Here is a 221,763-nt window from a genome sequence, read left to right on the forward strand (position 1 = left end):
GCTGCCCGGCACCGAGGGCTGCGCGGCGCTGGTGACCTCCCGGGTGCGGATGCTGGACCTCGCGGGCGCCCATCTGGTCGACCTGGACGTGATGTCCCCCGACGAGGCTCTGTGCCTGTTCACCAAGATTGTGGGCGAGGAGCGGGTGGCGGCGGAGCGGGAGGCCGCGCTGGACGTGGTGGCGGCCTGCGGCTTCCTGCCGCTGGCGATCCGCATCGCCGCGTCCCGCCTGGCGGCGCGCCGCACCTGGACGGTCTCGGTGCTGGCGGCCAAGCTCGCCGACGAACGGCGCCGCCTGGACGAACTCCAGGCGGGCGACCTCGCGGTCAAGGCCACCTTCGAACTCGGCTACGGCCAGCTGGAGCCCGCCCAGGCCCGCGCCTTCCGCCTCCTGGGCCTCGCCGACGGCCCCGACATCTCCCTGGCCGCCGCGGCGGCGGTCCTGGACCTCCCCCCGGAGGACACCGAGGAACTCCTCGAATCCCTCGTCGACACCTCCCTCCTGGAATCCGCGGCCCCCAACCGCTACCGCTTCCACGACCTGGTCCGCCTCTACGCCCGCGCCTGCGCCGAACGCGACGAGGACCGGCCCAGCGAACGGGAGGCGGCGATGTCGCGGTTGCTGGACTTCTATCTGGCGACGACGGCGGGGGTGTACGCGGTGGAGCGGCCGGGGGATCGGCTGGTGGAGCACCTGGAACCGACCGAGTATCCGGGGCTGCATTTCAGCGATCGCCAAGAGGCGCTGGACTGGCTGTACTCCGAGGCCAATTGTCTGTTGGCCTCGGCCCGGCAGGCTCTGGGCGGCTCCAGGCTCCGCCGGGGCGTGGATCTGCTGTGGGCCGCGAAAGACCTGGGGGAGTCGGGGGCCAACTCCAGGCAGTACGAGTCCGTCGCTCTCACCGCCAGGGACGCTGCTCATGCCGCGGGCGACGCCCATGCCGAAGGACGCGCCCGCACGGCGCTGACGAACGTCCACCTCGTGGCGGGCCGCTACAAGGAAGCCGATGAGGAAGCCCGACTGGCAGGTCTGCTCGCCGAAACGGCCGAAGACTCCACACCGGTCTTCTGGACAAGCAACGACCGCGGGATCATCGGCCTCAACCAGGCACGTTACGCGGACGCCGAACAGCATCTGATCCGAGCCATCGAAGCATCACGCCACGACGGCAATCTCGCAGGTGAAGCGAGTGCCCTGTGCAACCTGTCACGCGTTCACCTGGCCATGGGGCACACGGACCACGCAATAACCCTCGCCCAGCAGGGGATCGGTCTGTACGACCGCCTCGGAGCCACCGTGCGCCTGGCAAACGCACGGTACGCCCTGGGGCTCGCCCTGACACAGGCCGGACGCCCGGCCGAGGCACTCGCGGAACTCAAGGACGCGCTGCACACGTTCCAGATGAACCGCCAGCGCCTCTGGGAAGGGACGACTCACTTCCGGATCGCGCAGGCTCACCTCGTAGGCCGGCAGCACACGTTGTCCGCCACCCACGCGGAGCAGGCGTTGGCCATCGGATGCATCGGCGGTGACCTGGTGCGCGCCGGTGTACTGACCACCCTGGGGCGTTCCTTGGCCTCCTTGGGCCAGGTCGACCGGGCACGGGTCTGCTGGCGCGAGGCCCTGCCGATCTACGAGCAATCCGGCTCTCTGGAGGCCAACGTCGTACGGGCCTTGCTGTCGCCGCTTTCGACGGCCTGACGGGTCACGACAGCGTTCATCGATTGTTTATGCCCCACTGACATGCTCAACGCATCGATCCGTCGCGTCGGGGGGCAGGCGGGTCGCCGAGGGACTCAGCAGGTATGCGAGAGTCCTGTCGGGTCCCTGCCCGGCAGCCCTCGGGGGAGTTGCCGGACAGGGACCATTCGAAGCTGACTTACCTTCAGGGGAGCTGTTCACATGGCCGAGACCGAAAAGAAGTCCGAAGACATCACGACGATGGACAACCACTCGCCCGCCCCGCCGATCGATGACGCGATCACCACGATGGACAACCACTCGCCGGCCCCGCCGAGCGACGCGATCATCACCATGGACAACCACTCCCCCGCTCCCCCCGCCCTGGACCTGAACGGCAAGTAAGCCACCAACCGACGGGGGAACGGTCGCGGCGGCGCGGAGGGGGAGTCGTCGGGGCCGGGTGTGAAACGGGGGGTCGAGGGGCCGGGTCGGGGGACCCGGCCCCTTGGCATGTCGTCGGCCGGGGAGAGGGCGGTCGGCTCCTCCCCCGCAGCGGTCAGCGCCTACGAGTCCGTGCTGATGGCGCTGCGGATGCCGTACGGGGAGGCCGGCCGGTGCGGTGCGCTGGGCCGCCGTGCTCGGCGGGTATCCGCCCGAGGGGGTGCGGGGGACCGTGCGGGCGCTGGGGGCGGCCCGGGAGGCGGCGCTCGCGCAGGCGTTCGCGCAGGCGCCGCACCTCGTCGCGCCGGGTGATCCGCCGGCCGCCCGGGTGCGCCGGCCGGTGCCCGGGTGCGTCACGTGGTCCGTGCCGTGCCCGTGCCCTTCTCCGCGTCCAGCGCGTACACGCACCGGTCCTTGCTGCACGCGTAGACCACGCCGTCCTTGACCACCGGGGAGCCGGTGATCTCGCCGCCGGTCGCGAGCTTCCAGCGCAGCCGGCCGTCGTCGGCCTTCAGGGTGTACAGCAGGTGGTCGGTGGAGCCGAAGTGGATCCGGCCCTCGGCCACGGCGGGCGCGCCCACGACGTCGCCGCCCGCCTGGAAGCGCCACTTGGGGGTGCCGGTGACCGCGTCCAGGGTGTACAGGCCCTTGCCGCTGCCGACGTGCACGTGCCCGGCGGCGACCAGCACCGGTTCCACGGAGGAGCGGGCCTCGGTGGCGATGCGCCAGCGGTCGCGGCCGTCGGCGGCGTCGAGGGCGTAGACCGTGCCCAGGTAGTCGGCGAGGTAGACACCGCCGCCGGTGACGGCCGGGCCGGGAGCGAAGGCGGGCGGGCTGAGGAAGACCGCCGGGGCCTCGAAGTGCCAGCGCACCCGGCCGCTCACCGCCTCCACGGCGAGGACGCGGGTGCCGGCACAGATGTAGACGCACCCGTCGGACGCCGGGGTCAGGCGCACCGGCACCCCGCCGCAGGAGGCCGCGTCGCCGATGGGGTACGACCAGCGCTCCTCGCCGGTACGGGCCTCCAGCGCGCGCAGCCGGGCGTCCTGCCAGACGTAGACCGTGCCGTCGTGCACGGCCGGGCCCGCCTCGGGGGACTCGAAGTCGGTCTGGCAGCCGGTGATCTCCCACAGCTTCTGACCGCTGGACGCCTCCCACGCCTGGACGCCGCCGCCGCGGGTGCCGGTGACGACCGTGCCCCGGTCGGCCTTGAGGCAGTACACCCAGGCGTCCGTGGACAGCCGCCACAGGTCGGTGCCCTCGCGGGCGTCCAGGGCGTACAGGGTGGGGCCGTCGGAGGCGTGGACACGGCCGTCCGCCACCGCCATCGACCAGGCGACGTCCCGGGTCTTGAAGCGGCGGCGGCCGGTGGACACGTCCAGGGCGTGCACCTCGAAGGAGGTGACGTAGACCAGGTCGCCGGCCACGGCCGGGGTGCCCCACACGTCGTTCGACATGCGGAACCGCCAGGGCCGCCAGCCGCTCGCGGGCTCCGGGGGCACCGGCGGGGCGGGCGGTACGGCGGGGTCGGCGGTGGCGACGCCGGGGCGCGGGCGGGACCAGCTGGCCACCAGGCCGGACTCGGGCGGCGGCGCCTTGACGGCGGCGGCGCGGGCGTCGGCGACCCGGGGGCCGGGGCCGATGGGCACCGCGGCGCCGGCCAGCCGGACCGGGCCGGTGCCGGGGGCGCCGGCCGGGACCGGCACGGGGGCCGAGGGTGCCACCGGCATGGACACGGGCGCCGAGGGCGGCACCGGGACCGGCGGGTCGTACGGCGGGGGCGGCGGCACCGTCTGCCGGACGGCGGCGCGCGAGCCGTCGTCCGGGGCCGGGGCGGGCCGGCCGGCGGGGCGTCCGCCGCGGCGGGCCTCGATCAGGGCGACGGCCTTCTCCGGCAGCCAGGCGGAGGCGGTGCCGCTGTCGTCGGAGCCGGAGCCGAACAGGTGCGGGGCGAGCTGGGCCTGGAGGTCGGCCGGGGTGGGCCGGGCGGTGGCCTCCATCTGCATGCACGCCTCGATCAGCGGGCGCAGCTCGTCCGGCAGGCCGGTGAGGTCGGGGCCCTCGCGCAGCAGCATGAAGACGGTCTCGACCGGGTTGGCGCCGTGGAAGGGCGGGTGTCCGGTGGCCGCGAAGACGAGGGTGGAGCCGAGGGAGAAGACATCGCTGGCGCCGGTGACGCTGCGGGAGTCCTTGGCCTGCTCCGGGGACATGTAGGCGGGGGTGCCGACGGCGACGTTCGTCATGGTCAGCCGGGTGTTGGAGACCCCGGAGGCGATGCCGAAGTCGATCACCCGGGGGCCGTCCTCGACCACGAGCACGTTGGACGGCTTCAGGTCGCGGTGGACCAGCCCGGCGCCGTGGATGGACTGGAGGGCCTCGGCCACGCCCGCCGCGAGCCAGCGCACGGCCTGCGCGGGCAGCGGCCCGCACTCGTTCACTATCTCTTCCAGCGAGGGCGCGGGGACGTAGGCGGTGGCCAGCCAGGGCACGGCGGCACGCGGGTCGGCGTCGACCACGGCCGCGGTGTAGAAGCCGGAGACCGCGCGGGCCGCCTCCACCTCACGGGTGAAGCGGACCCGGAAGAGCTGGTCCTCGGCCAGTTCGGTGCGCACCGTCTTGATCGCCACGCGCCGGCCGGACGCCGAGCGCGCGAGATAGACCAGCCCCATGCCGCCGGCCCCCCCAGCCGGCCCAGCACCTCGAACGGCCCGATCCGCCGCGGATCGTGCTGCGTCAGCTGATCCACCACTTGCCTGCCACCTCCCCGTACGAGCCGCGCCACCCCATATGTACGCGACCGAAGTGCAGCGTCTCACCACCGCACCGCCATGGCGGCACGCACCCCGATTCTTCCTGGCCGGGCGGCTGGTTGCGAACCCGGTGACAGTCGGGGTGTCTCACATTAATTCATCCCAAAAACGGATGGATCACCGCCCGAGCAGGCTGAAGCAGCGCCGGAACAGCGCGGGATCACCGCCGCAGCAGGGGCGGATCACCGCTGGAGCAGCGCGAAGGACGCCCCCTGATTGTCGGTGACGACGGCCACCGTGCCGTACGACGTCGTGAAGGGCGGCGCCTGCACCCGGCCGCCGAGCCGCTGGACGGCCCCGAGGGCGTCGTCGAGGTCCGTGGCCCCGAAGTGGGCGACGAAGTGCGGGGGCATCTCGGCCGGGAACACCTCGGTGACGTCCGCGCGACCGAAGTCGGGCGCGGCACCGGAGCCGAACAGGGCCTCGTGGAAGAGGTCGCCGTAGAAGGCGTTGGCGGCGGCCGTGTCCCGGGTGTACAGCTCGGCCCATACGAAGGTGTCCGGCGCCCGCCGCCGTCCGAAGCCGCGGTGGGTGCCGGGCTGCCACAGGCCGAACACCGCACCCTGGGGGTCGGCGGCCAGGGCGGCGATGCCGAGGCCGCCGAGCCGGTACGGGTCCGTGATCGTCCGGCCGCCGGCCGCCGTGATCCGCCGGGCGAGGGCCCCGGCGTCCGGGGTGGCGAAGGAGACCGTCCAGACGGTGGGCATGCGGCCGTCCGTCTTGGGGGCCAGCGCCGCGACCCGGTCGCCGTCCAGCAGTGCCCACACCGCGGAGCCGTACGCCTCCTGGAAGGTCCACCCGAAAAGCTCACCGTAGAACCGCTTGCCCGCCTCGACGTCGGGCAGCTGGGCGTCGACCCAGCAGGGGACGCCCTCCCTGTATGTCTCTTCGTTCGTGGATGCCCTGTTTTCGGCCATGCGGCAAAAGTAACCGGGACGCGCGCACGCCGCAGACCAGGCACACCACCCCGGATCCGGCCCCGCACCCCATTTGCAGTCGGCCGAATCGCGCTCCCACCCCCCCTCGGTAAGCTGACGGCATGACAGGACAAGTGCGTACCGTCGACGGCCGCGTGGCCGGCCGGCGTGGGCAGGCGACCCGGCAGAAGCTGCTCGACTGCCTCAGCGAGATGCTCAGCTCCTCCCCCTACCGGGACGTCAAGGTCATCGATGTCGCCCGGAGGGCGGGCACGTCGCCCGCGACCTTCTACCAGTACTTCCCCGACGTCGAGGGCGCCGTCCTGGAGATCGCCGAGCGGATGGCGGCCGAGGGCGCGGGGCTGACCGAACTGCTCGAAGGGCGCACCTGGACCGGCAAGTCGGGCTGGCAGACCGCGCAGGAACTCGTGGACGGGTTCCTGGACTTCTGGCGCCGCAACGACGCGATCCTGCGGGTGGTGGACCTGGGCGCGGCCGAGGGGGACAAACGGTTCTACAAGATCCGCATGAAGATCCTGAACTCGGTCAACAACTCCCTGGCCGACTCCATCGCGGAGCTCCAGGCCAAGGGCCGGGTGGACAAGGACGTGAACCCGGCGGCGGTGGCCGGTTCGCTGGTCGCGATGCTCGCGGCGGTGGCGGCCCACCAGAAGGGGTTCACCTCCTGGGGGGTTAAGCAGGCCGAACTCAAGCCGAACCTGGCGCTGTTGGTGCACCTGGGCGTGACCGGCAAGAAGCCGTCCAAGTAGGCGCCGCGCCCCTCGCGCCCCTTTGTGAAGATCCAAGTCCTGTCTCGCGGGCGGTGGTTCATCCCCTGAACCACCGCCCGCCGCCTGTCCGGGCGCCCTCTACGCGGGCAGCGGACGGTCCCGCACCACGTGCTTCATCACCAGCGTCGAGGTCAGCCGCTGCACCCCCGGCAGGGTCGCCAGCCGCTCGTCGTACAGCCGTTGGAAGGCGGCCAGGTCGGCGGTGGCCACCCGGAGCAGATAGTCCGGCTCGCCGAACAGCCGCTGGGCGTCCAGCACATGCTCCAGCTCGCCGACCGCCCGCTCGAACTCGGCGACCGTGTCCCGGTCCTCCTGGCGCATGGACACGAAGACCAGCGCCTCGAAGTTCAGACCGAGCGAGGCCGGGTCCACCACCGCGCGGTAGCCCCGGATGGCGCCGGCCCGCTCCAGCTCGCGCAGCCGGCGGTGGCAGGGGGAGACGCTGAGCCGCACCCGGGCGGCCAGCTCGGTCACGGTCAGCCGCCCGTCCTGCTGGAGCTCGGCAAGGATTTTCCGGTCTACGTCGTCCATAGGGAAGATCTTTGCGCACAACTCGCGATCATGAGCAAACTTCGGGAACACTTTCGGGTAATTCGCGCCTAATGTGCCCGACATGGACTCGGGACTGCTCTTCTCCTTCCTCGCCGTGGACCTGCTGCTGGTGTGCGTACCGGGCGCCGACTGGGCGTACGTCATCACGACCGCCCTGCGCGGGGGCCGGGTACCGCGCGCGGTGGCGGGCCTGGTCTGCGGGTACGCCCTCCACACCGCCCTGGCCGCGGCGGGCCTGGCGGTCCTGGTGGCGGGCTCCCCCGCTCTGCTGACGGCCGTGACGGTGGCGGGCGCGGGATACCTGCTGTGGCTGGGCTGGGGGGTCGTGCGCCGGCCGGCGGTGCCGGGGGCGTCGGGTCCGGCGTCCGCTGAAACGGCGCCCGGGGCATCGGGTCCGGCGTCCGCTGAACCGGTCCCCGGGGCGACGGCTGCCGCCCCGGTGGCGGTGGCCGACGGGCGGCCCTTCCTGCGCGGTGCGACGATCAGCGGCCTGAACCCCAAGGGCCTGCTCCTCTATCTCTCCGTACTCCCCCAGTTCCTCACCCTGCGCGGCGCGCACCTCCCCGTCCCCGCGCAGACGGCGGTGCTCGGCCTGCTCCACATGGCGTGCTGCGCGGCCGTCTACCTCACCGTCGGCGCCCTCGCCCGCGCCCTCCTCGCGGCCCGCCCGGCGGCGGCCCGCGCGGTGACCCGCACCTCGGGCGCGGCGATGCTGGGCATCGGAGCGTTCCTGCTCGTGGAACGGCTGGCGACGCTCTAGGGTTCCCGCGCCCCGGCGGCCGCGTACGGCTCACGCCGGGTCAGCCGGAACCTGCGGATCTCCCGCTCCACCCGGGACTGTCCCTGACCCGGCTGGGCGTGGTCTCGGACACCGGCGGCTGGTTCTGCTCCTCGGGGATGGTGGTGCCGGGCCGGTAATGAGCGGGGGGCTGGAAGGCGGTCCACCGGTGGGGGCGGGACCGTGACGCGGTCCACCGGTGGTGGGTGCGGCGGGACTGTGACGCGGTCCACCGGTGGCGGCGGGACTGAGCGCGGCCCCGGCGGTGATACTCGCCCCATGGCTCAGCACGATCTTCACGCACTGCTCCGCTCGCTGCGGGTCTGGGATCCCGAGGTCACCCGGCTGCCGCCGTTCGACCCGGAGACCGCCCCGCCCACCCCGCTCGCCCTGTTCACGGACTGGTTCGCCGACGCGGTGGCGGCGGGGCAGCCGGAGCCGCACACCATGTCGCTGGCGACCTCGGACGAGGAGGGCCTGCCGGACGTGCGGATCGTGATGCTGCACGGCGCCGACGCGGACGGCTGGTCGTTCGCCACGCACGCCACCAGCCGCAAGGGCCGCGCGCTGGCCGCCCGGCCGTACGCGGCCCTCGCCTTCTACTGGCCGGTGCTGGGCCGCCAGGTACGGCTGCGCGGACCGGTCGTCTCCGCGCCGGCCGAGGAGAGCCAGGCCGATCTGCACGCGCGGTCCACGGGCGCGCTGGCCGCCGCGCTGACCGGCCGGCAGAGCGAGGAGCTGGAGTCGCTCGCGGAGCTGCGGCAGGTCTCGGAGGCGGCCTGGGAGCGGGCCCGGGAGAACCCGGCGGAGCCGTCGCCGACCTGGACCCTGTACCGGCTGCGTCCGCAGACGGTGGAGTTCTTCCAGGGCGACCCGGAGCGGCGGCACGTACGCCTGGAGTACCGCAGCACCGGGTTCGGCTGGAGCCGGACGCTGTTGTGGCCGTGAGCCGGACGCCATGGTCGCCGTGAGCCGGACACTGTGGTGACCCTGAGCGGGTCGCCGCCGCGGCCGTGAGGAGCCCACGGCTCTCCGGTCACCCCAGGCCAACGAGCGCCGGAGAGGGGCCGGTTCACGTCCGGCGCACCCTTTCCGCACACCCGTGATCAATCCGCAACCAATTCCGGTCTTGACCGAGACCCATCAACGGGGTGGGTGATTACGCTCCCGCTCATGACCGCCTCCCACCCCGCCGACGTCCCCCGCCCGCCGGTCCCCGCCGACCCCCCGGTCTATGTGATCGGCGCCGGACCGGGCGGCCTGGCCGTCGCCCAGGCACTGCGGGAGCGGGGTGTACGGGCCGTGGTGCTGGAGAAGTCGGACCGGGTCGGCGCCTCCTGGCGCGGCCACTACGACCGGCTGCGGCTGCACACCACCCGGCGGCTGTCCGCGCTGCCCGGCCTGCCCATGCCCCGCAGGTTCGGACGCTGGGTGTCCCGGGACAACGTGGTGCGCTACCTGGAGAAGTACGCCGAACACCACCGACTGGAGATCGTCACCGGGGTCGAGGTGCACCGCGTCGAGCGGACCGCGGACGGCACCGGGTGGCTGCTGCGCGCCTCCGGGGGCCGCGAGCTGACCGGCAGCGCGGTGGTCGTCGCCACCGGCTTCAACCACACCCCGCGGCTGCCCGACTGGCCGGGCGGCACGGAGTTCGGCGGGGAGCTGCTGCACGCCGCCCGGTACCGGAACGCGGCTCCGTACCGGGGGCGGGACGTACTCGTCGTCGGCGTCGGCAACACCGGCGCGGAGATCGCCGTGGACCTGGTGGAGGGCGGGGCCGCGCGGGTGCGCCTCGCGGTGCGCACGCCCCCGCACATCCTGCGCCGCTCCACCCTCGGCTGGCCCGCCCAGTACACCGGCGTCCTCGTCCGGCGGCTGCCGGTGTGGCTGGTGGACCGGCTCGCGGGGCCGGTGGGGCGGCTGAGCACGCCCGACCTGTCCGCGCACGGGCTGCCGCGCCCGGACACCGGCCTGTACAGCAGGGTGAAGCAGGGCGCGATCCCGGTCCAGGACGTCGGCCTGGTCCGCGCCGTGCGCACGGGCGGGGTGGAGGTCGTGGCCGCCGTGGAGGCGTTCGACGGCGACGCGGTGGTCCTCGCCGACGGCGGCCGGATCACCCCGGACGCGGTGATCGCGGCCACCGGGTACGTCCGTGCGCTGGAGGGGCTGGTCGGGCATCTGGGGGTGCTGGACGGGCGCGGCCGGCCGGTGGTGCACGGGGGCCGCACGTCCCCGAAGGCGCCCGGCCTGTACTTCACCGGGTTCACCAACCCGATCAGCGGGATGCTGCGGGAGCTGGCGATCGACGCGGAACGGATCGCGAGGGCGGTGGGGAAATCCGCCGGGACCACACGCGCGAAGAGCGTCGCGAAGCCGGCGGTGAAGCCGGTGGTGAAGCCACTCGCGAAGGCGGTCCTGCGGCCGGCCGTGAAGCCGCTCACGAAGGCGGTCCTGAAGCCGGCCGCGAAAAAGCCGGAGTAGCCGGCCGGTGACCTCGCTCTGCCGCTGCCCTCTCTGACTACCTGTCAGTTTATTCACTGGTCCGCCGCGTTCGCCGCGGAGTCCTGGGGCCAGGAGATCAACTCGACGACACGGGACGCCCAGGAGGGGCTGCGGACATTCGCGGAGCGCCGGGCGCCGCACTTCGACGGCCGCCGGCCTTCCCCTCTCACAGCCGGTCGGTTTCAATGAGGGAATGATGGGTCACGCGGGGGCGGCGGCGGCCGCCGTGCGGTATCTGGGATACGCGCCGGTGCCGGTGGAGCCCCCGGCCCGCTCGCGGTTGCGGTGCGTCCCCGAGGACGAGCGGGCGCCGGTGGACCCGGCGGAGTTCCGCCGGGTGCTGGGGAACTTCGCCAGCGGAGTCACGATCATCACGGCCCCGGCGCCGGAGGGCGGGCCGGGACCGGCCGGTTTCGCCTGCCAGTCCTTCGCCTCGCTCTCCCTCGACCCGCCCCTGGTCTGCTTCATGGTCGGCCGCGCCTCCACGACCTGGCCGCGCATCTCTCGCGCCGGGGTGTTCTGCGTCAATGTGCTCGGCGCCGGGCAGGACGAGCTGTGCCGGGCGTTCGCGGTGAGCGGCGCCGACAAGTTCGCCGGGGTCGCCCACGACCCGGCGCCCGTCTCCGGCGCGCCCCGGCTGGCCGGCGCCGTCGCCTGGATCGACTGCGCCGTGCACGCCGTGCACCCCGGGGGCGACCACCTCATCGTCGTCGGCCGGGTGACCGCCCTCGGCACCGACGGCACGGACCGGCCCCTGCTGTTCCACCGGGGCCGGTTCGCCTATCTCGCCGACGACTGAGCCCGGTCAGCGCGGCACCAGCCGCCACAGGGACGTGACCTCGGCGGCGCGGGCCGCGTGCAGCGGGTCGCGCGGATCGGCCGCCCGGGGATGGCGCGGCCGGGTGTCGATGCGGCCGGCGATCCGCAGCCCCGCCGCCTCGATCGCCGTCAGCAGGTCGGCGCGGGTGCGCAGACCGAGGTGTTCGGCCAGGTCGGAAAGGATCAGCCAGCCCTCCCCGGCCGGCTCCAGATGCTCCGGCAGGCCCGCCAGGAAGGCGCTCAGCATCCTGCCCGACGGGTCGTAGACGCCCTGCTCCAGCGTGGAGACGGGACGGCCCGGCAGCCAGGGCGGATTGCAGACGACGAGACCGGCCCGGCCGGGCGGGTAGAGGGCCGGGCCGGTGACCGTCACGCGGTCCGCCAGCCCCAGCCGGTGCACGGTGTCCCGGGCGCAGGCCCGGGCCCGGGGGCTGATGTCGGTGCCCACCACCCGGCCGGCCCCGCGCCGGGCGAGGACGGCCGCGAGGACACCGGTGCCGGTGCCGAGGTCGAAGGCGGTGCGCACGGGCGGCAGCGGGGCCCGCGCCACCAGGTCGACGTACTCGCCGCGCACCGGCGCGAAGACGCCGTAGTGCGGGTGGACGCGGGCGCCCAGCGCGGGGACCTCGACCCCCCGTTCCCGCCACTGGTGGGCGCCGAGGACGCCCAGCAGTTCGCGCAGCGGGATCAGGCGCGGGCCCGTGGGCGGGCCGTAGGCGGCGGTGCAGGCGGCCCGGACGTCGGGGGCGCGGCGCAGGCTGAGGCCGTGGTCCGGCTCCAGCAGGACGGTGAGCCGGCCCAGCACCCGGGCGCGGTGCGCGCGGAAGCGGCGCTGGAGGCGGAAGGTCTCGGCCGGTGCGGCGGCGGGCTCGGGCGCGGTCCGGTCGACGCGGCGCTCCAGGGCGCGCAGCAGGCGGCGCGCGCCCTGGTAGTCGCCCCGCCACAGCAGTGCGGTGCCCTCGCAGGCGAGCCGGTAGGCGGTGGCGGCGCGGATACGGTCGTCGGCGACGACCAGGCGGCGGGGTGCGGGCAGTCCGCTCTCAGAGTGCCAGCGGGCGGGCAGGGGTTCGTCGGTGATCCGGTCGGTCCTCGACACGGTGTGCTCCTTCGGGTGTTCCGGCGTGGGCGGGCACGAGGAACACGTCGAAGAGGACCATGCCGAGTGTCACGGGAACTTCCTTTCGCAGGCGGTGCGTTCAGGATACGGCGGGCGTCACGGCCGGGGCCGTGCGCCGTATGACCAGGGACATCAGGGCCGCCGCCGCGCACAGGGTGCCGGAGGCGTACCAGACCAGGTCGTAGGAGCCGAAGACGTCCCGGGCGACGCCGCCGAGGTAGGCGACGAGGGCCGCGCCGATCTGGTGGGCGGCCAGCACCCAGCCGAAGACGATGGCGCTGTCCTCGCCGAACTGCTCCCGGCACAGGGCGAGGGTGGGCGGGACGGTGGCCACCCAGTCCAGCCCGTAGAAGATGATGAAGAAGACCATCGACGGCTGTATGGAGGGGCCGAGCAGCATCGGCAGGAAGAGCAGGGACAGTCCGCGCAGGGCGTAGTAGACGGCGAGCAGGCGGCGCGGTTCGAAGCGGTCGGTGAACCATCCGGAGGCGATCGTGCCGGCCACGTCGAACACGCCGATGACCGCGAGCAGCGAGGCCGCCGTCGTCACGGGCATGCCGTGGTCGTGCTCGGCGGGCACGAAGTGGGTCTGCACCAGGCCGTTGGTGGAGGCGCCGCAGATCGCGAAGGTGCCGGCGAGCAGCCAGAAGGTGCCGGTGCGCACGGAGCCGGACAGCACGGTGAGCGTACGGCGGGCGGCGCCGACGACCGGCGCCGGCTTGGGCACGAACTCCACCGCGCCGTACGGCTTCTCGCCCACGTCGGCCGGGTGGTCGCGCATCAGCAGCCAGACCAGGGGGACCACGGCCAGCGCGGTCAGGCCCACGGTGACCGCGGCGGGCCGCCAGCCGTGGTCCTCCACGACCCAGGACAGCAGCGGCAGGAAGACCAGCTGGCCGGAGGCGGAGGCCGCGGTGAGGATGCCGCTGACCAGGCCGCGCCGCTCGGTGAACCAGCGGTTGGTGACCGTCGCGGCGAACGCCAGCGCCATGGAGCCGGTGCCCAGGCCCACCAGCAGGCCCCAGCACAGCAGCAGTTGCCAGGGCGCCGTCATCCACACGGTCAGCAGGGAACCGAAGGCGATCACGGTGAGCGCGGCGGCGACCACCCGGCGGATGCCGAAACGGTCCATCAGAGCGGCGGCGAACGGCGCGGTCAGCCCGTACAGGGCCAGGTTGACGGAGACGGCCGCGCCGATCGTGCCGCGTGACCAGCCGAACTCCTGGTGCAGCGGGTCGATGAGCAGACCGGGCAGCGAACGGAAGGCCGCCGCACCCGTGATGGTGACGAACGTGACGGCGGCGACGAACCAGGCGCGGTGCACGCGGCGGCGCCGTGCGGGCGGGATCTGGACAGGGGCGGCGGCTGGGGTTGTCTGAGTCACGTCACGAGCCTCCGATTTGCGCACCCGTCACATCGAGTGGCCCGAAGGACAGCATTCGTTAGGATCGGGCCATGACCTACGAAGGCGATTTCCGCCCGCACCGGGTCGCCGTTCTCGCCCTGGACGGCCTGCTGCCCTTCGAACTGGGCATCCCCCACCGGATCTTCGGCCGGCCCCGGGACGCGCGGCGGCGCCACCTGTACGAGGTCTACACCTGCTCCGTCCGCCCGCCCGGCCGGGTCGACACGGACGCCGACTTCACCCTCCACGTCCCGCACGGCCCGCAGGCGCTGGCCACCGCCGACACGGTGATCATCCCGGCCTCCTACGAGCTGGGCCCGGTCTACGAGGAGGGCCGGCTCACCGACGAACTCGCCGTCGCCCTCTCCCATGTCCGCCCCGGCACCCGGCTCGCCTCCATATGCACCGGCTCCTACGTCCTCGCCGCCGCCGGCTGTCTGGACGGCCGCCCGGCCACCACGCACTGGGCCGACGCCGAGCGGTTCCAGCGGATGTTCCCCAAGGTCGAGGTGGACGCCAACGTGCTGTTCATCGACGACGGCGACGTACTGACCTCGGCCGGGGTGGCCGCCGGGATCGATCTGTGCCTGCACATGGTCCGCCGCGACTTCGGCACGGCGGTCGCCAACGAGGTCGCCCGGATCACGGTCGTACCGCCCCACCGCGACGGCGGCCAGGCCCAGTACGTCCAGCGCCCGGTGCCCGACCCCCAGCTCGCGACGACGGCGACCGCCCGAGCCTGGGCGCTCGGCCGGCTGCACGAGCCGATCCAGCTGCGGGACATGGCCGCGCAGGAGGCGATGTCGGTGCGCACCTTCACCCGCCGCTTCCGCGAGGAGGCCGGCATCAGCCCCGGCCAGTGGCTCACCCAGCAGCGCGTGGAACGGGCCCGGCAACTGCTGGAGTCCACGGGACTGTCGATGGACCAGGTGGCCCGCGAGTCCGGCTTCGGCACGGCCCAGTCGATGCGCCGGCACCTACAGACCGCGCTGGGCGTCACCCCCACCACCTACCGCCGCACCTTCCGCAGCCACACCGGCCCGGACCGGCCCGGCCGCTCCGGCACCCCGCGCTGACCCCCGGGCGCGTATCTCGCCCCACCAGCCGACCGCCGTCAGCGACAGGGTCAGGGCCACGCCCGCCAGGATCGCCGTCGAGGGCGTGGTGAACGGCAGCAGGGCACCGGCGAGCGAGCCGGTGGCCGCGTATCCGGCGCCGACGGCGGCGTACATGACCGAGTACCCGGCCGCCAGGGCGTGGGGCGGGAGCGCCTCGCGCAGCGACAGGTTGCGGGTGAGCATCGCCCCGGACTGGAGCAGTCCCGCCGCGGCCAGCGCCACCGCCATGCCCGGCGCCGCCGGTATCAGGGCGACCAGGCACACCGCGGCCGACATCCCCGCCATCAGCACCACGCTGCGGGTGGCGAGCCGGCCCGGCCAGGACCGCAGCCCGTACCCGAAGGCACCGGCGGCGGAGGCCACCGACATCACCGTGAGCAGCGGGCCCGCCCAGCCCACGCCGATGCCACGCTGCTCGAGCAGGGCGGGCAGGACCAGTTCGGCCAGGGACAGCAGGGACAGCCCGGCCGCGCCGGTGACGTACACCGGCCAGGCGCGGGCCAGCACCCGCAGCTTCGAGTCACCCCGCCCCTCGGGCCCGTCCGGCTCCGGCGCCCAGCCCGCCGGCAGCAGCCACAGGCCCAGTGCGGCGGCGGCCATCAGGGCGGCCGCGAGCAGCAGCGGCAGGCGCGGGTCGGCACCGAGGGCGAGGCCGGTGACGGCGGCCGGGGAGACGGCCCAGACGCCGAACGTGAGCATCGACTCGACGGACAGCGCCTGGGCCGCCGCGTGCCGGGGGACCAGGGAGGTGAGCAGGGCCCGCAGCCCGCCGGGCACCGCGGCGGGACCGGCCCCGGCGAGGAAGGCGAAGGCGGCGGGCAGCGCGGGAGGCGCGCCGGCGAACACCGCGAGGCCGGTGAAGCCGGCGGTGCCCGCGACCAGGCCCGCGGCCAGCTGCGGACGGGCCCGGCCGGGGGCCAGGCGCATGCCGAGCACCGGGGCACCGACGATCTCGCCGATGACGTAGGCGGCGGCCAGGGCCGCGCCCAGCGCATAGCCGCCGGGGCGCTCGCGGACCAGGAAGACCAGCGCCAGCGGGGCCATGGCCACCGGCATCCGGGCGCCGACGGCCACCAGGGCCCAGGTCAGGACCCGCCGGGAGACGACATCGCGGTAGCTCATGCCTCGACGGTAGGGGGCGGCACCGACAACCGCCTCCCCCATTTCCGGCGCCTGTGGATAACTCCGCCCGGCCGCCACGCCGTTGCCCGTCCGGCACCTGACGCCCGCTCACGCGGGCCGCCTCAGCACCTGAGGACCGCTCGGGCCACCCGGCCCTGCTCCGCTTCCGTGCGGGCCTGGGGGAAGTCCTCCACCGGGTGGACGGCCGTGACCAGTTCGTCCAGCAGGAGTCGGCCCTGGCGGTACGGCTCGGCGTAGCGGGCGATGTCCCGCCGGGGGCGGGAGGAGGCGTAGCGGCAGCCGAGGATCGACTTCGTGCACCGGGCCGGCGCCGCGCCGGAACGGTGTGCCCGGGCGGCCGATCGCCCGCCGGCACATGGTGGGCCGGCCCCGGTCGCAGTCCGGGCAGGTCCCGCAGTTGGCGAGCGTGGACAGGGCCACGTGGTCACCGGGCCGTAGGTCCGCACGGCCGTGTCCACGACCCGCTGTCCGCCGGCCATGGTGGAGATGTCGTCGGCGACCGCGACGGCCTCGGCGACCTCACTGGTGGGCGAGGCGCCGGCCACCGCCACGCCGTAGTCGTTGACGGCGGCTTTCGCGTCCTCGGCCACCGCCGCCCGTGCGACCGTCCGGCCGATCCCGCACCCGGCACGGGTCACGGCGACCACCTTGCCTGCCAAGAGGTCCCCCACGCCGGGCCCCTTCCCGCCGTTCCTGACGGTCCGTTAGATTGATGGCTCGGTGGACGCGCGGACACAAACCCCGGGGAGGCACCGGATGGAACTGCCCAAGGAGTTCCACGAGATCGCCCGGCGCGTGAACAACTGGGGGCGTTGGGGCGCCGACGACGGGATCGGCACCCTGAACCTGATCACCGGCGAGGTGGTGCGGGCGGCGGCCGGCGAGGTGCGCACCGGGTGGCGGCCGGCGACTATGTCGTGACGATGGGGCTCCAGGCGGGCACCCACTGGGACGCGCTGGCCCATGTCTCGCACTCCGGGACGCTGTACAACGGGCGCCCGGCGGGGTCGGTCACCGCGCACGGCGGCACGGGTACGGCCATCCGTCACCGGGGCTGTCGGTGGGGCGGCATCTGGTGGAGATGGGCATGCCGCAGGGCCGGAACTGGAATCTCGAAGAGTTGTCCACAGCCTGTGGAGAAATCGGCCGGTACGCGTTTCCGCTGTCGGTGATGCCCGAGCCGTTCGTGGGTGCGACGGGCACGCCGGTGGCCTCGGTGGTGGCCCTGTGACCGGCGGCCCCGGTGCGCCGGTGGCCGTCTCGTGAACGGTGGCACCGGTGACCCGCGGCCGTCGTGTGAACGACGCCGCCCGGGCCGCTACACCGCTTCGAAGGCGAAGCCCTCCCACGCGGGCCGTCCGCCCCCGTACGCCAGCGCAGCGCTCTGCCGGGGCGGTGAACAGCGGTCCAGTTCACACCAGATGCTCTTGCCGGCACCCTCGGGGCTCCAGCCCCAGCGGTCGGCGAGACACTCCACGAGGGCCAGACCCCGCCCGCCGGTGGCGTCGTCGCCGGCGCACCGGGGCTGGGGCGCCCGGGTGCTGGTGTCGGCGACCTCCACCCGCACCGGGGCCGGCGCGCCGTTCCCGGCCGCCGTGCCCGGCAGGCACAGCCGCAGCACGGCCGGCCGGCCGGTGTGCACCACGGCGTTGGTCACCAGCTCGGAGACGAGCAGGATCAGCGTCTCGGCCAGCGGCTCGTCGGCCGTTATGCCCGACCCGGCGAGCCGCGAGCGGGCCCACCGCCTGGCCCGCCCCACCTCCGCGGGGTCGGGCCGGATCTCCAGCTGCACTCGAAGCACCTGCACCGCTCACACCATCCGAACCGGCGGACACATGACCCCACGCCAGCCGTGCGCCACGGCGTCCGCCGCGGCGACGATCACGACGAGGGCCACGATCGTAGCCATTTTCTGCATGGCCAGAACAACAACCTGAGCCGGGAGTCACGGACTGTGACTCCCTTACTGCACAGCATGGTTGACGGACAGTCACGCCAACAAGCGCTTCGGGCATATTCCCGCGTGAAGGAGTACGTATAGGGGATACTGTGCGACGCTCATGACGCCGAGTCGAACAAACCCGGCGCGGAATCCCCAACCGCCGTGCGAGCAGCGGCGCGCGCCACTTGGCCCGAAATCGCCCGGGCCCGGCGCCTCAGCGCGGTCGCGTGCCGCGCCTCCACGGTACCGGATCGGCGAAGTGACTGCGGAGCGTGACGAGTCCGGTGAGGGCATTACCGATCGTGGACCCCGCGTTACCCACGACTGCCACGATCCGTAACATCGTGGGCCAACGCTTCACCGTCAACGGCCGGCGGAAACCGCCACCGGCTCACTCCACCAGCGCGGCGGCCGACCGTTCCTCGCTCCACGTGCTCCCCCGACGGGCGTGTCCGAGGCCTACGACACCCCCGAGACCCTGCGCAAGGTGCTCAAGTACCGCCCGCGGAAGCGGTTCTAGCCCTCTTGACGAAGACGGCGGGACGCCGGTCGCGGTTGTCCACCTCCGGGACCATTCGCCGTGCCGCTTGTCCAACCTCGGTGGCGGCAAACGCGACTTCAGGGAGGATTCGCCCGACTCCCGCGCGCGTAAGGGTGGATGGGTCGTCCGTCCACCGACCCTAGGGACTCCCTTCGTGCGAAGCAGTAGAACCGCCTCCCTGCTGGCGGCCGGTGCCGCCGCCGTCATGGTGCCCGTACTCCTCCCGGCCACGGCCTCCGCGGCACCGTCCGTCACCGGTCCCCTCGACCCGTACCTCTCCCAGAAACCGGCCTGGCACCGCTGTTCCGCGGAGACGCCGGCCTCCTTCCAGTGCGCCACGATCAAGGTGCCGCTCGACTACGGCAAGCCCGGCGGCAGGAAACTCGACCTCGCGATATCGAGGTGGAAGACGAGCACCAAGAGGCAGCACCGGGGCGCGCTGCTGCTCAACCCGGGCGGCCCGGGCGGCTCCGGCCTCGACATGCCCCTGTTCATGGGCGGCGAACTGCCGAAATCCGTGAAGAAGACCTACGACCTCGTCGGCTTCGACCCGCGGGGCGTCGGCGAGAGCTCCCCCGTCGGCTGCGGCCTGACCGACAAGGAGCAGGACTGGGAACGCCCGTACAAGGAGGCGACGTTCGCCAAGGACGTGGCGTGGGCCCGGAACGTCGCCGCGAAGTGCTACGCCAGGCAGGGCGACAGGCTCCGCCACCTCTCCACCCGCGACACCGCCCGGGACATGGACGTGATCCGTGCCGTGCTCGGCGAGAAGAAGATCTCCTACCTCGGCTATTCGTACGGCACCTACCTCGGCGCGGTCTACACGCAGCTGTTCCCCACCCGCGCCGACCGGTTCGTCCTGGACAGCGCCGTCGACCCGGCCCGGGTCTGGCGCGGCATGATCCAGGTCTGGGCGGAGGGCGCCGAACCCGCCTTCGCCCGGTGGACCGAGTGGACCGCCGAGCGGAACTCCGCCTACCGGCTGGGCGCGACCCCCCAGGCCGTCCGCAAGACCTTCTACGACCTGGTCGCCCAAGCCGACCGCAAGCCGATCGACGTCGACGGCACGCGGATGACCGGAGCCGACATCCGCCTCACCAGCCGCGCCACGTTCTTCAGCGTGCGGGACGCCGCCGAGTGGGTCGTCACGCTGAAGAAGGCCGCCGCGGGCAAGCCCGCCGGCCGGGGCCTGAAGTCACCGGCGCCCGTGCCGCCGTCGTTCGCCGGTGCCACGCCGCCGTCGTTCGCCCGTGCCACGCCGCCCGAGGACAACGGCACCGCCGCCTTCTGGTCCGTCCTCTGCGCCGACCAGCGCGACTGGCCGCGCGACCCGGAGCAGTACCGCGCCGACGCGATCCGGGACCGGAAGAAGTACCCGCTGTACGGCGACTTCGGCTCCTCGGTGAAGCCATGCGCCTTCTGGAAGACCGGCGGCGAGCGCACCACCAAGGTGGACAGCAAGGTCCGCGCGCTGATCCTGCAGAACGAGTGGGACCCCCAGACGCCGCTGACCAGTGGGCAGGGCCTGCGCCGCGCCATGAAGGGCGCGAAGATGGTCACCGTCGCCGGGGGTGTCGGACACGGCGTCTACGGCAACAAGTCGTGCGCCGACAAGACGGCCACCGCCTACCTGACCACCGGGAAGCTGCCGTCGAAGGACATCACCTGCGAGGCCGCGCCCCAGGCGGCCGCGCCCCAGGCGGCCGGGCGCGGCGGCCTGCTCCCGCTGCCGCTCCCGGGCTCCCGGGGCCTGCCGGGGCCGGGCAGCCGGTTCTGACGGCCGTTCACATCCGGCTGAGGCTCGCGGCCGCGTACAGCACGTCCCGGATCGCCCGGCGGTCGCCCTGCTGGCCCGCCGCGGCGTCCTCCGGGGACACATGACCGGCCGCGAGCTTGCAGAACTCCACGCCGTCGAGCACCACCCGGGCCACCTCCAGCTCCGCGGAGCCCCGCGCCGCCGGCGAGTCCAGCGGGATCAGCCACTCGCCTCCGGCGTCGCCCTCGATCTCCAGCCGCAGGCTGCGGCCGGGCGCGCCGGCCGGCACCAGGTGCGGGGTGTGGCGGGCCGGCTCGGACAGGCCCGCGCGGCGGCGCTCGGCGAGCACCGTCGGCAGCACGCGGGCCGCGAGGTCGATCATCCGGTGCAGGTGCCGGGGCGTCGGCGCCGCGTACGGGTAGTCCACCGCCTTGGCGATGTCCTCGGCGTGCACCCAGCACTCGAAGGCCCGGTCCAGCATCGCGTCGTGCAGCGGCAGCGTGAACTCGCCGTAGGACACCGGGAGTCCGCCGGCGCGGCCGCCGGTGAAGGACACCGTGCGCACCAGGGCGTGGCTCTGCTCGCGCCAGGCTCCGCGCACCGCGTGCTCCGGCGGCAGGTGCGCGGACCGCCAGTAGGCCTCCGTGCGGCGGGCCGGTCCGGCCGCGTCGCCGGCGCGGGCCACCGGGTCCGCGAGGCCGAGCGCGGCGGCGACCATCCCGTCCACCGCGAGCAGGTGCGCTATGACCCCGGCGACGGTGGTGGTGCGGCCGGCCGGGACGTCGTTCTCGAACCAGCGCAGTTCCACCGGCGCCCGCCAGTCCGCGTCCTTGAAGTCCTGGAGCAGCGCGTCCAGCCGGGCGGTCTCGGCGTCGTACGGGGCGGCCCAGTCGGGGACCGGGATGCGCGGCGGCCGACGCCGCAGGCAGCTCTCCAGGACCCGGGTGCGCAGACCGGGGTCCAGGTCCAGGCTCTCCGGCTGGTGCAGCAGACCGACCGCCTCGCGCAGCCGGCGGGCCTCGTCGGCGCAGGCCCCGCAGTCGCCCAGGTGCTCCTCCACGGCCGCCGCCTCCGCGGCCGGGCAGGCGGTCAGCGCCCAGGCGCCGAGCAGCGACTTCAGGACGTCGTGCGACAGGTCGAGCGGCGGCACGGGTGCGAGGTCCCCCAGGTCGGCGAGGCCGGGCGGCGACAGCGCGCCGTCCTCCACGGAGGTCCGGGGCGTGGGTATGCGCGGACCGGGCGCGGCCCCGGACCGTCCGGCACCCGCGGCACCGCCGCCCGGCGGCCCGAAGCGCCCCGCGGAGCCGGCCGGGCCACGGCTGCCGCCGGTCCCGCTCTCCCGGTGCTTCCCCGGCGCCTCCTCGCCCCGGCGGCCGTCCGCCGCGCCGTGGGCGTTCTCGTGCGCCCCCTCGGAGCGGTGCGGGCCGTTCACACCGCACCCCGGTATCCCGGCGGGGTGCCGGCGTCGTGGGCGGTGGCCAGGAGCTGGAGGCCGAGGCGGAGCCGGCGGCGGGCCTCGTCCTCGGTGACGCCGAGGTCGGCCGCGGTCTGGCGGTAGTCGCGGCGCTGGTTGTAGGCGAGGTCGAGGGCGGCGCGCAGCGGGGCGGGCATGGAGTGGACGATGTAGTCGGCGCGGGCGGCGACCGAGGCGCGCCGGACCGTGCTCTCCCGTTCCTCGCGCAGCGTCTGCTCCCGTTCCTCCCGGTCCCGCAGCCGCTGCACGGCGACCCGCTGGGTGACTTCGGCGAGCCAGGAACGCAACGGGCCCTCCCTGGGGTCGTAGGTCTCGGGGTGCTCCCAGACGTGGGCGAAGACCTCGCGGGTGACGGAGTCGGCGGCCCGCTCGTCGTCCAGGACGCGGTGGGCCAGGTTGTGCACGAGGGAGGCGAAGCGGTCGTACGTCTCGCCGAGGGCCGCCGCCTCACCGCGGGCGAGCCGCTGCTGCATCTTGCGGTCCCACCGGGGCGACAGGTCGTTCCCGGCCATGCGGTCCCCTCCCCTCGCCGTCTGGTGGCCACCGGGCCCGCCGGCCCCGCCCTGTCGAATGTAGTCGGCCCCTCCGACAGCGCACGCCCCTTTGTGCCAATGTGCGCCCCCGAAGCCACCTCCCGTGATAGTGCCCCCTTCACACAACCTTCACGCGAGTCGCGTACACACTTGATCAAAGACGATTGTTGATGACTGGAATAAGCCCCTTATTGATCACCCGCCGTTTGCGGCGCCACGTTTCAGGGAACGGCCGCTGGGCAGCCGCGCGACAGGAAACGTAGGAACTGCTTCCGTTTCCGGGCGGTTCCGGGAATCCGGCGAGCGGAGGGGCATGGCCGTGGCATTCAAGGTGACCGGCGTCGAACAAGGCCAGTGGGCCGTGCTCCGGGTCTCCGGGGAGCTGGACCTGATGACCTCGCCGGTGCTGCGCCAGCACGTACACGACGCCGTCGCCGAGGGACACCACAGCCTCGTCGTGGACCTCTCCGACGTGTTCTTCTGCGATTCCAGCGGGGTCGGCGTGCTCATCGCCTCCCGCCGGCTGATCCGCTCCTGCCAGGGCCGGCTGCGGCTGATCCTGCCCGACCGGGGCGCCGTCGACGGCTCGCACGTCAACCGCGTCCTCGGCGCGCTGGGCGTCCGCCGGCTCTTCGACGTCCACCCCGACCTCGACTCCGCCACCACGGACCAGGCGGGACCGCTGTCCGCCTGACCACCCGCCGGGCGTGACAACGTCCCGGTCCGGCCACGGCGTTGTCGCGAGATTCACCCGGTCTTGGCACAGTCGTCGGTTTTCCGCCATCCGACGGCCACCCGCGTCGTACGCTCCCAGCCAGGCCCCCGGACCCATCCGGTCCCGCGGACCCCCCATGGACGACGCACACGTAAGGCGGCCCCCACACATGGTCAGCACCGAGTACGAGCGCCGGATCGCCGCCCGGTTCGCCGGCTTCGACCAGGACGGCAACGGCTACATCGACCGCGAGGACTTCAGCGCGGCGGCCAAGGCCCTGCTCGCCGAGTTCGCCGTGCCCGCCCGCTCCGTCACGGGCCAGGCGCTGTACGCCGGCGCGGAGGCGTTCTGGCAGGGCATGGCCGGCATCGCCGACCGGGACGGCGACCAGCGCATCACCCGCCAGGAGTTCGTCACCGGCGCGGTCAAGCGGCTGCGCGACAACCCCGGCCGGTTCGCCGAGATCGCCCGCCCCTTCCTGCACGCGGCCCTGGCGGTGGCCGACACGGACGCCGACGGGCACATCACCGTCCCCGACGCCGCCCGCGTCCTGCGCGCCCTGCACGTGCCGGCCGGCCCGGCCGAGGCGGCCGCCGCCGCGCTCGACACCGACGGCGACGGCAGGATCGACGAGCGGGACGTCGTCCCGGCCTTCGCCCGCTACTTCACGGTGCCCGAGCAGGCGTGAGGGCCGCCCGGAGCACCCGGGTTCAAAGGCTCAGAGGCTCAGGGGCTCAGGGGCTCAGGGATTCGGAGGCTCAGGCGAACACCACGGTCCGGCGGCCGTTGAGCAGGATGCGCCGCTCGGCGTGCCACTTGACGGCCCGCGCCAGCGCCTGGCACTCCACGTCCCGGCCGATGGCCACCAGCTGGTCCGGCGTCACCCCGTGCCCGACCCGCTCGACCTCCTGCTCGATGATCGGCCCCTCGTCCAGGTCCGCGGTGACGTAGTGCGCCGTCGCGCCGATCAGCTTCACGCCCCGCGCGTGCGCCTGGTGGTACGGCTTCGCGCCCTTGAAGCTCGGCAGGAACGAGTGGTGGATGTTGATGATCCGGCCGCTGAGCTGCTTGCACAGGTCGTCCGAGAGGACCTGCATGTAGCGGGCGAGGACGACCAGTTCGACCCGCTCCTCGCGCACCAGCTCCAGCAGCTCGGCCTCGGCCTCGGACTTGGTGTCCTTGGTGACCGGGATGTGGTGGAAGGGAATGTTGTACGAACCCACCAGCTCTTCGAAATCGGTGTGATTCGACACCACGCCGACGATCTCCACCGGAAGCGCGCCGATCCGCGCCCGGAACAGCAGGTCGTTCAGGCAGTGCCCGAACTTGCTGACCATGAGCAGGATGCGCATCTTCTCGTCGGCCCGGTGGATCTGCCAGTCCATGTGGAAGGAGTCCCCGACCGCCGCGAAGCTCGCCCGCAGCTTCTCCACCGTCACCGGCGCCTCGGCCGAGAAGTGGACGCGCATGAAGAACAGTCCCGTGTCGTGGTCGCCGAACTGCTGGCTGTCCTCGATGTTGCAGCCGGTCATGAACAGGTAGCTGGACACGGCGTGCACGATGCCCTGCTTGTCCGGGCAGGAGAGCGTCAGGACGTACTGGTCGGCCGGGGCGGCGGCGGAAGCGGACTGATCTGTCATGCACTACAGGGTCCCATACCGGCCACCCCGCGCGTGCCGCCGTCCGCTAAGCGGAACGGGTCAGGATGCGCAGGACCTCCAGGCTCTTCGGGGCCGTGTCCGGGTCGTCCCCGTCGCTCACCGACATCCGCACGTGCGCGTCCCGCGCCGCCCGCACCGCGTCCGGCCAGCCGGAGTGGTCCAGGTACGCGGCGACCGGCGCGTCCGGGCCGACCTGGTGCATGATCCGCAGCAGCCGCAGCACGGCGGTGTCGACGAGCGCCGCCTCCTGCGAGTCGCGGAATATGGTGCCGACGTACTTCTCCGCCGACCAGTTGTCCAGCCAGGTGTCCTCCACCAGCCGGTACACGGCGTCCGTGACGTCGCCGTAGCCGTCGACCCCGGCCAGCCAGACCTCGCGCTGGAACACCGGGTCGGAGAGCATGTGCAGCGCCGAGCGCACGTTGCTGCGCCACCGCCACCACGGCATGTCGTTGAGGGGCATGCCGCCCATGGTGGAGGAGCGGCGGCCGCGACGGGAAGTGTTCTCCGAACCTTGCACGGTCACCGATCGTACGTTCCGCGCCCGCCTCCGCCCACCGGCCCCCGTAATTCACCTCGCCGTCACCCTTCGTTGACCAAGGGTCACTCAGGGGTTAGCGGTGTGAGGGAATCGTGCGTGTCCATGACCGGCAGGCGACGCACTCGCACCATCCCCGTTCCCGCCTCTTCCCGCTCTTCCCACCCCGTCCGGGCCACCGCACTCGCCGCGTGCGCCGTGGCCCTGTGCGCGTCGCTCACCACCGCGTGCGGGCTCGTCCCCGGTGCCACGGGGGGCTCCGGGGACGACCCGGTCACGGTGATGACCTGGGCCCCGCAGGACACCGACGCGACCAACAAGCCCGGCATGCCCGCGATGGCCCTCGCCTACGCGAAGTGGGTCAACGCGCACGGCGGCGTGGGCGGCCGCAAGCTGAAGGTGCTGACCTGCAACGACCACAACGACAGCGTGGGCGCCGCGAAGTGCGCCAAGCGTGCCGCGGCCGAGAACGTGGTCGCGGTCGTCGGCTCCTACAGCCAGTTCGGCGACTCCTTCCTCGCCCCGCTGGAGGGCGCCGGCATCCCCTACATCGGCGGCTACGGCGTCACCAACGACGAGTTCACCGGCACCATGTCCTACCCGGTCAACGGCGGCCAGCCCGCCCTGCTGGCCGGCCTCGGCGAGGCCCTCGCGGCCGGCTGCGGCAACGTCGCCCTGGTCCGCCCCGACAGCATCGCCGGCGACCAGCTGCCCACACTCCTCGACTCGGGCCTGCGGGCCGGCGGGCACGCGGACGCCGGTGACCAGCTCGCCGCCGAGGACGCCACCGAGTACGGCGGCGAGGCCGAGCGGGCGCTGCGCTACGCGACCGCGGACCCGGCCCGGAAGGGCTGTGTGGTGCCGGCGCTCGGCGACCGCACCGACACCTTCATGGACTCCTTCCGGCGGGTCCGCGCGAACCACCCGGACGTGCGTACGGCGACCGTGCTCGGCAGCGTCGACCAGACGGTGATCAACGCCACGGGCGGGGCCTCCGGGCCGTACGAGGGGGCGTACATCACCGGCTGGTACCCGGCCGCCTCCGATCCGCGCTGGGCCCCGATGAAGAAGGTGATCAGCGAGGCGGCCTTCGACGACGACCGCATCGACCCCGCCGACGCCGGGGTGCAGACCACCTGGATCGCCTACACGGTGCTCCGGGCCGTCCTGGAGAGGATCGGCGACGGCGAGGTGAGCGCCGACACCGTGCGGCGCACCCTCAACGACGGGCTGCGGGTCTCCACCGGCGGCCTCACCCCGACCCTGAGCTGGCCCTACGCGGGCAGGCTCGCCGGGGTCGGCTTCCCGCGGCTGGTCAACGCCGACGTCACCCTCCAGGTGGTCCGGGACGGCAGGCTGGTGGCGGCCGGAGAGCGCGTCGGCGACAAGAAGGGGGTCGCCGACATGACCCCGGTCCTGGCGCGGGCCGAGATGCCCTGACCGGCCCCGGCGCCGGGGCCCGCCGGGGGCGTCACAGCTGGGTGGGCTGGCGCTGGGTCAGACCGTACTGCCGGGCGATCGCGTTCCACAGCGGGGCCGCCTTGCCCTTCTGCTCGCTCGCGGTCTTGCTCTCCCGGTTGCCCGCCTGGGTCTCGCCGGTGGAGCGCGCCTGCCCCTTGTGGCAGCCCTTGTGCCCCTTGGCCTGGTCGGCCCAGGCCGCGTAGTGGTTGTCGGCCGCGGCGGACGCCTGCCAGGCCCGGGTCAGCGCGTCCCTGAGGTGGCCCTGGGCGGGCAGCTTGTCCGTGGGCAGCTTGTTCAGCCGGGTGACCAGCTCGCCGCGCTGCCGGGCCGCGTCCCGCAGATCGGCCGCGGCCTGGTCGAGGTTGTCGCACTTGCGGACGTCCGCCACCGCCTGGATCACCGCGGCCCGGCTGCTGCCGCTGTCCGCGAGCAGCTTGTCCAGCTCCACCGCCTGCTGCCGGGCGGGGTCGGCGCTGGGCGAGGCGGAGGCGGAGTCCGTGCCGGCCGGGGACGCGGCCACCGCCGGCGTGTCGTCCCCGCCCGCGTCCTTGCCGTCGCCGCCGCCGGTGCTGAGCAGGGCGCCGGCGCCCACGCCGACCACGATCAGGCCCACCGCGGCGGCGGCGATCAGCGGCACCCGCGACCGACCGCCGCGCCGCCCGCCGCCGTCGTCCGGCCCGTGGTCGTACGACGGCTGCGCCGGGCGGTACGCGGACGGCTCCGGGCCGGGGTAGGCGTCCGGCCGCTGGACGACCGGGAGCTGCTGGGTGGAACCGGCCGGGCCGTCGTCGCCCGCCGGGCCGCCGCGGAAGAGGTTGTCGAACTCGGCGGGCGGCTGCCGGTCCGCGGCCGGCACCGGCGCCTGGATCTGGGTCTCGGCGGCGTAGGGCGGGATGTACTGGGTGGCCTCCGCGTCGGAGGACGCGGGCCCCGGCTGCCGGGGCGTCCGGCCCAGGTAGCGGGTCTCCTCCGCGCCCGACTCCGGCGGCAGCCCGCCGCCGGCCACCGGCGGGATGTACTGGGTGGCCTCCGCGTCACCGGGACCGGCGGGACCCGTGCCGACCGGCGGGATGTACTGCGTGGCGCCGTCGTCCCGCACGGGCGGTATGTACTGCGTGGCGCCCTCGCCGGCGCCGCCCTGGGCGGTGACCGGCGGGAGGTACTGCGTCGCGGCGTCGGCCGGCGGGGGCAGCGGGGCGCCCGCGGCGGGCGACGCCGGATACGGCTGCTGGGGCTGCTGCCCCGGATACGGCTGCTGAGGCTGCTGGTTCTGCTGTGCCTGGTACGGCTGCTGGTCCGGCTGCCCCTGGTACGCCTGCTGCGACTGCTGTCCCGGATAGGGCTGCTGGGGCTGCTGGTACGGGCCGGGCGTGCCGTAGCCGGGCTGCGGGGGCGTGCCGTAGGCGCCGGGGCCGGTGGTGTGGGAGTCGCCGTAGCCGGGTGCCTGGCCGCCGTACGACGGGGCCGGGGCGCCCTCCGGGGGCAGCGGGCCGGGGCCCGCGGCGGACGGGGGCTGCTGTCCGGGGCCGGTCCACTGCGGGGCCGCCGCCGGGGGCCAGCCCTGGCCCGGCGGGGGCGTCTGCTGCCCGGAACCCCAGGAACCGTCCCAGGACTGTCCGCCGGCCGGGGCGGCGGGCTCGGGCGGCGCGGTCGTGCCCGGCAGCAGGGGCTCGCCTCCGTCCGAGGGCAGCACGATGCCTTCGCGCGCGGGCCGCGCCGAGGGCTCCTCGCCCTGTCCACTCTGCGTCACCGGGACTCCTACTAATGGGGGACCTTGTGAATCGTCGGCACACGCTACCGGGTCCCCCGAGCCGGGTGCCACGCAGCTCAGGACGTGATCTGCCGTGCTGTGACGGCGATAACAGCGCCGGCCCCGCGGTGCGCCGCGCACGGCACCCGGCGCCCACCGGGTGCCGTCACCGTGCGTTCACCTCGCCGCGGGGCCGGTGTTCACGCGGCCTGCTGGAGTTCGAGGCGGGCCCCGAACTCCCGTACCACCGCCTCCTCCCGGAACGGCTCCAGGCGCTGCTGGAGGTCGTCCAGATACTCGGCGCCCCGGTTGGAGCGCAGGGTCTCCAGCAACTCCACCGCTCTCAGGCCGGTGTTGCAGGCCTGTTCGATCTCGCGCTGCTGCACCTGGGCGGTGGCGAGCAGCACGTAGCCGATCGCCCGGCGGCGGGCCCGGGAGGCGGGGTGCCCGGCCAGCGACTGCTCGGCGTACCGCGCCGCCTGCTCGGGCTGTCCGAGGTCGCGGTGGCAGTGCGCCAACTCGTCGGCCAGATAGGCCTGGTCGAAGTGCGCGATCCACGCCGGGTCGTCCCCGTCGGCGTCGTCGGCGCGCTCCAGCGCCGCCACCGCGCGTCCGCCGGCCGCCTGCGCCGCGCGCGCGTCGCCGAGCAGGGCGTGCCCGCGCGCCTCGGCGGCGTGGAACATCGCCTCCGCGCGCGGGGGGACATGCCCGCGCGCGCCCTCCTGCGCGGCCCGCGCCAACTGGGCGATCTCGCGCGGGTTCCCGAGCTGCGCGGCGAGGTGGCTCATGGAGGCGGCCAGGACGTACCCGCCGTACCCGCGGTCGCCGGCGGCCTGGGCGAGGCGCAGCGACTGGATGTAGTACCGCTGGGCCAGGCCGGGCTGGCCGGTGTCCACCGCCATGTACCCGGCCAGTTCGGTCAGCCGGGCGACGGTGGCGAAGAGCTCGCGGCCGACCGCCTCCCGGTAGGAGCCCGCGAGCAGCCCGGACACCACGCTGTTGAGGTAGTGCACGACAACCGGGCGGACGTGCCCGCTGCCGTACTGGTGGTCGAGGTCCACCAGCGCCTGGGTCATGGACCGCACGGCGGCCACGTCGGACTGGCCCACGCGCGGGCCGGCCTGCCGGGCCACCTGGGTGTCCGGCGCCGAGATCAGCCAGTCCCGGCTGGGCTCGACCAGCGCGGAGGCGGCGACGGAGGAGCCGGACAGGAAGTCCCGGCGCCCCACGTCGCTGCGCCACAGCTCGCAGACCTGCTCGATGGCTCCCAGTACCGTCGGCGAGAACTGGAGGCCGACCCCCGAGGCGAGGTTCTTGCCGTTGGCCATGCCGATCTCGTCGATCGTGACCGTCCGGCCGAGCTTGCGCCCGAGCGCCTCGGCGATGATCGCCGGGGCCCGGCCCCGTGGCTGCTGGCCGCGCAGCCAGCGGGCCACGGACGTCTTGTCGTAGCGCAGGTCGAGGCCGTGCTCGGCGCCGCACATGTTGACCCGCCGGGCCAGCCCGGCGTTCGAGCACCCCGCTTCCTGGATGAGTGCCTGCAGCCGTTCGTTCGGCTGCCTCGCCACGAGAGGCCTTGCGGCCATGTGCTTACCCCCTGCGTTGCGGTCCCCTGGAGCGTGTCGACCGACCCCGCGGAGCCCTCGGCTGCGTCCTGGTCGGTCCGGTCGGGACGATCACTGCCCAGTAGACATACCGTCAATGCGCGACATATGCGGTTTGCCGGAAGTAATGGAGGATGCCGGCCCACTCCCTGGCTACCCCGCCCACGCCCGGCTTCCTCGCGCGCGCCCCCGGCCGTGCCTCCATGCGCCCCGGCCGCCGGAACGATGCTCCTCCCCGCGCGCGCCCCGGAGCCGTAACTCCAGGTGGACAAGGGAGTTGAGAGGAGCGTGGAAGAGACGATCGCGGGCGCCGAGAACACGCAGATGGCCGGTCAGATTCCGCGGCAGCGCGGGGCATCGCTGCTGGAGACGGCCGTACGCTACGCCGAGGAGCGGCACTGGGACGTGGTGCCGGGCACCTGGCTGGAGACCGCCGACGGCACGCAGCGCTGCTCTTGTGGTGAGGCCGCCTGCCCCGCGCCGGGTGCGCACCCCGCGCGCCCCGACTGGGCGACCCAGGCGACCGGCAGTGCGACCGTCGCGCGCCGGATGTGGCAGAAGCAGCCGGCGGCGTCGATCCTGCTGCCGACGGGCCGGACGTTCGAGGCGTTGTCCGTCCCGGAGAGCGCCGGCTTCCTGGCGCTCGCCCGGATGGAGCGGATGGAGCTGACGCTCGGTCCGGTCACGCTGACCCCGGAGCGGCGGATGCAGTTCTTCGTGCTGCCGGGGGCCTCGGCGAAGGTGGCGGACCTGGTGCGGCGGCTGGGCTGGTCGCTGCCGTCACTGGACCTGGTGGCGCTGGGCGAGGGCGCGTACGTGGCGGCGCCGCCCACCCGGTTCGGGTCCCGGGGCGCCGTGCAGTGGGCCCGCCGCCCGACCCCGGCGAACCGCTGGCTGCCGGACGTGGAGGAACTGATCTCGCCGCTGGCCTACGCCTGCGGAAGGGATCGCTGACCCGTTCCCCTGTCGAACACGCGCTCTGAAACTCCGTTTTCGCGGTCAACACCCCTCATTTGAGTGACACCGCGCGATGAATGATCGCCGTGTGTGAGGGGATCTTCCTTGGCAGGAGGCGGACCGCTCGGGGAAAAGCCGGTCCGTGGGGGATGACCCTGAGAGCTCGGGGCTCCGGGTCAGCAACAGGGGAGGACAGGCCCCGGCGCCCTACGGCGCCGGGGCCCCTGCCCGTATCGGACCCGTATCAGGCCGTCGGCTCAGCGCTTGGCCACGAACACGTGGGAGGCGACGTCCGCCTCCAGCTCGGCCGCCTCGCCGCCGCTGCCCACCAGCACACCGCCGGGCGACTCGGTCACGCTCACCACCGAGCCGGGCTGCACGCCGGCCCGCCGCAGGGTGTACATCAGCTGGGCGTCCGTCTGGATCGGCTCCCCGATACGGCGCACGACGACCGTCTTGCCGTCCGTGCCCGCGTCCAGGTCGGCCAGGGAGACCATCCCCTCGTCCAGGAACGGGTCCGCGCCGTCCTTCTCGCCCAGCTCCTCCAGGCCCGGGATGGGGTTGCCGTACGGCGACTCGGTGGGGTGCCGCAGCAGCTCCAGCACCCGCCGCTCCACGGCCTCGCTCATCACGTGCTCCCAGCGGCACGCCTCCGCGTGCACCTGCTCCCACTCCAGCCCGATCACGTCGACGAGCAGGCACTCGGCCAGGCGGTGCTTGCGCATCACGCGCGTCGCCAGCCGACGCCCCTCCTCCGTGAGCTCCAGGTGCCGGTCGCTGGCCACGGACACCAGGCCGTCGCGCTCCATGCGCGCCACCGTCTGGCTCACCGTCGGCCCGCTCTGGTCCAGCCGCTCCGCGATGCGGGCGCGCATGGGGACGACGCCTTCCTCTTCGAGTTCGAGGATGGTGCGGAGATACATCTCCGTGGTGTCGATCAGTCCGGACATACGTGCCCCTCGATTACCTCTGCCGGCAGCCCGGCGCGTGCGCGGCCCCCCTGTACATCAATTCTGCCGGATCCCACTGACAACCGGGCGGTACCAGGGAAACAGGGCTGTTGGGAGGGGGTTACGGGTCGTTGGTGGAGACGGGTGCGCGGGGCGGTCGCGCCCACGCGGGGCGATCGTAGCGCGACGCCGGTCCCGGCGGCGGGGCCCGGTCTCCGGCCACGGGCACGGGCACGACGACCGCCACCGCGCGAAGCCGCCCCGTGTCGCGGCCGTATTGACACCGTGATGGTCCAGACCGCACCGTGATCCGCGACACGGACGCTGCGAAGGGGCAACGCATGAGCGACGGCACGCCTGCCGACCTGTTCTTCGACGCCGCCATCGGCCTGCTGCAACGGGTCCGCGACGAGGAGGGCGAGGCGATCGCCGCGGCCGGCGCCCTGCTCGCCGACACCGTCGCGGACGGCGGGCGCCTGTTCGCGTTCGGCGCCGGGCACTCCTCGCTGGCCGCGCAGGACGTCGTCTACCGCGCGGGCGGCCTGGCCCTGATGAACCTGCTCGCCGTCCCCGGGGTCGTCGGCGTCGACGTCACCCCGGCCACCCTCGGCTCCGCCCTCGAACGGGTCGACGGCCTGGCCGGTGCCGTCCTGGACACCTCACCGGTGCGCGCCGGGGACACCCTGGTGATCATCTCCCTCTCGGGCCGCAACGCGCTGCCGGTGGAGATGGCCCTGGGCGCCCGTGCCCGCGGCCTGAAGGTCATCGGCGTGACCTCGGTGGCGTACGCCGCCGAGACCACCTCCCGGCACTCCTCCGGCACCTTCCTGAAGGACCACTGCGACATCGTCCTGGACTCCAAGATCGCCGTGGGGGACGCGGAACTCACCCTGGACACCATCCCGGCGCCCTTCGCCCCCGCCTCCACGGTCGTCACCACCGCCCTGCTCCAGGCCGTCATGGCGACCACCGCCGCCGCCCTCGCCGACCGCGGCATCGAGCCGCCGCTGCTGCGCTCCGGCAACGTCGACGGCGGACACGAGTGGAACGGCCGGGTGATGGCGCAGTACGGCGACCGGATCTTCTACCGCCGCTGACCCCGCACCGCACACCGCGCCCCGGGAGCCCACCGCCTGCCGGGGCCCACCGCCCGCCGGGGCCTATCGCTCGCGCAGGGCCTCCGCCAGGTCCAGGGCCGCCGCGACCCGTACGGCGACGTCCTCGGCGTAGGCCGTGTCGGCGCGTTCGAAGCGGCTGCGGCCGGCGCCGCGCAGGAAGGTCAGCACTCCCAGCGTCCGCCCCCGGCTGCGCAGCACCGCGCACAGCGCGTGCACCGCGTCGCCGGGCCACTGCCGCTCCAGCGCCCACTCCCGGGCCCGCTCGGCCGACACCTCGCCGGCCTCCGCGCGCACGGTCCCGGCCCGCCGCACGCACTGCCGCGCCGGGTGCTCCTCGGGGTAGCGCACGGGCAGCCCGGCCGCGCCCGTCAGCAGGCTCGGTCCCGGGGCGCCGGCGGGCGTGGCGGCGAGCCGGACCAGCCGGACCGGTTCCGCGTCGCCCTCGCCCTGCGCGCGCGGGCCGTCCGCCAGCCGGTCGACCAGGGCGTGGTCGGCGAACCCGGCGAGCGCGAAGTCCAGATGGACGGTGGCCGCCTCCGCCGGGTCCTCGCACTCGGCGGCGGCCCGGGCCGCGCGGTGCAGCTGGTTGGAGCGGAACCGCAGCAGGGCCGCCTCCTGCTGGTCCTGCCTGGCCTCGGTGACGTCCTGGAACAGCCAGCCGACGCCGAGCGGCACCGGTTCCTCGGCGAGCGGCGAGGCCAGCCGCAGGAACCCGTTGCGCCAGCAGCGGCGCCGCTCGCCCTCGGGGGTGCGCACGACGACCCACATCTCGGCGGGGGCGGGCGGCGCGCCTTCGGCCAGGACGTGGGTCAGCGCGGCCTCCAGCTCTTCCGCGCCCCGCGCGAGCAGCTCGCCGAGCGGCCGGCCCAGCGCCGAGGTCCGTCCGACGCCCAGGGACCGCGCCGCGTAGGCGTTGACCACGGCGGGCCGCAGATCGGCGTCGACCAGGACGACTCCCCAGGCGGCGTCCTCGAACAGCGCCTCGCTCAGCGCGATGGACCGCTCCAGGTCGATCTGCGCGTGCACCTCGCTGAACGCGCAGTACACCCCCGCCGGTTTCCCGTCGGGCCCGCGCACGGCGGCCGACTGGGTGCGTACGAGGATGCGTCCGCCGTCCTTGGTCACCAGCGCGAACTCGTGCACCTGGCGGCCCGGCGCGTGCATCGCCGACATCAGCCGGGCCTGCACCTCCTCGGCGTCGGCGCTGCGCACCGCCCACCCGGCGAACCCGTGCCGCCCGACGGCCTCGGCGGCCGTCCAGCCGAGGATCCGCTCGGCCTCGCGGTTCCAGTGCGTGACGACCCCGTCGGCGTCGAACGCGCACAGCGCCGCGTCCATCCCGTCGAGCAGTGCGGCCAGCAGGTCGGAGCCCGGCTCACCGGGCTCGTCCGGCCCCAGCTCGTCCGTGATCCCACTCCGCCGCGAAGCACTCACCTGGACCCCCTGGAAACTGCCTGCGCGCTCGTCCACACGGCGCCGGTTCCCTCACCGTCCTTCATTCAACTGGAACGTGACCCAGCCCACACCCTGTTCCCGCAAGAAAAAACAGTTGAGTGCGTCCCGGGTGCTTCCTAGGCTGTCGGTACACGAGAAGGGAGGTGGTTCGGCAGATGTATGACAACCGGACGCGTGAGGTGGCTGCGGGCTAGCGGCCCGACACCACACCATGTGCGGTGCCGGACCAGCGCGTGAGAGATGCGCGCAGCCGGCCCAATCCCAAGCAGTCACCCGACCCGCGGGCTGCCGGTACGTCCGGCCGGCTCCTCCTCGGAGGAACCCAGCCCGCGGGTCGTCTGCGTTTTCCGCGCCTCCTGCCCGTGCGTGCCCGGGGGTCTGCCCGGGTCAGGGGCTGAGGCGCTCCACCGTCCAGGTGCCGTCCGGCCGGGCGGTGTACCGCAGCCGGTCGTGCAGGCGGTTGGCGCGGCCCTGCCAGAACTCGATCGTCTCCGGGATGATCCGGAAGCCGCCCCAGTGCGGGGGCACCGGGACCTGTTCGCCCTCCGGGTAGCGGGCCTCGAGTCCGGCGTACGCCTCGTCCAGTTCCGAGCGGGAGGCGATCACCGTGGACTGGGCGCTGGCCCAGGCGCCCAGCTGGGAGCCGTGCGGGCGGGTGCGGAAGTAGGCGGCGGTCTCGTCGCGGCCGGTGCGCCGGGCGGTGCCGGTCACGATGACCTGGCGGGCCAGCGGGTGCCAGGGGAAGAGCAGCGAGACGTGCGGGTTCCCGGCGAGGTCCAGGGCCTTGCGGGAGCCGTAGTTGGTGTAGAAGACGAAGCCCTCGGTGTCGTACTGCTTCAGCAGGACCGTGCGGGAGCTGGGGCGCCCGGCCGCGTCGACCGTGGAGACGACCATGGCGTTGGCCTCGTAGAGCGTCCCGTGCAGTACGGCCCGGGCGGCATCCTCGAACCAGCGGGCGAACTGGTCCATCGGATGGGTGGCGAGGTCCTCCTCGGCGAGGCCGTCGGCCCGGTACTGCTTGCGCATGGCAGCGGGGTCGAGAACGGGGTCCGGAAGCGGGTCGCGATCGGTCACGCGGTCATCTTGCCGTATAGAACGGGTATGGCACCGGGTGTCGGATGGTCTCCCCAACCGTGGCACCGGGCGTTATCGTGCTGCTCCCTTTGCGGTTGGGTTGACCATGGGTGACCGTCGGCGCGCCGAGGCATCACCGGGATGACCGCCGCCACACTTCACGAGGAGCCGCCTGATGTCCGATTTCGTACCCGGACTCGAAGGAGTCGTCGCGTTCGAGACGGAGATCGCCGAACCGGACAAGGAGGGCGGCGCCCTGCGCTACCGGGGCGTCGACATCGAGGACCTGGTCGGTCACGTCTCCTTCGGCAACGTCTGGGGGCTGCTGGTCGACGGTGCCTTCAACCCCGGTCTGCCGCCCGCCGAACCGTTCCCGATCCCGGTGCACTCCGGTGACATCCGGGTGGACGTGCAGTCGGCGCTCGCCATGCTCGCCCCCGTGTGGGGCCTGGGGCCGCTGCTCGACATCGACGCACGCCAGGCCCGCGACGACCTGGCCCGGGCCGCGGTCATGGCGCTGTCCTACGTCGCCCAGTCCGCGCGTGGGCAGGGCCTGCCGATGGTGCCGCAGCGGGAGATCGACAAGGCGAACTCGGTGGTGGAGCGGTTCATGATCCGCTGGCGGGGCGAGCCGGACCCCAAGCACGTCGCCGCCGTCGACGCCTACTGGACCTCGGCCGCCGAACACGGCATGAACGCCTCCACGTTCACCGCCCGGGTCATCGCCTCCACGGGCGCCGACGTCGCCGCCGCGCTGTCGGGCGCGGTGGGCGCGATGTCCGGTCCGCTGCACGGCGGCGCGCCCTCCCGGGTGCTCGGCATGATCGAGGAGATCGAGCGCACGGGCGACGCGCAGGCGTACGTCAAGGGGGCCCTGGACCGGGGCGAGCGGCTGATGGGCTTCGGGCACCGGGTGTACCGGGCCGAGGACCCGCGGGCCCGGGTGCTGCGGCGTACGGCGCGGGAGCTGGGGGCGCCGCGGTTCGAGGTGGCCGAGGCGCTGGAGAAGGCCGCGCTGGAGGAGCTGCACAACCGGCGGCCGGACCGGGTGCTGGCCACGAACGTGGAGTTCTGGGCCGCGATCGTGCTGGACTTCGCCGAGGTGCCGGCGCACATGTTCACCTCCATGTTCACGTGCGCCCGCACCGCGGGGTGGTCGGCGCACATCCTCGAACAGAAGCGCACGGGGCGGCTGGTGCGGCCTTCGGCGCGGTATGTGGGGCCGGGGCCGCGGCGGCCCGAGGACATCACGGGGTATGCGGACATCGCCCACTGAGAGGGTGGCTCAGGAGCGCGGGCGACCGCGGGTGCGCCGTGGCTTGTCGCGCGGTTGCCCGCGCCCCTGAATCCGGCCCGCCGGGCCCGATGCTCACACGGCCGCGAGCAGGTTCCCGTGGTGCCGCTCCGCCACCAGCGGGTGTGCCCTCAGCTTGCCCTTGAGTTCGTTGTAGCCGTACTCGGCGTACAGGGGGTTTGCCGGGTCGGTGGTGATGCCGGGGGCCTCGGCGGCGTGCGGGAAGGGCAGGGGGTCGATCCGCGCGTCCAGGCGGGGGTTGTAGAAGAACGGCACCGAGTAGCGCTCGGTGGCGCCGGGCGGGCTGACGACGCGGTGGTTGGTGGCCAGCAGATAGCCGTTGGTCGCCACCTCCAGCAGTTCGCCGAGGTTGACGACGAAGGCGCCCTCAAGGGGCGGCACGTCGTGGAAGCGGCCGTCCTCGCGCTGGACCTGGAGGCCGCCGACCGTGTCCTGGAGCAGCAGGGTCAGGAAGCCGTAGTCCTTGTGGGCGCCCACGCCCTGCCCGGTGCCGTCGGCCGCGCTGCCGGGGTAGCGGACGAGCTTGAGGTGCGGGTGGGCGTGCTCGCCGAAGACCGGGTCGTAGAAGCCGGCCGGGGCGCCGATGGCCGTCAGCAGTTCGCGCAGCAGCCGGTGGGCGACCGCGCTGAGCCGGTCGATCCAGGTGAGGGCGGCGGTGCGCAGCCCGGGCAGGGCGGCGGGCCACTGGTTGGGGCCCTGGAGCCACCAGTACGGGGGCTCGTCCGGTCCCGGTATACGGGCGGGGCGCTCGGCGCCGATGTCGAGCTGGTCGCGCCAGTCGCGGGTGCCGCCGGTGCGCTCGTCGCCGGTGCGGGTGTAGCCCCTGAAGTGCGGGGAGTTGACGTTGTCCAGGGCGAGCCGGTCGGCCTCGGGGAGGGCGAAGAAGGCGCGCATGGCGGTGAGCAGCGCGTCCGTCTCGGCCCGGGTCACGCCGTGCCCGACGAGCTGGAAGAAGCCGACGTCGTGGGCGGCGCTGTGCAGCTGGGCGTGGAGCAGGGCGCGGGCCTGGGGGCCTCGGTCGGCGGCCGACAGGTCGATGATCGGGAGCTGGTCGTACGACATCGCTGTGTGCGTGGTCATGGTGCGTCCGCGGGTGTACGGGGCACGGCCGGCCGCCGAGGGGTACAGGCGGCCCCCGGTGCCGGAAAAAAGGGAGAAAAAGAGAGATACAGGGGGCTGTCAGGCGGAGAAGTGCCGACAGCCCATGCTCGTGACGCGCACGTAGTCCACGTGGCGGCGGCGGACGAGCATCGGAAGCATGGGCCAAGGGTAACGCGCCGCGTGAGAAGTGCCGCCGTGCGGTCTTCTCAGCCCAGCGCGCCGTCCAGCAGGGCCGCCCACTGGGCGACGACCCGTTCGCGGCGGGCGGTGTCGTCGGTGAGGAGGTTGGCCAGGCCCAGGCCGCGGGCCATGTCGAGCAGGCCCTGGACGGTCTCGCGGACGCCGGGGCGGGACTCGTCGGCGCCGAGGAGTTCGACGGCTATGCGGTGGGTCTCGCGGCCCACCCGGGCCTCCAGCTCGGTCACCCGCGGGCGCAACTGTTCTTCGTCGGAGGCGGCGACCCACAGGTGCAGGGCGGCGCGGAAGAGCGGGCCGGTGTAGAGGTCGACGAGGGCCGCCACCACGGCCCGGCGGTCGGCGGGGCCGTCCGGGAACAGGGCGCGCAGTGCCAGCGAGCGCTCCTCGGAGACGTATTCGACGGCCGCGGTGAACAGGTCTTCCCGGGTCGGGAAGTGGTGCTGGGCGGCGCCCCGGGAGACACCGGCGCGTTCGGCGACGACGGCGACCGTGGAGCCCGCCCAGCCGCGCTCGGCGAGGCAGGCCACGGCGGCCTCCAGGAGCCGCTGCCGGGTGGCCCGGCTGCGGTCCTGCTTGGGAACGCGCTCGCGTTCGGTCGTGCTCACACCACCCATGCCGCATCACGTCTTTCCAGGAAGGCCGTCATCCCCTCCCGGGCCTGGCCGGAGGAGAACAGCCGGGCCGTCAGCGCGGTCAGCCCGTCCGCGTCCCGGTCGAATGTCTCCAGCACCCTAGCCGTGAGCAGCCGTTTGGTCTCGGCCAGGGCCTCGGGGGAGGCCCGGCGCAGGCCGTCCAGGACGGGGGCGAGGGCGTCGTCCACGTCGTCCGCCGCCGTCGTCAGCAGGCCCAGCCGTACGGCCTCGGCCGGGCCGAAGCGTTCGCCGGTGAGGTAGTAGCGGGCCAGGGCGCGGGGGTCGGCGCGCGGGAGCACCGGCAGGGAGATCACCGCGGGGGCGACGCCGATGCGCACCTCGGTGAAGGCGAAGGTGGCCGCGGCGGAGGCGGCGGCGATGTCGCAGGCGGCGAGCAGGCCGAGGCCGCCGGCGCGGACATGGCCGGTGACCCGGGCGACCACCGGTTTGGGCAGTTCCACGATCCGCCGCAACAGGGCCACCAAGCCGTCCGGGGCGGGCGGGTCGCGCAGGTCGGCGCCGGCGCAGAACGTCGTACCGGTGTGGGTGAGGACCACGGCCCGCACCTCCGGGTCCTCGCCGCAGTCGGCCAGGGCGTCGCCGAGCTTGGTGACGAGGGCCGCGGACAGGGCGTTGCGGGTCCCGGTGGCGTCGAGGCTGAGCGTTTCCACGGCACGCGCGCGGCTCCGGCCGAGGGACACGGTGGGGTCGGTCATGTGCGCTCCCTGAGCTGCCGGCGCAGGATCTTGCCGGAGGCGGCGCGGGGGACGGTGTCGGTGAAGGTGATCCGGCGGACGCGTTTGTAGGGGGCGACGCGTTCGGCGACGAACCCCAGGATCTCGTCCTCGGCCGGGCCGTCGGCGCCGGGCCGGCGGACGACGAAGGCGTGCGGGATCTCGTTGCCGTCCGCGTCGCGGGCGCCGATCACGGCGGCGTCGGCGATGCCGGGGTGGGTGAGCAGCAGGGCCTCCAGTTCGGCGGGGGCCACTTGGTAGCCCTTGTACTTGATGAGTTCCTTCACCCGGTCCACCACGAACAGCCAGCCGTCCGCGTCGGTGTGTCCGACGTCCCCGGTGTGCAGCCAGCCGTCGGGGTCGATCAGGGCGGCGGTGGCGTCGGGGCGGCCCAGGTAGCCCTTCATCACCTGGGGGCCGCGGATCAGGATTTCGCCGGGCTCGCCGGGGCCGAGGTCGCGGCCGGGGTCGTCCAGGGAGACGATCCGCATCTCGGTGCCGGGCAGGAGCCGACCGACCGTGCCGGCGGGGGCCTCGCGCAGCCGGTCCAGGGGGACGACGTGGGTGCCGGGCGACAGCTCCGTCATGCCGTACGCCTGGCCGATCGGGGGCAGGCCGAGCCGTTCGGAGCAGGCGCGGGCGTGCCGGGCGTCCAGCGGGGCGGCGGCGCTGATGACGTACTCCAGGGAGGAGAGGTCGTAACGGCCGACCGCCGGGTGCTTGGCGAGGGCGAGGACGATCGGCGGTGCCACGTACAGACCGGTGATGCGGTGTCTCTCGATGGCGGCGAGGAAGGTCTCCAGTTCGAAGCGGGGCAGGACGACGACGGTGGCGCCCTTGCGCAGCGGCCCGTTCATCAGCGCGGTGAGGCCGTAGATGTGGAAGAACGGCAGGACGGCGAGGACGCGGTCGCCGGGGCCGGCCGGGACGGCGGGCTCCAGCTGGGCGAGGTTGGTGGCGATCTGCCGGTGGGTGAGCAGCACGCCCTTGGGGGTGCCGGTGGTGCCGGAGGAGTACGGCAGCACGGCGATGTCCTCGGCCGGGTCGATGGCGACCCGTGGTTCGGGGGCGGTGGTGGCGAGCAGCTCGGTCAGCGAGCGGTGGCCGGGCGCGCTGTCGCACACCAGGATCTCCCGTATGCCGCCCGCGAGTCCGGCGGCCCGACGGGCGGTCCGGAGCAGCGGGGAGGCGGTGACGATCCAGCGGGCCGCGCTGTCGCGCAGCTGCCGGGCGAACTCCTCGGCGGTGGCGAGCGGGTGCGCGGTGGTGACGGTGGCCCCGGCGCGGGTGGCGGCGTAGAACGCGACCGGGAAGGCGAGCGTGTTGGGGCTGTGCAGGGCGAGGACGTCGCCCTTGCGCACGCCGGTGCCGGCGAGGGCGGCGGCCAGGCGCCGGTGGAACCGGTCCACCTGCTCGTACGTGAGGGTGGTGCCGTCCGTGCCGTCGACGAGGGCGGGCCGGTCACCGAAGCCGGCGGCACCACCCAGGACGGCGTCGTGGATGGGGAGTTCTACGGGCGGAACGTCTGCGTACTCGCTGCGGAACACGGTTCCTCCTCGCGCGGGGCCGCTCAGTACGACTTGGGCAGGCCCAGGCTCTGGTGGGAGACGTAGTTGAGGATCATTTCCCGGCTCACCGGGGCGATACGGGCCACGCGGGCGGCCGTGATCAGCGAGGCGAGCCCGAACTCCCGGGTGAGGCCGTTGCCGCCGAGGGTGTGCACGGCCTGGTCGACGGCCCGTACACAGGCCTCGCCCGCCGCGTACTTGGCCATGTTGGCGGCCTCGCCCGCGCCGATGTCGTCCCCCGAGTCGTAGAGGAAGGCCGCCTTCTGCATCATCAGCCGGGCCAGCTCCAGGTCGATGTGGGCCTGCGCCAGGGGGTGGGCGATGGCCTGGTGGGCGCCGATGGGGGCCTTCCAGACCGTACGCTCGCGGGCGTACCCGACGGCCCTAGCGAGGGCGTAGCGGCCCATGCCGATGGCGAAGGCGGCCGTCATGATCCGCTCGGGGTTCAGCCCGGCGAAGAGTTGCAGCAGCCCGGCGTCCTCGTCGCCCACGAGTGCCTCCGCGGGCAGCCGGACGTCGTCCAGGGTCAGTTCGAACTGCTTTTCGGCCGCGTTGAGTTCCATGGCGATGGGGTGCTTGTGGAAGCCCTCGGCGTCCGTGGGGACGATGAACAGGCAGGGTTTGAGGGTGCCGGTGCGGGCGTCCTCGGTGCGGCCGACGACGAGCACGGCGTCGGCCATGTCGACCCCGGAGATGAAGACCTTGCGGCCGGTGAGCAGCCAGTCGGTGCCGTCCCGGCGGGCCGTGGTGGTGATGCGGTGGCTGTTGGAGCCGGCGTCGGGCTCGGTGATGCCGAAGGCCATGAGGCGGGTGCCGTCGGCGAGCCCGGGCAGCCAGCGCCGCTTCTGCTCCTCGGTGCCGAAGCGGGCGATCACCGTGCCGCAGATGGCGGGGGACACGACGAGCATGAGCAGGGGGGAGCCGGCGGCGCCCAGTTCTTCGAGCACGATGGACAGTTCGGCTATGCCGCCGCCCCCTCCCCCGTACTCCTCGGGGAGGTTGACGCCGAGATAGCCGAGCTTGCCCGCGTCGGACCAGAGTTCGGCGGGGGGTTTGCCTTCGGCGACCGTGCGGGTGACGTAGTCGCGGCCGTAGCGCTTGCCGAGCGCGGCTACCGCGTCGCGCAGGGCCTTGTGCTCTTCGGACTCGATGACGGCGGTCATGGGGCTCCTAGGAAGGGATTTCCTGCACTACTGCGAGGACCGTGCCCGGCTCGACCTGCTGTCCGGGCCTGGCGTGCAGGGCGGTGAGGGTTCCGGCGGCCGGGGCCGAGATCAGGTGTTGCATCTTCATCGCCTCCACCCATATGAGTCCCTGGCCGGCCCGAACCGTTGCCCCTTCCGCCAGACCCTCGGCGAGCCGGACGACCGTGCCCGGCATCGGGGCCACCAGGGAGCCGGGGGCGAGCCGGGCGACCGGGTCGGGGAAGCGGGGCAGGGCGGTGAGGCGGGTGGTGCCGACGTGGACCTGGTCGCCGTAGCGGGCGACGGGGAACTTCCGCCGTACGCCGTCGATGTCCAGGACGACCAGGCGGGCGTCGGCGTGCACGACCCGCACCCCGTCGGCGGCGAGGCCGTCCCGGGTGTGCCGGTAGCGGACCTCGTGCTCCTCGCCGCCCATGTCGTACCGCTTCACCTGCGGCTGCGAGGGGACGTTGCGCCAGCCGCCGAACCGGGAGCGGCCGTGGGCGTCGGCGAGGGCGGCGGCCAGGGGGGCGTACGGGTCGTGGGCGGGCGTGGTCAGCGCGCCGAGGTGGCGGTCGTAGAAGCCGGTGTCCATGCGGGCCGCGGTGAACTCCTCGTGCCGCAGCGAGCGCACCAGCAGGTCCCGGTTGGTGACCGGGCCGTGGAGCACGGCCGACTCCAGCGCGCCGGCGAGCCGGCGGATCGCCTCGGCCCGGGTGGGGGCGTGCGCGACGACCTTGGCGAGCATGGCGTCGTAGTGGACGCCGATGGTGTCGCCGTCGGTGTAGCCGGTGTCCAGGCGGACGCCGTCCGGTACGGCGAGCCGGTGCAGGGTGCCGGTCTGGGGTGCCCAGTCACGGGCCGGGTCCTCGGCGTAGAGGCGGGCCTCGACGGCGTGGCCGCGCGGGTGCGGTGGCTCGGTCCCCAGGGCGTGGCCCTCGGCGATCCGGATCTGCTCGGCGACCAGGTCCAGCCCGAACACGGCCTCGGTGACGGGGTGTTCCACCTGAAGGCGGGTGTTCATCTCCAGGAAGTGGGCGCGGCCGTCGGCGACCAGGAACTCGACCGTGCCGGCGCCGGTGTACGACACGGCGCGGGCGGCGCGTACGGCCAGCGCCCGCAGTTCCTCGGCGAGCCCCTGGGTGAGCCCGGGCGCCGGGGCCTCCTCGACGACCTTCTGGTGCCGGCGCTGGAGGGAGCAGTCGCGGGTGCCGAGCGGCCAGACGGTGCCGTGGGTGTCGGCGAGGATCTGCACCTCCACATGGCGGCCGTGCTCCAGGTACGGCTCCACGAACACCTCGCCGTCGCCGAAGGCGCTCGCGGCCTCGGCGCGCGCGCCCTCCAGGGCGGCCCGCAGTTCGTCCAGGCGGCGCACGATCCGCATGCCGCGCCCCCCGCCGCCCGCCGCCGCCTTCACCAGCACCGGCAGGTCGGCCTCGGTCACCCCGTCCGGGTCCAGCGGGGCGAGGCCCATCAGCCGTTTGGCGCGGGTCTTGGACGCCATGGCCTCGATGGCCTCCGGCGGCGGGCCGATCCACACCAGCCCGGCGTCCCGCACGGCGCGGGCGAAACCGGCGTTCTCGGAGAGGAAGCCGTAGCCCGGGTGCACGGCGTCGGCCCCGGCGGCCAGGGCCGCCTTCACCACCAGGTCGCCGCGCAGGTAGGTGTCGGCGGGCGCCGCGCCCGGCAGCCGTACCGCCGTGTCGGCCACGCGCGCGTGCAGCGCGTCGGCGTCGGCGTCGGAGTGCACCGCGACCGTCCCGATGCCCAGCTCACGGCAGGTGCGGAAGACCCGGCAGGCGATCTCGCCCCGGTTCGCCACGAGCACACTGGAAATCATGTGATCCCTCACATCCGGAAGACGCCGAAGCCGCCGCGCGCGCCCTCGTAGGGCGCGGTGTGCAGGGCGGACAGGCACAGGCCGAGGACGGTGCGGGTGTCGCGCGGGTCGATGACGCCGTCGTCGTACAGCCGCCCGGACAGGAACATCGGCAGCGACTCGGCCTCGATCTGCCGCTCCACCATCGCGCGCAGGGCCGCGTCCGCCTCCTCGTCGTACGGCTGCCCCTTGGCCGCCGCCGACTGCCGGGCGACGATGGACAGCACGCCCGCGAGCTGCTGCGGGCCCATGACGGCGGACTTGGCGCTGGGCCAGGCGAACAGGAACCGGGGGTCGTAGGCCCGGCCGCACATGCCGTAGTGCCCGGCGCCGTACGACGCGCCCATGAGCACCGAGAGGTGGGGCACCCTCGAATTGGAGACGGCGTTGATCATCATCGAGCCGTGCTTGATGATCCCGCCCTGCTCGTACTCCTTGCCGACCATGTAGCCGGTGGTGTTGTGCAGGAACAGCAGCGGGATGTCGCGCTGGTTGGCGAGCTGGATGAACTGGGCGGCCTTCTGCGACTCGGCGCTGAACAGCACGCCCTGGGCGTTGGCCAGGATGCCGACCGGATAGCCGTGCAGGGCGGCCCAGCCGGTGACCAGGCTCGTGCCGTACAGCGGCTTGAACTCGTCGAAGTCGGAGCCGTCCACGATCCGGGCGATCACCTCGCGCGGGTCGAACGGGATCTTGAGGTCGTCCGGGACGATGCCGAGCAGTTCCTCGGGGTCGTACCTGGGCGGCTCGGCCGGGCCGGGGTCGGGGTACGCCTTGCGGTGGTTGAGGCGGGCCACGACGCGGCGCGCCTGGCGCAGCGCGTCCGGCTCGTCCAGCGCGAAGTAGTCGGCGAGACCGGACACGCGCGCGTGCATCTCGGCGCCGCCCAGCGACTCGTCGTCGCTCTCCTCGCCGGTGGCCATCTTCACCAGCGGCGGCCCGCCGAGGAACACCTTCGCCCGCTCCTTGACCATGATCACGTGGTCGGACATGCCGGGGATGTAGGCGCCGCCGGCGGTGGAGTTGCCGAAGACGACGGCGATGGTCGGGATGCCGGCGGCGGACAGCCGGGTGAGGTCGCGGAAGATCGCCCCGCCGGGGATGAAGATCTCCTTCTGGGACGGCAGATCGGCGCCCCCGGACTCCACCAGGCTGATGCAGGGCAGCCGGTTGGCCAGGGCGATGTCGTTGGCGCGCAGCGCCTTCCGCAGGCTCCAGGGATTGCTGGCGCCGCCGCGCACGGTCGGGTCATTGGCGGTGATCAGGCACTCCACGCCCTCGACCACCCCGATGCCGGTGACGAGGGAGGCGCCCACGGGATACTCGCTGCCCCAGGCGGCCAGCGGGGACAGTTCCAGGAACGGGGTGTCGGGGTCGAGCAGCAGCTCGATCCGCTCCCGGGCGAGCAGTTTCCCGCGCCCCCGGTGCCGGGCGACGTACTTCTCACCGCCGCCGGCGAGCGCCTTGGTGTGTTCGGCCTCCAGCTCGGCGAGCTTGGCGAGCATCGCCTCGCGGTGGGCCCGGTGGTCGGGGGCGGCGGGGTCGACAGCGGTTCGCAGGACCGTCACAGCAGGGCCTCCGGGATGTCCAGGTGGCGGGAGCGCAGCCATTCGCCGAGGGCCTTGGCCTGCGGGTCGAAACGGGCTTGCGCGGCGACGCCGGCGCCGAGGATGCCCTCCACCACGAAGTTGACGGCGCGCAGGTTCGGGAGCAGGTGCCGGGTGACGGGCAGGTCCCGGCTCTCGGGGATCAGCCGCCGGAAGGCGTCGGCCGTCAGCGTGTGGGCGAGCCACCGCCAGGCGTCCTCCGACCGGGCCCACACCCCCACGTTGGCGTTCCCGCCCTTGTCCCCGCTGCGGGCGCCGACGACCAGGCCGAGCGGCGCCCGCCGGGTCGGCCCGGGCGGGAGGGGTTCCGGGAGGGGCGGGTCCGGTACGGCGGCCAGGGGGCGTGTCTCCTGGGGCGGCGGCACGGGGATACGGCGGCCGTCGTGGAGGACGGCCACATGTGCAGCGCCCACATAGGGCACGTACACCTCCTCGAAGACCCCATAGGGTGCGCCCTTTCCGGGTGGGGCCAGCACATGGAAGCCGGGGTAGCTGGCCAGTGCCAGCTCCACCGCGGCCCCGCTCAGCGCACGCCCCACGACCCGCTGGTCCGGGTCGCGTACGACGAGCCGCAGCAGCGCGCTGGCCGTCTCCTCGGTGTCCGCGTCGGCCCGGTCGGTGCGCACCAGTTCCCACCGCACCTCCCGGGGCGGCGACTTGGCGAGCGCGTCCGCGAGCTGCTCGCGCACCAGTGCCGCCTTGGCCTCGATGCCGAGTCCGGTGAGGACGAAGACGACCTCGTTGCGGAAGCCGCCGAGCCGGTTGAGCCCGACCTTGAGCGTGGGCGGCGGCGCCTCCCCGCGCACCCCCTCGATCCGCACCCGGTCCGGCCCTTCCGGGCCGAGCCGTACGGTGTCCAGCCGGGCCGTGACATCGGGCCCGGCGTACCGGGCGCCGCCGGTCTCGTACAGCAGCTGGGCGGTGACCGTGCCCACGTCCACGAAGCCGCCCGTGCCGGGATGCTTGGTGATCACGCTGCTGCCGTCGGCGTGGATCTCGGCGAGCGGGAAGCCGGGCCGGCGTACGTCCCCCTCGGTGAAGAAGGCGTAGTTCCCGCCGGTCGCCTGGGTACCGCACTCCAGCACGTGTCCGGCGACGACGGCACCGGCGAGTGCGTCGTGGTCGTCCGGCCGCCAGCCGAAGTGGGCGGCGGCCGGCCCGGTGACCAGCGCCGCGTCGGTCACCCGGCCGGTGACCACCACGTCGGCGCCCGCCCGCAGGCACTCGGTGATGCCGAAGCCGCCGAGGTAGGCGTGGGCGGCGAGGGTGCCGGGGTGGGCGGCGGTCAGGTCGTCGCCCTCGACGTGCGCGACCCGCACCGGGATGCCGAGCCGGTCCGCCAGCCGCCGTATCTCCCCGGCGAGCCCGGCGGGGTCGAGGCCGCCCGCGTTGGTGACGATCCGCACCCCGCGTTCACGGGCGAGGCCCAGGCAGTCCTCCAGTTGGCGCGGGAAGGTGCGGGCGTATCCGGCGGACGGGTCCTTCAGCCGGTCGCGGGCGAGGATGAGCATGGTGAGTTCGGCGAGGTAGTCACCGGTGAGGACGTCGACCTCGCCGCCGGTGAGCATCTCGCGCAGGGCGGCGGAGCGGTCGCCGTAGAAGCCGGAGAAGTTCCCGATGCGCAGCGGCTTCACCGGCCGGCTCCCTGCGACGAGCGGCCGGCGCCCCTGGCCGGACCGGCGGTCCCCTCGTGAGCTGTCCCGCGCGGGCGGCCGGTGCCCGGTGGGCCCGCGAAGGCCTGGGCGATGTCCAGCCAGTGGTCGGCGTCCGGGCCGGTGGCCGTCAGGGCGAGGTCGGCGCGGTGGGCGCGCTGGGTGACCAGGAGGCAGAAGTCGAGGGCGGGTCCGGTGACGCGCTGTGCGGCGTCCTCCGGACCGTACGCCCACACCTCGCCGGAGGGTGCGCGCAGTTCGATCCGGAACTCCTCGGCCGGCGGGGTCAGTCCGCGCACCCCGTAGGCGAAGTCGCGGGTGCGTACCCCGAGCCGGACCACATGCCGGAGCCGTTCCGTGGGTGGGCGCACCACACCCAGGGCGTCGGCGATGTCCAGGCCGTGGGCCCAGGTCTCCATGAGCCGGGCCGTTGCCATGGAGGCCGCCGACATGGGCGGGCCGTACCAGGGGAAGCGGGCGCCGGGCGGGGCGCCGAGCAGGGCCCCGTGGAGGGCGGTGCGTCCGGTGCGCCAGGCGGCCAGCAGGTCGGCGGGCGGGAGCGCGGCGCCCTCCTCGGCCCCCTCGTCCACGAACGAGCCGGGGGCGGCGAGCGCCTTCTCCACCAGCGCCCGGAAGGCACCGGGGTCGGTGACGGCGAGCAGTGCCGAGCGGTCGGTCCAGGCGAGGTGGGCGATCTGGTGGGCGACGGTCCAGCCGGCCGCGGGAGTCGGCAGCTCCCACTGCTCCGGGCTCAACTCGGCTACGAGCAGGTCGAGTTCACCGCTCTCGGCACGCAGGTCGTCGATGACGGGCGTCGGGTCGGCCATGGGGGGAGCATGGCAGCGACCCAAGAAACAATCAAGCGTGCTTGCATTAATTAAGGGGTCGTCATACCGCCTCCAGGGGCAGGTAGACCGGCTCCCAGCGGGCCGCCCGCACCGCCGCCTCGACATCGTCCGGGGCGGCCCGGGCGACCCCCTCGTCCACCGCCGCGCGGGCCACGGCCACCGCGACCGCCTCCGAGGTGGCGCGCAGCTCGCGGATCGGCGGGAGGACCGGCGCGTCCAGCCGGGAGACCTCCGCGTCGGGGGTCCGGCGGGCCACCGCGTCGGCCGCCGCGCGCAGCATGCGGTCGGTGACCCGGGAGGCGCGGGCGACGATCGTGCCGAGTCCGAGGCCGGGGAAGACCAGCGCGTTGTTGGCCTGGCCGATCTCGTACGTCGTACCGTCCCGCTCCACCGGGGCGAACGGGCTGCCGGTGGCCACCAGCGCCTTGCCGTCGGTCCAGTCGAGCAGGTCGGCGGGGGTGGCCTCGGCCAGGTCGGTCGGGTTGGACATGGGCAGGATGATCGGGCGCCGGGTGTGCCGGGCCATCTCGCGGACGATCTCCTCCGAGAAGGCGCCGCCCTGGCCGGAGGTGCCGATGAGGATGGTCGGGCGGACCCGGTGGACCACCTCCGCCAGCGGAATGCCGGGCAGACCCTCGTCCCGGCGCCAGCCCTCGGTCTCAGCCGCGGGACGGGCGTACGGCCGCTGGACATCGCTGAGCCGGTCCCCCTGGTCGTCGGTGAGCAGGCCGTACCGGTCGACGCACCAGAACCGGGCGAGCGCCTCGGCCTCCGACAGGCCCTCGGCGATCAGGGCGTCCCGCAACTGGTCGGCGACGCCGATGCCGGCGGTGCCCGCGCCGAAGACGACGATCCGGTGCTCGGGCAGGGGCACGCCGGCCGCGCGCACCCCGGACAGGACGGCGGCGAGGTTGACGGCGCCGGTGCCCTGGATGTCGTCGTTGAAGGTGCAGACCCGGTCGCGGTAGTGATCGAGGATGCGGCGGGCGTTGGCGGTGCCGAAGTCCTCCCAGTGCAGCAGGGCACCGGGGAAGAGCCGGGTGGCGGTGGTGACGTAGGCGTCGATGAAGGCGTCGTAGGTCTCGCGGTCGACGCGGGGGTGGCGATTGCCGAGGTAGAGGGGGTTGTCCAGGAGTTCCCGGCGGTTGGTGCCGACGTCGAGCATGACGGGCAGGGTGCGGCGCGGGTCGATGCCGGCGGCGGCGGTGTAGACGGCGAGTTTGCCGACCGCGATGTCGATGCCGCCGACGCCCCAGTCCCCGATGCCGAGGATGCCCTCGCCGTCGGTGGCCACGATCAGGTCGACGTCGTCGGCGCCCAGGCCGCTCGCGCGCAGCGAGCGTTCGATGTCGTCGGGGGCGTTCACGGAGAGGTAGATGCCGCGCGGGCGGCGGTACTCGGTGCTGTAGCGGCGGATCGCCGTGCCCACGGTGGGGGTGTAGACGATGGGCAGCATCTCTTCGAGGTGGTCGCCGACGAGCCGGTAGAACAGCACCTCGTTGCGGTCGTGCAGCGCGGTCAGGTTCACGCTCTTGGCCAGGTCGTCCGGCTGCTCCCGGAACTGGCCGTAGGCGCGCTCGGCCTGCTGGTCCTGGGTGAGCACGCGGGGCGGGACCAGCCCGACGAGGTCCAGGGCCCGGCGCTCCGCCTCGGTGAACGCCGTACCGCGGTTGATCCGGGGGTCGCCGAGCACGGCACGCCCACGAGCGGTGACCTTCATGAGCCCACTGTCGCACGGGGCGGGCTCCGGCGCGCAGGCGGACGACTACGCTCGGTGACGAGCAGGTCTACTGGCCCTCGGCCGGCAGAGCGGCCTTGCCCCGGCCTATCTGGGTGCGGACCGCGCCGATGCTCGCGGCGATGACCAGGGCGATGGCCGCCGCCTCGGTGGGGCTGAGGAACTGGCCCAGGACGAGGAAGCCGGCCGTGGCGGCGATGGCGGGCTCCAGGCTCATCAGGATGGCGAAGGTGGAGGCCGGCAGGCGGCGCAGGGCCAGGAGTTCGAGGGTGTAGGGCAGGACCGAGGAGAGCAGGGCCACCGACGAGCCGAGGGCGACGGTGGTGGGGTCCAGCAGGCGGGTGCCGGCCTCGGCTATCCCCAGGGGAAGGAAGAGCAGGGCGGCCACGGCCATGGCCAGGGCCAGCCCGTCGGCCTTGGGGAAGCGGCGGCCCGTGCGGGCGCTGAAGACGATATAGGCCGCCCACATGGCGCCGGCGCCCAGGGCGAAGGCGACACCCAGGGGGTCCAGATCGCCGAAGCCTCCGCCGCCGAGCAGGAACACGCCCGCGAGCGCGAGGCAGGCCCAGAGCGCGTTGAGCGCACGGCGGGAGGTCAGGACGGACAGGGCCAGCGGGCCGAGGACTTCCAGGGTGACCGCCGGGCCCAGCGGGATACGGTCGACCGCCTCGTAGAACAGACCGTTCATCGCGCCCATCGTGATGCCGAAGACGACCACCGTGCCCCAGTCGGCGCGCGAGTGGCCGCGCAGCCGGGGGCGGCAGACCAGGAGCAGGACGACCGCCGCCGCGAGGAGGCGCAGGGTCACCACGCCCAGCGCGCCCGCCCGGGGCATCAGGGTGACCGCCAGCGCGCCGCCGAACTGCACCGAGATTCCGCCGGCCAGCACCAGCCCGACCGGTCCGAGGGAGGTGAACCGGCCGGGAGTGCGCGGAGCGGACGCCCCCGGTGACGGGGAGGGCGCCGGTGGCGTCGAGTTCGCGGCGCTGGGGGTGTTGACGGTGCTCACGGCGGTCCCGGGGCTGGCTCGGATCAGATCATGTACACCTCTGTGTACTCCTGAGTCCAGGGTAATGGACTCTGTCAGGAGTGTGAACCCTTTATGGAACTGTCTTGGAGGGTGAGCCGCTCGGCCGTGGCCGAGGGGGAGCCGGGCCCCGTTCACCGCTCCCCGTCCGCCCGGTCCAGGGCCTCGGCCAGTACCTCCGCCAGGTGGCGGCCCCGGACGCCGGCGAGCTGGTCCAGCTGGGTGCGGCAGGAGAAGCCGTCGGCCAGGATCACCGTGTCCTCGGACGCCTGCCGTACCGAGGGCAGGAGCCGGTCCTCCGCGCAGGCCCGGGAGACCTCGAAGTGGCCCTTCTCGAAGCCGAAGTTGCCCGCCAGGCCGCAGCAGCCCCCGCTCAGTTCGCCGGTGAGGCCGGCGGCGGCGCGCAGCCGGCGGTCCGGGGCGTCGCCGAGCACCGCGTGCTGGTGGCAGTGGGTCTGGCCGGCCACCGGGCGGTCGACGGCGGGCGGGGTCCAGTGCGGGGCGTGCCGCTCCAGGGTTTCGGCGAAGGTGAGGACCGCGGCGGACAGCCGGGCGGCCCGTGGATCGTCGGGCAGGAGTTCCGGAAGGTCGGTGCGCAGGGCGGCGGCACAGCTCGGTTCCAGGACGACGACCGGCACCCCGGCCCGCAGCACCGGTTCCATCAGGTCCAGCGTGCGGCGCAGCACCGTACGGGCGCGGTCGAGCTGGCCCGTGGAGACATAGGTCAGGCCGCAGCAGACACGGGCCCGGCGGGCGGTGAGCAGCGCGGCGGCCGACCGGGTTCCGCCGTCCCCGATCGCCCCCTTGCGCGGCAGCAGCGTAGGCGGGAGTGCGACCCGCAGCCCGGCCGCCTCCAGCACGCGGACGGCGGCCTGCCCGACGGACGGCGCGAGGTGCTCGGTGAAGGTGTCGGGCCAGAGGACGACGAGGTCGCCGGGGGTGGAAGTGGGAGTGGGGTGGGAAGTGGGAGTGGGGGTGGGCGTGGGAGCGGGGTGGTCCCCCGCACCCCCGGCCGGCGAACCCCCCGCACCCGGCGTCGCCGTCTTTCGCTTGCGCCACCAGCCGGTGAACGTCCGGGGCGCCAGGCGGGGGATGTCCCGTTCCGGGGCTATTCCGGCCAGGTGTTTGCCGAGGCCGGCCAAGGGGCGGATGGCCGCGAGGGTGTTGAGCAGCGGGGCCAGGCGGGTGCGGGACGCCCAGCGGAGCCATTCCGGGAGGCGGCCCATGCTGTGGTGGGCGGCGGGGCGGCGGCGGTCGGCGTAGTGGTGGTGCAGGAACTCGGCCTTGTACGTGGCCATGTCCACGCCGGCGGGGCAGTCCGAGCGGCAGCCCTTGCAGGACAGGCAGAGGTCGAGGGCGCCCAGGACCTCGGGGGACCGCCAGCCACCGGTGACCAGGTCGCCCGCGAGCATCTCGTGCAGCAGCCGGGCCCGCCCCCGGGTGGAGTGCTCCTCCTCGCCGGTCGCCCGGAAGGAGGGGCACATGACGGCCGGGCCGGAGACGGTCGTCGTACGGCACTTGGCCACGCCGACGCAGCGGCGGACGGCCGCGCGGAAGTCGCCGCCGTCGGCCGGGTAGGCGAAGGCCACGTCGACCGGCCGGCGGGGCAGGACCGAGAAGCGCAGGTTCTCGTCCAGCCGGGCCGGGCGGACCAGCATGCCGGGGTTGAGGAGGTCGTCCGGGTCCCACACCGCCTTGGCCCGCTCGAACAGCCCGACCATGTCGGCGCCGTACATCCGCGGCAGCAGTTCCGCGCGGGCCTGGCCGTCGCCGTGCTCCCCGGACAGGGAGCCGCCGTGGGCCACGACCAGGTCGGCGAGTTCCTCGGAGAAGCGGCGGAAGCGGCCGACGCCCGCCTCGGTGAGCAGGTCGAAGTCGACGCGGACGTGGATGCAGCCGTCGCCGAAGTGGCCGTACGGCGTGCCGCGCAGTCGGTGGGCGGCCAGCAGCGCGCGGAACTCGCGCAGGTAGCCGCCGAGGCGGGCGGGCGGGACCGCGCAGTCCTCCCAGCCGGGCCAGGCCTCGGTGCCGTCGGGCATCCGGGTGGCGGTGCCGGCCGCGTCCTCGCGGATGCGCCACAGACTCCGCTGGGCGGCCGGGTCGGTCACCACCAGGGAGTCCACGACATCGGCCGCGCGCACGATCTCCTCCGCACGCGCGCGGGCCTCGGCCGCCGTCTCCCCGCCGGTCTCCACGAACAGCCAGGCGCCTCCGGCGGGCAGCCCGGCCCCGGCCGGCACCAGGTCGGCGGCCATGCCCTCCACCGTGAGCGGGGCGAGCGGCAGCAGGCCCGCGGCGGCCTCGGCGGCGGCGCTCTCGTCGGCGTAGGCCAGCACGGCCAGCGCCCGCGCGCGGGGGCTGTCGACCAGGCGGACCACGGCCTCGGTGAGGATGCCGAGGGTGCCCTCGGAGCCGCAGAAGGAGCGGGCGACATCCGCGCCCTTCTCGGGCAGCAGCGCGTCCAGCGCGTACCCGGAGATGCGGCGGGGCAGGTCCGGGAACCCGGTCCGCAGCCGGGCCAGTTCCCCTTCGGCCAGCTCGCGGAGCCCGTCGGGGGCGCCCGCCCATCCCTGCCCGAGCCGCAGCCGCCGCCCGCGCGCGGTGATCACGGACAGCTCCCGCACGCTGTCCGCGGTCGTACCCCAGGCGACCGAGTGGGAGCCGCAGGAGTTGTTGCCGATCATGCCGCCGAGCGTGCACCTGCTGTGTGTGGAGGGGTCGGGGCCGAACCGCAGTCCGTGCGGGGTGGCGGCCTCCTGGAGCCGGTCCAGGACGAGCCCCGGCTGCACGACGGCCGTACGGCTGCCCGGGTCCAGCTCCACCAGCGCGGTCATGTGCCGGGTGAAGTCCAGCACCACGCCGGTGCCGGTCGCCTGCCCCGCGATGGACGTGCCGCCGCCCCGGGCCACCACCGGCACCCCGCGCTCCCGGCACACCTCCAGCACGGCGGCCACGTCGTCGGCGTCTCTCGGGGCCACCACGCCCAGCGGGACCCGCCGGTAGTTGGACGCGTCCATGGTGACCAGCGCCCGGGCGGTCACGTCGAACCCGACCTCGCCCCGGACGGCCTTGCGCAGCGCCCCCGCGAGCGCGGCCACATCCGTGACCCCGGTGCCCGTGCCCCCGGTGTCCCCTGCAACATCCGCACGATCCGTCATGCGTCCAGGATGCATCCGACCACGGACAGTCACCGAAAGTTTTCCACAGGCGCCCACTAATAGTCGTACGACATCACAAGTCCACGACCTGGTGATCTCGTCTCATCGAACGGACAGAACTCCACCCGGGCTTCTCCCAGCGGCTAACCTCCTCCCGTGGCCGACATCCAGATTCCCGCTGACATCAAGCCCGCCGACGGACGTTTCGGCGCGGGCCCCTCCAAGGTGCGGACCGAGGCGCTGGACGCCCTCGCCGCCACCGGCACGTCCCTGCTGGGCACCTCCCACCGTCAGGCGCCGGTCAAGAACCTGGTCGGCAAGGTCCGCGAGGGCATCTCCGAGCTGTTCTCCCTGCCCGAGGGCTACGAGGTCGTCCTCGGCAACGGTGGCTCCACCGCCTTCTGGGACATCGCCACGCACGGCCTGATCGAGAACAAGTCGCAGCACCTCACCTTCGGCGAGTTCTCCTCCAAGTTCGCCAAGGCCGCCAAGCTCGCCCCCTGGCTGGCCGAGCCGACCGTCGTCGCCGCCGACCCCGGCACCCACCCGGAGCCGAAGGCCGAGGCGGGCGTCGACGTCTACGCCTTCACCCACAACGAGACCTCCACCGGTGTCGCCATGCCGATCAAGCGCGTGGCCGGCGCCGACGAGGACGCGCTCGTCCTCGTGGACGCCACCTCCGGCGCGGGCGGCCTGCCCGTCGACATCGCCGAGACCGACGTCTACTACTTCGCCCCGCAGAAGTCCTTCGCCTCCGACGGCGGCCTGTGGATCGGCGTCTTCTCCCCCGCCGCGATCGAGCGCGCCGAGCGCGTCCACGCCTCCGGCCGCCACATCCCGGAGTTCTTCTCGCTCCCGACGGCGATCGACAACTCCCGCAAGAACCAGACGTACAACACCCCGGCCCTGGCCACCCTCTTCCTCCTGGGCGAGCAGCTGGAGTGGCTCAACGGCCAGGGCGGACTCGCCTGGTCCACGGCCCGTACGAAGGACTCCTCGACCCGCCTGTACACCTGGGCCGAAGAGTCCAAGTACGCCACCCCGTTCGTCTCCGACCCGGCCAAGCGCTCCCAGGTCATCGGCACGATCGACTTCGCCGACGAGATCGACGCCGCCGCCGTCGCCAAGGTGCTGCGCGCGAACGGCATCGTGGACACCGAGCCGTACCGCAAGCTCGGCCGCAACCAGCTGCGGATCGCGATGTTCCCGGCGATCGACCCGGCGGACGTCGAGGCGCTCACGAAGTGCGTGGACTATGTGATCGAGAAGCTCTGACTTCCTCACCTACGACGACGAAGGGCGCCCGGTGCTTGCCGGGCGCCCTTCGCGTGTGCGAGGCGTTATGCGAACCGGCGGATGAAGGCCTGCCAGCTGTCGCGGGACACGGTGAGGAGGGGGCCGTTGTCCTGCTTGCTGTCGCGGATGGCTCGGCCGCCGTGCGCCGTGCCGGCGACCTCGACGCATTCGCCCAGCTGCGAAGAGTAAGAAGACGTACGGAACGGGCTCACGACTACGACCACGAGCTGCCCTCCTCGATGACTTGCAGCTTGCCCAGGATGAGCTTCGCACTTTCCTCGGGCGTCAACGCGAAGGAAGAGAGCAGGTCGAACGAGCTGGCATACACCGCCAGGTCAGCCGGGGATTCGATGATCGACGTGCTCATCAGGTCCTCCATGGTCACTGCCTCGACTACCGCCTCCGAGTCGAAACTGAAGGCCGCGAACGGGTTGGCGGCAGCCACCAGCGAACCCGCGCTGAACGGCAGCACCCGTACGGTGACGTTCTCCCGCTCTCCGGCCTCAAGAAGCGCCAGGAGCTGCTCCCGGTGCGTCTCCACAGACGCCAGAGGGTGCTCGATGGCCGCCTCCCAGATGACGGCCGAGAACTTGACGCCGCCCTCCGCGATCCTCTGCTGGCGTAGCCGCCTCACCTCGATCAACTGCGCGATGTATTCCGGGCACAGGGTGGTGGGGCCGCCTTTGACAACCGCCTCGCAGTAAGCGGCGGATTGCAGGAGCCCCGGAATCAGCACAGGTTGCCATTGGCGGATATGACTCGCGTCGTCCTCCAATGCGATGTGATCGAGATAGCCGGGCCGTAGGTGCGTCGCGTATTGAAGCCACCAACCGCGCTTCCTGGGGTGCTTGGCCAACTCCTCCAGCTTCAACCGGACTTCCGGATCGGTGACCCCGTACGCCTCCAGCAGCAGCCGTACTTCGATCACGCGCGGTGTGGCATGTCCGCTCTCGATGCGGCTGATCCTGGCTTGGCTTGTGGCGATCACCTCGGCGGCCTGGGGCTGGTCGAGCTTGGCGGCCTGCCGGTACTGCCTGAGGGCCGTGCCAAGTCGCCTGCTGCGTACGGTCGGTCGTCCACCTGCGGGCATGGGATCTCCCCTCTCCTTTTGGAAACCCTGCCACACCGATTAACCCAGAGAGGCGGACATAACTCGATTGAGTGAAACCGCTGCATGTATTTCTCGATTTTAATTGCACCGATTCCGCATGTATTCCTAGGTTCAGTCCATGCCCTCAACCGAGACCTTCCGCATCCCCACCCACCGGCGGCACGTGCCGACCGCTCGGCACTACGTCCGCAAGGCCCTCGCCGGCTGGCGAATCAGCGATGAACTCGCCGAGCGAGCCACCCTGTCGGCCAACGAACTCGTCACGAACGCGGTGAGCCACTGCCGGGTCTCGCACGCCCGGGTCCGGGTGACGCTCATCCTCTGCCACGGGGAACTGGTCCTGGAGGTCTCCGACCCGGACCGGGACCGGCTTCCCTCGCCCCGCTGTCCCGGGCTGGACGAGGAGGGCGGGCGCGGACTGGCCCTGGTGGACGCGTTGGCCGACGCGTGGGGGCATCGCCAGGGGCCGTACACCAAGACCGTCTGGGCCCGCTTCACCCTCCCCCGCCCGGAGACCCCCCATGTTTTGGACCACCCGTAACACAACAGGGGCGGCACAGCCCTGCGCCCGGCGCCTGCCGAACCCCCGCGACGAGGAGTGCCGGCAGACCCCGGCTCCCGTACGAACGCCCCTGTGGGAGACCTCCGATGACGTCGTACGGCCGTACGTCCTCAGACCTTGATACTCCGCCGCACCCGGGCGATCACCTGCTGCGCCTCGGCGCCGAACACCGCCGACTCCGCGAAGGTGTCCCACACTCGGCGATAGAGAGCGATCGTTTCGGCGTCGTCCAGCCAGAGTTCGGCGTGCCAGTCCTCGACCGCGACCAGGCGTTCGTCCAGGATGCAGAACCCGTTCGCCGGATTCAGGCCCAGCTTTGCGTCAAGAGGCACGATCCCCAGGTGCACGGTGTCCATGCCCACGAGACCAAGCAATCGGTCCAGTTGACCCACCAATATGTCCGGTGGGCACACCCGGGACCACAGCGCCCCTTCCCACACCAGCAGATGCAACTGCTTGCCCGGACGGTACAGCCACTCCTGCCGTTTCATTCGGGCACGCACCGCGTCCTCCGTGTCACGCGGAGAGTTCTGGAGCTGCGAGTGCCCCTGGAAGACGTGTCGGGCGTAGTCGGCAGTCTGGAGCAAGCCGGGGACGAGGCTGGTTTCCCACTCACGCACAGTCGTGGAGTTGGAGATGACGGTGTTCCAGGAATCCTGGACGGGGCGGTGTCCCGCCGCGAGCTGGCGTCGCCAGGAGCGGATCTGGCTCTCGAAGCCCTTGAGGCGGGCACACAGTTCGCCGCCGGCTGCGGCTTGCCCGGTGGCCTCGGCCCACGAGCGGAGATCCTCGACCGTGGGCGTCTGCCGACCATTTTCCAGCTTGCTGACCTTCGACTGCGGCCACCCCAGCCGCTGGGCAAGCTCCGTACCGGTGAGCCGGCCATCAGGGCTCTCCATACGCAATTCCCTGAGCCTACGGCCCAATTCCTCGCGCGCCCTCTGATAGTCCGTGCTCACCGGTACCCGCTCTTGTCCTTACACGTCGCTGCGCATCCCAGCCGCGAACTGCTCTCGCGGTACAGCGTGATGCCATGCAGCATCCCGCACCATGGAGCAACGCACCACCTCTGCGGGCTCGGTGATCAGGTCCACGTGCGTGAGCTGATCGTCGTCATCGAACCGCAGGAGCGCGATGAGGCGGCTGTCGAACAGCCAGAAATCCTCGGCGGGGAGTCGGAGGCGCTCCGCGTCGGCACGCCACATGTTGCGGATGTCCTCACCGAGGCCGATGTTCCACTTGGCACTTTCGAAGAGGTACCGCTGCCCGATGGTGGCGGGCTGGTCCACGATGCGCACTCGTTCGACCCGCTTACCCTGCGCGACCTGGGCGCGGATCGTGTCACGCCAACGCCTGGCCTCCGGCACGTCTGCCTCATCCTCGTCAAGGCGCCCCTTTTCGATGAACCGTGCCCAGCGCTCGCCGACCTCGTCACTGGCGTACCGCTGCCGCGTTTCCAGCCGCCACGCAGTGTGCTCGAACTTGTTGAACAGATCGCCGAACTCGTCGAGACCGACCGTCCTCACCTGGCGGGTCTGCTCCTTCGGTGCCCAGTCGACCAGGAGTTCACGCGGCACCACGACCGCGGCCTCCCCTTCTGACAGGTGCTGAAGCTGGGCGATGTCCTCCGGATCCGTTAGTGGCGCACCTTGGACAATCACCTCTCCGCTGTCCAAGTCCTCGTGCACCGCAGGACAACCGTTGTAACCACTCCCCGTCCCGTTGAACCGCAACCTGCGCGCCATGCACAACCACCCCCTGGGTGTCGTCGAAGCTGACGCGCACAGCATCTCGGTACCTCTGAGTGAATGTCCATGCATCCTGAGTGACCACGTGAGAATAGCTGAGAATATTCGCCTCCTTGCTCCGCACCCGCCCCCTACGGTCGTCCCCGAAGCCCCCACCCCACCTCGGGAGACCAGGTGACCCCCATGGCCAACGCCCAGCCCCGCTCCCCGGCTCAGCTTCCCCCCGGCTTCGACGCATGGCTGCTCGACTGCGCCCCCGCCGCCGGCTGCGACGTCTGCGGAGCGAACTGGCGGCAGCTGCTCGCCTGTAAGCAGGCCGGGAACACCGCCCAGGCCATGCGCCACGCCACCGAGATCCGGGACCACCCCTCGGGCGTACACATCCGCCCCTCTACCCCCAAGAACTCCCGCCCACCAAGGGCGGCGACGGCCGGTCGGCGGCCGTGACAGTGGAGCAGGAAGGTACAGCGATGGTGAACGGAAGTGACCTGTACGCGCTCGACCTCGGCGGCGCCTCGTTCCTCAAGGCGTGCGGCGGAAGTACCCACCCGGACGGCGAGGCCTGCGTCACCCTTGCCCGGATCGGCGAGGACGCATGGGCCCTCGGTGACAGCAAGCGGCCCGACATGCAGCCGCTGCGGTTCACCACGACCGAGCTGAGCGCCGCCGGTATCGACCCGGCCCGCTTCGGTCTGGCCCGCTGAGCCTCGACCGATCCGAGAAATGCCGCCGGTTCCGGGCCGTCATCACCCGGAACCGGCCCGCACCGCATCGCACACTGAAGAGGCCCCGGGTGCATCACCACGCCTACCTCTGGACCGGCCCCAAATCCCGCTTCGACGAGGAAGCCTTCCGGCGCCCGCCCCACCCCGAACCGCCCCCGCCCACCGGCAGTCCGGAACTGATCCAGCGGTACCGGCTGGCCACCGTCGAGTTCCCCACCTCCGACCTGCCCCCGCTGGAGACCGCTTACTGGCTGGTCAAACCCCGCGCGATGGTCAGGGGAACCTGGTCCGAGCCGTCGGCCGCCGCCGCCTGGCTCGGGGAGCGGCTCACCGAGTACGCGCCCCGGTTCGCCGCCGGCGCGTACCGCGACCCCGGCCGCCTCGCCACCCTCCTCGCCTCCGCCGGCGAGCGGCTGGCGGCGGGCGGTGACATCTCGCTCGGGTTCTACCTCGAACAGCCCGCGTTCCTGTCCGTGGCCCTGGTGGGCTGCGGACCCCATCGCGCCCGCCCGGACCTGCCCTGCCCGCTCAGCGCATGACAAGGGCGCCCGGTGCGACACCGGGCGCCCTGCTCTCACGCCGCCGTGCAGGTCAGCGTCGGTGTCGCCGCACCGCCCGGCGCCGCCCCGAAGCCGAAGCTCGCCGAACCCCCGGCCGCCAGGTTTCCGTTGTGAGCCGCGTTCACCACCGTCACGCTCGCGCCGCTCTGGGTGTAACTCGCGTTCCAGATGGACGAGATCTTCTGGGCACCGCCCCACGTCCACGTCACCTTCCAGGACTTGAGGGCGACCGTGCCGGTGTTGGCCACCTTCACCTCGGCGTTGAAGCCGCCGCCCCAGTCGCTGCCGACGGTGTAGGACGCGCTGCACGCGGGGGCGCCGCCGCCTCCGCCGCCGTTGTCCCCGCCACCGCCGCCACCGCTCCCGCCACCCGGGAACAGCGGCGCCTTGATGCCCGCCAGATAACCGTCCTTCACCGTGTCGACGGTCGTCCAGTCGTCCTTCAGGATGCCGCCGGTGTCACCGGAGTTGGGGTTCAGCGACCAGTAGGTCCAGTGGAAGGAGTCCGCGCCGTACGTCGAGGTCGGCCTCAGGTAGTCCGCCAGCGCGGCCAGCCACTTCTGGTCGACGGCCGACTGGAGCGTCGTACCGAACTCGCCCACCCACACGGGAGCGATGTTCTGCTTGAAGATGTAGCCCCAGTACTTGTCCCAGACGCCCGGCATGTTGGCCGGGAAGGACGGGTCGCTGAACCAGCTCTGCTGGGCCACGCTCGTGGCGTAGTCGTGCGCGGAGTAGACCACCCGGCCCGGCACGCTGAGCTGCACGGGGTACTGGGCGACGCCCATCAGGTTGCCGCCCCACCAGCCGGACACGCCGTTGTACGTCTGCACGCCCTCGACGAAGACGAGCAGGCTCGGGTTGACCGAGAGCACCGCGTTCCCGGCGCGCTGGGCCGCCAGGCGCCAGTCGGTGGCCTGGTCGCCGCAGCCCCAGCACGCCGGGTCGTGCGGCTCGTTGTGCAGGTCGATGCCGATCACCGTGTCCTGGCCCTGGTAACGGGCGGCCAGCGACTTCAGGTTGGCGATCCACGTCGATTCCGGGACGGACGCGGTGTACCAGAGCGCCGACTGGCCGGCCGAGTCCGGGCGGTGCCGGTCCAGGATGACCTTCAGCCCGTCCTGGCCCGCGTACGCGACGATCCGGTCCAGCACCTGGAGCGAGGTCAGGCCCTGGAGGTCGGCGTTCTTGCCGCCTGAGACGTCGATGCCGCTGGGCGTGGCACCGGGCTTGAAGATGTCGTCGCTGTAGGGGATCCGCAGGGTGTTGTAGCCCAGCGACCTCACCTGGTCGATCATGCTCTTGTAGTCGCGGGACCACAGGCCGTGGACCACCAGGTTGCTGGTCTCGAAGCCGAACCAGTTGATCCCGGCGATGCGCACCGGCTGGCCGGCCGCGTCCAGGATCTGCCGGCCGCTCGTGTGCCAGTAGCCGGCCCCGGGGGCGGCGGCCGCCGGCGCGTCGGCCGCCTGTGCCGCGTAGGCCCCGGTCAGCGGCAGGAGGAGCGCCGCCGCAGCGGTGCACAGCGCTCTTCGGAGGGTGCGGAACATGTGTCGGTTCCTCTCGGAAGGCGCGGCAGCCAATGGAATGGGAGCGCTCCCAAGCGCCGCGCAGGGCACAGGAAACCCAGATCAACATGAGCACGTCAAGACCTGCGGCAGACCTCGGTACACACCGGCCCCCGCCAACCCATCGCGGCCGGCGTCCGCCCGCTCAGCCCCGCCGCAGCCGGCGCAACCCCAGGAACGCCGCCACCCCGACGGCCAGGATCACGGCACCCACCTTCAGGCTCGGCGTGCCGCCCTCGTCCCCGGAGTCCCCGGAACCCCCGTCACCCGACGGCGACTTGACGGCCGGGCGCTCGGGGGCGTCGGCCGCCTGCACGGAACTCTCCGCGCCCTCGCTGCCGTACATCAGCTTCGTACCGTCGGCGGAGTACGACACGGACTCGCCCTGCCCCTGGAACGGCACGTCCAGCCGCCCGCGCCGTTTGATCCGGCCGTCGTTCCAGTCGTAGTAGACGCCCCCGAAGTACCCGCGCACCGCCAACTGGCCGCCGTCCGGGGAGAACGCGGCGTCCGTGGCCCACAGATCGACGGGCGCGACCTGGCGGAAGACGTTCGCGCCGGACGTGGAGAGGGTGGCCGGCCCCTCGTACAGGTGCCCGCCCTCCTCGTTCTTGTCGACGATGTACACGCGCCCGGTCTTCGGGTGGACGAGCAGCGACTCCGCGTCGCGCGGGCCGTCGGCGTACTTCACCACGTACTGCGTGGCCGTGACCGCCTGGTCCGTCAGCCGCTTCGGCTCCGGCAGCTTGTAGATCCACACGTACGGCCACTTCCCGCCGAAGTTGTCGCCGATGTCGCCGACGTAGATCTGGTTGTCCGGCCCGATGGAGATGGCCTCGACATCGCGCGGCGAGCCGATCCCGCGCAGGGTGATCCGGGCGACGGTCCGGCCGGTGGCGCTGTCCACGGCGTACAGGTACGGCCCGTCGTCGCTGTCGTTGTGCGTCCAGTAGACGCCCGGATGCTGCCGGGAGGCGGCGAGCCCGCTGGACTCGGTTATCCGCGGGTCCTTGATGGTGAACCCCTTGTCCCCCGCGCCCCCGGCGGTCCCGGTGGCGGAGGCGGGCAGCGCGCAGGCGCCGGCGAGCAGCGCCCCGGCGAGTACGGCGAACGATCGACGCATGAGCCAAGCCTGCCATCCCCGGAGGGGGCCCGGGGGAGGTGGTCGGCCTCACACACCCCGGCGGTCCACGAGCCCCGGCCATCGTCCATGATGAGCCGATGCTTAGGTTCATGCCCGTGGGCGACTCCATGACGATCGGGAGCGCGGGCGAACACACATGGCGTTACCGGCTGTGGCGGCACCTGTGCGAGACGTACGGCGGCCCGTTCACCTTCGTCGGCCCGCGCGAGACCCTCTACGACCAGCAGGCCGGCGCCCCGACGTCCCTCGCCTACGCCGAACCCGGCTTCCCCCGCGGCCACCTGGCGGGCTGGGGCGAGGGCTGGCTGCACATGACCCCGCTGATCGGCGAGGCGGTGCGCGCCCACCGGGCCGACGTGCTGCTGGTCTCCCTCGGCCTGATCGACCTGGGCTTCTACACCAACGCCGAGCAGACGACCGAGAACGTACGGGCGTTCGTCGCGGCCGCGCGGGAGGCCCGTCCGCGCGTACGGATGGTCCTGCTGCCGGTCATACCCAACGTCCGGGCCGCGTCGGACGCGCCCTTCGCGGAGCAGGTGGAGCGGTTCAACGACCTGCTCGCCAAGACGGTCGCCGACCTGGACGAGGCACGGTCGCCGCTGCTGCTGACCTCGGTGCCGGAGCACTGGGACATCCACACCGACACCTACGACGGCACGCATCCCAACGCGAGCGGGGAGCACCGGATCGCGGGGGCGTTCGCGGAGGCGATGTGGGAGGCGTGGGGGGTCGGACAGCCGTACGGTGACTGATCAGGTTGGCCGAAATCCGGCGTCTTCCGGGTGCGGTGCCTATCGTTGTACTGCGCGGCCGCCCGGTCCGTGAGGCGGCCGGGGAGGAGCGCCAAGTGACCGTCCTCGAAGACAGGATCTCGATGGCCGAGCGCGACAACGAGAGCATGCTCGACGAGATGTTCGACCGGCTTGAGCCCACCCCCGAGGGATTCAAGGTCGAGATCGTCGAGGGGAGCGTCTACATGTCGCCGCAGCGGGACACCCATTGGGACATCACCCTGGACATCATCCTGCAGCTGAACGCCAAGTTTCCGCGGGGGCGGTTGAAGTCCGACGTGCGGATCGACTACCCGGGCCGTCTCAACGGTTTCGCCTCCGATGTGACGGTCGTCAGGGAAGGCGCAAGCCTGAACGCGAAGGGCCGCTGGCAGCACCAGGACGTCGAATTCGTCGCCGAGGTCATTTCCAAGGGCACCGCGGCGAACGACTACGGCCCGAAGAAGGCCGCCTACGCCGCCGCCGAAGTCCCCCTGTACCTCATCGTCGATCCCTACAAGGGCATGTGCTACGTCTACACCCAGCCCAAGGAAGGCGACTACATCACCCGGACGAAGATCGCCTTCGGTGAGGACATCGACCTGACCGGCACCGTGATCGACCTCGTCCTCAAGACCGACGGCTTCCCCCGCGACCAGGACTAGGGCCTGTCTTCAGTCGCGATCAACAAGGCGGCAGACCGTGGACATCATCGGTCTTCAGCGGTCCGGTTCCTCCCACCGAGCCGCTGATGCCTACGGCCGGTCCAGCCGACGGCGACCCAGGCGGCGAAGAGGACGGTGGCGGCGACGACGCCCCTGACGGTGTCGGTGGAGACGAGCATGAGCAGGGCCGCGATCAGCGTCATCGTCCCGGCCGAGGTCGTAGCCCAGGAATCGGCACGCAGGACGACGCGCAGGAGACGTGAGGGTGAGGTGTCGGTCATGGCATATCCATTCTGCGGACAGGATCTGTCGTGATCAACGGGGTTGTAGGAGGCTGCCGATCCAGATGGTCGCTGCGCGGAGGTGGAGCGCGGCAAGGCAGCTCTCGGGGGTCTTGTCGTAGCGGGTGGCGATGCCGCGCCATGCCTTCAGTTCGGTGATCAGGCGCTCGACAGTGTTGCGCTCCTTGTCGAGCGCGGGAATGAACCGGGGGCTGTCCGGCGACCTGTCCGGCGGTGAGCGTGAGTACGAGTGGCCGACACATGCGGTCGGCTGCGGCGTGGATCTTGCTGGACTGGCCGCCCCGTGAGCGTCCGAGCAGGGCGGGCCTCGTCCAGGAAGCCCCCTTGCAGCCGTGTCGACCTGACCGCGAACGAGTGGCCGCCTGGCGCCACGCCACCGCGGCGACGGCAAGCCCTTGCCTAGAGCGCACTCCACGTCGTTGGCTTGTGGACCATGGAGTACACGCAGCTCGGACGCACGGGACTCAAGGTCAGCCGGCTCGTCCTCGGGACGATGAACTTCGGTCCGCAGACCGATGAAGCCGACAGCCACGCGATCATGGACGCGGCGCTGGACGCGGGCATCAACTTCTTCGACACCGCCAACGTGTACGGCTGGGGCGAGAACAAGGGCCGGACCGAGTCCATCATCGGCAACTGGTTCGCCAAGGGCGGCGGCCGGCGCGAGAAGACCGTCATCGCCACCAAGGTCTACGGCAACATGGACCCGGACGGCGTCACGGTGTGGCCCAACCACGACAAGCTCTCCGCGCTGAACATCCGGCGCGCGGTGGACGCCAGCCTGAAGCGGCTGCGGACCGACTACATCGACCTCTACCAGTTCCACCACATCGACCGCGACACGCCGTTCGAGGAGATCTGGCAGGCGATCGACGTCCTGGTCCAGCAGGGCAAGATCCTCTACGTCGGATCCAGCAACTTCCCCGGCTACAAGATCGCCCAGGCCAACGAGGCCGCCGCCCGCCGCGCCGGCACCATCGGGCTGGTCAGCGAGCAGTGCCTCTACAACCTGGCCGAGCGGCGCGCCGAGATGGAGGTCATCCCGGCCGCGCGGGACTACGGCCTCGGGGTCATCCCGTGGTCGCCGCTGCACGGCGGTCTGCTCGGCGGGATCATCAAGAAGGAGGTCCAGGGCGGTCGCCGTGCCTCCGGCCGGGCCGCCGACACCCTCAAGGACCCGGCGGCCCGCGCGCGGATCCAGGCCTACGAGGACCTGCTCGACAAGCACGGACTGGAGCCCGGCGAGGTGGCCCTGGCCTGGCTGCTCACCCGCCCCGGCGTCACCGGCCCGATCGTCGGCCCGCGCACCGCCGGACAGCTGGAGTCCGCCCTGCGCGCCGTCGAACTGGAACTGAGCGAGGACCTGCTGACCGGCCTCGACGAGATCTTCCCGGGCCCGGGCCCGTCCCCGGAGGCCTTCGCCTGGTAGCCACCGAGGGGACAGCGCCCCGACAGGGGCGCGGGGAACTGCGCGACCGGCCACAACCGGCCCGCAGCCGAGAAACGGCCCCGCGATTCCCCGCCCCTCTCCCCCACGCCCGCGAAAGGCGCCCCGACAGGGGCGCGGGGAACGGCGCGGCCGGCCACGGACGGTTCGCGGCCGAAGGACAGGCCCCCACACCGGCAGAGGCCCCCGCGGGGGCCCGCGTCGTCTCCTACCGCATGGCCGACGCCACAGCCACCACCACGAACATCAACACAAGCGCACCGGCCATGATCCGGTTCCGGGTTTTCGGGTCCACGTATTCGAGACTAACCGGCCCCGCCGAGCGTCCACCGCCCGACCACCTCGTACCGCGGCTGCTCCCCCGGCACCCCGGACGCCGGCAGCCGGCTGCGCATCAGCACCAGGTCGGCCACGGTCCAGCCGCCGCCGGCGAACTCCGCGAGCGCGGCGACGTACGGCCGTACGTCCAGCTCGTGCCGGCTGCGGGCCACCGTCAGATGGGCCTTGTAGGGCCGGTGCTCCCCCATCGGCAGCCCCTCCTTGCGCGCCGCCGCCTCCGCCCGCCCGGCCAGCAGCCGCAGCTCGGCCACGTCTCCCCGGGCGCCCACCCACAGCGCGCGGCCCCGGCCGAACTGGCCGCCGCCCGCGAGGGCGAGGGTGAACGGCGCCGCCCGGCGGGCCGCGCGGGCCAGCCGGTCCGCCAGGGCGGGGGCGACGTCGTCGGGGACCTCGCCGTAGAAGGCGAGCGTGAAGTGCCAGCCGGGGCGGCCCGTCCAGCGCAGCCGGCCGGCCCCGGGCAGCTGCCGCAAGCGGTCCACCTCGACGGCGAGTTCGTCCGCGATGTGCTCCGGGGGCAGTACGGCGGCGAAGAGTCTCATGACCCTCACGATCCCAGACCCCGGCGGGCATGATGGGGCGATGACGATCACCATCCGCGAAGGCGGCCCCGACGACCTGCCCGCGATACTCCGCATGCTCGACAGCAGCGTGGAGTGGCTGGTCTCACAGGGCCGCACGCGCCAGTGGGGCACCGAGCCGCTGTCGGGGACCAGGACGGTGGGGGCCGTCGAGCGGGCCATGGCCGAGGGCACCACGTACATCGCAGAGATCGACGGGGAACCGGCGGCGACCCTCACCCTCACCGACGGGCCCGGCGCCTATCTGTCCCACCTGCCGGCGCCCGGCGAGCCCGAGCGGTACATCCACTGGCTGGCTTCCGACCGCCGCTTCAAGGGCCGGGGCGCGGGCAGCGCGCTGCTCGAGCACGCCGCCGAGGTGACCCGGCGGGCGGGCGTGGGCCTGCTGCGGGTGGACTGCTACGCCGGCGACGACCACAAGCTGGTGGCCTACTACGAGGCCAACGGCTTCACCCCGACGCACACCTACACCCACGGCCCGGACGCCTGGCCGGGACAGGTGCTGGCCCGGAGGGTCGACTAGACCCTCCGGGACGAACCCGGCGACCGGTTTCCTGCGCGGCCGTAGCCGGCTGCTTCCGGACCGGAGGGCTTACGCGGCCGCGGCCGGCTGCTCCCGCACCGGAGGGCCTACGCGGCCGTGGCCAGCTGCTCCCGCTCGCGCGGGACGAAGCGGACGCTCGGGTGGCCGTGGTGCCAGCCCACCGCCAGCCGCAGGCCGCCGATGCGGGCGAGGACCAGGCCGATGGCGCCGGCCGCGAGCGCCGACACCACACCGCCGGCGGCGAAGCCGACCCGGGCGCCGTAGGTGTCGGTGATCCAGCCGACCACCGGCGCGCCCAGCGGCGTACCGCCCATGAACACCATCATGAACAGGGCCATCACCCGGCCGCGCATGGCCGGGTCGGTGCCCATCTGCACGGCCGTGTTGGCGGTGACGTTCACCGTCAGGCCGAACACCCCGATCGGCACCATGAGCAGTGCGAACAGCCAGTACGAGGGCGCGACGGCGGCGACGATCTCCAGCGTGCCGAAGGCCAGCGCGGCGGCGATCAGCACGCGCAGCCGGGCCGTGCCGCGCCGGGCGGCCAGCAGGGCGCCGACCAGGGAGCCGACGGCCATCAAGGTGTTGAACAGGCTGTAGGCGCCGGCGCCCGCGTGGAAGACGTCGTCCGCGTAGGCGGTCAGCCACACCGGGAAGTTGAAGCCGAAGGTGCCGATGAAGCCGACCAGGACGATGGGCCAGATCAGCTCCGGCCGCTTGGCCACATAGCGCAGGCCCTCGCGCAGCTGGCCCTTGCCGCGCGGCGCGCGCTCCACCACGTGCAGTTCGCGGGCGCGCATCAGCAGCAGGCCGGTGATGGGCGCGGCGAAGGACAGGCCGTTGGCGAGGAACGCCCAGCCGGTGCCCACGCCGGTGATCATCAGGCCGGCCACGGCGGGGCCGACGAGCCGGGCGGACTGGAAGTTCGCCGAGTTCAGGCTGACCGCGTTCTGGAGCTGGTCGGGGCCGACCATCTCGGAGACGAAGGACTGGCGGGCCGGGTTGTCCACCACCGTGGCGAGGCCGACGGCGAAGGCGGCGACGTAGACGTGCCAGACCTGGACCTGCCCGGAGAGGGTCAGCGCGGCGAGCGCGAGTCCGGTGACGGCCATCGCGGACTGGGTGACCAGCAGGGTGGGCCGCTTGGGCAGGCGGTCCACGAGGACCCCGCCGTACAGGCCGAACAGCAGCATCGGCAGGAACTGCAGGGCCGTGGTGATGCCGACGGCGGCCGAGGAGCCGGTGAGACTGAGGACCAGCCAGTCCTGGGCGATGCGCTGCATCCAGGTGCCGGTGTTGGAGACGACCTGGCCGGCGAAGAAGAGGCGGTAGTTCCGGATCCTCAGCGAGCTGAACATCGAGGACTTGCGCGAGTCGGGCGTGGTGGTGGTAGGGGTCGGTGCGGGGGCGGAAGGTATTCCGGATCCCGTACTCAACAGGATTCGCCTCCTTGGATGGTTCGCTTACAGGTGTGCGAGTTTCTCCAGCACGGGGGCGGCGGCGCGCAGGGCGGCCCACTCGTCCTCGTCCAGGCCCTCGGCCAGGCCGGCCAGGAAGGCGTTGCGCTTGCGGCGGCTCTCCTCGAGCATGGCCTCGGCCTGCTCGGTCTGGGTGACCACCTTCTGGCGCCGGTCCTCGGGGTGCGGCTCCAGCCGGACCAGCCCCTTGGCTTCGAGCAGCGCGACGATGCGGGTCATCGACGGCGGCTGGACGTGCTCCTTGCGGGCCAGTTCACCCGGGGTGGCGGAGCCGCAGCGGGCGAGGGTGCCGAGCACCGACATCTCGGTGGGGCTCAGCGACTCGTCCACCCGCTGGTGCTTGAGCCGACGGGACAGCCGCATCACGGCGGAGCGGAGAGCGTTCACGGCGGCAGCGTCGTCGCCATGGGTAAGGTCCGGCATGTTCTTTAGCGTAACTCATTACTCTTACTAAAGACCACTTGGGCGGGCCCCTCCCGCCCGTGACGCCCACCACGGGATCCACCGCCGGGGAAAGAAGCCGAAAGAAGCCGGGGGAAAGACGCCGGGGGGAAGAAAACGAGCGCCCGGACCGTGGTCCGGGCGCTCGTTCGGAAGGGATTCCTACGGGGTCACGTCAGACCCAGGGCCGGCATCAGGTAGTAGAAGGCGAAGACGGCCGAGACGATGTACATCGCCACCGGGATCTCCCGGGCCCGCCCGGCGACCAGGCGCAGCACCGTGAAGGTGATGAAGCCCATGCCGATGCCGTTGGTGATCGAGTAGGTGAACGGCATCATCAGCATCGTCACGAAGGCCGGCATGGCGATGGTGTAGTCCGCCCAGTCGATCTCCTTGATGGAGTTCGACAGGATCAGGAAGCCCACCGCGAGCAGCGCCGGGGTGGCCGCCTGGGAGGGGACCATCGTGGCGATCGGCGTGAGGAACAGCGCGACGGCGAAGAGGCCGCCCGTGACGACGTTCGCCAGGCCGGTGCGCGCGCCCTCGCCGACGCCCGCCGTGGACTCCACGAAGGCGGTGGTGGCCGAGGCGGAGCTGGCGCCGCCGGCCGCGACCGCGAGGCCGTCCACGAAGAGGACCTTGTTGATGCCCGGCATGTAGCCCTCGGCGTCGGTCAGCTTGGCCTCGTCGCTGATGCCCATGATCGTGCCCATCGCGTCGAAGAAGCACGACAGCAGGACCGTGAAGACGAACAGGACGCCGGTCAGGATGCCGACCTTGTGGAAGCCGCCGAACAGGCTGACCTCGCCGATCAGGCCGAGGTCGGGGGTGGAGACCGGGTTGCCCGGCCACTTCGGGACGGTCAGGCCCCAGGACGGGACGGTCGCCACCGCGTTGATGATCATCGCGACCACGGTCATGCCGACGATGGAGAGCAGGATCGCGCCCGGCACCTTGCGGACGATCAGCGCGAAGGTGAGCAGCGCGCCGAGGACGAAGACCAGCACCGGCCAGCCGGTGAGGTGACCGCCGACGCCCAGCTGGAGCGGGACGGTGGTCTGGGCGGCGTCCGGCATCCGGGTGACGAAGCCGGAGTCGACCAGGCCGATCAGCATGATGAACAGGCCGATACCGATCGAGATCGCCTTGCGCAGGCCGAACGGCACGGCGTTCATCACCCGCTCGCGCAGGCCGGTGGCGACCAGCAGCATCACCACGAATCCGGCCAGCACCACCATGCCCATGGCGTCCGGCCAGGACATGCGCGGCGCGAGCTGGAGCGCGACGACCGAGTTCACGCCGAGGCCGGCGGCGAGCGCGATCGGCACATTGCCGATGACGCCCATCAGCAGCGTGCTGAACGCGGCCGACAGCGTCGTGGCCGTCACCAGCTGGCCGTTGTCCAGATGGTGACCGTACATGTCCTTCGCGCTGCCGAGGATGATCGGGTTCAGCACGATGATGTACGCCATCGCGAAGAAGGTGGCGAGACCGCCCCGGACCTCACGGGCGACGGAGCTGCCGCGCTCGGAGACCTTGAAGTAGCGGTCGAGGAAACCGAAGGCGGGAGTACCGCCCGGCCTCTCGGGGGTGGGGACCTTGGCAGGTGCCGAGGTGGACATGCGTGACCTCATCACCAACGGGGTTCCCCCGAGCTCCGTTGGACTTTCATACGAGCGGAAGCGGCCAAAGACAAACGGCTCCAGTATGAACGTATGAGTCATAGATCGCTATCTCCGCGCGTAGACAGCGGCGGCGCATAAGCTGTGCGCATGGCTAAGTGGACCCCCAAGCACGAGGCGCCGGAGCCCCTGGAGGGCCCCGTGGTCGCCACCATCACCGGCGGCACGATCGTGTGGTTCGTCCTCTTCCTGGTCCAGCTGCCGTTCTACGGCTGGTTCGACGAGCACGGCCACACCTGGTGGCTGTGGACCTGCCTGGCCGGGGGCGGCCTGGGGCTGATCGGCGTCTGGTACGTCCGCAAGCGGGACGCGGCGATCAAGCGGGCCGCCTCCCTGGATCCGGCCGCCCGGTAACAGCCGGCGAGCGGCCCGCGCCGGTGGACGGGCGGTGCGCCGGTGGGCGGGCGGGCGTGTCCGCACGTACCGTCGAATGCATGAGCCACATACGCGCGGACACGGAACTCGATCCGGCGCGTCCGGTGCCGTCACCGAGAACCCGTCCGGGCGGGCTCGGCCCCGCCGAGGTCGCGGAACGCGTCGCGCGCGGCCAGGTCAACGACGTGCCGGTGCGCAGCAGCCGCTCGCTGGGGGAGATCGTCCGGGCGAACGTGTTCACCCGGTTCAACGCGATCATCGGCGTGCTGTGGCTGATCATGCTGTGCGTCGCGCCGATCCAGGACAGCCTGTTCGGCTTCGTGATCCTCGCCAACACCGCCATCGGAATCGTCCAGGAGTGGCGGGCCAAGCAGACCCTGGACTCGCTCGCGGTGATCGGGGAGGCCCGGCCGACGGTACGGCGGGACGGCGTGGCGGTCCAGGTCGCCACCCATGAGATCGTCCTGGACGACCTGATCGAGATCGGCCCCGGTGACAAGGCCGTGGTCGACGGGGTGTGCGCGGAAGCGGACGGGCTGGAGATCGACGAGTCGCTGCTCACCGGCGAGGCCGACCCCGTCGTCAAACGCCCCGGCGACCAGGTCATGTCCGGCAGCTTCGTGGTCGCGGGGAGCGGCGCCTTCCAGGCCACCAAGGTCGGCCGCGAGGCCTACGCCGCCCGGCTCGCCGAGGAGGCGTCCCGCTTCACGCTGGTCCACTCCGAGCTGCGCAGCGGCATCTCCACCATCCTCAAGTACGTCACCTGGATGATGGTCCCGGCGGCCGTCGGGCTCGTCGTCACCCAGCTCGTCGTCGAGCACAACGACCTCGGGGACGCCGTGGCCCGCACGGTCGGCGGGATCGTGCCGATGGTCCCCGAGGGGCTGGTGCTGCTCACCTCCGTGGCCTTCGCGATCGGCGTCATCCGGCTGGGCCGCAGACAGTGCCTGGTGCAGGAGCTGCCGGCCATCGAGGGCCTGGCCCGCGTCGACACCGTCTGCCTGGACAAGACCGGAACCCTCACCGAGGGCGGCATGGACGTCACCGAGCTGCGTGCGCTGGACGGGGCGGACGAGACGTACCTCCGCAAGGTGCTCGGCGCGCTCGGCGAGTCCGACCCGCGGCCGAACGCCTCCCTCCAGGCGATCATCGACGCCTTCCCGGACAGCGAGGAGTGGCGCTGCGTGGAGTCGCTGCCGTTCTCCTCCGCCCGCAAGTACAGCGGGGCCGCGTTCAGCGAGGGCGACGGCGAGACCAGCACCTGGCTGCTGGGCGCCCCGGACGTGCTGCTCGGCGCCGACGACCCGGCGCTGGCCGAGACCGAGCGGCTCAACGAGCGGGGGCTGCGGGTGCTGCTGCTGGCCCGCGCGCACCGGGACCTGGACGACCCCGAGCCGGCCCGGGGCGCCCGGCCCACCGCCCTGGTCGTCCTCGAACAGCGGCTGCGGCCGGACGCCTCCGACACCCTGCGCTACTTCGCCGAGCAGAACGTACGGGCCAAGGTCCTCTCCGGGGACAACGCGGTATCGGTCGGTGCCGTCGCCGCCAAGCTCGGCCTGGAGGGCGCGGCGGTGGACGCGCGGCGGCTGCCCGCCGACCCGCCGGCGATGGCCGAGGCGCTGGACGCGGGCACGGTGTTCGGGCGGGTCACCCCGCAGCAGAAACGGGACATGGTGGACGCGCTCCAGTCCCGTGGCCGTACGGTGGCGATGACCGGGGACGGCGTGAACGACGTGCTGGCCCTGAAGAGCGCGGACATCGGGGTCGCCATGGGCTCCGGCTCCGAGGCCACCCGGGCGGTGGCGCAGATCGTGCTGCTGGACAACAGCTTCGCCAGCCTGCCCTCGGTGGTCGCCGAGGGCCGCCGGGTGATCGGCAACATCACGCGGGTGGCGACGCTGTTCCTGGTGAAGACCGTCTACTCGGTGCTGCTGGCGGTGCTGGTGGTGTGCGCGCAGGTGGAGTACCCCTTCCTGCCCCGGCACCTGACCCTGCTGTCCACGCTCACCATCGGCGTCCCGGCGTTCTTCCTGGCCCTCGCCCCCAACACGGAACGGGCCAGACCGCACTTCGTGCGCCGAGTGATGCGGTACGCGGTCCCCGGCGGGACGGTGGCCGCGGCGGCGACCTTCCTGACGTACCTGCTGGCCCGGCACCACTACGCCGGCCCGGGCGCGCTGGACGCGGAGACCAGCGCGGCCACCCTGACCCTGTTCCTGGTCTCCATGTGGGTCCTGGCGATCATCGCCCGCCCCTACACCTGGTGGCGGGTGGCCCTGGTGGCGTCGATGGGCGTGGCCTTCCTGCTGGTCCTCGCCGTCCCCGCGCTCCAGGACTTCTTCGCGCTGAAGCTGGTCGGCGTGACGATGCCGTGGGCGGCGGTCGGCGTGGCGGCGGTGGCGTCCGGGGCACTGGAGTACCTGTGGCGCTGGGTCGGCCGCCGTTTCCCGGTGTAGGCCCCTCGCTGGGGGCCGCGTGGGCGACGGGCGCGGCGGAGTAGTGATGCGGGTTTTCCGGGGAGCCGGTGGACGGGGCCGGGGTCAGTCGAACCACCGGTCCCGGGCCAGCTCCTCCGTCCGCGACGGGTCCTCCAGCAGCGCGGCCACCTCGAACCGACGCGGCCACTGCCCCGCCGCCCAGGCCAGCCCCGCCGCGACCCCCTCCAGGGTGGCCGCGTGCAGCACGCCGTCGTCGGTCAGCCGCCAGTCGATCTCCACGCCGTCCACGACGAGTTCCTCGTGCTCGACATAGGCCGCGGGCGTGCGCGGCCCGAGCAGCACCCGCACCGACTCCGGCACGTCGTGCTCGGTCCCCTCGGAGTGCACCTCGCCGGTGACGGACTCGCTCAGCCGGCGCACCTGGAACAGCTCGGCCAGCTCGGCGGCGCGCGCGGGCCGCACCGGCAGCAACGGCACACCGGCGGTGAACGGCAGCAGGTCCGGGGAGTCGACCACGACGGCCGAGGCGGCGTCCACGACCTCCACTCGCCCGTCGACCACGGCCCGCAGCTCGTCCGGCAGGGTCACCCGCTCGGGGTCCAGCTCCGCCAACGCGCTGTAGAGCCCGTGCAGTTGGGCGGGCGTGACCGGCCGATCCGGGTCGGCGAGCCGGTCCAGCAGCTCGGCCGCGCCGCCGGGCTCGTCCAGCAGCGCGGCGACGGAGGTGCGCACCCCGAGCGCCCGCAGCACCTGCTCGTCCTCGAACCCGGTCGCGTCCGCCTCGTCGTACAGCCCGCGCAGCAGCGGGTCCCCGCCGGCCGCGAGCAGCCCGGCCGGGCGCCGCCCGTCGAGCACCGGGTGCCCGCGCAGCCACCACGCGGTGTACGGCCGTACGACCTCGTGGGTGCCGTCGGGCAGCAGGATGCGCACGGGCTGGGTCAGGGCGTCCCGCAGCGGCGGCCGGGCCAGCAGGGCGAGCGCCTCGGGCCAGTGGTCGTCGTCCACCAGCTCCAGATCGCGTACGGCGACGAGTTCGGTGGCGACGGGCGGCACCGGGCTGTCCGGGAACCGGTCGAGGATGTCCTCGCACCACACGTCCACGGCGTCCAGCAGCCCCGCGTCGTCGGGCTCGGCGAAGTCGCCCTCGCGGGGCTCCAGTTCGTCCGGGTCCAGGACGACGTCGGTGGCGCGGACCAGCGCGAAGTCCGCCAGCACACCGCACGCGGTGAGCGGCTGCTCACCCCACCGCTCGGCCAACTCGGCGTCTACGGCGGCCAGTTCGCCCTCCCGGATGACCCGCTCGAAGGGGCTGCCGGGGAACACCAGCTCACCGGCGGGGGCGAGTTCGCCGTCCTCGTCGGGCAGCGCGAGCGCGCCCAGCCAGGGCTCGTCGCCCGGCTCCAGCTGCGCGTCCCGGACCAGGCCGAGCACGGTCTCGGCCAGCTCTTCCGCGTCCGGCGCGTCCTCCTCCCAGCCCAGAGCGCCGTCCTCCTCCAGCGAGCCCGCCACGGCGGCCCGCACCTGCGGAGTGGTCAGCACGGCGCGGGGGGTCGCGGGCAGCGCGCCCAGCTTCTCCAGCAGCGGGTGCGCGGCGTCCGGGTGGGCGACCTTCAGCCCGAGCCGCCCGAGCACGTCCGGGTCGATCCGGGCGGCGTCCGGGGTGGGCAGCAGCACCTGCCGGGGCCCGATGGTGGTCCGGTTGTCGGCGAGCGGCACCGGCAGCCCGGACAGCCGCTCCGGGTCGACCCCGGCGAGGCTGTCGTACAGCCGCCACCACCACTGCGGCTCCTTCTCCAGTCCGGCGAGCCGGTCGACGGCGTCGGCGAGCGGCAGCCGGGCGACACCGAGGGTGCGCAGCTCGGCCCGGCGCTCCAGCCCCGCCGGCAGCAGGGTGGGCAGCACCTCGGCCAGCACCCGTACGGTGTCGGCGCCGGCGCCCTCCACGACCTCGGCGTCCCGGGGGCGCAGCGCCTCGGGAAGCTCCTCGTCACCCTTCGGCGCGACGGCCGGCGGCAGGAAGGCGGTACGCGGCAGCCGCTCCAGCACGGCCTGCCGCAGCGCCCCGTCCAGCGCGCCCTTGCCGAGCGGCCCGGGCACGAGGTCGATGATCCCCTCCCCGACCGGCCGCCACTCGGCGAGCAGGGCGGCGTAGGCGTCGGCCGCGCGCTGCACCAGGAAGTCGGTGAGCGGTCCGGGCGCCGCGTGCCGGCGGGTGGTGTCCAGCGGGAAGGAGGCGATGAGCAGCGCGGGCACGCCCAGCGGCTCGTCGCTCGGGGTCGGCGCGTGCACGACCGGGCTGGTACGGGGCCGGGCCGGGGCGCCGTAGGTGTCGACGGGTACGGCCCAGGTCACCGACCAGTGGGGGCGCAGCCGCTCCTCCACGGGCCGGTCGGCGAGCAGGTCGGGGGTCAGCGGTCCGTGCGCGGACGCGGTGCGCCAGTGGGTGATGCCGTCCCGGGAGTCCTCCACGACCGTGAAGGCGCCGTCGGTACGGCGGCCGAGGGTGCGCGGTTCCTGCCCCTCGATCTCCACGACGACCTCCGTCAGCCCCGGCAGGGCGAGCAGCAGGGCGTCGTCCACACCGGCGAGCAGCCGCTCGGCGAGATCGGCCGCGGCGGCGTCGCGCAGGGGCAGGATGACGGCGGTGTCGTACGGCTCGGGGGCGGTGCCCTCGGCGGCGAAGGGCAGCCGCAGCAGGGGTACGTGGCCCTCCCGGCGGCGTACCTCGTCACCGAGTCCCGGGCTGTGCCGGGCGACGTCCGCGGCCAGTTCCCGGGCCTCGGCGAGGGACCAGCGCACGCCCCCGTGCCGGCCGACGATCGCCGGTTCGTCGGTGACGGCGAGTACGGCGGCGAAACCGACCCCGAACCGGCCGACGGCGGCGTGCGTGGCCTCGGCGTCCCGTTTCGCGGAGGCGCGCAGCGTGGACAGCGACTCGACGCCGGCCGCGTCCAGGGGGGCGCCGGTGTTCGCGGCCACGAGGACGCCGTCGCGGAGGGTGAGCCGCAGCCGCCCGGCCGTCCCGGCCCGTGCGGCGGCGTCGGCGGCGTTCTGGGCCAACTCGACGACGAGCCGGTCCCGGTAGCCGCCGAGGACGAGATCCTCCTCGGCGTTGGCGTCCTCCCGGAACCGGGCGGGACTGGTCGCCCAGGCGTCGAGGACCCCGCGCCGCAGCCGGGCCGTCCCGAACGGATCGGCCCCCTCCACCGCCGGCCGCACGAACTTGCTCACGATCACTCTCCATCCTCCGCGTGAGGACGAAGGTACAGCGCGGAGGGGGTTGGGGCCGAAGGGGCGAGGTGGGTCGGGGGCTCGGGGGGAGTCGGAGTGGGCGGTGTGGTGACGTGGCCGTCGGGCCGCTCGCTTCTCGGCGAGTGTCGGGCTTCCGCGAGGTGAGTCAAGGGCGCGTTCCGCGTCGGCTTCGCCGATGGGCCTCCGGCCCACCCTTGACACACCTCACTCCAGCCCGGGGTAGAAGCGAGCGAGCGCCCCGAAAGAACAGTGGCCCACCCCGGCACCGGACCCCTGGGCGAGCTACAACCCCCTGTCGGCAAGGATGCGCACTCGCGCCTCGCCAGCACGCCGGGCTGGCTTAGCGGCTTCCAGCCCGGTGGGGCATGGTGCGCCTTCGCGCCTCGCCAGCACGCCGGGCTGGTTAAGCGGCTTGCGGCCCGGGGGCGGGTGCGCGGTTGCCTCTCGCCAGCACGCCGGGCTGGCTTAGCGACTTGCGGCCCGGGGACGGGTGCGCGCTTGCGTCTCGCCTGCACGCCGGGTGGGGTCGGCGGCTTGCGGAGGGTGGGTGGGCCCGGGGGCGCGGGCGCCGCATGGTTGGAACGCCAGGCGGTGGCCTGGTGGAGGGGGCGGCACTCGGCGGCCAGGGCCAGGGGGTGGTTAGTTATGGGCAAGCAGTCCAAAACGAGCCCCTCGGCAGCCCGCCCCCTCGGTTGGTTCGAGGGGGTGGGGGTGGGGTGGTGGCTTGGCGTGGCGGGGCTGGGGCCAGGGGGTTGGTTATGGACAGGTATTTCCAGAACTAACCCCGGCCGTATCGGCCAGCGCCCCGGCGAGGCCCCGGCCTTCGAAAGACCGGAAGGGCACCGTGTGGCCGAGGCACCCGAAGGGGGGCCTGTTTGACTTGCTGGTCCGCCCGTCGTGACGGCCGTCAGACGCCGAACCGGCCCGGAGTGCAGGCGAGGCGCGACCGCGCACCACGCCCCACCGGGCCGGAAGCCGCTAAGCCCGCCCGGCGTGCAGGCGAGGCGCCAGCGCGCACGCCCCACCGGGCCGGAAGCCGCTTAACCGGCCCGGCGTGCAGGCGAGGCGCGAGCGCGTATCCCCGACCCACGATGCGAACGCAGCCCACCGCAGGGGCCAAGGAACCTGAGCCGGCCACTTTCCCCTGGCCGCCCGCTCGCTTCTCCCCCGTGCTGGAGTGAGGTGTGTCAAGGGTGGGCCGCAGGCCCATCGGCGAAGCCGACGCGGAACGCGCCCTTGACTCACCTCACGGAAGCACGACACTCACCGAGAAGCGGGCGGCCCCACGGCAACCATGGCAACCCCGGGCCGAACCGCATACGCCCCCGACTTCCGGACACCACCGGACATGCGCGGACAGTGACTCTACGCAACCAATCCGTCACTCTTCAGAAGCGCCGGAAACGGACACGCTGAGTACGTGAACCGCGAATTCCCCACCCCAGCCCCGGACTTCTCGATACAGCTGTCCACCACCCCGCGAGGCGCCCGCCTCGCCCGCCTCCTCGCCACGGAGCAACTCCGCTCCTGGGGCCTGCCCATGGACCCCGCCGCCCTGATCGTCGCGGAGCTGGCCGCCAACGCCGTCGTCCACGGCCACGCGACCGGGCGGGACTTCCGGCTGACGCTGCACCCCGTAGGGGACGTGCTGCGGATCGAGGTGACCGACACGCGGGGCGACCGGCTGCCGCAGCGCGTCCGCCCCGCACCGGACGCCGACTCCGGACGCGGGCTGCTGCTCGTGGACGCCTTCGCGGACCGCTGGGGTACGGCGCCGGGGCCCGCGCCCCGCAAGACCGTGTGGGCCGAGGTGCGGGTCGGCTCAGGGGACGTGGCGGCGGTAGACATGCCGGGAACCGCCCTCCGGGCCGGGGGGCGCCGGTTCGGCCGGGGTGAAGCCGAGGCGCTCGTAGAACACGCGCGCTCCGCCGGCCACCGCCCCGGGGTGGTCCGCGCCGAACGTGACCACCTCGACGGTGGCCGGACCGCGGACCCATCTGCGGAACGCGTCCGACAGCAGCGCGCTCCCGACGCCCCGCCCCCGCGCCCCGTCCGCGACAACCAGCCAGTGCACATGGTGGACCGGCGGGGCGGCACCGAACAGGACGGCGCCCAGGAGACCGGAGGAGGACTCCTCCGACTCCCCAGGCCCCCCAGGCTCCCCCGGCTCCGACGCCACCAGCGCCGTACCCGCGCCGATGCTCCGCCGTACCGCCCGGGTGAAACCGGGGTCCGCCACCATGGGCCCGAACCAGTGCTCCACCTGGGCCGCCAGCCCGAGGAAGCCGGGAACGTCCTGTTCCTGCGCCGTTCTGATGATCATCGGGGCAGTCTGGCAGCGGAGGCCGCCGTTCAGGAGTGGCCCAGCTCCGCCGTCTCGTCGTCGCCGGCCTCCGGGACCGAGCCGGAGTCACGGGCCGGGCGGAGCGGGAAGGGGTCGACCCGGGTCTCGTCGATGACCGGCGCGGCGGGCTGCGGAGGCTTGGGCATGACCGCCGCCTCCGAGTGGCCGCCGCAGCCGTAGGACAGGGAGACCACCCGGCCGTCGGCCGGCGAGAACTCGTTGGCGCAGACACCGAAGGCCTGGCCGAGGGAGCCGCCGATGCGGGCGAGGAAGCCGCAGGACACACAGGTGGCGGGGGCCGCCTGGGCCATGGGGGACTTGGGGCCGAACTCCTCCTCCCAGCGGTCGGCGGCGACGCGCAGGCCGTAGCGGGACAGCACCCGCGCCCGGCGCAGGCCCAGTTCCTCGGCGACGGACGCGATCGTGCCCCGGATGGGCGTCGCCGGCTGGACGGCGGGGGTGCCGGGGGTGACGTCGGCGTCCTCCGCCTCGGCCAGTTCCCGCATCTCCTCGGAGACCACCGAGTTGGGCGGCGGCTCCTCCTCGCCGGTGTAGCCGGGCTCCAGGCGCAGGTCGTCCTGGTCGGTGGGGAGCAGGTCGCCGGGGCCGAGGTCGCCGGGGCGCAGGCGCTCGCTCCACGGGACCCACTCGGGGGCGAGGAGGGCGTCGGGACCGGGCAGGAGGACGACCTCGTCCAGCGTGACGATCTTGGCGCGGGAGGCGCGCGCGACCGTCACCGCCCAGCGCCAGCCCCGGTAGCCCAGCTCCTTGCACTCGAAGAAGTGCGTGACGACGCGGTCACCCTCCGACACCAGGCCCGAGTGCTCACCGATCACCCCGGGCGCGGCGGCCTCCTCGGCGGCGGCGCGGGCGAGGTCGACGGCCTCGGCGCACAGGCGGTCGGGGGTGCGGCTTCGCGTTGTCGCTGCGCTCACAGGTATCGCTTCTCTCCTACGCCGTCTCGTCGAGTGCGGCTGCCTCCGGCGGTTTCGCCTACGGAGCGGACCTGGGGACCGCATCGACGTCTGCATCCGCGCGCCCGGGCGCACCTCTGCCATCCATTCTGCGTTATGGCTGAGACAGGCACGCTACACCGGGCGGGATTCGTGAATTTTCCCCACCCGGACCGTACCCGTCCCCATGCCGTCCGCCGCTCCCTCACGCCGGGCGCCGCCGTCCGTGCCGTACCGCACTATCCGGCCCGCTCCCGGGGCACTATGAACGTCGTGGCAGCCACGGGCAAGGCGAGTGGGCGGGGCGGCGGTTCGGGCCGGTTGGGCGGGGCCGTCCGCGCGGTCGGCCGTGTCCTGCACTTTCCGGTCACCGGCGCGGCGCGCGGCATCCGCAGGGCCACGCACGCGCACGGCGCGGGCGAGTCGGGCCTCGGCAAGCTGATCGAGCTGCACGCGGTGAACGGCGCCGGGGACGTCATGGTGACCGTGGCGCTGGCGTCGACCGTGTTCTTCTCCGTGCCCACCGACGAGGCGCGCGGCCGGGTCGCGCTGTATCTCGCCATCACCATGGCGCCGTTCACCGTGCTCGCCCCCGTCATCGGACCGCTCCTGGACCGGTTGCCGCACGGGCGGCGGGCCGCGATGGCGGGCGCGATGCTGGCGCGGGCGCTGCTCGCGCTGGTCATCTCGGGCGCGGTGGCGAGCGGCGCGCTGGAGCTGTATCCGGCCGCGCTGGGCGTGCTGGTGGCCTCCAAGGCGTACGGCGTGATCCGCAGCGCCGTCGTGCCCAGGCTGCTGCCCCGGGGGTTCTCGCTGGTGAAGGCCAACTCCCGGGTCACCCTCGCCGGGCTGCTGGCCACCGGGGCCGCCGCGCCGGTGGCGGCCGGGCTGCACACGCTCGGCGACCCCTGGCCGCTGTACGGCGCCTTCGTGATCTTCGCTGCCGGGACGTTTCTGTCGTTCTCCCTGCCGCCCAAGGTGGACTCGGCCAAGGGCGAGGGCGTGGCGCTGCTCGCGGGCACCCGGCGTCCGCCCGAGGAGCGGGCGAGGCGGCCGGGGCTGCGTTCGGTCGGGCCCGCCGTCACCTACGCGCTCGGCGCCAACGCCTCCCTGCGCTGTCTGTCCGGCTTCCTGATCTTCTTCCTGGCCTTCCTGCTGCGCGAGCATCCGCTGGCCGGGCAGAGCGCGGCGGTCTCGCTCGGCATCGTGGGCGTCGCGGCGGGCGCGGGCAACGCGCTGGGAACGGCCGTGGGCGCCTGGCTCAGGTCCCGCGCGCCGGAGGTCATCATCGTGACCGTCGTCGCGGTGGTGCTCGGCGTGGCGGTGCTCGGCGGCCTGTTCTTCGGGGTGTTCCCGGTGGCCTGTCTCGCGGCGGTCGCCGGGTGCGCGCAGGCGCTGGGCAAGCTGGCGCTGGACGCGCTGATCCAGCGGGACGTGCCGGAGGCGGTGCGCACCTCGGCGTTCGCCCGCTCGGAGACGCTGCTGCAGATGGCGTGGGTGTTCGGCGGCGCGGTCGGCATCGTGATGCCGCTGGACGGCACGGTGGGGCTGCTGGTCGGCGCCGTCTTCGTGGCCGCCGGCTGGCTGACCACCCTGCGCGGGCTGCTCGCCTCGGCCAGGGGCGGCGGCTGCCCGGCACGCGCGACGTGACGAACCGGCCGCCGGCGCACGTGGCGTAACGAACCGGGCACGCCGTACCCCACGTGGGCGGACGGCTCGGGGCGCCCGATAGCCTTCGGCCATGACCACGCTGCAATCCGCTGTGCGACGCCGCCGCGCCGTCGCCGTTGCCGGCGCCGTTTCCGCCGGACTGCTCGTCCTGTCGGCCTGTGACAAGCCGACCCCCGTCGCGACGATCACCGTCGGCGGGAACTCGGTCAACTCCGAGGCCCTGTGCTACAACGACGGCGACAAGCTGACCGCCGACTCGCTGAAGGACTGCGTCAAGAACTCCGACGACGTGAAGTCGATCGAGGTTCCGTCGGACGACCGCGTCCGCGTCGGCGTCGACCCGAAGATCGCGGACGAGGGCTGGATCGTGCTGATCAACGGCCGTCAGGTCACCGACGTCGAGAAGCACACGTACCTCACGATCCCGAGCGGCGCCTTCTTCAGCGCCCAGTACGGAACGCAGGGCGAGACCAACACGCTCGCGATCCAGATGGGCGAGAAGGAGAACAGGGGCATGTGGTCCTTCAAGCTGAAGAAGGCCGAGGACTGACCACGCCCCCCGTTCCCGTGCTCGTCGCCACCGCGGTCCCCGTCGAGCGGGACGCGGTGGCGGGGGCGCTGCCCGCGCCGGCCGAGGAGGTACGGCTGCCGGGCGCGCTCCTGTGCCGTACCGGCGCGGGCTGGGACCTGCTCGCCGCCGGTGTCGGACCGGCGCTCGCCGCCGCCTCCACCGCCGCCGCGCTGACCGCCGCCGCGCTGGCCGGCCGGCCCTACGGCCTGGTCGTCTCGGCCGGGATCGGCGGCGGCTTCCAGCCCGACGCGCCCGTCGGCTCGCTCGTCGTCGCCGACGCGATCACGGCGGCCGATCTGGGCGCCGAGACCGCCGACGGCTTCCTCCCGGTCACCGAACTCGGCTTCGGGACCGTCACCCACCGCCCGCCGGAATCAGCCGTACGAGTCGCCGCCGAGGCCCTCGGCGCCCGCACCGGCACGGTCCTGACCGTCTCCACGGTGACCGGCACCGCCGCCCGCGCCGCCGCCCTGCGGGCCCGGCATCCCGGTGCGCTCGCCGAGGGCATGGAGGGGTTCGGGGTGGCGGAGGCCGCCGCCGCGCACGGGGTGCCCGTGCTGGAGATCCGCGCCGTCTCCAACCCGGTGGGGCCCCGGGACCGTGCCGCCTGGCGCATCGGTGACGCCCTCGCCGCCCTCACCGAGGGCTTCGGGAAGCTCGCGCCCGCTCTGGAGAGTTGGAACCCACATGACCACCAGTGAGCAGCGGTCCCTGCCGATCGCGTACTCCCCCTGCCCGAACGACACCTTCGTCTTCGACGCCCTCGCCCACGGCCGGGTGCCCGGCGCGCCCGCGCTGGACGTGACGTTCGCCGACATCGACATCACCAACGGCATGGCCGAGCGCGGCGAGCTGGACGTGCTGAAGGTGTCGTACGCCGTGCTGCCGTACGTCCTCGACGAGTACGCGCTGCTGCCGTGCGGCGGCGCGCTGGGGCGGGGCTGCGGGCCGCTGGTGCTCACCCGGGAAGCAGGGACCGACCTGACGGGCCGTACGGTCGCGGTGCCGAGCGAGCGGTCGACCGCCTACCTGCTGTTCCGGCTCTGGGCCGCGGACACCCTGCCCGGCGGGGTCGGCGAGATCGTGGTCATGCCGTTCCACGAGATCATGCCGGCCGTGCGCGACGGCAGGGTGGACGCGGGCCTGGTCATCCACGAGGCCCGGTTCACGTACCAGGACTACGGGCTGCACAAGCTCGCCGACATGGGCGAGCACTGGGAGCGGACCACCGGGCTGCCGATCCCGCTGGGCGCGATCATCGCCCGGCGCTCGCTGGGCGAGGAGACGCTCACCCGGCTGGCCGCATCGATCCGCACGTCCGTGCGGATGGCCTGGGACGACCCGGAGGTCTCCCGGCCCTATGTCATGGCGCACGCCCAAGAGATGGACCCGGCCGTCGCCGACCAGCACATCGGGCTGTACGTCAACGAGTTCACGGCGGACCTGGGCGAGGACGGCTACGCGGCGGTCCGGGGGCTGCTCACCCGTGCGGCGGCCGAGGGGCTGCTGCCGCCCCTCGGCCCGAAGGCGCTGGACTTCCCCTGAGGAAGACCGGGCCGGATCAGACGTCCAGTTGGTCGGCGACCGCGCGGAGCAGACCGGCGATCTTCTTGCCGGAGGTCTTCTCCGGGTAACGGCCCTTCTCCAGCATCGGGGTGATGTTCTCGAGAAGGGTCGTCAAATCCTGCACGATCGACGCCAGCTCGTCCGGCTTCTTGCGCTGGGCGGCGGCGACCGAGGGCGTCGGGTCGAGCACGTTCACCGAAAGCGCCTGGTCGCCGCGCTGACCGGCGACGACCCCGAACTCCACGCGCTGTCCCGGCTTGAGCGCATCGACTCCGGCGGGGAGAACCGAGGAATGGACGAAGACGTCACCGCCGTCGTCGCGGGAGAGAAAGCCGAAGCCCTTCTCGCTGTTGAACCACTTGACCTTGCCGGTAGGCACGTCTGTCCTCGTCCTCGTACTCGTTGGGAAAACTACTTCGGAAACTGCTCTTGACAGCACTAGAGCGGGTCGACCATGACCCGCCGCTACCAAGGCTAATGGTCTTCGGGCGGGTGACAAGACGTTCCCCGGTTGTTCTCTCGCGCAGGGAACTACCCTGGTCCGGTGCGTGACAAAACCCAAGCGAATTCCGCCGCGCCCGGTGACCGACTGATCCGGGCCGGTGCCGTCGTCTTCTTCCTCGGGGCCGTGGCCACCCTGGTCACGGTGGCCCCGCTGTTCCTCGGCGCGAAGCCTTTTCCGACCTACATGTTCGGCCTGAGCATGCTCATGGCCGTCGGATTCCTCATCGCCGGTGCCGGTGTACTGCGCTCGGTCACCGCCGGGCGGCGTCAGGCGCGGGGGGCCGCCCCGGGCGCCTCGCGGTAGCCGTCCAGCCATTCCGGAAAGGCGGAAAGACCGGCCAGGACGACGTCCGCGCCGGCCGCGCCCAGCTCCTCGGCCGGGCACGGTCCGGTCGCGACGGCGACCGAAAACGCACCCGCGGCGCGGGCCCCGCGGACGTCACCGACGTGATCGCCTACGTACACGGACGCGCCGTACTCGCGCAGCGCCTCCGCCTTCTGCTCGGCCCACAGGTCACCGACCACCACGTCCGGCTCGATGCCGAGGTGGGACAGGTGCAGCTTGGCGTTCGGCTCGTACTTCGCCGTCACCACCATCGTCCGCCCGCCGGCCGCGCGCACCGCGTCCACCGCCTCCCGGGCGCCGGGCATCGCGGGCGACGCGGCGATCGCTATGGAGGGGTACATCGACCGGTACAGGTCGGCCATCTCCGGCACCCGCTCCGGCGGGAACCAGTGGGCCAGCTCCTCCACGAGCGGCGGGCCGAGCCGGGTCACCGCGAGATCGGCGTCGATGAACGTGCCGGTCCGCTCCGCCAGGGCGAGGTAGCAGGCGCGGATGCCCGGGCGGGAGTCGATGAGGGTCATGTCCAGGTCGAAACCGACGGTCAGGGTGGAGGCCATGGGGGACATTGTGCCGGGTACGGGCCGGACGACGCCCCGGCCCGGCCATCCCCTCCCCGGCGCTACCCCTTCCGCCGGGAGCGCCACACCAGATACAGCGCCGACGCCACCGCCGCGCCCCGGACCACCCACGGCCAGGTGTCGCCGATCGCGTCACCCATGTGGCCCTGGGGAATGGGGGTGCCCCAGCGGCCGTCGGTGCGGCCCCACAGCCAGAGCAGCCCGGCCGCGACCGCCGCGCCGGGCAGGATCATCACGGCCCACCTGGTCTCCGCGGGGGTCAGCCGCCGGGAGCCGTAGGCGATGGCCCAGCCGAGGAGCAGGGCGAACCAGTTGCCGAGGACGGCGCCGGCGACCAGCGCGGCGGCGGCCAGCAGCAGAAGGGGATGGGACCAGCCGGACAGCGGCCCACGCGCGGACGTCGCGGCGGCCCCGGCCGGGGCCGTCTCGGCCGGGGCGGCCTTGGCACGGGCCGGCAGCAGTCCGCGCAGCCGGCGGCGCGGGGCGGGTGCCGGCTCGGTCTCCGCGCCGGCCGTGGTCTCCGCCTCGGCGGGGGCCGGCCCGGCCTCCTTGGGGGGCCGTTTGAGCAGCTCCGGGATCACCACCCCGCCGACGAACCCCGGCACCGGGTCGGTGTCCGCGACCGGACCGCCCACGCGCCACCAGTCGGGCGGTGCCGTGCCGTCGCCGAGTTCGTGCGCGGGGGCGAGGTGCGGCGGGGCCGGCGCGGCCGGTGCCGCGGGCGGCCCGGGCTCGGCGGGGCGCGGGCGCGGTACGGCCCGGCGCAGCCCCTTGGGCCGCTCCCGCGCAGGCGCCTGCTCCTCGGCGGACGGCTGGGCCGGTACGGCGGTGGCGGGCGGCGGCGGGGCACCGCCGGCCGTGCCCGCCGCCGTGACCACCTCGTCCGGGCTGCCCAGGCGGTCCAGGATGCGGCGGACGGCGGCGGGCGAGTCCACCGTCGCCTTCGCCCGGTGCCGGTCGATCTCGTTGCGCAGCTCCGACACCAGCCGCATGCGGGTCGCCGACGGCAGCTGCCGCTGCTGGGCGATGTCACCGACGCGGCTCAGATACTCGTAGACGACCTGATCGCTCTCGATCCCCACGACAGCCCCTCCGGGGTGCGCCGACTTGAAACCCCGGGAGGGACGGTACCGCTTCCCGGTGGATGCCCCCGGCATACGGTTGTCCGCTAACGTTGACCGGATGAGCCCCGAGGCCCACTCAGCCCCTCGGTCCCTCGCGGAGGCACTGCGCGCGCGGGACGACTCCTCCCTCGCCGCGCTGCTGCGCAGCCGCCCGGACCTCGTCACCCCCGTGCCCACCGATCTCACCCAGCTCGCCACGCGCGCCGGCACCCGTGCGTCGGTGCTGCGCGCCCTGGAGCGGCTGGACCGGTTCGCGCTCCAGACGGCCGAGGCGCTGGCCGTCGCCCCGGACCCGGCGTCGTACGACACCCTGCTCGGGCTGATGGCCGGGGACGCGGGCGACCCGGCCGTGGCCGGCGCGCTGCCGCGGGCCCTCGGCACCCTGCGCGAACAGGCGCTGGTGTGGGGCGGGGACGACCGGCTGCGGCTGGTGCGGACCGCCCGCGAGGTGCTGGCCCCCTCGCCGCAGCACCCCTCCCCGACCGGGCTCGGGCCGACCGTGCGGGAGGCCACCTCCGGCATGTCCCCGGGGCGGATCCAGGAGATCGTGACGACGGCCGGGCTGCCGTCGACGCACGACTCGGTGTCCGCCGTGGCCGCGCTGACCGCCCTGTTCACCCACCGCAAGAAGCTCGCCAGGCTGCTCGGACAGGCCCCGGAGGCGGCCCGCGAGGTGCTGTCCCGGCTGGTGTGGGGGCCGCCGTACGGGCAGGTCACCGCGGATCCGGCGGCGCATCTGCGCTGGCTGCTGGACCGTGGCCTGCTGCTGCCGACCGCGCCCGGCACGGTCGTGCTCCCCCGCGAGGTCGCGCTGCACCTGCGCGCCGGCCGCGCCCACCGGGCCGCCGAGCCGCTGCCGCCCGCCGTGACACCGGCCGCGACGCACAGCGCGCGGGTGGTGGACGCCACCGCGGCCGGACAGGCGTACACCGCGCTGGCCACGGTGGAGGAGCTGCTGAAGGAGTGGGACGAGGGCGGTCCGGCCGTGCTGCGGGCGGGCGGGCTGAGCGTCCGCGACCTGAAGCGCACGGCCGTGGCCCTGGACGTCTCCGAGCCGGTCGCCGCCTTCTGGGTGGAACTGGCCTACGCGGCCGGCCTGATCGCCTCCGACGGCGAGGCCGACGAGCGGTACGCCGCCACCCCCGCCTACGACGAGTGGCTGGAGCAGCCGCCGGCCGAGCGCTGGGTCCGGCTCGCCCAGGCGTGGCTGGCGGCCACCCGGACCCCGGGGCTGGTCGGCGGCCGGGACGCCAAGGACCGGACGCTGTCGGCGCTCGGCCCGGGGCTCGACCGGTCCGCCGCGCCCGAGGTACGGCACCGGGTGCTGTCCCTGCTGGCGGGGCTGGGGCCGGGCGCCGCCCCGGACGCCGAGTCGGTGCTGGCCCGGCTGCGCTGGGAACGTCCGCTGCGGGGTGGCCGGCGGGACGACGAGGAGGACCTGCGGTCCCGGCTGGCCCGCTGGACCCTGTCGGAGGCGGAACTGCTGGGCCTGACCGGCCGGGGCGCCCTCTCCTCGCACGGGCGCGCGCTGCTGGGAGCGCCCCCGGCGGCCGACCCCGGCCCCTCGACGGCCGGGGCACCGGGAGCGGGATCTTCCACCGCCGGCGGCGGACACGGTGCCGATGCCGCCCCCGCCGACGCGACCGGGACCGGCGCCCCCGGTCGGCCCGTCTCCGGTGGTCCCGGGGACAAGCTTCCCGTGCACCGCCACCGGGTCCCCGACCGGCTCGCGCCGCCGTCCGGGCCCGAGCAGGCCGTCGCGGGGGCCGCCGCCGCGCGGCTGCTCGCGCCGCTGCTGCCCGAACCCCTGGACCACGTGCTGCTCCAGGCCGACCTGACGGCGGTCGCCCCCGGCCCGCTGCGGCGCCCGCTCGCGGACATGCTGGGCGTGCTCGCGGACGTGGAGTCCAAGGGCGGGGCGACCGTCTACCGGTTCACCCCGGCGTCCGTCCGCCGGGCCCTGGACGCCGGCCGGACCGCCGCCGACCTGCACGCCTTTCTCACCGAGCACTCCCGTACCCCGGTACCGCAGCCGCTCGCCTACCTGATCGACGACGTGGCCCGCAGGCACGGTCGGTTGCGGGTCGGCGCCGCCTCGGCGTACGTCCGCTGCGACGACGACGCCCTGCTGAACGAGATCCTCGCCGACAAGCGCGCCGCCGCGCTGCGGCTGCGCCGCCTCGCCCCGACCGTGCTGGCCGCGCCGGCCGACCCGGCGACGCTGCTGGAGGGGCTGCGCGCGATGGGGTACGCGCCCGCCGCCGAGTCCGCCGAGGGCGATGTGCTGATCGCCCGCGCCCACGCGCACCGGACCCCGCCCCGCACCGCGCCCGAGCCGGTGCCGGAGGGACCGCCGCCGCCCGACGCCACGCTGCTCGCGGCGGCGATTCGCGCGATCCGGGCCGGTGACCTGGCCGCCACCACTCCGCGCAAGCCCGTCGGCGAGCCCCTGGCGGACGGCGAGCTGCCCCGCACCTCCTCCGCCGAGACCCTGGCCACCGTGCAGGCCGCCGTCCTGACCGGCGACTCGCTGTGGATCGGCTACGTCAACGCCGAGGGCGCCGCCAGCCAGCGGGTCATCTCGCCGGTCCGGGTGGAGGGCGGCTTCGTCACGGCCTACGACCACACGGCGGACGAGGTCCGGACCTACCCCCTGCACCGGATCACGGGGGTGGCCGAACTGGCGGAGGACTGAGCCGGGGCCCACCGAGCCCGGTTCCGCAGGCCCGACGGGCACTCCGGCCCCACGAGCCCACCCGGGGCACGGGCGGCACCGCGGCACTCGGCCGCGTCCGTCCCCGCTCAGCAGTCCCCGACCGGTGCGTCCTCCCGCAGGCCGTAGCGGGCGCGGGCCGCGTTCTCCAGGGGGGCGGACGACATGGCGTCGCGCAGGGCGAGCGTGCGGCGGCCGAAGTGGGACTCGGTCCAGTCCGCGTTGCCCGCGCCGTCGGGCGCCTGCTCGTGCGATACCACCCGGTAGCGGCCGTCGGCGGCCCGCGCCAGCCGCAGCACCCGCGGGACGTGTCCGCCGGCGCACTCCACCAGGCCGCCGTCGCGCACCCCGTACTCGACGCACAGCGTGTCGACGCCCGCCCGCACCTCGTCCCCGTGCCGCTCCAGGCCGACCGGCTCGGCCCGGCAGAACCAGTGCGCGTCCAGCGCGGGCACCTCCTCGCCGTACCCGGTGCCCCGCTGCTCCGCCGTCAGCCGGGCCTCGATCACCGGCCGGACCTCCTCCCACAGCCGGGCATCGACCTGCCCCGGCCGCATGGCCCAGACGCCGCTGCCCACCAGCACCACCACGGCCCCCGCGCCGGTCGCCCATCTGACCGCTGTCATTCCACGCCCTCCCCTCGGTCCCCGTCGCAGGCGTAGACCCGCGGGGGCGGGACGGGGTTGCATAGTGCACAGCCTCGGGACAAACCCGCTCGATGAGGCACACTGGACGTTTGGCCGTTGTGGAAAGGGTGTGCCGCGCGTGAATGGTCCACTGATCGTCCAGTCCGACAAGACCCTGCTGCTGGAAGTCGACCACGAGCAGGCCGACGAGTGCCGGCGGGTCATCGCGCCCTTCGCCGAGCTGGAGCGGGCGCCCGAGCACATCCACACCTACCGGGTCACCCCGCTCGGCCTGTGGAACGCGCGCGCCGCCGGGCACGACGCCGAGCAGGTCGTGGACGCCCTGGTGCAGTACAGCCGGTACCCCGTGCCGCACGCGCTGCTCGTGGACATCGCCGAGACGATGGACCGCTACGGCCGGCTCACCCTCAGCAAGCACCCCGCGCACGGACTCGTCCTGACCACCACCGACCGGCCGGTGCTGGAGGAGGTGCTGAAGTCCAAGCGGATCGCCCCGCTGGTCGGCGCCCGGATCGACCCGGACACCGTCGTCGTGCACCCCTCCGAGCGCGGGCAGATCAAGCAGACGCTGCTGAAGCTCGGCTGGCCGGCCGAGGACCTCGCCGGCTACGTCGACGGCGAGGCGCACCCCATCGAGCTGCTGGAGGACGGCTGGGCGCTGCGCCCCTACCAGAAGCAGGCCGTGGAGAACTTCTGGCACGGCGGCAGCGGCGTGGTCGTCCTTCCCTGCGGTGCCGGGAAGACACTGGTCGGCGCCGGGTCCATGGCCCAGGCGAAGTCGACCACGCTGATCCTCGTCACCAATACCGTCTCCGCCCGGCAGTGGAAGCACGAGCTGGTGAAGCGGACCTCGCTGACCGAGGACGAGATCGGCGAGTACAGCGGCACCAGGAAGGAGATCCGGCCGGTCACCATCGCCACCTACCAGGTGCTGACGACCAAGCGGAAGGGCGTCTACCCGCACCTGGAGCTGTTCGACTCCCGGGACTGGGGGCTGATCGTCTACGACGAGGTGCATCTGCTGCCCGCGCCCGTCTTCAAGTTCACCGCCGACCTCCAGGCGCGCCGCCGGCTGGGGCTCACGGCCACCCTGGTGCGCGAGGACGGCCGGGAGTCGGACGTGTTCTCCCTCATCGGGCCCAAGCGGTTCGACGCGCCGTGGAAGGAGATCGAGGCGCAGGGCTACATCGCGCCCGCCGACTGTGTCGAGGTCCGGGTGAACCTGACCGACGCCGAGCGGCTGGCGTACGCGACGGCCGAGGCGGAGGAGAAGTACCGCTTCTGCGCGACCACCGCGACCAAGCGGAAGGTCACCGAGGCGATCGTGCGCCGGTTCGCCGGGCAGCAGGTCCTGGTCATCGGCCAGTACATCGACCAGCTGGACGAGCTGGGTGAGCATCTGAACGCTCCCGTCATCAAGGGGGAGACCTCCAACGCCCAGCGCGAGAAGCTCTTCGACGCCTTCCGTGAGGGCGAGATCAGCGTGCTGGTGGTGTCGAAGGTCGCGAACTTCTCCATCGACCTGCCCGAGGCCACGGTCGCCATCCAGGTGTCCGGCACCTTCGGCTCCCGGCAGGAGGAGGCCCAGCGGCTCGGCCGGGTGCTGCGCCCCAAGGCCGACGGCCACCAGGCGCACTTCTACTCGGTGGTCGCCCGCGACACCATCGACCAGGACTTCGCCGCCCACCGGCAGCGGTTCCTGGCCGAGCAGGGCTACGCCTACCGGATCGTGGACGCCGACGAGATCCTTGCGGAGGGCGCGGCCTGACGCCCCGGGCGGCGGGCCGCCGCCCCCGCCCCCGCCAGCAGGACGAGCACCAGCAGCGGGTACGGGGACGCCGCCGGCTGCTGCCACCACGGCAGGTGCAGGTCCCGGTCGCCCGCGTGCGGGACGAGCCACAGGGTGCGGGCGGTGAAGACCGCCGCCGTGGCGGCCGCCGCCCACCGGTGGCCGTCGCCGAGCAGCACCGCGAGCAGCGGCACGCACCACACCCAGTGGTGGGACCAGCTGATCGGGCAGACCAGCAGGGCCGTGCACGCGGCGAGCAGGATGCCGTGCCGCTCCTGCCGCGCGCGAACCGCGAGCCACAGGCCGACGGCTGCGGTGACCAGCGCCGGCAGCACCCAGCCGAGGCCCGGCGCGGGATCGCCGAGCATCCGCGCGATCAGCCCCTGGAGGGACTGGTTGTCCACGATCCACGCCTTGCCGACCCGGCCGGTCTCCCACAGCCGCCGGGTCCAGAAGGAGACGGTCGCCGAGGGCAGCAGCACGGCGCCGCACGCGACCGTCCCCGCGAAGGCCGCGAGCGCGGTCGCCGCCTCCCGTATCCGGCCGCGCAGCAGCAGCCAGGCCAGGAACACGGCCGGGGTGAGCTTGATCCCGGCCGCGATCCCGAGGGCCGCTCCCGCCCACCGGGCGCCCGGGGGCCGGGTCAGGTCCCACAGGGTCAGGCAGGCGACGGCCAGGTTGACCTGACCGAACAGCAGGGTCTGGAAGACCGGTTCGAGCCAGAGGGCGAGGGCGGTGGCGGCACAGACCACGGGCGGGGTTGGGGTGCGCCGGGCCAGGCGGGCGGACAGGACGACGAGGACGGCGAGCAGGAGCACGTTGGCCGCGAGGAACGCCGTCTTCAGGACGGGGACGGGGAGCCAGGCCGCCGGGACGAACAGGATCGCCGCGAAGGGCGGGTAGGTCGCGGGGAGCCGCCACTCGGTGACGGTGAAGCCGTACAGGTCGGTGCCGTGGGCCACGGCGGCGCCCTCGGCGCGGTAGACGAGGAGGTCGGCCATGGGCGCGCCGCGCAGGGCGCAGAGCGTGCCGAAGGAGGCGAGGGAGAGGGCGAGCAGGAGCAGGGCCGTCCGTTTCCGCACGGAGTGACCCTATGCCGTCATCCGCGGCGTATGCCCGCTTCCTCGCCGTACTCGCCGTACTCGCCGAGGATGACGACGCTGCACGCGGCCTCGACGAACACCTTGACGGCGCGCAGGGCGTTGCCCAGCGGGTGGTGGTGGGTGCCGTCCAGCGTGGTGGCGCCGGACGGCGGCCGGAGGGGGGCGGGAGTGATGGTCGCTGCGCTCATGCCTCAATGGTGGATCGCCGGGCACCGCCGGCACATCGGCCCCCGGGTCCAGTTTCCGGCCGCCCCGCGTAGGCCCCCGGGTGGACACCATCCCTGAGACCGGGCGACCCCTGTCCCCTAGGGGGCGAGCCGGAGAGGGGGATGGAGGGGGCGGGAGACGCAAGGGGCGGAAGACCCCGCGAAACAGCCGGAACAGCCGGAACAGCCGGCAATGACCGGCGTCCGATAATGCGTTGGACGTTTCCCGGCGCCCCGCCTAAGATCTCCGCCCTTGCCCGCCTCCCTCACGGAGTGCCGCCGTCCGGCCGGAAACCGGGCGGCATCGTCGTAGCCCACGCAGTCGCAGCCCATGCGGCAGGCCCACCGGAGGCACCCTCTTGTCCACGCCCGCCCACGACCCGCTCGACGACCCCCTGGCCCGGGAGCGCGCCCACCTCGCCGCGTCCCGTGCCGCCCTGCGCGCCATGCGCGAGGACGTGGAGGCGCTCGACATCCGCGATGTCGCCGCGAACTGGGTCAACGCCCAGGTCCTCACCCGCCAGATCGACGAGCGCATCAAGGCGCTGGCCGACCTCAGCGACACCCCCCTGTTCTTCGGCCGCCTGGACTACCTGCACGCCCCGGGCGCCGAGCAGGCCGAGGGCGCCGAGGGTGAGCGGTTCTACATCGGGCGGCGGCATGTGCACGACGCCGACGGCGACCCCATGGTCATCGACTGGCGCGCACCGGTGTCGCAGCCGTTCTACCGGGCGTCGAAGAAGGACCCCATGGACGTCGGGCTGCGCCGGCGCTTCGGCTACACCGGCGGCGACCTGACCGCGTACGAGGACGAGCACCTGTCCGACCCGGCCGAGGCCGCCGCCACCAGCAAGCTGCTCCAGCGGGAGATCGAGCGGCCGCGCGTGGGCCCGATGCGGGACATCGTCGCCACCATCCAGCCGGAGCAGGACGAGATCGTCCGGTCCGGCCTGTCCGGGACGGTCTGTGTGCAGGGTGGTCCGGGCACCGGCAAGACCGCCGTCGGCCTGCACCGGGTCGCGTATCTGCTGTACGCCCACCGGGAGCGGCTGGCCCGCACCGGCACCCTGGTCATCGGGCCGAACCGGTCCTTCCTGAACTACATCGAGCAGGTGCTGCCCGCGCTGGGCGAGCTGACCGTGCGGCAGGCGACGGTGGACGACCTCGTCGCCCACGTGGAGGTGCGCGGCACGGACGAGGCCGCCGCCGCGCTCGTCAAGGGCGACGCCCGGATGGCCGAGGTGCTCCGGCGGGCCCTGTACGCGCACGTGACCCCGCCCACCGAGCCGGTCGTGGTCGTGCGCGGCTCCCGGCGCTGGCGCATCCCGGCGTACGAACTGGAGGAGATCGTCGGCGAGTTGCTGGCCCGGGACATCCGTTACGGCGCGGCCCGGGAGGCGCTGCCGCAGCGCATCGCGCACGCGGTGCTGGTGCGGATGGAGCAGGCCGGGGAGGCGCCGGACGACCGGGTGCAGGACGCGGTGGCCCGCAACAGCGCGGTGAAGGCGGCCGTGAAGGAGATCTGGCCGGCCGTGGACCCGGCCAAGCTGGTGCTGCGGCTGCTGTCGGACGCGGAGTTCCTCGCCGAGCACGCCGCGGGGATCCTGGACGAGGACGAGCAGAAGACGATCCTGTGGGCCAGGCCGGCGCGCAGCGTGAAGTCGGCCAAGTGGTCGGCGGCGGACGCCGTGCTGATCGACGAGGCGGCCGATCTGATCCAGCGCACGCACTCGCTGGGACACGTGGTGCTGGACGAGGCGCAGGACCTGTCCCCCATGCAGTACCGGGCCGTCGGCCGTCGCTGCACCACCGGCAGCGCCACCGTGCTGGGCGACCTGGCGCAGGGCACGACCCCGTGGGCGACCCGCAGCTGGACGGAGGCGCTCGCGCACCTGGGCAAGCCGGAGGGGGCGGTGGAGGAGCTGACGGCCGGTTTCCGCGTGCCGACGGACGTCATCGCGTACGCCTCCCGGCTGCTGCCGCACATCGCGCCCGGGCTCACCCCGGTCGCCTCGGTCCGGGAGAACCCCGGCTTCTTCGAGGTGCGTACGGCGACCGGGGCGGCCGATGTGGTCGACGCCTGCGCGCGGCTGCTGCGCAACGAGGGCTCGACGGGCCTGATCGCCGCCGACGCCCGGATCCCGGCGCTGGCCGAGGCCCTGACGGCCGCCGGGATCTCCTACCTGGCACCCGGTGAGGAGACCACCCGCGAGACCCGGCTGACCCTGGTCCCGGCCTCGCTCGCCAAGGGTCTGGAGTACGACTACGTGGTGCTGGACGAGCCGCAGGCCGTGGTGGACGGCGAACCGGACGAACGCACCGGCCTGCGGCGGCTGTACGTGGCGCTGACCCGAGCCGTGTCGGGCCTGATCGTGACGCACGCGGCACCGCTGCCCCCGCAACTCGCCGAGTAGGGTGCTGATCCGTTCCGGCACGTCCCCCTGGAGAGACCCCGTTGAGCACGCCGTACCCGCACTCCCCGTATCCCGCCCACCCCTACCAGCAGCCCGGGGCGCCGTACCCGCCCGTCCCCGGATCGGCGTGCGAGGTGTGCGGGGCGCTGCCCGCCGCGCCGGTGACCGTGCGCGGGCACCAGGGCATGGTGGTGATGATGCGGCTGCTGCGGCGGCGGGAGACGCTGTGCCGCACCTGCGCGCTGGCCGTGTTCCGGCAGATGCAGCGGGACACCCTGGTACGGGGCTGGTGGGGGCCGCTGTCGCTGTTGATCACGCCGGCCACCCTGCTGCTCAACCTCGGCGCGCTGGCCCGGATCCGGAGGCTGCCGGCACCGGCCACGGCCGCCTGGCGCCCGCCGCTGGATCCCGGCCGCCCGCTGCTGCGGCGGCCGGCCGCGCTGCTCCCGCTCGCCGTCCTGGCCGCGCTGGTGATCGCCGTACCCGTGCTGATCGCGGCCGGCGGCTCCGACGAGCCGTCCAAGGTGCGCTTCCAGCCCCGGAAGAACACCGAGCCGCTCTCGGTCGGCGCGTGCGCGCACAACGACCGCGAGTGGCCCCACCAGGACCTCAGGAACGTGCCCTGCGACTCGCCGGACGCCCAGTACCTGATCACCGAGCAGCACAACGGGTACTGCGCGGACGGCGACTACTACGCCTACCTCCAGTACAGCCCGGACGGCGCGACCCCGCTGTGCCTGCACCCGGTGCGGAAGTAGCCGAGAGCGGAACTAGCCGGCGTCGCCGTCCAGCGCGGTGCGCCACTGGGCGACCACCTCCGCCGAGACCGGCCCCTGCCAGCCGGCCGGGCGGGCCGCGCCGCCGATGTGGAACGCCTCGATCCCGCCCTCGCGGAGCCGGGCCACATGGTCGAGACGCAGCCCGCCGCCGACCATGATCTGCTGCTCGTAGCCCGGTCCGCCGCCCTGCGCGGCCTCGGCGAGCAGCGTGGGCAGGCCGTCGTCCACGCCGGAGGCGGCGCCCGCGGTGAGGTAGGTGTCCAGCCCGGGCAGGTCGGCGAGCTGCTTGCGCAGCGCGTCCCGGTCGGCGGCCCGGTCGATCGCCCGGTGGAAGGTCCACGGGCAGCCGTCGAGCGCGTCGACGACCCGCTCCACGGCGGCCACGTCGGCGCCGCCGTCCTCGGCGAGGAACCCGAGCACGAACTGGTCGGCGCCGGCCTCCCGCAGCTCGCCGGCCAGGCCGACCAGCCGGTCCAGGTCCCCGGCCGCGAAGCCGTCCGCGACGCGGAGCATCACGCGCAGGTCGATGTCGACGGCGGCGCGGATCGCGGCGACGGTGGCGGGCGCGGGGGTGAGCCCGTCGGCCGCCATCTCGGTGACCAGCTCCAGCCGGTCCGCGCCTCCGGCCTGGGCGGCGACCGCGTCCTCCAGGTCGAGGGCGATCACCTCCAGGACTGCACGCTTGCTCATGGCACCCCATTCATCGGCATTCGTCGGGCGACTACAGGTCTAGTCCAATTCAAGAGTATGCCCGTCCCCGAGCGCCAGCCGTACGAACGGGGGCCAGCCGTACGAACGGGGGCCAGCCGTACGAACGGGACGGCTCATGGGCCGCCGGCGCTCGGGAGGCGGCGGCCGGCAGGCAGCAGACGGCAGACGGCAGGAGGCAGGCGGCGCGGGAGAATGGGGCCATGGCCGACCTCGACGCCCTGCGACGCCGCTTCACCCGCGCCCTGGAGGCCGCCCGCGCCCCCGGCGGCGGCCCCGACCCCGCCCCGTACGCCGACCACCTGCTCACCCGATGGCAGGAGCCGCAGCGCCACTACCACACCGTGGCGCACCTCACCGCCGTACTCGACCACGTCGACACCCTGGAGCGGTACGCGGCCGATCCGGACGTGGTCCGGCTGGCCGCCTGGTTCCACGACGCCGTCTACCTCCCGGAGCGGTCCGAGAACGAGGAACGGTCCGCGCGGCTGGCCGAGCGCGCGCTGCCGGAGGCCGGCCTGCCGGACGCGAAGACGGCCGAGGTGGCCCGGCTGGTCCGGCTCACCGTCGGCCACGATCCGGGCGCCGACGACCTCGACGGCCAGGTGCTGTGCGACGCCGACCTCGCGATCCTGGCCGCGCCCCCGTCCGCGTACGCCGTGTACACCGCCGGGATCCGCGAGGAGTACCACTTCGTGCCCAACGACGCCTTCCGCGACGGACGTTCGGCCATTCTGCGCCAACTCCTCGGCCTGCCCCGCCTGTTCCACACCCCGTACGGCCGGGAGCACTGGGAGGCCACCGCCCGCTACAACCTCGCCTCCGAGCTGGAAATGCTGTCGCCCTGAGGCAGGCCGCCGCCTAGGGTTCGCCCATGCAATCGATGAATGGCGACGATGTGAACGAGGCCGTCGCGGGCTGCCTCGCGGCCCTGCGCCCGGCGGTGGACCGCGACTGGACGGCCGTCCCGGCCGGGGGGCTGGAGTGGGACTGCCGCACCACGGCCGTGCACGTCGCCGACGACCTGGTGGCCTACGCCTCCAATCTCGTCGCACGCGCCCAGGACGCCTACGTCCCCTTCGAACTGACCCCCGACGAGGGCGCCGGGAACGCGGACCTGCTCCAGGTCCTCGAGGCGACCGGCGGACTGCTGGCGGCGGCCGTCGACACCGCCCCGCCCGGGGTGCGCGCCTACCACAACTACCCGTACGGCAGCGCCGACCGCGCGGGCTTCGCGGCGATGGGCGTCGCCGAGGTGCTGCTGCACACCCATGACATGACCCAGGGCCTCGGCCTGCCCTACGAGCCCTCCGCGGACCTCGCCGAGTCCGTCCTGACCTGGCTCTTCCCGCACGTCCAGCCGGGCCCCGAGCCCTGGCCGACCCTGCTGTGGGCCACCGGCCGCGGCGAGCTGCCCGGCCGCGCCCGGGTCACCGAGTGGCGCTGGCGCAACAACCTGGTCATCCCCACCGAGCGGTGCACCCTCACCGGCATCCGCCCGGCCGAGGCCCACGATCTGCGCCTCGGCGGCGACGGCGGCTTCGACTGGCTCGGCGGCGAGCCGTACACCGGCACCCAGCAGGCCGCCGGTTTCCTGGTGAAGGCGTACCAAGCGGGCGTGCACCGGCCGGAGTTCGGGGTCTTCGCCGTCGTCCGGAACGAGGACGGCCGCGCCCTGGGCGGCATCGGCTTCCACAGCGCCCCCGACGAGGAGGGCCGGGTGGAGATCGGCTACGACCTCGTCGAGGAGGCCCGCGGCCAGGGCTACGCGACCGAGGCGCTGCGCACGCTGACCGAGTGGGCGCTGGCCCGCGAGGACGTCGACCTGGTGCTGCTGGCCATCGAGCACGGCAACACCGCCTCCCAGCGGGTCGCGGCCCGCGCGGGCTTCGTCCGGGCCACCGTGGAGGAGGAACGGACGGCCCACGACGAACACGACATGGAAACCGGGCTCGGGCTGTATCTGCGCCGCTCCTGACGCCGCTTCCCCCGGTCTACCCGCGCCGCGCCCGCAGCCCCTTGGGCCGGCGCAGCCCCGACTCCCGCAGCAGCCGGACCACTTCGCGGCTGCCGACCTCCACCGCGCCGGCGGTCACCGCGTCCGTGTAGCGGTCCTCCGGGAGGTCGTAGTGGTCGCCGTCGAAGGCCCGCCGCGACAGGCCCAATCGGGCGGCGAAGGCGTGCAGTTCGTCGTACGAGGCGTCGCTGACCAGGTGCGACCACAGGCGGCCGTGGCCGGGCCAGGCGGGCGGGTCGACGTACAGGGTCACGACGAGACCGTTCCGCCGGTGGCCGAGCCCAGCGAGCCCACCGCCGCGACCTTCACGCCGGCCTTGTGGCACACCCAGTGCGGGTCGGGGCCCAGCTCCGGCTCGACGTCCAGCGCGTGCGGGTCGCCGGAGCCGCACACCGGGCACAGCGGCCAGCGGCCGTACCGCTCCAGCAGCGCGTCCTGCACGTCCTGGGCGACCAGCCCGGCGACGAAGGCGGCTCCGTCCGGCCACTGCTCGACCCACCAGCGCCGCTGGGCGATGGACTCCTCCACCAGCGAGACCACGTCCGCCTCGGCGACCTCGCGCGCGACCAGGTCCGCGAGCACCAGGGCGCGGGCCGCGTGCAACGCCTGTTCCAGGGGGCTGATGGGGTCCATGCACCCATTGTGCGCAGTCTTGACCGGGACACCGAACCGAAAATATCTTTCATGCGTGACCCAGGACGTGAAGGAAAGTTTCGGCAGTCCGGTCGGCTCCCTCGCCGCGAAGGTGCGCACGCTCGCCCCCTCCATGACCCGGTCCATGCAGCGGGTCGCCGAGGCCGTCGCCAACGACCCGGCCGGCTGCGCCGCCCTCACGGTCACCGGCCTCGCCGAACTCACCGGCACCAGCGAGGCCACCGTCGTGCGCACCGCCCGGCTGCTGGGCTACCCCGGCTACCGTGACCTGCGGCTCGCCCTGGCCGGACTCGCCGCCCAGCAGCAGTCCGGCCGCGCGCCCGCCATCACCACCGACATCGCGGTGGACGACTCCCTGGACGACGTCGTCGCCAAGCTGGCCTACGAGGAGCAGCAGACCCTCGCCGACACGGCCGCCGGCCTCGACACCGGGCAGCTCGGCGCGGCCGTCACCGCGCTGGTCGCGGCCCGGCGCACCGATGTGTACGGCGTGGGGGCGTCCGGGCTGGTCGCCCAGGACCTCACCCAGAAGCTGCTGCGGATAGGCCTCATAGCCCACGCGCACAGCGATCCGCATCTGGCGGTGACCAACGCCGTGCAGCTCCGTTCGGGTGATGTGGCGATCGCGATCACGCATTCCGGGACGACGGGGGACGTCATCGAGCCGCTGCGGGTCGCCTTCGAGCACGGGGCGACGACGGTGGCCGTCACCGGACGGCCGGACGCGCCGGTCACCCAGTACGCCGATCTCGTGCTGACCACGTCGACCTCGCGGGAGACGGAGCTGCGCCCCGCCGCGATGTCCTCCCGGACGAGCCAGTTGCTGGTGGTGGACTGTCTGTTCGTCGGGGTGGCGCAGCGGACGTACGAGACGGCGGCACCGGCGCTGGCCGCGTCCTACGAGGCGCTGGCGCACCGGCACCGGAGCGCTTCGCGATAGACCGTAGGGACAGCACGTCCCCGTACCGGAGAGAGCCACCCCCCTTATGACCTCTCACGACCTGCGCAGTCAGCTGGCCTCCCTGACCACCGAGGCCTTCCGGCCCGAGCTGGCCGGCATCGATCAGCTGCCCACCCTGGAGATCGCCCGGCTGATGAACGGCGAGGACGCGGGCGTGCCCGGCGCCGTGGCCGGTCAGCTGCCCCGGATCGCCGCCGCCGTCGACGCCGTGGCCGAGCGCATGGCCCGCGGCGGCCGGCTCGTCTACGCCGGGGCCGGCACCGCCGGGCGGCTGGGCGTGCTGGACGCCTCCGAGTGCCCGCCCACCTTCAACACCGACCCGGACCAGGTCGTGGGCCTGATCGCGGGCGGCCCCGCGGCGATGGTCACCTCCGTGGAGGGCGCGGAGGACTCCGCCGAGCTGGCCCGCCGGGACCTGGACGCGCTGAAGATCACCGCGGACGACAGCGTGGTGGGCGTCTCCGCCTCCGGCCGCACCCCGTACGCGGTCGGGGCCGTCGAGCACGCCCGCGCGCTCGGCGCGCTGACCGTCGGCCTGGCCTGCAACGAGCACAGCGCGCTGGGTGCCGCCGCCGAGCACCGCATCGAGGTGGTCGTCGGTCCGGAGCTGATCACCGGCTCCACCCGGCTGAAGGCGGGCACGGCCCAGAAGCTGGTGCTGAACATGCTGTCGACGATCACGATGATCCGGCTCGGCAAGACGTACGGGAACCTGATGGTCGACGTGCGCGCCTCCAACGCCAAGCTCCGGGCCCGCTCGCACCGGATCGTCGCCCTGGCCACGGGCGCGGGGGACGCCGAGATCGACCGGGCCCTGACGGAGACCGGCGGCGAGGTGAAGCCCGCGATCCTGGCCCTGCTCGCCGGCGTCGACGGACCCACGGCCGCCCGTCTGCTGGAGGAGTCGGGCGGCCGTCTGCGCGCCGCCCTGTCCCACGCGTCCGGCTGACCCGCCTCACGCGCCTTCGGCCACGGAGCCACCGGCGTCAGAGCCACCGGCCCCAGAACCACCACCCTCAGAACCACCGGCCTCAGAGCCACCGGCCTGAGGGTCACCGGCCTGAGGGCGCCCGCCACACCAGCGTGTAGCGCCAGAACAGTCGGCGCCGCAGCCTCGCCCCGGGCAGCAGGCGGCGGGCCGTGCGGGAGATCTCGGCGTAGGTCTCCCGCGGGTCCCGGGTGGGGGCCGTCATGGACAGGGGCCGGCGCGGGGCCGGCCGGCCCCGGTTCTTCGCCCAGCCCGTCAGCGCGTTGAGCGGTACGGCGACCAGCCCGAGCGCGTGGTCCAGCGGGTCCGACGCCCGGGCGCAGCCGACGACGACGAGCGTGCCGCCGGGCGCGAGCCGGTCCCGCAGGCGGGTGAGAGTCTCGGAGAGGGGGAGGTGGTGGAGCACGGCGACGCAGGTGATCACGTCGTAGGGCCCGTCGGGGAGGTGCCGGGAGGCGTCGGCGACGCGGTAGGCGACGGGTGCGCCGCCGGGCGTCGACTCCCGGGCCCGCGCCAGGATTCCCGCGTCGGAGTCGACGGCGTGCACCTCGCGGGCGCGCCGGGCGAGCAGCCGCGCCAGTTCCCCGCTGCCGCAGCCCACGTCCAGCGCGGCGCCGAAGCGGCGGGGCAACTGCCGTAGCAGCCAGGGGTGGTAATGGGCGTTGTGGTCCCAGGGGTGGGCCGCGTTGAAGCGGTGGAGGGCGTCCGGCAGGCGGGCCGTACGGCGCGTCGTCATGGCGCCCACTCCACCACGGCCCGCGCTCCCGCCGGGGTCCAGGGCACCATGGAGGCAAGGAGGCGACCGACCGATATGAACCACGCCCAGCTCACCGCCCTCGGACGGGCTCTCCGGCTGCTCGGGGAGCACGGCGAGGCCCTGACCGCCGACACGCCGGACGCCCGGCTGCACGAGATCAAGGACGACCTGCGGCGCGCCCTGGACCTACTGGAGGACAGCGTGACCACGGGGGCGCCCGCCACCCGGTGTCCCGAGCATCCGCAGGGTCCGGTGGACGAGAGCGCCCCCGACCTGTGCCTGCTGTGCGAGACGCGGCGCCGGGCCGCGCGCCGCTCGGAGTACCAGGGCGCCCGGCCGCGTCCGGCGGGGCCCGCCCCCACCGCGCCCTCCCGGTACGGCGTGCGCGGGGACCGCCCGCAGGCCCAGCAGCGGTGGCTGCCGGAGCTGTGGAACGGGCAGGAATGGCAGCTGTGCGGCACGCCGCGCCGGGACCGGGCCGAGGCGGAGGCCTATCTCGCGGCCCAGCGGCGCGGCTCCCGGCCCGCGATGGCGTACCGGCTCGTCCACGAGTTCACCGACTACGAGGTGCTGCGGGTGTGGGGGACGCCGATGCGGGTCGACATCGAGCCGCTGGGCAACCTGTAGCGGCGGCTCCGCCCGGGGCGGCTCGGACGGCTCGGCCCCGGGCGGCTCGGCTCGGCGCGGCTCAGCTCAGGGTGGCGAGGGCCGACGCGTCGTAGGACTTCAGCTCGTCGAAGCGGTCGGTGAGGACCTTGGCCGCCCACTCGGGGTCCTGGAGCAGCGCACGGCCGACGGCGACCAGGTCGAACTCGTCGGCCTCCAGGCGGTCCAGGAGGTTGTCGATGCCCTTGACCGAGGAACTCTCGCCCTGGAAGGCGTTGATGAAGTCGCCGTCGAGGCCGACCGAGCCGACCGTGATGACCTGCTTGCCGGTGAGCTTCTTGGTCCAGCCGGCCAGGTTCAGGTCGGAGCCGTCGAACTCGGGCCGCCAGTAGCGGCGGGTGGAGGCGTGGAAGACGTCGACGCCGGCCTCGGCGAGCGGGGTGAGGACGGCCTCCAGCTCGCCGGGGGTCTCGGCGAGGCGGGCGGTGTAGTCCTGCTGCTTCCACTGCGAGTAGCGGAAGATCACCGGGAACTCCGGGGAGACCGCCTCGCGGACCGCGGCGACGACCTCGGCCGCGAACCGGGTGCGGGCCACCGCGTCGCCGCCGTAGGCGTCGGTACGGCGGTTGGTGCCCGCCCACAGGAACTGGTCCAGCAGATAGCCGTGGGCGCCGTGGATCTCCACGCCGTCGAAGCCGATGCGCTCGGCGTCGGCCGCGGCCCGCGCGAAGGCGCCGATGACGTCGTCGATGTCCTTGTGCGTCATCGTCGTGCCGGTGGGCTCCGCGCCCGCGGTGACCAGGCCGGAGGGGCCGATGGCGGGGGCGTCCGGGTAGGGCCGCTGGCCCGGCTTGCGGACCATGCCGATGTGCCACAGCTGCGGGACGATGGCGCCGCCCGCCGCGTGCACCTCCTCGGCGACCTTCGCCCAGCCCGCCAGCTGCTCCTCGCCGTGGAACAGCGGGACGCGGCCGCTCTCACCGGCCGACTCGTGGCCCACGTAGGTGCCCTCGGTGACGATGAGGCCGACGCCGGCGGCGGCACGGCGGGCGTAGTACGAGCGCACGTCCGCGCCGGGGATACCGCCCGGGGAGAACTTCCGGGTCATCGGCGCCATCACGATCCGGTTCGGGACGGTGAGGCCGTTCAGCCGGACCGGGCGGGACAGGACGCGGGCCGCGCGGGAGGCGGCGGGCGCGGAGGTGGTCATGGGGGCTCCTAGAGGTCCAGGGCGACCAGCTGGTATGTGCGGACGCATTGTTGCAGCACCTTAAGTAATGCGGGAACCCCGGGATCCCATTCCCGGACCGCCTCACACGACCGTGTGAACCCCGCCATACGATTCCGGCCACACGGCAACCGGGTGAATTGCCCGCGCTCCCCTGTCGCGCCGCTCGAAAGATCGGCCTACGAGCCTTAAATAACACAGCGTGACTATTACGCAACACAACGCGAGCAGCGGAGTGACCTGGGCGCCCGTCGCCGGCCCCGGAGTCACGCGGTGGACCGACCGCCTCGACGCGGCCGGCGAGAACACCCCCACCCCCCTGCAAGGACTGACCGTCGCGGTCGTCGGTCTCGGCTACGTCGGCCTGCCCACCGCCCTCGGCCTGCTGGACGCCGGCGCCACCGTGCTCGGCGTCGACATCAGCGAACAGCGGCTGGCGGACATCCGCTCCGGCAACGTGGACCTGCTCCCGGCCCAGCACGCCGCCCTGGCCTGCACCCAGAACACCGGTGACTTCCTGCTCACCACGGACGTCGACACCCTGCCCCGCGCGGACGCCGTGATCGTCTGCGTGCCGACCCCGGTCACCGAGGACTACCGGCCCGACCTGCGCGCCCTGAGCGCCGCCTGCGCCACCGTGGTCGAGCGGGCCGTACCGGGCCAGCTGATCGTGCTGACCTCCACCAGCCACGTCGGCACCACCCGGGACCTGCTGCTGGCCCCGCTCGCCGCCCGCGGCCTGGCGGCCGAGCAGGACGTCCTCGTCGCCTTCGCCCCCGAGCGCATCGACCCGGGCAACGAACGCCACACCCCGGAGACCACCCCGCGGATCGTCGGCGGCGCCGGACCGGTCAGCTCCCGGGCCGCCGCCTTCGTGCTGCGGGCCACCGCCTCGCGCATCCACCAGGTGCCCGACCCGGAGACCGCCGAGATGGCCAAGCTCTGGGAGAACATCTTCCGCGCGGTCAACATCGCCCTCGCCAACGAACTGTCGGAGGCCTGCGCGCACCTCGGCCTCGCGCCCGTTCAGGTCATCGACGCCGCCGCCACCAAGCCGTACGGCTTCATGCCGTTCTACCCGGGCCCCGGAGCCGGCGGCCACTGCATCCCCTGCGACCCGTACTACCTGCTGCACCAGCTGCCGCCCGGCGGACCGTCCGCCCCGGTGCTGAGCAGCGCCATGACCGCCCTGCGCGAACGCCCCGCGCAGATCGCCGCGCAGGCCGCCGACCGGCTGCGCGCCGACGGCCGCCCGCTCGACGGCGCCCGCGTCCTGGTCCTCGGCGCCGCCTACAAGCCGGGCGTGTCCGACATGCGGGAGAGCCCGGCGCTGCGGCTGCTCGCCCTGCTCGCCGAGCAGGGCGCCGACGCCCACTACAGCGACTGCCACGTGCCGCGCCTGACCGTGGAGGGGCGGGAGCTGCGGTCCGTGGCGGACCCGCACGAGGAGGTCTGGGACCTGGTGATCGTGCACACCGTGCACCCCGGCACCGACCTCGGCTGGCTGGACGCGGTGCCGCGGGTGCTGGACACCCGGCACCGCATCCGGCCCGCTACCCCCGCCGCGGTCCGGTGAGCGCCGTACTCGACACCCTGCCTACGGCGTCCGCCGCGGCCGGTTCCCCCCTCCGCCGCCGGCTGCGGGCCCGCCTGGGCGGGGCCCTGGAGACGATGGACCCGCGCGAACGGGCCTCCCTCGTACGGCTGCTCGGCCTGATCGCACTGGTGCCGCTGCTGCTGCTGATCGCCCGGCGCTCGGTCCGGCTGCCGTACGAGCCCAGCCTGGTCACCTGCTACGGCCTGGCCGTGCTGACCGGCACCGCCGGCCTGCTCTACCTCGCCTACACCCAGTACGACGACCCGGCGGTGCGCACCCTGCGCCGCCGGGCACCGGACCACGAGACGTTCCCCGCCCTGCCGGAACGGCCCAGGGTCAGCTTTCTGCTCGCGGTCAAGGACGAGGTCGGCAACGTCGAGGCCTGCGTCCGCTCCATGGCCGCCTCCGACTACCCCGACCTCCAGATCATCGTCGTCGACGACGGCTCCGGGGACGGCACCGGCGCGGTCCTCGACGGCCTCGCGGACGAACTCGGCATCACCGTCATCCGGCTGGACCGCAACATCGGCAAGAAGGCCGCCCTGGTGCGCGCCTGCGCGCTGGCCGACGGCGACATCCTGATGTTCACCGACTCCGACTGCGTCCTCGCCCCGGACGCGATCCGGCAGTGCGTACGGGCCATGGTCCGCCATCCCGACCTGGGCGCGGTCAGCGGGCACTGCCGCGCCCTGAACCCGCACCAGAGCACGCTGACCCGCGTCCAGGACGTCTGGTACGAGGGGCAGTTCCGGATCTCCAAGGCGGCCGAGGCGGCGTACGGGGCGGTCACCTGCGTCTCCGGTCCGCTGGCCGCGTTCCGGCGCGAGGCCGTCTACAACTACCTGCCCGCCTGGGCGGAGGACCGGTTCGCGGGCGCCCCGTTCCGGTTCGCCACCGACCGGCAGCTGACCGGGTACGTGCTCGGCCAGGCCTGGCGCGGACGCGCCCTCAAACAACGGCACGCCGGCTCGCCGTTCATCGCCGGACAGGACCACCCCGAGCGGCGCTGGCTGGTGGGCTACACCAAGTCCGCCCGGGTGTGGACCAACGTGCCCGCCCACTGGCGCCCCTTCATCCACCAGCAGGTCCGCTGGAAGAAGAGCTTCATCCGCAACCTGTTCTTCACCGGCGGCTTCATGTGGCGCCGGGGGCCGGTCCCGGCCCTGCTCTACTACGGCCACGCCCTGTGGGTGCTGGCCGCCCCCGCCCTGGTCTTCCTGCACCTGGTGTGGGCCCCGCTGCACTGGGCGGCCGGGCTCACCGCGCTCTACGTGGCCGGGATGCTGCTCAAGGGCAGCATCTGGGGTCTGGCGTTCCGGTTCGACAACCCGGGCGACAGGCGCTGGCGCTACCGGCCCCTGATGAGCCTGCTGTCCTGCTGTGTCCTGGCGTGGCTGCTGCCGTACGCCGCTCTCACCCTCCGCCGTGGAATCTGGACGAGGACTCCCGCATGAGCATCACCGCAACCCCGTCAACACCGCACCCGCCCCGGCGAGGCCGGGTCCGCAAGGGCATCGGCCACCTGTTCCGGCTGACCGTCGCCGTACTCTCCGCCGCCGCCGTGCTCGCCCTCTACTACGTCGTCCTCACCCGGGGAGGCTCCCGATGAGCCGGCACGGCGGCCCCCGTACGCCCGCCGCCGGCCCCCGGGTGGGCCGCCGACTGCGCGGACCCGCGGTACGCGGTGCGCTCGGCGCCCTCGCCGCCGTCGTGGTGGTGACGCCGTTCCTCGGCGCGTGGAGCTACGACAGCGCCCGGCGCGCGGTGTCCACGCAGGCCGCCGCGCCCCCCGTCGAGCCGGACGCGCTGCCCGGGGAGATCGTCAAGACCGGCGCGAGCGCACCGATCGTGCTCGCCTACCACGACATCAACCCCGAGCCCACCAACGACTACACCCTCACCCCGCAGCAGCTGGACACCCAGCTCGCCAAGCTGGAGGCGGCGGGCTACCGCTCGCTGACCACCAAGGAGTTCACCCGTTACCTGACCACGGGCACGACACCCGCGCCGCACACCGTCTACCTCACCTTCGACGACGGCACCCGGGGCCTGTGGACGTACGCCGACCAGGTCCTCGCCAAGCACAAGATGCGCGCGGCGTCCTTCCTGATCACCGGCGCCGTCGGCACCCACCGCCCGTACTACCTGTCCTGGGCCGAGATCGACCGGATGAAATCCTCCGGGCGCTGGGACTTCCAGGACCACACGCACCTCAGCCACGAGCGGGCCGCGATCGACGCCGCCGGACACCAGGGGTCGGTGCTCGCCAACCGGCTCTGGCTGGCGAAGGAGAAACGGCTGGAGACCGAGAACGAGTACCGCACCCGGGTGCGCACCGACCTGGACACGTCGCTGCGGGCGTTCTCCGACCACCACCTGCCGGCGCCCCAGCTGTTCGCCTACCCGTTCTCGGAGACGGCCGCGCCGACCAACCTCGCCGCCCGCAACACCTCCGCGCTGGAACGGCTGCTGCGGGAGCGGTTCACCGCGTCGCTGACCAACGTCTCCCCGCGCCCCCTGCCGGCCGGGCCCCGCGCGGCCGCCGCCCGGCTGGTGGAGCGCCTGGAGGTGATGCGGACGACGTCCACCGACACCTTCGTGAAACAGCTGAACGAGTGGGTCTCCCGCTCGCCCGCCGAGGTCCCCGAGCCGCTGCGCAACCCCGAGCAGTGGCGGTTCCCGGGCAGCCCGTCGGGCACCGGGCTGGCGGCGCTGACCGGCAAGGGGGTGGCGAAGGGCACGTACGTGTCGGCCGTGCACCTGCCGATGGGTACGGCGGACTGGAACACCTACCGGGTGAGCGCCACCGTCGCCGGGCTGCGCGGGACCAGGACCAGCGCGTCGGTGGAGGTCGGGCACGGCAGCCTGGTGCCCGTCACGGTCACCGTCTCGGAGACGGGAGTACGGGTGACCGAGCGGCCGGCCGACGGCACCGCACGCGTCACGACCGGCAAACTCACCCCGGCGGCGGCACACCGGCTGGACCTGGAGGTCTCCCCCGGCGGCGTCCGCGTCACCGTGGACGGCGGGCACGCGCTGGTGGCCCGCGCGACGAAGGCACTCGACCCGGCCCGTACCAGCGGAGGCGTGTCCCTGGCGGTGCGCAACGAGGCGGACAAGGCGGCCTGGCCGCGGTTCACCGCGCTGCGCGTCAAGCCCTGAGCGACTCCTCGTTTCCGGAAGGCCGTCCTGCCTCGGTGGGCGGCCTTCCGCGCGTGCGCGGAGCTTTTCAGTGACCGTTGGGCCGCTCGCTTCTTGGTCAGTGTCGTGCTTCCACGGGCCGCGTCAAGGGCGCGTTCCGCGTCGGCTTCGCCGATGGGCCTGCGGCCCACCCTTGACCCGGCCCGCTCCAGCACGAGGCAGAAGCGAGCGAGCGGCCCGAAAGAGCAGTGGCCCAGCCCGGCACCGGGCCCTCGGCGAGCCGACCAGGCGCCGTCGCCGAGGGGACGCACCCGCGCCTCGCCAGCACGCCGGGCCGATTAAGCGGCCTGCGGCCCGGCGGCGGGTACGCGGTCGCGCCCCACCAGCACGCCGGGGCGGCTTGGCGGCCTGCGGCCCGGTGGGGACCCTTCGGGCAGGGAGCCAAGGGGGCTAGTTATGGACAAGCATTCCAAAACAACCCACCCACCCACCGGGCCGCAAGCCGCCGAACCCACCCGGCGTGCAGGCCAGACGCGAGCGCGCAACCCCCACCGGGCCGGAAGCCGCTAAGCCCGCCCGGCGTGCTGGCGAGGCGCGAGCGCGCATCCCCGACCCACGATGCGAACGCAGCCGACGGTAGGGGCCAACCAAGTCCAGCCGGCCACTTTCCCCTGGCCGCCCGCTCGCTTCTTCCCCGTGCTGGAGTGAGGTGTGTCAAGGGTGGGCCGCAGGCCCATCGGCGAAGCCGACGCGCAAGCGCCCTTGACTCACCTCACGGAAGCACGACACTCCCTTCGCCGGGTCGATGATGCCCTCGCCGACCAGGTCGACGTACTCGCCGGTCGCGGCGTTCAGGCCGTGGCCCGGGGTCAGGTTGCGCACCTTCTCCACCACGACACCGCCCTCGAGGCCGGCGTTCACGGCGATCTGCTTCAGCGGGGCCTCCAGGGCGATGCGCACGGCGTTGGCGCCGGTCGCCTCGTCACCCTCCAGCTCCAGCTTCTCGAAGACCTGGGAGGCCTGCAGCAGGGCCACGCCACCACCGGCGACGATGCCCTCCTCGACGGCGGCCTTCGCGTTGCGGACGGCGTCCTCGATGCGGTGCTTGCGCTCCTTGAGCTCCACCTCGGTGGCGGCACCGGCCTTGATGACGGCCACGCCGCCCGCGAGCTTCGCCAGGCGCTCCTGGAGCTTCTCGCGGTCGTAGTCGGAGTCGCTGTTCTCGATCTCGGCGCGGATCTGGTTGACCCGGCCGTTGACCTGCTCGGAGGAGCCGGCACCGTCGACGATGGTGGTCTCGTCCTTGGTGATGACGACCTTGCGGGCGCGGCCCAGGAGGTCCAGGGTCGCGTTCTCCAGCTTGAGGCCGACCTCCTCGGAGATGACCTCGCCGCCCGTGAGGATGGCGATGTCGCCGAGCATGGCCTTGCGGCGGTCGCCGAAGCCCGGGGCCTTGACGGCGACGGACTTGAAGGTGCCGCGGATCTTGTTGACGACCAGGGTCGACAGGGCCTCGCCCTCGACGTCCTCGGCGATGATCAGCAGCGGCTTGCCCGACTGCATGACCTTCTCCAGCAGCGGGAGCAGGTCCTTCACCGCGGAGATCTTGGAGTTGGCGATGAGGATGTACGGGTCCTCGAGCACCGCCTCCATGCGCTCCATGTCGGTCGCGAAGTAGGCGGAGATGTAGCCCTTGTCGAAGCGCATACCCTCGGTGAGCTCCAGCTCCAGACCGAAGGTGTTGGACTCCTCGACGGTGATGACGCCTTCCTTGCCGACCTTGTCCATGGCCTCGGCGATGAGCTCGCCGATCTGGGTGTCGGCGGCGGAGATGGACGCGGTGGAGGCGATCTGCTCCTTGGTCTCGACGTCCTTCGCCTGCTCCAGCAGGGCGGCGGAGACGGCCTCGACGGCCTTCTCGATACCGCGCTTCAGAGCCATCGGGTTGGCACCGGCGGCGACGTTGCGCAGACCCTCCTTGACCAGGGCCTGGGCGAGCACGGTCGCGGTGGTCGTACCGTCACCGGCGACGTCGTCCGTCTTCTTGGCGACTTCCTTGACCAGCTCGGCGCCGATCTTCTCGTACGGGTCCTCGAGCTCGATCTCCTTGGCGATGGAGACACCATCGTTGGTGATCGTGGGCGCGCCCCACTTCTTCTCGAGGACGACGTTGCGGCCCTTGGGGCCGAGCGTCACCTTCACGGCGTCCGCGAGCTGGTTCATGCCGCGCTCGAGGCCGCGCCGCGCCTCCTCGTCGAACGCGATGATCTTGGCCATGTGAAGTGGTCCCTCCAGGACTGGGGGTGATTCCTTCGGACCGCGCCCGCGCCCGCGACGGACGGCTCGCCGGCCTCGTGGTTCCTTGCCCCACCCGGCCCGCGGGCCTCACCGACCCGGTCCTTCACTGTCACTCTCACCTTCAGAGTGCTAACGCAATGATTAGCACTCGGCATGGTCGAGTGCAAGCGCCCGGCCGGGTGGGGAGTGCCCGTCAGCCGCCCGCGAACGCCGGAACCGGGACCGGCGGCGGGCACGGCGAAGGGCCCGCACCCTCTGCGAGGTGCGGGCCCTTCACACGAAACATTCAGGCGGTGACGCGAACCATGTCGGCCTGCGGACCCTTCTGGCCCTGCGAGATCTCGAACTCGACCCGCTGGCCCTCTTCCAGGGTGCGGTAGCCGTCCATCTGAATCGCGCTGTAGTGGACGAAGACGTCCGCACCACCGTCGACCGCGATGAAGCCGTACCCCTTCTCCGCGTTGAACCACTTGACGGTGCCCTGAGCCATGCCTAACTCCCCTATTACTGGCCCTTGCACAGATCCACACTTCGCGGATCCGGGTCAGACCTCACCCCCCAACTGGTCGGGGGCGTGCGCCGGAACGCGTCGACCGCGGCCGAATGTATCTGTCCAACTGCCGTCTGCAACAGGTCAATCGGACGAGAATTCTGGACGTCAGAGGTCCGGAATATGGCGAGAATTCACCCGACTTCAGGGCAAGTCGGGCCCCATAAAAGCCACAAAAGCCACGCGGAACCCGCACAACTTGGCTGTTTCTCATCGGGCGCGCGGCATGATTCCAAGGCTCGCGACCACCCGGCCGCGGCCGTGTTCCCCAACTCTACCGCGTTCAATCACGCAGAATTGCCCCCTCCGTTTCTCTCACGGAGGGGGCAATCGAGTGGACGGTGAGTGACCGCCCTTACCGTCGGTAAGGGATCAGCCGCCGGCGACCGCGGGGATGATCGAGACCCCGGCGCCGTCGGGGGTCGCCGTGTCCAGGCCCTGCTCGAAGCGCACGTCGTCGTCGTTGACGTACACGTTGACGAACCGGCGCAGCTTGCCCTGGTCGTCCAGGACGCGGGCGGCGATCCCGGTGTGGTTCTTCTCCAGGTCCGCGATGACCTCGCCGAGCGTGCCGCCCTCGGCCGGGACCTCGGCCCGGCCGCCGGTGTAGGTGCGCAGGATGGTGGGGATGCGAACGGTCACGCTCATGCGAGGCCAGCCTCTCGGAAGGAGTCCAGGGTCGGGCGGATGGTGGCGGACAGGCCGGTCCCGGCCACCGCGTCCAGGGTCTTCAGGCCGTCGCCGGTGTTGAGGACGACCGTGGTCTTCGCCGGGTCCAGCACGCCCGCCTGGAGCAGCTTGCGGGTCACGCCGACGGTCACGCCGCCCGCGGTCTCCGCGAAGATGCCCTCGGTGCGCGCCAGCAGCCGGATGGCGTCGACGATCTCCGGGTCCGTGACATCCTCCACGGCACCGCCGGTGCGCCGGGCCACGTCCAGCACGTAGGGGCCGTCGGCCGGGTTGCCGATCGCCAGGGACTTGGCGATGGTGTCCGGCTTCTGCGGCCGTACGACGTCGTGGCCGGCCTTGAAGGCGGTGGAGACCGGGGAGCAGCCCTCGGCCTGGGCGCCGAAGATCTTGTACGGCCGGTCCTCGACCAGACCGAGCTTGATCAGCTCCTGGAGCCCCTTGTCGATCTTCGTGAGCTGGGAGCCGGAGGCGATCGGGATCACGATCTGGTCGGGCAGCCGCCAGCCGAGCTGCTCGCAGATCTCGTACGCCAGCGTCTTGGAGCCCTCGGCGTAGTACGGCCGCAGGTTGACGTTGACGAAGCCCCAGCCCTCGCCGGCCGGGTCGCCGATCAGCTCGGAGCAGAAGCGGTTCACGTCGTCGTAGTTGCCCTCGATGCCGACGAGTTCACCGCCGTAGACCGCGGCCATGACGACCTTGCCCTGCTCCAGGTCGTGCGGGATGAACACGCAGGAGCGGAAGCCGGCCCGGGCGGCGGCGGCGCCGACGGCACCGGCGAGGTTGCCGGTGGAGGAGCAGGACAGCGTGGTGAAGCCGAAGGCGCGGGCGGCCTCCAGGGCCTGGGCGACGACCCGGTCCTTGAAGGAGTGGGTCGGGTTGCCGGAGTCGTCCTTGACGTACAGGCCGCCGGTCACGCCCAGTTCGCGGGCGAGGTTGTCGGCCTTGACGAGCTTGGTCCAGCCGGGGTTGAGATTGGGCTTCTCCGCGACGTCGGCCGGGACCGGCAGCAGCGGGGCGTAGCGCCAGATGCTGGCGGGGCCGGCCTCGATGCGGCGGCGCAGTTCCTCGGTGTCGTAGGCGGAGAAGTCGTAGGCGATCTCCAGCGGGCCGAAGCACTCCTCGCAGGCGAAGACCGGTCCGAGGGGTACCCGGTGGCCGCATTCGCGACAGCTGAGGGCCGCTGCGGGACCGAGGTCCACGGTGGAGTCGCTGGGGGTTGCAACTGTCTGCACAGCCATGTGAGGCGAGGCCCTTTCTCCTCATCTTCCTCACGACGCACCTCGCCGTGAGACGGATTTGGCACCTTCCCTAGCCGGGAGCCTCGCTTGAGAAGACGAGAATCGGCTGGAGGGTTGCCGGGGCTTCATCGGGCCGTGTCCCTCTGCCCCTCTGGATGAGCTGTATGTGGTTGTCAACGCCGCTTGACCACCCGACATGCGATGGTCATCGGCGTTGTTCAAGACTGTAACCGAAGGCCAGGACAGTTGAGATAGTCGTCCGAACCGCGAGATGCATCACACGGTGACGTGTGGTCGTGACAGTGAGGAGCCGCCGACCGTGCTGGAAGAAGTCGAGCGCTGGCTGAGCCGCCGGTCCTGGTCCGTGGCCGACCGCCCGCCGCACCGGGTGCTGGCCGCCAAGCAGCGCACGGGCCAGACGATCAGCGTCGTACTGCCCGCCCTCAACGAGGAGGAGACGGTCGGCGACATCGTCACCGTCATCCGCCACGACCTCGTGGAGCAGATCCCGCTCGTCGACGAGATCGTGGTCGTCGACTCCGGCTCCACCGACCGCACCTCCGAGGTCGCCGCGCGGGCCGGCGCCCGGGTCGTCCACCGCGACGAGATCCTGCCCCGCATCCCGGCCGTCCCCGGCAAGGGCGAGGTGCTGTGGCGCTCGCTGCTGGTGACCGGCGGGGACATCGTCTGCTTCGTCGACGCGGACCTGCGGGAGTTCTCCTCCGACTTCGTGCTCGGCATCGTCGGGCCGCTGCTCACCGACCCGGACGTGGACCTGGTCAAGGCGATGTACGACCGTCCGCTCGCGGGCTCCGCCGGGCAGGGCGGGCGGGTCACCGAGCTGATGGCCCGGCCGCTGCTGAACATGCACTGGCCGCAGCTGGCCGGTTTCGTGCAGCCGCTGGGCGGCGAGTACGCGGCCCGCCGCTCGCTGCTGGAGCAGCTGCCGTTCCCGGTGGGCTACGGCGTGGAGCTGGGCATGCTGGTGGACGCGCTGCACCTGGTCGGCCTGGACGCGCTGGCCCAGGTCGACGTGGGGGTGCGCAAGCACCGCCACCAGGACGGCCAGGCCCTCGGCCGGATGGCCGCCGCGATCTACCGCACGGCCCAGCTGCGGCTGGCCCGGGGTCATCTGGTGCGGCCCGCGCTGACCCAGTTCGAGCGGGGCGAGGACGGCTTCGAGCCGCGCACCTACTCGGTGGACACCGAGGAGCGCCCGCCCATGGTGGAGGTCGCGGAGTACGCGGAGCGGAAGGTGGCGTGAACGGTCCGTATCCGGGCTGCTTCGCAGGTGGATCGCACGTTTGAGGGTTTACGGGCCGGGCTAGGTTGAGGCGTATGGCTTCCACGCGCACTGCTGTCGGCAAAGCTTCGGTACTGGTCGCCTCCAACCGCGGCCCGGTCTCCTATCAGGTACGCGAGGACGGCTCGCTCGACGCCCGGCGGGGCGGCGGCGGGCTGGTCTCGGGACTGTCCGCCATCGGGCCGGACGCGGACTCGGTATGGGTGTGCGCCGCGCTGGGCGACGGCGACCGGGCGGCGGTGCGGCGCGCCGACGGCGGGCTGCTGCCGGCCGAGGAGACCGGCGGGCAGCGGGTGCGGATGCTCGACATCGACGCGTCCGTGCACGCCGAGGCGTACAACGGCATCGCCAACTCGGTGCTCTGGTTCGTCCACCACCTGCTGTACCAGACACCCCTGGAGCCGGTGTTCGACGCGGACTTCCGCCGCCAGTGGGCCTCGTACCAGGCCTACAACCAGGCGTTCGCCGAGGCGCTGGCCGAGGAGGCGGGCGAGGGCGCGGCGGTGCTGATCCAGGACTACCACCTGGCGCTGGCGCCCCGGATGCTCCGCCGGCTGCGGCCCGACCTGCGCATCGGCCACTTCTCGCACACCCCGTGGGCCCCGCCGGACTACTTCCGGCTGCTGCCCGACGACATCGCGGCCGAGCTGCTCGGCGGCATCCTGGGCGCGGACCGGGCCGGGTTCCTCACCCGGCGCTGGGCGGACGCCTTCACCGCCTGCTGCCACCAGGTGCTGGGCCCCGGCATCCCCTCCGGCACGGACATCGGGGTGCACGGGCTGGGAGCCGACGGGGACTTCCTGCGCGAGCGGGCGCACCGGGCGGACGTGGCCGAGCGGATGGCGGCGCTGCGCGAGGAGATCGGCGAGGGCCGGCGGACGATCGTCCGGGTGGACCGCACCGAGCTGTCCAAGAACATCGTGCGCGGGCTGCTGGCGTACGAGCAGCTGCTCACCGACCACCCGGAGTGGCGGGAGCGGGTCGTCCACGTGGCGTTCGCCTACCCCTCCCGCCAGGACCTCGCCGTGTACCGCGACTACACCGCCGAGGTGCGGCGGGTGGCGGACCGGATCAACGAGCGGTACGGCACGCCGGGCTGGACCCCGGTGGTGCTGCACGTGAAGGACGACTTCGCGCGCTCCCTGGCCGCCTACCGGATGGCCGACGTGGCGCTGGTGAACCCGATCCGGGACGGCATGAACCTGGTCGCCAAGGAGATCCCGGTGGTCTCCGACGAGGGCTGCGCGCTGGTGCTCTCGCGGGAGGCCGGGGCGCACGAGGAGCTGGGCGAGGACGCGTTCACGGTGAACCCGTACGACATCACGGGCACGGCGCGGGCGCTGCACGAGGCGCTGACCCTGCCGGCGGAGGAGCGGGCGGCCCGCTCCAAGCGGCTGGCCGCCGCCGCGACCGCGCTGCCGCCCGCCCGCTGGTTCCTGGACCAGCTCCAGGCCCTGACCGCTCAGCCGAGCTGAGCGGCGAGCGCCCGCAGCAGTCCTACGACGCCTTCCGGGCCGTCCACCACCAGGTCGGCCCGCTTCGCCAGTTCGGTGACCTCCGTGCTGCCGCTGCACACCAGCAGGCCGGGGACGCCGTCGGCGCGGAGGGTGTCGACGGCGTCGAAGGCGGGCAGGTCGCCGAGGTCGTCGCCGGCGTAGACGACGCAGCCGGCTCCGACGGCACGGGCGTGGTCGAGGAGGGCCACGCCCTTGTCCATGCCGGGCGGGCGCAGCTCCAGCACCAGGCGGCCGGGCTCGACGATCAGTCCGTGCCGGGCGGCGAGGTCGGCGAGCGGGGCGCGCAGCGACTGGTACGCGCCCTGCGGGTCGGCGGCCCGCCGGGTGTGCACGGCGAGCGCCCGGCCCTTCTCCTCGATCCAGGTGCCCTCGGCGGCGCCGGCCCGCTCCAGCAGCCGGGGCAGTTCGGCGCGGGCGGCGGCCACGCCGGGGTGCGGGGGTGGTGCGGTGACGGTGCCGGTGGCCGCGTCCCAGCGTTCGGCGCCGTAGTGGCCGAGGACGGTGAGGTGCTCCAGGCCGGGCACGCCGGCGAAGCCGCCGTAGCGGACGGCGACCTCGGGCGGGCGGCCGGTGATCACGGCGACGGAGGCGATCTTCGGGGCGAGGGCGGCCAGCGCGGGTACGGCGTCGGGGTGGGCGCGGGCCTGCTCGGGGTCGGCGACGATGGGGGCCAGGGTGCCGTCGAAGTCCAGGCCGATCAGCGCGGTGCGGGGCCGAGCGAGCAGCGCGGCGAGCCCGTCGCGGCCGGACTGGGTCTGCGGGGTGGGCAGAGGATCCATACCGGGACAGTATCCGGCGCGGGCGGGGCTCACGCCTGGGCCGCAGCCGGGATCAGCGCTCCGCCCGCCGGGCCTGTCTGATCCGGCGCAGGCGGTTGACCGTGACCGGGTCGTGGGCGAGGGCGCGCTCGTCGTCCAGGAGGGCGTTGAGCAGCTGGTAGTAGCGGACCGGGGACAGGTCCAGTTCCTCGCGGATGGCGCGTTCCTTCGCGCCGGGCCCGGGAAAGGCCCGGCGCTCCAGCGCGAGGATGGCTTTTTCGCGGCTGCCCAGTTCCATGCCGGCCACCGTAGCGGCCGGCGGGGCGGCCGTGCTCAGTCCGCGGTGGTGCTGTCGGCCGCCGTGGCCGTCGACTGGAGCCGGGTCAGCACGCCGTTGGGGCTGCCGTTCGGGGCGACGGCCTGGCCGATGTTCTGCTTCACGGCCGCGCTGACCGCCGCCCAGGAGGTCTTGCCGACCGGGTACAGCTCGGTGCTGGGCAGCTCTTCCAGGAAGGGGCGCAGGGACTTGTCGGTGGCCTCGTTGGACGCGCTCATGGCGTTGGAGGCTGAGCTGGTGACCGGCAGCAGCCCGTAGGTGCGGGAGAAGTCGAGGACGTTCTTGTCGGAGTAGACGAAGTCGAGAAAGTCGCCGATCTCGTCGCGGTGCCCGTTCTGCTTGAAGGCCATCATCCAGTCGGTGACGCCCATGGAGGCCCTGGCCTTGCCGGTGCGGCCCGGCATCGGCACGGTGCCGAACTTCACGCCCTTCGCGGCGGCCTGCTGGATCAGCGTGGGGTGCCCGTTGAGCATGCCGACCTGGCCGTCGGCGAAGGCGGCGAAGGCGTCCGCGCGGTTGAGCTTGCCGGGGGCGACCGGGCCGGTGAGCCCCTTGCCGACCAGGTCGTCCTTGAGCCAGGTGAAGGTGGAGACGTTGGTGGCGGAGTCGATGGTGTAGGTGCCGATGTCGTCGGTGTACCCGCTGCCGCCGTTGCCGCCGGCGAGCAGCCACTGCATGGTCTCGGCCTGCGCCTCCTCCGGGCCGAGCGGCAGCGCGAAGGGGTACTTCACGCCCTTGTCCTTGAGCGCGGCGGCGTCGGCGGCGAGCTCGGCCCAGGTGGTGGGCGGGGTGATACCGGCCTTGGTGAACAGGGTCTTGTTGTAGAAGAGCACGCGGGTGGAGGCGGCGAACGGGATGCCGTACTGCGTGAACTTCCACTGGCCGGCGTCGGAGAGCTGGGAGAGGAAGTTGGCCTGGGTGCGGATGGAGAGCAGTTCGGAGGCCGGGTAGAGCTTGCCGGCGGCGGCGTAGTCGGCGTAGGCGCCGATCTGGGCCAGATCGGGGGCGTGGCCGGCGTCGACCATCTCCTTGACCTTGCGGTCGACGTCGTTCCAGGAGTAGACGCTGACCTCGACCTTCACGTCCGGGTGCGTGGACTCGTAGTCCTTGACCAGGTCGTCCCAGTACTTCTCGGAGCTGTGGGCCCGCGAGTCGCCGTAGTCGGCGGCCACCAGTCTGAGCGTGACGTCCGAGGACCCCGTGCTCCCACAGCCGCCGAGGACCGCCGCCATGCCCAGTGCGGACACCACCGCGATCGTTCCTGCCGTACCCCGACGCACCCTCAAAGCCCCAACCCTGCCGTCTGACCGTTCAACATATGGACACATAAGGTCTACACCACGTGAGTGGACTAGACCTCTCGCGGGTGGGAGGGTCACACTAGCCTCGTGGTGAGACATGTCATCGCCCTGGACGTGGGCGGTACCGGGATCAAGGCCGCCCTCGTCGGCGCCGACGGCACGCTGCTGCACCGCGCCCGCCGCTCCACCGGCCGGGAGCACGGCCCCGAGGCGGTCGTGGCGGGCATCCTCGACTTCGCCACCGAGCTGCGCGCCCACGGCGTCGGGAGCTACGGCGCACCGGCCGGCGCGGCCGGGATCGCCGTCCCCGGCATCGTCGACGAGACGGACGGCACCGCCGTCTACTCCGCCAACCTCGGCTGGCGCGACGTACCCCTGCGCTCGCTGCTCGCCGACCGGCTCGGGATGCCGGTCGCCCTCGGCCACGACGTGCGCACCGGCGGCCTCGCCGAGGGCCGGATCGGCGCGGGCCGGGGCACGGACCGGTTCCTGTTCCTCGCGCTGGGCACCGGGATCGCCGGCGCGATCGGCATCGGCGGGCGGGTGGAGTCCGGCGCGCACGGCTTCGCGGGCGAGATCGGCCACATCGTCGTACGGCCCGGCGGCGCCGACTGCCCCTGCGGGCAGCGCGGCTGCCTGGAGCGGTACGCCTCCGCCGCCGCCGTCGGCGCGGCCTGGGCGGCGGCCTGCGGCGACCCGGACGCGGACGCGGCGGCGTGCGCGCGGGCCGTCGCGTCCGGTGACCCGAACGCCGTCCGGGTCTGGCAGGAGGCGGTGGACGCGCTCGCCGACGGCCTGCTCACCGCCGTCACCCTGCTGGACCCGCGCACGCTGATCATCGGTGGCGGGCTGGCCGAGGCGGGGGAAGTGTTGTTCTGGCCGCTGCGGGAGGCCGTCCGGCGCCGGATCACCTTCCAGAAGGCACCCGCCCTCGTCCCCGCCGCCCTCGGCGACAGCGCCGGCTGCCTGGGCGCGGGGCTGCTGGCCCGCGATCTGCTTTCGATCACTCCTACGACTCCGGAGGTAAGCACCTGATGGCAACCGAGCGGGAAACTCCGGCCCCGGACGGCGCCCCGAGAGGGGCGCGGGGAACTGCGCGCTCCGCCACGACCACGCCGCAGGTGCTCACCGGCGCGCGCGTGGTGCTGCCCACCGGGACCGTGGAGAACGGCCGGCTGGCCATCGACGGCACCCGCATCGCCGCCTCGGCACCGGCCGACGCCGAGGTCCTCGACGTCACCGGGCACTGGCTGGTCCCCGGCTTCGTGGACCTCCACAACCACGGCGGCGGCGGCGCGTCCTTCGCCGGTACGGCCGAGCAGGCCATGACGGCCGTCCGCACCCACCGGCTGCACGGCACCACCACGCTGGTCGCCTCCACCGTCACCGACGAGATGGACCTGCTGGTCCGCCAGGCCGGGCTGCTGAGCGAGCTGGCCGAGCAGGGCGAGATCGCGGGCATCCACTTCGAGGGCCCGTTCATCTCGCCGTGCCGCAAGGGCGCGCACTCCGAGTCGCTGCTGCGCGACCCGGACCCGGCCGAGGTCCGCAAGCTGATCGACGCGGCGCGCGGCCACGCCAAGATGGTCACCCTCGCCACCGAACTGCCCGGCGGCATCGACTCGGTGCGGCTGCTCGCCGAGCACGGGGTGATCGCGGCGATCGGGCACACGGACGCCAGCTACGAGCAGACGGCCGAGGCCATCGACGCGGGCGCCACCGTCGCCACCCACCTCTTCAACGCGATGCCCGCCCTGGGCCACCGCGCGCCCGGCCCGATCGCCGCGCTGCTCCAGGACGAGCGGGTCACCGTCGAGCTGATCAACGACGGCGTCCATCTGCACCCGGCGGCGCTGGAACTGGCGTTCCGGCACGCGGGCGCGGACCGGGTCGCGTTCATCACCGACGCGATGGACGCGGCCGGCAGCGCCGACGGCCGCTATCTGCTCGGCCCGCTGGAGGTCGAGGTCAGCGAGGGCGTGGCCCGGCTGGTGGAGGGCGGCTCGATCGCGGGTTCCACGCTCACCCTGGACCGGGCGTTCCGGCGCGCGGTGACCGTCGACAAGCTGCCGGTGGAGGACGTGGTGACCGCGCTGTCGGCCAACCCGGCGCGCCTGCTCGGCCTGGACGACCGGATCGGCTCTCTGGAGCCCGGCAAGGACGCGGACCTGGTGCTGCTGGACGCGGACTTCGCGCTGAAGGGCGTCATGCGGCGGGGCGAATGGGTGGTAGCGCCCCAACTGCCCTGATCCGTAACCCCGTCGAGGAGACGGCGACCGGTCCGCGCACTGGGCCGGTGGCCGTCTCTTTGGCATGATCGAGGCCCCGGACACCCAAGACACCGCAGGGACTTCGAGGGAGGTCGGCCCGGGTGATCCTCACGGTCACACTGAACACCGCTCTCGACATCACCTACCGCGTACGGTCGCTGCGGCCGCACGCCTCCCACCGCGTCTCGGAGGTCACCGAACGCCCCGGCGGCAAGGGCGTGAACGTGGCCCGGGTGCTGGCCGCGCTCGGCCACGAGGTGACGGTCACCGGCTTCGCGGGCGGCCACACCGGCGCGGTCCTGCGCTCGATGCTCGCCGAGACGCCGGTCGCCCCCGTGCCGCGGGAGCGAGGAGGCGCGGACGCGCCCGGCGCCCTGGCGGACGCGCTGGTGCCGGTCTCCGGGGCGACCCGGCGCACCGTCGCGGTGGTGGACGAGCGCACCGGTGACACCACCCAGCTGAACGAGCCGGGCCCGCAGATCTCCCCGGCCGAGTGGGCGGCCTTCCTCGGCCGCTACCAGGAGCTGCTGCCGGGCGCCTCGGCGGTGGCGCTGTGCGGGAGTCTGCCGCCGGGGGTGCCGGTGGGGGCGTACGCGGGTCTGGTCCGCGCGGCCCGCTCCGCCGGTGTGCCGGTGCTGCTGGACACCAGTGGGGAGCCGCTGCGCCGCGGGGTCGCCGCCCGGCCGGACGTCATCAAGCCGAACACCGAGGAACTCGCCGAACTCACCGGCTCCTACGAGCCGTTGCGCGCCACCCAGGACGCCCGCCGGCGCGGGGCCCACGCGGTGGTCGCCTCCCTCGGCGCGGACGGCCTGCTCGCCGTCACCCCGGAGGGCCACTGGCGCGCCGCCCCGCCCGCCCCCGTCCGCGGCAACCCCACGGGCGCCGGCGACTCGGCGGTGGCGGGCCTGCTCTCCGGCCTGGTGGAGCACCTGTCCTGGCCGGACCGCCTGGCCCGCGCGACCGCCCTGTCGGCGGCGACGGTACGGGCCCCGGCGGTGGGCGAGTTCGACCCCGCCACGTACTCGGAACTCCTCGGCCGGGTCCGGGTCACGGGGGCGGCCAGCGCGGCCTAGGCCGGGCCCTAGCTGGTGACGCGGCCCTTCTTGATCCACATCTGGTCCAGCAGGACGTTGCACTTGTCGCCGGGCTGGCAGGAGATCGAGATGGTGTTGCGGCCCTTGTCGAGGGTGGGCCACACATAGGAGGTGGTCCAGCCCTTGGTGAAGTCGCCCTCGGCGGCATGGCGCCAGTTGCGGAACCGGATCTTGCTGCCGAACTCCTTGCCGTTGACGGACACCGTCATCGACTGGTCCTCACCGGTCACGCTGTAGCGCGTGAAGATGGTGTACGGACCCTCTTCGGGGATGTTGTCGACCGTCCAGGTCACCGACGCGCCCGCCGTGTTCAGGCCGCCCACGTAGGTGCCGCCGGCCGCCTGCGCGCCCTGGACGTCCGAGGCCGGGGCCGCGCCGCCGGACAGCTGGACCGAGCTGCTCGCGGCGTCGGTCTTCGGGAGCTCCCCGGCCGTGGGCGAGCTGCTGCCCGTCGGGCTCGGGGACTGGCTCTGGGACTGGGTCGGGGCCGGGGTGGCCTGGTTGCCGGACTTGTCGTCCTCGGTGTTGTCGTTGATCATCGCGACGCCGATGCCTATGACGACCGCGGCGACCACGGCTATCGCGCCGATCAGCAGGCCCTTGGTGTTCGGACCGCGACGGCCGGGCGCGGGCGGCGCGGTCCGGCGGCCGGCCGGGGGCGCGCCGCCCGGCAGCGTCTCCGGGGCCTGGTAGTGGGCGTTCGGCTGGCCGTAGGGACCCTGCTGCGGGACGCCCTGGCCGTACGTGCCCTGCGGCGGCTGACCGTGGGACCCCGGCTGCTGGCCGTACCGGCGCTCGCCGACCGTGCGCACCCTGCTGACCGAATTCGGGTAGCCGTAACCGCCGCCGGACGGCGGCTGGGCTCCCCGTGCCTGGCCGTCTGCGTACAGGTAGCCGAACGGGTCGTCGTCCTCGGGCGTGCTCGCGCCGTTGTCGCCGGGCGTCATCCCTTGGTACTCCTCAACAGGTGCGGGCGGATGGGGTACGGGTTGGAATGGCGAGCCTACCCGCTCTCCGTCGCCCAAACGGGTGACCCGGATCGCGTCAGCCCGCTGACCTGCGGTTCATCCCGCGCGGCGATGCTGTTTGGGACGAGATCGTTTCTCTACGTACATCCGCTCGTCGGCGGACTTCAGCACCTCGTCCGCCGTCATGCCGCAGTGCGCCCACCCGATGCCGAAGCTCGCGCCCACCCGGACGGACCGGCCCTCGGCCCGGATCGGCTGGATGATCTCGTTGCGCAGCCGTACGGCGAGGTCCTGGGCGTCGGCCCGGCCGAGGCCGTCGGCGAGGATCACGAACTCGTCGCCGCCGAGCCGGGCCACCGTGTCCCCGTCCCGGACGCCGTTGCTCAGCCGCCGGGCGACCTCGATGAGGACCGCGTCGCCCGCGTTGTGCCCGAACCGGTCGTTGATCGACTTGAAGCCGTCGAGGTCGCAGAAGAGGACCGCGAGCCCCTTGGCGCCGTCGTCCCGGCCGTCCTCGGGGGCGACCGTGTGCACATGGTGGTCGTAGGCGTCGTACGCCTCGGCGCCCGGCGCGAAGTCGAAGCCGTGGCCGGCCGGGATGTCGTAGGCGGGGTGGCCGTAGGCCGCGTCCAGGGAGTCCGGGGCGCCGGCGTGGGCGGGGCGCCGGCACAGCCGGGCCGCCAGGCGCGAGCGCAGCTCGGCGGAGTTCGGCAGACCGGTCAGCGAGTCGTGCGAGGCGCGGTGCGCGAGCTGGAGTTCGCGCCGCTTGCGCTCCTCTATGTCCTCCACGTGGGTGAGCAGGAAGCGCGGCCCGTCGGCGGCGTCCGCGACCACGCTGTTGCGCAGCGACACCCAGACGTAGCTGCCGTCGCGGCGGCCCAGGCGGAGCTCGGCGCGTCCGCCCTCGGCGGAGGTGCGCAGCAGGGTGCCGATGTCCTCGGGGTGGACGAGGTCGGCGAAGGAGTAGCGGCGCATCGCGGACGCGGGGCGGCCGAGCAGCCGGCACAGCGCGTCGTTGGTGCGCAGGATGCGGCCGTGCTGGTCGCCGCCCATCTCGGCGATGGCCATGCCGGAGGGGGCGTATTCGAACGCCTGCCTGAAGGACTCCTCGCTGGCGCGCAGGGCCTGCTGCTCGCGCTCCAGCCGGACCAGGGCGCGCTGCATGTTGGAGCGCAGCCGGGCGTTGCTGATCGCGATGGCGGCCTGGAAGGCGTACATCTGGAGGGCCTCGCGGCCCCAGGCACCGGGACGGCGGCCGTTGCGCGGCCGGTCGACGGATATGACGCCGAGCAGTTCACCGGAGGAGCCGCCCTGGGCACCGGGGGTGTACATGGGCGCGAAGAGCCGGTCGGAGGGGTGCCACTCGTCCTCGAAGCGCGGCTCGGGGCCGTCGGTGAACCACTGGGGGACGTCGTCGTCGTCCAGGACCCAGCCCTCGGTGTGCGGTATGAAGATCAGGTCGCCCCAGCGTTCGCCCATGCTCAGCCGCCGCTCCCAGGACGCGCGGGAGCCGACCCGGCCGGTGATCAGGGCCTCGGCGGCGGGGTTGCCGGAGAAGGCGGCGACCACCAGGTCGCCGTCGGGGCGGACGAGGTTGACGGCCGCCATCTCGTAGCCGAGGGCGCTGACGGCGCCGTCGGCGACGGTCTGCAGTGTGTCCGCCAGGCTGCGTGCCGTGTTCATGTCGGCCATGACCTGGTGCAGCTGTCGCAGGGACGCAAGACGGACATACGGCTCCGACTCGGTCTCCATGCTCGCCCTCCCCCCGAGACCTCGCAGCGAATCAAGGGATGCCTTCGGCGCTTCTCCCGCGTTGTCAGCGGCGGCTCTTCGTCATGCTGTGCGCGTTGTCCTTGCGGCTCCCCGCCACTGAATCACAGCGCGCTGCCCACTCGGTACACAGGGTCAACAATTCCCGCCTCTTGTGACTCAAGTCACAAGGAAACGTGAACAATTGAGTGCTGTTTCTGCGTTTGCCCCGTGCGACTTGCGAAGACACACGGTGCGCGCCCGTTCACATCATGCACGCGACGAGCGCGCCGCTGGTCCTCGCGACCTAGGACCCGGCTCGGGCCAGGGCCCGATGCCCGCCGCACCGGGCGAAGACTAGCGTTTGCGGTGTGCTGAAGACTCCCTCCACCGCCACCCCCCTGCCTTCCGGGCATGCTGAGGGGGTGAGCAACGACGAGTTCCGGGCCGCGATGTCCCGGCTGGCCGCGGGCGTGGTCCTGGTGACCGCGCAGGAACCGCCGCTGGACCCGGACGACCCCCTGGCGCCGGGGGTGGAGGACGTCGGCATGACCGCCACCGCGTTCCTGTCGGTCTCCCTCGACCCGCCGCTGGTCATGGTCAGCCTGCGCGAGGGCGCCCGCATGGACGACCTGCTCGCCGAGCAGCCGCTGTGGGCGGTGTCGGTCCTCGCCGAGAGCCAGCGGCACATCGCGGGCCGCTTCGCCATGAAGGGCCGGATCAGCGACCGGCTGCTCTTCGAGGACATCCCCTACCGCCGTGGCGAGGTCACCGGCGCCCCGCTGGTCGGCGGCGCGCTGGCCACCCTGGAGTGCCGCACCGAGCAGCGGGTGGCCGCCGGGGACCACACCCTGGTCATCGGCCGCGTCCTCACCGCGCGCGTGCCCAGCGCCGAGGGCGGCCCGCTGCTGTACTTCCGCGGCCGCTACCGCCAGCTGGGCTGAGCCGGGAAATTCCGTGGCCGAGGCGGGGCCGGCGTGCCTACGGTGCGCCGATGACACCTCGCCTGGAAGTGGTGACCCCACGGAACTTCGAGACCGCCGTCGCCCTGCGCGTCCGCCCCGACCAGGAGCACGCCGTCGCACCGGTGGTGCGCTCGCTCGCCGAGGCGTACGTCCACCCGGACGGCGTCGCCTGGCCCCGGCTGATCACCGACGACGGCCGGGCGGTCGGCTTCGTGATGGCCTACTTCGGCATCGACTGGCACGGCGACGGTAGCCTGTACCGCTCCGGGCTGTGGCGGCTGAACATCGCGGCCGGCGAACAGGGCCGGGGCTACGGCCGGTTCGCTGTGGACGCGGTGGCCACCGAGATCCGCCGCCGCGGCGGCACCCACCTGTACGCCGACTGGCACCCCGGCCCGCACGGCCCCGGCGACTTCTACGCCCGCCTGGGCTTCCGCCCGACCGGGGAGACCGACGGGGACCAGGTGGTGGGGGTACTGGAGCTGTGAGCGGGGGGGGGCCGGTCCGTTCACGGCCGGGGAAACATGACCTGGCCGGCCTCGGCTGGAGGAAATCGGGCCCGGCCGGCTCGGCTGCGCGGGGCTTCCGCCGGAACCGGCCCGCGCCGCGCCACGTCCCCGACTGGCCGGGCCTCGCCGAGCCGGACCCCCATCCGACCCGGCCCCGGCCGGTGCAGGCCCTCGCCGAGCCGCACCCGACCTGGGCCGGTCCCGGCGGGATGGGCCATCGCCGAGCCGCGCCTCCACCACGAACCGGCCCCCCCCGGGGGCTACACCTCCTCCACCGTCAGCTCCGCCAGGCGGGACGGGTCGGTGACGATGTCGATCTCCGTGATGCGGTCGGCGGCGAAGGCGAAGGCCAGGACCCGCGTCACCTGGCCGTCGGCGAACACGGCCAGGCCGGTGACGCCGTCGATCAGCGCCGGACGCGCGACCCGCGCCAGGTGGGCGAAGCTCACCGCGCCCGCGGCGACCCCGGCCGCACCGCTGTTCACACCGGACTCCGTGCGGGCCTCCACGTCCGGGTCGAGCACCGCGAGCAGCCCCTCGAAGTCACCGTCCCGGGCGGCGGCCAGGAAGGCGTCCACCACCCTCCGCTGCCGCGCCAGATCGGCCTCCGGCGCCTCGGCCCCCCGCACCCGGCGCCGGGCCCGGCTGGCGAGCTGCCGCGCCGAGGCCGGGGTGCGCCCGAGGACGCCGGCGATCTCCTCGAACGGCACGCCGAACATGTCGTGCAGCACGAACGCCAGCCGCTCGGCCGGCGAGAGGGTGTCCAGGACGACCAGCAGGGCGAGCCCCACGGAGTCGGCGAGCAGGGCGCGCTGCGCGGGGTCCGGTTCCTCGGACGGCGCCGGCAGCCGGCTCTCCAGCGGCTCCTCGCCCCGGGTACGGCGCGAGCGCAGCATGTCGAGGCAGACCCGGCCGACCACGGTCGTCAGCCAGCCGCCGAGGTTGGTCACCTCCCCCGTGCCGGACCGGCTCAGCCGGACCCACGCCTCCTGCACGGCGTCCTCGGCCTCGGCGGCGGAGCCGAGCATCCGGTAGGCGACGGCCCGCAGATGCCCGCGGTACGCCTCGAACCGCTCGGCGAGAAAGTCGTTGTCGGTGGTCATGGCGGTTCCGGCCTCTTCCGTCGTCGTCCTCGGCGCTGTCACCACTTCCGACGACGGAACGGCCGCGGATGTGACAGCGGCCCGCCCGCTACCCCCACTCGCGGCCCGACCGGCCCCGCTTCGTCTCCGAGCGCTGCTTCTTCTCGCGCAGTCGGCGTTCGTTGATGCCGCGCGGGATGCGGGTGGGCTTGCGGGGCTTGGGCGGGGGCGCGGTGGCCTCCGCGAGGAGCGCGGCGAGGCGTACGGCGGCGGCCTCCCGGTTGCGCCACTGCGAGCGGTGCTCGGAGGCCCGTACGGTCACCACCCCGTCCACGAGGCGGCCGGCCAGCCGGTGCAGCGCCCGCTCCTTCCACACGGGCGGCAGCGCCTCGGTGCGCGCGAGGTCGAAGCGCAGCTCCACCTGTGAGTCGCTGGTGTTGACGTGCTGTCCGCCGGGCCCTGACGACCTGGAGAAACGCCACATCAGCTCGGCCTCGGGCAGCGAGACCGAACCACGGATGAGATAGGGCCCGGACATGCCCTCCATGTTCCCGGCCCGGCCCGGCGCACGTCACCTGGATTTCCGGCCCCCGGTCCGCCCCTTACGGAACGCCCTGACCCGGGCTCGGTAAAAAAGGTAAAGCCATCCGGAACCGAGGGGACCCCCCGCGTCGTTGTCCGGGTGACGGTAGCTTCGTCGGCAAGCTTCGTCGGCACAGATGTGCACGGATGTGCACGGGTATCCAAGGAAGGGACTCCCAACATGGCTGTAAGCCTGTCCAAGGGTGGCAACGTCTCGCTCACCAAGGAGGCTCCGGGCCTGACCGCCGTCACCGTGGGCCTCGGCTGGGACGTCCGCACCACCACCGGCACGGACTTCGACCTGGACGCCTCCGCCATCGCGGTGAACACGCAGGGCAAGGTCTACTCGGACGCCCACTTCGTGTTCTTCAACAACAAGCAGACCCCGGACAACTCGATCGTCCACACGGGCGACAACCGCACGGGCGAGGGCGCCGGCGACGACGAGGCGATCAACGTCGACCTGGCCGCGCTCCCGGCCGACATCGACAAGATCGTCTTCCCGGTGTCCATCTACGACGCCGAGAACCGCGGCCAGAACTTCGGCCAGGTCCGCAACGCCTACATCCGCATCGTCAACCAGGCCGGCGGCGCCGAGATCGCCCGCTACGACCTGTCCGAGGACGCGGCCACCGAGACGGCCATGGTCTTCGGCGAGCTGTACCGCAACGGCGCGGAGTGGAAGTTCCGCGCGGTCGGCCAGGGCTACGCCTCGGGCCTGGTCGGCATCGCCCAGGACTTCGGCGTCAACGTCTGACGACACCGCCGTACGCGACGGACCCCCGGGCCCCGGCCCGGGGGTCCGCCCTGTCGCCGGGCCGGCCCTACGGCACCCTCGGGAAACGGGCCTGGAGGGTCCAGATCGCCGGGTTCTCCGCCAGGTCTTCGTGCAGGTCGGTGAGGTCCGCCAGCAGGTCGTGCAGGAAGTCCCGGGCCTCCCGGCGCAGTTCGGCGTGGGAGAAGGAGAGCGGGGGCTCCTCGGCCGGGGACCAGTCCGAGGTGATGTCGACCCAGCCGAAGCGGCGCTCGAACAGCATCCGGTCGGTGGACTCGGTGAAGTCCAGCTCCGCCCGCTGCGGCCGGGCGGCCCGGGAGCCCATCGGGTCCCGGTCCAGTTGCTCGACGATGTCGCACAGCGCCCACGCGAAGTCCAGCACCGGCACCCATCCCCAGGCTGTGGACAGCTCCCGGTCGGTCTCGGTGTCCGCGAGATAGACGTCCCCGCAGAACAGGTCGTGCCGCAGGGCGTGCGTGTCCGCGCGCCGGTAGTCGGTCTGCGGCGGGTCCGGGAACCGGTTGGAGAGGGCATAGCCGATGTCGAGCACGGGGAGATGGTGTCACGCCGGCCGGCCCGGGATCCTCAGCGGTAGCAGCCGAGCCTCCGACGGTCCGCCCGCGGTGCGCCCCGCCCGCCGTACGGCCCGTCCGCCTAAGATCGCTGACATGTCCAGATCGGTACGCCTTGTCCCGGCCGTCGCGGCACTGCTGGCCCTCGCCCTGACCGGCACCGCGTGCGACGGCGGTGTCCGGGGCGCCCCGGGCGGCTCCGGCGTGGGCGACCCGTACTTTCCGAAGGCCGGCAACGGCGGCTACGACGTCGCGCACTACAGCCTCGCCCTGGACTACACCCCGGCCACCCGGCGGCTCACCGGCACCGCGGTCATCACCGCCCGGGCCACCCGCGACCTGTCCGCGTTCGATCTCGACCTCGCCGGACTGCACGTCGAGTCGGTCGACGTGGAGGGCGAGAAGGCCCGCTGGAACCGCACCGGGCAGGAACTCACCGTCCGCCCGCACACCGACCTCAGCAAGGGCGAGACCTTCCGCGCGACCGTCCGCTACTCGGGCACCCCGCGCACCCTCACCGACCCCGACGGCTCGAAGGAGGGCTGGCTGCCCACCGCCGACGGCGCCCTCGCGCTCGGTGAACCCGTCGGCTCCATGGCCTGGTTCCCCGGCAATCACCACCCTTCCGACAAGGCGACCTACGACATCGCGGTCACCGTCCCCACGGCCTTCAAGGCCGTCTCGAACGGCGAGCAGACGGACCGGACCACGAAGGGCGGCCGTACGACCTACCGCTGGCAGTCGGCCCAGCCCATGGCGAGCTATCTCGCCACCGTCGCCGTCGGCCGCTTCGACGTCGCCCGCACCACGGGCCCGCACGGCCTGCCGATCGTCACCGCCGTCGACCCCGGCCAGGCCGCGGCGAGCGCCGGCGTGCTCGCGCGGATCCCGGAGATCCTGGACTGGGCGGAGACCAACTTCGGCCCGTACCCCTTCTCCTCCGCCGGCGCGATCGTGGACCGCCCGGGCGACGCCGGTTACGCCCTGGAGACCCAGAGCCGCCCCGTCTTCCCCGGCCCGCCCGACGTCTCCACCCTGGTGCACGAACTCGTCCACCAGTGGTACGGCGACTCGGTCGGTCCCGCGTCCTGGCGGGACATGTGGCTCAACGAGGGCTTCGCGACCTACGCGGAGTGGCTCTACGACGAGGACCACGACGGGCCCACCGCCCAGGAGACCTTCACCAGCTTCTACGAGGACGGCCCCGACGACCTCTGGGCCTTCCCGCCGGCCCGGCCGACGAGCGCCGCGCACCTCTCCGACGCGCCCGTCTACCAGCGCGGCGCGATGGTCGTGCACAAGATCCGCCAGGCCGTCGGCGACGACGCCTTCTACGACATCGTCCAGGGCTGGGCCGCCGCCCACCGCCACGGCACCGCCGACACCGCCGACTTCGTCCGTTACGTGGAGAGGAAGGCCCCGGGCAAGGACTTCCGCACCCTCTGGAAGGACTGGCTGTACGGGGACGGCAAGCCCGCCCACCCCTGAGGCCCGCCCGGCCGCCGTGGCTCAGTCCGTCACCCGTATGCCCAGCTCGGCCGCCAGCAGCGGGGCCAGGTCCAGCAGTTGGCCCGTCCCGATCACCGCGCCGGACAGGCGGTCCAGGCCCCGGGCGATCTCCAGCGGCGCGGCGCCGCGCAGATCGACGTCCACCAGCGTCGCGTTGCCGAAGTCGGTCCCTCTCAGGGCGCAGTCGGTGAACTCCACCCGCTCCAGCCGCGCCCCCGCGAAGTCCGGCTCGACCAGCACGCAGGACTCGAACACGACGTCCTTCAGCCGGGCCTCGCGCAGATTCAGGAAGTCGATCTTCCCGCCCCGGACCACGACCCGCTCCAGCACCGCCCCGTGCATCTGGGTGCCGCCCAGCCGCGCGTCGACCAGCTCGACATCGCGGAACGTGGCCTCCGCGAGCCCGGTGCCGATCCCGCGCAGGCCGGTCAGGACCGAGTCCAGCACCCGGGCTCTGCCCAGCGCCGTCTCGTCCAGGACGCAGCCCGTCAGCGCGCAGTCCATGAACCGGGCACCCCGCGCGTCCTGCCCGGCCAGGTCCAGCGCCCGGAACTCCAGCCCGTCGTAGTCCCCGTCGGGCTCCAGTGCGCCGCCGTCCCAGGGATCCAGGGCCGGCAGCCGCGGCTCCGGCCGCCGTGCGCTCCGTACCGCCGTCCGGCCCCCGGGCCGGCCCTCCGTCGCTCGCCTCACCATGCCCCCATGCTGCACCCCGCCACTGACAATCCGCCTGAGCTGCGAAAAGGCCGGAATGTCAGATGCGTCAGTGGTGGCCCGCCACCCGGTCCGCCAGGCGGGCCAGCCGGGAGGACCGGGTGTCCGGGTAGCGGCGTTCGCGCCGGTCGGCCGCGCGGTAGGTGGCGTACATGCCCTGCACGCCCAGCCAGCGCAAGGGTTCCGGCTCCCACTTGCGGACCCGGTGGCCCACCCAGGGCAGCTCCGTCAGCTCGGTCCGTCCGCCCTGGCCGGAGTCCTGCCGGACCAGGTCGCGCAGGGTGCGGGCGGCCAGGTTGGCGGTGGCGACGCCGGAGCCGACGTAGCCGCCCGCCCAGCCGAGGCCGGTGGAGCGGTCCAGCGTGACGGTGGCGCACCAGTCGCGCGGCACGCCGAGTACCCCCGACCAGGCGTGCTCGATCCGCACGCCCGCCAGGGACGGGAAGAAGCGGGTCAGGATGTCGCGCAGCGCCGCGATGGTCGCCTCCTGCGTGCGGCCGTCGTTGTCGGTGCGCGAGCCGAAGCGGTACGGCACCCCGCGCCCGCCGAGCGCGATCCGGCCGTCGGCCGTGCGCTGCGCGTACATGTAGGCGTGCGCCAGGTCGCCGAGGGTCTCGCGGCCCGCCCAGCCGATCGCCGCCCACTGCTCCCCGGTCAGCGGCTCGGTCGCGATCATCGAGGAGTTCATCGGCAGCCAGGTCCGCCGCTGGCCCTTGAGGGCGGCGGTGAAGCCCTCGGTGCAGCGCAGGACGTAGGGCGCGCGGACCGTGCCGTAGGGGGTGACCGCGTGCTTCGGGCGGATCTCCGTCACCGGTGTCGACTCGTGGATGGTCACCCCGAGCGCCTCCACGGCCGCCGCGAGCCCCTTGACCAGCTTCACCGGGTGCAGCCGGGCACCGTGCGGGGTCCAGGTGGAGCCGACCGCGTCCGCGACCCGGATCCGCTCGGCGGTCCGGCGGGCGCCGTACAGCTCCCGGTCCGTCTCGCCGTAGGCCAGCTCCTGCGCGTGGAACGCCTTCAGCCGCGCCAACTGCGCCGGGGTGGTGGCCACTTCCAGGACACCGCCCTGCTCGATGTCGGCGTCGATGCCCTCGGCGCGGGCGACCGCGACCACCTCGGCGACCGTGTCGTTCATCGCCTTCTGCAGCCGTACGGCGGCCTCGTGGCCGTGCAGCCGGGCGTACCGGTCCCGGCCCGCGATGCCGTTGTACAGCCAGCCGCCGTTGCGGCCGGAGGCGCCGTAGCCGCAGAACTTCTGCTCCAGCACGGTGATCCGCAGGAAGGGCGCCGCCTTTTTCAGGTAGTACGCCGTCCACAGGCCGGTGTACCCGCCGCCGACGATGACGACGTCCGCGGACGCGTCCCCGGTCAGCGGCTCGCGCACCGCCGGAAGCCCGTCGTCCGCGTACCAGAACGAGACGCCGCCGTTGACGGCACTGCTTGCCGAGCTGTTCATGGCCGGGACGTTAACCCCTGGGCCGGGCCGGTGTCTCCTTCGGATTCCATGCTTTTCCCCGCCCCCTGACCAGCGGATGGCAGGCCAGACCACTCAGCGCCGCGAGGAGGTGGCCGACGTCCGTGACGGTAGGGCCGGCGGCCAGCGGCAGCGCGAACACGGCGAGCACCGCCGCCAGATACCCGTACCGCCAGGGCACCGCGATCCGGTAGCCGAGCACCGCGATCACCCCGGCCAGCGCGTAACTGACCCCGATGTCCAGGGTGTCGACGGCCGTGAGCGGGGCGCGGCCCGTGCGGATCGCCACCAGCAGCAGGGCCTCGCTCGCCAGCGACGCGAGCACATGGGTCAGCGCGCACACCGCCAGCCAGCGGGCCGTGCCCAGCCAGCGCTCGGCCGGCGCGTGGAACACCGTGTACAGGAAGGCGTACGGCAGCCAGTGCCCGCTCTCGATCCATATCGCGCTCGCCACCAGCACCCGCACGGGGTCGCGCGACAGCTCGTGCAGGTTCGTCGAGCGGTGCCGCAGGAAGTTCTCCTCGAACTCGGGCGGCATGGAGTGCAGCACGACGGTCGTGACGAAGAGGACCGCCAGCCACACATGGGTGCCGGGAGCACCGCGGAGGTACGCCCGCACCCCGCTCAGGCCCCGGTTAATTCGCATGAACCGATTGACGCACGCCGGTATCGTCCCGGTCGTGATCGACATCCCCGGGGAACTGGCCGAGACACAGGAGAGGTACAACGGGGCGGCGGGCAAGGCGTTCATCGCCGCGCTGCCGGACCTCGCGGCCGAGTTCCTGGACCGCTGGGGGCTACGGCTCGACGGGCCCTCGATGAACGGCGTCAGCGCCCTGGTGCTGCCGGTGGTCCGCGCCGACGGCGTCCGCGCGGTCCTCAAGCTCCAACTGCTCGACGAGGAGAGCGAGGGCGAGCCGGTCGCGCTGCGCGCCTGGGACGGCGACGGGGCCGTACGCCTCCTCGACCACGACCCGGACACCGGCACCATGCTCCTGGAGCGCCTGGACGAGAGGCGGATGCTGGCCCACCTCGCCGACACCCGCGAGGCGGTCCTGGTCATCGCCCGGCTGCTGGCCCATCTGACGTCCTTCCCGGCCCCGCCCGGACTGCGCCGCCTCGGCGACATCACCGCGCGCATGCTGGAGCGGACCCCCCGGGCGCTGGACCGCATCCCCGACCCCGCGGCCCGCCGGATCGTCGCCGACTGCGCCGCCGCCGTCCGCGAGGTCGCCGGTGAGCCCGGTGACCGGCTGCTGCACTGGGACCTGCACGACGAGAACGTACTGGCCGCCGAGCGCGCCGACTGGCTCGCCATCGACCCCAAGCCGCTGGCCGGCGACCCCGGCTTCGAGCTGTGGCCCGCCCTGGACAACCGGTTCGAGGCGGCCGAGGTCCGCTGGCGCTTCGACGCGATGACCGACGTCCTCGGCCTGGACCGGGCCCGGGCCCGCGCCTGGACGTACGGCCGGCTGCTGCAGAACGCCCTGTGGGACGTGGAGGACGGCCGCCCCATCGAACCCCGCCAGCTGGAGATCGCCCGCCTGCTGGCATGAAAAGGCCCGGGTGGGAACGGATCCCACCCGGGCTCACCGGAGCCCCCTGTCGGATTCGAATCGACGACCTTCGCTTTACAGGTCCGGTTCCACCGGGGGCCGTGGCGTGCCGCGGCCGCGGTGACCGGACAGGCGGGCGGCGCTGTACCGGTACACGGCGATGGTGCCGGCGTGCCGGATGTCGAACCGGTGGATCAGACACGCCGCCGCTGCGATGAGGACCAGTAAGGCAGCGGCTGCCGGAAAGGTGTCCACGGCGGCCACCTCACATACCGATGATCAGTCGGCTGGCCCGGCGGGAAACGGGTGCGGACGCCCTGGAACCGCCTTCGTGCTCCCGTGCCCCGTCCGGGTTCGGTGGCTGGTCGGCCGCCAAGGCGCCGTGCCGTGCCTCTTCCGCGGCGATGAGCGCGCTCGCCGTCAGCGCCGGGCTGTCGTAGTCGGACGCCGCAGCCATCAACCGGGCCGCCGGCTCCGCCCCGGCCCCGGGCGGGACGACCAAGAGATCCCAGCGGCCGGTGCCGTAGGAGAGCAGCAGTAGCTTGTGCGGGTCGATCTCCGGGGTGAACCAGCCGACCTTGACGGTGTGGCCGTTCACGGGAACCTCGCGGGGGATGACCGGCCAGTGCTCCGGGTTGACGGCGATGCGGGTGATGCGGCCCCACAAGGAGTCCAACGCATCGGTGAGCGCCGGCAGTTCGCTCAGCAGATCCCGGGACCGGGGCCACCAGGCTCCGTCCAGGAGTCCCCGGGAGATACCGTCGGCCTTCAGTGCGAGACGCGCGGCCGGGGCCGCTGCGGGCTCGCGGTGCGACAGGGGTGGAAGCAAGGTCGCCGACATGATGCGGACCCGTCTCCGGGCCGCTTCTACGGCGGCCCGGGTTTCATCTTTCGCCGAGAACGACCCGGCGTGACAGCCGGTGTGCGGAATGCCCTCGGTACTGTCCACACTACTCCGCGCTCCGCCGCGGCGCGGAGTAGTGCCCGCATGGATGTGGAGTACCGGCACGTTCACGAGCTGGGCGGTGGTTGCTACTCAGCGGGTCCACGCGGCTTCTACCGGGTCCCCGTCGGGCCGGACGGTGCCTGCCCACCGCGACCGCTTGCCGGGCGGGACACCGGCCTGTACTCCTCCGGACCGTCCGGGTGACCGCCCTGCACGGGGACACATCCGAGCCCCGTTCCCTGCCTCGGCGTCCGCACGCCGCCTCGCCTGGTACCGCGCCGAAGGAGGTGGGGCAGAAACGCGTAGAAGCGGTCGGGAAGGAACACGGCGTCCGCGATGAGCATCGCGCCCGAGAAGAGGGGCAGGCCCAGGAGCACCGCGATGCCCGCATGCATGCTCAGCAGCATGACGAGAACGGGGTACTTGAGCCTGCCGAACAGTACGAAGGGGAAGGCGACCTGGGTGAGAACGGTCAGGTAGCCGACGGCCGCGATCACGATCGGGTACTGGTCCATGGCGTGGGACAGCGTGGGCCAGGGCTGGAAGAGTTCGAGGTTCAGCACGTAGTGAAGCGCGGTGCCGTCACCCCAGAACGAGCCCTGGACCTTGTACAGACCGGCCGATCCGTACAGGAAGCAGACCTGTGCCGCGATCACGAAGACGCCGCAGTTGTGCACCACAGTGACCACCGTCCGGCGGGCCGCACGCAGTTCCCGCGCGACAAGGCTCCGCGCCCGCACTGGCACGCCGCCCGCACGCGTCGTCTTGATCCGCTCTCTGCGCGCGTCCAGGGACCAGCGCCGACCGCACGCGGTGAGCACGAGGTACAAGGCCATCAGCAGGATCAGGTTGTCGCCCCCGTCCGTCATGAAGATCGCTCTCGCATGGAACGACGTCACCACGACGGCGAACAGGACGGACATGGCACGGGTCCGCCAGCCCAGCATGAACAACGCGGACGTCATGACAGCCAGTGCGTAGCACAGTTCGAAGTAGGCACGGCTGTCCGACAGGATCAGGACGCTGTACCAGCCCGTCTGGTCGAAGAGCTGTGCCGCCAGCGTGGGTGTCCACGGGGAGCCGGGACCCCAGATCTCGTGCCGGTGCGGGAACTCACGCAGGAGAAAGACCAGATAGAGCGACCCGTAACCGATACGCAGGACCGACGTGGCGTACAAGGACACCGGGCGGCTGGTGAGAACGTTCCAGAAGGCATCGGCCCGTGCGCGGAGCGGACGGCGGACTGTACCGGGAGGCCGTGCCCCGCCCACCGATCCGCCCTGTGCGACCGTCGTGGCAGGGAGCTCGCGGGCCTGCTCATTTCCCATGGACGGTCACCTTCCACCAGGGCAGCAGCCGGTTCTCGACCGGCGTCGGCGGCCGGTTGACGACCCTCGCCCCGGGCGCGGCGACGGGCCGCGTGACGACCCGGAGCTGAATGAAGTCGAATCTGCGGCCCTTGTCGTGGCCGGTGACACGGTCCACGGCGACGTTGCTCAGATACGTCTGCATCATCGCGGCCCGTTCCGAGCGTGCCGTGTCGTCCGCGCCGTGTGTGTCGACGTAGGAGGACCAGGCACGGCGCAGGAGGTTCTGAGCCGTGTGGCTCGGAAACACGTGGTGCTTGACCGCGGCCCGGTCCACGGCGGTCAGGTCGAGCCATGGGCTCACCCGCATCGACCCGTCCGGGGCGGTGCGCGCGGTTCTCGCCAGGATCTGCCGGTTGAAGGAGTCGGGATTGGGGGCGAAGAGCCGCCAGTTCTGTTCGAAGAGGGGGTACACCCATGCGTTGATCTGCTGGCCGTACCGCCGTGAGAAGGAATTGGAGGGAGCCACGGCAAGGAAGACGACGGCGACATGGACCAGAGCCACCACCAGACACAGGCCCACGGCACTGTGCAGCCCGGTTCTCAGCACGCGGGGGCCGATGGCCATGGTGGCGGGCGGGTCCGCGTCGTCATGACCCTCCCCCGAGAGCGGTCCGGAGCCGGACTGCTCACGTTTCCTCACACCCGCTGATCCAATTCCGCTCGACAACGTCCACCCTGCCTTCTGATCTGTCGCTGTCCGGCGCCTGGGATCGCGTGACTCGCGCCGGCGGTGCGCGACGGAACCGAGGTCCCGCCGCGCACCGTCATCCGAGGAAGGAACCTCGCGCGGTCTGTCGCCTAGTCCTCGTGGCTCTTGCGGCCCTCGGATCCGTCGGAGTCCTCGTGGCCCTTGGAGTCCCCCCCGTAGTCCATGTAGTCCTCGATCTTCGGCTTGCTGCCGTAGCCGTAGCCGTTGTGCGCGTCCGGCTTCTCGCCATGGCCGTGGCCCGGTTTGCCCTGGTGGGAGGCGCCACCATGGCCCGGTCCGCCCGGCGCGCCGCCGTGCCCGCCACCGGCGGTGTTGCCCGCGGTGTTCCCGGTGGTGACGTTGTTGCCGGCGGTGTTGCCCGCGGTGTTTCCGGCGGTGCTGCCCGCGGTGAGGGTGCCCCCGGTGACGAGGGGACCGCCCAGGAGGCCCCCACCGGTCGCGCCGAGGATGGTGCCGCTTGTCAGTCCACCCGTGCTGGTCCCACTGGTGGTGCCGGTCGTGGTGCCGGTCGTGGTTCCGCCGGTCGTGGTGCCGGTGGTCGTTCCGGTCGTGGTGCCGGTGGTCGTTCCGGTCGTGGTTCCGCCGGTGGTGCCGGTCGAGCAGGAACCGAGGAAGATCCGGTTCGTGTCGAGCGTCACGGCACCATTGCGGGCCAGCGCCCGGCCCTCGATGTTCGTGCCCGTGGTCACGTGGATGTCCGTCAGGGCCATGATGGTGCCGACGAAGGTGGAATTGGTGCCTAGTGTGGCCGAACTCCCGATCTGCCAGTACACGTTGCAGGGCGAGGCGCCGTTCGTCAGGAGCACCCGGCTGGAGGACGCCGTCGTCAGGGCCTCCGGAATCTGGAACACCCAGACGGAATTCGGGTTGCCCCCGGCGTCAAGGATCAGATCACCGGTGAGCCCGACACCGGAGGAAGCGGTGTAGACGCCCGGGAGCAGGGTGGTCCCGTTGCCGATTCCCGCCGCGAGCGCGAAGTCCGTGGCCTGGCCCGCCGCGTTGTTGTACGCGGTGACCAGGTCGGACTTGGCTTGAAGCGCCACGGCGTCAGCGGCGTGCACCGCACCGAGCACCTCACCGGGGGGGAACCCGGTGATGGCCGGGTTCGGGTGCGTCCCGAGGTCGTGGCTGATCACCGTGGGGCCGGTGTTGGTGACTCCCGCGCCCGCCAGAACGGAGAAGCTCGCCGCGGTGGCCAGCGGTACGGGGGTGGCAATGGCGACTGCTTGAACGGGCGACAGGACGACCATCGTGGCCGCGACCGTTGCGGCGAGGGCCGAGGCGAGCAAACCCGGCAAGGTACGGCGGCGGCCCATTTCAGGGATCTTCAGCTTCATCAAGAGGCCATTCTGTGAGGGTCATGGCGTACCGGGCCATAACCAAACGCCCGGAGATACCGATCTGGTGGCGCATATTACGGAGGAATCTTCCAGAGGTCATTGCAAGCGATGACGATTTGCAATTTCCCGACTCTGAACCCCCGAATGCAGGGCAATAATCAGGGGATGCAAAATTCCGATTATCCGGCACATTCACCTGGATGCGCGGATCGGGTCGCTCCTGCCTGCCCTGCGGTTCTCCGGTACGCAGGGGCCGGAGGCCGGCAACCGAGCCGGTCTCGGCGATCAGGTCAGCGCCTCCGGCCCCTCATCGGTCTCGACACCCTGCGCACACCTCATGGCTACCGGTCATTTCCTCCGGCCCTGTCGCGTCCCCGGGCGGGAACACGGGCCTGCCGGAGCGGTGCTCCGGCCTGATGGAGGCTGGAGAGGGCCAGTCGGTAGGAGGTGATCAGCCCGGTTTCCACGTAGTCCACGCCCAGGTTCTCGCAGTAGCGCCGGACGATGGTCCGGGCCTTGCGCAGGTTGGGGCTGGGCATGCTGGGGAACAGGTGGTGCTCGATCTGATGGTTCAGCCCGCCCAGCGCGATGTCGGTGAACCAGCCGCCGCGCACGTTGCGTGAGGTGAGCACCTGACGGCGCAGGAAGTCCGGGCGGTCTTCGCCCGTCAGGATCGGCATGCCCTTGTGGTTGGGAGCGAAGACGGAGCCGAGATAGACGCCGAACAGGCCCTGGTGGACTGCGAGGAAGGCGATCGCCATACCGGGCGGCAGCAGCCAGAGCAGGACGGTCACGTAGACCGCGAAGTGCGCGAACAGCAGGGCGCCGTCGAGCGTTCGGTGTTTGAGTGAGCGGTTGGCCAGCGCCTTCACGCTCGACACGTGCAGGTTGAAAGCCTCCAGCGTGAGGAGCGGAAAGAACAGGAACGCCTGCCAGCGGCCGATCAGACGAGGGAGCCCCTTGGCGGCCCGTGCCTGGTCCTGGGACCAGACCAGCAGGTCGGGGTCGAGGTCGGGGTCGAGTTCCTCGTGATTGGGGTTGGCGTGATGGCGGGTGTGCTTGTCCTGCCACCACCCGTAGCCCATCCCGATACCGGCACCGGCGATCCGTCCGCATACCTCGCTGCCCCTGCGTCGGCGGAACACCTGGCGGTGGGCTGCGTCATGAGCGAGTAGGGCGACCTGGCCGAAGACAAGGGCCAGGAAGGCGGCGGCCGCAAGCGACCACCAACTGCCGCCTGTGAGCGCGACGGCGGCCCACCCGCCGACGTAGAACACGGCCACCACTGTGATCCGCGCCGCGTAGTAGCCGGGACGGCGTTCCAGCAGGCCGGCCTCGGCGATCTTTCTCGACAACCGGGCGTAGTCGCTGCCGGACGTCTCCGAGAGAGGCGGGCGGACCGTGGTGTGTCTGGTCATGATCGTGAAACTCTCTCCGAAGGAGGCAAACGGCTCGGCACCGGAGGCGGACACCGCCGGGGGCAACGAATTCCGGGACTTGTCCGGACACGTTTGCGAGCGAAAGGGGCCCGGAAAGAGTCAGCGTCGGAGGAGGCGCAAGAGACGACCGTGGCCGTTCTCGCGATGTTTCTTCTCATCATCGGGGCGATTACCTGCGGGCCGGGTGGTGGCCGCGGTTCCGCCTGCGCCGAGGGCGCCCCTCGGTGTTGTCCTGGAGGGTTTACGGGGTGGTCAGTGTTTGAAGGCGTCCTTGATCTTTTGTCCGGCTTGTTTGAGGTTGCCCTTGACCTGGTCTCCACGGCCCTCCGCCTGCAGGCGCCGACTGCCGGTGGCACGGCCGGTTGTCTTCTTGGCGCCGCCCTTCATCGCTTCGGCTCTGTGTGCGATTTTTTTCCCGATACTCATGGTGGCCGCCTTGGGCGCATTGTCTCGTGGGATGTGACGGGAGCACTGCCCGGCGGGCCGGTGCGCAATCACGCGTGCGGTCTGCTCGACGACCGCCATCCGGGGCCGGAGGTAGATCACCGTTGGGTGGGTTCCCCCGCGCTTCCGCGTTCTCCGCGCGGGGAAACTCGCGTAGGGACGAAGACCTCGCGGCCCTTCCTGGTGGAGGCCGTGTCGCGAGGATCTGCCTGCTCCCACAGTAGAACCACGCCGTCCACAAGGCCACGGGGACCGAGACGCAGGGTGCGGGTGCGGAGTCTTCCCCGCGCGTGCCGGAGTCGCAGCAGGATGGACGGGACCGCCGGCTCCCGGACGCCGGCCGGACAGCATGGGGACTGGAGCAGCGGGGACTTCGCCGTCCACATCCGTGGCGGGCGTTCGTGCCACTGGGGACGGTCCACCGGGCCCGGCCCGCCACCGCCGTCGTCCAGGCCGGCCGGGACCTGGTGACGCGGTCGCACACGCACCGCTCACGCAAACGGCCCCGGACGCGGAGTCCGAGGGCCGAGTGAAGCGCCTCCCTGGGAAGAAACCACAGGTCAACACGGCGTTCGAAGAGCCCCCTGTCGGATTCGAACCGACGACCTTCGCTTTACAAGAGCGGCGCTCTGACCAGCTGAGCTAAGGAGGCACGCACCTGGGTGCTCGTGCAGTGTACCCAGGTCTGGCGGTGGGCCTGTCGAAAATTTCCGCGAAGTTCACCGGGGCCCAGGTACTGACAGGGCCGGTGATCGCCAGGTAGCGTCTCGGTCCAGTTCACCCCGGTGGACTACACCAACCACCTTCCTACAACGGATCGTCCGGCACGTTCCTGCCGGTAGAAGGGGGCCCATTCACCATGGCCACAGTCACGTTCGACAAGGCGACCCGGATCTACCCGGGTTCCGACAAGCCCGCCGTCGACGCACTCGACATCGCGATCGAGGACGGCGAGTTCCTCGTCCTGGTCGGCCCGTCCGGTTGCGGCAAGTCCACCTCCCTGCGGATGCTCGCGGGCCTGGAGGACGTCAACGGCGGCGCCATCCGCATCGGTGACCGCGACGTCACGCACCTGCCGCCCAAGGACCGGGACATCGCCATGGTGTTCCAGAACTACGCCCTCTACCCGCACATGACGGTCGCCGACAACATGGGCTTCGCGCTCAAGATCGCCGGCGTGCCGAAGGCGGAGATCCGGCAGAAGGTCGAGGAGGCCGCGAAGATCCTCGACCTGTCCCAGTACCTGGACCGCAAGCCGAAGGCGCTCTCCGGCGGTCAGCGCCAGCGTGTCGCCATGGGCCGCGCGATCGTGCGCGAGCCCCAGGTCTTCCTCATGGACGAGCCGCTGTCCAACCTGGACGCCAAGCTCCGCGTCTCCACCCGTACGCAGATCGCCTCGCTCCAGCGCCGGCTCGGCATCACCACCGTCTACGTCACCCACGACCAGGTCGAGGCCATGACGATGGGCGACCGGGTGGCGGTCCTCAAGGACGGTCTGCTCCAGCAGGTCGACTCGCCGCGGAACATGTACGACAAGCCCGCGAACCTCTTCGTCGCCGGCTTCATCGGCTCCCCCGCCATGAACCTGGTCGAGGTCCCGATCACCGACGGCGGCGTGAAGTTCGGCAACAGCGTCGTCCCGGTCAACCGGGAGGCCCTGAAGACCGCCGCCGACAGGGGCGACCGCACGGTCACCGTCGGCGTCCGCCCCGAGCACTTCGACGTGGTCGAGCTCAACGGCGGCGCCGCCGCGTCCCTGTCGAAGGACACCGCCGACGCCCCGGCCGGCCTCGCCGTCTCGGTCAACGTCGTCGAGGAGCTCGGCGCCGACGGCTATGTGTACGGCTCCGCCGAGGTCGGCGGCGAGGTCAAGGACCTGGTCGTCCGCGTCAACGGCCGGCAGATCCCGGAGAAGGGCTCCACGCTGCACGTCGTGCCGCGGCCGGGCGAGATCCACGTGTTCTCCACGTCCACCGGCGAGCGGCTGACCGACTGACCGCCCACGGCACCGGGAAGGGCCCCGCACGCTCGGCGTGCGGGGCCCTTCCCGTGGGGCGGCCCGGCGGTCCCCGGCGGGTGGCCCGTCAACCCGTTACCCGGAAATCCCCGCCTTCTCATCCCCCGAAGGGGTGACGCAGTGTCTTCTTGTCATTACCGGGCGCTACCCTCACACGCGTGAAGCACTCCACCACCCCACAGACGCGACGCGGCCACCGGGGCGGTCCTGCCCGCCGGATCGGCCGCACTCTCGCCCTCGTCCTGCCCGTCTTCATGGTGCTCTCGGGGACCCTCGCGGTCACCCGGGTCAACTGGACGGGCAGCCCCGCCGACTCGGTGCTGGCCGCCTCCGACGTGACGTCGGCGGCCGTCCCCGCCCGGACGGCCGCCCGCGCGCCCGAGGACGTGCTCCGCGAGCAGCTCATGAGCGAACTCCAGGACAAGGACCCGGGCGCGGTGCTCACCCACCTCCAGCGGGCCGTCAACGGACGCCCCTCGCTCGCCCGGCACTGCTCCTCCATCGCCCGCGCCCTCGGCACGGCCGCGGTGCGCATCTACGGCGCCTCGCGCGCCCAGTCCTACGCCCGCCCCGTGTGCGACACGTCCTTCGCCACGGGCGTCCTGGCCGCGCACAGCTGACCCGCACCCCCGCGCGTACGCACGCGCATCACCAGACGTACCCGACCGACCCGACCGGCGGCGGCACCGCGTGGACCGTTGCCGCCGCCACACCGCGCCGGGGCGCCACGTACAGTGCCGTCATGACCCATCCGAGCGCCGCGTCGCGCCCCACTCAAGCCGTGGTCCTGGCCGGTGGCCAGGGCTCGCGGCTTCGTCCGTACACCGACGACCGGCCCAAGCCGATGGTCGAGATCCCCGGCACGGGCACGCCGATCATCGGCCACCAGCTCACCTGGCTCGCCGAGGAGGGTGTCACGGACGTGGTCGTCTCCTGCGGCCACCTCGCCGACGTCCTGCAGAAGTGGCTGGACTCGGCCGACCTGCCCGTCTCGGTCACCACCGTCGTGGAGAGCGAGCCCCTCGGCCGCGGCGGCGGCCTGCGGTACGCCGCCGCGCATCTGCCCCATCCCGACCGGCCCTGGTACGCCACCAACGGTGACATCTGGACCCGGTTCTCGCTGCGGGACATGGCCGACTTCCACACCGAGCGGGACGCCGTCGCCACCCTCGCGCTGGCCCGGCCGCGCATTCCCTGGGGCGCGGTGCAGACCGACGGGTTCGGGCACATCACCGACTTCATCGAGGCGCCGCCGTCCACCTTCGAGATCAACGCGGGCGTGTACGTGTTCTCCCCCGAGTTCGCCGCGCTGCTGCCCGAGCGCGGGGACCACGAGCGCACGACGTTCCCCCGCCTGGCCCGGGAGCACAAGCTGGCCGGGTTCCCGATCCCGCAGGGCGCGTACTGGCGGGCCATCGACACGGCGAAGGACCTGACCGAAGCGGCCAAGGAGCTGGCGGCGCTGAGCCGGTAGCCCCGTACGGCGAACCGATGGCCCATACGGCGAAGGGGCCCTGTACCGGGGAGGTACGGGGCCCCTTCGGCGTCTTTCGTCAGCCCAGCAGGCCGCCCACCAGGCCCGGCTGGCCGGTGGCCGTGCTGCCGCTGCCGCTGCCGCCGTCCGACGTGCTGCCGGTGGTGCCGCCGGTCGACGTCGTGCCGCCGGTGCTCGTCGTACCGCCCGTGCTGGTCGGGCCCGCCGTGGTGCTGGGGACGCCGCCCGTCGGCGCGGACCGGCGGGGCGGGACCTGGCCCGTGGTGCCCGTGGTCTGGGTCGGGGCCGCGGTGGTGGCGCCGGCGGTGGCGCGGCCGGTGCCGGGCGGAGTCGCCGCTCCGGACGGGCTGGTGCCGGCCGTGGCGCCCTTGGTCGGCGCGGCGGAGGGTGACGCGGTCTTCTTGTGCCGCTTGCCGGGTTCCTGCGGGAGCGGGGAGCCGGGCAGGTGGTTGCGGGGTGCCTCGCCGGGGCCGGGGACGACGACGCGCCCGGAGTCGCGGACCGCGCCGCCCAGCAGGGAGCCGATCAGCAGGGTCAGGCCGACGGTGACGGCCGTGATCAGCGCGCCCCGCCGCAGCACGTAGCGGCGCAGCTCCCAGATGTCGGAGCGCGGGCCGAGCCGTCGCCAGGCACCGCCCGCGAGCCGGCCGTCCACCGAGTACACGGGGGCGCCGGCGATGACCAGCGGGGACCAGGCGGCGAGGTAGATGATGTCCGGGGCGTCGTAGGCCGGGACCGTCTTCCAGCTGACGGTGACGATCAGGGCGGCCGAGAGCAGCGCGCCGACGACCGCGGCCACGCGCTGCCAGCAGCCCAGGATGGTCAGGACGCCGACGACGACCTGGAGGAAGGCGATGACCAGGCCGGAGCCGACCGGGTGCTGGAGGGCGAACTGGCGCAGCGGCTCGGCCACGTCCCACGGGTGCAGGGTGTTGAGCCACTTCACCATGGAGCCGCGCTCGCCGCCGTCGAAGTAGACGGGGTCGCACAGCTTGCCCATGCCGGCGTAGATGGAGATGAAGCCCAGGAAGATCCGCAGTGGGAGCAGGACCACGCCCAGGTTCATCCGGCGGCCGGGGTAGTAGGCGTGCCGGGACGGGTCGTCGCTCCGGCTGCGGGCGGGACGCGGGTCGTCGCCGTCCTCGTCGTAGTCGTAGCCGGCGTCCGCCGGGTACGCCTCGTACGGGCCGGTGTCGGCCTCGTCGCCGGCCGGGGTGTCGTAGGCGCCGGTGACCGTGCGCATGTGCGGCAGCAGACGGGTGGCGCCGGCGGCGTCGGGAGCGGTGCGCTGGTGGCCCACGACCGGGGTCTCGACGGTCTGGTCGAGTTCGGTGTAGGTGTCGGCGTAGCCGGTCTGGACGCGCGGGATGACCTGGGTGGCGCCGGCCTCGGGCTCGTCGGCGTGGCGGACGCTGCTGCCCCGCACGGCCTGGAGGAGCCGGTGGGCGCCGGTGTCGTCGGGGGCCGACCGGCCGCTCCAGACGACGGGGCGGCGGCGGCCGGAGGCGTCGGCCGGCCGGCCCGCCGGGCCCAGGACCGGCTTGCGGGCGGCCCCCTGGCCGGTGGCGTGCAGATGCCGGGTGATCCGGGGGGACTGGGTGCCCTTCGCCGACGCGCCCAACTGCACGCGGAAGCTGGCGTGATTGACGATGACCTGCGCCGGATCGCTCGGCACCTTCACCATGCTCAGCGCGGGAGCGTCGTCGAAACCCGACGAGCGGTCCCCCGTGGGTGTGCGGGGTGTTCTGGTGTCCACACTCATCTAACCGAGTGACGTGGTGTTAGGACACTGCTTTGACCGCCCGGATGTGTCCGGACCCCGTCAAAGCCGTGCCCACCGCCGTACGGCCACCCGAATCACCCCGCGAGGGTGAGGCCCCGGACGGGTGTTCAGCCCGTCCGGGCCGTCGGTCAGCGCCTGCGCGCGGCCTCGTACAGCACGATCCCGGCCGCCACGCCCGCGTTGAGCGACTCCGCGCCACCCGGCATCGGGATGCGCACCCGGACGTCGCAGGTCTCGCCGACCAGGCGGGACAGACCCTTGCCCTCGCTGCCGACCACGATGGCCACCGGGCCCGCGAGGGCGTCCAGTTCGCCGAGTTCGACCTCGCCGTCCGCGGCCAGGCCGACCACCGTGAGGCCGGCCTTCTTGTAGGCCTCCAGGGTCCGGGTGAGGTTGGTGGCCCGGGCGACCGGCGTCCGCGCCGCCGCACCGGCGGAGGTCTTCCAGGCGCCCGCGGTCATGCCGGCCGAGCGGCGCTCGGGGACGATCACACCGTGGCCGCCGAAGGCGGAGACTGAGCGGACGACCGCGCCGAGGTTGCGCGGGTCGGTGACCCCGTCCAGGGCGACGACCAGCGGGTCCTCGCCCTCCTCGGCGGCGGCGTCGAGCAGGTCCTCGGGGTGCGCGTACTCGTACGGCGGGACCTGGAGGACGAGGCCCTGGTGGTTGAGGCCGTTGGTCATGCGGTCCAGCTCGGGGCGCGGGGCCTCCATGAGGTTGATGCCGCCGCGCTCGGCGGCGAGCTGGAGGGCCTCGCGGACGCGCTCGTCGTTGTCGATGAACTGCTGGACGTAGAGCGTGGAGGCGGGGACGCCCTCGCGGAGCGCCTCCACCACCGGGTTGCGGCCGACGACCAGTTCGGAGGTCGACCGGCCGGCGCCCCGGCGCTGCGGCGTGCGGCTCTGCGCGCGGCGGGCCTTGGCCGCGGCGACGCGCTGCTTGGCGTGTCCCTTGCGCATCTCGGCGGGCGGGGTCGGGCCCTTTCCTTCCAGGCCCCGGCGCCGCTTGCCGCCGCTGCCGACCTGCGCGCCCTTCTTGCCGGACATGCGGCGGTTGTTCGCGGCCATGAGTTACCTGTCTCCGTGAGGCGTCGTACGTACGTCTTATGCAGTGTGCCGCCCGGAGGGCCGGGCGGCACAGTCGATCAGTCGCGGTCAGCGCGCGCCGAGGCTCCAGCGCGGGCCCTGCGGGCTGTCCTCGATGACCAGCCCGGACTCCTTGAGCTGGTCGCGGATGGCGTCGGCGGTGGCCCAGTCCTTGCGGGCGCGGGCGGACTCGCGCTGGTCGAGGACCAGGCGGACGAGGCTGTCGACCACGCCCTGGAGGTCCTCGCCCCGGTCGCCGCCCTCGCCGGCCCAGTGGGCGTCGAGCGGGTCGAGTCCGAGGACGCCGAGCATGGCCCGCACCTCGGCGAGCCGGGCGACGGCGGCGTCCTTGTCGTCGGCGGCGAGGGCGCTGTTGCCCTGCCGGACGGTGGTGTGCACGACGGCGAGGGCCTGCGGGACGCCCAGGTCGTCGTCCATCGCCTCGGCGAAGGCGGGCGGGACCTCGGCGGCCGGTTCCACGGTCTTGCCGGCCAGCTCGGTGACCCGCTGGACGAAGCCCTCGATCCGCGCGAACGCGGACTCGGCCTCGCGCAGGGACTCCTCGCTGTACTCGATCATCGAGCGGTAGTGCGGGGTGCCCAGGTAGTAGCGCAGCACGATCGGGCGCCACTGCTTGACCATCTCGCTGACCAGGACGCTGTTGCCGAGCGACTTGGACATCTTGTCGCCGGCCATGGTCACCCAGGCGTTGTGCACCCAGTACCGGGCGAACTCGTCGCCGTAGGCCTTGGCCTGGGCGATCTCGTTCTCGTGGTGCGGGAAGATCAGGTCCAGGCCGCCGCCGTGGATGTCGAAGGCGCTGCCCAGGTACTTGTGGGCCATCGCCGAGCACTCCAGGTGCCAGCCGGGGCGGCCCGGCCCCCACGGGGTCGGCCAGCTCGGCTCGCCGGGCTTGGCCGCCTTCCACAGGGCGAAGTCGCGCGGGTCCCGCTTGCCGGTCTCGCCCTCGCCGGACGGCTGGAGCAGGTTGTCCAGCTCCTGCCGGGACAGCTCCAGGTACTGGGGGAAGGAGCGGACGTCGAAGTAGACGTTGCCGTCGGCCGCGTAGGCGTGCCCGCGGTCGATGAGGCCCCGCATCATCTCGGTCATCTCGGTGATGTGACCGGTGGCGCGGGGCTCGTAGGTCGGCGGGAGGCAGCCGAGGGCGGTGTAGCCCTCGTTGAACGCGCGCTCGTTCTCGTACCCGATCGACCACCAGGGCCGGTGCTGCTCGTGGCTCTTGGTGATGATCTTGTCGTCGATGTCGGTGACGTTGCGGATGAACGTCACCTCGTAGCCGCGGTAGGCGAACCAGCGGCGCATGATGTCGAAGTTGAGGCCCGAGCGGATGTGGCCGATATGGGGGGCCGCCTGCACGGTGGCGCCACACAGGTAGATCGAGACACAGCCCGGCTTGAGCGGGGTGAAGTCACGGATCTGCCGGGCGCTGGTGTCGTACAGGCGAATAGTCACCACTCCAGAGTAGTGGGCGCGAGAGAGTGCCTCACGCCCTTCTCCGCGATGCGGGATCTCAGAGGCGGCCGACGACCTTCCGTGGCCGGATCCGTACGACGACCCGCTGGGCGTCGTCCTTCGACGCCGGGTTGAAGTCCGCGTAGTCCTTGCCGGTGTACTTGCGGCTGAGTTCGTCGATGAGCTCCGGGCCGCCCTCGGTCGTGATCTCGGCGGTGCCGCGGATCTCGGCGTACGTGTACGGCGCGTCGAAGGGCTGCAGCAGGACCGTGACGCGGGGGTCGCGGCGCAGGTTCCGCTCCTTCTGACGGCCGACCGTCGTGGAGAAGAGGATGTCGTCGCCGTCCCGCGCCACCCACACGGGGGAAAGCTGCGGGCTGCCGTCGGGCTGGATGGTGGCGACGGTGACGAACACCGGGGTGTCGAGCAGGGACTTGAGCTCGTCGGACAGTGCGGCGGACATGGGTACCCTCCGGAGTCCAGGGATGACTGGTGAGCGTGAGGGTACCCTCGCACGCCGTCAGCGCACCCGCACCACCAGGGCCGTCGCCACCGCCATCAGTCCCTCGTCGCGGCCGGGGAAGCCCAGGCCGTCGGTGGTGGCGCCGGAGACCGACACGGGCGCGCCGGCCGCCTCGGAGAGGATCTTCTGGGCCTCGTCGCGGCGCTTGCCGATCTTCGGGCGGGGTCCGATCACCTGGACGGCGATGTTGCCGATGGCGAAGCCGGCCGCGCGCACGATCCGGGCGGCCTCGGTGAGCAGGGTGACGCCGGAGGCACCGGACCACTCGGGTCGGCCGGTGCCGAAGTGCTGTCCCAGGTCACCGAGCCCGGCGGCGGAGAACAGCGCGTTGCAGGCCGCGTGGGCGACCACGTCGGCGTCGGAGTGGCCGGCGAGTCCGGGCCCCTCGTCCTCCCACTTCAGGCCGGCGCACCACAGCTCGCGGCCGTCCTCGAAGGCGTGGATGTCGGTGCCGATGCCGACCCGGGGAAGCGGCGGTGCCTCAGAAGCCATCGGTGAGCCTCCTGCGGGCCAGGACCGCCTCGGCGAGGACCAGGTCCAGCGGGCGGGTGACCTTGAAGGCCTCCTCGTGACCGGGGACGGCCACGACCGTGAGCCCCAGCTGCTCGACCATGCTCGCGTCGTCGGTGACGTTCTCGGTGACGGTCTCGTGGGCGCGGACCAGGGTCGCCCGGTCGAAGCCCTGCGGGGTCTGGACGGCGCGCAGCCGGGACCGCTCGGGAGTGGCGACGACCGGCTCCGGGTCGCCGGCCGCGGCGGCGGGCTCGACCTCCTTGACCGTGTCGGCCAGCGGCAGCACGGGCACCACGGCGGGGGCGCCGTCGCGTACGGCCTCCACGACCGCGTCGACCGTGTCGACCGGGACCAGCGGGCGGGCCGCGTCGTGCACCAGGACGACGCCGTACTGCGGCGGCAGGGCGTCCAGGCCGAGCCGGACCGACTCCTGCCGGGACTCGCCGCCGGGGACGACCAGGAAGTCCGTCCTCCCCCAGCTACCGCTGGGGGTACCCCCAGGCAGCGCGTGCGCGTCGAGCAGGGACTTGACCTCGGCGGCGCCGTCCGGCGGGGCCACGACGATCACCAGGGAGACATGGCGGGACGCGGCGAGGGCGCGGACGGCGTGGATGAGCATGGGCGTGCCGCTCAGCGCGCGCAGCGCCTTGGGGGCGCCCGGACCGAGGCGCACGCCCCGGCCGGCGGCGGGAATCACGGCGGCGACGGGGGTCTGCGCGGGCGTGGGGCGCGATTCGTCAGACATCGGTTCCTGTCAGGTTTGTGTGCTCGACCTACGTGGGTATGGCCTTCAGGAGTGCCGGGCGCGACGCCTTGACCGGACCCTTTCCGTGACCCTGGTCGAGCCATGCGCCCGGGCCCGGCACGCCGAGTACCGGGGGGTTTGAACCGCAGGCTTCCCGGGGCACGCCCCGCGGGGACGAACATGCCGCAGCGCCCGGCGACAGGATCAGTGTCAACGGGCACCGCGGCATTTCACTGCTGTGCTGGGCGTGCCGGAAGCGATGGTTCGCTGCCTCTGCGCGTCAGGAGGCGAGCACCTCGTCGAGCAGGGCCTCGGCCTTGTCCTCGTTCGTGTTCTCCGCGAGCGCCAGCTCGCTCACCAGGATCTGGCGAGCCTTGGCGAGCATGCGCTTCTCACCGGCGGACAGTCCGCGCTCGCGCTCGCGACGCCACAGGTCGCGCACGACCTCGGCGACCTTGATGACATCGCCGGAGGCGAGCTTCTCCAGGTTTGCCTTGTAGCGACGGGACCAGTTCGTGGGCTCCTCGGCATACGGCGCGCGCAGCACCTCGAAGACCCGGTCCAGTCCGTCCTGACCGACCACATCACGCACGCCGACGAACTCCGCATTGTCCGCTGGCACACGTACCGTCAGGTCACCCTGGGCGACCTTCAGCACCAAGTAGGTCTTGTCCACGCCTTTGATCTGGCGAGTTTCGATAGCCTCGATCAGCGCGGCCCCGTGATGGGGATAGACCACGGTGTCGCCAACCTTGAACGTCATGTGACAGGTACCCCTTCCGTGGCTATCCAGGGTAACACGGATACGGCGTCTTCTGAATGGCGTTTTCGCAGGTCAGGGCATATCTCGGGGCTTGACAACAGCAACCGGGACGTGCTGCGCGGGCCTCGCGGAAGCGGGTATTCGCAGGTGGGAGGGGCTCTCCGGGCGAGGTGAAACGCGTACGCTACACGCCCCGGCAGCCCGATCCAAGTGGCGGAACGTCCCGGTTTGTCCGGCTCCGGCAGTGCGACTTCCGCTACTCCGTTCGGTGCCCACAGGTGGATGTGAGACGAATCCGAAATTGATCACCGGCCGCCGGACGGGCGCGTCGTGATCAATTTCGGGGAGCCCGGCACATTCCTCCACGGAAATTTCGCGACGGCCGCCATCAGGCGCGCACCGTCGCGTTATACGAATGGCAGACGAGCGCCTTCGCAATGTGACCGGCAGGTCACTTGTACCCGCCGGGGTACCTCCACCTGGAGGGATGGACGGGGCTTGGGGGAGGGTCGGGTGCGATGGCCCGGGAACGGCTCGGTAGCCTAAGGCCGCTGACAGACACTTAGGGCGGCTTTACAAGAGGAGCCGCCCGCGCGTTCAAGGAGTTGCCGCCGCCGTGAGCAGCAGCCTTCGACGCGGCGCCCTCGCCGCCTCCGCCATCGTCTTCTCGATCGCCTCGCTCGCCGCCTGCGGCGCCGGCAACGACTCGCAGACCCTGGAGATCAAGCCGGACAACGCGGCGACCAGCGTCGGCGCCATCAAGATCCAGAACGCCCTGGTCATCACCCAGCCCGACCTGAAGGCGACCGGTCCCGCGGTGATCTCCGCGACCGTGTTCAACTCGGGCGACAAGGCCGAGACCCTGGAGTCCGTGACCCTGGAGGGCAGCGGCACGTCCGCCGACCTCAAGCCCGCCAAGGGCAAGGACGTGACCGTCCCCGCGGGCGGCTCGCTGGTCATCGGCGGCAAGGGCAACGCCACCGCGACGCTGCCCAGCGGCCGCGAGGCCGTCAAGGACGGCGACGCCCAGAAGATCACCTTCACCTTCAGCAAGACCGGCAAGGTGAGCCTGAGCGCCTTCGTGGTCCCGGCCACCAGCTACTTCGACAAGTGGGGTCCGGCGCAGATCCCGTCGGGCAAGCCGTCGGCCTCGGCGTCGGCGACCAAGTCCGGCGCGCCGGGCACCACCCCGTCGGCGAGCGGCAAGCCGGAGCACGGCGGCGAGCCGGAGAAGAGCGGCGGGGCGACCCCGTCGGGCAGCGCCTCCGGTGAGGCCGTCGCCCCGAGCGACTCCGCCTCGCAGTCGGCCGCCGGCCACTGACGGGACGAGCGACTCCGCCTCGCGGTCGGCCACCGGCCTCCGAGGGGGCGTAGGGCCGCCGGCTCCTCGGGGCCGGGCGGCCCGTCGTACGTATGCGTGCGCCGAAGGGCGGCACCCCGTGTCCCGGGTGCCGCCCTTCGGCGCAGCTGTGGGCCCGTCGCGGCCTACGGCTCGAACTTGTAGCCCAGCCCGCGCACCGTCACCAGGTAGCGCGGCGCGCCCGGGTCCGGCTCGATCTTGGCGCGCAGGCGCTTGACGTGGACGTCCAGGGTCTTGGTGTCGCCCACGTAGTCGGCGCCCCAGACGCGGTCGATGAGCTGCATGCGGGTGAGCACCCGGCCCGCGTTGCGCAGCAGCATCTCCAGCAGGTCGAACTCCTTCAGCGGAAGGTCGACCTTGGAGCCGGCGACGGTGACCACGTGGCGGTCGACGTCCATGCGGACCGGGCCCGCCTCCAGCGCGGCCGGGGCGACCTCCTCCGGCTCGCCGCGCCGGCGCAGCACCGCGCGGATGCGGGCGACCAGCTCCCGGGAGGAGAACGGCTTGGTGACGTAGTCGTCGGCTCCTATTTCGAGACCGACGACCTTGTCGATCTCGCTGTCCTTCGCGGTCACCATGATCACGGGGACGTTGGAGCGGCCGCGCAGCTGGCGGCAGACCTCGGTGCCGGGCAGGCCCGGCAGCATCAGGTCGAGGAGGACCAGATCGGCGCCGTTGCGCTCGAACTCGTCCAGACCGTCGGGGCCGGTCGCCGCGACGGCGACCTCGAAGCCCTCCTTGCGAAGCATGTACGACAGGGCGTCGGAGAAGGACTCCTCGTCCTCGACGACGAGCACACGGGTCACGGAAGGACCTCCGGGGCGGGAAGCGAAGCGTACGGGGATGATTCGGGGGATCCGGCCTCGTCTTCGAAGCCGGGGTGCTGCTGTGCGCGGTCGCGGGCCGCGCCCGCCTCCGGCAGCCTGAGGGTGAAGGTGGAGCCCTGGCCCTCGGCGCTCCAGACCGTGACCTCCCCGCCGTGCGAGGCGACCACGTGCTTGACGATCGCGAGACCGAGACCGGTGCCTCCGGTGGCACGGGAGCGGGCCGGGTCGACCCGGTAGAAGCGCTCGAAGATGCGCTCCTTGTCCTTGTCGGAGATGCCGATGCCCTGGTCGGTGACGGCCAGCTCGATCATGTCGCCGCCGGGCGCGGAGACCCTGCGGGCGGCTATGCCGACGCGGGTGCGGGCCGGGGAGTAGTTGACGGCGTTCTCGACCAGGTTGCCGAGGGCGGCGGCCAGCTGTCCGCGGTTGCCCCACACGTGCAGGTCGGCGGCGTCGCCCTCGCGTCGCCCGCCCTGATCGGTCCCGTCGGGCGACCACACGTTCGAGGCCATCGTGATCTGCTTGGTGCCCGCCTGGTGGCGGCAGCGGTCGATGGCCTCGGCGACCAGCTCGTCCACGCGGACCGGCTCGGCGTCCTCCAGCGGGTCGTCGTTCTGCACCCGGGAGAGGTCGATCAGCTCCTGGACCAGATTGGTCAGGCGCGTCGCCTCGATCTGCATGCGGCCGGCGAAGCGCTGTACGGCCTCGGGGTCGTCGGAGGCGTCCATGACGGCCTCGGAGAGGAGGGACAGCGCGCCGACGGGCGTCTTCAGCTCATGGCTGACGTTCGCCACGAAGTCGCGTCGTACCGCCTCGATCCTGCGGGCCTCCGTCAGGTCCTCGACCAGCAGCAGGACCAGGCGGGAGCCGAGCGGGGCCACGCGCGCGGAGACCGCGAGGGCCTCGCCGCGCCCGGTGCCGCGCCGGGGGAGATCCAGTTCGACCTGGCGTATCTCCCCGTCCCTGCGGGTGTCCCGGGCCATCTGGAGCATCGGCTCCACCGAGAGCGTGCCACCGCGCACCAGCCCGAGGGCGTACGCGGCGGAGCTGGCCTTGACGACGGCGTCGGCCTCGTCGAGGACCACGGCGGAGGAGCGCAGCACCGACAGCACGGTGTCCACGCCGGGCGGGAGTACGGGATCGGTGTGCAAGGAAGTCCTGGTCGGTCGCTTCTGGTCGCGTTCGCTCCAGCGGAACGCCAGCATGGCGATGACGCCGGTCAGTACCCCGGCGATCGCTGCCGCTGCGGCGACCGCCGCGTTCACGTCCATGGCTCCAGGTTAGGCATGGGGTACGACATGCCCACAGCCGTCCGGGTGCGACCTCGAACACTCGTCGCCCAGAGTTCACCTTGGAGCCAGCATTGGTTCATTTGGGGTGGCGGAAAAGGACGCGTACGAGGCACAGCGTGGAACGTGGGGCACGTACCGCCGGTTTCGCCAGGGGGCGCGCGCGTGATGTGACGGCCCCCGAGATCCCCGGACGACCACGCACGAGAGGGAACCCACAATGCGGGACGCGTACCACGAGGAACTGGACTCGATCGGCGACGGACTGGTGGAGATGGCCCGGCTGGTCGGGTCGGCCATCGGGCGCGCCACGACCGCGATGCTCGACGCCGACCTGAAGCTGGCCGAGAGCGTGATCGAGGCCGACCAGAAGGTGGACGAGCTCCAGCACGACCTGGAGGCCCGGGCGATAGCCCTGCTGGCCCGGCAGCAGCCGGTGGCCACGGACCTGCGGATAGTCGTCACGTCGCTGCGGATGTCCGCCGACCTGGAACGCTCCGGCGACCTCGCCCAGCACGTGGCGAAGCTGGCGCGGCTGCGGTTCCCGGAGCGGGCGGTCCCGCAGGACCTGCACGCCACCATCCTGGAGATGGGCCAGCTCGCGCAGCGCCTGATGGCGAAGGCCGCCGAGGTGATCGTGACCAAGGACGTCGACCTCGCCCTCCAGCTGGAGCAGGACGACGACGAGATGGACCTGCTGCACCGCACCCTCTTCCAGCACCTGATCGACGACCGCTGGAAGCACGGCATCGAGACGGCGGTCGACGTCACACTGCTGGGCCGCTACTACGAGCGGTACGCCGACCATGCCGTGGCCGTGGCCAAGCGGGTGGTGTACCTGGTGACGGGCGAGCACGCGGACGAGCTGCAGGCGGACATCCAGGGGGTTACGGGGGTGGAGGGGGCGTAGCCCTCCGGGGGTTCGGCAGGGGTTTTGGGCCTGCGCGTGGACGGAGGGCCGGCGTGGCCGAACGCCTCCGTGCGCCGTTGATGCGCCCGGCCGAATGGGCATGAAATGGGCGAGGGCATCCCTGCCCCGAGGTACTAGGAGGGGACCCATGGCCGAATCCCTTGGCAGCACCACGCCCGACCCCACGCAGGAGCGCGAGACCGAGCAGCCCGCCGAGATCAGGAGCCTTCCGCTGGTAGCCGCGTGCGGCTGCGGCTCGGGCTGCGGCTGTGGGTGCCAGTCGGGCAACCCGTGCCAGTGCGGCTGAACGACGACCGGGGCCGGCGCGAACACGCTTCGCGCCGGCCCTCCGCCGCTCCGGGTGCCCTCACCGCCGGCCAGGCGCAGCATGGAGATGCGGGAAGCGTCCGGTCGTAAGGAGGCGCGGGATCATGGCCAGGTTCATGGACATCCACCGCGGCATGCGGGGCATCACGGCCGACCAGTTGATGGCGGCCCACCAGGCCGACCTCGCCATCGAGCAGGAGGAGTCGGTCCACTTCGAACACGCCTGGGCGGACCCGGAGTCCGGCACGGTCTACTGCCTCTCCGAGGCCCCGTCGGCCGATGCGGTCCAACGCGTCCACGAACGCGCGGGACACCAAGCGGACGAGGTACATCCGGTGCCGTTCGAGGTCTGACCCCGTCGTCTCACTGATCCGGGACGCATGCCTCAGCGATCGACAGACTGTTCTCGTAGAGGTGATGCCGAACGATCCGCCCGTCCTCCACGGTGAGCCGCAACGCGAACGGCCCCGCGAAGGACTTGCCCGTGGCGCGTACGGTCCCCGACACATGCCCCATGAGCACGGCATCGGCACCATCGACAAGAAAGGCGTCGACGGAGGCACGCGCGTCCTCGGGCACGGTGTACTCCATCAACTCCGAGAACTGAGCGGCACATTCGACCCCGGTACGCCTCGGCCGGATCCACGGCACGCCCGGGTTCTCGGCGAGCATCCAGTCGACTTCGTCGGCGAAGAGCTCCACGAGCCGCTGGGTGTCTCCGGCGAGGCGAGCGGCGAGGAAGTCTTGGACTACGGCGCGGGTGGCCTCGGCGCTGACCTCTGAACTCATGTTGGTGCCACTGGACTTGTCGAACACGAAGCTCTCCTCACGACTGCGGGGCCGGCACCCGCCGGGGGTTCCTACCGATGGGCTCGACCCTGCCAGGGAGGAGAGGGGTGGGTCGATTACCGGAGAGGTAATGAACAGCCGTGAAGGCCCTCAGCCGGTGGAGACAGCCCGCCACTGCGCGGTGACGCACCCCTCCTCCACGTCCCACCACTCCTTGGCCACGCCCTCATCGGCCTCGACCGCCACGACGTCCCCGCAGGCGATCCCCCTGACGAACCAGGGCGTGTTGTCGAGCCGCACGGTGCCGTCCCCCAGGTCGACGGCCAGCACCGGCTTCACGGCGAGCGCCTGTCCCTACTGGCGCCTCATCATTACTATCGCCTCATGAATTTATTTTCACTAGCAAGCGCACTGATTGGTGCCGCAATTGGAATGGGGTCCACTTTAATGGTTGACGCCATGAGGTGGCGACGAGAGAAGGGTGCACGACAGGAGACCGCAAGAAGAGAGGTGTACACGGGATATCTAGTATCGCTCGCCAAATGGCGTAACGGCCTGCGGGAAGTCGCCTACAACCCTTCGTTGACGCCTGAGCAACGGTGGGAAACTGCCCGCCGGGCACTACCTGACAGCCAGGCCTACGAAAAGAGGATGGAGATGTTCATCACCGCCCCACCCGAGGTCGTACGCCACTCAGAGGCAGCGTATAAGTCACTGCGGAACATGAAGGACCCCATTGCGAATGGCCTTCTTCAGGATAATCCCGAATACCGAGTCCTTGTTAACACATTCGAAAGCAAACTTCAGAGCCTGAGGTCTGCTATGCGCGCCGATCTCGGAGTGGCAGACCCTGAGGCGGGCATAGGGTTTCCGGGAGTCGTTCCCTGATCGACGCATCGACCGACGAATAGGACCCCAACCCTGTGCCCGATGCAGGCGGGTCCCGCGGGTTCAGCCACAACGGCCTTTCGGGCCAGCCTGCAACACCCGAAACCGCACTCACGGAGCAAGTGCTCCGCACTTATGAAAAAGCCGCCGATCAGGGTGTTTTCGACGGGTACGTGAACAGGCGACGAGGGCAGGATTCGAACCTGCGTCCACCCGGGATCAGAGCCGGGCGCTCCTCCGCAGAGCTTCCTCGTCGCCGCTGTGATCATTGCCCAGGGCTGCGGCGGGAGCAACTGATTTACCGGATCAGTCCGGGGCATTGCTTGTCATCGGTCACAGCCACTCCTGCGCAGCCGCACGCTTGTCCTTGCCGGAAAAGACACCTGCCGACCGGAGCGCGCTGGCCATGAGCGGATCTGCCACGGCAACTCCATGCACCAGCTCGGGTGTGCGCCGGAAAGGGACGGCCTCAGCTGTCGGCCTGGGAGCGGTCCAGGCACCTGCTACCGGGTCTACCCGATGCCGGGCGCAAACTGCTTCGACGAGTGAGCGCGGACATTCCTTCTCACCCCGGAGAACTTCCCAGGGCATAGGCAGATCCGCCCACACATAGGTGTCGGGATGCAGTCCGCCCCCGCTCATGCGGTGCCAGTACGCGACGTCGGCAGCCATGAGACGGGGTACCTTGCCAGGGCAGAAGCGATCCAGGATCTCGTACTGCCCCAGCTCCTCCATCAGCGCGAACCAATGTGCCCGGGCCGTGTTCCATGCTTGCGCGGCCTGGTTCCAGGTCGACGAGTCGTCGCCGCGGCGCACGATCATCGTTCCGCGTTCCAGCGGATGCCGGTTCCAGGCGTCTTCCAGCAGGTCGGCGACCTGGCGCAGGACACGGTTCCACCGAATCAGCAGCTGCGTGAGGTCTTCGTCGGACACATGGGCCAGCACTTCGTCCGTCGGGTACACATGCGCGACCGCGTACCAGCAGGTCCGCTCGGGAGCATCCCGCAGACGCTCGAACAACGCCATCGCGACCTCGTCGTAGACCTGACGTTGCCGGCCGTTGGTGAAGATGCTGCGCATGTACCCGCGTGCCGTGATGTACGCGATGAAGGCCGCCGAGTCCGTGTCGGTGGCGAACAGTTCGTACGGCAGCGCGTGAGCGAGGGCGCCTTTGCCGGTCATCGTCACTTCGCGGCGGTACTGCTCGTGGATGAGCCGGGCCAGCTTGGCTTCCATCCGGCGCAGCAGCCGGAAGCGCTTGTTGTACTGGCGCTTCGATATCTCACCGAGGCCCGCCGCCGTGCGCTCGGCCCGGTTCAGCCGGTCCATACCGAAGTCGTTCTGCCCGTACGACCGACCGATCTCCTCCCCGGCACGCCGGATCACCGCCTCTATCCGGGCGGGATCGTCGCCGGCGCCCGCCGGAAGCTCCGGCACGCTCGTGAAAAGACTGGTCGCTCGAGCGAGTTGCCGCTGGGCGCCGACGGGACGCGCGAACTCTTCCAGCATGGAGGTATAGCCGTGCCAGAGGTTACGCAACGAGTTCTCGGCAGCCTTGGCGAGCACCGCCTCGGTCGCTGTATCGAGGTCAATGCCTGAGCGGTGTAAAGGTCTTGGATAAGCCGGGCCACGTCCTCAGGACGCTTGCGCAGCGTGAGTGATGCGTGCAGTTCACGGAGCAATTGTTCGACCACAGGCGACGGCATGAGCGTCACCTTGTCATCAGCTCGACCAGTGCTCCACTGGTTATTCGCCTGCATCGTTGCTCTGGGTTGCTTGGTCCCCTTGGTTCGTACCGCGCTGGACGACGACAGTGACCTCGTCGAGGCGTCCTGTATCACCAAAGGCGCCGGCCCCCTGTTCGCCGAGGCCATCTTCGCCGCCGTCGGACGCCCTTCGCGGACCAGAACATGTGATGAACTCACGTTCCGCCAAACGGCATAGGAGACTGCGCAGTTACCTCACGTGGTCGTCGTAGCCGCCACAGAGTCTCGTCATACTGCTCCGGGCGTTCACTGATGAGTAGTCGGCGCAGGTCGACGAGCTGAGATCCGCTGAGGTTCAGTGCCTCGGTGATACGGCGGAACGTCATATGGGTGACGCCGCGGCTGAGAGCCTCCGCATCGAGCCCGGCAAGTTGACGAAACATGGACTCAGCGTCGAGCTCCACCAGCGGCTGGTCCTTTAGCCGCTTTGCCGCCTTGTCGCGCTCGTAGTCAACCTCCGAGAAACCGCAAACGTCGCGGCTGTGCGCCTCGGCCTCGTCCAGCGCGGTAGTGGAGGTGAGGGCGCGGGCCAGACTGTTGCGGCTCAACGCTTCACCCAAGTCGACCTCGTGGATCCTCGGAGCCTCGTCGGTGAGGGGAATCGGCAGGCCCGCGTCTCGGATCTCGCAGGTGCCTCGGACTCCCCGGGCTGTCGCGGCGAGCATCGCCGTGGCCTCGGAGGGGTGCCACTCCAGGATCGAGCTGATCGGTTCGACGTCCTTCGCTGTGAGGGTGTGTACCAGAGGGCCGAGGAGCGGGCGCAGTTCGTCCGGAGGTAGTTCGCCGTCCAGGCCGGGGCCGGCGATCAGGAGGCGTACGGGGGCGTTCACCTGGGAGGCGGCGGCCAAGGTGAGGGCGTCGGCGAGTGGACTCTTCAGCGTTGGCTCGTCCCCTCGCGCGAGGATGTCGCCGCCCACGTCCAGAAGGTCGATCGACACTGGTTCCAGGTGGCTGATCAACTCCTCCAACTGGCACGTGATCCCTACGGTGCCTTGGCCGGGATCCAGGAGCGCAAAGGTGTGCGGGAGCGCGGCAGCGAGAAGTGGGAGCGTGGATCCCGCCGGTGCGATTGGACGGGCCTCGGCCGGCACCGCTGAGACGGTTCGGGTGATCGGGCGGAGGCCGGTGAAGTCGCGGGCACCTCGCGGACCCGGTACCGGGTCGATGAGCAAGCGGTCCCAGGCGTACGTGAGGATCACCCCGGGTTCCTCGTCGCCGTACAGGGCGGCGTGCAGCATGGCGGCGGCTACCGCGTCGCCTCCTCCTCCAGCCGCGATGATCAACCGCTTCATGCCATCCAGCGTACGAGTTCGACGCTCACCCTATAGTGGCCAAAGGCCATAGCCACTTTGACAGGGAGGACGCATGCCTCAGATCGAGGAGGCACAGCCGAAGTATCTGCAGATCGCGCACTACATCCGCGACCAGATTCTTCGGGGTGACCTGCGGCCGGGGGACGAAGTGCCTTCGGAACGGCAGCTCGCGGCTGACTGGAACGTGTCCAGGCCGACCGCCGCCCGCTCACTGGAGGCCCTGAGCCATCAGGGCCTGGTCGAGAAGCGGCAGGGTTCGGGGACGTACGTCCGAAGCCTCGAAGTCAATCGGCGGGCGCGCGAGTTGTACGGCCGCGCCCGGCAGACCGGCAAGATCTACACGCCTGGTGAGTACGCGGTCATCACGTCGGCCGGCTGGCTGGAGGCCCCGGACTACGTCGCCGAGGCGCTGGGTCTGGGCAAGGATCGCCAGGCCGTGCACCGACGCCGCGTGACCAACAACCAGGACGGACCCATCACGTTGTCCACCTCGTGGTTCGCTCCGGATGTCGGCCGAAAGGCGCCGAAGCTCATGGATCCCGAGCGGATTCAGGAGGGGACACTTCTGTACGTCGAAAATGTGACGGGACGGCGGGCAAGCTACGCCGAAGACCGCGTGTGCGCCCGAACCGCGTCGGACGAGGAAGTGTCCGACCTTCAACTGGAGCCTGGCTCGGCCGTGTTGGTCGTACATCACGTCGTCTTCGACCTTCAGGACCGGGCTCTGGAGTTCGCCGAGGCCACCTACCCGCCGGAGCGCTGGGCGTTCGAACAGGGTTACCCACTGACTTAACCCTCGAGTGAGTTACTCCGAAGCGCTTGCACCCCGTAAGTGGCCAATGCCACTATCCAGTAAGTGGCCATGGCCACTTACTGGATAGTGGCAACGCGGGTCGGCACCAGGTGCAGCCGGGACCATGCCACGTCGAAGCGGCAGCGCCTCAGGCTGCCGACGGCACTCAAGGAGTGAGCGCTGATGATGTACACGGTCGATCGCGACCCGTCCCCCGAGTCGCCCCGGCTCGGAGCGATGACCCTGCATCCCGTTCCCGAGTCCGTACCCCGGGCCCGGCGCTGGTTCCAGAAGTTCATCGCGCCATACCAACCGGCTTGCTCTGTCGACGACTGCACGCTGATGATCTCCGAACTGGTGACCAACGCCATCCTCTACGGCCGGTCGGACGACTCGTGGCTGGTACGAGTGGAGTGGTTCCGCGAGGAGACGACGCTCCGAGTCGACGTACACAATCCGGGCTTCCCCGTGAACGTACGACTCCGCCACCCCGACGCGGACGAGGCGCATGGAAGGGGTCTGCTCCTGGTCGACGCCATCGCTCACTCATGGCGGTCAGGCCCGAGTGACTACGGCGGTACCGTCGTGTCGTTCGTGATGGCCGACGCATGGCCCGACTGACCTTCTTGATGCGACAGTTGCCGATCCTCAACGAGGAGGACCACGACCGTGATGACCATCGCGGTGACCGGCCACATGGACCTGACCGAAGACACCATCCCCCTGGTCCGTGCCGCGCTGGACGACTTGCTGAAGCCGTACGCCGACGGTGGTGACCTCGTCGGGATCTCCTGTATCGCCAAGGGCGCCGACTCCCTGTTCGCCGAAGCCGTCCTCCGCGCCGGCGGGCGGCTCGCCGTCGTCATTCCCTCGCGGGACTACCGCCGGGAGAAGGTCAAGGCCGACCACGCGGACCTCTTCGACCGGCTCGCCGAAGCGGCCGACGAGGTTGTCGTCCTCCCCAACGACACCGCCGACCGGCATGCCTACGAGGCCGCCAACGCCGTGCTCCTCAAGCGCGCCGACCGGCTCGTGGCCGTATGGGACGGGAAGCCGCCCAGCGGCAAGGGTGGCGGTACCGCCGACACCGTCCTGGAAGCGCGGGCCGCGGGCATCCCCGTGGACGTCGTCTGGCCGGACGGAGCGGCCCGGAGAAGGTGATGCACTGGCAGTGGGCTCCCGCAGACCCCGCCCTCTCAGGGGCCGAGGACGCCCAGCCCGGCGAGTGCGAGGCAGGCGGTGCCGAAGAGGAAGAATCCACCCATGCCGATCATGGCTGCCCCGAGTGTCCGGACGCCGGCGCTACGGCCCCCTTGCGGCACCAACGTACCCAACGCCTTCTGCCTGGCGTCGAGATAAGCGGGTAGCCGCCCGGTCCGCCACAGCATCCGCCCGGCACTGATCAGCGCTATGCCGAAAACCAGCGTGAACACGCTCGTCCGGAGCTGGTTGGCCGGGTCGTGCCCGTCTTCTTTCCCTGGGTCGTGCCGGGGATCTTGATGAGCTGGGTTTTCGCTGCTCAGGAGCAGTGGATACGTGCGCCTGGTAGTCAACGTTGGTCGTCATTGGCCACTGTTCAGCGACCTCGGACGGCCCAGGGACGGCCCAGTTCTGCCGCGCTCGACTGGCAACTGGCGTTGTCAGTGACCCCGCATAGTCTCCGGCCATGAGCATGATCGGCGAGTACCTGCGTGTTACGGCTGCTGAACTCGGCCGGGCGACCCGAGAGCCCGACTGGGCTCTGGACTTGGTCGAAGAGGTCCAGGACGCCGAGGAGGAGACGGAGCCCGCGCCGGCCGAGGCACGTCACTTCAGCACGTACAAGGCCTGGGACATGCTCCGCTTCCTGCTGGCGCGCGTCGAGTTCCCCGTGAACGTGATCCACGGTGAGGAGCCGTTCGCCGAGGATGAGGACTGGGGGTACGGGCCTGCGAGGTACCTGCGACCTGAGCGGGTCAAGCTCGCAGCGGAGGCTCTGCGGGCTAGCAGCTATGACCAGCTCGTCAGAGGTGTGGATCCTGCCGAACTGACCAGTGCCGAGGTGTACCCCCTCGGATGGGGCGAGCCTGGCGCACTGGAGTGGGGGCGACCCTGGTACGACGGCCTCACTCAGTTCTTCGAGGCCGCTGCCAGAGCGGACGACGCGGTGCTCGTCTGGTTGGACTGATAGGCAGATACAGAGGTGAGATCTCAACTTGGGAAGCTCGGGTTTTATGGCGGCGGTTGGTGCGCTGAGCTGCGGCGGAGTGGTGTTGCACCCCTGGTCGCATACAGGGTGAGTTCCCGCTGTTCCCCGTGGTTCCCCGCTGGATCTGGCACGTGTCTGGCACGACCTCTTCGTCTCAGGGCGGCTCGGCTGCCCGACCGGGCCTCGACTCGACCAAGCGCTTAGAAGATGCGGGCACATGGTGGTGCGGCGGTTGGCCGGCACGACGTGGCCATCATGACGGGCTGCTGAGTCCCGCTGGCGTACGTCATCGTTGCCGTCACTGCCGTCGGTGGCGAAGGGGCCGTATGCAATTGTGGGTTGGTGCCGCTGTTCGTGGTCGTTGATGTCAACGGGGACCGCTGATCTGGTCCCTAGCCTCGCGGCGCCCGTACTGCCTCCGCCAGGGTCGTGCCCCCGAGTCATCCACCTACCAACTGTGTGACACGTACACGAAGCACCAGCAAGGGAGCGATTCGTCAGTCCAGCAGGGGGGTCATGGTCAGAAGCTTGCAGTTACTTGCGGGAAACAGGTACCGCACGCTGTCAACCCTGCCATCATGGCTGCACTGATCTGCCGTGAGAGGGGCATCCTTGTGGCCACGTCATCGCCACGTTGGTACGTGAAGAGGGTTCTTGTTGAGGGCCTAGGCGGGCGCAAAAAGACGTACGAACAGGATCTTAACCCTGACGTCAACGTCTTCTTTGGTCTTAACGGTAGCGGAAAAACTACGCTGCTCCGTATTATTCACTGTGCCCTGAGCGAGGAGATGGCCCCTATTATTGGCGCGCCTTTTCGGCACGCCACAGTGGAGATCGAGCTACCTGAGCGCGATATGATCGTAGTGCGCGACTTCGAGATGCCAGATGAGGTGCATATCGAAGCGGCTATTAGGCGAGCAATCCCACCGAGTATGCGCAACCGTCCCGGTGCTCGCCTGAGTCCTCGCGTTGAACGACTCGTGCAGGAAACGTTCTCATGGGATACGAGCTACGTATACCTGGCGGGCGAGCCAAGCAACACAGAGAACGTACAAGCTTCGGGTGACTTCCCACATCGCTACCTTCCTACCTCACGCATCTTCGACGCGCGAGACATCTCAAACGAGGCAGGCGATCGGAATTTGGACGAATACTTCGCTGACTCGATCCAGCGGCTTTGGTCCAATTATTCTGCTAAGGTTTTGGCGGCAGTTCGCCAAGCGCAGGAAGACGGCCTGGGGCGCATTTTGGCCGGCGTCATTTCCCCTGAGCAGAATGTGGTCGCGGACTGGGAATTGGATTACGATAAGGCTTTCATTCGCGTTACCAACTTCCTGCGGAGGCGCGGCGCGCTTCATCTAGTCCTTGATCGAGAAGGATTTCTCAATAGGTTCGACTCGGACTCCGCGTTCAAGCGGGTAGTTGTGGACATTAATGAAGTTGAGGAACGTATTGAAAGTGCTTTGGAGCCGCGCACAAAGCTGCAAACGCTAGTTTCGAGACTTATCTCGGGACCGAAACAAATCAACTTCCTAGATACGCAGATCAGGGCAGTCACAGCGGAGAACAAAGATATTTCGCTGGAGAAGCTAAGTTCTGGCGAGCGTCAGCTCATTCGCATCCTCGTGGAAGCTCTCTCGGCGGATGGGCGGCCAATCATCATCGATGAACCGGAACTTTCGATGCATGTTGACTGGCAGCAAGTTCTCATCGAATCCATTCGGACGATTGATGAAGATGCGCAGGTAATTACCGCCACACATTCTCCCGAGATCATGGCTGACATCGCTGACGAAAAGATTTTCCGACTTTGAGACTTCAGCACTCGCCTAGCGGAAAGCTCAGGCAAATGCAAATGTCGAGAATTCCGGTCTTCGCCTTCGTGGAGGGGGTGAATGTCGATGGTTATGTGCACGGGCAGAACTGTGATCGCGCTCTTTCGCCATTGGGTGTTGAGTATCGACTTGCTCCAGCCAATGAGATACCTGGGGATGGTGGAGGTAAAACCCGCCTGAAGGCCTACTACTCCTACCTTATGGAGAATGGCTCTCTGGTTACGAGCTTCAAGGGTAAAGTCACCGTCACCCTGTTCTTTATGGATAAGGATGTCGATGATCGCCTAGGGTTGCTGATCAATTCGCCGCATGTTCTATACACATGGTTCTATGACGTGGAGAACCATGTATTCCATGAAGGGGACGTTGCTGAAGCGGTCGGCGCAAGTTGCAGCCTTGCCCCAAATTGGTGTCGCCAGGAGTTCGGGGGCCGTGGATCATGGCAGGAGTTTGCCGCTCGACTATGGATCGAATGGGTGCGACTCTGCTTCGCCGCCAAGACGCTCAAAATATCCGGCGCCGCAAACTACGGAAGACCCTCCGCAGTTAACCCCACTCCCCACCTGCCCGCCGATGATCAATTGGTGGCCGCGTTTTCAGCTAAGCTGAAGTCTGATGCGCAACAGGATGGCACTTCGGAAAGGCGCTGGAACGAGGCAAGGGGGATTGTCGATTCCGAGTACTCGACCGGAAGTTGGGATAAGGTATTCAAGGGTAAGTGGTATGCCCATATACTTTCGTCGCAAGTGCTAGCCAATAGCCCTAACAAGATCGATGCCAAGCATCTATCGGCTTCTTTGGTGAAGCATGTTGCGGCCACGATGCAGTTCGATAGCGCGTGGTCACTGGCTATGCAGCAGCAGATTCAGAAACTCGCCATTGCTAACGGTCTGTGCGCAGCGTCCGACGAGTAGCCGGAGGTCGGCGGAGCGGCTTTGGGCTGGAGCTGCTTTGGCGCGAGTGATCACGGCCCCGTAAGCTTGCGGCGCGTCGGGCAGTCTGTGGACCTGCCCGGTAAAGCACGACGTTGGGGCCATGATCTGCGAGGCTCGCGCCAAAGTGGCTGCCTAAAGCCGTGGAGCCGACCGCCCCAGCCACGACGTGCCCCTTCTCTGGGGGCAAGCGGCTGATTGCTGTGCGCGCGGCGCGGGCGCCGGCCGGGCTGGAGCGGGGCGGAGACAGGAGCGCAGGCCCGGCCGGGGGTCGGGCCGCGCGCGGGGAGCGGAGCGAGCCGCCTTGAACCTGTAGAGAAAGTTTGACTCAGTCTGTGGTGTGGGGCGTGAAGGTGTGGGCGCAGGCGGGGAGGTCGCTTCCTTGTCGGCGTGCGAGAGGGAGGAAGAGGACGGGACGACCGTCCAGGTCACGCGCATGTCGGCCTGGGTGATGGTCACCGTGCAGGGCTCGCCGGGTGTCGATCCGGCCGTCGTACAGCCATGTCCACGCCTCGTCGAAGGCGTCGGGGTCGAGTGCGGGGGGCAGCGTGCGCAGAGCCACTGCGATCCACCTATCGGCCTGGGCTGCCGAGTAGGCGTCGAAGGATGCCCGCAGTATCCGCCCTTGCTTGTCAGTGAGGTCTTCGGTCCAGCACTCGCACCAGTAACCGCGCGTGGGTTCCTTCACGAGGCGGCTCCCGGCGGGTAGACGACGAGGACGTAGCGGGTGTCCTGGTCGTAGAGGGTGAGCTGGTAGGCCGTGCCTGTGGCCAGGTAGGCGAGGACGCGTTCGTGCTCCTGGTCGTCGGTGAACCAGTGGCGGCCGGCCGGGCGTGGGCGGGGTCGAGCTGGTCGGTGATGTGGCTGGTGCGCTGCTGCAGCCAGCGCAGGGCGAGGCGGGCGTTGATGGTCCTGTATGAGCCCAGAGGGATCGCGCGGGTGTCGCCCAGAGGATAGGCGGCGGCCAGACAGCGGTAGGTCGCGTACCGCGCACCGATCCCTAAGGCATGAAGGACGCATGTCGTCAGCACGGGCGGCCTCCCGGCCGGCTGTTCGCGAGGAGTTCCGCGGTGATGGTGTAGCCGCCGTGGGCACTGTGGACGACGACCCGGTGGGCGAGGGCGCTGACCATGCCCAGTCCGCGGCCGTGCACCGCGTCCGCGTCCGGCTGCTCGATCCTCGGGGCGGTGCCCGCTCCGCCCTCATCGGTGACCGACACGGCAACCACCTGCGGGGAGGCGGCCAGGACCAGATGGAAGCTGCCGGTCTCTTCGAGGACTTCGCGCTGCAGGGCCCGGTCGGTCTCCTCCAGCACCTGACGGTCCAGAGACGGCCCGAGGCAGCGAAAAGCCCCCTACCCACGGAGACACCGCAGGCAGGGGGCTTACTCGCAGGCGGTTACTTCTTCTTGCCCTGGTTCTTGACCGCCTCGATGGCTGCTGCTGCCGCCTCGGGGTCCAGGTACTTGCCGCCGGGGGTGACCGGCTTGAAGTCGGGGTCCAGGTCGTAGGCCAGGGGGATGCCCGTGGGGATGTTCAGGCCCGCGATGTCGGCGTCGGAGATGCCGTCCAGGTGCTTGACCAGGGCGCGCAGGCTGTTGCCGTGGGCGGCGACCAGGACCGTGCGGCCGGTCAGGAGGTCGGGGACGATGGCGTCGTACCAGTAGGGGAGCATCCGGATGACGACGTCCTTCAGGCACTCCGTGCGCGGGCGCAGCTCCGGCGGGATCGTCGCGTAGCGCGGGTCGTGGGCCTGGGAGAACTCGGAGTCGTCCGACAGCGGCGGGGGCGGGGTGTCGTAGGAGCGGCGCCAGAGCATGAACTGCTCCTCGCCGAACTCGGCGAGCGTCGCCGCCTTGTCCTTGCCCTGGAGGGCGCCGTAGTGGCGCTCGTTCAGGCGCCAGGAGCGGTGGACCGGGATCCAGTGGCGGTCCGCGGCCTCCAGCGCCAGCTGGGCCGTGCGGATCGCGCGCTTCTGGAGGGACGTGTGGACCACGTCGGGCAGGAGACCGGCGTCCTTCAGAAGCTCGCCACCGCGGACTGCCTCCTTCTCGCCCTTCTCGTTCAGGTTGACGTCCACCCAGCCGGTGAACAGGTTCTTCGCGTTCCACTCGCTCTCGCCGTGGCGGAGGAGGATCAGCTTGTACGGTGCGTCGGCCATGGTCCTGAGCCTACCTAAGGAAAATCCGGGATGGGACGCGGGACGGGTGCCGGACGGGCATCGGCGACCCCGGTCGATTGACATGTTCCGCTAATTGAGTGGCGGGGGCCGTCCCGGCGTTCGTAAGGTGTCCTCGCCGGTTGGGCCGCTTACCGCTGTGGGGGAATCTCGATGTCACCAGTCCGTGTCAGACGTGCCGTCCGGGAGTCCGTCTCCGGGCTGCCGCGCGAGTTCTGGTGGCTGTGGACGAGTACGCTCGTCAACCGGCTCGGCGCCTTCGTCGCCACGTTCATGGCGCTCTACCTCACCCTCGACCGCGGCTACTCCGCCTCGTACGCCGGTCTCGTCGCCTCCCTGCACGGGCTCGGCGGGGTCGTCTCCTCGCTGGGCGGCGGGGTGATGGCCGACCGGCTCGGCCGGCGGCCCACGCTGCTGATCGCGCAGACCGCCACCGCCGCCTCCGTGGCGTTGCTCGGGTTCATGACCCACCCCGTCGCCATCGCCGGTGTCGCCTTCCTCGTCGGCATGGCCTCCAACGCCTCCCGGCCCGCCGTGCAGGCGATGATGGCCGACATCGTGCGGCCCGAGGACCGGGTGCGCGCGTTCTCCCTCAACTACTGGGCGATCAACCTCGGGTTCGCCGTCTCCTCCATGGCGGCCGGGTTCATCGCCGAGTTCAGCTATCTCGCCGGGTTCCTCATCGAGGCCGGGATGACCCTCGCCTGCGCGGTCGTCGTCTTCGCCAAGGTGCCCGAGTCGCGGCCGGCGCCCACCGCCCGGCAGGAGGGGGCGGAGATCGGCCTCGGCACGGTGCTGCGCGACGGGCGGTACATGGCCGTCGTCGGCCTGTCCTTCCTCGTCGCGCTGGTCTTCCAGCAGGGCTCGGTCGGGCTGCCCGTGGCCATGGGCCGGGCCGGGTTCTCCCCCGCCGACTACGGCCTGGCCATCGCCGTCAACGGCATCCTGATCGTCGCCCTCCAGATCCCCGTCACCCGGTTCATCGAGCACCGCGACCCGCGCACCCTGCTGGTCGTCTCCTCGCTGCTCGCCGGGTACGGCTTCGGGCTGACCGCCTTCGCCGGGTCGGTCGGTGTCTTCATGCTGACCGTCTGCGTGTGGACCCTGGCCGAGATCGTCAACGCCCCGACCCAGACCGGCCTGGTCGTCCGGCTCTCCCCGGTGCACGGCCGGGGGCGCTACCAGGGCGTCTACACCCTGTCCTGGTCCCTCGCGGCGCTGGTCGCGCCGCTGATGGCGGGCGCGGTCATCGACCGGTTCGGCGCCGGCTGGCTGTGGGGCATGTGCGCGGTGGTGGGGACGGGGGCCGGCCTGGGGTACGGCCTGCTGATGCGCCGGCTGCCGGCGGAACAGCCCGTCGGCCCCACGGCTCCGGCTCCGGCCCCGGGTCCGGGCCCCGCCCCGGCCGACACGGGATCGGGAGCAGGAACGGGAGCCGAGGTTCCTGCCGCCTGACCCGGCCCGGGCCCCGGCCCCGGCTCCCCCACCGACGCGGGCGGAGGCGCGCACCCGCCCGCACTGAGACCCAGGTCACACCCACCCATGTCACATCCCCGCGTCCGCGTCCGTCAGTGAGGTGAAAGCAAGCCACGACCCACCAGGAGCACACCATGGACGCTCGTCTCGACCTCTTCGCCAACCCGGTCATCGGCAAGGTCCTCCGGCACTTCAACGCCGCCGGGCAGGCGCTCGCGGAGTCCTCGCTGCCGGCCGCCACGCAGGAGCTGGTGAAGATCCGCGCCAGCCAGATCAACGGCTGCGGGTTCTGCACCGACATGCACACCAAGGACGCGGCGGCGGCCGGGGAGAGCGCCACCCGGCTGCACCTGGTCGCCGTCTGGCGGGAGGCCACCGTCTTCACCGAGGCCGAGCGGGCCGCGCTGGAGCTGGCGGAGCAGGGCACCCGGATCGCCGACGGCTCCGGCGGGGTCCCGGACGAGGTGTGGGCGAACGCCGCCCGGTACTACGACGAGGAGCAGCTCGGCGCCCTGGTCGCGCTCATCGCCCTGATCAACGCCTACAACCGCGCCAACGTCATCGTCCAGCAGCCCGCCGGCGACTACGTGCCCGGCATGTTCGGCTGAGCGCCCTGACGGGGGCGTCCACGCGCCGCCCGGCCGAGCGCGCTCACGGGTGCATCCGCGCGCCCTTCAGGACCTTGTCCACGACGTTCTTCGGGCCGTACACCGCCAGCCCCACCAGGTCCAGGCCGTCCGTCGGGACGGCCCGGACCGCCGCGCGGTTGTCGCGGTCGTTGCCCGTGGCGAACAGGTCCGAGGTGAACACCGCGCGCGGCAGGGCGCGGCTCAGCGCCCTGCCGTGGGCCGCCTTCAGGGTCTCCTTCGTGCCCTCGAAGACCAGCACGGGCTGGCGGAACATGGGCAGGTACGGCACGGCGTCCGCGTCCTCGTAGGGCTCCCCGATCACCTCGGGGGACGCGGTGCCCAGGCCGCTGACCAGGAAGGCGGTGACGTTCAGGCGCTGCCAGGGCTCCAGGTCCTCGCGCAGCAGTACGGCGATCTTCGTGTCGAAGCGGAGGGGTTCGGTGTTCATGGACCGAGACTCGCCTCCGGGACGCGGCCGGGTCTTGTACGTTTTTTGCATGACTGCCGGGCAGGACCTCGTCACCGCGTGGCGCCCCGGGGTGCCGGGCGTCACCGAGGTCTTCCACGCCCGCTTCACCGAGTACGCCTATCCGATGCACGTCCACGACGCCTGGACGCTGCTGATCGTGGACGACGGGGCCGTACGGTACGACCTCGACCGGCACCGGCACGGCACCCCGCACGACACCGTGTCGCTGCTGCCGCCGCACGTGCCGCACAACGGCTCCCCCGCGACGCCGGGGGGTTTCCGCAAGCGGGTCGTGTACCTCGACGCCGGCCGGCTCGGGGAGGAACTGATCGGTCCGGCCGTGGACTCCCCCGATCTGCGGGACCCCGTGCTCCGGGTACGGGTGGCCGGGCTGCACTCCGCCCTCGCCCGGCCCGGTGACGAACTGGAGGCGGAGAGCAGGCTGACGCTGGTCGCGGAGCGGCTGCGGCTCCATCTGCGGCCGCGCGCCGGTGCGCCACGCCGGTTCCGGGACCCGGTACTCGCCCGCCGGCTGCGGGAGTTGCTGGACGCCCGGGTGGTTGCCGGCGTCTCCCTGGAGGAGGCCGCGCGGTCGCTGCACGCCCATCCGGCCCATCTGGTAAGGGCGTTCAGCGGTGCGTACGGCATCGCACCGCACCAGTACCTGATGTCCCTGCGGGTCGGACGGGCCCGGCGGCTGCTGCTCGACGGGGTGCCGCCGGGCGAGGTCGCGCCGGCCGCCGGCTTCTACGACCAGGCTCATCTCACGCGGCACTTCCGGAAGTTGGTCGGCACCACCCCCGGGCGCTACCGGAACAGCGCCCGCTGAGCCCGGGAACGCGCGGCGGTGGGCGCGGGGTTCGGCGGAAGCCTCCCGTCCGCCGATCACCGCTGGTTAGCCTCCCCGCATGGCTGACACACCTGAAGCACAGGACACACAGACCACCGGCACCTCGTCCGCCCCCGCCCGCGCGGTGCGGTTCAGACGCGTCTCGCTCACCGTCGCGGGTGCCGCCGCCCTGGTCGCCGTCGGCGTCGGCGTGGCGCTCGCGGCCCCTTCGGACGAGGCCCCCCGTCAGGGTCGCGGGGTCGCGGCCACCGTCCCGCCGGACTCGGACACCGGGGGCACGTCCTCCGGCGGTTCGTCCGACGGCACGTCGACCGACGGCGGCCTGTTCTACGGCGGTACGTCCGACGGCGGGAGCACGTCCGGCAGCGGGAGCACGTCCGACGGCGTCCCCGAGGAAGGATCCGTCGCCGGCTCCGGCAGCACCGGCGGTCTCGTCGACGGAGGCGGCAGTGACGGCGGCGCCAACGCGGGCGCCGACGGCGGCAGCGAACCGAGCCCGACCGGTCCGGCCCCCACGGACGGGCCCTCCGGGACGGCGGGCCTGGAGGAGCTGAACCGGCGTATCACGGAGCTGGACAAGAAGGTCGACCAGCTGCCCACCAAGAAGGAACTGGCCGATGCCCTGCGGGCGTTCGCCGACGAACTCGACCACGGCGCCACGCCCCCGACGCCCACGCCCGACCCGTCCTGAGCCCTGGGGGCCCGCCTCAGTTCTCCGGGCGTTCGATCAGGTGCGTGAACGCCGCCAGGTTCCGGGTGGACTCGCCGCGGGCCACCCGCCAGGCGTACTCCTTGCGGATCGAGGAGGCGAAGCCGAGCTCCAGCAGCGTGTTGAAGGCGCCGTCGGCCGCCTCCAGGATCTGGCCGAGGAGGCGGTCGACCTCGTCCGGGGTGACGGAGGCGAGCGGGAGGCGGGCGGTGACGTAGATGTCGCCGAGGCGGTCCACCGCGTAACTCACGCCGTACAGCTTGAGGTTGCGCTCCAGCAGCCAGCGGTGGACGCCGGTCTCGTTCTCGTCGGGGTGGCGGATGACGAAGGCGTTCAGCGACAGGGAGTGGCGGCCGACGAGGAAGGAGACCGTCGTGGACAGCTTGCGGGTGCCGGGGAGCTGGACGACGTAGTTCCCGGGCGCGGGGCACTCCCACTCCAGCTCCGCGTCCTTGAAGACGCCCTCCAGGATCTGCCCGGCCTTCTCGACATCAGCCATGGTGGGAGCGTACGCGACGGCGGTGGGACTGGGTCGCGGCCGTGTAGACGTCGGCGGTGGCGGCGGCGGCCGTACCCCAGCCGAAGGACTGGGCGTGCCGGGCGGCGGCCCGGCCCATGCGCTCGGTGAGGTCGGGGTGGTCGGCGAAGCGGCCCAGCACCCGCGCGTAGTCGGCCGGGTCGTGGCCTTGGACGAGGAAGCCGGTCTCGCCGTCGCGCACGGCCACCGGCAGCCCGCCGACCGCGGCCGCGAGCACCGGGGTGCCGGCCGCCTGCGCCTCGATGGCGACCAGGCCGAAGGACTCGCTGTGCGACGGCATGACCAGCACGGACGCGGCCCGGAACCAGTCGGCCAGCTGTTCCTGCCCGACCGGCGGCCGGAACCGCACCACGTCCGCGATGCCCAGCCGGGCCGCGAGCTTCTGCAGCCCCTCCGGTTTGGCGAGCCCGCTGCCGCTGGGGCCGCCGACGACCGGGACGACCAGCCGGGAGCGCAGCTCGGGGCGGTGCTCCAGCAGCACGGCCACGGCGCGCAGCAGCACGTCCGGCGCCTTCAGCGGCTGTATGCGGCCCGCGAAGAGCGGGATCAGGGCGTCCTGGGGCAGGCCGAGGCGGGCGCGGGCGGCGGCGCGGCCGTCGGCGGCGCGGAAGCGGTCGAGGTTGACGCCGGGGTGGACCACGGCGACCTTCGCGGGGTCGGCCGCGTAGTGCCGGACCAGTTCGCCGGCCTCCTCGGCGGTGTTGGCGATGAGCCGGTCGGCGGCGGCCACGATCTGGGTCTCGCCGATCACCCGGGCGGCGGGCTCGGGGGTGTCGCCCTCGGCCAGGTTGGCGTTCTTGACCTTGGCCATGGTGTGCATGGCGTGCACCAAGGGCACGCCCCAGCGCTGGGCGGCGAGCCAGCCGACGTGCCCGGAGAGCCAGTAGTGGGAGTGGACGAGGTCGTAGTGGCCGGGGCGGTGACCGGCCCACGCCTGCATCACCCCGTGGGTGAAGGCGCACAGCTGGGCCGGGAGGTCCTCCTTGGCCAGGCCCTCGTAGGGGCCCGCGTCGACGTGCCGGACGAGGACGCCGGGGGCCAGCTCGACGGCGGGGGGCAGGCCGCCGGTCGTGGCCCGGGTGAAGATCTCGACCTCGATGTCGATCTCGGCGAGCCGCTGGGCCAGCTCCACGATGTAGACGTTCATGCCGCCCGCGTCGCCGGTGCCGGGCTGGTGGAGCGGGGAGGTGTGCACGGAGAGCATGGCGACCCGCCGGGGTCTGCGGTACAGCCGGAGCCGGGAGGCCGACGGGGAGCGTCGCCCGAGCCTGCTGACGTACTGGCTCACGTGGCGGACCTCCTTGATGCGGGCATGCCGTAGGAGGGCCCACCTGCGCCCTCCCCAGGTCTCCAACAGCGCGCGGGTGCCCTGCCATTTCCCGATCAAGCGGCTTTGCCGAATCATTACCTGTTTTCGCTCAACGGTTCGATTACGGGCCGCGTCGGCCGGGGCATTCCGAAGAAGGCCGCCCCTTACCCTCGTATCCATGAGAACCCCCGCGACGTCCCGGCCGGTGGGCACGGTGACGCGCGGGACGACCAATCCCAACCGGCTGCGCCGCATGGACCGCTGGATCGCGGCCACGCACGGCACCGCGCTGCGCCGCGCGAGCGACCCCGTGGCCGTCGACCTGGGCTACGGCGCCGCGCCCTGGACCGCCGTGGAGCTGCTGGCCCGGCTGCGCACGGCGGCGCCCCGCACCCGCGTGGTCGGCATCGAGATCGAACCCGCCCGGGTCGCGGCGGCGCGGCCGTACGAGCGCGAGGGCCTGGTCTTCCGGCACGGCGGCTTCGAGGTGCCGGTGCCCGGGCGGCCGGCGCTGATCCGGGCCGCGAACGTGCTGCGCCAGTACGACGAGGCCGAGGTCGCCCCGGTGTGGCGGCAGCTGTGCGCGCGGCTCGCCCCGGGCGGGCTGCTGGTGGAGGGCACCTGCGACGAGATCGGCCGCCGCCACGTGTGGGTGGCGCTCGGTCCCGAGGGCCCCCGCACGGTCACCTTCGCCACCCGGCTGGGCTCCCTGGAGCGCCCCTCCGACCTCGCCGAGCGGCTGCCGAAGGCGCTGATCCACCGCAACGTCCCGGGCGAACCGGTGCACGCCTTCCTGCGCGACTTCGACCGCGCCTGGGCCGCCGCCGCGCCCTACGCCTCCTACGGCGCCCGCCAGCGCTGGATGCGCGCGGTACGGGACCTGACCGCCGACTGGCCGGTGACGGACGCCCCGTCCCGCTGGCGGCAGGGCGAAGTCACCGTGTCCTGGGCGGCGTTGGCACCGTTGGACTGACGGCCGGCCGAGCCTGACGCACCCGGGGGAACGCATCCGGCGTCTCGTTCGTCACACGGGGCGGGGTGATCGCCGTACCCGGCGGCCGGCCGGGGCATCCGGTTTGCCCGACGGCCTCTGTCGCTTTGCGCGCGACCGTGGCACGATCCCTCAGACGACCGTAAGTTACTGACGGTAAATCAGTTTGGGGGAAACAGGTATGGGTTCGGGCAAGCGCGGCCTGCTCACGGCCGCCCTGACCGTGGTCTGCGCGGTGACCGTCCTCGCGGCACCCGGCACGGCGTTCGCGGCCCCCGCACCCGTGCCCACGCCCACACCGGCGCCGACTCCCCTGCCGGACAAGGACCTCGAGGAGGTCCGCGCCAAGCTCGACAAGCTCTACCATGACGCGTCCGTGGCCACCGACGCCTACAACGCGGCCGAGGAGAAGGCGGAGAAGCAGTCCGCCGAGATCGTGGAGCTGGACCGGAAGATCGACCAGGGGCAGCGGCGGCTGGACGGGCTGAAGGACCGGGCGGGCGCGGCGGCCCGGGACCAGTACCGCACGGGCGGCCTGTCCTCCACCGCCCGGTTCCTGCTCACCGACGACCCCGGACGGTTCCTCGACGGCGCCGGCCGGGTGCTCCAGGGCCAGCGGGCGGCCACCGGGCTGATGGCCGAGATGTCCCGTACCCAGAAGGAGTTGCGGGCCTACGCCGACGACGCCTCCGCCCAGTGGAAGCGGCTGGAGGTCAACCGCAAGGCCAAGGCCGCCGCCAAGAAGAAGATCGAGCAGCAGATCGACGCGGCGGAGGAGCTGCAGTCCCGGCTGGAGAAGAAGGAGAAGGAGCGCCTCGCCGAGCTGGAGCGACAGGCCGCGCGGAAGGCCCAGACCGCCTGGCTGGACACCGGGGTCCTGAAGGACGCCCACGACCAGGCCTCCGCGCCGGGCGAGAAGGCCGTGAAGTTCGCCGCCGAACAGCTCGGCAAGCCGTACGTGTGGGGCGCCGAGGGCCCGGACTCCTTCGACTGCTCCGGCCTGACCTCCCAGGCCTGGGCCGCGGCCGGGCACCCGGTCCCGCGCACCTCGCAGGAGCAGTGGCGGCAGCTGCCGCACGTGGACGTCGAGGACATGCGCCCCGGCGACCTCGTCATCTACTTCGACGACGCCAGCCATGTCGCCCTGTACATCGGCGACGGCAGGATCATCCACGCCCCGCGCCCCGGCCGTACGGTGACGGAGGCGGGCGCCGGTTCCATGCCGATCCTGGGTGTCGTACGACCGGACGCGTGACGCACGCCGCAACTCGCCCCGCCCCGCCCACGCCCGGTGACCCGGGTCACGTGACCCACCGCACGGCCAACTCCCGCCGGACGTGAGCTTCGTCATCCCGGACGGGCCGCCATCGTGTCCAACTGCGGTACGGAACGCGGCATATGACGACGGCGGACGGCGGAGCGACCCGGCTCACACCATTCCGTCGGGGCGGTCCCAGCCGCTATGGTCACCGGTCGGTGGGTCGAGACCCTCGATGCCGCCGTGCCCTCGGGGGGAGGGAAGGAACCCAAGACGATGCCCGTACCCGTACCGCGGCAGAGAGCGATCCCGGCCGTGGAGAGTGGTCAGGCGCAGGCCCCGCAGGCCGTCGGCGGCCCCCTCAAGGAAGAGGCGCACCGCGACGCGACGCCCGCGCACGGCACCGGCGCCACTCTCACCCTGCTGCTGATCGAGGACGATCCGGCCGGCTCGCCGATCGTGCCCGATCTGCTGGACTCGGCCGGCAAGCCGATCCGCGTGCGCACCGCCCGCAACCTCACCGAGGCCGAGCGGCTGCTCACCGACGACGTCCACTGCATCCTGCTGGACCTGGCCCTCCCGGCGCCGGGCGGCGACGACACCGACGACGAGCTGGCCGTGCTCCGGCACGTGCTGCGGCTCGCGCCCCGGCACGCCGTGCTCGCGCTGACCGCCTCCGGCGACGCCGAGCGCGGCGCCGAGGCCGTGCGCGTGGGCGCCCAGGACTACCTGTTCCGGGACGAGCTGGACGGCCGGCTGCTCAGCCGCGCCATCCGCTACGCCGTGGAGCGCAAGCGTTCCGAGACGGCCGAGCGGCGGCTCGCCGAGGGCCGGCTGCGCGCGCAGGAGAACCGCCGCCTGGAGCGCGGTCTGCTGCCCACCCCGCTGCTGGACGGCTCCTCGCTGCGGTTCGCCGCCCGCTACCGGCCGGGCCGCTCCCGGGCCCTGCTCGGCGGCGACTTCTACGACGCCGTGCGCACCCCGGACGGCACCGTGCACGCCATGATCGGCGACGTCTGCGGGCACGGCCCGGACGAGGCCGCGCTGGGCGTGGAGCTGCGCATCGCCTGGCGGGCGCTGACCCTGGCCGGGCTGTGCGGGGACGAGCTGCTGAACACCCTCCAGCAGGTGCTGGAGCACGAGCGCGCCGACGAGGAGATCTTCGCGACGCTGTGCACGGTGGACATCGCCCCGGACGGCCGCCGCGCGGGCCTGTGCCTGGCGGGCCATCCGGCGCCGCTGATCGCCCGCCCCGGCCGGGCGCCGCGGCTGCTGCCCTACGAGAACAACGGCCCCGCCCTGGGCCTGCTGCCCGGCGCCCGCTGGCCCCGGATGCAGGTGGAGCTGGGCGCCGAGTGGAGCCTGATGCTCTACACCGACGGTCTGATCGAGGGCCGGGTCGGCGTGGACGGGGAGCGGCTGGGTCAGGACGGCATGGTGGAGATGATCCGCCGGCAGCTGGCCGAGGGGCTGCGCGGGGAGGAACTGCTGCGGGCCGCGGTGCACGAGGTCCGGGAGCTGAACGGGGGCGAGCTGACGGACGACGTGGCCGTGGTGCTGCTGGACCGGGCGGCGTAGGGGTTTCGCCGTCGGGCCGGCGCGCCGTTGCCGGGGACGGGGGCGGGTGCGTGGCGGCCGGGGCGGGTGCGTGGAGGCTGTGCGCGCCCACATGGCGGAGTGTCGATACGGCCGGCCCGCACCCGGCGCTCGGCAGGCGCCCTCGCCGGAGGCCGCTACCGGCCGCCGTTCCACGGCCCGTACGGACCGTCGCTGCTGCTCCCCCGGCCGCGGCGGCCCCAGCCGCGGCCGCCGCCGACCTGCTGGAGGGCGGGGCGGACGTCGACGAGGTAGACGATGCTGGCGACCGCGCCGGCGATCGGCAGGATGGACAGGATCGAGAACAGATAGCTGACCACGAGCGCGATGCCGAGGATGATCAGCCAGAAGACCTTGTTCTGCTTGTCGGCGGCGCGGAAGGCGTCCTCCCGCCGGAACGCGGCGTCGAACAGCCCGACCGCGGCCAGGGCCATGAGGATGATCTTCAAGATGCCCATGAACCCCGCGAAGCCCAGCATCAGCATGTCGCCCACCATCCGTCGATTTCGCGATCCCCTGCTACGCCGCCACCGTACCCATAGAACGGGCCGGACACCCCCAAGGTGCCCGGCCCGTGCCCGTCCGGCCGGTCACTCTCCCTTGGCCGACGGCGTGGTCTTCTTCCCGGTGGTGGTCTTGCGGGCGGCCGGCGGCTTCCGCACCGCGGACTTCTGCTCCGCGGCGGGCTCCGCCGTCGTCCCGGCCGGCTTCGGCTCGTCGTCGTGGACCGCGACCGGCTCGGGCTTGCCCTCGACGACGATCGCCAGGTCCTCGATCTCCTCGGCGGCCTCGCCGCGCCAGGTCTTCACGGCCTGTTCGCCGTGCTCGGCCACCTTCTCGTAGGTCTCGCGGGCCTTGACGGCGTACTCGGCGGCGACGCCGACCCCGCGCAGGGCGAGGTCCTGGGCGGTCTCGCCCAGCTTCTTCACGTCGAGGGCGCCGATGAGCTCGCCGACCTTGGCCTGAAGGGTCGCCTGCGCCTCCTTGGCGCGGGCGGCGGCCTTCTCCTGCACGGCCTTGGGGTCGGTGTTGCGTACGGCGTCGATGCGGGCCGGGGCCTCGACGCGCAGCTGCTCGACCAGGGCCGGCACCTTCTTGGCCTGCTGAAGCGCCAGATCGGCGGTGCCGGCGGCGAAGTAGAGCGGGGTCGGGTCGCTGAGGGTCTTGCGCAGGTCGTCGGTGATGGCCATGGTGGGGATCCTCCCGGATCGGATTCGCGTTCGGCTGGGTTGACGAGGTCCGCGGCGGGCGTCCGAGCCCTGGTCCGGCTTTATCCGGCCGTCCGCCGCCGGCCCGCGTCGGTGTCGCTTCCGGCGGCATCGCCTCCGCCGGCCGTACTGCTGCCGCCGCCGGTTCCCTGGTCCGCGGCGCCGTCCCCGTCCCGCGCCGGTCCGGCCCCCTCGCCGGTCCCGAGTCCGTTCTCCTTGCGGAAGGACTCGTAGATCTGGAGCAGCACCTGCTTCTGCCGCTCGTTGAGCGAGGGATCGGCGAGGATGACGGCGCGCGTCTCGACCTCGTCCCGGTCCCGCTCGGCGTCGAGGATGCCGGCGCGGACGTACAGCGTCTCGGCGGAGATGCGCAGGGCCTTGGCGACCTGCTGGAGCACCTCCGCGCTGGGCTTGCGCAGTCCGCGCTCGATCTGGCTCAGGTACGGGTTGGACACCCCGGCGGCGTCGGCGAGCTGCCGCAGCGACAGCTGGGCGTTCCGCCGCTGCTCGCGCAGGTACTCACCGAGATTGCCGACGTTCAGCGATGCCATGCCTCCACCATGCCCACCCTCGCTAACTTTTGCAAGCACCTGCTTGCAAAAGTGTGTCGCAGGTGGTGGGGAGCGATTGAGTTCGGGGCATGTCGGCTCGCCGGATCGGTTGGCGGGTGAGCCTGAGATCCTTCTCCTCATGAGCACACCACCAGACGGATTGCCTGTCTACCGAGTCCTGACCGGCCCAGACGATGCCGCGTTCTGCCAACGTGTGAGCGAAGCGATTGGTCTCGGCTACGAACTGCACGAAGGTCCCGCCGTCACCTTCAACGGTGAGAACGTCATCGTCGCCCAGGCCCTGGTCTGGCCGGCACTGCCGTAGCGACCGTGAGAGTGGCGGTGGTCGCGATCGGCCCCTGACGTGAGAAGAGCCGCACGGGTTGGGTGAGTTGTGACGCTCACCCGGGCCCGTGCGCTACCGACTGCCGGTCACGCTGGTCCGCCTGCGGCCGAACCTGCCGCACGCCGCCCTCGCGCAGTTGTACGGGGGTCGACCGCTCCACCGTCTCCGCGGCCATCCGCGAGGTCCGCCCGCTGCTATCCGGCCGGTCTCAGCGCCCGCGCGAGCGCGTCGACGGTCACGTCGACGATCGCCCGGAGTTGCTCCGGGCTCGACCCGGCCCTCCCCATCACCGCGAGGGACTGGTTCACGGCCGCTATGTGTACGGCGAAGTCCTCGGCGTTCCCGTCGGACATTCCGCCGGCCTTCAGCGCGGTGCGCAGGCGCGGGCGCTGGAGGCCGAACAACTCCTTGACACGCTCCGCGACGCCCGGGCTGAGCGCCGGACTCGCCATGACCGACTGGGCCATCAGGCATCCGTCGGGCACGGCGGGATCGGCGATGCGCCCCAGGGTGACGTCGAAGAACGCGCGGACGGCGGCGACGGGGTCCTCGGCCGCGCACGACAGGGCGGCGTCGTACTTGGCGCCGTAGCGCGTGGCGTAGCGATCCAGGCAGCGAAGGAAGAGCGCGTCCTTGTCGCCGAGCGAGGAGTAGATCGAGCTGCGGTTCAGGCCGGTCGCCCGGGACAGGTCGTCGAGCGAGGTGTCGGCGTAGCCGGAGCGCCAGAACTGGATCATCGCGGCGTCGAGCACCGTGTCCATGTCGAACTGCTTCTTGCCTGCCATGCGACCCATCCTCGCATCTTGAACTAATCAGTTCAAGACGTGCTAGCGTCGCATCACGGTCCACGCGCCTCGATGGAGGATTCCCATGACCAACCCCGTCCCCGCCCTGCCCCCGCACGACCTGGCCGGATTCACGCACCGCTGGGTCGACGCCGACGGCGTCCGCCTGCACGCCGTCGAAGGCGGCCGGCCGGACGGACCGGCCGTCGTCCTGCTCACCGGGTTCCCGCAGACGTGGTGGGCCTGGCGAAAGGTCATGCCCGCTCTCGCCGACCGGTTCCGGGTCATCGCGATCGACCTGCCGGGCCAAGGCAACTCCGAGCATCCGGAGCTCGGCTACGACACGCACACGGTCGCCGCGCACATCCAGGCCGGCGTGACCGCTCTCGGCGTGCGGGACTACTGGCTCGCCGGGCACGACATCGGCGCCTGGGTCGCCTTCTCCCTCGCCCTGAACCACGAGAGCCGACTGCACGGGGTCGCGCTGCTCGATGCCGGAATTCCCGGTATCACCATGCCGGAAGCGATCCCCCTCGACCCGGCTGTGGCGTTCAAGACCTGGCACTTCGCGTTCCACGTGGTGCCCGGCCTGCCCGAGACGCTGATAGCCGGCCGCGAGCGGGAGTACGTCAGCTGGTTCCTGAGGACCAAGTCCCTCGCGTCCGACGCGTTCGAGGAGGCAGAGCTCGACCACTACGGCGCGGCCCTCGCCGTCGACGGCGGCCTGCGCACCGGCCTCGCCTACTACCGCGACGCCGCCGAGTCCGCGCGCAAGAACCGCGCGGCACTCGAGCGACGGCGGCTGACCGTGCCCGTCCTCGGAATCTCCAGCAGCCACGGCTCGATCCCGGATATGGCGGCCTCCCTCAGCCCGTGGGCCGAGAACGTGACCGGCGTCCTCGTGCCCGACGCCGGTCACTACATCCCCGAGGAACAGCCCGAGGCCGTCGCCGCCGCCCTCACCGACTTCTTCAGCGGCCGTTAGCGCTCAGCAGGAGGGCGATCTCCCTTGCTGCCGACGGACAAGGCCGCGGCCATGGAAGTGCCGGCCGACCTCGGCAAGATGCGGGAGGCGTGCCGCCCGTCGTCACCGAGGCCGGTAGGAGGTGGCGAGCACGGAGACGGTGACCCGGGCGGGCAGGGGGCCCTGATCGGCCAGGTCCGCGTGGGTCAGGTGGCGTGCGCTCGGTGTCATCCCCACCAGGTCGATGGCTTCCTGCCTGGTGAGAGAAGCGGTGTATTCCACGTGCCGGGTACCGGTGGCCTCGAAGCAGGGGTCCAGCGTCTGTCGCAGGCGCTGTTCCTTGTCCGGGTCGATCGTGACCATCGCGGGGATCCGGCCCCGCAGCTCGGCCAGGTGCCGCTCGGTGGGGCGCACCACGATCAGCCGGCCGGCCGGACGCAGCACCCGGTGGAATTCGGACGGGTTGCGCGGGGCGAACACGTTCAGCAGGACGTCGACCGTGCTGTCGCCCAGGGGGAAGGGGCGGAAGACGTCCCAGCTCGCGGCGGCGGCTCGCGGATGGCTCCGGGCCGCCGAGCGCAGGGCGCGTACCGACGTGTCCAGCCCGAGGCCGCGGGCGCCGGGCAGTCGATCGAGGACGCCGGCCAGGTAGTAGCCGGTGCCGCAGCCGATGTCCACGACCGTACCCCGAGCGGGCAGGGCGTCGGCTGCCAGGCGGGTCAGGGTCTCGCTGATGGGGGCGTACCCGCCGGTGGACAGGAACCGGGTCCGGGCCTGGACCATGGCCGCGTCGTCACCGCTGGTGGCGCGGATGCCGGTCAGGAGGCTGACGTAGCCCTGACGTGCGATGTCGAAGGTGTGGCCCGACGGGCAGCGCAGTGAGCCGTGGCCGGGGCGGAGACGGGCGCGGCACACCGGGCAGCGCAGCACGTCGAGGAACGGTTCGAGGGCAGGGGGAAGCAGCGCGGGCACGAGGCACTCCTGGCAACGGTGAAGGGAAGGGACCGTGCCTGTACGCGCTCTCGGGAACCGCTGTCTTCAGGAAGAAGGAGCCCGGCTTCGCGCCGCCTCGGTGCGGGCGGCGCAAGGAAGAGGGATCACGCGACAGGCACACCAAGGAGGGCGACGCCGTACGGCATCGCCCTCAACGCCTCGCGATCACAGAGCCTGGGTGTGCTGGGTCCACATGCCCCCACCTTACGAGGCCCTGTGCGGGATCCTCGAGGCCTTTCCCGGTCTCGCCGTCAGCCTGATCGCCTACCGCCACGTCCCACACCTGCGGTGAAGTCTCCGGCCCGTCCGGTTGCTGTGGGTCGGTCAGTACGGTGTGTATTCGGGGTAGTAGGCCGCGGCGGCGGTCGCCGTGTCGATGTTCCGCGGGAAGAGCGCGGCTTCGTAGGCGCGGATGGCCGCGTCGACGTTCTCGGGCTGTCGGGCAATGGCGTTGCCGAGCTGACCCGCGTCGAAGAGTGCCCAGTTCGCCCCTTCGCCGTCCGGCGGAGCCAGGTGGGCGGCGTCTCCGATGAGCGTGGCCCCGGGTACGTGTTCCCAGCGGTGTCCGATCGGCAGCCCGTACAAGGGGCGGAAGACCGGCGGAATGTCGCTGTCCGCGACCAGGGCGACGAGCTCCGGCGCCCACCCCTCGAACATCGCCGCGACCGTACGGGCGGCCGCAGGGCCGTCATCGAAGTCGATGCCGGCGAACCAGTCGAGCGGCTGGTCGAACATGGCGTAGGAGTGCAAGGTGTCCGCGCGCTCGCGCTGCACGCCGAGACCGATGCGAGTGGTTTCGTCGTAGGCGGTCATCGACCCGCTACCGACCAGCTCCAGGGTGGCAGGGTGCCGGGTGCCGCTCTCGTACAGGTACGTCTCGATCATCGAGCGTCCGGCATAGGCCGGCGTGGCGTCGGAGAGCAGCGGCCGGACCTTCGACCAGGCGCCGTCGGCACCGACGAGGATGTCGGTGGCGATCGTCGATCCGTTGGCGAAGGTCACTTCGTGACGACCGTCGGCGAGGGTCCGGACGCTTCGAGTCCTGTGGCCCCAGACGACTGTGCCGGGGGGCAGGGATTCCAGCAGCAACTGCCGAAGCTCGCCACGCTGCACCTCGGGGCGGCCTCCGGCGGGGTCATCGGGCCGGTCCGCCAGGATGGTGCCGTCAGGTGCCACATCGCGGGACGCCTGGCGGCCTTCGAGGACGAGGGACCGGAAGCCGTTCATCAGGCCGGCGGCACGGATGGCGTGCTGTCCGTTGTAGTCGTGGATGTCGAGCATCCCGCCTTGGCCCCGGGCCCGAGCGGACGCTTCCGCTTCGTACACCGTGGACGCGATGCCGTGAACCGCCAGGGTTCGTGCCAGGGTCAGCCCCGCAAGACCGGCACCGATGATCGTGATCTGGGTCATACCTGGATTCCTTACTGCTGCTGGAGGAACCGGCGGTCCTGCCCGCAAGGCTCCCGGCCGCCGTGCGGAGCAGTGGAGCCGGGTCAGGGAGAGCCGGGTGGCTCGATCCGGGACGCGAGCTGTTCCAGCAATTCATGGAGCCGCGCCCGCCCCGCGGCACCCAGCGGCGCGAGGATCGACTCCTCGACACCGTCCATTGCCTCTTCGAAACCCTGGATCAGCTCGGAGCCCGCTGGAGTGACACGCACCCGGCGGCTGCGCGTGTCGCCCTCCTGCGTCTGGCGCTCCACGAGTCCGCGCCGCTCGAGTCCGGCCAGGAGCCGCGAGACGCTCGGCGCACTGGTGCGCATGGCCCGCGCGACGTCACGCTGAATGGCGTCCGGGTTCTTCGACAGGTACGCCAGCACCGCACTCTGCTCGTGCGTGAGGCCGCGTTCCCGTATCCAGTCTTCAGCGATGCGCCGCTGTCCCCACACCACCCACCGCATCAACTCCAACGTGCTCTCTCGGTTCGCTCCACCCATAGTTAGCACGCTAACTGTTGCTAGGCTAACTATCAAGCCGGGCATGGTCTCGGCGTCGACACCAGCAGCCTGTTCCAGAACACTTCGGTCGGCCCGCTGCGGGTCCGGCCGCACGGCCGGTGACCCGCCCGTCCCGGAACCGGAAGGATCTCTACGGTGGACATCTCGGACGACGGTCCGGAGCTGGATCCCGAGTGGCGGGACGCCGGCAACAACGTGTGCGCGATTCTTCGGGGACACGGCGTCTCCGCTGTGGCCGAGCTGTTCGTCGGGGCGGGGTGGAGGTCGGACTCCTCGTCCTGGGAGGGGTACGAGGTCCAGACGCGCTGGTGCCGGGTCGAGCTCGATCCGCTCGACCGGGCGGAGACCCTGCTGAACGGAGTCGTCGACCCCGGCAGGCTCGATGCCCTCGCCTCGCTGCTCTCCCGGTTCCAAGTGGGGTTCGTCCTGGAGCTGTACGACGACGGCGGCGACCTGCTCCGGGAGATCACCGGCTGAGCCGCCCCGGTGCGCGGGGGGCGCGGATAATCGGTTGCCCGCCGGCCGGGGCCGTGACTGGAATGGCCCGCGTGATCGACCGAGTGGGCCCGCCGGTGCGGGACGAGACGGGCGGAGGCGTCGCCGTATGAGTACGTCGCTCGGGGCGGACCGGGCCGACGGGGCGGTCCGGATCGGGGCCCTCGCTCCGTTGACGCCGCCCGGCTGGACCGAGGCGGGGCGGCACCTGCTCGCCGGGCTCGAACTGGGCGTGCGGGACGTCAATGACGCCGGCGGGGTCGGCGGGCGCCCGCTGGAGCTGGTGGTACGGGACACCGCGGCCGATCCACAGCGGGCCGCGGCGGCGGTGGACGAACTGGCCCGGCTGGACGTGGCCGCCGTGGCGGGCGAGTACCACAGCGTCGTCGCCCGTGCCGCCGCCGCCCGGGCGGACGCCCTCGGCCTGCCCTTCCTGTGCTCGTCCGCGGTGCTCGACGCGCTCACCGGGCAGCCGACGGAGTGGGTCGCCCGGATCGCCCCGGCGCAGTCCCACGGCTGGCGCCGCTACGCGGACTTCCTGCTCGGCGCGGGCCACAGCCGGATCGCCGTGGCGACCCAGCCGAGCGTCTACTGGGCGTCCGGTACCGGCATCCTGCGCGACCACCTCGCGCCGCGCGGCGGCGACGTCGTGGAACTCGACATGAGCGCGCTCGGCCCCGCCGCCCTGTGCGACGCGCTCGCCGGCCACGGCGCGACGGCCCTGCTCCTGCTGGTCGGCCACCCGGAGCCGGCCGCTCGCGTCGTCAGGTCCGTGCGCCGCGACCCGCGCCTCGCCGGCGTCCTGATCGGCGCCCCGGCCGGACAGCCGGAGTTCGCCGAGTGGGTGACGCTGCTGGGCGGCTCCGGCGCCGGGATCCCGTTCCTGCGCTACCTGCCCGAGCGCCTCACCCCGCTCGGCGCGCGCGTCGAGGCGGCCCTGCGCGAGCGGCTGACCGAAACGCCCTCCTTCGTCGCCTTCGAGGGCTACGACACGATCGCCGTCCTCGCCGACGTCCTGCGCGCCCACGGCACGGACCGGGCACGCATCGCCGCGTCCTGGCCGCGGGTCGCGACCGACGGCACCCGGGGACCGATCCGTTTCTCCCGCGTACCGGGCATCAGCGTCCGGCAGTGGGCCTGGCCGCCGGTCCAGATCGTCGACCGGGACCCCGCGGCTCCGGACCGCTTCCGGGTCCTCCACACCGGTTGAGGGGCGGCGGGGCAGCAAGGCGGTTGCCCGGTGGCATCCGGTCTCACGTGAAGTCGTACACCGTGAACTCGGCGACCGGGTCGTACCCGAGGCGCTGGTAGAGCGCGGTGCTGGTGGGGTTGGCGGGGTCCGCGAACAGGACGACCGTGTGCGCGCCGGCGGCCCGTGCGGAGCGGCCCACCTCCGCCGTCACCGCGCCCGCGTAGCCGCGACCGCGCAAGTGGGCGGGGGTGTAGACGGGGTCCACCCGGACGTGGCCGGCGACCATCGCGGTCGCGCCGGCCATCGAGACGGGCGTGCCGTCCGGGGTCTCCCAGAAGGTGAAGCGCTTGGCGGCGAAGCGGGTGCCGGACCAGCCGGCGTCGTCCGCGGGGAAGTCCTCCCCGACGTCCGCCGTGAACGCGCGGCACCAGCGCACGAGGTGCTCGTGGTCCCGCTCGCCGGCGGCCCGGGCCCGGCCCCGCGGGTGCGGGTCCGGTGGAATCGGGGTGCCCAGCCGGTACAGGCGGACCCGCTGCGCGCGCAGGGCCGGCGTGGCGCCCGTGTGCCGCCGCCACGCCCCGGCGAAGGCGGCGGCGGTGTGCTGCTCGGCGCTGACCCCGGGGAGGACGTGGCCGAGGCCGGCCAGCCGGGCGGCGAGGGCGTCGGCCTGCTCCGGGGTGAGGACGGTGGGGCTCAGCAGCCCCCGCGCCCTGCGGTGGAAGGCGGCACGGACCTCGCCCGGCTCCCCCAGGTGTCCGAAGAGCGGGGCCTCGGCGCCGTACGCCCCCGGGCCCTGGGCGCGCAGGGCTTCGGTCACCGTCAGCGCCATGGTGTGCAGATCCGGGCGCGAGCGCAGGAAGCCCCCGGCCCGGGCGAGGAAGGCGTCGACGTCGTCGGTGAGGTGCCAGTCGTCCGGTCGCATGCCGGAGGCTTCCGCCGCACGGCCCGCCCCAAACCCACCGCATCGTGAAGCCGCCGGGCCGGGACGGGCTGTCAGTGGCATGCGCGAGGATCTCCCCCATGACCACGACGACCGCCGCCGACCACATCTGGTTCGAGGAGCGCTTCCCTGATCTCGCGGAGGCGTACTGCGTCACGCTGGTGCGCGGACTGACGCCGGCCGAGCTGCTGCGCCGGCTGGCCGGGCGGGCGGAACCCGCGCTGACCGGCACGGACGCGGTGGTGGAGGCCGCCTTCGACCTCGTGCGCGCGTCGGACGGCAGGCGGCAGCTCCTCGCCATGGCGACCGTCGGTGACTCGACCGTCGGTGACTGGACCCTGCTGATCGAGCCCAACGGCTACACCGGCGTCACCGAGGACCGGGCGCTGCCCGCCTCGGCCGGGACGCGCTGGGTGTCGCACTTCGTCAACATCAACGGACTCGACGCGTTCCTGTGGGCCGAGGACACCGTACGGCGTCTGTGGTTCGAGCCCTGCTTCCCCGACGAGCGCTGGGGCACCACGCCGGACGAGCTGCTGGACGTCATGCGCGGCGTCGGCTTCTCCTTCGACGACGACGGGGAGGCCGACGGGAAGCCCGACGACCCCGACACCGACGACCCCGGCACCGACCTGTCCGCACCGGCCGCCTTCGCCCTCGCCCAGCATCTGACCGGTGTCGCCCTGACCCCGGAGCTGCTGGAGGGGACCACCTTCACCTGCGGCAGCGTCGAGGTCCGCTGACCGAAGGGACAGGCCGCGGGGACAGATCGCGGCGACAGACCACGGGGACCGGCCCACGACCGGATCAGGAATGGAGAAGCGGGCGGGCGGGGTGCGCCGCTAGCGTGGCGGGGGTTTCACGGACGGAGAGGCGATGAGCATGACCACGAGGACGGACGACGCGCCGGTGCCGGCGCCGCACGCCGCCGACAGCCACGAGCTGATCCGGGTGCACGGCGCGCGGGAGAACAACCTCAGGAACGTCACCGTGGAGATACCCAAGCGCCGCCTGACGGTGTTCACGGGCGTCTCCGGCTCGGGCAAGAGCTCCCTGGTGTTCGACACCATCGCCGCGGAGTCGCGGCGGCTGATCAACGAGACGTACAGCGCGTTCGTCCAGGGCTTCATGCCCACCCTGGCGCGGCCCGACGTGGACGTGCTCGACGGGCTGACCACCGCGATCATCGTGGACCAGCAGCGGATGGGCGCCGACCCGCGCTCCACGGTCGGCACCGCCACCGACGCCAACGCGATGCTGCGCATCCTCTTCAGCCGGCTCGGCACCCCGCACATCGGCTCACCCAAGGCGTTCTCCTTCAACGTCGCCTCCATGAGCGGGGCCGGCGCGGTCACCGTGGAACGCGGCGGGAAGCAGGTCAAGGAGCGCCGCGCGTTCACCGTCACCGGCGGCATGTGCCCGCGCTGCGAGGGCCGCGGCACGGTCACCGACATCGACCTGACCCAGCTCTACGACGCGGACAAGTCCCTCGACGAGGGCGCGCTCACCATCCCCGGCTACAAGCCCGGCGGCTGGAACCACCGCCTCTACAGCGAGTCCGGCCTCTACGCCCCGGACAAGCCGATCCGCACCTTCACCCAGGCGCAGCTGGACGACTTCCTGTACCGCGAGCCGACCCGCATGAAGATCGCGGGCATCAACATGACGTACGAGGGTCTCGTCCCGCGCATCCAGAAGTCCATGCTCGCCAAGGACCGGGAGGCGATGCAGCCGCACATCCGGGAGTTCGTGGACCGCGCGGTCACCTTCACCACCTGTCCCGACTGCGCCGGCACCCGGCTCAGCGAGGCCGCCCGCTCCTCGAAGATCAAGGGGATCAGCATCGCCGACGCCTGCGCGATGCAGATCAGCGACCTGGCCGAGTGGGTGCGGGAGCTGGACGAGCCGTCGGTGGCGCCGCTGCTCGCCTCGCTGCGCGACACCCTCGACTCGTTCGTGGAGATCGGCCTCGGCTATCTCTCCCTGGACCGGCCCGCGGGCACCCTCTCGGGCGGCGAGGCGCAGCGTACGAAGATGATCCGCCACCTCGGCTCCTCGCTGACCGACGTCACGTACGTCTTCGACGAGCCGACCGCCGGTCTGCACCCGCACGACATCCGGCGGATGAACGACCTGCTGCTGCGGCTGCGGGACAAGGGCAACACGGTGCTCGTCGTGGAGCACAAGCCGGAGGTCATCGCGATCGCCGACCATGTGGTGGACCTCGGCCCGGGCGCCGGTACGGCCGGCGGCACCGTCTGCTTCGAGGGCACCGTCGCCGGGCTGCGCGCGGCCCGCACGCTCACCGGCCGCCACCTGGACGACCGGGCCGCGCTGAAGGACCGGGTGCGCGAGCCGTCCGGCGCGCTGGAGATCCGCGGCGCCACCACCCACAACCTGAAGGGCGTCGACGTCGACATCCCGCTCGGGGTGCTGACCGTGGTGACCGGGGTGGCCGGTTCCGGCAAGAGTTCGCTGGTGCACGGGTCGGTACCGGCCGGCGCGGGCGTGGTCTTCGTCGACCAGAGTCCGATCCGCGGCTCGCGGCGCAGCAACCCGGCGACGTACACCGGGCTGCTGGAGCCGGTCCGCAAGGCGTTCGCCAAGGCCAACGGGGTGAAGCCGGCGCTGTTCAGCGCGAACTCCGAGGGCGCCTGCCCGGCCTGCAACGGCGCCGGGGTCGTCTACACCGACCTGGCGATCATGGCCGGGGTGGCCACGACCTGCGAGGAGTGCGAGGGCCGGCGGTTCGACGCCTCGGTGCTGGAGTACCGGCTCGGCGGCCGGGACATCAGCGAGGTGCTGGCGATGACGGTGGAGCAGGCCGAGGAGTTCTTCGGCAGCGGGGAGGGCCGCACCCCGGCCGCGCACCGCGTGCTGCGGAACCTGGCCGACGTGGGCCTCGGCTATCTCACCCTCGGCCAGCCGCTCACCACGCTGTCCGGCGGCGAGCGGCAGCGGCTGAAGCTGGCCACGCACATGACCGACAAGGGCGGGATCTACGTCCTGGACGAGCCGACCACCGGGCTGCACCTGGCCGATGTGGAGCAGTTGCTCGGCCTGCTGGACCGGCTGGTCGACGCGGGCAAGTCGGTGATCGTCATCGAGCACCACCAGGCGGTCATGGCGCACGCAGACTGGATCATCGACCTGGGCCCGGGCGCCGGCCACGACGGCGGCCGGATCGTCTTCGAGGGCACCCCGGCCCAGCTGGTCGCGGCCCGCTCCACGATCACCGGCGAGCACCTGGCGGAGTACGTCGGCCGCTGAGCCCCTGCGCGGTCTCAGACCGGCAGCGGGCGGGCCACGTCCGGGCGGGACACCGCCCGCCTCTCAGAAGGGCAGCGGGCGGGCGTGCACCACGTCCAGGCGGGAGACCGCCCGGGTCAGCACCACGTACAGCCGGTGCGCGCCCCGCTCCTCCGCCTCCGCCACGGCGGCCGGTTCCACGGCGATGACGTGGTCGTACTCCAGACCCTTGACCTGGCTCGCGGGGACGACGGCCAGCCGGGCGCCGAGCGCCTCGGGACCGGCCGCCTCCAGGCCGGCCCCGGTCAGGGCCGCCCGTACCCGGTCGGTGTCCGCGTCCGCCGCGATCACGCCGACCGAGCCCTCCCGGGCCAGGGCCTCTCGGACGGCGGTCACGGTGGCGGCGAGCACGTCCTCGGCCGGCCTGAGGGTCAGCTCGCCGTCGGTGCGCAGCGAGGTGGCCGGGGGTACGGCGACATCGAGGCGGGCGAGCAGCCGGTTGGCCGGTTCCAGCACGGCGGCCGGCACCCGGAACCCGGTGGTCAGCGGTACCACGGCCGCGTCGGGCCGGCCCAGGTGGCGCAGCTGGACGGACCAGTCGCGGGCGGCCCACGGGGTGGTGCCCTGGGCGAGGTCGCCCAGGACGGTGAGCGAGCCGAAGGCGGCCCGGCGGGCGATGGCCCGGCACTCCATCGGGGACAGGTCCTGCGCCTCGTCCACGACGATGTGCCCGTAGCCCTCGGGGTGTTCGATCAGCCCGGCCAGCTCGTCCAGCAGGACCAGGTCGGCGGCCGACCAGCGGGCGGACTTGTACGAGCGGGGCGGGCGCGGCCAGCGCAGCGCCGCCTGCTCCCCGGGGTCCAGCAGGCCGTCGGCGGCACGCGCCAGCACCTCCGCCTCGGTGAGGAGTTCGGCGAGGACCTCCTCGGGGCGGACCTTCGGCCACACCGCGTCGAGCTGCGCCGTCAGCGGCCGGCACCGCTCGACGCGGCGGACCCAGGAGGCGGGCAGCACCCCGGAGCGCCGTTCGGCCTGTTCCCGCAGCCGTCGTACCACCCGGGTGCGCACCCGTTCCCGGCCGATGGCGTACGGGGGTTGCTCGGCGCGGACCTCGGCCACGATGCCGGCCAGTTCCCCGGCGGACACCCGCCAGCGGTAGGAGCCGTCCGGGACGGCGAGGTCGGTCACGTCGTCGGTGGTGACCCGCGCGTACAGCGCCCGGCGCAGCACCTCGGCCATGCGCGGGTCGTGTTTGACGGTGGCCGTGGCCGGCGCGTCGGTGCCGTTGGCCGGGTGGCGGGCGATCTCGTCCAGCAGGGTGCTCTGGCGGTAGCCCTTGTCGGCGGTGCCGCGCCGGGCGGTCTCACCGAGCGAGGGCAGCACCTCGGCGATGTACCGCAGGAAGGTCGGGTTGGGGCCGAGGATCAGCAGCCCGGAGCGCTGGAGCCGCTTGGGGTGGGTGTAGAGCAGGTACGCGGCCCGGTGCAGGCCGACGGCCGTCTTCCCGGTGCCGGGCGCGCCCTGCACGCACACCGAGTCGGTGAGGGGGGCGCGGACGAGGTCGTCCTGCTCGGGCTGGATGGTGGCGGCGATGTCCCGCATGGGTCCGACACGGGGCCGCTCGATCTCGCGGGCCACGATGTCGCTGGTCCGCGCCTCGCCCCGGCCCAGGTGCTCGTCCTCCAGCGCGGTGAGGTCGCCGGCCTCGCCCCGGCTGCCCGGCGCCCAGCCGAACCGGCGGCGCACCTCGACGCCCTGCGGGTCGGTGGCGTCGGCCTGGTAGAAGGCGCGGGAGACGGGGGCCCGCCAGTCGACGACGAGCGGCGGGGCGGCCGGGTCCTCGGTGATGCGCAGCCGGCCCACGTGGTAGCTCTGCCCGCCGTGCCCGGGATGGCCGGCGGCGAAGTCGAGCCGGCCGAAGAACAGCGGGCCGGGCGGCAGTTCGCGCAGGGCCTTGGCCCGGCTGCGCAGCCGGTGGCCGAGGACTTCGGCGTCGGCTCCGGAGGCGGAGACGTCCTCGCCGACGACGACCTGTTCGGCGGCGCCGTCGACCATCGCGGCGAGGGCGGCGCGGCAGGTGTCGTGGTAGGCGCGCTCGGTGCGCAGGGCTTCCGTGAGGGCGGGGTCGGTCGACGTCATGCCGCCAGCGTACGACAAAACGTTACCGAGTTAAATTCTTTACCGAGTCTCAGCTCTGGGTCCGCAGCTCCGGCAGCGACTCGGCCAGCCGCGCGAACGCCCGCTCGGCCGCCCGTACGGCCTCCGGCGCCACCCGCTCCACCGGCTCGCCCGCCGCGATCCGCCGCCAGTTCTCCAGGGCGAGGACCCGCTGGACGGCGATGATCTGCCCGGCGGCCAGCCGCGCGTCCAGATCACCGCCGAGCGCCTCGGCGAGCGCCGCCTCCGACCGCTCCTGGTGGGCGTAGGCGCGCGCCGCCAGGGACGGGGTGCCGTAGAGCAGCCGGTGGAAGGCCAGCACCTCGGGGTGGTCGTTCAGGCCGGTCACCGGGTCGCGCCGGTCCAGCCCGGCCAGGAAGTGCCGGCCCAGCGCGGCCACCGGATCGGCGGCCCCGGCGGCCACTCGGGCGGCCTCCGTCTCATGGTCGGCGATCCGGTGCAGGACCAGGTCCTCCTTGGCCGGGAAGTACCGGAAGAGGGTCGGCTTGGAGATCCCGGCCGCGGCGGCGACCTCCGCCACGGACACCGCGTCGAAGCCGCGCTCCAGGAACAGCCGTACGGCGATGTCCGACACGTCCTGGTACATCCGCTGCTTCTTGCGCTCGCGCAGACCCATCTCACCCATGGTGGGGAGCCTACGCACCCCGGCCCGGGCCGCGCTCAGGCCAGCAGGTCGTCCACCTGGGCCTCGCCCTCCCGGTACCGGCGGGCGATCTCCCCGCTGCAGTCGTCGGCGGTGCGCTGGAGCCGCTGGCGGCAGCGGGAGACCTCCTGCTCGTAGCGGACCAGCCGGCCCATGGCCGCGGTCAGCTCCGGGTCGGTCCGCGCCGTCAGGTCCGACAGCTCCACCTCGGCGAGCATCTCCGCGGCCAGCCGACCGTACTCCTCGTTGTGCGGGGTGCCGAGCGTGACATGGCGGGCCGAGGACCGCTGCCGGGCCGGGGCGTCCTTCAGGATCTCCGCGAGCCGCTCGACCACGGAGCCGTCGGCCGGCGCCGGCACGGACACCCGGCCGCGCCGCCCCAGCTCGGCGCGCAGGATGTCGATACGGCCCTGGAGCAGCCGCCGCACATAGCTGAGGTCCGCCTCGTCCCGCTGGGCGTCGCGGCGCAGGGCGCGCAGCTCGGGCAGGCTCAGCCGGGCCAGGTCGGGCGCGCCGGACCCGGGGTCCGGGGGGCCGTCGGTGCGCTGCGCGGGCGGTCGGTGCGGCCCCTGGGTTCCCAGCCGCCCGCTCGTGCTCGGTGTGCTCATCTGCGTGACCGTCCCCTCGACCGGCGTGTGGGAAGCATCGTGCCACCCCAATCGGCCGCTATGTGACCGAGAGACCCCGAACGGCCCCAGATGGGGGGTAACGGATCCATATTGGTCCCCGTGCGGGCGGCGGCGGGACACCGGGCATGATGGTCGGCATGCGTGCGGTGGTACAGAGGGTGGACGGCGCGAGCGTCGTCGTGGACGGCGAGACGGTCGGCGCGATCGAGGGCGAGGGGCTGTGCGTCCTGGTGGGGGTGACCCACGAGGACACCAAGGAGAAGGCGGTCCAGCTGGCGCGCAAGCTGTGGACGATCCGGATGCTCCAGGACGAGCGGTCGTGCAGCGACACCGGGGCGCCGCTGCTGGTGATCAGCCAGTTCACCCTCTACGGCGACGCCCGCAAGGGCCGCCGCCCCACCTGGAACGCGGCGGCCCCCGGCGACATCGCCGAGCCCCTGGTCGACGAGGTCGTGGCCCACCTGCGCGCCCTGGGCGCGACGGTGGCGACGGGCCGCTTCGGCGCCCAGATGAGGGTGAACCTGACGAACGACGGACCGTTCACGGTGTTGCTGGAGATGTGAGCACAGGGCGTACGCCCACGGCTACGGCTCGACCACGACCTCCTGAGCCGCCGCCGTATCTCCGGCCAGGAGCCGCGCGTCGACCGGTACGTTCCGCTTCACCAGCGCCAGCGCCACCGGCCCCAGCTCGTGATGGCGCACGGACGTCGTCACGAACCCGACCTTGCGGCCCTCGGGCCCCTCGTCCGCGACCCGGATCTCGGTCCCCGCCACCGGCAGGTGCACCTCGCTGCCGTCCAGGTGCAGGAAGACCAGCCGGCGCGGCGGCTTGCCCAGGTTCTGCACCCGGGCGACCGTCTCCTGCCCCCGGTAGCAGCCCTTCTGCAGGTGCACGGCCGTACCGATCCAGCCCAGCTCGTGCGGAATGGTCCGGTGGTCGGTCTCGAAGCCGAGCCGGGGCCGGTGCTGCTCGACCCGCAGCGCCTCGTAGGCGAGCAGCCCCGCGGCGGGACCGTGCGACGCGGCGAAGGACTCCAGCTCCGCGCGCGGCAGGAACAGATCACGGCCGTACGCCGTCTCGCGTACGACGACCCCGTCCGGCACCTCTGCGATGGAGCCGGCCGGCAGGTGGACCACGGCGATGTCGGCGGTGCGGTCGGCGACCTCCACCCGGTAGAAGAACTTCATCGACTCCAGGTAGGCGATCAGCGCGTCCTGGGTGCCGGGCTCGACATGCGCCCAGACGGTCGTACCGTCGTCCACGAGGTACAGCGCGTGTTCGATGTGCCCGTGCGCGGACAGGATCAGGGCCTCGGTGGCCTCGCCCGCGGGCAGTTCGCTGACGTGCTGGGTGAGCAGCAGATGCAGCCAGCTCAGCCGGTCGTCACCTCTGACGGTGACGACACCGCGATGCGACAGGTCGACGAAACCGGTGCCGTCGGCGAGGGCGCGCTGCTCGCGGAACAGGTCGCCGTAGTGGGCGGCGACACCTTCGTCCACACCCTCGGCGGGGACTGCGCCGGGCAGGGACAGCAGGGGGCTCTTCATAACGCAAGCCTACGACGTGGTACTTGAACCCTTCCGGGAGCAGTCCCGGCACCGGCCGAAGATCGCGAAGTGCTTCATGTCGGTGTCGAACCCGAACTGCTGCCGCAGCTTGGCCGTGAACTCGGCGGCCACCTCCACGTCCGCCTCGATCACGTCCTCGCAGTCCCGGCACACCAGGTGCAGGTGGTGGTGCCGGTCGGCGAGGTGGTAGGTGGGCGCGCCGTGCCCGAGGTGGGCGTGGCTGACCAGGCCCAGCTCCTCCAGCAGCTCCAGCGTCCGGTAGACGGTGGAAATGTTGACCCCCGACGCCGTCTTCCTCACTTCCACGAGGATGTCGTCGGGGGTCGCGTGCTCAAGGGTGTCGACGGCTTCGAGGACGAGCTGCCGCTGCGGCGTCAGCCGGTAGCCGCGCTGCCTGAGATCGCTTTTCCAGTCGGTGCTCACCACACCGACGAGTGTAGGACTACTTGAAGAAAGCGATGCCGTCGTCCGGCATGTCGTCCGGGAGGGCCTTGGCCCAGCGTTCGACGTCCTCGGGGGTGACGACCTTCTTCAGCTGGGCCGACATGTACGGGCGCAGCGGGACCTCGGGGGTCTGCTTCTCGCCCACCCACATCAGGTCGCTCTTCACGTAGCCGTACAGCCGCTTGCCGCCGCTGTACGGAGCCGAGCCGGGGGTGCGGGCGACGGCGTCCGTCACCAGGTCGATCTGCGGCTTCTTGTCGGCCATCTCGCCGTACCAGATCTCGATGACACCGTCGTCGCGGGTCATCGTGACCTCGACCTTGCGGTCGGCGTCGATCCGCCAGAAGCCGGTCTCCGACTCCAGCGGGCGGACCTTGTTGCCGTCCTTGTCCAGCACCCAGGTGTGGGAGCGGTACTCCAAGAAGTCCCGGCCGTCGTGGGTGAAGCTGACCTCCTGACCGAAGTTGCACTTCTGGGAGCCGGGGAAGTCGTGCACGCCCGCGCCGGCCCAGTTGCCGAGCAGAAAGGCGAGCGGGACAAGGTCCTTGTGCAGGTCGGACGGGATCTCGATCATGAGCGGAGGCTTTCCTAGAGGGGGGTCAGCGCTGGCCCTGGTACAGCTTCTTCACGGTCAGACCGGCGAAGGCGAGCACGCCGACGCAGACCAGGACCAGCAGGGTTTCGAAGAAGATCTCCACGGGTGCTCCTTGAGCGAGGGTGGGCATACGACAGAGCCGGAGCCCAGCTTACGCGGCCGGGCCCCGGCACTCCTGACGAGGTCCGCTCAGCCGAGCAGCTCGGTCTGCAAGGCCACCGTCTGCCGGAACGGGACGGCGTCCACCCCGCCCTGGCGGGTCTGGGTGATCACCGCGATGGTGTCCCCGGCCGCGAAGTACGCCTGCCGCACCTGCTCGGCGCCGTACGGCTCGGCCTCCGTGTACGGGAAGAGCGTCACGCCCTTCATACGGGCCCCCGGCGGGAACGTCTCGTCCAGTGCGTAGTACTCGGCACCGCGCACCGGGTAGGCGGGCGCCCCGGTGTTGGCGAGGTCGCCGGCCAGCAGGGTCTCGGAGACGGCGGCGGTGCCGAACCGCAGCAGCCGGATCCTGGTGCGGGTGCCGTCCGGGGTGGTCCAGCCGCGGCCCGCGATGTGCCGCAGACCGTGGTCGGTGAGCTTCTGGGCCAGTTCCCGGCGCTTCTCCCCGGTCGCGTAGTCGGCGAGGAAGTCCTTCACCGGCAGCCACCCGTCCGTGCCGCGCGGTCCCGGTTCCACCGTCGCCCCGCGGGGCGCGGGCAGTACCAGCGCGCGCAGGTCGGCGTAGTGCGTCCCGGCGCGGTTGCCGGCTTCGAGCGGTCCGGGGCTGCCGGGCGGCAGCGGCGGCCGGACCAGTTCCGGGTAGTCCCAGCGGCCGTCGGAGGCGGTGGCCAGGCCCGGCAGGTCCGTCCGTTCCATCCGGCTGATCCCGTACGCCGTCCCGGCCCCGACCAGGCAGAACACGGCCGCGACGGCGGTCCACCGCAGCGCCGCCCGCACCTTCCGCCGGTCCTTGTACGAAACGGTGGTGGGCGACGCACCGGCGGGCAGGGACGACGGCACGGGCACCGTCTCCTGCGGGTCCCCGCCCTGCGGGGCCGGTCGCTGTGTCTGCTCGGTCATACGGCCTTCCCCGGGTCCTCGATGCGGTCGAACTGGGCGGCGACCATGTCCGCCGCCTCCTGCCGGTCCAGCTCCCCGGCCGTGGTCGCGGTGGCGAGGACCAGGACGTCTCCGACGGATCCGAGGCACACCATCGTGCCGATCTGCTCGTCCGGGTCGGCCGGCGGCAGGAAGCACGCGGCGTCGTCCTCGTGTCCCTTCACCGCCGGACCCTCGCGCAGGGACTTTGCGGACCCCAGGAGCCGCCGCTGGAGGGCGGCTTCGGAGCCCACCGCCAGCCGGTCCGCCATCCGCACCAGCATGACCTGCGCCGTGAACTCCTCGCCGGACCCTGAGGAGGCGCCGGCGGTACTCACATAGCTGCGCATCGCGATGCCCTTGACCGGTTCCCGGTCGTACCGGCGCTCCATCAGCAGCCGCTGGGAGCGGGGCAGCCCGGCCAGCGACCGCTTGCGCTGGGCGGTCGCCTCGGCGCCGGTCAGTTCGGCGTCGGAACCGAATTCGTTCATGTCCGGGCCGGGCCCGTACCGCCCCTCTTCATAGGGCAGCAACAGGGTGCTCACCCCGGTGTCCTTCGCGGAGTTGCCCACCGATGCCTTGGGCAGCCGCCAGGTCGCGGCACCCGGGTCCCGGTCGGCCCCGTGGACGACGACCGCGGTCCAGCTCACCCCCGCGACGACGGCGAGCGCCGCCGCGGCACCCCCCAGCACGAGGCCGACGCGGCGCCGCGGGCGGCCGGGCCCGGCCGGCCCGGGAACGGAGTTCTCGGGAGTTTCCGTCGTCACAGCCGCTCCATCTGCCGCTTCGCCAGGTCCACGATGGCTTTCTTCGGGATCGGCTTGGTGTCGTTGATCCAGACCTGCACGGAGACGTCCCCGCGCCACGCGTGCGCCCGTGCCTCGTACACGTTCACTCCGTCGCGGTTCCGGGGCGTGCGGTACGTGTACGCCTTGCCGTCGCCCGTGCCGGGTATCGCCCAGCTCTCGGCGTCGCTGTCGCGTCCGGCCCAGTCGTAGCTGTCCTTCGCCTCGTCCCGGGCGCCGAGCACCTCCTCCTGCCGGAACTGCAGCAGCCGGATCTCGACCGAGCGGGTGCCGCCCTCGATCCAGACGACGGTGGCAGCCCGGCGGAACTCCGCCTCGAGCAGCCAGCCGTAGCCCCCGGCCGGGTTGTTGTACGTCTCCGCCAACCGGTTCAGGCTCATCCAGCCGTCCTCGGCCGGGACCCCCGCCGCGCGCGCCCCGTCCGGCTTCTTCAGCAGCAGCCGGCGCAGGTCACCGTCGGTCCTGACCTCGCGGTCCCGCGCGGCGGACAGCGGCGCGGGAGCCTCGCCCGCGGCCTGCTCCAGCCTCGGCTGGGACAGCGGCGGCAGCCGGGTGGGCTCCCGGCCGGCCTGGATGAGGTAACCGGCGCAGAGACCGGAGATCAGGCCGAGCACGGCGGCGCCGGCCAGGACTGCCGGCATCCGGCCCCGGCGCCGTACCGGCTCTAAGCCGGACCCCTCCGAGCCGTCCGAGCCGTCCGAGCCGTCCGGGGCACCGGTGTCCGCCGGCTCCGTGCCGGGTCTCGCGTACACGTCCAAAGGACTCCCCCCAAGGGATATAAGAAGCGCGGCTTCCGTGGCCGCGCCGTCACAGCAAGACTCATGGCATGCACATGGAGTTGCGGGCAAGCGGATTACGATTCAGGCATGGCGAAAAAGCTCGTTATCAAGGTGACGGCCGGCGCGGACGCTCCCGAGCGGTGTTCTCAGGCGTTCACGGTCGCCGCCGTGGCCGTGGCCAGCGGGGTCGACGTGTCTCTGTGGCTGACCGGGGAGTCGTCGTGGTTCGCGCTGCCGGGGCGGGCGGCCGAGTTCGAGCTGCCGCACGCCGCGCCGCTGCCCGACCTGATCGAGTCGGTTCTCGCGGCCGGGCGGATCACGCTGTGCACGCAGTGCGCCGCGCGCCGGGAGATCACCGAGAAGGACGTCATCGAGGGCGTACGGATCGCGGGCGCGCAGGTGTTCGTGCAGGAGGCCCTGGGCGACGACACGCAGGCGCTCGTCTACTGAGGCACCGACCGCCGCTCACGGGCGCGGGCGCTTCTTGCCGTCCAGTTCGTCCCACCACTCGTCCGACTCCGGGTCGCCCGAGGGGTCGTCCCACCAGCGGTCCTCCGGGCCCCGCCGGTTGGCGACCATCGCGGCGACCGGCGGGATGACCATGGCCACGACGCACAGGCCCACGGCCGCGGGCACCGACCAGATGCGTACGACTCCCCAGGCCAGGACGAAGAGGCCGATGCATGTCCCCATCATGGCGAAGTAGAGGCGCCGGCGCCGGGCGTACATAGCTCCAGAGTAGGACCGGCCGGCCCTGTCACAACTGATCCACAATTTCCCGGCGGCCGGGCCCGGCGGGGTTACCGTGGCGTATCCGTACCGGACGCCCGTCACCACCGCCACCACCACCGACCCGGGGGAACCCCATGCGAGGCCTGCGCATACTGCTGATCGTCGTCGTGATCCTGGGCGTGCTGTTCGTGATCGTGGACCGGGTCGCCGTCCACTTCGCCGAGGGCGAGGCCGCGGACAAGCTGAAGGCCAATGAGCAGCTGGCCACGACCCCGGACGTGGACATCAAGGGCTTCCCCTTCCTGACCCAGGTCGCGGGGGGCTCCCTGGACGATGTCGAGGTCGGGATCAAGGAGTACGACGCGGCCACCGGCGACGCCGGCCGGACGATCCGGGTCGAGGACCTGAAGGCCCACATGAAGGGCGTGGAGTTCTCCGGTGACTACAGCTCCGCCACCGCGGCGACCGCGACCGGCACCGGGACGGTCTCGTACGCGGAGCTGCTGAAGACCGCCAAGCCGGAGCCGACCGAGGTCGCCCCGGGGGCCACCGCCCGGGTCACCGGACTCTCCGACGGCGGCAACGGGAAGATCAAGGTGGCGGTGGAGCTGTCCGCGCCCGCTCTCGGCATCAAGCAGACGGTGTCCGTGCTGAGTTCGGTGAGCGTGGTGGACGGCAAGGTCGAGGTGCACGCGGACTCGCTGCCCAGCCTGGCCGGCGCCGCGATCGCCGAGGACCGCATCCGCGCGATCACCGACTTCCAGCAGGCCATCGACCAGCTGCCCGGCGGCATCAAGCTGGACAAGGTGCAGGCGGAGCCGGAGGGCGTGGAGATCAGCGTGAAGGGTTCGGGCGTCCGGCTGGCGGGGTAGGCACCCGTTCCGGAATCCGGGGATGGACAGCGATCGTCCGACTGGCGAGACGGGCGCGTCCGCAGCGTAGCCACGGCCGCGTGCGCGAGCGTCCGGCGGGCCCCTGGGGCTCGGCCGGGCGCTCTTCTCGTACCGCCATCCGGACGATCGCGTCTCGCCATATGACACACCGGTGACACGCCCGCCCCGTCGTCCCTACGATCGGGCCCATGCGGTACTCGACGAGCGTCCTCCAGCCGCGGGGACAGGCGGATCTCACCAAGCGGCGGGCAGTGGACCTGTGCCGCGTGGCCGCCATGCTCTGTCGCCCCTTCTGAGCGGAAGCCCCCGGCTCCCGCGTCCCTCATCCGCCCTGCCTCAGGGCATCCGTGTGCCGCTCGGGCACCGAGCGCACCCCTTTCCACCCCGCACGCCCCGCCGCGACTGCCCCGGAGGAGAAAGAGCATGAGCCGCAGCGACGTCCTGGTCGACGCCGACTGGCTCCAGGAGCACCTGGACGACCCGACCATCGCCATCGTGGAAGTGGACGAGGACACGTCCGCCTACGAGAAGAACCACATCAAGAACGCGATCCGCATCGACTGGACCAAGGACCTCCAGGACCCGGTCCGCCGTGACTTCATCGACCAGGAGGGCTTCGAGAAGCTCCTGTCGGAGAAGGGCATCGCCAACGACCACACGGTGGTCCTCTACGGCGGCAACAACAACTGGTTCGCGTCGTACGCCTACTGGTACTTCAAGCTCTACGGCCACGAGAGCGTCAAGCTCCTCGACGGCGGCCGCAAGAAGTGGGAGCTGGACGCCCGCGAGCTGGTGGCCGGCGACGAGGTGCCGCAGCGCCCGCGGACCGCGTACAAGGCCAAGCCGCAGGACACCTCGATCCGCGCCTTCCGCGACGACGTCGTGGCGGCCATCGGCGCCCAGAACCTGGTCGACGTCCGCTCGCCCGACGAGTTCTCCGGCAAGCTGCTCGCCCCGGCCCACCTGCCGCAGGAGCAGTCGCAGCGTCCGGGCCACGTGCCGAGCGCGAAGAACATCCCGTGGTCGAAGAACGCCAACGACGACGGCACCTTCAAGTCGGACGAGGAGCTGAAGGCCCTCTACGCCGAGGAGAACGTCGACCTCGCCAAGGACACGATCGCCTACTGCCGCATCGGTGAGCGCTCGGCCCTGACCTGGTTCGTGCTGCACGAGCTGCTGGGCGTGGAGAACGTCAAGAACTACGACGGCTCCTGGACCGAGTACGGCTCCCTGGTCGGCGTGCCGATCGAGCTCGGCGCCGGCAAGTAAGTCCGCCCCCCTCTCAACCCCTCAGGAGTACGACATGTGCGGAGCGAAGGCCGGCGGCCCGGACGCCTCGGCGATCAAGCCCGGTGAGACCACGATCCAGGGTCAGGTGACCCGCGACGGCGAGCCGGTGACCGGTTACGTCCGACTGCTGGACGCCACCGGCGAGTTCACCGCGGAGGTGCCCACCTCCGCGACCGGCCAGTTCCGCTTCTACGCGGCCGAGGGCACGTGGACCGTGCGCGCCCTGGTGCCGGGCGGGACCGCGGACCGTACGGTCGTCGCCCAGAAGGGCGGGCTCGCGGAGGTCGCCATCGCGGTCTGACAGGGCTCACCGCAGGGCTCACTGTGACGGCTGAAGGGCCGCATCCCCGGGGTTGGACGCCGACGGGGGTGCGGCCCTTCGGCATGTGCCGCGAAAAAGCGTCAAATTGAATATGAGATGACGGGGGTGAATTCCAGCCACCACCGGAACGGGCGATTCCACTACCATTTCCCGGACGCCACCCCTAACCTCCCCGTATGGCAGATTCCGGTTACACACAGATCCTGATCTACGCGCTCAACTACGCCGATCGCATGCTGGAAGAGGTGCCGTATCTGCGTTACTCCGCCGAGCGGAGCCTGGGTTTTCTGTGGAGCCTCCGCGACCCGGACGAAAGGGCCGTCGTCGTCACCTCGGAACCCGTCGACCCCTACACCCTCGAATATCATTTCCGGGATGTTTTCGGTTTTGACGACCGAATGATCGAAAGCGTGCGCGACCGGCTGACCCTGCTCACCCCCGGCGCCCGCCGGCCGCGCCCGCTGGACGACCTGGTCCTCGGCGACGACGGCCTCGTGGCCACGCTGCGGGACGCCGTCGGCAAGACCGCGCGGGCCGGGATCGTCCACTTCATGGCGTCCGAGGCGCTGGACGAGCTGGCCCGGCGGATCGGGGCCGACCTGGACGAGGGGCACGCCTCCCTGGCCGCCCGCTGGGGCAGCAAGGCGGGCAGCAAGGAGATCCTGCTCAGGGCCGGTGTGCCGGTGCCCGGCGGCGGGGCCGAGGCGCTGCGCGACGAGGCGGAGGTGGCCGCCGCGATCCGGCGGCTGGCCGGCGGCCCGGACCGGCCGCGGTATGTGCTGGTGAAGGTCAGCGCGAGCACCTGGGCGGCCTCGGTCGGCAATGTGCTGATCGACTGCGAGAAGTACGCCCGGACCGGTGACCTGCTCGGCTCGGCCGAGGTCCTGCGGATGTCCGCCGAGGAGTTCCACCGGGAGCTGGCCGGCGAGGGCGTGATCGTGGAGGAGTTCCTGGAGCAGGTCACCTCCTCCCCCAGCGGCCAGGGGTACGTCACCGCCGACGGCACGGTGCAGGTGCTCGCCTGCCACGACCAGGTGCTCTCCCAGGGCCAGTACTGGGGCTGCCGGTACCCGGCCGAGGAGCGGTGGCAGCCCCACATCACGGACGCGGTGGCCCGGACGGGCGAGGTGCTCGCCTCGCTCGGCCACCGGGGCAGCTTCGGCGTGGACTTCGTGATCGCCCAGGACCGCGGACCGCTCGCCGTGGAGATCAATCTGCGCAAGGTCGGCCCCAGCCACGTGCTGCGCTACGCCGAGGCCCTGATCGGCCGGGACGTCGGCGCCGACGGACGGCTGCGCCGGCCGGACGGGCAGGCCATGTGCTACGTGCACGGGCGCCTCCTCGACCCGGAGGCGCTGGGCCGGCTCGACCCGCGCACGGCGGTGGCGCGGCTGCGCGCCGGGGACCTGCTCTACCGCCGGGACCGGGGCGAGGGCGTCGCGCTGCACGTCCTGGGCGCGCTGAAGACCTGCGGCTTCGTGGAACTGACCGCGTTGGCGCCGACGTTCGCGGCGGCCGAGCGCTACACCGAGGCCGCCCGGACGGCGCTGCTGCGGCCGGCTGACGGCTGACGGCGGGGCGGCTGACGGCTGGGCGGGTCCCCGGGATCTCCGGGAACCCGCCCTTCTCTCTTCCCCTGGCGCCGGTCAGTCGGGGCGCAGGGCCCGCTCGAAGGTCTCCACGATCAGCTCCGGCGGCTCGGTGCCGACGGAGACCCGCAGCATGTCCCGGTGCAGCCCCCGCGCGCGCAGCGCGGCCCGCCCCCTCGGGGTGGTGAGCAGGTCGTAGTGCGCGACGAAGACCTGCGGGGAGGCCATGGTGAACTCGGCGCCGAAACTGGGCCCTTTGGCCACCGCGAGCCGGTCGTAGACCAGTTCCAGGGGGACCTCGAGATCCACCATGAGCAGCCCGCCGGGCCCGCCGGAATCCCGCGCCACCTTGCGGTAGTTGGCGGCGGACCGGGTATCCAGCGCCCAGCTGGTGTCCCGGACCACGTCCGGATGGCGCCGAAGGCACTCGGCGAGGGCCAGGGCGTTGGCGTTCACCCGGACCATCCGCTCCGCGTAGCCGCGGATCCGGGCGGCCACCCGGGCCGTGTCCCGGCGGTAGGGCTCGTCGCCGTACCGCGGCAGCACGGTCAGCAGGTCCGCCGCGAACGGCGAACCGGGAGCGACCACCACCGCGCCCGCCAGCACGTCCGCCGATCCGGTGGCGTACTTGGTCAGGCTCTCGCAGACCACATCGGCGTACGGCACCACGTCGACGTTGTGCGGGGTGGCGATCGTGGCGTCCACGACCAGCGCGCAGCCGGCCCGGTCGGCGATCTCGCGCAGCGCCGGCAGGTCCGGCACGCCCATCCCCGGGTTGCTCGGGATCTCCGCGATGATCCCGGCCAGTCCACCCGCGTGCGCGGCGGCCACCCGGGCGACCTCCGCCAGGTCGAAGGGGTCGGGCACGGTGGTGTGCCCGACGTTCACGACCTTCTTCTCGAACAGGTGCATGGTGTCGAAGAAGATCCAGCCGAGCTGGAGCCAGTGGCGCCGGCCGCTGTCCCGCTGGATCTCCGTGACCGCCTCGACGGCCGCCGCCACCGCGTTCATACCGCTGTTGCGCAGCGCCACGTACCGCGGTCCGGGCACCCCGTAGGCCCCGGCGAGGGCCTGAGCGACCGCCCGCGCGGGCGAGTCGTCCGCCGTCTCCTCCACCTGCCGGCCGTCGATCAGGCCCGCGTCCCACAGCACGTCCTCCGCCTGCCGCGAGGACAGGTGGCCGCCGGTGTGCATGACGTGGGCCCGCGCCCGCGCGGCCCCCGGCCCCCGGTCGGGCAGCCGCACCCCGGACAGGACGTGTCCGCCGAGGGTGAGGTCGCGCGCCGCGCCGGGCGGCAGGCCGGCGTAGGCCGCGGCGGCCCGCGCGGCCCGCGCCGAGCGGGTGAGCAGCAGCGCCCCGCCCCGCTCCCCGGCCGGGTCCTCCCGGGCGGCCAGCTCCGCCACCCGGACCACGTAGGGGTGCGGACGGAAGCGCGGGTAGCCCCAGGAGATGCGGCTCAGGGTGGCCGCGTCGTTCGACTCGTACCCGATGACCGACGCCACGTCGGGGATCGAGACGGACACCGAGTGCACGGAGCCGGGGACGGGCCGGCCGGCGGCGATGTGCCGCAGGCCGTCGGCCGACCCGGTGGTGCCGGATACCGCTTGGCTCATGCCTCGAGGCCCACGAGCCGCTGCACGCCGTCCCAGTAGTCCTCCACCAGCCCGAGGAACTCGTAGGCGCCCGCCTCGAACTCGGCGCGGGTCGCGGGTGAGTGGACGTAGGGCGCGATGGCGTTGAAGACGGAGTTGCTGTGCCCCACCTCGACGTCGATGTGCAGCTGCCAGAAGTGGCGCAGGTCGTCGTCGTACCCCTGGTTGCGCAGCCCGTCGTTGATCTTCGAGACCATGATGGACGACATGGTCTCGTCGGCGTACAGCGCGCCGAGGGCCTTGTGGATCGGCGACTCGGTGTACAGCACCCGGATGCCGTCGTTGAGCCGCTTGGTGACGTCCAGCGGTTCGTAGGCGTCGAGGTGCTCCTTGTCGATGCCGATCCGGGCGAGGAAGTCGGCGAAGAGCGTGGAGTGCGTGACCTCGCCGCCGACCTCGTCCGCGACGTTCAGGATGATCTCCCGCAGGATCATCTCGTCCCGCGTCTTGACCGCCATTCCCGTGATGTAGAAGGGGAGGTAGCGGAAGAAGTAGTAGCACTCGCTGTACATCAGGCGCTCCTGCTCGGGGGTGAGCGCCGTGGTGCGGTAGGCGTTCAGGTACGGGTGCTCGACGCCCCGGTGCGAGGCGATTTTCGCGAGGACGCCGTCCAGGTAGTCCTTGATCTCCGGGTCCTGTACGGCGATCCGCCGGCGGATTCCCGGCTCCACGTGGTCGAAGTGGTCCGACAGCGGCTTGGTGTCCGGGGTGTTCAGATCGGTCATGGTGATCCCTCGTCGCGGGGGAAAGCGGAGGAAAGCGGGGAAAGCTCTGCCGCAGGCCCTTGCCGGGCCGCGGGTACGGTGGCCGGTCCGGTCAGTCGTCCAGGGCGGCGGCCGCCGGCACGTCGGCGTCCTCCCACCAGCGGTCGTCGCCCTGCAGCTCGCGCCGCAGGTCGCGGTCGCCCGCCCAGGTCATGTTCAGGATGATGCGGGTGGTGTCCTCGCGCAGCGGAACCGTGCGGTGGAGCGTGGTGTCGGTGCGCAGGAAATACACGTCGCCCGACTGGAAGTGGTACGTGTGAATGGGATTGTCGACGAGATACTGGTGGATCCGCGGATCCGACTTGTCCCACTCCGTGTGCGGTACGCACTGGAGCATGCCGCCGATGTCGATGGGCGGGGCCTGGAGGACCCAGATGAGGGCGAAGCTGAAATCGCCCCAGTGCCAGCCGTGCGTGTCCCCGCTCCGCTCCTGCCGGGTGATGAGGAATTCCTCGTCGTCCTTGGGGCACGGATGCAGTTTCTCGCCGGCTATGCGCTCCAGCGCGCCGAGCAGTTCCGGATTCGCGTAGATCGAGGTGACCAGTTCGCTGTTGCCCGCGATCGTCTCGCTCTGCACCACGGACATCGAGCGGCGGGTGTATCCGGTGGTCTGGAGGCGGAGGTCACGCCGCTCGGCGTATTTCTCCAGCAGCCGGTCCGCCTCCGCCCGCACGTTTTTGCGGACGTCTTCCCGAATCAGATCGGTGACGGTGACGATGCCGTACCGGTGGTAGTGATGCGCCAAACGGCGCAGTGCGCTCTGCTCCAGGGGATTGACGACAGTGCTTTCCTGCCCATTGCTGCTCACGGTGATCTCCCATGCTCGGCTGGGGATTACGTGCTCGGCGAAGACGACGCGCGTCTGGGCCCGGTGAAGACTCCTGAAGAGGCTAGATAGGCCCCAGAGCCTGATCAACGGGTGCCGAATCGAAAGGCGCGGTTTACGGCCAAGAGCATCTGCGGGAACAGAAACGATCAGAGAAAACGCAGGCCGGCGGACCGGCGACGGCGATGTGGATCAGCGGGGGAATTCCTCCGGACCGCCGGCCGGTCCGCACAGTCGGCACCGCCCGGGACGGAAGGGGCCGGTGTGACCGGGTTGATTGGCCCGATGCGTCCGGCCCCATATGCCCAGGACACGGGCCCATATGCCCAGGGCATGAGCCCCTGTGCCGAGGGCCCGGGCCCCTGCGTCGAGGGCAGGGGCCCGGGCCCGGACGGTGCGGCTAGCCCAGCGCGCGGCCCAGCACCCACACCACCGGGGCCGCCGCCGACAGCGGCAGGGCGACGCCCGCGGTGAAGTGCACGAAGCGGGACGGGTAGTCGTAGCTCGCCACCCGGTGGCCGATCAGCGCGCACACCCCGGCCGCCGCGCCGAGGACGGCGCCCTTGGTGCCGAAGCCGGTCATGCCGCCCACCACGACGCCGACGCCCGCCGCCGCGAGCAGTCCGGCCACGACCCGGGCCGGGCCCGGCAGCGGCAGGGCGCGGGCCACGACCGCCGCCGCGACGGCCGCCGCGCCCACCGACACCTCGTGGGCGCCGGCGGCCAGGTACCCGGTGGCCAGCACCGAGAGGGCCGCCGAGACGACGGTCGCCATCAGGCCGTACATCCGCTCGTCCGGCGAGGCGTGCGAGCGCAGCTGGAGCACGAGGGAGAGCAGGACCCACAGGCCGAGCGAGCCGAGGATGGCCACCAGGGCGTGGTCGCGGCCGGCCGCCAGGACCGCCACGTCGGCCGTCAGCGCGCCCGCGAAGGCCAGCGCGATGCCCTGCCGGGCGGGCCACATCCCGTTCAGCCGGAACCAGCCCGCGGCCGTCACCGCCTGGAGCACCACCAGCGGTACCACCAGGGCGTACGAGGCGATGGGCGCCGCCGCGGCCAGCAGCAGGCCCAGCAGCGCGGTGAGCGCCGCCGGCTGCATGCCGGGCTCGATGATCGGGGACCGGCCCTCCAGACGGGCCCGCTGGGCGTCGGTGATCCGCGCGTTGCCGGCGAGGGTGGCGGGGCCGTAGGCGGGCTCGTCGGTCGGGTCGGCGGGCCCGGTGGGCTCGGCAGGCGCGGGGGTGGCGGCGACCGGGGGCGGGGTCGGGACCGGGGTCGGGGTCGGCGCGGGGGCCGGTTCGGGCTCCGGCACCGGGGCGTACTCCCCGTACGAACCACCGTACGAGCCCGGAGCCGCCCCTGTATGCGCCCCGGTGTGCGCCCCTTCATACGCTCCCGCGTACGGGTCGGCGTACTGCTGAGGCTGCGGCTGCGGGTGCGGCTGCGACTGCGACTGCTGATATCCGGGATCCCCGTAGTACCCCTGCGGCTGCTGGTACCCCTGCTGCTGGTACCCCTGCTGCTCCTGCCGCGGCAGGTACGACGTCTCCTCCGCCGGCACCGCCGCGTGCGTCTGGGTCTCCCAGGTCTGGCCCTGCCACTGCTGGGTCAGCTCGGGGTCGTGGCCGTACTGCTGCTCGTGTCCGGGCCACTGCTGCTGAGGCTGCTGCTGATACGGGTCGTAGCCCTGCTGGGGGCCGCCCTGGTACGGCTGCTCGGTCATGGTCACCCTCCTGCGAACGGCGGGAGCACCTCGACCGTGCCGCCCTCGGCCAGCCGTACCGTCTCATGCGCGCGGGTCCCGACGGGGTCGCCGTCGACGAGGAAGGAGCAACGCTGGAGCACGCGGGTGAGTTCGCCGGGGTGGCGCTCGCGGACGGCGGCCAGCGCGCCGGCCAGCGTGTCCGCCTCGTACGGCTCCTCGGCGACCTCGGCCGCGGCCTTGGCGGCGGCCCAGTAGCGCACCGTGACCTTGGGCATCTGAATCCTCAATCGACGGCAAGAACAAGAAAAAGTCAAAGACAGTGTGAGTCAGGCTAGCCCGCCGCCGACACCGCCCAGTCCGCGATCCGCGCCACCAGGGCCTCGTCCGCCGCGTGCTCGGCGTGGCCCATGCCCGCCTCGATCCACAGCTCGCCGCCGTGGCCGCCGGCCGCCTCCGCGAGCATCCGGGGGTGGTCGAGCGGGAAGTAGGCGTCGCGGTCGCCGTGCACGATGAGCAGCGGGGTCGGGGCGATCCGCGGGACCGCCCGCACCGGGGAGAGCGGGACCGGGTCCCAGTCGCGGTGGTGGATGCGGGTGCGCAGTCCGTAGCGGCCGACCAGGCGGCCCTCGGGGCGGGTGACCAGCCAGTGCAGCCGGCGCATCGGGGCCGTGCCCCGGTAGTACCAGCGGGCGGGCGCGCTCACCGAGACCACGGCGTCCACCGTGCCGGGGCGCAGCGCCGCGTGCCGCAGGACCACCGAGCCGCCCATGGAGAAGCCGACGGTGACCACGCGCGCGTGCCCGAGGCGGCGGGCGTGCTCCACGGCGGCGGCGAGGTCCAGCACCTCCTTGTCGCCGACGGTGGACCGGCCGCCGGAGCGTCCGTGGCCGCGGAAGGAGAAGGTGAGGACCGCGCCGTGGCCGCGCAGCACGTCGGCCACCCGGCGCACGTGCGGCCGGTCCACGTCCCCGGTGAAGCCGTGCGCGATCACGAACGCGAGATCCCGGGAGCCCGGAGCAACCGCTTGCCAAGGGTCGGCAAAGCCTTCGTATACGGCACCGGGGCCCGGATCGTATACGCATTCGACCGGCACACCGTCTGCCGTGCGGAGAAACGTCCGCACCTGGCCACTTCCGTTCGTCTCGTATTCCGGACGATCGGTGGGACGGGCCACATCACCTGCCGGTCGGTTGGTCATGTGGGCTATTCTGCTGGGCAGAGGACTCGGGCAGCGTAGCCCCCGGGTCCTTTTGTGCTTTCGGAAGCGTTGTATACGAAGCGGGAAACCTCAGGGGTCCCGCGTGTGTACGGGGCCTTCGGGATCGCAGAGCAGTGCCCGTCCGCACAGCGTCCTCGCAGGGACCGAGGAGGAACCAGACGTATGAGTTCTCTGCTGCTCCTGACCAACGCCCTTCAACCGTCGACAGAAGTGCTGCCCGCCCTCGGCCTGCTCCTGCACAACGTGCGGGTGGCCCCGGCGGAAGGCCCCGCGCTGGTCGACACGCCGGGTGCCGACGTGATCCTCGTCGACGGCCGCCGCGATCTGCCCCAGGTGCGCAGCCTGTGCCAGCTGCTGCGCTCCACCGGCCCCGGCTGTCCGCTGGTCCTCGTCGTCACCGAGGGCGGTCTCGCCGCCGTCACCGCGGACTGGGGCATCGACGACGTCCTGCTCGACACCGCCGGTCCCGCGGAGGTCGAGGCCCGGCTCCGCCTCGCCATGGGCCGCCAGCAGCTCGTCAACGACGACTCGCCGATGGAGATCCGCAACGGCGACCTGTCCGTGGACGAGGCCACCTACTCCGCCAAGCTCAAGGGCCGGGTCCTGGACCTGACCTTCAAGGAGTTCGAGCTGCTCAAATACCTCGCGCAGCACCCCGGCCGGGTCTTCACCCGCGCCCAGCTGCTCCAGGAGGTGTGGGGCTACGACTACTTCGGCGGCACCCGGACCGTCGACGTGCACGTACGGCGGCTGCGGGCCAAGCTCGGCCCGGAGCACGAGTCGCTGATCGGCACCGTCCGCAACGTGGGTTATCGATTCGTTACCCCCGAGAAGACCGACCGCTCCGCCGAGGAGGCCAAGGGCAAGGCCGCCCGGGCAAACGCGGAAGATGCGGACGCAACCGCCGTTCCGGCCGGCGCCGAGGCCTGACCGGCGCCGCGGCCCCGCTCGACGGGGCCCGGCCGCCGCCCGGCCACCTGCTGATACGCCCTGCCCAGGAGGGGTCCATCCGCGTAGACTCCGCGCGTGGCCAAGGTGACTCGGGATGACGTGGCACGGCTGGCTGGGACCTCCACCGCCGTCGTCAGTTATGTCATCAACAACGGACCCCGGCCGGTCGCCCCGGCCACGCGCGAGCGCGTCCTCGCCGCGATCAAGGAACTGGGGTACCGGCCCGACCGGGTGGCGCAGGCCATGGCGTCCCGGCGCACCGACCTCATAGGGCTGATCATCCCGGACGCCCGTCAGCCGTTCTTCGGCGAGATGGCGCACGCGGTGGAACAGGCCGCGTCCGAGCGCGGGAAGATGGTGCTGGTCGGCAACACCGACTACATCGGCGAGCGCGAGGTCCACTATCTGCGCGCCTTCCTCGGGATGCGCGTCTCGGGCCTGATCCTCGTCTCCCACGCGCTGAACGACCTGGCCGCCGCCGAGATCGACGCCTGGGACGCCCGGGTGGTGCTGCTGCACGAGCGGCCGGAGGCCATCGACGACGTGGCCGTGGTGACGGACGACCTCGGCGGCGCCCAGCTCGCGGTGCGCCATCTGCTGGAGCACGGCTACGAGTACGTGGCCTGCATGGGCGGTACGGCCCAGACGCCGGCCGTCGGCGACCCGGTCTCCGACCACGTCGAGGGCTGGAAGCGGGCCATGGCGGAGGCCGGGCTGCCCACCGAGGGCCGGCTGTTCGAGGCGCCGTACAACCGCTACGACGCCTACCGCGTCGCCCTGGACATCCTCGCCGGGCCCCGGCGGCCCCCGGCGATCTTCTGCTCCACCGACGACCAGGCGATCGGCCTGCTGCGGGCCGCGCGCGAGCTGCGCATCGACGTGCCCCGGGAGCTGGGGGTGGCCGGGTTCGACGACATCAAGGAGGCCGCGCTCGCCGACCCGCCGCTGACCACGGTGGCCTCCGACCGGTCGGCGATGGCCCGGGCGGCGGTCGACCTGGTGCTGGACGACGGGCTGCGGGTGGCGGGCTCGCGCCGGGAGCGGCTGAAGACGTTCCCGTCGCGGCTGGTGGTGCGGACGAGCTGCGGGTGCGTGTAGCCCGCCGCGGGCCCCGTCTCCGCTGGGCCGGTCCCCGTCTTTATATCGGGCAAACACGGTTCTGCCGGGCTTCTCAGCGTGCACTCAGGAAGCTCTCATGGTCGCGGGGGACTCTTTTGTCATGACCGAGAGCCAGGGCACTTACGAGCAGCCGTACCCTTCCTCCCCCGCCTCCCCCGAGTGGCCGCCCCCGCCGCCGTACCGGCCGGGAACGCCGCCCGAGCCGGGGACGAAGCGCGGGCGCGGACCGGTGGCCCTGCTCGCGGCCGTCGCGATCGTGGCGGCGGCGGTCGGCGGCGGCACGGCCTACACCGTGCAGGAGCTGGCCGGCAAGGACGCCACCACCGCCGTCGGCGCCCCCGCGGTACCGACCGGCAAGCGCGGTGACGTCGCCGCGATCGCCGCCGCGGTCGGTCCGAGCGTGGTCGAGATCAACGCGACCCTCGCGGGCGGCTCCTCCACCGGCTCCGGCGTGATCGTCAGCTCGGACGGCGAGATCGTCACCAACAACCACGTCGTCTCCGGCGCCTCCTCGGTGAAGGTGCGCACCAGCGACGGCAAGAGCTACACCGCCGAGGTGCTCGGCACCGACAGCTCCAAGGACCTCGCACTGATCAAGCTGCGGGACGCCAAGGGCCTGAAGGCGGCGGCGCTCGGCGACTCCGACGCCGTGCGGGTCGGCGACCCGGTCGTGGCCATCGGCTCCCCCGAGGGCCTGACCGGCACGGTGACCAGCGGCATCGTCTCCGCCCTGAACCGGGACGTCACCGTCTCCACCGACGAGAACCAGGGCCAGGACCGGGGCGGCGACAGCCAGTGGCCGTTCCGGTTCGGCGGCCGTGAGTTCAACGGCGACACCGGCTCGTCCACCACCACCTACAAGGCGATCCAGACCGACGCGTCCCTGAACCCCGGCAACTCCGGTGGTGCCCTGTTCGACGCGAGCGGCCGGGTCATCGGCATCAACTCCGCGATGTACTCCTCCGGTTCGCAGGCGTCCTCGTCCTCGGACGCGGGCAGCATCGGCCTCGGCTTCGCCATCCCGGTCAACACCGTCAAGTCCGACCTGACCGCCCTGCGGTCGGGCGGCACCAGCTAGACCACTCACGCGCCCAGCCGGCGCACGAGTCAGCAAGGAGCAGGTCATGATCAAGCACGTTCCGCACCACATGGCCGAACGCGGCCCCGCCGGCCTCACCCTGGCCCTGTCCATCGTGTCCGAGCTGCATGTCCCCGTTCCGGCGCCCCGCGCCCCCGAGCTAGCGACGCGGGCCGCGACCCCGGTCCCGCAGCTGATGGGCCTGCGCACCTCCGCCGTCCGCCGGCACCGCCGCAAGGTTCCGCTGCACCGGCTGAGCACGGTCCGGGCCTGACCGGCCCGCGCGTCCCTCACCGGCCCGCGACCCGTGGCACGCTGAGAGACGTCCGCAACCGTCCCACCGCACCCCGAGGAACCGCGAGCGATGAGCCCCGCCGAAGGCGACCGTGACCCCCAGCGCATCCTGATCGTCGACGACGAACCGGCCGTGCGCGAGGCCCTCCAGCGCAGCCTCGCCTTCGAGGGGTACGACACCGAGGTCGCCGTCGACGGGGCCGACGCCCTGGAGAAGGCGGGCGCCTACCGGCCGGACCTGGTCGTGCTGGACATCCAGATGCCCCGCATGGACGGCCTGACGGCGGCCCGCCGCATCCGGGGCGCGGGGGACACCACCCCGATCCTGATGCTCACCGCCCGCGACACGGTCGGCGACCGGGTGACCGGCCTGGACGCGGGCGCCGACGACTACTTGGTCAAGCCGTTCGAGCTGGACGAGCTGTTCGCCCGGATCCGGGCGCTGCTGCGCCGCAGCTCCTACGCGGCGGGCGTGTCCGCCGAGGCCCGCCAGGACGAGGCGCTCACCTTCGCCGACCTGCGGATGAACCTGGCCACCCGGGAGGTGACCCGGGGCGAGCGGCCGGTGGAGCTGACCCGCACCGAGTTCACCCTGCTGGAGATGTTCATGGCCCATCCGCGCCAGGTGCTCACCCGGGAGCAGATCCTGAAGGCGGTGTGGGGCTTCGACTTCGAGCCGTCCTCCAACTCGCTGGACGTGTACGTGATGTACCTGCGCCGCAAGACCGAGGCGGGCGGCGAGCCGCGCCTGGTGCACACGGTGCGGGGCGTGGGCTACGTCCTCAGGCAGGGCGGCGCCGAGTGAAACGTCTGCTGCGCCGGTACCGGGCGCTGCCGATCCGGGCCCGGCTGGCGATGCTGGTCGCGGCGGCGGTGGCGTTCGCGGTGGCCGCGGTGTCGATGACCTGCTGGTTCATCGTGGAACGCAAGCTGTACGACCAGGTGGACGACGATCTGCGCAAGTCGCTGAAGAACACCACGCAGCCCGACCAGGTGCTGCTGGCGCTCGCCCGCTGCACGGACACCCCGCCCTCCGACAACCCGTTCCGGGACCGGTACTCCCAGGTGGTCACGGAGGACGGCAAGGTCTGTCTGTTCGGGGGCGCCTCGGTGAAGATCAACGTCACGTCGGCCGACAAGTCGGAGATCCGCAACCTGGACGTGGGCACGCTCTACTTCCGCAACGGCACCGACAGCGAGGGCAACGACGTACGGGTGCTCACCCGGCCGCTGCTGGCCACCGCGTCGTCGACCGGTGAGCGCGGGCCCAACGTGGGCGTGCTCATCGCCGCGCCGCTGAAGAGCACCCAGCAGAACCTCAACGACCTCGCGCTGATCCTGCTGCTGGTGTCGGCCATCGGGGTCCTCGGCGCCGGCGCGGCGGGGCTCGCGGTGGCGCGGGTCGGGCTGCGGCCGGTGGACCGGCTCACGGAGGCCGTGGAGCACGTGGCGCGGACCGAGGACCTGAGCGTGCGCATCCCGGTGGAGGAGGACAGCGAGGACGAGGTGGCCCGGCTGTCCCGGTCGTTCAACTCGATGACCGCCTCGCTGGCCAGCTCCCGGGACCTCCAGCAGCAGCTGATCGCCGACGCCGGCCACGAGCTCCGTACGCCCCTGACGTCGTTGCGCACCAACATCGAGCTGCTGACCCGCAGCGAGGAGACGGGCCGGCCGCTGCCGCCCGAGGACCGCAAGGCGCTGCTCGCCTCGGTGAAGGCGCAGATGACGGAGCTGGCCGCGCTGATCGGCGACCTCCAGGAGCTGTCCCGCTCGGAAGGGCAGCGCGGCGAGCGGGTGCAGGTCGTCTCCTTCCGGGACACCGTGGAGGCGGCGCTGCGCCGGGCCCGGCTGCGCGGCCCGGAGCTGACGATCACCGCCGACCTGGACCCCTGGTACGTACGGGCGGAGCCGTCCGCGCTGGAGCGGGCCGTGGTCAACATCCTGGACAACGCGGTGAAGTTCAGCCCCGAGGGCGGCACGGTCGAGGTGGCGCTGCACGAGGGCGCGCTGACCGTCCGCGACCACGGTCCGGGCATCCCCGAGCAGGAACTCCCGCACGTCTTCGACCGGTTCTGGCGCTCCCCCGGCGCCCGCGCCCTGCCCGGCTCGGGGCTCGGCCTGTCCATCGTGGCCCGTACGGTCCAGCAGGCGGGCGGCCAGGTCACCCTGGCCCGCGCCGAGGGCGGCGGCACGGTCGCCACGGTCCGTCTGCCGGGCGCCCCGACCCCGCCGCCGGAGGCCCCGCGGACGGCGGCCGGCTGAGTCAGGCCCCGTCCGCCGCCTGTTCGGTCAGGCCGGTGACCGGGGCACCCTGGGCTCCCTGGCCACTCGCGCCGAGGCTGGCCAGGAGCCGCAGGTTGTCGTGGGCGGCGGTGCCGGGGGCGGCCGACTGGATGATCAGCTCCGCGCCGGTGACGTCGGGGAGGCCGAAGTTCTCCTGGTGCAGTTCCAGGTAGCCGACCGCCGGATGGTGGTACGCCTTGCGGCCGTGGGTGCGGGTGCGGACGTCGGCGCGCGCCCACAGCTGCCGGAAGCGTTCGCTGTGCATGGCGAGTTCGCCGATGAGGGCGGCCAGCTCCCGGTCGCCGGGGCAGCGGCCGGCCGCCAGCCGCAGATGGCCGACGACGTCGAGGGTGCAGTTCTCCCAGTCGGCGAACAGCTTCCGCCCCTCCTCGGTCAGGAAGAGGTGCCGGGCGATGTTCAGGCCCTCCGCCGGCCGGCTGTAGATCATGTCGCCGAGGCGGTTCGCGGCCAGCACGGTCAGCCGGTGGTCGATGAGGAACGCGGGGGCGTCGGTGATCAGCTCCAGGACCCGCAGCAGCTCGGGGCGCGGCCGTGCCGAGGTGGCCCGCCGGGGCTCGCCCACCACCCGCCGGGCGAGCCGGTGCAGGTGCTCGCGCTCCACGTCGTCCAGGCCGAGGACCCGGGCGAGCGCGTCCAGCACCTGCACCGAGGGCTGCCGCGCCCGCCCCTGCTCCAGCCGGACGTAGTAGTCGACGCTCACCCCCGACAGGTGCGCGACCTCCTCGCGCCGCAGCCCGCTCACACGGCGGCGGGAGTCGGGCCGGATGCCCACGCTCTCGGGGCTGACCCGGGCCCGCCGGGTGCGGAGGAAATCGGCCAGATCGTCCATCACTCCAGTATCCGCGCCCGATCGCCCGCCTGGGTGGCCCCGCCAGTACCAGGAAGTCCGGTCCGACGGAGGAGGCGCCCCTGAATCGCGCCGCCGGATCCCGCAAGGATCGGGGGCATCCCGACTCAAGGTCTCAAGGAGCAGGAGCAGTCATGAAGGTCTTCATCGTGCACGCCCACCCCGAGCGGCGGTCGCTGAACGGCGCGCTCACCGACATCGCGGTGGAGACGCTGACCGGTGCGGGGCACGAGGTGCGGGTCAGCGACCTGTACGCGATGGGCTGGAAGTCCGAGGTCGGCGCGGACGACTTCGGCGGCGCCGCCTCCAGCCCGCTGGACGTGGTCCACGACTCCGGCCGCGCCTTCGAGTCCGGCGCGCTGTCCGCCGACATCCGGGCCGAGCAGGAGAAGCTGCTGTGGGCGGACACCGTGATCCTCCAGTTCCCGCTGTGGTGGTACTCGATGCCGGCGATCCTCAAGGGCTGGGTGGACCGGGTGTTCACCTACGGCTTCGCGTACGGGGTCGGCGAGCACAACGAGGTCCGGTACGGCGACCGCTTCGGCGACGGCACCCTCAAGGGCAGGCGCGCGATGCTGTCGGTGACGGTCGGCGGCCCCGAGTCGCAGTACTCCGACCGGGGCATCAACGGCCCCATGGAGGACGTGCTGTTCCCGATCCAGCACGGCATCCTCTACCACCCCGGCATGGACGTGCTGCCGCCGTTCGTCCTGCACCGGACGGTACGGATGGCGCCCGAGGTGTTCGCGGACGCGGCCGAGCAGTGGAAGAAGCGGCTGCTGACCCTGGAGGACACCGACCCGATCCCGTACCGCCGCCAGAACCACGGCGACTACGAGATGCCGTCGATGCGGCTGCGCGAGGGCCTGGAGCTGCCGGGGCGCACGGGCTTCGGCCTGCACATCGCCGGCTGACCGCCCGGCAACCTTTCCGCGCCCTGCGGCGACTCCGGTTCAGCACCCCACACGGACACACCTGGAGTCGCTCATGAGCACTCGCACTCCCCGTCACCGCCGTAGCCGCGCCGCGTTCGCGGTCGGGCTGCCGCTCGCGCTCGCGGCGGCGGGCGGACTCGGCTACGGCCTGCTCGGTCCCGGCGCCTCGTCGCACGCGTCGGCCGCGACCGCCGTCCCGGCATGGGCCACGCAGGCCGCCGACGGGTTCGCCTCGGTGAACGCGCTCGGGCAGAACGGCACGTACGGCGGGCGCGGCGGCGAGATCGTCACCGTGAAGACCCTGGCGGACCTGGAGAAGTACGCCACCGCCGACAAGCCGTACATCATCGTCGTGGCCGCCGCGATCACGATGGACCCGGTCGGCAAGGAGATCAAGGTCCAGTCGGACAAGACCATCATCGGCTCCGGTACCTCGGGCCAGATCGTCGGCGGCGGCTTCTTCCTCGGCCAGGGCGTCCACAACGTGATCATCCGGAATCTGACCATCCGGGACGCGTACCAGGGCGTATGGAACGACAAGGAGCACGACTACGACGGCATCCAGATGGACGGCGCCCACCACGTCTGGATCGACCACAACGACATCCGGCACATGGCGGACGGGCTGATCGACAGCCGCAAGGACACCACGTACCTGACCGTGTCCTGGAACCGGCTCGGCCAGGAGAACAAGGCGTTCGGCATCGGCTGGACCGAGAACACCACGGCGGACATCACGATCCACCACAACTGGATCCGCGAGACCGAGCAGCGCAACCCGTCCACGGACAACGTGGCCCACGCCCACCTGTACAACAACTACCTGGTGGACGAGCCGGGTACGGCGATCACGTCGTCCTACGGCAATTACGCGCGCGGCAAGACGAACATGCTGCTGGAGAACTCGTACTTCCAGGGCCTGACCAACCCGGTGATCAGGGACACGACGGCCACCCTCGTCCAGCGCGGCAATGTCTTCTCGGGCACGAGCGGCCGCAACGAGAGCGGGGGTACGGGCGGGTCGTGGGACCCGAGGAGCTACTACGCGTACACGCCGGACAAGGCCGCGGACGTGCCGTCGGTCGTGAAGTCGGGCGCCGGGCCGCGTAGTTCCCTGGGTACGACCACGACGACGGCCAAGGCGGCGGCGACCACGCTGACCGTCGCCAAGGACGGCTCGGGCCAGTACACGACCGTCCAGGCGGCGGTGAACGCGGTCCCCGCGAACAACGCCTCCCGGGTGGTCATCGCCGTCAAGCCCGGCACGTACCGCGAGACGGTGAAGGTCCCGTCGAACAAGCCGCACGTCACGATCCAGGGCACGGGCGCCAGCCGCAAGGACACGGTGATCGTCTACAACAACGCGTCCGGCACACCGAAGCCCGACGGCTCGGGCACGTACGGCACCGGCGGCAGCGCGACCGTGGCCGTGGAGGCCGACGACTTCCAGGCCCGCAACCTCAGCATCACGAACGACTTCGACGAGGCGGCCCACCAGGACATCGCCCAGCAGGCGGTAGCGCTCCGCACGGCCTCCGACAAGGTCTTCCTCGACGGGGTGATCGTGTCCGGCGACCAGGACACCCTGCTCCTGGACACGGCGTCGAAGGACCGCCTCGGCCGGGTCTACATGACCAACTCGTACGTGATCGGCAATGTCGACTTCATCTTCGGCCGGGCCACGGCGGTCATCGACAAGTCGGTCATCACCCTGAAGAAGCGGTGGAACGGCACATCGGCGGGTTACGTGACGGCCCCGTCCACGGCCGCGAACCGCAAGGGCATCCTGATCGCCAACTCCACGGTGTCCGGGGACGTCTCCGACCGCACCTTCTACCTGGGCCGCCCCTGGCACGCCGGCGGCGACGCCACGCTGGACCCGCAGACCACGGTCCGCAACACGTCGTTGAGCGCCGCGATCAAGACAACCCCCTGGACCGACATGAGCGGCTTCTCCTGGAAGGACGACCGCTTCGCGGAATACAAGAACACCGGCGCGGGCGCGGGCTCGGCCGGCACGGACCGCCCCCAACTGACCGACACCCAGGCCTCCACCCAGGAGATCGGCGACTGGCTGGGCGACTGGACTCCTTCGGCGTCCTGAGGCGGGCGCACTCCGTCAGCCGCCTCGGTTACGGGGGCGGCTGACGGGGGCTCTCACTCCTCTACCGGTGGTGCCTCGTCCTGCTTGAATCCCTGCCAGAAGAGCTGTTCCACGGTGATCTGGGGATCTTCGGAACGTCGGACGAAGGTGTACTTCAACCAGCCATTGCCGTCATCGAAGAAGAAGAGGCGGGCACCGTGCGGCTGACTGGACCGGATCGGGACGACCCACATGCCGTCGGGGAGGTCGGCATCCGCTTCGACACCTCGGAAGTACGGATCTTTCACCGTGACCAGTTCGGCGCGCACGGCATAGACCATGTCCCGTGCATGCGCGGGTAGTGCTTCGAGCACAGCAAGAGCATCGAGCCGCCAGTCCATCTGCCACGGCGGCCCCATGAAACCGTCGGTCACTCCCCGGGCTCCAACTGCTGCACCCGGTGACGGATCCTCGACGCCTCTTCGAGGAGCGCCTTCGCCTCAGCATTGTCGGTGGCCTCTGAGGCCCGCAGCTCAAGATCCTGCACGTGTGCGTCCAGCTCGGGATCCCGGGCCAGGGCGTACTCGCCCCACCAGAGGGCCATGAAGGCCGGGACAGGGCCGACGTCAAACGTGTCGGCGATGGCACGCTTCCAATGCGCGTCAAAGTCAGGAAGCAGCTCGGGGGTGTGCTCGGCGATGGCCTGGCGCAGCGCCTTCGGCGTCCGCTCGGGCATAGGGGGGACGACAGAACCAGGCTCCGCAGCGTGGGCACTCATGCTCGCTGTCCTCCTTCTACATGCCGTGACTACGACCATAGCCGCCTCGCATCTTCCACATG

Annotated in this window: 213 protein-coding genes, 2 tRNA genes, 10 pseudogenes and 1 riboswitch; of the genes and pseudogenes, 98 read left to right on the forward strand and 127 right to left on the reverse strand. The window is 72.3% G+C overall.

What is annotated here, in order from left to right; all coding sequences use genetic code 11:
• From IH25_RS0119850 to IH25_RS42370, 3 genes and pseudogenes are all read left to right on the forward strand, one after another.
• Positions 1 to 1,702 (forward strand): tetratricopeptide repeat protein (locus tag IH25_RS0119850; protein ID WP_030611899.1); only part of this gene is annotated, 1,702 nt, incomplete at its 5' end.
• Between the two features lie 201 nt (positions 1,703 to 1,903).
• The gene (locus IH25_RS0119855) at positions 1,904 to 2,086 is read left to right on the forward strand and encodes a hypothetical protein (protein WP_030611902.1); all 183 of its coding nucleotides are present in this window, start codon (positions 1,904 to 1,906) and stop codon (positions 2,084 to 2,086) included.
• Positions 2,087 to 2,239: 153 nt separating this feature from the next.
• A pseudogene (locus tag IH25_RS42370) lies at positions 2,240 to 2,570 on the forward strand (hypothetical protein); the annotation flags it as partial.
• On the opposite strand, the pseudogene IH25_RS37630 reads toward IH25_RS42370, so the two are convergent.
• Positions 2,479 to 4,874 (reverse strand): annotated as a pseudogene (locus IH25_RS37630) (outer membrane protein assembly factor BamB family protein). The pseudogenes IH25_RS42370 and IH25_RS37630 overlap by 92 nt on opposite strands.
• Before the next feature lie 243 nt (positions 4,875 to 5,117).
• Positions 5,118 to 5,852: a VOC family protein gene (locus IH25_RS0119865; protein WP_030611906.1), complete on the reverse strand. Its 735-nt coding sequence runs from the start codon at positions 5,850 to 5,852 to the stop codon at positions 5,118 to 5,120.
• A 134-nt stretch (positions 5,853 to 5,986) separates the two neighbouring features.
• On the opposite strand from IH25_RS0119865, the gene IH25_RS0119870 reads away from it, so the two are divergent.
• Entirely contained in the window at positions 5,987 to 6,622 is a 636-nt protein-coding gene (locus tag IH25_RS0119870) for a TetR family transcriptional regulator (RefSeq protein ID WP_030611909.1), read from the forward strand.
• Between the two features lie 99 nt (positions 6,623 to 6,721).
• On the opposite strand, the gene IH25_RS0119875 is transcribed toward IH25_RS0119870, so the two are convergent.
• Entirely contained in the window at positions 6,722 to 7,174 is a 453-nt protein-coding gene (locus tag IH25_RS0119875) for an Lrp/AsnC family transcriptional regulator (RefSeq protein ID WP_030611911.1), read from the reverse strand.
• 82 nt (positions 7,175 to 7,256) lie between these two features.
• On the opposite strand from IH25_RS0119875, the gene IH25_RS0119880 reads away from it, so the two are divergent.
• From IH25_RS0119880 to IH25_RS0119895, 4 genes are all read left to right on the forward strand, one after another.
• Positions 7,257 to 7,955 (forward strand): LysE family translocator, encoded by a 699-nt coding sequence (locus tag IH25_RS0119880; RefSeq protein ID WP_030611914.1) that lies wholly within the window; start codon positions 7,257 to 7,259, stop codon positions 7,953 to 7,955.
• Between the two features lie 297 nt (positions 7,956 to 8,252).
• Entirely contained in the window at positions 8,253 to 8,921 is a 669-nt protein-coding gene (locus IH25_RS0119885) for a pyridoxine/pyridoxamine 5'-phosphate oxidase (protein WP_030611917.1), read from the forward strand.
• A 225-nt stretch (positions 8,922 to 9,146) separates the two neighbouring features.
• Entirely contained in the window at positions 9,147 to 10,457 is a 1,311-nt protein-coding gene (locus tag IH25_RS0119890; RefSeq protein ID WP_078844330.1) for a flavin-containing monooxygenase, read from the forward strand.
• Between the two features lie 217 nt (positions 10,458 to 10,674).
• Positions 10,675 to 11,277 (forward strand): flavin reductase family protein, encoded by a 603-nt coding sequence (locus IH25_RS0119895; RefSeq protein WP_030611925.1) that lies wholly within the window; start codon positions 10,675 to 10,677, stop codon positions 11,275 to 11,277.
• A gap of 6 nt (positions 11,278 to 11,283) precedes the next feature.
• Here IH25_RS0119895 and IH25_RS0119900 read toward each other — a convergent pair whose 3' ends face one another.
• Positions 11,284 to 12,393 carry a methyltransferase gene (locus IH25_RS0119900; RefSeq protein WP_051754055.1) on the reverse strand — a complete coding sequence of 370 codons (1,110 nt, stop codon included), beginning with the start codon at positions 12,391 to 12,393 and terminating at the stop codon, positions 11,284 to 11,286.
• Positions 12,394 to 12,493: 100 nt separating this feature from the next.
• Complete coding sequence (locus IH25_RS0119905) at positions 12,494 to 13,798, reverse strand: MFS transporter (protein WP_030611931.1); 1,305 nt, start codon at positions 13,796 to 13,798, stop codon at positions 12,494 to 12,496.
• A 71-nt stretch (positions 13,799 to 13,869) separates the two neighbouring features.
• Between IH25_RS0119905 and IH25_RS0119910 the strand changes: the two genes are divergently transcribed.
• Complete coding sequence (locus tag IH25_RS0119910; protein WP_030611934.1) at positions 13,870 to 14,895, forward strand: GlxA family transcriptional regulator; 1,026 nt, start codon at positions 13,870 to 13,872, stop codon at positions 14,893 to 14,895.
• Here the strand turns inward: IH25_RS0119910 and IH25_RS0119915 are convergent.
• The 3 genes and pseudogenes from IH25_RS0119915 to IH25_RS39585 all read right to left on the reverse strand — a co-directional run.
• Positions 14,797 to 16,059 carry an MFS transporter gene (locus IH25_RS0119915; protein WP_030611937.1) on the reverse strand — a complete coding sequence of 421 codons (1,263 nt, stop codon included), beginning with the start codon at positions 16,057 to 16,059 and terminating at the stop codon, positions 14,797 to 14,799. The genes IH25_RS0119910 and IH25_RS0119915 overlap by 99 nt on opposite strands.
• A gap of 122 nt (positions 16,060 to 16,181) precedes the next feature.
• Positions 16,182 to 16,536 (reverse strand): annotated as a pseudogene (locus IH25_RS39580) (alcohol dehydrogenase catalytic domain-containing protein); the annotation flags it as partial.
• A pseudogene (locus tag IH25_RS39585) lies at positions 16,512 to 16,751 on the reverse strand (short-chain dehydrogenase); the annotation flags it as partial. The pseudogenes IH25_RS39585 and IH25_RS39580, both read right to left, overlap by 25 nt.
• 85 nt (positions 16,752 to 16,836) lie before the next feature.
• Between IH25_RS39585 and IH25_RS39590 the strand changes: the two are divergent.
• Positions 16,837 to 17,311 (forward strand): annotated as a pseudogene (locus IH25_RS39590) (hypothetical protein).
• Between the two features lie 87 nt (positions 17,312 to 17,398).
• Here IH25_RS39590 and IH25_RS0119935 read toward each other — a convergent pair.
• The gene (locus IH25_RS0119935) at positions 17,399 to 17,872 is read right to left on the reverse strand and encodes an ATP-binding protein (protein ID WP_030611944.1); all 474 of its coding nucleotides are present in this window, start codon (positions 17,870 to 17,872) and stop codon (positions 17,399 to 17,401) included.
• An 845-nt stretch (positions 17,873 to 18,717) separates the two neighbouring features.
• Here IH25_RS0119935 and IH25_RS0119945 point away from each other — a divergent pair.
• Positions 18,718 to 20,340 carry an alpha/beta hydrolase gene (locus IH25_RS0119945; RefSeq protein WP_037655305.1) on the forward strand — a complete coding sequence of 541 codons (1,623 nt, stop codon included), beginning with the start codon at positions 18,718 to 18,720 and terminating at the stop codon, positions 20,338 to 20,340.
• A 7-nt stretch (positions 20,341 to 20,347) separates the two neighbouring features.
• Here the strand turns inward: IH25_RS0119945 and IH25_RS0119950 are convergent, their stop codons facing one another.
• Positions 20,348 to 21,751 carry a maleylpyruvate isomerase N-terminal domain-containing protein gene (locus tag IH25_RS0119950; RefSeq protein WP_245172837.1) on the reverse strand — a complete coding sequence of 468 codons (1,404 nt, stop codon included), beginning with the start codon at positions 21,749 to 21,751 and terminating at the stop codon, positions 20,348 to 20,350.
• Positions 21,748 to 22,305: a sigma-70 family RNA polymerase sigma factor gene (locus IH25_RS0119955; protein WP_030611953.1), complete on the reverse strand. Its 558-nt coding sequence runs from the start codon at positions 22,303 to 22,305 to the stop codon at positions 21,748 to 21,750. Before IH25_RS0119955 ends, IH25_RS0119950 begins: the two co-directional genes overlap by 4 nt.
• Before the next feature lie 334 nt (positions 22,306 to 22,639).
• On the opposite strand from IH25_RS0119955, the gene IH25_RS0119960 reads away from it, so the two are divergent.
• Together IH25_RS0119960 and IH25_RS0119965 are read left to right on the forward strand one after the other, a co-directional pair.
• Entirely contained in the window at positions 22,640 to 23,020 is a 381-nt protein-coding gene (locus IH25_RS0119960; RefSeq protein WP_030611956.1) for an STAS domain-containing protein, read from the forward strand.
• 190 nt (positions 23,021 to 23,210) lie between these two features.
• Positions 23,211 to 23,729, forward strand: coding sequence for an EF-hand domain-containing protein (locus tag IH25_RS0119965; RefSeq protein ID WP_030611959.1), 519 nt, complete (start codon positions 23,211 to 23,213; stop codon positions 23,727 to 23,729).
• A 70-nt stretch (positions 23,730 to 23,799) separates the two neighbouring features.
• Here the strand turns inward: IH25_RS0119965 and purU are convergent, their stop codons facing one another.
• Complete coding sequence (gene purU, locus IH25_RS0119970) at positions 23,800 to 24,681, reverse strand: formyltetrahydrofolate deformylase (RefSeq protein ID WP_030611962.1); 882 nt, start codon at positions 24,679 to 24,681, stop codon at positions 23,800 to 23,802.
• 46 nt (positions 24,682 to 24,727) lie between these two features.
• Complete coding sequence (locus IH25_RS0119975; protein WP_030611965.1) at positions 24,728 to 25,228, reverse strand: SCO4402 family protein; 501 nt, start codon at positions 25,226 to 25,228, stop codon at positions 24,728 to 24,730.
• A 117-nt stretch (positions 25,229 to 25,345) separates the two neighbouring features.
• Between IH25_RS0119975 and IH25_RS0119980 the strand changes: the two genes are divergently transcribed.
• Complete coding sequence (locus tag IH25_RS0119980; RefSeq protein WP_030611966.1) at positions 25,346 to 26,680, forward strand: ABC transporter substrate-binding protein; 1,335 nt, start codon at positions 25,346 to 25,348, stop codon at positions 26,678 to 26,680.
• Between the two features lie 31 nt (positions 26,681 to 26,711).
• Here the strand turns inward: IH25_RS0119980 and IH25_RS0119985 are convergent, their stop codons facing one another.
• Both IH25_RS0119985 and IH25_RS0119990 read right to left on the reverse strand, forming a co-directional pair.
• Entirely contained in the window at positions 26,712 to 28,451 is a 1,740-nt protein-coding gene (locus IH25_RS0119985) for a hypothetical protein (protein WP_030611969.1), read from the reverse strand.
• 200 nt (positions 28,452 to 28,651) lie between these two features.
• Positions 28,652 to 30,037: a hypothetical protein gene (locus IH25_RS0119990; RefSeq protein WP_030611971.1), complete on the reverse strand. Its 1,386-nt coding sequence runs from the start codon at positions 30,035 to 30,037 to the stop codon at positions 28,652 to 28,654.
• 306 nt (positions 30,038 to 30,343) lie between these two features.
• On the opposite strand from IH25_RS0119990, the gene IH25_RS0119995 reads away from it, so the two are divergent.
• Positions 30,344 to 31,009, forward strand: a complete 666-nt coding sequence (locus IH25_RS0119995; protein WP_030611972.1) for a bifunctional DNA primase/polymerase — start codon at positions 30,344 to 30,346, stop codon at positions 31,007 to 31,009.
• A gap of 260 nt (positions 31,010 to 31,269) precedes the next feature.
• On the opposite strand, the gene IH25_RS0120000 is transcribed toward IH25_RS0119995, so the two are convergent.
• Positions 31,270 to 31,962: a metal-dependent transcriptional regulator gene (locus tag IH25_RS0120000; protein WP_030611974.1), complete on the reverse strand. Its 693-nt coding sequence runs from the start codon at positions 31,960 to 31,962 to the stop codon at positions 31,270 to 31,272.
• A 341-nt stretch (positions 31,963 to 32,303) separates the two neighbouring features.
• On the opposite strand from IH25_RS0120000, the gene IH25_RS0120005 reads away from it, so the two are divergent.
• Positions 32,304 to 33,059 (forward strand): SIS domain-containing protein, encoded by a 756-nt coding sequence (locus tag IH25_RS0120005; protein WP_030611977.1) that lies wholly within the window; start codon positions 32,304 to 32,306, stop codon positions 33,057 to 33,059.
• 63 nt (positions 33,060 to 33,122) lie between these two features.
• Here the strand turns inward: IH25_RS0120005 and IH25_RS0120010 are convergent, their stop codons facing one another.
• The gene (locus IH25_RS0120010; protein WP_030611979.1) at positions 33,123 to 34,514 is read right to left on the reverse strand and encodes a PAS domain-containing protein; all 1,392 of its coding nucleotides are present in this window, start codon (positions 34,512 to 34,514) and stop codon (positions 33,123 to 33,125) included.
• Between the two features lie 408 nt (positions 34,515 to 34,922).
• A complete protein-coding gene (gene pdxH / locus IH25_RS0120015; protein WP_030611981.1) occupies positions 34,923 to 35,609 on the reverse strand; it encodes a pyridoxamine 5'-phosphate oxidase in 687 nt (228 codons plus the stop codon).
• Positions 35,610 to 35,784: 175 nt separating this feature from the next.
• Between pdxH and IH25_RS0120020 the strand changes: the two genes are divergently transcribed.
• The gene (locus tag IH25_RS0120020; protein WP_030611983.1) at positions 35,785 to 36,885 is read left to right on the forward strand and encodes a citrate synthase 2; all 1,101 of its coding nucleotides are present in this window, start codon (positions 35,785 to 35,787) and stop codon (positions 36,883 to 36,885) included.
• Between the two features lie 93 nt (positions 36,886 to 36,978).
• Here the strand turns inward: IH25_RS0120020 and IH25_RS0120025 are convergent, their stop codons facing one another.
• From IH25_RS0120025 to IH25_RS0120080, 12 genes are all read right to left on the reverse strand, one after another.
• On the reverse strand, positions 36,979 to 38,004 hold the full coding sequence (locus tag IH25_RS0120025; RefSeq protein ID WP_030611985.1) for an isopenicillin N synthase family dioxygenase: 1,026 nt from the start codon (positions 38,002 to 38,004) through the stop codon (positions 36,979 to 36,981).
• Positions 38,005 to 38,231: 227 nt separating this feature from the next.
• Positions 38,232 to 38,837 (reverse strand): TetR/AcrR family transcriptional regulator, encoded by a 606-nt coding sequence (locus IH25_RS0120030; protein ID WP_030611987.1) that lies wholly within the window; start codon positions 38,835 to 38,837, stop codon positions 38,232 to 38,234.
• A complete protein-coding gene (locus IH25_RS0120035; protein ID WP_030611989.1) occupies positions 38,825 to 39,571 on the reverse strand; it encodes an enoyl-CoA hydratase family protein in 747 nt (248 codons plus the stop codon). Before IH25_RS0120035 ends, IH25_RS0120030 begins: the two co-directional genes overlap by 13 nt.
• Positions 39,568 to 41,136, reverse strand: a complete 1,569-nt coding sequence (locus IH25_RS0120040; RefSeq protein WP_030611990.1) for a 4-coumarate--CoA ligase family protein — start codon at positions 41,134 to 41,136, stop codon at positions 39,568 to 39,570. Before IH25_RS0120040 ends, IH25_RS0120035 begins: the two co-directional genes overlap by 4 nt.
• Positions 41,137 to 41,159: 23 nt before the next feature.
• Positions 41,160 to 42,320 (reverse strand): acyl-CoA dehydrogenase family protein, encoded by a 1,161-nt coding sequence (locus IH25_RS0120045; protein ID WP_030611992.1) that lies wholly within the window; start codon positions 42,318 to 42,320, stop codon positions 41,160 to 41,162.
• A gap of 7 nt (positions 42,321 to 42,327) precedes the next feature.
• Positions 42,328 to 44,181 (reverse strand): acetyl/propionyl/methylcrotonyl-CoA carboxylase subunit alpha, encoded by a 1,854-nt coding sequence (locus IH25_RS0120050; protein WP_030611995.1) that lies wholly within the window; start codon positions 44,179 to 44,181, stop codon positions 42,328 to 42,330.
• Positions 44,182 to 44,189: 8 nt separating this feature from the next.
• Positions 44,190 to 45,788: an acyl-CoA carboxylase subunit beta gene (locus IH25_RS0120055; protein WP_030611998.1), complete on the reverse strand. Its 1,599-nt coding sequence runs from the start codon at positions 45,786 to 45,788 to the stop codon at positions 44,190 to 44,192.
• Positions 45,785 to 47,461, reverse strand: coding sequence for an acyclic terpene utilization AtuA family protein (locus tag IH25_RS0120060; protein ID WP_030612002.1), 1,677 nt, complete (start codon positions 47,459 to 47,461; stop codon positions 45,785 to 45,787). The genes IH25_RS0120055 and IH25_RS0120060 overlap by 4 nt, the downstream gene beginning before the upstream one ends.
• Positions 47,458 to 48,306 carry a TIGR03084 family metal-binding protein gene (locus IH25_RS0120065; protein WP_051754057.1) on the reverse strand — a complete coding sequence of 283 codons (849 nt, stop codon included), beginning with the start codon at positions 48,304 to 48,306 and terminating at the stop codon, positions 47,458 to 47,460. The genes IH25_RS0120060 and IH25_RS0120065 overlap by 4 nt, the downstream gene beginning before the upstream one ends.
• A gap of 61 nt (positions 48,307 to 48,367) precedes the next feature.
• Positions 48,368 to 50,047 (reverse strand): NAD-dependent malic enzyme, encoded by a 1,680-nt coding sequence (locus IH25_RS0120070; protein WP_030612008.1) that lies wholly within the window; start codon positions 50,045 to 50,047, stop codon positions 48,368 to 48,370.
• A gap of 67 nt (positions 50,048 to 50,114) precedes the next feature.
• Positions 50,115 to 51,074 carry an EamA family transporter gene (locus IH25_RS0120075; RefSeq protein WP_030612011.1) on the reverse strand — a complete coding sequence of 320 codons (960 nt, stop codon included), beginning with the start codon at positions 51,072 to 51,074 and terminating at the stop codon, positions 50,115 to 50,117.
• A gap of 152 nt (positions 51,075 to 51,226) precedes the next feature.
• Positions 51,227 to 54,250, reverse strand: a complete 3,024-nt coding sequence (locus tag IH25_RS0120080; RefSeq protein WP_078844332.1) for an FAD-binding and (Fe-S)-binding domain-containing protein — start codon at positions 54,248 to 54,250, stop codon at positions 51,227 to 51,229.
• A 156-nt stretch (positions 54,251 to 54,406) separates the two neighbouring features.
• Between IH25_RS0120080 and serC the strand changes: the two genes are divergently transcribed.
• Positions 54,407 to 55,525, forward strand: coding sequence for a phosphoserine transaminase (gene serC / locus IH25_RS0120085; RefSeq protein WP_030612018.1), 1,119 nt, complete (start codon positions 54,407 to 54,409; stop codon positions 55,523 to 55,525).
• A 65-nt stretch (positions 55,526 to 55,590) separates the two neighbouring features.
• On the opposite strand, the gene IH25_RS0120090 is transcribed toward serC, so the two are convergent.
• Positions 55,591 to 55,770, reverse strand: coding sequence for a DUF397 domain-containing protein (locus IH25_RS0120090; RefSeq protein WP_030612020.1), 180 nt, complete (start codon positions 55,768 to 55,770; stop codon positions 55,591 to 55,593).
• Positions 55,761 to 56,636, reverse strand: coding sequence for a helix-turn-helix domain-containing protein (locus IH25_RS0120095; protein ID WP_030612023.1), 876 nt, complete (start codon positions 56,634 to 56,636; stop codon positions 55,761 to 55,763). The genes IH25_RS0120090 and IH25_RS0120095 overlap by 10 nt, the downstream gene beginning before the upstream one ends.
• A gap of 139 nt (positions 56,637 to 56,775) precedes the next feature.
• On the opposite strand from IH25_RS0120095, the gene IH25_RS0120100 reads away from it, so the two are divergent.
• Positions 56,776 to 57,198 (forward strand): ATP-binding protein, encoded by a 423-nt coding sequence (locus IH25_RS0120100; RefSeq protein WP_051754058.1) that lies wholly within the window; start codon positions 56,776 to 56,778, stop codon positions 57,196 to 57,198.
• Positions 57,199 to 57,329: 131 nt separating this feature from the next.
• On the opposite strand, the gene IH25_RS0120105 is transcribed toward IH25_RS0120100, so the two are convergent.
• Positions 57,330 to 58,178, reverse strand: a complete 849-nt coding sequence (locus IH25_RS0120105) for a helix-turn-helix domain-containing protein (RefSeq protein WP_030612029.1) — start codon at positions 58,176 to 58,178, stop codon at positions 57,330 to 57,332.
• Positions 58,179 to 58,196: 18 nt separating this feature from the next.
• Complete coding sequence (locus IH25_RS0120110; protein ID WP_030612032.1) at positions 58,197 to 58,964, reverse strand: DUF6879 family protein; 768 nt, start codon at positions 58,962 to 58,964, stop codon at positions 58,197 to 58,199.
• 186 nt (positions 58,965 to 59,150) lie between these two features.
• Here IH25_RS0120110 and IH25_RS39595 point away from each other — a divergent pair, with 186 nt between their 5' ends.
• From IH25_RS39595 to IH25_RS0120120, 3 genes are all read left to right on the forward strand, one after another.
• Positions 59,151 to 59,414, forward strand: coding sequence for a hypothetical protein (locus tag IH25_RS39595; protein ID WP_209445342.1), 264 nt, complete (start codon positions 59,151 to 59,153; stop codon positions 59,412 to 59,414).
• Positions 59,415 to 59,437: 23 nt separating this feature from the next.
• Positions 59,438 to 59,671 (forward strand): DUF397 domain-containing protein, encoded by a 234-nt coding sequence (locus IH25_RS0120115; protein WP_030612035.1) that lies wholly within the window; start codon positions 59,438 to 59,440, stop codon positions 59,669 to 59,671.
• Between the two features lie 89 nt (positions 59,672 to 59,760).
• A complete protein-coding gene (locus IH25_RS0120120; RefSeq protein ID WP_030612038.1) occupies positions 59,761 to 60,231 on the forward strand; it encodes a hypothetical protein in 471 nt (156 codons plus the stop codon).
• Between the two features lie 35 nt (positions 60,232 to 60,266).
• On the opposite strand, the gene IH25_RS0120125 is transcribed toward IH25_RS0120120, so the two are convergent.
• Complete coding sequence (locus tag IH25_RS0120125; RefSeq protein ID WP_030612041.1) at positions 60,267 to 61,802, reverse strand: cellulase family glycosylhydrolase; 1,536 nt, start codon at positions 61,800 to 61,802, stop codon at positions 60,267 to 60,269.
• 163 nt (positions 61,803 to 61,965) lie between these two features.
• On the reverse strand, positions 61,966 to 62,943 hold the full coding sequence (locus tag IH25_RS0120130; protein WP_030612044.1) for a hypothetical protein: 978 nt from the start codon (positions 62,941 to 62,943) through the stop codon (positions 61,966 to 61,968).
• Positions 62,944 to 63,041: 98 nt separating this feature from the next.
• Here IH25_RS0120130 and IH25_RS0120135 point away from each other — a divergent pair, with 98 nt between their 5' ends.
• Complete coding sequence (locus tag IH25_RS0120135) at positions 63,042 to 63,716, forward strand: SGNH/GDSL hydrolase family protein (RefSeq protein ID WP_030612047.1); 675 nt, start codon at positions 63,042 to 63,044, stop codon at positions 63,714 to 63,716.
• Between the two features lie 95 nt (positions 63,717 to 63,811).
• A complete protein-coding gene (locus tag IH25_RS0120140; protein ID WP_030612050.1) occupies positions 63,812 to 64,399 on the forward strand; it encodes a Uma2 family endonuclease in 588 nt (195 codons plus the stop codon).
• Between the two features lie 44 nt (positions 64,400 to 64,443).
• Here the strand turns inward: IH25_RS0120140 and IH25_RS0120145 are convergent, their stop codons facing one another.
• Both IH25_RS0120145 and IH25_RS39600 read right to left on the reverse strand, forming a co-directional pair.
• Positions 64,444 to 64,680: a hypothetical protein gene (locus tag IH25_RS0120145; protein ID WP_030612052.1), complete on the reverse strand. Its 237-nt coding sequence runs from the start codon at positions 64,678 to 64,680 to the stop codon at positions 64,444 to 64,446.
• Between the two features lie 34 nt (positions 64,681 to 64,714).
• Positions 64,715 to 65,009 (reverse strand): annotated as a pseudogene (locus tag IH25_RS39600) (hypothetical protein); the annotation flags it as partial.
• Between the two features lie 125 nt (positions 65,010 to 65,134).
• On the opposite strand from IH25_RS39600, the gene IH25_RS0120150 reads away from it, so the two are divergent.
• Complete coding sequence (locus tag IH25_RS0120150) at positions 65,135 to 66,130, forward strand: aldo/keto reductase (RefSeq protein ID WP_030612056.1); 996 nt, start codon at positions 65,135 to 65,137, stop codon at positions 66,128 to 66,130.
• A 323-nt stretch (positions 66,131 to 66,453) separates the two neighbouring features.
• Here IH25_RS0120150 and thpR read toward each other — a convergent pair whose 3' ends face one another.
• Positions 66,454 to 67,026, reverse strand: a complete 573-nt coding sequence (gene thpR / locus IH25_RS0120155) for an RNA 2',3'-cyclic phosphodiesterase (protein ID WP_030612059.1) — start codon at positions 67,024 to 67,026, stop codon at positions 66,454 to 66,456.
• 40 nt (positions 67,027 to 67,066) lie between these two features.
• Here thpR and IH25_RS0120160 point away from each other — a divergent pair, with 40 nt between their 5' ends.
• A complete protein-coding gene (locus IH25_RS0120160) occupies positions 67,067 to 67,588 on the forward strand; it encodes a GNAT family N-acetyltransferase (RefSeq protein ID WP_030612064.1) in 522 nt (173 codons plus the stop codon).
• Positions 67,589 to 67,695: 107 nt separating this feature from the next.
• Here the strand turns inward: IH25_RS0120160 and IH25_RS0120165 are convergent, their stop codons facing one another.
• The 3 genes from IH25_RS0120165 to IH25_RS0120175 all read right to left on the reverse strand — a co-directional run bounded on the left by IH25_RS0120165 (position 67,696) and on the right by IH25_RS0120175 (position 71,150).
• A complete protein-coding gene (locus IH25_RS0120165; RefSeq protein WP_107058422.1) occupies positions 67,696 to 69,045 on the reverse strand; it encodes an MFS transporter in 1,350 nt (449 codons plus the stop codon).
• A gap of 27 nt (positions 69,046 to 69,072) precedes the next feature.
• Positions 69,073 to 69,510 (reverse strand): MarR family winged helix-turn-helix transcriptional regulator, encoded by a 438-nt coding sequence (locus tag IH25_RS0120170; protein WP_030612070.1) that lies wholly within the window; start codon positions 69,508 to 69,510, stop codon positions 69,073 to 69,075.
• 188 nt (positions 69,511 to 69,698) lie between these two features.
• Entirely contained in the window at positions 69,699 to 71,150 is a 1,452-nt protein-coding gene (locus IH25_RS0120175; RefSeq protein WP_030612073.1) for an NCS2 family permease, read from the reverse strand.
• 150 nt (positions 71,151 to 71,300) lie between these two features.
• Between IH25_RS0120175 and IH25_RS0120180 the strand changes: the two genes are divergently transcribed.
• Together IH25_RS0120180 and IH25_RS0120185 are read left to right on the forward strand one after the other, a co-directional pair.
• A complete protein-coding gene (locus tag IH25_RS0120180; protein WP_078844333.1) occupies positions 71,301 to 71,564 on the forward strand; it encodes a DUF2530 domain-containing protein in 264 nt (87 codons plus the stop codon).
• An 80-nt stretch (positions 71,565 to 71,644) separates the two neighbouring features.
• On the forward strand, positions 71,645 to 74,041 hold the full coding sequence (locus IH25_RS0120185) for an HAD-IC family P-type ATPase (RefSeq protein WP_030612078.1): 2,397 nt from the start codon (positions 71,645 to 71,647) through the stop codon (positions 74,039 to 74,041).
• 84 nt (positions 74,042 to 74,125) lie between these two features.
• On the opposite strand, the gene IH25_RS0120190 is transcribed toward IH25_RS0120185, so the two are convergent.
• Positions 74,126 to 77,254, reverse strand: a complete 3,129-nt coding sequence (locus IH25_RS0120190) for a sacsin N-terminal ATP-binding-like domain-containing protein (RefSeq protein ID WP_030612081.1) — start codon at positions 77,252 to 77,254, stop codon at positions 74,126 to 74,128.
• A 1,441-nt stretch (positions 77,255 to 78,695) separates the two neighbouring features.
• Between IH25_RS0120190 and IH25_RS39605 the strand changes: the two are divergent.
• Positions 78,696 to 79,091, forward strand: a pseudogene (locus tag IH25_RS39605) (ATP-binding protein); the annotation flags it as partial.
• 6 nt (positions 79,092 to 79,097) lie between these two features.
• Here the strand turns inward: IH25_RS39605 and IH25_RS0120195 are convergent.
• Together IH25_RS0120195 and IH25_RS0120200 are read right to left on the reverse strand one after the other, a co-directional pair.
• On the reverse strand, positions 79,098 to 79,598 hold the full coding sequence (locus IH25_RS0120195; protein ID WP_030612084.1) for a GNAT family N-acetyltransferase: 501 nt from the start codon (positions 79,596 to 79,598) through the stop codon (positions 79,098 to 79,100).
• A gap of 29 nt (positions 79,599 to 79,627) precedes the next feature.
• Positions 79,628 to 80,554 carry a DUF3027 domain-containing protein gene (locus tag IH25_RS0120200; protein WP_030612087.1) on the reverse strand — a complete coding sequence of 309 codons (927 nt, stop codon included), beginning with the start codon at positions 80,552 to 80,554 and terminating at the stop codon, positions 79,628 to 79,630.
• Positions 80,555 to 80,836: 282 nt separating this feature from the next.
• Between IH25_RS0120200 and IH25_RS0120205 the strand changes: the two genes are divergently transcribed.
• The 4 genes from IH25_RS0120205 to IH25_RS0120220 all read left to right on the forward strand — a co-directional run bounded on the left by IH25_RS0120205 (position 80,837) and on the right by IH25_RS0120220 (position 84,359).
• Positions 80,837 to 82,222 (forward strand): MFS transporter, encoded by a 1,386-nt coding sequence (locus IH25_RS0120205; protein WP_078844334.1) that lies wholly within the window; start codon positions 80,837 to 80,839, stop codon positions 82,220 to 82,222.
• A gap of 91 nt (positions 82,223 to 82,313) precedes the next feature.
• Positions 82,314 to 82,793, forward strand: a complete 480-nt coding sequence (locus tag IH25_RS0120210) for a hypothetical protein (RefSeq protein ID WP_030612093.1) — start codon at positions 82,314 to 82,316, stop codon at positions 82,791 to 82,793.
• Positions 82,760 to 83,515 (forward strand): futalosine hydrolase, encoded by a 756-nt coding sequence (locus tag IH25_RS0120215; RefSeq protein WP_245172838.1) that lies wholly within the window; start codon positions 82,760 to 82,762, stop codon positions 83,513 to 83,515. The genes IH25_RS0120210 and IH25_RS0120215 overlap by 34 nt, the downstream gene beginning before the upstream one ends.
• Entirely contained in the window at positions 83,502 to 84,359 is an 858-nt protein-coding gene (locus IH25_RS0120220) for a 1,4-dihydroxy-6-naphthoate synthase (RefSeq protein ID WP_030612098.1), read from the forward strand. Before IH25_RS0120215 ends, IH25_RS0120220 begins: the two co-directional genes overlap by 14 nt.
• 16 nt (positions 84,360 to 84,375) lie before the next feature.
• Here IH25_RS0120220 and IH25_RS42840 read toward each other — a convergent pair whose 3' ends face one another.
• On the reverse strand, positions 84,376 to 84,759 hold the full coding sequence (locus IH25_RS42840; RefSeq protein WP_030612101.1) for a cold-shock protein: 384 nt from the start codon (positions 84,757 to 84,759) through the stop codon (positions 84,376 to 84,378).
• 165 nt (positions 84,760 to 84,924) lie between these two features.
• Between IH25_RS42840 and IH25_RS0120230 the strand changes: the two genes are divergently transcribed.
• Positions 84,925 to 85,188 (forward strand): hypothetical protein, encoded by a 264-nt coding sequence (locus tag IH25_RS0120230; RefSeq protein ID WP_030612104.1) that lies wholly within the window; start codon positions 84,925 to 84,927, stop codon positions 85,186 to 85,188.
• Here the strand turns inward: IH25_RS0120230 and IH25_RS0120235 are convergent.
• Both IH25_RS0120235 and IH25_RS0120240 read right to left on the reverse strand, forming a co-directional pair.
• Positions 85,152 to 85,796 carry an HAD family hydrolase gene (locus tag IH25_RS0120235; protein WP_030612107.1) on the reverse strand — a complete coding sequence of 215 codons (645 nt, stop codon included), beginning with the start codon at positions 85,794 to 85,796 and terminating at the stop codon, positions 85,152 to 85,154. The genes IH25_RS0120230 and IH25_RS0120235 overlap by 37 nt on opposite strands.
• Positions 85,797 to 85,849: 53 nt before the next feature.
• Positions 85,850 to 86,890, reverse strand: coding sequence for a hypothetical protein (locus IH25_RS0120240; RefSeq protein WP_030612110.1), 1,041 nt, complete (start codon positions 86,888 to 86,890; stop codon positions 85,850 to 85,852).
• Positions 86,891 to 86,990: 100 nt separating this feature from the next.
• Between IH25_RS0120240 and IH25_RS0120245 the strand changes: the two genes are divergently transcribed.
• The gene (locus tag IH25_RS0120245; protein WP_030612113.1) at positions 86,991 to 89,627 is read left to right on the forward strand and encodes a helicase C-terminal domain-containing protein; all 2,637 of its coding nucleotides are present in this window, start codon (positions 86,991 to 86,993) and stop codon (positions 89,625 to 89,627) included.
• Positions 89,628 to 89,734: 107 nt separating this feature from the next.
• Here the strand turns inward: IH25_RS0120245 and IH25_RS0120250 are convergent, their stop codons facing one another.
• Complete coding sequence (locus IH25_RS0120250) at positions 89,735 to 90,271, reverse strand: hypothetical protein (RefSeq protein ID WP_030612116.1); 537 nt, start codon at positions 90,269 to 90,271, stop codon at positions 89,735 to 89,737.
• Positions 90,272 to 90,410: 139 nt separating this feature from the next.
• Here IH25_RS0120250 and IH25_RS0120255 point away from each other — a divergent pair, with 139 nt between their 5' ends.
• Positions 90,411 to 92,060 carry a DNA repair helicase XPB gene (locus IH25_RS0120255; protein WP_030612119.1) on the forward strand — a complete coding sequence of 550 codons (1,650 nt, stop codon included), beginning with the start codon at positions 90,411 to 90,413 and terminating at the stop codon, positions 92,058 to 92,060.
• Here the strand turns inward: IH25_RS0120255 and IH25_RS0120260 are convergent.
• Together IH25_RS0120260 and IH25_RS0120265 are read right to left on the reverse strand one after the other, a co-directional pair.
• Positions 92,012 to 93,139, reverse strand: a complete 1,128-nt coding sequence (locus IH25_RS0120260) for a glycosyltransferase 87 family protein (RefSeq protein WP_394298440.1) — start codon at positions 93,137 to 93,139, stop codon at positions 92,012 to 92,014. The genes IH25_RS0120255 and IH25_RS0120260 overlap by 49 nt on opposite strands.
• A 41-nt stretch (positions 93,140 to 93,180) precedes the next feature.
• Complete coding sequence (locus IH25_RS0120265) at positions 93,181 to 93,372, reverse strand: hypothetical protein (RefSeq protein ID WP_030612124.1); 192 nt, start codon at positions 93,370 to 93,372, stop codon at positions 93,181 to 93,183.
• 377 nt (positions 93,373 to 93,749) lie between these two features.
• On the opposite strand from IH25_RS0120265, the gene IH25_RS0120270 reads away from it, so the two are divergent.
• On the forward strand, positions 93,750 to 95,804 hold the full coding sequence (locus tag IH25_RS0120270) for a HelD family protein (RefSeq protein ID WP_030612126.1): 2,055 nt from the start codon (positions 93,750 to 93,752) through the stop codon (positions 95,802 to 95,804).
• Between the two features lie 41 nt (positions 95,805 to 95,845).
• Positions 95,846 to 96,562 carry an LppU/SCO3897 family protein gene (locus IH25_RS0120275; RefSeq protein WP_245172839.1) on the forward strand — a complete coding sequence of 239 codons (717 nt, stop codon included), beginning with the start codon at positions 95,846 to 95,848 and terminating at the stop codon, positions 96,560 to 96,562.
• Between the two features lie 12 nt (positions 96,563 to 96,574).
• Here the strand turns inward: IH25_RS0120275 and IH25_RS0120280 are convergent, their stop codons facing one another.
• A complete protein-coding gene (locus IH25_RS0120280; RefSeq protein WP_030612131.1) occupies positions 96,575 to 97,273 on the reverse strand; it encodes a copper homeostasis protein CutC in 699 nt (232 codons plus the stop codon).
• Positions 97,274 to 97,494: 221 nt separating this feature from the next.
• On the opposite strand from IH25_RS0120280, the gene IH25_RS0120285 reads away from it, so the two are divergent.
• The gene (locus tag IH25_RS0120285; RefSeq protein WP_030612133.1) at positions 97,495 to 98,139 is read left to right on the forward strand and encodes an HD domain-containing protein; all 645 of its coding nucleotides are present in this window, start codon (positions 97,495 to 97,497) and stop codon (positions 98,137 to 98,139) included.
• A gap of 26 nt (positions 98,140 to 98,165) precedes the next feature.
• On the forward strand, positions 98,166 to 99,269 hold the full coding sequence (locus IH25_RS0120290) for a GNAT family N-acetyltransferase (RefSeq protein WP_245172840.1): 1,104 nt from the start codon (positions 98,166 to 98,168) through the stop codon (positions 99,267 to 99,269).
• A gap of 16 nt (positions 99,270 to 99,285) precedes the next feature.
• On the opposite strand, the gene IH25_RS0120295 is transcribed toward IH25_RS0120290, so the two are convergent.
• Both IH25_RS0120295 and IH25_RS0120300 read right to left on the reverse strand, forming a co-directional pair.
• The gene (locus IH25_RS0120295; RefSeq protein WP_030612138.1) at positions 99,286 to 99,561 is read right to left on the reverse strand and encodes a DUF4031 domain-containing protein; all 276 of its coding nucleotides are present in this window, start codon (positions 99,559 to 99,561) and stop codon (positions 99,286 to 99,288) included.
• A complete protein-coding gene (locus IH25_RS0120300) occupies positions 99,558 to 99,941 on the reverse strand; it encodes a hypothetical protein (protein ID WP_030612141.1) in 384 nt (127 codons plus the stop codon). The genes IH25_RS0120295 and IH25_RS0120300 overlap by 4 nt, the downstream gene beginning before the upstream one ends.
• Positions 99,942 to 99,996: 55 nt before the next feature.
• Between IH25_RS0120300 and IH25_RS0120305 the strand changes: the two genes are divergently transcribed.
• The gene (locus IH25_RS0120305; protein ID WP_030612144.1) at positions 99,997 to 100,902 is read left to right on the forward strand and encodes a MurR/RpiR family transcriptional regulator; all 906 of its coding nucleotides are present in this window, start codon (positions 99,997 to 99,999) and stop codon (positions 100,900 to 100,902) included.
• A gap of 46 nt (positions 100,903 to 100,948) precedes the next feature.
• Positions 100,949 to 101,872: an N-acetylmuramic acid 6-phosphate etherase gene (gene murQ, locus IH25_RS0120310; RefSeq protein ID WP_030612149.1), complete on the forward strand. Its 924-nt coding sequence runs from the start codon at positions 100,949 to 100,951 to the stop codon at positions 101,870 to 101,872.
• A 103-nt stretch (positions 101,873 to 101,975) separates the two neighbouring features.
• Here the strand turns inward: murQ and IH25_RS0120315 are convergent, their stop codons facing one another.
• Positions 101,976 to 102,647, reverse strand: coding sequence for a class I SAM-dependent methyltransferase (locus IH25_RS0120315; RefSeq protein WP_030612152.1), 672 nt, complete (start codon positions 102,645 to 102,647; stop codon positions 101,976 to 101,978).
• Positions 102,648 to 102,722: 75 nt separating this feature from the next.
• Here IH25_RS0120315 and IH25_RS0120320 point away from each other — a divergent pair, with 75 nt between their 5' ends.
• On the forward strand, positions 102,723 to 103,295 hold the full coding sequence (locus tag IH25_RS0120320) for a hypothetical protein (protein ID WP_030612155.1): 573 nt from the start codon (positions 102,723 to 102,725) through the stop codon (positions 103,293 to 103,295).
• Between the two features lie 61 nt (positions 103,296 to 103,356).
• Here IH25_RS0120320 and IH25_RS0120325 read toward each other — a convergent pair whose 3' ends face one another.
• Positions 103,357 to 104,484: an NADH:flavin oxidoreductase gene (locus tag IH25_RS0120325; RefSeq protein WP_030612157.1), complete on the reverse strand. Its 1,128-nt coding sequence runs from the start codon at positions 104,482 to 104,484 to the stop codon at positions 103,357 to 103,359.
• Between the two features lie 220 nt (positions 104,485 to 104,704).
• Between IH25_RS0120325 and IH25_RS0120330 the strand changes: the two genes are divergently transcribed.
• Genes IH25_RS0120330 through IH25_RS0120340 form a run of 4 tightly spaced genes read left to right on the forward strand, consistent with a single transcriptional unit; the run spans position 104,705 to position 109,261 of the window.
• Entirely contained in the window at positions 104,705 to 106,078 is a 1,374-nt protein-coding gene (locus IH25_RS0120330) for a nucleotide sugar dehydrogenase (protein ID WP_245172841.1), read from the forward strand.
• The gene (locus IH25_RS0120335) at positions 106,075 to 107,553 is read left to right on the forward strand and encodes a glycosyltransferase family 2 protein (RefSeq protein WP_051754059.1); all 1,479 of its coding nucleotides are present in this window, start codon (positions 106,075 to 106,077) and stop codon (positions 107,551 to 107,553) included. Before IH25_RS0120330 ends, IH25_RS0120335 begins: the two co-directional genes overlap by 4 nt.
• Entirely contained in the window at positions 107,550 to 107,708 is a 159-nt protein-coding gene (locus IH25_RS41255; RefSeq protein ID WP_157846994.1) for a hypothetical protein, read from the forward strand. The genes IH25_RS0120335 and IH25_RS41255 overlap by 4 nt, the downstream gene beginning before the upstream one ends.
• Complete coding sequence (locus IH25_RS0120340; protein WP_037655310.1) at positions 107,705 to 109,261, forward strand: polysaccharide deacetylase family protein; 1,557 nt, start codon at positions 107,705 to 107,707, stop codon at positions 109,259 to 109,261. The genes IH25_RS41255 and IH25_RS0120340 overlap by 4 nt, the downstream gene beginning before the upstream one ends.
• Before the next feature lie 771 nt (positions 109,262 to 110,032).
• On the opposite strand, the pseudogene groL reads toward IH25_RS0120340, so the two are convergent.
• From groL to thrC, 4 genes and pseudogenes are all read right to left on the reverse strand, one after another.
• Positions 110,033 to 111,517: pseudogene (gene groL / locus IH25_RS0120345) on the reverse strand (chaperonin GroEL); the annotation flags it as partial.
• Positions 111,518 to 111,824: 307 nt separating this feature from the next.
• Positions 111,825 to 112,028: a cold-shock protein gene (locus IH25_RS0120350; RefSeq protein WP_004986573.1), complete on the reverse strand. Its 204-nt coding sequence runs from the start codon at positions 112,026 to 112,028 to the stop codon at positions 111,825 to 111,827.
• Between the two features lie 432 nt (positions 112,029 to 112,460).
• Positions 112,461 to 112,736 (reverse strand): MoaD/ThiS family protein, encoded by a 276-nt coding sequence (locus IH25_RS0120355; protein WP_030612174.1) that lies wholly within the window; start codon positions 112,734 to 112,736, stop codon positions 112,461 to 112,463.
• Positions 112,733 to 114,016 (reverse strand): threonine synthase, encoded by a 1,284-nt coding sequence (gene thrC / locus IH25_RS0120360; protein WP_030612177.1) that lies wholly within the window; start codon positions 114,014 to 114,016, stop codon positions 112,733 to 112,735. Before thrC ends, IH25_RS0120355 begins: the two co-directional genes overlap by 4 nt.
• 18 nt (positions 114,017 to 114,034) lie before the next feature.
• Positions 114,035 to 114,178, reverse strand: a riboswitch (SAM riboswitch).
• Between the two features lie 157 nt (positions 114,179 to 114,335).
• On the opposite strand from thrC, the gene IH25_RS0120365 reads away from it, so the two are divergent.
• Both IH25_RS0120365 and IH25_RS0120370 read left to right on the forward strand, forming a co-directional pair.
• Positions 114,336 to 115,280, forward strand: coding sequence for a glucosyl-3-phosphoglycerate synthase (locus IH25_RS0120365; protein WP_030612179.1), 945 nt, complete (start codon positions 114,336 to 114,338; stop codon positions 115,278 to 115,280).
• 74 nt (positions 115,281 to 115,354) lie between these two features.
• Positions 115,355 to 116,794: an alpha,alpha-trehalose-phosphate synthase (UDP-forming) gene (locus IH25_RS0120370; RefSeq protein ID WP_030612182.1), complete on the forward strand. Its 1,440-nt coding sequence runs from the start codon at positions 115,355 to 115,357 to the stop codon at positions 116,792 to 116,794.
• On the opposite strand, the gene otsB is transcribed toward IH25_RS0120370, so the two are convergent.
• Genes otsB through IH25_RS0120385 form a run of 3 tightly spaced genes read right to left on the reverse strand, consistent with a single transcriptional unit; the run spans position 116,782 to position 119,163 of the window.
• Positions 116,782 to 117,615 carry a trehalose-phosphatase gene (gene otsB / locus IH25_RS0120375; RefSeq protein WP_030612185.1) on the reverse strand — a complete coding sequence of 278 codons (834 nt, stop codon included), beginning with the start codon at positions 117,613 to 117,615 and terminating at the stop codon, positions 116,782 to 116,784. The genes IH25_RS0120370 and otsB overlap by 13 nt on opposite strands.
• Positions 117,616 to 117,667: 52 nt before the next feature.
• Complete coding sequence (locus IH25_RS0120380) at positions 117,668 to 117,892, reverse strand: DUF3263 domain-containing protein (protein ID WP_030612188.1); 225 nt, start codon at positions 117,890 to 117,892, stop codon at positions 117,668 to 117,670.
• 35 nt (positions 117,893 to 117,927) lie between these two features.
• On the reverse strand, positions 117,928 to 119,163 hold the full coding sequence (locus IH25_RS0120385) for an ABC transporter substrate-binding protein (RefSeq protein ID WP_457852775.1): 1,236 nt from the start codon (positions 119,161 to 119,163) through the stop codon (positions 117,928 to 117,930).
• A 159-nt stretch (positions 119,164 to 119,322) separates the two neighbouring features.
• Between IH25_RS0120385 and IH25_RS0120390 the strand changes: the two genes are divergently transcribed.
• From IH25_RS0120390 to IH25_RS0120400, 3 genes are all read left to right on the forward strand, one after another.
• Positions 119,323 to 120,267, forward strand: coding sequence for an ROK family protein (locus tag IH25_RS0120390; protein ID WP_030612192.1), 945 nt, complete (start codon positions 119,323 to 119,325; stop codon positions 120,265 to 120,267).
• Between the two features lie 86 nt (positions 120,268 to 120,353).
• Positions 120,354 to 121,481, forward strand: coding sequence for an N-acetylglucosamine-6-phosphate deacetylase (nagA, locus tag IH25_RS0120395; protein ID WP_030612195.1), 1,128 nt, complete (start codon positions 120,354 to 120,356; stop codon positions 121,479 to 121,481).
• Between the two features lie 122 nt (positions 121,482 to 121,603).
• A complete protein-coding gene (locus IH25_RS0120400; protein ID WP_030612198.1) occupies positions 121,604 to 122,578 on the forward strand; it encodes a 1-phosphofructokinase family hexose kinase in 975 nt (324 codons plus the stop codon).
• Between the two features lie 8 nt (positions 122,579 to 122,586).
• On the opposite strand, the gene IH25_RS0120405 is transcribed toward IH25_RS0120400, so the two are convergent.
• Complete coding sequence (locus IH25_RS0120405; protein ID WP_030612200.1) at positions 122,587 to 123,546, reverse strand: carbohydrate-binding protein; 960 nt, start codon at positions 123,544 to 123,546, stop codon at positions 122,587 to 122,589.
• A gap of 117 nt (positions 123,547 to 123,663) precedes the next feature.
• Entirely contained in the window at positions 123,664 to 125,319 is a 1,656-nt protein-coding gene (cdgB, locus tag IH25_RS0120410; protein WP_030612203.1) for a diguanylate cyclase CdgB, read from the reverse strand.
• A gap of 449 nt (positions 125,320 to 125,768) precedes the next feature.
• Between cdgB and IH25_RS0120415 the strand changes: the two genes are divergently transcribed.
• Positions 125,769 to 126,260, forward strand: coding sequence for a flavin reductase family protein (locus IH25_RS0120415; protein ID WP_363850490.1), 492 nt, complete (start codon positions 125,769 to 125,771; stop codon positions 126,258 to 126,260).
• Positions 126,261 to 126,310: 50 nt separating this feature from the next.
• Positions 126,311 to 126,769 (forward strand): GNAT family N-acetyltransferase, encoded by a 459-nt coding sequence (locus IH25_RS0120420; RefSeq protein ID WP_030612208.1) that lies wholly within the window; start codon positions 126,311 to 126,313, stop codon positions 126,767 to 126,769.
• Between the two features lie 281 nt (positions 126,770 to 127,050).
• On the opposite strand, the gene IH25_RS0120430 is transcribed toward IH25_RS0120420, so the two are convergent.
• Positions 127,051 to 127,893, reverse strand: coding sequence for a sigma-70 family RNA polymerase sigma factor (locus tag IH25_RS0120430; protein ID WP_030612212.1), 843 nt, complete (start codon positions 127,891 to 127,893; stop codon positions 127,051 to 127,053).
• A gap of 88 nt (positions 127,894 to 127,981) precedes the next feature.
• Positions 127,982 to 128,419, reverse strand: a complete 438-nt coding sequence (gene arfB / locus IH25_RS0120435; protein WP_030612215.1) for an alternative ribosome rescue aminoacyl-tRNA hydrolase ArfB — start codon at positions 128,417 to 128,419, stop codon at positions 127,982 to 127,984.
• Positions 128,420 to 128,635: 216 nt separating this feature from the next.
• On the opposite strand from arfB, the gene IH25_RS0120440 reads away from it, so the two are divergent.
• Entirely contained in the window at positions 128,636 to 129,211 is a 576-nt protein-coding gene (locus IH25_RS0120440) for a TerD family protein (RefSeq protein WP_030612221.1), read from the forward strand.
• A 67-nt stretch (positions 129,212 to 129,278) separates the two neighbouring features.
• Here the strand turns inward: IH25_RS0120440 and IH25_RS0120445 are convergent, their stop codons facing one another.
• Positions 129,279 to 129,779 (reverse strand): hypothetical protein, encoded by a 501-nt coding sequence (locus tag IH25_RS0120445; RefSeq protein WP_030612224.1) that lies wholly within the window; start codon positions 129,777 to 129,779, stop codon positions 129,279 to 129,281.
• 118 nt (positions 129,780 to 129,897) lie between these two features.
• Between IH25_RS0120445 and IH25_RS0120450 the strand changes: the two genes are divergently transcribed.
• Positions 129,898 to 131,289 (forward strand): M1 family metallopeptidase, encoded by a 1,392-nt coding sequence (locus IH25_RS0120450; RefSeq protein ID WP_030612226.1) that lies wholly within the window; start codon positions 129,898 to 129,900, stop codon positions 131,287 to 131,289.
• A gap of 21 nt (positions 131,290 to 131,310) precedes the next feature.
• Here IH25_RS0120450 and IH25_RS0120455 read toward each other — a convergent pair whose 3' ends face one another.
• The 3 genes from IH25_RS0120455 to IH25_RS0120465 all read right to left on the reverse strand — a co-directional run bounded on the left by IH25_RS0120455 (position 131,311) and on the right by IH25_RS0120465 (position 134,141).
• Positions 131,311 to 132,003 carry a pentapeptide repeat-containing protein gene (locus tag IH25_RS0120455; RefSeq protein ID WP_030612229.1) on the reverse strand — a complete coding sequence of 231 codons (693 nt, stop codon included), beginning with the start codon at positions 132,001 to 132,003 and terminating at the stop codon, positions 131,311 to 131,313.
• A 67-nt stretch (positions 132,004 to 132,070) separates the two neighbouring features.
• Positions 132,071 to 133,477, reverse strand: coding sequence for an NAD(P)/FAD-dependent oxidoreductase (locus tag IH25_RS0120460; RefSeq protein WP_030612231.1), 1,407 nt, complete (start codon positions 133,475 to 133,477; stop codon positions 132,071 to 132,073).
• A gap of 10 nt (positions 133,478 to 133,487) precedes the next feature.
• Positions 133,488 to 134,141, reverse strand: coding sequence for a rhomboid-like protein (locus tag IH25_RS0120465; protein ID WP_030612234.1), 654 nt, complete (start codon positions 134,139 to 134,141; stop codon positions 133,488 to 133,490).
• Between IH25_RS0120465 and IH25_RS0120470 the strand changes: the two genes are divergently transcribed.
• Entirely contained in the window at positions 134,140 to 135,051 is a 912-nt protein-coding gene (locus tag IH25_RS0120470) for an aminoglycoside phosphotransferase family protein (RefSeq protein WP_037655318.1), read from the forward strand. The genes IH25_RS0120465 and IH25_RS0120470 overlap by 2 nt on opposite strands.
• Before the next feature lie 75 nt (positions 135,052 to 135,126).
• Here the strand turns inward: IH25_RS0120470 and IH25_RS37640 are convergent, their stop codons facing one another.
• The 8 genes from IH25_RS37640 to IH25_RS0120510 form a co-directional block, all read right to left on the reverse strand.
• On the reverse strand, positions 135,127 to 135,306 hold the full coding sequence (locus IH25_RS37640) for a hypothetical protein (protein WP_157846995.1): 180 nt from the start codon (positions 135,304 to 135,306) through the stop codon (positions 135,127 to 135,129).
• 10 nt (positions 135,307 to 135,316) lie between these two features.
• Positions 135,317 to 136,000 carry a DUF5994 family protein gene (locus IH25_RS0120480; protein ID WP_030612240.1) on the reverse strand — a complete coding sequence of 228 codons (684 nt, stop codon included), beginning with the start codon at positions 135,998 to 136,000 and terminating at the stop codon, positions 135,317 to 135,319.
• A gap of 107 nt (positions 136,001 to 136,107) precedes the next feature.
• Positions 136,108 to 137,325 (reverse strand): HTTM domain-containing protein, encoded by a 1,218-nt coding sequence (locus IH25_RS0120485; protein WP_051754060.1) that lies wholly within the window; start codon positions 137,323 to 137,325, stop codon positions 136,108 to 136,110.
• Positions 137,315 to 138,007, reverse strand: a complete 693-nt coding sequence (locus IH25_RS0120490; RefSeq protein WP_245172842.1) for a DUF5819 family protein — start codon at positions 138,005 to 138,007, stop codon at positions 137,315 to 137,317. Before IH25_RS0120490 ends, IH25_RS0120485 begins: the two co-directional genes overlap by 11 nt.
• A 158-nt stretch (positions 138,008 to 138,165) precedes the next feature.
• Positions 138,166 to 139,413 carry an ice-binding family protein gene (locus IH25_RS0120495; protein ID WP_030612252.1) on the reverse strand — a complete coding sequence of 416 codons (1,248 nt, stop codon included), beginning with the start codon at positions 139,411 to 139,413 and terminating at the stop codon, positions 138,166 to 138,168.
• 344 nt (positions 139,414 to 139,757) lie between these two features.
• Positions 139,758 to 140,834 (reverse strand): fatty acid desaturase family protein, encoded by a 1,077-nt coding sequence (locus IH25_RS0120500; RefSeq protein ID WP_030612255.1) that lies wholly within the window; start codon positions 140,832 to 140,834, stop codon positions 139,758 to 139,760.
• A gap of 273 nt (positions 140,835 to 141,107) precedes the next feature.
• On the reverse strand, positions 141,108 to 141,401 hold the full coding sequence (locus IH25_RS43220) for a CsbD family protein (RefSeq protein WP_037655322.1): 294 nt from the start codon (positions 141,399 to 141,401) through the stop codon (positions 141,108 to 141,110).
• Between the two features lie 476 nt (positions 141,402 to 141,877).
• Positions 141,878 to 141,951: transfer RNA gene (locus IH25_RS0120510), tRNA-Thr, on the reverse strand.
• Between the two features lie 207 nt (positions 141,952 to 142,158).
• Between IH25_RS0120510 and IH25_RS0120515 the strand changes: the two genes are divergently transcribed.
• The 3 genes from IH25_RS0120515 to IH25_RS0120525 all read left to right on the forward strand — a co-directional run bounded on the left by IH25_RS0120515 (position 142,159) and on the right by IH25_RS0120525 (position 144,790).
• Positions 142,159 to 143,295: an ABC transporter ATP-binding protein gene (locus tag IH25_RS0120515; protein ID WP_030612258.1), complete on the forward strand. Its 1,137-nt coding sequence runs from the start codon at positions 142,159 to 142,161 to the stop codon at positions 143,293 to 143,295.
• Between the two features lie 179 nt (positions 143,296 to 143,474).
• Positions 143,475 to 143,936, forward strand: a complete 462-nt coding sequence (locus tag IH25_RS0120520) for a hypothetical protein (protein ID WP_030612262.1) — start codon at positions 143,475 to 143,477, stop codon at positions 143,934 to 143,936.
• Positions 143,937 to 144,058: 122 nt separating this feature from the next.
• Complete coding sequence (locus IH25_RS0120525; RefSeq protein WP_030612265.1) at positions 144,059 to 144,790, forward strand: nucleotidyltransferase family protein; 732 nt, start codon at positions 144,059 to 144,061, stop codon at positions 144,788 to 144,790.
• A 79-nt stretch (positions 144,791 to 144,869) separates the two neighbouring features.
• Here IH25_RS0120525 and IH25_RS0120530 read toward each other — a convergent pair whose 3' ends face one another.
• The 7 genes from IH25_RS0120530 to IH25_RS0120560 all read right to left on the reverse strand — a co-directional run bounded on the left by IH25_RS0120530 (position 144,870) and on the right by IH25_RS0120560 (position 151,696).
• The gene (locus IH25_RS0120530) at positions 144,870 to 146,573 is read right to left on the reverse strand and encodes a DoxX family protein (RefSeq protein WP_030612268.1); all 1,704 of its coding nucleotides are present in this window, start codon (positions 146,571 to 146,573) and stop codon (positions 144,870 to 144,872) included.
• A 149-nt stretch (positions 146,574 to 146,722) separates the two neighbouring features.
• Positions 146,723 to 147,661, reverse strand: coding sequence for a 23S rRNA (guanosine(2251)-2'-O)-methyltransferase RlmB (rlmB, locus tag IH25_RS0120535; RefSeq protein WP_030612270.1), 939 nt, complete (start codon positions 147,659 to 147,661; stop codon positions 146,723 to 146,725).
• A gap of 87 nt (positions 147,662 to 147,748) precedes the next feature.
• On the reverse strand, positions 147,749 to 149,152 hold the full coding sequence (gene cysS, locus IH25_RS0120540; RefSeq protein WP_030612272.1) for a cysteine--tRNA ligase: 1,404 nt from the start codon (positions 149,150 to 149,152) through the stop codon (positions 147,749 to 147,751).
• Positions 149,153 to 149,210: 58 nt separating this feature from the next.
• A complete protein-coding gene (locus tag IH25_RS0120545; RefSeq protein WP_030612274.1) occupies positions 149,211 to 149,615 on the reverse strand; it encodes a PPOX class F420-dependent oxidoreductase in 405 nt (134 codons plus the stop codon).
• A gap of 57 nt (positions 149,616 to 149,672) precedes the next feature.
• Complete coding sequence (ispF, locus tag IH25_RS0120550) at positions 149,673 to 150,167, reverse strand: 2-C-methyl-D-erythritol 2,4-cyclodiphosphate synthase (RefSeq protein ID WP_030612276.1); 495 nt, start codon at positions 150,165 to 150,167, stop codon at positions 149,673 to 149,675.
• Complete coding sequence (gene ispD, locus IH25_RS0120555) at positions 150,157 to 150,933, reverse strand: 2-C-methyl-D-erythritol 4-phosphate cytidylyltransferase (protein WP_030612278.1); 777 nt, start codon at positions 150,931 to 150,933, stop codon at positions 150,157 to 150,159. Before ispD ends, ispF begins: the two co-directional genes overlap by 11 nt.
• Positions 150,934 to 151,213: 280 nt before the next feature.
• Positions 151,214 to 151,696 (reverse strand): CarD family transcriptional regulator, encoded by a 483-nt coding sequence (locus IH25_RS0120560; RefSeq protein WP_003953493.1) that lies wholly within the window; start codon positions 151,694 to 151,696, stop codon positions 151,214 to 151,216.
• A 616-nt stretch (positions 151,697 to 152,312) separates the two neighbouring features.
• Here IH25_RS0120560 and IH25_RS0120565 point away from each other — a divergent pair.
• On the forward strand, positions 152,313 to 153,017 hold the full coding sequence (locus tag IH25_RS0120565; protein WP_030612281.1) for a copper chaperone PCu(A)C: 705 nt from the start codon (positions 152,313 to 152,315) through the stop codon (positions 153,015 to 153,017).
• Between the two features lie 164 nt (positions 153,018 to 153,181).
• Here the strand turns inward: IH25_RS0120565 and IH25_RS0120570 are convergent, their stop codons facing one another.
• Together IH25_RS0120570 and IH25_RS0120575 are read right to left on the reverse strand one after the other, a co-directional pair.
• On the reverse strand, positions 153,182 to 153,862 hold the full coding sequence (locus IH25_RS0120570; protein ID WP_030612283.1) for a response regulator transcription factor: 681 nt from the start codon (positions 153,860 to 153,862) through the stop codon (positions 153,182 to 153,184).
• Entirely contained in the window at positions 153,859 to 155,154 is a 1,296-nt protein-coding gene (locus IH25_RS0120575; RefSeq protein ID WP_030612286.1) for a sensor histidine kinase, read from the reverse strand. The genes IH25_RS0120570 and IH25_RS0120575 overlap by 4 nt, the downstream gene beginning before the upstream one ends.
• A gap of 238 nt (positions 155,155 to 155,392) precedes the next feature.
• Here IH25_RS0120575 and phoU point away from each other — a divergent pair, with 238 nt between their 5' ends.
• The 3 genes from phoU to IH25_RS0120590 all read left to right on the forward strand — a co-directional run bounded on the left by phoU (position 155,393) and on the right by IH25_RS0120590 (position 156,762).
• Positions 155,393 to 156,082 (forward strand): phosphate signaling complex protein PhoU, encoded by a 690-nt coding sequence (phoU, locus tag IH25_RS0120580; RefSeq protein WP_030612290.1) that lies wholly within the window; start codon positions 155,393 to 155,395, stop codon positions 156,080 to 156,082.
• Between the two features lie 148 nt (positions 156,083 to 156,230).
• The gene (locus IH25_RS41695; RefSeq protein WP_167346036.1) at positions 156,231 to 156,389 is read left to right on the forward strand and encodes a hypothetical protein; all 159 of its coding nucleotides are present in this window, start codon (positions 156,231 to 156,233) and stop codon (positions 156,387 to 156,389) included.
• 124 nt (positions 156,390 to 156,513) lie between these two features.
• Entirely contained in the window at positions 156,514 to 156,762 is a 249-nt protein-coding gene (locus IH25_RS0120590; RefSeq protein WP_030612293.1) for an SCO4226 family nickel-binding protein, read from the forward strand.
• 10 nt (positions 156,763 to 156,772) lie between these two features.
• On the opposite strand, the gene IH25_RS0120595 is transcribed toward IH25_RS0120590, so the two are convergent.
• The 5 genes from IH25_RS0120595 to IH25_RS0120620 form a co-directional block, all read right to left on the reverse strand.
• Positions 156,773 to 157,198, reverse strand: a complete 426-nt coding sequence (locus IH25_RS0120595) for a nuclear transport factor 2 family protein (protein WP_030612296.1) — start codon at positions 157,196 to 157,198, stop codon at positions 156,773 to 156,775.
• A 150-nt stretch (positions 157,199 to 157,348) separates the two neighbouring features.
• Positions 157,349 to 157,537 carry a DUF4265 domain-containing protein gene (locus IH25_RS37650; protein ID WP_037655326.1) on the reverse strand — a complete coding sequence of 63 codons (189 nt, stop codon included), beginning with the start codon at positions 157,535 to 157,537 and terminating at the stop codon, positions 157,349 to 157,351.
• Positions 157,538 to 158,268: 731 nt separating this feature from the next.
• Positions 158,269 to 158,341 (reverse strand) — tRNA-Gln (locus tag IH25_RS0120610).
• Positions 158,342 to 158,419: 78 nt separating this feature from the next.
• Entirely contained in the window at positions 158,420 to 159,652 is a 1,233-nt protein-coding gene (locus IH25_RS37655; protein WP_051754061.1) for a hypothetical protein, read from the reverse strand.
• A 355-nt stretch (positions 159,653 to 160,007) separates the two neighbouring features.
• Complete coding sequence (locus IH25_RS0120620; RefSeq protein ID WP_078844339.1) at positions 160,008 to 161,144, reverse strand: DUF1152 domain-containing protein; 1,137 nt, start codon at positions 161,142 to 161,144, stop codon at positions 160,008 to 160,010.
• Between the two features lie 73 nt (positions 161,145 to 161,217).
• Between IH25_RS0120620 and IH25_RS0120625 the strand changes: the two genes are divergently transcribed.
• The 3 genes from IH25_RS0120625 to IH25_RS0120635 all read left to right on the forward strand — a co-directional run bounded on the left by IH25_RS0120625 (position 161,218) and on the right by IH25_RS0120635 (position 163,119).
• The gene (locus IH25_RS0120625) at positions 161,218 to 161,958 is read left to right on the forward strand and encodes a GntR family transcriptional regulator (RefSeq protein ID WP_030612303.1); all 741 of its coding nucleotides are present in this window, start codon (positions 161,218 to 161,220) and stop codon (positions 161,956 to 161,958) included.
• A 183-nt stretch (positions 161,959 to 162,141) separates the two neighbouring features.
• On the forward strand, positions 162,142 to 162,579 hold the full coding sequence (locus IH25_RS0120630; protein ID WP_030612306.1) for an ATP-binding protein: 438 nt from the start codon (positions 162,142 to 162,144) through the stop codon (positions 162,577 to 162,579).
• Positions 162,580 to 162,627: 48 nt separating this feature from the next.
• On the forward strand, positions 162,628 to 163,119 hold the full coding sequence (locus IH25_RS0120635; RefSeq protein WP_030612309.1) for a hypothetical protein: 492 nt from the start codon (positions 162,628 to 162,630) through the stop codon (positions 163,117 to 163,119).
• A gap of 35 nt (positions 163,120 to 163,154) precedes the next feature.
• Here IH25_RS0120635 and IH25_RS0120640 read toward each other — a convergent pair whose 3' ends face one another.
• Positions 163,155 to 163,391, reverse strand: a complete 237-nt coding sequence (locus IH25_RS0120640; protein ID WP_030612312.1) for a hypothetical protein — start codon at positions 163,389 to 163,391, stop codon at positions 163,155 to 163,157.
• Between the two features lie 233 nt (positions 163,392 to 163,624).
• On the opposite strand from IH25_RS0120640, the gene IH25_RS0120645 reads away from it, so the two are divergent.
• From IH25_RS0120645 to IH25_RS41260, 3 genes are all read left to right on the forward strand, one after another.
• On the forward strand, positions 163,625 to 164,125 hold the full coding sequence (locus IH25_RS0120645; RefSeq protein ID WP_030612315.1) for a YfbM family protein: 501 nt from the start codon (positions 163,625 to 163,627) through the stop codon (positions 164,123 to 164,125).
• A gap of 599 nt (positions 164,126 to 164,724) precedes the next feature.
• Positions 164,725 to 165,960 carry an AAA family ATPase gene (locus IH25_RS39620; protein ID WP_078844340.1) on the forward strand — a complete coding sequence of 412 codons (1,236 nt, stop codon included), beginning with the start codon at positions 164,725 to 164,727 and terminating at the stop codon, positions 165,958 to 165,960.
• 35 nt (positions 165,961 to 165,995) lie between these two features.
• The gene (locus IH25_RS41260; protein ID WP_157846996.1) at positions 165,996 to 166,895 is read left to right on the forward strand and encodes a hypothetical protein; all 900 of its coding nucleotides are present in this window, start codon (positions 165,996 to 165,998) and stop codon (positions 166,893 to 166,895) included.
• Between the two features lie 346 nt (positions 166,896 to 167,241).
• Here IH25_RS41260 and IH25_RS42380 read toward each other — a convergent pair.
• The 3 genes and pseudogenes from IH25_RS42380 to IH25_RS0120665 form a co-directional block, all read right to left on the reverse strand.
• Positions 167,242 to 167,601, reverse strand: a pseudogene (locus IH25_RS42380) (hypothetical protein).
• Positions 167,602 to 167,937: 336 nt separating this feature from the next.
• Positions 167,938 to 168,183, reverse strand: a pseudogene (locus tag IH25_RS0120660) (ATP-binding protein); the annotation flags it as partial.
• Between the two features lie 128 nt (positions 168,184 to 168,311).
• Positions 168,312 to 169,073 carry a phosphoglyceromutase gene (locus IH25_RS0120665; protein ID WP_030612322.1) on the reverse strand — a complete coding sequence of 254 codons (762 nt, stop codon included), beginning with the start codon at positions 169,071 to 169,073 and terminating at the stop codon, positions 168,312 to 168,314.
• 171 nt (positions 169,074 to 169,244) lie between these two features.
• On the opposite strand from IH25_RS0120665, the gene IH25_RS0120670 reads away from it, so the two are divergent.
• Positions 169,245 to 170,546 (forward strand): MDR family MFS transporter, encoded by a 1,302-nt coding sequence (locus IH25_RS0120670; RefSeq protein ID WP_037655329.1) that lies wholly within the window; start codon positions 169,245 to 169,247, stop codon positions 170,544 to 170,546.
• Positions 170,547 to 170,701: 155 nt separating this feature from the next.
• Positions 170,702 to 171,175 (forward strand): carboxymuconolactone decarboxylase family protein, encoded by a 474-nt coding sequence (locus IH25_RS0120675; protein ID WP_030612328.1) that lies wholly within the window; start codon positions 170,702 to 170,704, stop codon positions 171,173 to 171,175.
• Positions 171,176 to 171,218: 43 nt separating this feature from the next.
• Here IH25_RS0120675 and IH25_RS0120680 read toward each other — a convergent pair whose 3' ends face one another.
• Positions 171,219 to 171,695, reverse strand: a complete 477-nt coding sequence (locus IH25_RS0120680) for a DUF2000 family protein (RefSeq protein WP_209445345.1) — start codon at positions 171,693 to 171,695, stop codon at positions 171,219 to 171,221.
• Between IH25_RS0120680 and IH25_RS0120685 the strand changes: the two genes are divergently transcribed.
• Both IH25_RS0120685 and IH25_RS0120690 read left to right on the forward strand, forming a co-directional pair.
• A complete protein-coding gene (locus tag IH25_RS0120685; protein WP_030612334.1) occupies positions 171,694 to 172,494 on the forward strand; it encodes a helix-turn-helix domain-containing protein in 801 nt (266 codons plus the stop codon). The two genes, IH25_RS0120680 and IH25_RS0120685, sit on opposite strands and share 2 nt — an antisense overlap.
• Positions 172,495 to 172,573: 79 nt before the next feature.
• A complete protein-coding gene (locus tag IH25_RS0120690) occupies positions 172,574 to 173,206 on the forward strand; it encodes a hypothetical protein (RefSeq protein ID WP_245172843.1) in 633 nt (210 codons plus the stop codon).
• 16 nt (positions 173,207 to 173,222) lie between these two features.
• Here IH25_RS0120690 and IH25_RS0120695 read toward each other — a convergent pair whose 3' ends face one another.
• Both IH25_RS0120695 and mshA read right to left on the reverse strand, forming a co-directional pair.
• Positions 173,223 to 173,723 (reverse strand): type III secretion system chaperone family protein, encoded by a 501-nt coding sequence (locus tag IH25_RS0120695; RefSeq protein ID WP_030612340.1) that lies wholly within the window; start codon positions 173,721 to 173,723, stop codon positions 173,223 to 173,225.
• Positions 173,716 to 175,050, reverse strand: a complete 1,335-nt coding sequence (gene mshA / locus IH25_RS0120700; RefSeq protein WP_030612342.1) for a D-inositol-3-phosphate glycosyltransferase — start codon at positions 175,048 to 175,050, stop codon at positions 173,716 to 173,718. The genes IH25_RS0120695 and mshA overlap by 8 nt, the downstream gene beginning before the upstream one ends.
• 199 nt (positions 175,051 to 175,249) lie before the next feature.
• Between mshA and IH25_RS0120705 the strand changes: the two genes are divergently transcribed.
• The 3 genes from IH25_RS0120705 (at position 175,250) to IH25_RS0120715 (ending at position 178,898) form a co-directional block, all read left to right on the forward strand.
• A complete protein-coding gene (locus tag IH25_RS0120705) occupies positions 175,250 to 176,044 on the forward strand; it encodes a class I SAM-dependent methyltransferase (protein WP_209445346.1) in 795 nt (264 codons plus the stop codon).
• A 199-nt stretch (positions 176,045 to 176,243) separates the two neighbouring features.
• Entirely contained in the window at positions 176,244 to 177,317 is a 1,074-nt protein-coding gene (locus IH25_RS0120710; protein WP_030612349.1) for a C40 family peptidase, read from the forward strand.
• A 279-nt stretch (positions 177,318 to 177,596) separates the two neighbouring features.
• On the forward strand, positions 177,597 to 178,898 hold the full coding sequence (locus tag IH25_RS0120715) for a PP2C family protein-serine/threonine phosphatase (protein WP_030612350.1): 1,302 nt from the start codon (positions 177,597 to 177,599) through the stop codon (positions 178,896 to 178,898).
• A gap of 155 nt (positions 178,899 to 179,053) precedes the next feature.
• Here IH25_RS0120715 and IH25_RS0120720 read toward each other — a convergent pair whose 3' ends face one another.
• The 3 genes from IH25_RS0120720 to IH25_RS0120730 form a co-directional block, all read right to left on the reverse strand.
• On the reverse strand, positions 179,054 to 179,410 hold the full coding sequence (locus IH25_RS0120720; protein WP_037655358.1) for a DUF2516 family protein: 357 nt from the start codon (positions 179,408 to 179,410) through the stop codon (positions 179,054 to 179,056).
• Between the two features lie 96 nt (positions 179,411 to 179,506).
• Positions 179,507 to 180,106 carry a hypothetical protein gene (locus IH25_RS0120725; protein ID WP_030612356.1) on the reverse strand — a complete coding sequence of 200 codons (600 nt, stop codon included), beginning with the start codon at positions 180,104 to 180,106 and terminating at the stop codon, positions 179,507 to 179,509.
• 80 nt (positions 180,107 to 180,186) lie between these two features.
• The gene (locus IH25_RS0120730; protein WP_030612360.1) at positions 180,187 to 180,675 is read right to left on the reverse strand and encodes a helix-turn-helix domain-containing protein; all 489 of its coding nucleotides are present in this window, start codon (positions 180,673 to 180,675) and stop codon (positions 180,187 to 180,189) included.
• 139 nt (positions 180,676 to 180,814) lie between these two features.
• Here IH25_RS0120730 and IH25_RS42845 point away from each other — a divergent pair, with 139 nt between their 5' ends.
• A complete protein-coding gene (locus IH25_RS42845; protein WP_030612363.1) occupies positions 180,815 to 181,000 on the forward strand; it encodes a DUF1737 domain-containing protein in 186 nt (61 codons plus the stop codon).
• A 215-nt stretch (positions 181,001 to 181,215) separates the two neighbouring features.
• Here the strand turns inward: IH25_RS42845 and IH25_RS0120745 are convergent, their stop codons facing one another.
• Positions 181,216 to 181,806 (reverse strand): TetR/AcrR family transcriptional regulator, encoded by a 591-nt coding sequence (locus IH25_RS0120745; RefSeq protein WP_030612366.1) that lies wholly within the window; start codon positions 181,804 to 181,806, stop codon positions 181,216 to 181,218.
• A gap of 85 nt (positions 181,807 to 181,891) precedes the next feature.
• Between IH25_RS0120745 and IH25_RS0120750 the strand changes: the two genes are divergently transcribed.
• Entirely contained in the window at positions 181,892 to 182,791 is a 900-nt protein-coding gene (locus tag IH25_RS0120750; protein ID WP_030612369.1) for an alpha/beta fold hydrolase, read from the forward strand.
• A 102-nt stretch (positions 182,792 to 182,893) separates the two neighbouring features.
• On the opposite strand, the gene IH25_RS0120755 is transcribed toward IH25_RS0120750, so the two are convergent.
• The 3 genes from IH25_RS0120755 to IH25_RS0120765 form a co-directional block, all read right to left on the reverse strand.
• Positions 182,894 to 183,742, reverse strand: a complete 849-nt coding sequence (locus IH25_RS0120755) for a putative RNA methyltransferase (RefSeq protein ID WP_030612372.1) — start codon at positions 183,740 to 183,742, stop codon at positions 182,894 to 182,896.
• A gap of 345 nt (positions 183,743 to 184,087) precedes the next feature.
• Complete coding sequence (locus IH25_RS0120760; protein WP_030612375.1) at positions 184,088 to 185,173, reverse strand: FAD-dependent oxidoreductase; 1,086 nt, start codon at positions 185,171 to 185,173, stop codon at positions 184,088 to 184,090.
• Between the two features lie 83 nt (positions 185,174 to 185,256).
• Complete coding sequence (locus tag IH25_RS0120765; RefSeq protein WP_030612379.1) at positions 185,257 to 185,697, reverse strand: MarR family winged helix-turn-helix transcriptional regulator; 441 nt, start codon at positions 185,695 to 185,697, stop codon at positions 185,257 to 185,259.
• Between the two features lie 156 nt (positions 185,698 to 185,853).
• Here IH25_RS0120765 and IH25_RS0120770 point away from each other — a divergent pair, with 156 nt between their 5' ends.
• Positions 185,854 to 186,195 carry a hypothetical protein gene (locus IH25_RS0120770; protein ID WP_030612382.1) on the forward strand — a complete coding sequence of 114 codons (342 nt, stop codon included), beginning with the start codon at positions 185,854 to 185,856 and terminating at the stop codon, positions 186,193 to 186,195.
• A gap of 127 nt (positions 186,196 to 186,322) precedes the next feature.
• Positions 186,323 to 187,423 carry an ABC transporter substrate-binding protein gene (locus tag IH25_RS0120775; protein WP_030612385.1) on the forward strand — a complete coding sequence of 367 codons (1,101 nt, stop codon included), beginning with the start codon at positions 186,323 to 186,325 and terminating at the stop codon, positions 187,421 to 187,423.
• 43 nt (positions 187,424 to 187,466) lie between these two features.
• Here IH25_RS0120775 and IH25_RS0120780 read toward each other — a convergent pair whose 3' ends face one another.
• The gene (locus IH25_RS0120780; RefSeq protein ID WP_030612388.1) at positions 187,467 to 188,327 is read right to left on the reverse strand and encodes a GNAT family N-acetyltransferase; all 861 of its coding nucleotides are present in this window, start codon (positions 188,325 to 188,327) and stop codon (positions 187,467 to 187,469) included.
• Positions 188,328 to 188,425: 98 nt separating this feature from the next.
• On the opposite strand from IH25_RS0120780, the gene IH25_RS0120785 reads away from it, so the two are divergent.
• Both IH25_RS0120785 and IH25_RS0120790 read left to right on the forward strand, forming a co-directional pair.
• Positions 188,426 to 189,088, forward strand: coding sequence for a DUF6461 domain-containing protein (locus IH25_RS0120785; protein ID WP_030612391.1), 663 nt, complete (start codon positions 188,426 to 188,428; stop codon positions 189,086 to 189,088).
• 133 nt (positions 189,089 to 189,221) lie between these two features.
• On the forward strand, positions 189,222 to 191,615 hold the full coding sequence (locus IH25_RS0120790; RefSeq protein WP_030612392.1) for an ATP-binding cassette domain-containing protein: 2,394 nt from the start codon (positions 189,222 to 189,224) through the stop codon (positions 191,613 to 191,615).
• Positions 191,616 to 191,678: 63 nt separating this feature from the next.
• Here the strand turns inward: IH25_RS0120790 and IH25_RS0120795 are convergent, their stop codons facing one another.
• Genes IH25_RS0120795 through IH25_RS0120805 form a run of 3 tightly spaced genes read right to left on the reverse strand, consistent with a single transcriptional unit; the run spans position 191,679 to position 195,023 of the window.
• Positions 191,679 to 193,733, reverse strand: a complete 2,055-nt coding sequence (locus tag IH25_RS0120795; RefSeq protein WP_030612394.1) for a HelD family protein — start codon at positions 193,731 to 193,733, stop codon at positions 191,679 to 191,681.
• Between the two features lie 49 nt (positions 193,734 to 193,782).
• A complete protein-coding gene (locus tag IH25_RS0120800; RefSeq protein ID WP_030612396.1) occupies positions 193,783 to 194,397 on the reverse strand; it encodes a TetR family transcriptional regulator in 615 nt (204 codons plus the stop codon).
• Between the two features lie 35 nt (positions 194,398 to 194,432).
• Positions 194,433 to 195,023 (reverse strand): RsiG family protein, encoded by a 591-nt coding sequence (locus IH25_RS0120805; protein ID WP_030612400.1) that lies wholly within the window; start codon positions 195,021 to 195,023, stop codon positions 194,433 to 194,435.
• A 158-nt stretch (positions 195,024 to 195,181) separates the two neighbouring features.
• Between IH25_RS0120805 and dtd the strand changes: the two genes are divergently transcribed.
• On the forward strand, positions 195,182 to 195,607 hold the full coding sequence (dtd, locus tag IH25_RS0120810; protein ID WP_030612403.1) for a D-aminoacyl-tRNA deacylase: 426 nt from the start codon (positions 195,182 to 195,184) through the stop codon (positions 195,605 to 195,607).
• 21 nt (positions 195,608 to 195,628) lie between these two features.
• On the opposite strand, the gene ygfZ is transcribed toward dtd, so the two are convergent.
• The 6 genes from ygfZ to IH25_RS0120845 all read right to left on the reverse strand — a co-directional run bounded on the left by ygfZ (position 195,629) and on the right by IH25_RS0120845 (position 200,292).
• Entirely contained in the window at positions 195,629 to 196,594 is a 966-nt protein-coding gene (gene ygfZ / locus IH25_RS0120815) for a CAF17-like 4Fe-4S cluster assembly/insertion protein YgfZ (protein ID WP_030612406.1), read from the reverse strand.
• 9 nt (positions 196,595 to 196,603) lie between these two features.
• A complete protein-coding gene (locus tag IH25_RS0120820; protein WP_030612409.1) occupies positions 196,604 to 197,041 on the reverse strand; it encodes a Fur family transcriptional regulator in 438 nt (145 codons plus the stop codon).
• 16 nt (positions 197,042 to 197,057) lie between these two features.
• Complete coding sequence (locus tag IH25_RS0120825; protein ID WP_030612411.1) at positions 197,058 to 197,633, reverse strand: heme-binding beta-barrel domain-containing protein; 576 nt, start codon at positions 197,631 to 197,633, stop codon at positions 197,058 to 197,060.
• Positions 197,634 to 197,843: 210 nt separating this feature from the next.
• Positions 197,844 to 198,716, reverse strand: coding sequence for a hypothetical protein (locus IH25_RS0120835; protein ID WP_030612416.1), 873 nt, complete (start codon positions 198,714 to 198,716; stop codon positions 197,844 to 197,846).
• Positions 198,713 to 199,501 (reverse strand): hypothetical protein, encoded by a 789-nt coding sequence (locus tag IH25_RS0120840; protein ID WP_030612420.1) that lies wholly within the window; start codon positions 199,499 to 199,501, stop codon positions 198,713 to 198,715. The genes IH25_RS0120835 and IH25_RS0120840 overlap by 4 nt, the downstream gene beginning before the upstream one ends.
• Positions 199,498 to 200,292, reverse strand: a complete 795-nt coding sequence (locus IH25_RS0120845) for a hypothetical protein (protein WP_245172845.1) — start codon at positions 200,290 to 200,292, stop codon at positions 199,498 to 199,500. Before IH25_RS0120845 ends, IH25_RS0120840 begins: the two co-directional genes overlap by 4 nt.
• A 114-nt stretch (positions 200,293 to 200,406) precedes the next feature.
• Between IH25_RS0120845 and IH25_RS0120850 the strand changes: the two genes are divergently transcribed.
• On the forward strand, positions 200,407 to 200,769 hold the full coding sequence (locus IH25_RS0120850; protein ID WP_030612427.1) for a DsrE family protein: 363 nt from the start codon (positions 200,407 to 200,409) through the stop codon (positions 200,767 to 200,769).
• Positions 200,770 to 200,784: 15 nt separating this feature from the next.
• Here the strand turns inward: IH25_RS0120850 and IH25_RS0120855 are convergent, their stop codons facing one another.
• Complete coding sequence (locus IH25_RS0120855) at positions 200,785 to 201,048, reverse strand: DUF3099 domain-containing protein (RefSeq protein ID WP_030612430.1); 264 nt, start codon at positions 201,046 to 201,048, stop codon at positions 200,785 to 200,787.
• A gap of 137 nt (positions 201,049 to 201,185) precedes the next feature.
• On the opposite strand from IH25_RS0120855, the gene IH25_RS0120860 reads away from it, so the two are divergent.
• From IH25_RS0120860 to besA, 5 genes are all read left to right on the forward strand, one after another.
• Complete coding sequence (locus IH25_RS0120860) at positions 201,186 to 201,923, forward strand: LmeA family phospholipid-binding protein (protein ID WP_030612434.1); 738 nt, start codon at positions 201,186 to 201,188, stop codon at positions 201,921 to 201,923.
• Between the two features lie 209 nt (positions 201,924 to 202,132).
• Entirely contained in the window at positions 202,133 to 202,240 is a 108-nt protein-coding gene (locus IH25_RS43100) for an Ms5788A family Cys-rich leader peptide (protein WP_348273507.1), read from the forward strand.
• Between the two features lie 127 nt (positions 202,241 to 202,367).
• A complete protein-coding gene (locus IH25_RS0120865) occupies positions 202,368 to 203,213 on the forward strand; it encodes a sulfurtransferase (RefSeq protein WP_030612436.1) in 846 nt (281 codons plus the stop codon).
• 34 nt (positions 203,214 to 203,247) lie between these two features.
• Entirely contained in the window at positions 203,248 to 203,535 is a 288-nt protein-coding gene (locus IH25_RS0120870; protein WP_030612439.1) for a DUF1416 domain-containing protein, read from the forward strand.
• Between the two features lie 197 nt (positions 203,536 to 203,732).
• Positions 203,733 to 205,127 (forward strand): L-propargylglycine--L-glutamate ligase BesA, encoded by a 1,395-nt coding sequence (gene besA / locus IH25_RS0120875; RefSeq protein WP_030612442.1) that lies wholly within the window; start codon positions 203,733 to 203,735, stop codon positions 205,125 to 205,127.
• Between the two features lie 75 nt (positions 205,128 to 205,202).
• Here the strand turns inward: besA and besB are convergent, their stop codons facing one another.
• The 6 genes from besB to IH25_RS0120905 form a co-directional block, all read right to left on the reverse strand.
• Complete coding sequence (gene besB / locus IH25_RS0120880; protein WP_078844341.1) at positions 205,203 to 206,759, reverse strand: L-2-amino-4-chloropent-4-enoate dechlorinase/desaturase BesB; 1,557 nt, start codon at positions 206,757 to 206,759, stop codon at positions 205,203 to 205,205.
• Entirely contained in the window at positions 206,756 to 207,523 is a 768-nt protein-coding gene (besC, locus tag IH25_RS0120885) for a 4-chloro-allylglycine synthase BesC (protein ID WP_030612452.1), read from the reverse strand. The genes besB and besC overlap by 4 nt, the downstream gene beginning before the upstream one ends.
• A 91-nt stretch (positions 207,524 to 207,614) precedes the next feature.
• Positions 207,615 to 208,370, reverse strand: a complete 756-nt coding sequence (gene besD, locus IH25_RS0120890) for an L-lysine 4-chlorinase BesD (RefSeq protein ID WP_030612455.1) — start codon at positions 208,368 to 208,370, stop codon at positions 207,615 to 207,617.
• Between the two features lie 418 nt (positions 208,371 to 208,788).
• Positions 208,789 to 210,111 carry a hypothetical protein gene (locus IH25_RS0120895; protein ID WP_030612458.1) on the reverse strand — a complete coding sequence of 441 codons (1,323 nt, stop codon included), beginning with the start codon at positions 210,109 to 210,111 and terminating at the stop codon, positions 208,789 to 208,791.
• Positions 210,112 to 210,113: 2 nt separating this feature from the next.
• Positions 210,114 to 210,368, reverse strand: a complete 255-nt coding sequence (locus IH25_RS0120900; RefSeq protein ID WP_030612461.1) for a MoaD/ThiS family protein — start codon at positions 210,366 to 210,368, stop codon at positions 210,114 to 210,116.
• A 56-nt stretch (positions 210,369 to 210,424) separates the two neighbouring features.
• Positions 210,425 to 211,291 (reverse strand): alpha/beta hydrolase family protein, encoded by an 867-nt coding sequence (locus IH25_RS0120905; RefSeq protein ID WP_107058427.1) that lies wholly within the window; start codon positions 211,289 to 211,291, stop codon positions 210,425 to 210,427.
• Positions 211,292 to 211,474: 183 nt separating this feature from the next.
• On the opposite strand from IH25_RS0120905, the gene IH25_RS0120910 reads away from it, so the two are divergent.
• The 6 genes from IH25_RS0120910 (at position 211,475) to IH25_RS0120935 (ending at position 217,016) form a co-directional block, all read left to right on the forward strand.
• On the forward strand, positions 211,475 to 212,242 hold the full coding sequence (locus tag IH25_RS0120910; RefSeq protein WP_030612467.1) for a winged helix-turn-helix transcriptional regulator: 768 nt from the start codon (positions 211,475 to 211,477) through the stop codon (positions 212,240 to 212,242).
• 96 nt (positions 212,243 to 212,338) lie between these two features.
• Positions 212,339 to 213,361: a LacI family DNA-binding transcriptional regulator gene (locus IH25_RS0120915; protein WP_030612470.1), complete on the forward strand. Its 1,023-nt coding sequence runs from the start codon at positions 212,339 to 212,341 to the stop codon at positions 213,359 to 213,361.
• A gap of 121 nt (positions 213,362 to 213,482) precedes the next feature.
• Positions 213,483 to 214,460 carry a S1C family serine protease gene (locus IH25_RS0120920; RefSeq protein WP_030612473.1) on the forward strand — a complete coding sequence of 326 codons (978 nt, stop codon included), beginning with the start codon at positions 213,483 to 213,485 and terminating at the stop codon, positions 214,458 to 214,460.
• Between the two features lie 46 nt (positions 214,461 to 214,506).
• Positions 214,507 to 214,734, forward strand: coding sequence for a hypothetical protein (locus IH25_RS0120925; protein ID WP_030612476.1), 228 nt, complete (start codon positions 214,507 to 214,509; stop codon positions 214,732 to 214,734).
• Positions 214,735 to 214,824: 90 nt separating this feature from the next.
• Positions 214,825 to 215,559, forward strand: a complete 735-nt coding sequence (locus tag IH25_RS0120930; RefSeq protein ID WP_030612487.1) for a response regulator transcription factor — start codon at positions 214,825 to 214,827, stop codon at positions 215,557 to 215,559.
• Complete coding sequence (locus tag IH25_RS0120935) at positions 215,556 to 217,016, forward strand: HAMP domain-containing sensor histidine kinase (RefSeq protein WP_030612490.1); 1,461 nt, start codon at positions 215,556 to 215,558, stop codon at positions 217,014 to 217,016. Before IH25_RS0120930 ends, IH25_RS0120935 begins: the two co-directional genes overlap by 4 nt.
• A 1-nt stretch (position 217,017) precedes the next feature.
• Here the strand turns inward: IH25_RS0120935 and IH25_RS0120940 are convergent, their stop codons facing one another.
• Positions 217,018 to 217,887, reverse strand: a complete 870-nt coding sequence (locus tag IH25_RS0120940) for a helix-turn-helix transcriptional regulator (protein ID WP_030612494.1) — start codon at positions 217,885 to 217,887, stop codon at positions 217,018 to 217,020.
• Between the two features lie 152 nt (positions 217,888 to 218,039).
• Here IH25_RS0120940 and IH25_RS0120945 point away from each other — a divergent pair, with 152 nt between their 5' ends.
• The gene (locus tag IH25_RS0120945; protein ID WP_030612497.1) at positions 218,040 to 218,819 is read left to right on the forward strand and encodes an NAD(P)H-dependent oxidoreductase; all 780 of its coding nucleotides are present in this window, start codon (positions 218,040 to 218,042) and stop codon (positions 218,817 to 218,819) included.
• Between the two features lie 73 nt (positions 218,820 to 218,892).
• Positions 218,893 to 220,944, forward strand: coding sequence for a pectinesterase family protein (locus IH25_RS0120950; protein WP_030612499.1), 2,052 nt, complete (start codon positions 218,893 to 218,895; stop codon positions 220,942 to 220,944).
• 53 nt (positions 220,945 to 220,997) lie between these two features.
• On the opposite strand, the gene IH25_RS0120955 is transcribed toward IH25_RS0120950, so the two are convergent.
• The gene (locus IH25_RS0120955; protein WP_030612502.1) at positions 220,998 to 221,357 is read right to left on the reverse strand and encodes a hypothetical protein; all 360 of its coding nucleotides are present in this window, start codon (positions 221,355 to 221,357) and stop codon (positions 220,998 to 221,000) included.
• Positions 221,354 to 221,659, reverse strand: a complete 306-nt coding sequence (locus tag IH25_RS0120960) for a DUF6247 family protein (protein ID WP_245172846.1) — start codon at positions 221,657 to 221,659, stop codon at positions 221,354 to 221,356. Before IH25_RS0120960 ends, IH25_RS0120955 begins: the two co-directional genes overlap by 4 nt.
• Positions 221,660 to 221,763: the final 104 nt, after the last annotated feature.

This window comes from Streptomyces achromogenes subsp. achromogenes, from assembly GCF_000720835.1.
In the GTDB taxonomy this organism is placed as follows: domain Bacteria; phylum Actinomycetota; class Actinomycetes; order Streptomycetales; family Streptomycetaceae; genus Streptomyces; species Streptomyces achromogenes.

Coding starts and splice junctions, on each gene's coding strand:
- IH25_RS0120725 (WP_030612356.1), bottom strand. CDS start 180,106: ATGGCCATCACCGACGACCTGCGCAAGACCCTCAGCGACCCGACCCCG.
- IH25_RS0120525 (WP_030612265.1), top strand. CDS start 144,059: ATGACCCATCCGAGCGCCGCGTCGCGCCCCACTCAAGCCGTGGTCCTG.
- IH25_RS0120705 (WP_209445346.1), top strand. CDS start 175,250: ATGAGAACCCCCGCGACGTCCCGGCCGGTGGGCACGGTGACGCGCGGG.
- IH25_RS0119980 (WP_030611966.1), top strand. CDS start 25,346: ATGACCGGCAGGCGACGCACTCGCACCATCCCCGTTCCCGCCTCTTCC.
- otsB (WP_030612185.1), bottom strand. CDS start 117,615: ATGGATCCTCTGCCCACCCCGCAGACCCAGTCCGGCCGCGACGGGCTC.
- IH25_RS0119890 (WP_078844330.1), top strand. CDS start 9,147: ATGACCGCCTCCCACCCCGCCGACGTCCCCCGCCCGCCGGTCCCCGCC.
- IH25_RS0120630 (WP_030612306.1), top strand. CDS start 162,142: ATGATGTACACGGTCGATCGCGACCCGTCCCCCGAGTCGCCCCGGCTC.
- IH25_RS0120780 (WP_030612388.1), bottom strand. CDS start 188,327: ATGCGACCGGACGACTGGCACCTCACCGACGACGTCGACGCCTTCCTC.
- IH25_RS0120020 (WP_030611983.1), top strand. CDS start 35,785: ATGTCCGATTTCGTACCCGGACTCGAAGGAGTCGTCGCGTTCGAGACG.
- IH25_RS0120575 (WP_030612286.1), bottom strand. CDS start 155,154: ATGGACGTGAACGCGGCGGTCGCCGCAGCGGCAGCGATCGCCGGGGTA.
- dtd (WP_030612403.1), top strand. CDS start 195,182: ATGCGTGCGGTGGTACAGAGGGTGGACGGCGCGAGCGTCGTCGTGGAC.
- purU (WP_030611962.1), bottom strand. CDS start 24,681: ATGACAGATCAGTCCGCTTCCGCCGCCGCCCCGGCCGACCAGTACGTC.
- IH25_RS0120710 (WP_030612349.1), top strand. CDS start 176,244: ATGGGTTCGGGCAAGCGCGGCCTGCTCACGGCCGCCCTGACCGTGGTC.
- IH25_RS0120030 (WP_030611987.1), bottom strand. CDS start 38,837: ATGGGTGGTGTGAGCACGACCGAACGCGAGCGCGTTCCCAAGCAGGAC.
- IH25_RS43100 (WP_348273507.1), top strand. CDS start 202,133: ATGCGGTACTCGACGAGCGTCCTCCAGCCGCGGGGACAGGCGGATCTC.
- IH25_RS0120895 (WP_030612458.1), bottom strand. CDS start 210,111: ATGACCGAGCAGCCGTACCAGGGCGGCCCCCAGCAGGGCTACGACCCG.
- IH25_RS0120195 (WP_030612084.1), bottom strand. CDS start 79,598: ATGATCATCAGAACGGCGCAGGAACAGGACGTTCCCGGCTTCCTCGGG.
- IH25_RS0120405 (WP_030612200.1), bottom strand. CDS start 123,546: ATGACGCCCGGCGACAACGGCGCGAGCACGCCCGAGGACGACGACCCG.
- IH25_RS0120790 (WP_030612392.1), top strand. CDS start 189,222: ATGAGCATGACCACGAGGACGGACGACGCGCCGGTGCCGGCGCCGCAC.
- IH25_RS0120235 (WP_030612107.1), bottom strand. CDS start 85,796: ATGTCCCCCATGGCCTCCACCCTGACCGTCGGTTTCGACCTGGACATG.
- IH25_RS0120220 (WP_030612098.1), top strand. CDS start 83,502: ATGACCACCAGTGAGCAGCGGTCCCTGCCGATCGCGTACTCCCCCTGC.
- thpR (WP_030612059.1), bottom strand. CDS start 67,026: ATGAGACTCTTCGCCGCCGTACTGCCCCCGGAGCACATCGCGGACGAA.
- IH25_RS0120250 (WP_030612116.1), bottom strand. CDS start 90,271: ATGACAGCGGTCAGATGGGCGACCGGCGCGGGGGCCGTGGTGGTGCTG.
- IH25_RS0120000 (WP_030611974.1), bottom strand. CDS start 31,962: ATGTCCGGACTGATCGACACCACGGAGATGTATCTCCGCACCATCCTC.
- IH25_RS0120960 (WP_245172846.1), bottom strand. CDS start 221,659: ATGCCCGAGCGGACGCCGAAGGCGCTGCGCCAGGCCATCGCCGAGCAC.
- IH25_RS0120100 (WP_051754058.1), top strand. CDS start 56,776: ATGCCCTCAACCGAGACCTTCCGCATCCCCACCCACCGGCGGCACGTG.
- IH25_RS0120300 (WP_030612141.1), bottom strand. CDS start 99,941: ATGGACCCCATCAGCCCCCTGGAACAGGCGTTGCACGCGGCCCGCGCC.
- IH25_RS0119915 (WP_030611937.1), bottom strand. CDS start 16,059: ATGAGCTACCGCGATGTCGTCTCCCGGCGGGTCCTGACCTGGGCCCTG.
- IH25_RS0119895 (WP_030611925.1), top strand. CDS start 10,675: ATGGGTCACGCGGGGGCGGCGGCGGCCGCCGTGCGGTATCTGGGATAC.
- IH25_RS0119855 (WP_030611902.1), top strand. CDS start 1,904: ATGGCCGAGACCGAAAAGAAGTCCGAAGACATCACGACGATGGACAAC.
- IH25_RS0120860 (WP_030612434.1), top strand. CDS start 201,186: ATGCGAGGCCTGCGCATACTGCTGATCGTCGTCGTGATCCTGGGCGTG.
- IH25_RS0120205 (WP_078844334.1), top strand. CDS start 80,837: ATGAACGTCGTGGCAGCCACGGGCAAGGCGAGTGGGCGGGGCGGCGGT.
- IH25_RS0120350 (WP_004986573.1), bottom strand. CDS start 112,028: ATGGCTCAGGGCACCGTCAAGTGGTTCAACGCGGAGAAGGGGTACGGC.
- IH25_RS0120265 (WP_030612124.1), bottom strand. CDS start 93,372: ATGAGCGCAGCGACCATCACTCCCGCCCCCCTCCGGCCGCCGTCCGGC.
- IH25_RS0119960 (WP_030611956.1), top strand. CDS start 22,640: ATGGCCGTGGCATTCAAGGTGACCGGCGTCGAACAAGGCCAGTGGGCC.
- IH25_RS0120940 (WP_030612494.1), bottom strand. CDS start 217,887: ATGGACGATCTGGCCGATTTCCTCCGCACCCGGCGGGCCCGGGTCAGC.
- IH25_RS0120385 (WP_457852775.1), bottom strand. CDS start 119,163: ATGGCGGCGGTCCTCGGCGGCTGTGGGAGCACGGGGTCCTCGGACGTC.
- IH25_RS0120460 (WP_030612231.1), bottom strand. CDS start 133,477: ATGAACAGCTCGGCAAGCAGTGCCGTCAACGGCGGCGTCTCGTTCTGG.
- IH25_RS0120465 (WP_030612234.1), bottom strand. CDS start 134,141: ATGCGAATTAACCGGGGCCTGAGCGGGGTGCGGGCGTACCTCCGCGGT.
- besB (WP_078844341.1), bottom strand. CDS start 206,759: ATGAGCCAAGCGGTATCCGGCACCACCGGGTCGGCCGACGGCCTGCGG.
- IH25_RS0120170 (WP_030612070.1), bottom strand. CDS start 69,510: ATGCCGGACCTTACCCATGGCGACGACGCTGCCGCCGTGAACGCTCTC.
- IH25_RS0120925 (WP_030612476.1), top strand. CDS start 214,507: ATGATCAAGCACGTTCCGCACCACATGGCCGAACGCGGCCCCGCCGGC.
- IH25_RS0120025 (WP_030611985.1), bottom strand. CDS start 38,004: ATGACCACGCACACAGCGATGTCGTACGACCAGCTCCCGATCATCGAC.
- IH25_RS0120870 (WP_030612439.1), top strand. CDS start 203,248: ATGTGCGGAGCGAAGGCCGGCGGCCCGGACGCCTCGGCGATCAAGCCC.
- IH25_RS0120110 (WP_030612032.1), bottom strand. CDS start 58,964: ATGGCGCGCAGGTTGCGGTTCAACGGGACGGGGAGTGGTTACAACGGT.
- IH25_RS0120680 (WP_209445345.1), bottom strand. CDS start 171,695: ATGCAAAAAACGTACAAGACCCGGCCGCGTCCCGGAGGCGAGTCTCGG.
- IH25_RS0119955 (WP_030611953.1), bottom strand. CDS start 22,305: ATGGCCGGGAACGACCTGTCGCCCCGGTGGGACCGCAAGATGCAGCAG.
- IH25_RS0120070 (WP_030612008.1), bottom strand. CDS start 50,047: ATGAAGGTCACCGCTCGTGGGCGTGCCGTGCTCGGCGACCCCCGGATC.
- IH25_RS0120180 (WP_078844333.1), top strand. CDS start 71,301: ATGGCTAAGTGGACCCCCAAGCACGAGGCGCCGGAGCCCCTGGAGGGC.
- IH25_RS0120450 (WP_030612226.1), top strand. CDS start 129,898: ATGTCCAGATCGGTACGCCTTGTCCCGGCCGTCGCGGCACTGCTGGCC.
- besA (WP_030612442.1), top strand. CDS start 203,733: ATGGCAGATTCCGGTTACACACAGATCCTGATCTACGCGCTCAACTAC.
- IH25_RS0120760 (WP_030612375.1), bottom strand. CDS start 185,173: ATGACCCAGATCACGATCATCGGTGCCGGTCTTGCGGGGCTGACCCTG.
- IH25_RS0119875 (WP_030611911.1), bottom strand. CDS start 7,174: ATGGACGACGTAGACCGGAAAATCCTTGCCGAGCTCCAGCAGGACGGG.
- IH25_RS0120765 (WP_030612379.1), bottom strand. CDS start 185,697: ATGGGTGGAGCGAACCGAGAGAGCACGTTGGAGTTGATGCGGTGGGTG.
- IH25_RS0120910 (WP_030612467.1), top strand. CDS start 211,475: ATGAGTTCTCTGCTGCTCCTGACCAACGCCCTTCAACCGTCGACAGAA.
- IH25_RS0120495 (WP_030612252.1), bottom strand. CDS start 139,413: ATGAAGCTGAAGATCCCTGAAATGGGCCGCCGCCGTACCTTGCCGGGT.
- IH25_RS0120850 (WP_030612427.1), top strand. CDS start 200,407: ATGGCGAAAAAGCTCGTTATCAAGGTGACGGCCGGCGCGGACGCTCCC.
- ispD (WP_030612278.1), bottom strand. CDS start 150,933: ATGTCTGACGAATCGCGCCCCACGCCCGCGCAGACCCCCGTCGCCGCC.
- IH25_RS0120515 (WP_030612258.1), top strand. CDS start 142,159: ATGGCCACAGTCACGTTCGACAAGGCGACCCGGATCTACCCGGGTTCC.
- IH25_RS41695 (WP_167346036.1), top strand. CDS start 156,231: ATGGCCGAATCCCTTGGCAGCACCACGCCCGACCCCACGCAGGAGCGC.
- IH25_RS0120835 (WP_030612416.1), bottom strand. CDS start 198,716: ATGACCGAGCAGACACAGCGACCGGCCCCGCAGGGCGGGGACCCGCAG.
- IH25_RS0120945 (WP_030612497.1), top strand. CDS start 218,040: ATGAAGGTCTTCATCGTGCACGCCCACCCCGAGCGGCGGTCGCTGAAC.
- IH25_RS41255 (WP_157846994.1), top strand. CDS start 107,550: ATGAGCATCACCGCAACCCCGTCAACACCGCACCCGCCCCGGCGAGGC.
- IH25_RS0120560 (WP_003953493.1), bottom strand. CDS start 151,696: ATGACGTTCAAGGTTGGCGACACCGTGGTCTATCCCCATCACGGGGCC.
- IH25_RS0120690 (WP_245172843.1), top strand. CDS start 172,574: ATGGCTGACACACCTGAAGCACAGGACACACAGACCACCGGCACCTCG.
- IH25_RS0120130 (WP_030612044.1), bottom strand. CDS start 62,943: ATGCGTCGATCGTTCGCCGTACTCGCCGGGGCGCTGCTCGCCGGCGCC.
- IH25_RS0120440 (WP_030612221.1), top strand. CDS start 128,636: ATGGCTGTAAGCCTGTCCAAGGGTGGCAACGTCTCGCTCACCAAGGAG.
- IH25_RS0119910 (WP_030611934.1), top strand. CDS start 13,870: ATGACCTACGAAGGCGATTTCCGCCCGCACCGGGTCGCCGTTCTCGCC.
- arfB (WP_030612215.1), bottom strand. CDS start 128,419: ATGGAGGGCATGTCCGGGCCCTATCTCATCCGTGGTTCGGTCTCGCTG.
- IH25_RS0120430 (WP_030612212.1), bottom strand. CDS start 127,893: ATGACCACCGACAACGACTTTCTCGCCGAGCGGTTCGAGGCGTACCGC.
- IH25_RS0120150 (WP_030612056.1), top strand. CDS start 65,135: ATGGAGTACACGCAGCTCGGACGCACGGGACTCAAGGTCAGCCGGCTC.
- IH25_RS0120795 (WP_030612394.1), bottom strand. CDS start 193,733: ATGACGTCGACCGACCCCGCCCTCACGGAAGCCCTGCGCACCGAGCGC.
- IH25_RS0120775 (WP_030612385.1), top strand. CDS start 186,323: ATGAGTACGTCGCTCGGGGCGGACCGGGCCGACGGGGCGGTCCGGATC.
- IH25_RS0119965 (WP_030611959.1), top strand. CDS start 23,211: ATGGTCAGCACCGAGTACGAGCGCCGGATCGCCGCCCGGTTCGCCGGC.
- besC (WP_030612452.1), bottom strand. CDS start 207,523: ATGACCGATCTGAACACCCCGGACACCAAGCCGCTGTCGGACCACTTC.
- IH25_RS0120185 (WP_030612078.1), top strand. CDS start 71,645: ATGAGCCACATACGCGCGGACACGGAACTCGATCCGGCGCGTCCGGTG.
- IH25_RS0120325 (WP_030612157.1), bottom strand. CDS start 104,484: ATGACCACCTCCGCGCCCGCCGCCTCCCGCGCGGCCCGCGTCCTGTCC.
- IH25_RS0120785 (WP_030612391.1), top strand. CDS start 188,426: ATGACCACGACGACCGCCGCCGACCACATCTGGTTCGAGGAGCGCTTC.
- IH25_RS0120145 (WP_030612052.1), bottom strand. CDS start 64,680: ATGACCGACACCTCACCCTCACGTCTCCTGCGCGTCGTCCTGCGTGCC.
- IH25_RS0120210 (WP_030612093.1), top strand. CDS start 82,314: ATGACCACGCTGCAATCCGCTGTGCGACGCCGCCGCGCCGTCGCCGTT.
- IH25_RS0119885 (WP_030611917.1), top strand. CDS start 8,253: ATGGCTCAGCACGATCTTCACGCACTGCTCCGCTCGCTGCGGGTCTGG.
- IH25_RS0120865 (WP_030612436.1), top strand. CDS start 202,368: ATGAGCCGCAGCGACGTCCTGGTCGACGCCGACTGGCTCCAGGAGCAC.
- IH25_RS0120730 (WP_030612360.1), bottom strand. CDS start 180,675: ATGGCATCGCTGAACGTCGGCAATCTCGGTGAGTACCTGCGCGAGCAG.
- ygfZ (WP_030612406.1), bottom strand. CDS start 196,594: ATGAAGAGCCCCCTGCTGTCCCTGCCCGGCGCAGTCCCCGCCGAGGGT.
- IH25_RS0120115 (WP_030612035.1), top strand. CDS start 59,438: ATGGTGAACGGAAGTGACCTGTACGCGCTCGACCTCGGCGGCGCCTCG.
- IH25_RS0120530 (WP_030612268.1), bottom strand. CDS start 146,573: ATGAGTGTGGACACCAGAACACCCCGCACACCCACGGGGGACCGCTCG.
- IH25_RS0120050 (WP_030611995.1), bottom strand. CDS start 44,181: ATGATTTCCAGTGTGCTCGTGGCGAACCGGGGCGAGATCGCCTGCCGG.
- IH25_RS0119880 (WP_030611914.1), top strand. CDS start 7,257: ATGGACTCGGGACTGCTCTTCTCCTTCCTCGCCGTGGACCTGCTGCTG.
- IH25_RS0120135 (WP_030612047.1), top strand. CDS start 63,042: ATGCTTAGGTTCATGCCCGTGGGCGACTCCATGACGATCGGGAGCGCG.
- IH25_RS0120590 (WP_030612293.1), top strand. CDS start 156,514: ATGGCCAGGTTCATGGACATCCACCGCGGCATGCGGGGCATCACGGCC.
- IH25_RS0120095 (WP_030612023.1), bottom strand. CDS start 56,636: ATGCCCGCAGGTGGACGACCGACCGTACGCAGCAGGCGACTTGGCACG.
- ispF (WP_030612276.1), bottom strand. CDS start 150,167: ATGGCTTCTGAGGCACCGCCGCTTCCCCGGGTCGGCATCGGCACCGAC.
- IH25_RS0120905 (WP_107058427.1), bottom strand. CDS start 211,291: ATGACCAACCGACCGGCAGGTGATGTGGCCCGTCCCACCGATCGTCCG.
- IH25_RS0120420 (WP_030612208.1), top strand. CDS start 126,311: ATGACACCTCGCCTGGAAGTGGTGACCCCACGGAACTTCGAGACCGCC.
- IH25_RS0120415 (WP_363850490.1), top strand. CDS start 125,769: ATGTCCCGGCTGGCCGCGGGCGTGGTCCTGGTGACCGCGCAGGAACCG.
- IH25_RS0120675 (WP_030612328.1), top strand. CDS start 170,702: ATGGACGCTCGTCTCGACCTCTTCGCCAACCCGGTCATCGGCAAGGTC.
- murQ (WP_030612149.1), top strand. CDS start 100,949: ATGACCTCTCACGACCTGCGCAGTCAGCTGGCCTCCCTGACCACCGAG.
- IH25_RS0120500 (WP_030612255.1), bottom strand. CDS start 140,834: ATGACCAGACACACCACGGTCCGCCCGCCTCTCTCGGAGACGTCCGGC.
- IH25_RS0120930 (WP_030612487.1), top strand. CDS start 214,825: ATGAGCCCCGCCGAAGGCGACCGTGACCCCCAGCGCATCCTGATCGTC.
- IH25_RS0120900 (WP_030612461.1), bottom strand. CDS start 210,368: ATGCCCAAGGTCACGGTGCGCTACTGGGCCGCCGCCAAGGCCGCGGCC.
- IH25_RS0120045 (WP_030611992.1), bottom strand. CDS start 42,320: ATGACCGCCGTCATCGAGTCCGAAGAGCACAAGGCCCTGCGCGACGCG.
- IH25_RS0120665 (WP_030612322.1), bottom strand. CDS start 169,073: ATGGCCGACGCACCGTACAAGCTGATCCTCCTCCGCCACGGCGAGAGC.
- IH25_RS0120455 (WP_030612229.1), bottom strand. CDS start 132,003: ATGGTGAGGCGAGCGACGGAGGGCCGGCCCGGGGGCCGGACGGCGGTA.
- IH25_RS0120685 (WP_030612334.1), top strand. CDS start 171,694: ATGACTGCCGGGCAGGACCTCGTCACCGCGTGGCGCCCCGGGGTGCCG.
- IH25_RS0120800 (WP_030612396.1), bottom strand. CDS start 194,397: ATGGGTGAGATGGGTCTGCGCGAGCGCAAGAAGCAGCGGATGTACCAG.
- IH25_RS0120750 (WP_030612369.1), top strand. CDS start 181,892: ATGACCAACCCCGTCCCCGCCCTGCCCCCGCACGACCTGGCCGGATTC.
- IH25_RS0120380 (WP_030612188.1), bottom strand. CDS start 117,892: ATGGAACTGGGCAGCCGCGAAAAAGCCATCCTCGCGCTGGAGCGCCGG.
- IH25_RS0120695 (WP_030612340.1), bottom strand. CDS start 173,723: ATGGCTGATGTCGAGAAGGCCGGGCAGATCCTGGAGGGCGTCTTCAAG.
- rlmB (WP_030612270.1), bottom strand. CDS start 147,661: ATGGCCGCGAACAACCGCCGCATGTCCGGCAAGAAGGGCGCGCAGGTC.
- IH25_RS0120950 (WP_030612499.1), top strand. CDS start 218,893: ATGAGCACTCGCACTCCCCGTCACCGCCGTAGCCGCGCCGCGTTCGCG.
- IH25_RS0120005 (WP_030611977.1), top strand. CDS start 32,304: ATGAGCGACGGCACGCCTGCCGACCTGTTCTTCGACGCCGCCATCGGC.
- IH25_RS0120160 (WP_030612064.1), top strand. CDS start 67,067: ATGACGATCACCATCCGCGAAGGCGGCCCCGACGACCTGCCCGCGATA.
- IH25_RS0120485 (WP_051754060.1), bottom strand. CDS start 137,325: ATGGGAAATGAGCAGGCCCGCGAGCTCCCTGCCACGACGGTCGCACAG.
- IH25_RS0120715 (WP_030612350.1), top strand. CDS start 177,597: ATGCCCGTACCCGTACCGCGGCAGAGAGCGATCCCGGCCGTGGAGAGT.
- IH25_RS0120280 (WP_030612131.1), bottom strand. CDS start 97,273: ATGAGCAAGCGTGCAGTCCTGGAGGTGATCGCCCTCGACCTGGAGGAC.
- thrC (WP_030612177.1), bottom strand. CDS start 114,016: ATGGCTGTGCAGACAGTTGCAACCCCCAGCGACTCCACCGTGGACCTC.
- IH25_RS0120175 (WP_030612073.1), bottom strand. CDS start 71,150: ATGTCCACCTCGGCACCTGCCAAGGTCCCCACCCCCGAGAGGCCGGGC.
- IH25_RS0120080 (WP_078844332.1), bottom strand. CDS start 54,250: ATGACGGATCGTGCGGATGTTGCAGGGGACACCGGGGGCACGGGCACC.
- IH25_RS0120595 (WP_030612296.1), bottom strand. CDS start 157,198: ATGAGTTCAGAGGTCAGCGCCGAGGCCACCCGCGCCGTAGTCCAAGAC.
- IH25_RS0120035 (WP_030611989.1), bottom strand. CDS start 39,571: ATGACCGACCCCACCGTGTCCCTCGGCCGGAGCCGCGCGCGTGCCGTG.
- IH25_RS0120470 (WP_037655318.1), top strand. CDS start 134,140: ATGAACCGATTGACGCACGCCGGTATCGTCCCGGTCGTGATCGACATC.
- IH25_RS0120855 (WP_030612430.1), bottom strand. CDS start 201,048: ATGTACGCCCGGCGCCGGCGCCTCTACTTCGCCATGATGGGGACATGC.
- IH25_RS41260 (WP_157846996.1), top strand. CDS start 165,996: ATGCAAATGTCGAGAATTCCGGTCTTCGCCTTCGTGGAGGGGGTGAAT.
- IH25_RS0120670 (WP_037655329.1), top strand. CDS start 169,245: ATGTCACCAGTCCGTGTCAGACGTGCCGTCCGGGAGTCCGTCTCCGGG.
- IH25_RS0120065 (WP_051754057.1), bottom strand. CDS start 48,306: ATGGCCGACCCGACGCCCGTCATCGACGACCTGCGTGCCGAGAGCGGT.
- IH25_RS39595 (WP_209445342.1), top strand. CDS start 59,151: ATGGCCAACGCCCAGCCCCGCTCCCCGGCTCAGCTTCCCCCCGGCTTC.
- IH25_RS42845 (WP_030612363.1), top strand. CDS start 180,815: ATGAGCACACCACCAGACGGATTGCCTGTCTACCGAGTCCTGACCGGC.
- IH25_RS0120745 (WP_030612366.1), bottom strand. CDS start 181,806: ATGGCAGGCAAGAAGCAGTTCGACATGGACACGGTGCTCGACGCCGCG.
- IH25_RS0120290 (WP_245172840.1), top strand. CDS start 98,166: ATGCAATCGATGAATGGCGACGATGTGAACGAGGCCGTCGCGGGCTGC.
- phoU (WP_030612290.1), top strand. CDS start 155,393: ATGCGGGACGCGTACCACGAGGAACTGGACTCGATCGGCGACGGACTG.
- IH25_RS0120645 (WP_030612315.1), top strand. CDS start 163,625: ATGAGCATGATCGGCGAGTACCTGCGTGTTACGGCTGCTGAACTCGGC.
- IH25_RS39620 (WP_078844340.1), top strand. CDS start 164,725: ATGGCTGCACTGATCTGCCGTGAGAGGGGCATCCTTGTGGCCACGTCA.
- IH25_RS0120625 (WP_030612303.1), top strand. CDS start 161,218: ATGCCTCAGATCGAGGAGGCACAGCCGAAGTATCTGCAGATCGCGCAC.
- IH25_RS0120245 (WP_030612113.1), top strand. CDS start 86,991: ATGAGCCCCGAGGCCCACTCAGCCCCTCGGTCCCTCGCGGAGGCACTG.
- IH25_RS0120315 (WP_030612152.1), bottom strand. CDS start 102,647: ATGACGACGCGCCGTACGGCCCGCCTGCCGGACGCCCTCCACCGCTTC.
- IH25_RS0120620 (WP_078844339.1), bottom strand. CDS start 161,144: ATGAAGCGGTTGATCATCGCGGCTGGAGGAGGAGGCGACGCGGTAGCC.
- IH25_RS0119990 (WP_030611971.1), bottom strand. CDS start 30,037: ATGGCCGCAAGGCCTCTCGTGGCGAGGCAGCCGAACGAACGGCTGCAG.
- IH25_RS0120805 (WP_030612400.1), bottom strand. CDS start 195,023: ATGAGCACACCGAGCACGAGCGGGCGGCTGGGAACCCAGGGGCCGCAC.
- IH25_RS0120825 (WP_030612411.1), bottom strand. CDS start 197,633: ATGATCGAGATCCCGTCCGACCTGCACAAGGACCTTGTCCCGCTCGCC.
- IH25_RS0120545 (WP_030612274.1), bottom strand. CDS start 149,615: ATGTCCGCCGCACTGTCCGACGAGCTCAAGTCCCTGCTCGACACCCCG.
- IH25_RS0120340 (WP_037655310.1), top strand. CDS start 107,705: ATGAGCCGGCACGGCGGCCCCCGTACGCCCGCCGCCGGCCCCCGGGTG.
- IH25_RS0120370 (WP_030612182.1), top strand. CDS start 115,355: ATGGCTTCCACGCGCACTGCTGTCGGCAAAGCTTCGGTACTGGTCGCC.
- IH25_RS0119865 (WP_030611906.1), bottom strand. CDS start 5,852: ATGGCCGAAAACAGGGCATCCACGAACGAAGAGACATACAGGGAGGGC.
- IH25_RS0120285 (WP_030612133.1), top strand. CDS start 97,495: ATGGCCGACCTCGACGCCCTGCGACGCCGCTTCACCCGCGCCCTGGAG.
- IH25_RS0120320 (WP_030612155.1), top strand. CDS start 102,723: ATGAACCACGCCCAGCTCACCGCCCTCGGACGGGCTCTCCGGCTGCTC.
- IH25_RS0120355 (WP_030612174.1), bottom strand. CDS start 112,736: ATGAGCGTGACCGTTCGCATCCCCACCATCCTGCGCACCTACACCGGC.
- IH25_RS0120920 (WP_030612473.1), top strand. CDS start 213,483: ATGACCGAGAGCCAGGGCACTTACGAGCAGCCGTACCCTTCCTCCCCC.
- cdgB (WP_030612203.1), bottom strand. CDS start 125,319: ATGGAGACCGAGTCGGAGCCGTATGTCCGTCTTGCGTCCCTGCGACAG.
- IH25_RS0120125 (WP_030612041.1), bottom strand. CDS start 61,802: ATGTTCCGCACCCTCCGAAGAGCGCTGTGCACCGCTGCGGCGGCGCTC.